The sequence below is a fragment of the Pseudomonas sp. NPDC089547 genome, assembly GCF_050280665.1.
In the GTDB taxonomy this organism is placed as follows: domain Bacteria; phylum Pseudomonadota; class Gammaproteobacteria; order Pseudomonadales; family Pseudomonadaceae; genus Aquipseudomonas.
Map to the genome: position 1 here is coordinate 1 of NZ_JBNNVS010000001.1, position 230,686 is coordinate 230,686.

198 protein-coding genes, 1 tRNA gene and 1 pseudogene (1 of these 200 cut by a window edge) are annotated in these 230,686 nt (G+C 62.9%); 112 read left to right on the forward strand and 88 right to left on the reverse strand.

All coding sequences use genetic code 11. The annotated features are described in order from the left end of the window. Nucleotides 1-204 precede the first annotated feature (204 nt). Together ACQKPZ_RS00005 and cra are read right to left on the reverse strand one after the other, a co-directional pair. Entirely contained in the window at nt 205-987 is a 783-nt protein-coding gene (locus ACQKPZ_RS00005) for a TatD family hydrolase (protein WP_427534871.1), read from the reverse strand. 2 nt (nt 988-989) lie between these two features. Next, nucleotides 990-1,985 carry a catabolite repressor/activator gene (gene cra, locus ACQKPZ_RS00010; RefSeq protein ID WP_427534872.1) on the reverse strand — a complete coding sequence of 332 codons (996 nt, stop codon included), beginning with the start codon at nt 1,983-1,985 and terminating at the stop codon, nt 990-992. 284 nt (nt 1,986-2,269) lie between these two features. Here cra and ptsP point away from each other — a divergent pair, with 284 nt between their 5' ends. The 3 genes from ptsP to ACQKPZ_RS00025 are packed head-to-tail and all read left to right on the forward strand — an operon-like array spanning nt 2,270 to nt 7,806. Beyond that, nucleotides 2,270-5,122: a phosphoenolpyruvate--protein phosphotransferase gene (gene ptsP, locus ACQKPZ_RS00015; RefSeq protein ID WP_427534874.1), complete on the forward strand. Its 2,853-nt coding sequence runs from the start codon at nt 2,270-2,272 to the stop codon at nt 5,120-5,122. Then, nucleotides 5,123-6,070, forward strand: coding sequence for a 1-phosphofructokinase (gene pfkB, locus ACQKPZ_RS00020; protein WP_427534876.1), 948 nt, complete (start codon nt 5,123-5,125; stop codon nt 6,068-6,070). Next, on the forward strand, nt 6,067-7,806 hold the full coding sequence (locus tag ACQKPZ_RS00025; RefSeq protein ID WP_427534877.1) for a PTS fructose-like transporter subunit IIB: 1,740 nt from the start codon (nt 6,067-6,069) through the stop codon (nt 7,804-7,806). The genes pfkB and ACQKPZ_RS00025 overlap by 4 nt, the downstream gene beginning before the upstream one ends. Nucleotides 7,807-7,927: 121 nt before the next feature. Here the strand turns inward: ACQKPZ_RS00025 and ACQKPZ_RS00030 are convergent, their stop codons facing one another. Further along, nucleotides 7,928-8,149: a DUF3820 family protein gene (locus ACQKPZ_RS00030; RefSeq protein WP_391124274.1), complete on the reverse strand. Its 222-nt coding sequence runs from the start codon at nt 8,147-8,149 to the stop codon at nt 7,928-7,930. A gap of 202 nt (nt 8,150-8,351) precedes the next feature. Between ACQKPZ_RS00030 and ACQKPZ_RS00035 the strand changes: the two genes are divergently transcribed. After that, nucleotides 8,352-8,828 carry a ferritin-like domain-containing protein gene (locus tag ACQKPZ_RS00035; RefSeq protein ID WP_391124276.1) on the forward strand — a complete coding sequence of 159 codons (477 nt, stop codon included), beginning with the start codon at nt 8,352-8,354 and terminating at the stop codon, nt 8,826-8,828. Here the strand turns inward: ACQKPZ_RS00035 and ACQKPZ_RS00040 are convergent. The 15 genes from ACQKPZ_RS00040 to norR all read right to left on the reverse strand — a co-directional run bounded on the left by ACQKPZ_RS00040 (nt 8,825) and on the right by norR (nt 48,260). Beyond that, nucleotides 8,825-10,321, reverse strand: coding sequence for a diguanylate cyclase domain-containing protein (locus tag ACQKPZ_RS00040; protein WP_427534878.1), 1,497 nt, complete (start codon nt 10,319-10,321; stop codon nt 8,825-8,827). The two genes, ACQKPZ_RS00035 and ACQKPZ_RS00040, sit on opposite strands and share 4 nt — an antisense overlap. A 236-nt stretch (nt 10,322-10,557) precedes the next feature. Continuing rightward, entirely contained in the window at nt 10,558-11,892 is a 1,335-nt protein-coding gene (locus ACQKPZ_RS00045) for an OprD family porin (RefSeq protein WP_427534880.1), read from the reverse strand. A 205-nt stretch (nt 11,893-12,097) separates the two neighbouring features. Continuing rightward, nucleotides 12,098-12,322, reverse strand: a complete 225-nt coding sequence (locus ACQKPZ_RS00050; protein ID WP_391124305.1) for a hypothetical protein — start codon at nt 12,320-12,322, stop codon at nt 12,098-12,100. Nucleotides 12,323-12,600: 278 nt separating this feature from the next. After that, the gene (locus ACQKPZ_RS00055) at nt 12,601-14,004 is read right to left on the reverse strand and encodes a heavy metal sensor histidine kinase (protein ID WP_427534881.1); all 1,404 of its coding nucleotides are present in this window, start codon (nt 14,002-14,004) and stop codon (nt 12,601-12,603) included. Then, nucleotides 13,979-14,653, reverse strand: a complete 675-nt coding sequence (locus tag ACQKPZ_RS00060; protein ID WP_427534882.1) for a heavy metal response regulator transcription factor — start codon at nt 14,651-14,653, stop codon at nt 13,979-13,981. Before ACQKPZ_RS00060 ends, ACQKPZ_RS00055 begins: the two co-directional genes overlap by 26 nt. Before the next feature lie 9 nt (nt 14,654-14,662). Next, nucleotides 14,663-17,755 (reverse strand): multidrug efflux RND transporter permease subunit, encoded by a 3,093-nt coding sequence (locus ACQKPZ_RS00065; RefSeq protein WP_427534883.1) that lies wholly within the window; start codon nt 17,753-17,755, stop codon nt 14,663-14,665. Continuing rightward, nucleotides 17,752-18,915 (reverse strand): efflux RND transporter periplasmic adaptor subunit, encoded by a 1,164-nt coding sequence (locus ACQKPZ_RS00070; protein WP_427534885.1) that lies wholly within the window; start codon nt 18,913-18,915, stop codon nt 17,752-17,754. Before ACQKPZ_RS00070 ends, ACQKPZ_RS00065 begins: the two co-directional genes overlap by 4 nt. A gap of 258 nt (nt 18,916-19,173) precedes the next feature. Beyond that, complete coding sequence (locus ACQKPZ_RS00075) at nt 19,174-19,908, reverse strand: YkgJ family cysteine cluster protein (RefSeq protein ID WP_427534886.1); 735 nt, start codon at nt 19,906-19,908, stop codon at nt 19,174-19,176. Further along, nucleotides 19,905-20,216: a hypothetical protein gene (locus ACQKPZ_RS00080; protein ID WP_427534887.1), complete on the reverse strand. Its 312-nt coding sequence runs from the start codon at nt 20,214-20,216 to the stop codon at nt 19,905-19,907. The genes ACQKPZ_RS00075 and ACQKPZ_RS00080 overlap by 4 nt, the downstream gene beginning before the upstream one ends. A gap of 88 nt (nt 20,217-20,304) precedes the next feature. Further along, nucleotides 20,305-21,204 (reverse strand): chemotaxis protein, encoded by a 900-nt coding sequence (locus tag ACQKPZ_RS00085; RefSeq protein ID WP_403198171.1) that lies wholly within the window; start codon nt 21,202-21,204, stop codon nt 20,305-20,307. A gap of 246 nt (nt 21,205-21,450) precedes the next feature. Further along, nucleotides 21,451-22,635, reverse strand: coding sequence for an HlyD family type I secretion periplasmic adaptor subunit (locus ACQKPZ_RS00090; RefSeq protein ID WP_427534889.1), 1,185 nt, complete (start codon nt 22,633-22,635; stop codon nt 21,451-21,453). Beyond that, nucleotides 22,632-24,800, reverse strand: a complete 2,169-nt coding sequence (locus tag ACQKPZ_RS00095) for a type I secretion system permease/ATPase (protein ID WP_427534890.1) — start codon at nt 24,798-24,800, stop codon at nt 22,632-22,634. Before ACQKPZ_RS00095 ends, ACQKPZ_RS00090 begins: the two co-directional genes overlap by 4 nt. After that, nucleotides 24,797-26,233 carry a TolC family outer membrane protein gene (locus ACQKPZ_RS00100; RefSeq protein WP_427534891.1) on the reverse strand — a complete coding sequence of 479 codons (1,437 nt, stop codon included), beginning with the start codon at nt 26,231-26,233 and terminating at the stop codon, nt 24,797-24,799. The genes ACQKPZ_RS00095 and ACQKPZ_RS00100 overlap by 4 nt, the downstream gene beginning before the upstream one ends. Nucleotides 26,234-26,296: 63 nt before the next feature. After that, a complete protein-coding gene (locus ACQKPZ_RS00105; RefSeq protein ID WP_427534893.1) occupies nt 26,297-46,513 on the reverse strand; it encodes a BapA/Bap/LapF family large adhesin in 20,217 nt (6,738 codons plus the stop codon). 190 nt (nt 46,514-46,703) lie between these two features. After that, the gene (gene norR, locus ACQKPZ_RS00110; protein WP_427534894.1) at nt 46,704-48,260 is read right to left on the reverse strand and encodes a nitric oxide reductase transcriptional regulator NorR; all 1,557 of its coding nucleotides are present in this window, start codon (nt 48,258-48,260) and stop codon (nt 46,704-46,706) included. Between the two features lie 154 nt (nt 48,261-48,414). Here norR and hmpA point away from each other — a divergent pair, with 154 nt between their 5' ends. The 17 genes from hmpA (at nt 48,415) to ACQKPZ_RS00195 (ending at nt 65,812) form a co-directional block, all read left to right on the forward strand. Continuing rightward, on the forward strand, nt 48,415-49,593 hold the full coding sequence (gene hmpA / locus ACQKPZ_RS00115; RefSeq protein WP_427534895.1) for an NO-inducible flavohemoprotein: 1,179 nt from the start codon (nt 48,415-48,417) through the stop codon (nt 49,591-49,593). 421 nt (nt 49,594-50,014) lie between these two features. Beyond that, nucleotides 50,015-50,521 carry a disulfide bond formation protein B gene (locus tag ACQKPZ_RS00120; protein WP_427534897.1) on the forward strand — a complete coding sequence of 169 codons (507 nt, stop codon included), beginning with the start codon at nt 50,015-50,017 and terminating at the stop codon, nt 50,519-50,521. Between the two features lie 559 nt (nt 50,522-51,080). Next, nucleotides 51,081-52,025 carry a ubiquinol oxidase subunit II gene (gene cyoA / locus ACQKPZ_RS00125; RefSeq protein WP_391124349.1) on the forward strand — a complete coding sequence of 315 codons (945 nt, stop codon included), beginning with the start codon at nt 51,081-51,083 and terminating at the stop codon, nt 52,023-52,025. A gap of 3 nt (nt 52,026-52,028) precedes the next feature. Next, on the forward strand, nt 52,029-54,047 hold the full coding sequence (gene cyoB, locus ACQKPZ_RS00130) for a cytochrome o ubiquinol oxidase subunit I (RefSeq protein WP_391124352.1): 2,019 nt from the start codon (nt 52,029-52,031) through the stop codon (nt 54,045-54,047). A 3-nt stretch (nt 54,048-54,050) separates the two neighbouring features. Continuing rightward, nucleotides 54,051-54,677 (forward strand): cytochrome o ubiquinol oxidase subunit III, encoded by a 627-nt coding sequence (cyoC, locus tag ACQKPZ_RS00135; protein ID WP_016484942.1) that lies wholly within the window; start codon nt 54,051-54,053, stop codon nt 54,675-54,677. After that, the gene (gene cyoD, locus ACQKPZ_RS00140) at nt 54,677-55,009 is read left to right on the forward strand and encodes a cytochrome o ubiquinol oxidase subunit IV (RefSeq protein WP_016484943.1); all 333 of its coding nucleotides are present in this window, start codon (nt 54,677-54,679) and stop codon (nt 55,007-55,009) included. The genes cyoC and cyoD overlap by 1 nt, the downstream gene beginning before the upstream one ends. 11 nt (nt 55,010-55,020) lie before the next feature. Further along, nucleotides 55,021-55,908 (forward strand): heme o synthase, encoded by an 888-nt coding sequence (cyoE, locus tag ACQKPZ_RS00145; protein ID WP_014861450.1) that lies wholly within the window; start codon nt 55,021-55,023, stop codon nt 55,906-55,908. A gap of 335 nt (nt 55,909-56,243) precedes the next feature. Beyond that, the gene (gene alaC / locus ACQKPZ_RS00150) at nt 56,244-57,452 is read left to right on the forward strand and encodes an alanine transaminase (RefSeq protein ID WP_427534898.1); all 1,209 of its coding nucleotides are present in this window, start codon (nt 56,244-56,246) and stop codon (nt 57,450-57,452) included. A gap of 195 nt (nt 57,453-57,647) precedes the next feature. After that, the gene (locus tag ACQKPZ_RS00155) at nt 57,648-58,775 is read left to right on the forward strand and encodes a hypothetical protein (RefSeq protein WP_427534900.1); all 1,128 of its coding nucleotides are present in this window, start codon (nt 57,648-57,650) and stop codon (nt 58,773-58,775) included. A 128-nt stretch (nt 58,776-58,903) separates the two neighbouring features. After that, complete coding sequence (locus tag ACQKPZ_RS00160; protein WP_201198567.1) at nt 58,904-59,287, forward strand: YkgJ family cysteine cluster protein; 384 nt, start codon at nt 58,904-58,906, stop codon at nt 59,285-59,287. A 319-nt stretch (nt 59,288-59,606) separates the two neighbouring features. Then, nucleotides 59,607-59,828, forward strand: a complete 222-nt coding sequence (locus tag ACQKPZ_RS00165; RefSeq protein WP_427534901.1) for a hypothetical protein — start codon at nt 59,607-59,609, stop codon at nt 59,826-59,828. A 252-nt stretch (nt 59,829-60,080) separates the two neighbouring features. Further along, the gene (locus ACQKPZ_RS00170) at nt 60,081-60,644 is read left to right on the forward strand and encodes a GNAT family N-acetyltransferase (protein WP_266028538.1); all 564 of its coding nucleotides are present in this window, start codon (nt 60,081-60,083) and stop codon (nt 60,642-60,644) included. 56 nt (nt 60,645-60,700) lie between these two features. Beyond that, nucleotides 60,701-61,228, forward strand: coding sequence for a sigma-70 family RNA polymerase sigma factor (locus tag ACQKPZ_RS00175; RefSeq protein ID WP_427534902.1), 528 nt, complete (start codon nt 60,701-60,703; stop codon nt 61,226-61,228). After that, a complete protein-coding gene (locus tag ACQKPZ_RS00180) occupies nt 61,225-62,196 on the forward strand; it encodes a FecR family protein (RefSeq protein WP_427534903.1) in 972 nt (323 codons plus the stop codon). The genes ACQKPZ_RS00175 and ACQKPZ_RS00180 overlap by 4 nt, the downstream gene beginning before the upstream one ends. Nucleotides 62,197-62,272: 76 nt before the next feature. Beyond that, complete coding sequence (locus tag ACQKPZ_RS00185) at nt 62,273-64,798, forward strand: TonB-dependent siderophore receptor (RefSeq protein ID WP_427534904.1); 2,526 nt, start codon at nt 62,273-62,275, stop codon at nt 64,796-64,798. A gap of 67 nt (nt 64,799-64,865) precedes the next feature. Beyond that, nucleotides 64,866-65,405 (forward strand): hypothetical protein, encoded by a 540-nt coding sequence (locus ACQKPZ_RS00190; RefSeq protein ID WP_391124379.1) that lies wholly within the window; start codon nt 64,866-64,868, stop codon nt 65,403-65,405. A 20-nt stretch (nt 65,406-65,425) separates the two neighbouring features. Continuing rightward, a complete protein-coding gene (locus ACQKPZ_RS00195; RefSeq protein WP_391124381.1) occupies nt 65,426-65,812 on the forward strand; it encodes a lysozyme inhibitor LprI family protein in 387 nt (128 codons plus the stop codon). A gap of 162 nt (nt 65,813-65,974) precedes the next feature. Here ACQKPZ_RS00195 and mnmH read toward each other — a convergent pair whose 3' ends face one another. Then, nucleotides 65,975-67,087, reverse strand: coding sequence for a tRNA 2-selenouridine(34) synthase MnmH (mnmH, locus tag ACQKPZ_RS00200; RefSeq protein WP_427534905.1), 1,113 nt, complete (start codon nt 67,085-67,087; stop codon nt 65,975-65,977). Next, nucleotides 67,087-68,121 (reverse strand): selenide, water dikinase SelD, encoded by a 1,035-nt coding sequence (gene selD / locus ACQKPZ_RS00205; protein WP_427534906.1) that lies wholly within the window; start codon nt 68,119-68,121, stop codon nt 67,087-67,089. The genes mnmH and selD overlap by 1 nt, the downstream gene beginning before the upstream one ends. A gap of 138 nt (nt 68,122-68,259) precedes the next feature. Between selD and ACQKPZ_RS00210 the strand changes: the two genes are divergently transcribed. From ACQKPZ_RS00210 to phnE, 4 genes are read left to right on the forward strand one after another with little or no spacing between them, the layout of a single operon-like run. Next, a complete protein-coding gene (locus ACQKPZ_RS00210; protein ID WP_427534908.1) occupies nt 68,260-69,114 on the forward strand; it encodes a putative selenate ABC transporter substrate-binding protein in 855 nt (284 codons plus the stop codon). Further along, nucleotides 69,111-69,920: a phosphonate ABC transporter ATP-binding protein gene (locus ACQKPZ_RS00215; protein ID WP_427534909.1), complete on the forward strand. Its 810-nt coding sequence runs from the start codon at nt 69,111-69,113 to the stop codon at nt 69,918-69,920. The genes ACQKPZ_RS00210 and ACQKPZ_RS00215 overlap by 4 nt, the downstream gene beginning before the upstream one ends. Further along, the gene (locus tag ACQKPZ_RS00220; RefSeq protein ID WP_427534911.1) at nt 69,914-70,741 is read left to right on the forward strand and encodes a PhnE/PtxC family ABC transporter permease; all 828 of its coding nucleotides are present in this window, start codon (nt 69,914-69,916) and stop codon (nt 70,739-70,741) included. Before ACQKPZ_RS00215 ends, ACQKPZ_RS00220 begins: the two co-directional genes overlap by 7 nt. Continuing rightward, the gene (phnE, locus tag ACQKPZ_RS00225; protein ID WP_427534912.1) at nt 70,738-71,505 is read left to right on the forward strand and encodes a phosphonate ABC transporter, permease protein PhnE; all 768 of its coding nucleotides are present in this window, start codon (nt 70,738-70,740) and stop codon (nt 71,503-71,505) included. The genes ACQKPZ_RS00220 and phnE overlap by 4 nt, the downstream gene beginning before the upstream one ends. A gap of 120 nt (nt 71,506-71,625) precedes the next feature. On the opposite strand, the gene ACQKPZ_RS00230 is transcribed toward phnE, so the two are convergent. Continuing rightward, entirely contained in the window at nt 71,626-72,519 is an 894-nt protein-coding gene (locus tag ACQKPZ_RS00230) for a bestrophin family protein (RefSeq protein WP_427534913.1), read from the reverse strand. Between the two features lie 211 nt (nt 72,520-72,730). Here ACQKPZ_RS00230 and ACQKPZ_RS00235 point away from each other — a divergent pair, with 211 nt between their 5' ends. Continuing rightward, complete coding sequence (locus tag ACQKPZ_RS00235) at nt 72,731-73,027, forward strand: addiction module antidote protein (RefSeq protein WP_427534914.1); 297 nt, start codon at nt 72,731-72,733, stop codon at nt 73,025-73,027. Here the strand turns inward: ACQKPZ_RS00235 and ACQKPZ_RS00240 are convergent. Next, nucleotides 73,024-73,503 carry an N-acetyltransferase family protein gene (locus tag ACQKPZ_RS00240; protein WP_427534915.1) on the reverse strand — a complete coding sequence of 160 codons (480 nt, stop codon included), beginning with the start codon at nt 73,501-73,503 and terminating at the stop codon, nt 73,024-73,026. The two genes, ACQKPZ_RS00235 and ACQKPZ_RS00240, sit on opposite strands and share 4 nt — an antisense overlap. Nucleotides 73,504-73,678: 175 nt before the next feature. Beyond that, complete coding sequence (locus tag ACQKPZ_RS00245) at nt 73,679-74,326, reverse strand: trypsin-like peptidase domain-containing protein (RefSeq protein ID WP_427535164.1); 648 nt, start codon at nt 74,324-74,326, stop codon at nt 73,679-73,681. 295 nt (nt 74,327-74,621) lie between these two features. Here ACQKPZ_RS00245 and ACQKPZ_RS00250 point away from each other — a divergent pair, with 295 nt between their 5' ends. The 3 genes from ACQKPZ_RS00250 to ACQKPZ_RS00260 all read left to right on the forward strand — a co-directional run bounded on the left by ACQKPZ_RS00250 (nt 74,622) and on the right by ACQKPZ_RS00260 (nt 78,666). Beyond that, nucleotides 74,622-75,128, forward strand: coding sequence for a sigma-70 family RNA polymerase sigma factor (locus tag ACQKPZ_RS00250; RefSeq protein ID WP_427534917.1), 507 nt, complete (start codon nt 74,622-74,624; stop codon nt 75,126-75,128). Beyond that, nucleotides 75,128-76,069 (forward strand): FecR domain-containing protein, encoded by a 942-nt coding sequence (locus ACQKPZ_RS00255; protein WP_427534919.1) that lies wholly within the window; start codon nt 75,128-75,130, stop codon nt 76,067-76,069. Before ACQKPZ_RS00250 ends, ACQKPZ_RS00255 begins: the two co-directional genes overlap by 1 nt. Nucleotides 76,070-76,143: 74 nt before the next feature. Further along, complete coding sequence (locus tag ACQKPZ_RS00260) at nt 76,144-78,666, forward strand: TonB-dependent siderophore receptor (protein WP_427534921.1); 2,523 nt, start codon at nt 76,144-76,146, stop codon at nt 78,664-78,666. 189 nt (nt 78,667-78,855) lie between these two features. On the opposite strand, the gene ACQKPZ_RS00265 is transcribed toward ACQKPZ_RS00260, so the two are convergent. Continuing rightward, nucleotides 78,856-78,940: transfer RNA gene (locus ACQKPZ_RS00265), tRNA-Leu, on the reverse strand. A 106-nt stretch (nt 78,941-79,046) separates the two neighbouring features. Between ACQKPZ_RS00265 and queA the strand changes: the two genes are divergently transcribed. The 6 genes from queA to ACQKPZ_RS00295 all read left to right on the forward strand — a co-directional run bounded on the left by queA (nt 79,047) and on the right by ACQKPZ_RS00295 (nt 85,113). After that, nucleotides 79,047-80,096, forward strand: coding sequence for a tRNA preQ1(34) S-adenosylmethionine ribosyltransferase-isomerase QueA (queA, locus tag ACQKPZ_RS00270; protein WP_104834019.1), 1,050 nt, complete (start codon nt 79,047-79,049; stop codon nt 80,094-80,096). Nucleotides 80,097-80,110: 14 nt separating this feature from the next. Then, a complete protein-coding gene (tgt, locus tag ACQKPZ_RS00275; protein ID WP_014589748.1) occupies nt 80,111-81,226 on the forward strand; it encodes a tRNA guanosine(34) transglycosylase Tgt in 1,116 nt (371 codons plus the stop codon). A gap of 42 nt (nt 81,227-81,268) precedes the next feature. After that, nucleotides 81,269-81,604, forward strand: coding sequence for a preprotein translocase subunit YajC (gene yajC / locus ACQKPZ_RS00280; protein WP_056795769.1), 336 nt, complete (start codon nt 81,269-81,271; stop codon nt 81,602-81,604). 63 nt (nt 81,605-81,667) lie between these two features. Next, nucleotides 81,668-83,530 (forward strand): protein translocase subunit SecD, encoded by a 1,863-nt coding sequence (gene secD / locus ACQKPZ_RS00285; protein WP_060501849.1) that lies wholly within the window; start codon nt 81,668-81,670, stop codon nt 83,528-83,530. A gap of 10 nt (nt 83,531-83,540) precedes the next feature. Further along, nucleotides 83,541-84,449, forward strand: a complete 909-nt coding sequence (gene secF / locus ACQKPZ_RS00290) for a protein translocase subunit SecF (protein WP_009682047.1) — start codon at nt 83,541-83,543, stop codon at nt 84,447-84,449. Between the two features lie 121 nt (nt 84,450-84,570). Further along, the gene (locus ACQKPZ_RS00295; RefSeq protein WP_041166378.1) at nt 84,571-85,113 is read left to right on the forward strand and encodes a glycine zipper 2TM domain-containing protein; all 543 of its coding nucleotides are present in this window, start codon (nt 84,571-84,573) and stop codon (nt 85,111-85,113) included. A 216-nt stretch (nt 85,114-85,329) separates the two neighbouring features. Here the strand turns inward: ACQKPZ_RS00295 and suhB are convergent, their stop codons facing one another. Beyond that, entirely contained in the window at nt 85,330-86,148 is an 819-nt protein-coding gene (gene suhB, locus ACQKPZ_RS00300) for an inositol-phosphate phosphatase (protein WP_391124422.1), read from the reverse strand. Between the two features lie 151 nt (nt 86,149-86,299). On the opposite strand from suhB, the gene trmJ reads away from it, so the two are divergent. From trmJ to ACQKPZ_RS00405, 21 genes are all read left to right on the forward strand, one after another. Then, entirely contained in the window at nt 86,300-87,052 is a 753-nt protein-coding gene (gene trmJ / locus ACQKPZ_RS00305; RefSeq protein WP_403199932.1) for a tRNA (cytosine(32)/uridine(32)-2'-O)-methyltransferase TrmJ, read from the forward strand. 3 nt (nt 87,053-87,055) lie between these two features. Next, complete coding sequence (cysE, locus tag ACQKPZ_RS00310; protein WP_391124428.1) at nt 87,056-87,841, forward strand: serine O-acetyltransferase; 786 nt, start codon at nt 87,056-87,058, stop codon at nt 87,839-87,841. 179 nt (nt 87,842-88,020) lie between these two features. Further along, on the forward strand, nt 88,021-88,512 hold the full coding sequence (iscR, locus tag ACQKPZ_RS00315; protein ID WP_008092572.1) for a Fe-S cluster assembly transcriptional regulator IscR: 492 nt from the start codon (nt 88,021-88,023) through the stop codon (nt 88,510-88,512). 46 nt (nt 88,513-88,558) lie between these two features. Beyond that, nucleotides 88,559-89,773, forward strand: a complete 1,215-nt coding sequence (locus ACQKPZ_RS00320; RefSeq protein ID WP_427534922.1) for an IscS subfamily cysteine desulfurase — start codon at nt 88,559-88,561, stop codon at nt 89,771-89,773. A gap of 47 nt (nt 89,774-89,820) precedes the next feature. Next, complete coding sequence (gene iscU, locus ACQKPZ_RS00325; protein ID WP_003248539.1) at nt 89,821-90,207, forward strand: Fe-S cluster assembly scaffold IscU; 387 nt, start codon at nt 89,821-89,823, stop codon at nt 90,205-90,207. Between the two features lie 28 nt (nt 90,208-90,235). Next, nucleotides 90,236-90,559: an iron-sulfur cluster assembly protein IscA gene (gene iscA / locus ACQKPZ_RS00330; RefSeq protein ID WP_060511418.1), complete on the forward strand. Its 324-nt coding sequence runs from the start codon at nt 90,236-90,238 to the stop codon at nt 90,557-90,559. A gap of 8 nt (nt 90,560-90,567) precedes the next feature. Next, complete coding sequence (gene hscB / locus ACQKPZ_RS00335) at nt 90,568-91,089, forward strand: co-chaperone HscB (protein ID WP_427534923.1); 522 nt, start codon at nt 90,568-90,570, stop codon at nt 91,087-91,089. A 42-nt stretch (nt 91,090-91,131) separates the two neighbouring features. Further along, on the forward strand, nt 91,132-92,994 hold the full coding sequence (gene hscA, locus ACQKPZ_RS00340) for a Fe-S protein assembly chaperone HscA (protein WP_427534925.1): 1,863 nt from the start codon (nt 91,132-91,134) through the stop codon (nt 92,992-92,994). Between the two features lie 3 nt (nt 92,995-92,997). Next, on the forward strand, nt 92,998-93,339 hold the full coding sequence (gene fdx / locus ACQKPZ_RS00345) for an ISC system 2Fe-2S type ferredoxin (protein ID WP_012270595.1): 342 nt from the start codon (nt 92,998-93,000) through the stop codon (nt 93,337-93,339). Between the two features lie 10 nt (nt 93,340-93,349). Beyond that, the gene (iscX, locus tag ACQKPZ_RS00350; RefSeq protein ID WP_003248529.1) at nt 93,350-93,550 is read left to right on the forward strand and encodes a Fe-S cluster assembly protein IscX; all 201 of its coding nucleotides are present in this window, start codon (nt 93,350-93,352) and stop codon (nt 93,548-93,550) included. Between the two features lie 88 nt (nt 93,551-93,638). Continuing rightward, entirely contained in the window at nt 93,639-94,064 is a 426-nt protein-coding gene (ndk, locus tag ACQKPZ_RS00355) for a nucleoside-diphosphate kinase (protein WP_008092560.1), read from the forward strand. 28 nt (nt 94,065-94,092) lie between these two features. Further along, nucleotides 94,093-95,238: a 23S rRNA (adenine(2503)-C(2))-methyltransferase RlmN gene (gene rlmN, locus ACQKPZ_RS00360; protein ID WP_416733624.1), complete on the forward strand. Its 1,146-nt coding sequence runs from the start codon at nt 94,093-94,095 to the stop codon at nt 95,236-95,238. 13 nt (nt 95,239-95,251) lie between these two features. Beyond that, complete coding sequence (gene pilW, locus ACQKPZ_RS00365) at nt 95,252-96,013, forward strand: type IV pilus biogenesis/stability protein PilW (protein WP_427534926.1); 762 nt, start codon at nt 95,252-95,254, stop codon at nt 96,011-96,013. Next, nucleotides 96,010-97,038, forward strand: coding sequence for a RodZ domain-containing protein (locus ACQKPZ_RS00370; RefSeq protein WP_427534928.1), 1,029 nt, complete (start codon nt 96,010-96,012; stop codon nt 97,036-97,038). The genes pilW and ACQKPZ_RS00370 overlap by 4 nt, the downstream gene beginning before the upstream one ends. 3 nt (nt 97,039-97,041) lie before the next feature. After that, nucleotides 97,042-98,151, forward strand: a complete 1,110-nt coding sequence (gene ispG, locus ACQKPZ_RS00375; protein WP_201198628.1) for a flavodoxin-dependent (E)-4-hydroxy-3-methylbut-2-enyl-diphosphate synthase — start codon at nt 97,042-97,044, stop codon at nt 98,149-98,151. A 25-nt stretch (nt 98,152-98,176) separates the two neighbouring features. Beyond that, on the forward strand, nt 98,177-99,466 hold the full coding sequence (hisS, locus tag ACQKPZ_RS00380; protein WP_391124452.1) for a histidine--tRNA ligase: 1,290 nt from the start codon (nt 98,177-98,179) through the stop codon (nt 99,464-99,466). Nucleotides 99,467-99,505: 39 nt separating this feature from the next. After that, nucleotides 99,506-100,147 carry a tetratricopeptide repeat protein gene (locus ACQKPZ_RS00385; protein ID WP_391124455.1) on the forward strand — a complete coding sequence of 214 codons (642 nt, stop codon included), beginning with the start codon at nt 99,506-99,508 and terminating at the stop codon, nt 100,145-100,147. Next, nucleotides 100,148-101,290 carry an outer membrane protein assembly factor BamB gene (gene bamB / locus ACQKPZ_RS00390; RefSeq protein ID WP_003248513.1) on the forward strand — a complete coding sequence of 381 codons (1,143 nt, stop codon included), beginning with the start codon at nt 100,148-100,150 and terminating at the stop codon, nt 101,288-101,290. 116 nt (nt 101,291-101,406) lie between these two features. Further along, on the forward strand, nt 101,407-102,870 hold the full coding sequence (gene der / locus ACQKPZ_RS00395) for a ribosome biogenesis GTPase Der (protein ID WP_391124458.1): 1,464 nt from the start codon (nt 101,407-101,409) through the stop codon (nt 102,868-102,870). 211 nt (nt 102,871-103,081) lie between these two features. Beyond that, nucleotides 103,082-104,230, forward strand: a complete 1,149-nt coding sequence (locus ACQKPZ_RS00400; RefSeq protein WP_427534929.1) for a pyridoxal phosphate-dependent aminotransferase — start codon at nt 103,082-103,084, stop codon at nt 104,228-104,230. Continuing rightward, nucleotides 104,218-105,009, forward strand: a complete 792-nt coding sequence (locus tag ACQKPZ_RS00405) for an amidohydrolase (RefSeq protein WP_427534930.1) — start codon at nt 104,218-104,220, stop codon at nt 105,007-105,009. Before ACQKPZ_RS00400 ends, ACQKPZ_RS00405 begins: the two co-directional genes overlap by 13 nt. A gap of 161 nt (nt 105,010-105,170) precedes the next feature. Here ACQKPZ_RS00405 and ACQKPZ_RS00410 read toward each other — a convergent pair whose 3' ends face one another. Continuing rightward, nucleotides 105,171-107,726, reverse strand: coding sequence for a PepSY domain-containing protein (locus ACQKPZ_RS00410; RefSeq protein ID WP_427534932.1), 2,556 nt, complete (start codon nt 107,724-107,726; stop codon nt 105,171-105,173). 102 nt (nt 107,727-107,828) lie between these two features. Beyond that, the gene (locus ACQKPZ_RS00415) at nt 107,829-110,069 is read right to left on the reverse strand and encodes a TonB-dependent receptor (RefSeq protein WP_427534933.1); all 2,241 of its coding nucleotides are present in this window, start codon (nt 110,067-110,069) and stop codon (nt 107,829-107,831) included. A 221-nt stretch (nt 110,070-110,290) separates the two neighbouring features. On the opposite strand from ACQKPZ_RS00415, the gene ACQKPZ_RS00420 reads away from it, so the two are divergent. From ACQKPZ_RS00420 to ACQKPZ_RS00430, 3 genes are all read left to right on the forward strand, one after another. Further along, nucleotides 110,291-110,971, forward strand: coding sequence for a Fe2+-dependent dioxygenase (locus ACQKPZ_RS00420; protein WP_403199968.1), 681 nt, complete (start codon nt 110,291-110,293; stop codon nt 110,969-110,971). Between the two features lie 3 nt (nt 110,972-110,974). Further along, nucleotides 110,975-111,724 (forward strand): tetratricopeptide repeat protein, encoded by a 750-nt coding sequence (locus tag ACQKPZ_RS00425; protein ID WP_427534935.1) that lies wholly within the window; start codon nt 110,975-110,977, stop codon nt 111,722-111,724. 153 nt (nt 111,725-111,877) lie between these two features. Next, a complete protein-coding gene (locus ACQKPZ_RS00430; protein ID WP_427534937.1) occupies nt 111,878-112,441 on the forward strand; it encodes a hypothetical protein in 564 nt (187 codons plus the stop codon). Between the two features lie 27 nt (nt 112,442-112,468). Here ACQKPZ_RS00430 and ACQKPZ_RS00435 read toward each other — a convergent pair whose 3' ends face one another. After that, entirely contained in the window at nt 112,469-113,632 is a 1,164-nt protein-coding gene (locus ACQKPZ_RS00435; protein WP_016713187.1) for a type III PLP-dependent enzyme, read from the reverse strand. Between the two features lie 494 nt (nt 113,633-114,126). Here ACQKPZ_RS00435 and ACQKPZ_RS00440 point away from each other — a divergent pair, with 494 nt between their 5' ends. The 3 genes from ACQKPZ_RS00440 to ACQKPZ_RS00450 all read left to right on the forward strand — a co-directional run bounded on the left by ACQKPZ_RS00440 (nt 114,127) and on the right by ACQKPZ_RS00450 (nt 118,144). Next, nucleotides 114,127-114,624 carry an RNA polymerase sigma factor gene (locus ACQKPZ_RS00440; RefSeq protein ID WP_427534938.1) on the forward strand — a complete coding sequence of 166 codons (498 nt, stop codon included), beginning with the start codon at nt 114,127-114,129 and terminating at the stop codon, nt 114,622-114,624. 20 nt (nt 114,625-114,644) lie between these two features. Next, nucleotides 114,645-115,607, forward strand: coding sequence for a FecR family protein (locus ACQKPZ_RS00445; protein ID WP_391124483.1), 963 nt, complete (start codon nt 114,645-114,647; stop codon nt 115,605-115,607). 107 nt (nt 115,608-115,714) lie between these two features. Further along, nucleotides 115,715-118,144: a TonB-dependent siderophore receptor gene (locus tag ACQKPZ_RS00450; RefSeq protein WP_427534940.1), complete on the forward strand. Its 2,430-nt coding sequence runs from the start codon at nt 115,715-115,717 to the stop codon at nt 118,142-118,144. Between the two features lie 121 nt (nt 118,145-118,265). Here ACQKPZ_RS00450 and ACQKPZ_RS00455 read toward each other — a convergent pair whose 3' ends face one another. The 4 genes from ACQKPZ_RS00455 to ACQKPZ_RS00470 are packed head-to-tail and all read right to left on the reverse strand — an operon-like array spanning nt 118,266 to nt 121,711. Next, nucleotides 118,266-119,423, reverse strand: a complete 1,158-nt coding sequence (locus ACQKPZ_RS00455; RefSeq protein ID WP_427534942.1) for a betaine/proline/choline family ABC transporter ATP-binding protein — start codon at nt 119,421-119,423, stop codon at nt 118,266-118,268. Next, nucleotides 119,420-120,073 (reverse strand): ABC transporter permease, encoded by a 654-nt coding sequence (locus ACQKPZ_RS00460; protein WP_274081956.1) that lies wholly within the window; start codon nt 120,071-120,073, stop codon nt 119,420-119,422. The genes ACQKPZ_RS00455 and ACQKPZ_RS00460 overlap by 4 nt, the downstream gene beginning before the upstream one ends. Beyond that, entirely contained in the window at nt 120,070-120,984 is a 915-nt protein-coding gene (locus tag ACQKPZ_RS00465) for a glycine betaine ABC transporter substrate-binding protein (protein ID WP_427534943.1), read from the reverse strand. The genes ACQKPZ_RS00460 and ACQKPZ_RS00465 overlap by 4 nt, the downstream gene beginning before the upstream one ends. Nucleotides 120,985-120,997: 13 nt before the next feature. Continuing rightward, nucleotides 120,998-121,711, reverse strand: coding sequence for an ABC transporter permease (locus tag ACQKPZ_RS00470; RefSeq protein ID WP_043196954.1), 714 nt, complete (start codon nt 121,709-121,711; stop codon nt 120,998-121,000). 396 nt (nt 121,712-122,107) lie between these two features. On the opposite strand from ACQKPZ_RS00470, the gene ACQKPZ_RS00475 reads away from it, so the two are divergent. Together ACQKPZ_RS00475 and ACQKPZ_RS00480 are read left to right on the forward strand one after the other, a co-directional pair. Further along, a complete protein-coding gene (locus ACQKPZ_RS00475) occupies nt 122,108-122,314 on the forward strand; it encodes a hypothetical protein (RefSeq protein WP_427534944.1) in 207 nt (68 codons plus the stop codon). A gap of 164 nt (nt 122,315-122,478) precedes the next feature. Beyond that, complete coding sequence (locus ACQKPZ_RS00480) at nt 122,479-124,062, forward strand: peptide chain release factor 3 (protein WP_427534946.1); 1,584 nt, start codon at nt 122,479-122,481, stop codon at nt 124,060-124,062. Between the two features lie 117 nt (nt 124,063-124,179). Here the strand turns inward: ACQKPZ_RS00480 and ACQKPZ_RS00485 are convergent, their stop codons facing one another. The 4 genes from ACQKPZ_RS00485 to ACQKPZ_RS00500 all read right to left on the reverse strand — a co-directional run bounded on the left by ACQKPZ_RS00485 (nt 124,180) and on the right by ACQKPZ_RS00500 (nt 127,957). Further along, nucleotides 124,180-125,259 (reverse strand): polyamine ABC transporter substrate-binding protein, encoded by a 1,080-nt coding sequence (locus ACQKPZ_RS00485; RefSeq protein ID WP_427534947.1) that lies wholly within the window; start codon nt 125,257-125,259, stop codon nt 124,180-124,182. 52 nt (nt 125,260-125,311) lie between these two features. Then, the gene (locus tag ACQKPZ_RS00490; RefSeq protein ID WP_391124502.1) at nt 125,312-125,653 is read right to left on the reverse strand and encodes a cupin domain-containing protein; all 342 of its coding nucleotides are present in this window, start codon (nt 125,651-125,653) and stop codon (nt 125,312-125,314) included. 32 nt (nt 125,654-125,685) lie between these two features. Then, the gene (locus tag ACQKPZ_RS00495; protein WP_427534948.1) at nt 125,686-127,092 is read right to left on the reverse strand and encodes an NAD(P)/FAD-dependent oxidoreductase; all 1,407 of its coding nucleotides are present in this window, start codon (nt 127,090-127,092) and stop codon (nt 125,686-125,688) included. Between the two features lie 64 nt (nt 127,093-127,156). Beyond that, nucleotides 127,157-127,957: a helix-turn-helix domain-containing protein gene (locus tag ACQKPZ_RS00500; RefSeq protein ID WP_427534949.1), complete on the reverse strand. Its 801-nt coding sequence runs from the start codon at nt 127,955-127,957 to the stop codon at nt 127,157-127,159. A 212-nt stretch (nt 127,958-128,169) separates the two neighbouring features. Here ACQKPZ_RS00500 and ACQKPZ_RS00505 point away from each other — a divergent pair, with 212 nt between their 5' ends. Beyond that, nucleotides 128,170-129,069, forward strand: coding sequence for a hypothetical protein (locus ACQKPZ_RS00505; protein WP_427534950.1), 900 nt, complete (start codon nt 128,170-128,172; stop codon nt 129,067-129,069). Nucleotides 129,070-129,281: 212 nt separating this feature from the next. Here the strand turns inward: ACQKPZ_RS00505 and ACQKPZ_RS00510 are convergent, their stop codons facing one another. The 9 genes from ACQKPZ_RS00510 to ACQKPZ_RS00550 all read right to left on the reverse strand — a co-directional run bounded on the left by ACQKPZ_RS00510 (nt 129,282) and on the right by ACQKPZ_RS00550 (nt 141,071). Beyond that, complete coding sequence (locus ACQKPZ_RS00510) at nt 129,282-130,250, reverse strand: peptide ABC transporter ATP-binding protein (RefSeq protein WP_427534952.1); 969 nt, start codon at nt 130,248-130,250, stop codon at nt 129,282-129,284. After that, the gene (locus ACQKPZ_RS00515) at nt 130,250-131,218 is read right to left on the reverse strand and encodes an ABC transporter ATP-binding protein (protein ID WP_427534953.1); all 969 of its coding nucleotides are present in this window, start codon (nt 131,216-131,218) and stop codon (nt 130,250-130,252) included. Before ACQKPZ_RS00515 ends, ACQKPZ_RS00510 begins: the two co-directional genes overlap by 1 nt. Before the next feature lie 10 nt (nt 131,219-131,228). Continuing rightward, nucleotides 131,229-132,155: an ABC transporter permease subunit gene (locus ACQKPZ_RS00520; RefSeq protein ID WP_391124520.1), complete on the reverse strand. Its 927-nt coding sequence runs from the start codon at nt 132,153-132,155 to the stop codon at nt 131,229-131,231. A gap of 10 nt (nt 132,156-132,165) precedes the next feature. Then, nucleotides 132,166-133,176: an ABC transporter permease subunit gene (locus tag ACQKPZ_RS00525; RefSeq protein ID WP_391124522.1), complete on the reverse strand. Its 1,011-nt coding sequence runs from the start codon at nt 133,174-133,176 to the stop codon at nt 132,166-132,168. A gap of 91 nt (nt 133,177-133,267) precedes the next feature. Continuing rightward, entirely contained in the window at nt 133,268-134,878 is a 1,611-nt protein-coding gene (locus ACQKPZ_RS00530; RefSeq protein WP_427534954.1) for an ABC transporter substrate-binding protein, read from the reverse strand. A gap of 79 nt (nt 134,879-134,957) precedes the next feature. Further along, complete coding sequence (locus ACQKPZ_RS00535; RefSeq protein ID WP_427534956.1) at nt 134,958-136,337, reverse strand: OprD family porin; 1,380 nt, start codon at nt 136,335-136,337, stop codon at nt 134,958-134,960. A 228-nt stretch (nt 136,338-136,565) separates the two neighbouring features. Next, nucleotides 136,566-138,158 carry an ABC transporter substrate-binding protein gene (locus ACQKPZ_RS00540; protein WP_427534957.1) on the reverse strand — a complete coding sequence of 531 codons (1,593 nt, stop codon included), beginning with the start codon at nt 138,156-138,158 and terminating at the stop codon, nt 136,566-136,568. Nucleotides 138,159-138,304: 146 nt separating this feature from the next. Then, complete coding sequence (locus tag ACQKPZ_RS00545) at nt 138,305-139,930, reverse strand: ABC transporter substrate-binding protein (protein ID WP_427534958.1); 1,626 nt, start codon at nt 139,928-139,930, stop codon at nt 138,305-138,307. Nucleotides 139,931-140,354: 424 nt separating this feature from the next. After that, nucleotides 140,355-141,071 carry an SIMPL domain-containing protein gene (locus tag ACQKPZ_RS00550; protein ID WP_427534959.1) on the reverse strand — a complete coding sequence of 239 codons (717 nt, stop codon included), beginning with the start codon at nt 141,069-141,071 and terminating at the stop codon, nt 140,355-140,357. A gap of 202 nt (nt 141,072-141,273) precedes the next feature. Between ACQKPZ_RS00550 and ACQKPZ_RS00555 the strand changes: the two genes are divergently transcribed. From ACQKPZ_RS00555 to ACQKPZ_RS00570, 4 genes are all read left to right on the forward strand, one after another. Then, nucleotides 141,274-142,530, forward strand: coding sequence for an ATP-binding protein (locus tag ACQKPZ_RS00555; protein WP_391124540.1), 1,257 nt, complete (start codon nt 141,274-141,276; stop codon nt 142,528-142,530). After that, on the forward strand, nt 142,530-143,090 hold the full coding sequence (locus ACQKPZ_RS00560; RefSeq protein ID WP_003255244.1) for a response regulator transcription factor: 561 nt from the start codon (nt 142,530-142,532) through the stop codon (nt 143,088-143,090). Before ACQKPZ_RS00555 ends, ACQKPZ_RS00560 begins: the two co-directional genes overlap by 1 nt. Before the next feature lie 221 nt (nt 143,091-143,311). Beyond that, complete coding sequence (locus ACQKPZ_RS00565; protein ID WP_025753795.1) at nt 143,312-144,253, forward strand: AEC family transporter; 942 nt, start codon at nt 143,312-143,314, stop codon at nt 144,251-144,253. Between the two features lie 56 nt (nt 144,254-144,309). After that, complete coding sequence (locus ACQKPZ_RS00570; protein WP_391124545.1) at nt 144,310-145,668, forward strand: amino acid permease; 1,359 nt, start codon at nt 144,310-144,312, stop codon at nt 145,666-145,668. A gap of 126 nt (nt 145,669-145,794) precedes the next feature. Here the strand turns inward: ACQKPZ_RS00570 and ACQKPZ_RS00575 are convergent, their stop codons facing one another. The 6 genes from ACQKPZ_RS00575 to gatC form a co-directional block, all read right to left on the reverse strand. Continuing rightward, nucleotides 145,795-146,169, reverse strand: coding sequence for a carboxymuconolactone decarboxylase family protein (locus ACQKPZ_RS00575; RefSeq protein ID WP_391124548.1), 375 nt, complete (start codon nt 146,167-146,169; stop codon nt 145,795-145,797). 10 nt (nt 146,170-146,179) lie between these two features. Next, on the reverse strand, nt 146,180-147,223 hold the full coding sequence (locus ACQKPZ_RS00580) for a calcium/sodium antiporter (RefSeq protein WP_391124807.1): 1,044 nt from the start codon (nt 147,221-147,223) through the stop codon (nt 146,180-146,182). Between the two features lie 60 nt (nt 147,224-147,283). Then, nucleotides 147,284-147,658, reverse strand: coding sequence for a septal ring lytic transglycosylase RlpA family protein (locus ACQKPZ_RS00585; RefSeq protein WP_403200032.1), 375 nt, complete (start codon nt 147,656-147,658; stop codon nt 147,284-147,286). A gap of 143 nt (nt 147,659-147,801) precedes the next feature. Beyond that, nucleotides 147,802-149,247, reverse strand: coding sequence for an Asp-tRNA(Asn)/Glu-tRNA(Gln) amidotransferase subunit GatB (gene gatB, locus ACQKPZ_RS00590; protein ID WP_391124554.1), 1,446 nt, complete (start codon nt 149,245-149,247; stop codon nt 147,802-147,804). An 11-nt stretch (nt 149,248-149,258) separates the two neighbouring features. Continuing rightward, the gene (gene gatA / locus ACQKPZ_RS00595; protein ID WP_427534960.1) at nt 149,259-150,710 is read right to left on the reverse strand and encodes an Asp-tRNA(Asn)/Glu-tRNA(Gln) amidotransferase subunit GatA; all 1,452 of its coding nucleotides are present in this window, start codon (nt 150,708-150,710) and stop codon (nt 149,259-149,261) included. Nucleotides 150,711-150,725: 15 nt separating this feature from the next. Next, nucleotides 150,726-151,013: an Asp-tRNA(Asn)/Glu-tRNA(Gln) amidotransferase subunit GatC gene (gene gatC / locus ACQKPZ_RS00600; RefSeq protein WP_427534961.1), complete on the reverse strand. Its 288-nt coding sequence runs from the start codon at nt 151,011-151,013 to the stop codon at nt 150,726-150,728. A 205-nt stretch (nt 151,014-151,218) separates the two neighbouring features. On the opposite strand from gatC, the gene mreB reads away from it, so the two are divergent. The 8 genes from mreB (at nt 151,219) to tldD (ending at nt 162,338) form a co-directional block, all read left to right on the forward strand. Continuing rightward, nucleotides 151,219-152,256: a rod shape-determining protein MreB gene (mreB, locus tag ACQKPZ_RS00605; protein ID WP_003255163.1), complete on the forward strand. Its 1,038-nt coding sequence runs from the start codon at nt 151,219-151,221 to the stop codon at nt 152,254-152,256. Between the two features lie 166 nt (nt 152,257-152,422). After that, nucleotides 152,423-153,475: a rod shape-determining protein MreC gene (gene mreC, locus ACQKPZ_RS00610; RefSeq protein WP_427535165.1), complete on the forward strand. Its 1,053-nt coding sequence runs from the start codon at nt 152,423-152,425 to the stop codon at nt 153,473-153,475. Continuing rightward, on the forward strand, nt 153,475-153,963 hold the full coding sequence (mreD, locus tag ACQKPZ_RS00615) for a rod shape-determining protein MreD (protein ID WP_015269051.1): 489 nt from the start codon (nt 153,475-153,477) through the stop codon (nt 153,961-153,963). Before mreC ends, mreD begins: the two co-directional genes overlap by 1 nt. Before the next feature lie 33 nt (nt 153,964-153,996). After that, a complete protein-coding gene (locus tag ACQKPZ_RS00620; protein ID WP_427534962.1) occupies nt 153,997-154,608 on the forward strand; it encodes a Maf family protein in 612 nt (203 codons plus the stop codon). A gap of 54 nt (nt 154,609-154,662) precedes the next feature. Further along, entirely contained in the window at nt 154,663-156,120 is a 1,458-nt protein-coding gene (rng, locus tag ACQKPZ_RS00625) for a ribonuclease G (RefSeq protein WP_391124566.1), read from the forward strand. Between the two features lie 88 nt (nt 156,121-156,208). Continuing rightward, nucleotides 156,209-160,030 carry a YhdP family protein gene (locus ACQKPZ_RS00630; RefSeq protein WP_427534963.1) on the forward strand — a complete coding sequence of 1,274 codons (3,822 nt, stop codon included), beginning with the start codon at nt 156,209-156,211 and terminating at the stop codon, nt 160,028-160,030. 14 nt (nt 160,031-160,044) lie between these two features. After that, entirely contained in the window at nt 160,045-160,896 is an 852-nt protein-coding gene (locus ACQKPZ_RS00635; RefSeq protein WP_427534964.1) for a carbon-nitrogen hydrolase family protein, read from the forward strand. A gap of 2 nt (nt 160,897-160,898) precedes the next feature. Continuing rightward, complete coding sequence (gene tldD / locus ACQKPZ_RS00640) at nt 160,899-162,338, forward strand: metalloprotease TldD (protein ID WP_012270646.1); 1,440 nt, start codon at nt 160,899-160,901, stop codon at nt 162,336-162,338. 129 nt (nt 162,339-162,467) lie between these two features. On the opposite strand, the gene yjgA is transcribed toward tldD, so the two are convergent. After that, the gene (gene yjgA / locus ACQKPZ_RS00645; protein WP_016713148.1) at nt 162,468-162,989 is read right to left on the reverse strand and encodes a ribosome biogenesis factor YjgA; all 522 of its coding nucleotides are present in this window, start codon (nt 162,987-162,989) and stop codon (nt 162,468-162,470) included. A gap of 108 nt (nt 162,990-163,097) precedes the next feature. On the opposite strand from yjgA, the gene pmbA reads away from it, so the two are divergent. The 6 genes from pmbA to ACQKPZ_RS00675 all read left to right on the forward strand — a co-directional run bounded on the left by pmbA (nt 163,098) and on the right by ACQKPZ_RS00675 (nt 168,464). Then, a complete protein-coding gene (gene pmbA / locus ACQKPZ_RS00650) occupies nt 163,098-164,444 on the forward strand; it encodes a metalloprotease PmbA (protein ID WP_427534965.1) in 1,347 nt (448 codons plus the stop codon). Nucleotides 164,445-164,686: 242 nt separating this feature from the next. After that, nucleotides 164,687-165,088, forward strand: coding sequence for a FagA protein (locus tag ACQKPZ_RS00655; RefSeq protein WP_391124583.1), 402 nt, complete (start codon nt 164,687-164,689; stop codon nt 165,086-165,088). Then, nucleotides 165,081-166,457, forward strand: coding sequence for a class II fumarate hydratase (locus ACQKPZ_RS00660; RefSeq protein WP_427534966.1), 1,377 nt, complete (start codon nt 165,081-165,083; stop codon nt 166,455-166,457). The genes ACQKPZ_RS00655 and ACQKPZ_RS00660 overlap by 8 nt, the downstream gene beginning before the upstream one ends. Before the next feature lie 27 nt (nt 166,458-166,484). Beyond that, nucleotides 166,485-166,946 (forward strand): hypothetical protein, encoded by a 462-nt coding sequence (locus ACQKPZ_RS00665; protein ID WP_391124589.1) that lies wholly within the window; start codon nt 166,485-166,487, stop codon nt 166,944-166,946. A gap of 1 nt (nt 166,947) precedes the next feature. Further along, nucleotides 166,948-167,559, forward strand: a complete 612-nt coding sequence (locus tag ACQKPZ_RS00670) for a superoxide dismutase (protein WP_427534967.1) — start codon at nt 166,948-166,950, stop codon at nt 167,557-167,559. Nucleotides 167,560-167,570: 11 nt separating this feature from the next. Beyond that, nucleotides 167,571-168,464 (forward strand): ZIP family metal transporter, encoded by an 894-nt coding sequence (locus ACQKPZ_RS00675; protein ID WP_391124594.1) that lies wholly within the window; start codon nt 167,571-167,573, stop codon nt 168,462-168,464. Nucleotides 168,465-168,622: 158 nt separating this feature from the next. On the opposite strand, the gene ACQKPZ_RS00680 is transcribed toward ACQKPZ_RS00675, so the two are convergent. From ACQKPZ_RS00680 to ACQKPZ_RS00725, 10 genes are all read right to left on the reverse strand, one after another. Beyond that, the gene (locus ACQKPZ_RS00680) at nt 168,623-168,895 is read right to left on the reverse strand and encodes an HPr family phosphocarrier protein (protein ID WP_105946930.1); all 273 of its coding nucleotides are present in this window, start codon (nt 168,893-168,895) and stop codon (nt 168,623-168,625) included. 19 nt (nt 168,896-168,914) lie between these two features. Further along, a complete protein-coding gene (gene rapZ / locus ACQKPZ_RS00685) occupies nt 168,915-169,769 on the reverse strand; it encodes an RNase adapter RapZ (RefSeq protein ID WP_427534968.1) in 855 nt (284 codons plus the stop codon). A 2-nt stretch (nt 169,770-169,771) separates the two neighbouring features. After that, the gene (gene ptsN / locus ACQKPZ_RS00690; RefSeq protein WP_391124600.1) at nt 169,772-170,236 is read right to left on the reverse strand and encodes a PTS IIA-like nitrogen regulatory protein PtsN; all 465 of its coding nucleotides are present in this window, start codon (nt 170,234-170,236) and stop codon (nt 169,772-169,774) included. Between the two features lie 12 nt (nt 170,237-170,248). Then, on the reverse strand, nt 170,249-170,557 hold the full coding sequence (gene hpf / locus ACQKPZ_RS00695) for a ribosome hibernation-promoting factor, HPF/YfiA family (protein ID WP_391124603.1): 309 nt from the start codon (nt 170,555-170,557) through the stop codon (nt 170,249-170,251). A gap of 79 nt (nt 170,558-170,636) precedes the next feature. Then, nucleotides 170,637-172,130: an RNA polymerase factor sigma-54 gene (locus tag ACQKPZ_RS00700; RefSeq protein ID WP_391124606.1), complete on the reverse strand. Its 1,494-nt coding sequence runs from the start codon at nt 172,128-172,130 to the stop codon at nt 170,637-170,639. Nucleotides 172,131-172,306: 176 nt separating this feature from the next. Beyond that, complete coding sequence (lptB, locus tag ACQKPZ_RS00705; protein WP_012270657.1) at nt 172,307-173,032, reverse strand: LPS export ABC transporter ATP-binding protein; 726 nt, start codon at nt 173,030-173,032, stop codon at nt 172,307-172,309. Continuing rightward, nucleotides 173,033-173,557, reverse strand: coding sequence for a lipopolysaccharide transport periplasmic protein LptA (gene lptA / locus ACQKPZ_RS00710; RefSeq protein WP_346644881.1), 525 nt, complete (start codon nt 173,555-173,557; stop codon nt 173,033-173,035). After that, a complete protein-coding gene (lptC, locus tag ACQKPZ_RS00715) occupies nt 173,544-174,116 on the reverse strand; it encodes an LPS export ABC transporter periplasmic protein LptC (RefSeq protein WP_403200082.1) in 573 nt (190 codons plus the stop codon). The genes lptA and lptC overlap by 14 nt, the downstream gene beginning before the upstream one ends. Before the next feature lie 8 nt (nt 174,117-174,124). Beyond that, entirely contained in the window at nt 174,125-174,649 is a 525-nt protein-coding gene (locus ACQKPZ_RS00720; protein WP_427534969.1) for a KdsC family phosphatase, read from the reverse strand. Nucleotides 174,650-174,660: 11 nt separating this feature from the next. Beyond that, nucleotides 174,661-175,635 (reverse strand): KpsF/GutQ family sugar-phosphate isomerase, encoded by a 975-nt coding sequence (locus ACQKPZ_RS00725; protein ID WP_427534970.1) that lies wholly within the window; start codon nt 175,633-175,635, stop codon nt 174,661-174,663. Nucleotides 175,636-175,883: 248 nt separating this feature from the next. Here ACQKPZ_RS00725 and ACQKPZ_RS00730 point away from each other — a divergent pair, with 248 nt between their 5' ends. The 10 genes from ACQKPZ_RS00730 (at nt 175,884) to hisC (ending at nt 183,806) form a co-directional block, all read left to right on the forward strand. Then, complete coding sequence (locus tag ACQKPZ_RS00730; protein WP_012270662.1) at nt 175,884-176,693, forward strand: ATP-binding cassette domain-containing protein; 810 nt, start codon at nt 175,884-175,886, stop codon at nt 176,691-176,693. Further along, nucleotides 176,693-177,490 (forward strand): lipid asymmetry maintenance ABC transporter permease subunit MlaE, encoded by a 798-nt coding sequence (mlaE, locus tag ACQKPZ_RS00735; RefSeq protein ID WP_427534971.1) that lies wholly within the window; start codon nt 176,693-176,695, stop codon nt 177,488-177,490. Before ACQKPZ_RS00730 ends, mlaE begins: the two co-directional genes overlap by 1 nt. Then, a complete protein-coding gene (gene mlaD, locus ACQKPZ_RS00740) occupies nt 177,490-177,975 on the forward strand; it encodes an outer membrane lipid asymmetry maintenance protein MlaD (protein ID WP_391124623.1) in 486 nt (161 codons plus the stop codon). The genes mlaE and mlaD overlap by 1 nt, the downstream gene beginning before the upstream one ends. 9 nt (nt 177,976-177,984) lie before the next feature. Continuing rightward, nucleotides 177,985-178,632, forward strand: coding sequence for an MlaC/ttg2D family ABC transporter substrate-binding protein (locus ACQKPZ_RS00745; protein ID WP_427534972.1), 648 nt, complete (start codon nt 177,985-177,987; stop codon nt 178,630-178,632). Beyond that, entirely contained in the window at nt 178,629-178,931 is a 303-nt protein-coding gene (locus ACQKPZ_RS00750; protein WP_427534973.1) for an STAS domain-containing protein, read from the forward strand. Before ACQKPZ_RS00745 ends, ACQKPZ_RS00750 begins: the two co-directional genes overlap by 4 nt. Nucleotides 178,932-179,048: 117 nt before the next feature. Beyond that, nucleotides 179,049-179,288: a BolA family protein gene (locus ACQKPZ_RS00755; RefSeq protein WP_003255121.1), complete on the forward strand. Its 240-nt coding sequence runs from the start codon at nt 179,049-179,051 to the stop codon at nt 179,286-179,288. A 23-nt stretch (nt 179,289-179,311) separates the two neighbouring features. Next, a complete protein-coding gene (murA, locus tag ACQKPZ_RS00760; protein ID WP_391124633.1) occupies nt 179,312-180,577 on the forward strand; it encodes a UDP-N-acetylglucosamine 1-carboxyvinyltransferase in 1,266 nt (421 codons plus the stop codon). A gap of 93 nt (nt 180,578-180,670) precedes the next feature. Next, nucleotides 180,671-181,306 (forward strand): ATP phosphoribosyltransferase, encoded by a 636-nt coding sequence (hisG, locus tag ACQKPZ_RS00765; protein ID WP_284354926.1) that lies wholly within the window; start codon nt 180,671-180,673, stop codon nt 181,304-181,306. A 125-nt stretch (nt 181,307-181,431) separates the two neighbouring features. After that, entirely contained in the window at nt 181,432-182,757 is a 1,326-nt protein-coding gene (hisD, locus tag ACQKPZ_RS00770) for a histidinol dehydrogenase (RefSeq protein WP_391124637.1), read from the forward strand. Between the two features lie 2 nt (nt 182,758-182,759). Then, nucleotides 182,760-183,806 carry a histidinol-phosphate transaminase gene (gene hisC, locus ACQKPZ_RS00775; protein WP_427534974.1) on the forward strand — a complete coding sequence of 349 codons (1,047 nt, stop codon included), beginning with the start codon at nt 182,760-182,762 and terminating at the stop codon, nt 183,804-183,806. 39 nt (nt 183,807-183,845) lie between these two features. Here the strand turns inward: hisC and ACQKPZ_RS00780 are convergent, their stop codons facing one another. Further along, complete coding sequence (locus ACQKPZ_RS00780; RefSeq protein WP_427534975.1) at nt 183,846-185,030, reverse strand: alkaline phosphatase family protein; 1,185 nt, start codon at nt 185,028-185,030, stop codon at nt 183,846-183,848. 139 nt (nt 185,031-185,169) lie between these two features. Here ACQKPZ_RS00780 and ACQKPZ_RS00785 point away from each other — a divergent pair, with 139 nt between their 5' ends. From ACQKPZ_RS00785 to ACQKPZ_RS00800, 4 genes are all read left to right on the forward strand, one after another. Next, a complete protein-coding gene (locus ACQKPZ_RS00785; protein WP_391124646.1) occupies nt 185,170-185,820 on the forward strand; it encodes a FadR/GntR family transcriptional regulator in 651 nt (216 codons plus the stop codon). A 13-nt stretch (nt 185,821-185,833) separates the two neighbouring features. Next, a complete protein-coding gene (locus ACQKPZ_RS00790; protein ID WP_427534976.1) occupies nt 185,834-187,114 on the forward strand; it encodes a CynX/NimT family MFS transporter in 1,281 nt (426 codons plus the stop codon). A gap of 177 nt (nt 187,115-187,291) precedes the next feature. Beyond that, nucleotides 187,292-187,768, forward strand: a complete 477-nt coding sequence (locus ACQKPZ_RS00795) for a nuclear transport factor 2 family protein (RefSeq protein ID WP_427534977.1) — start codon at nt 187,292-187,294, stop codon at nt 187,766-187,768. Continuing rightward, nucleotides 187,761-188,051, forward strand: a complete 291-nt coding sequence (locus tag ACQKPZ_RS00800) for a GIY-YIG nuclease family protein (protein ID WP_403200116.1) — start codon at nt 187,761-187,763, stop codon at nt 188,049-188,051. The genes ACQKPZ_RS00795 and ACQKPZ_RS00800 overlap by 8 nt, the downstream gene beginning before the upstream one ends. Nucleotides 188,052-188,167: 116 nt before the next feature. On the opposite strand, the gene yejK is transcribed toward ACQKPZ_RS00800, so the two are convergent. Further along, complete coding sequence (gene yejK / locus ACQKPZ_RS00805; RefSeq protein WP_427534978.1) at nt 188,168-189,175, reverse strand: nucleoid-associated protein YejK; 1,008 nt, start codon at nt 189,173-189,175, stop codon at nt 188,168-188,170. A gap of 370 nt (nt 189,176-189,545) precedes the next feature. Between yejK and ACQKPZ_RS00810 the strand changes: the two genes are divergently transcribed. Beyond that, on the forward strand, nt 189,546-189,827 hold the full coding sequence (locus ACQKPZ_RS00810) for an HU family DNA-binding protein (protein ID WP_003255106.1): 282 nt from the start codon (nt 189,546-189,548) through the stop codon (nt 189,825-189,827). 50 nt (nt 189,828-189,877) lie between these two features. Here ACQKPZ_RS00810 and rlmF read toward each other — a convergent pair whose 3' ends face one another. The 5 genes from rlmF to ACQKPZ_RS00835 all read right to left on the reverse strand — a co-directional run bounded on the left by rlmF (nt 189,878) and on the right by ACQKPZ_RS00835 (nt 196,375). After that, nucleotides 189,878-190,828, reverse strand: a complete 951-nt coding sequence (gene rlmF, locus ACQKPZ_RS00815; RefSeq protein WP_427534979.1) for a 23S rRNA (adenine(1618)-N(6))-methyltransferase RlmF — start codon at nt 190,826-190,828, stop codon at nt 189,878-189,880. A 164-nt stretch (nt 190,829-190,992) separates the two neighbouring features. Beyond that, on the reverse strand, nt 190,993-193,839 hold the full coding sequence (locus tag ACQKPZ_RS00820; RefSeq protein ID WP_391124665.1) for a valine--tRNA ligase: 2,847 nt from the start codon (nt 193,837-193,839) through the stop codon (nt 190,993-190,995). 192 nt (nt 193,840-194,031) lie between these two features. After that, nucleotides 194,032-194,397, reverse strand: coding sequence for a DNA polymerase III subunit chi (locus tag ACQKPZ_RS00825; RefSeq protein ID WP_391124668.1), 366 nt, complete (start codon nt 194,395-194,397; stop codon nt 194,032-194,034). A 5-nt stretch (nt 194,398-194,402) separates the two neighbouring features. Further along, entirely contained in the window at nt 194,403-194,831 is a 429-nt protein-coding gene (locus tag ACQKPZ_RS00830; protein WP_427534981.1) for a DNA polymerase III subunit chi, read from the reverse strand. 50 nt (nt 194,832-194,881) lie between these two features. Continuing rightward, the gene (locus ACQKPZ_RS00835; RefSeq protein ID WP_427534982.1) at nt 194,882-196,375 is read right to left on the reverse strand and encodes a leucyl aminopeptidase; all 1,494 of its coding nucleotides are present in this window, start codon (nt 196,373-196,375) and stop codon (nt 194,882-194,884) included. A gap of 301 nt (nt 196,376-196,676) precedes the next feature. On the opposite strand from ACQKPZ_RS00835, the gene lptF reads away from it, so the two are divergent. Then, nucleotides 196,677-197,792 carry an LPS export ABC transporter permease LptF gene (gene lptF / locus ACQKPZ_RS00840; protein ID WP_391124677.1) on the forward strand — a complete coding sequence of 372 codons (1,116 nt, stop codon included), beginning with the start codon at nt 196,677-196,679 and terminating at the stop codon, nt 197,790-197,792. After that, nucleotides 197,785-198,846, forward strand: a complete 1,062-nt coding sequence (gene lptG / locus ACQKPZ_RS00845) for an LPS export ABC transporter permease LptG (RefSeq protein ID WP_391124680.1) — start codon at nt 197,785-197,787, stop codon at nt 198,844-198,846. The genes lptF and lptG overlap by 8 nt, the downstream gene beginning before the upstream one ends. 185 nt (nt 198,847-199,031) lie before the next feature. On the opposite strand, the gene ACQKPZ_RS00850 is transcribed toward lptG, so the two are convergent. The 6 genes from ACQKPZ_RS00850 to gcvH form a co-directional block, all read right to left on the reverse strand. Then, nucleotides 199,032-199,520: an RDD family protein gene (locus ACQKPZ_RS00850; RefSeq protein WP_427534983.1), complete on the reverse strand. Its 489-nt coding sequence runs from the start codon at nt 199,518-199,520 to the stop codon at nt 199,032-199,034. Between the two features lie 90 nt (nt 199,521-199,610). Beyond that, nucleotides 199,611-199,823, reverse strand: coding sequence for a cold-shock protein (locus tag ACQKPZ_RS00855; protein ID WP_391124686.1), 213 nt, complete (start codon nt 199,821-199,823; stop codon nt 199,611-199,613). Between the two features lie 358 nt (nt 199,824-200,181). Further along, a complete protein-coding gene (gene gcvT / locus ACQKPZ_RS00860) occupies nt 200,182-201,303 on the reverse strand; it encodes a glycine cleavage system aminomethyltransferase GcvT (protein ID WP_427534984.1) in 1,122 nt (373 codons plus the stop codon). A 27-nt stretch (nt 201,304-201,330) separates the two neighbouring features. Further along, nucleotides 201,331-202,707, reverse strand: a complete 1,377-nt coding sequence (locus ACQKPZ_RS00865; RefSeq protein WP_427534985.1) for an L-serine ammonia-lyase — start codon at nt 202,705-202,707, stop codon at nt 201,331-201,333. A gap of 145 nt (nt 202,708-202,852) precedes the next feature. Continuing rightward, nucleotides 202,853-205,708, reverse strand: a complete 2,856-nt coding sequence (gene gcvP / locus ACQKPZ_RS00870; protein WP_427534986.1) for an aminomethyl-transferring glycine dehydrogenase — start codon at nt 205,706-205,708, stop codon at nt 202,853-202,855. 11 nt (nt 205,709-205,719) lie between these two features. Further along, nucleotides 205,720-206,103 (reverse strand): glycine cleavage system protein GcvH, encoded by a 384-nt coding sequence (gene gcvH / locus ACQKPZ_RS00875; RefSeq protein ID WP_391124697.1) that lies wholly within the window; start codon nt 206,101-206,103, stop codon nt 205,720-205,722. Between the two features lie 433 nt (nt 206,104-206,536). Here gcvH and ACQKPZ_RS00880 point away from each other — a divergent pair, with 433 nt between their 5' ends. The 11 genes from ACQKPZ_RS00880 (at nt 206,537) to ACQKPZ_RS00930 (ending at nt 214,145) form a co-directional block, all read left to right on the forward strand. Continuing rightward, nucleotides 206,537-207,613, forward strand: a complete 1,077-nt coding sequence (locus ACQKPZ_RS00880; RefSeq protein WP_427534988.1) for a helix-turn-helix domain-containing protein — start codon at nt 206,537-206,539, stop codon at nt 207,611-207,613. Between the two features lie 187 nt (nt 207,614-207,800). Continuing rightward, entirely contained in the window at nt 207,801-208,298 is a 498-nt protein-coding gene (locus ACQKPZ_RS00885) for a DUF2589 domain-containing protein (RefSeq protein WP_427534990.1), read from the forward strand. Between the two features lie 17 nt (nt 208,299-208,315). Beyond that, nucleotides 208,316-208,927, forward strand: a complete 612-nt coding sequence (locus ACQKPZ_RS00890; RefSeq protein ID WP_427534992.1) for a DUF2589 domain-containing protein — start codon at nt 208,316-208,318, stop codon at nt 208,925-208,927. A 72-nt stretch (nt 208,928-208,999) separates the two neighbouring features. After that, nucleotides 209,000-209,275 (forward strand): hypothetical protein, encoded by a 276-nt coding sequence (locus ACQKPZ_RS00895; protein WP_427534993.1) that lies wholly within the window; start codon nt 209,000-209,002, stop codon nt 209,273-209,275. Then, on the forward strand, nt 209,272-209,574 hold the full coding sequence (locus tag ACQKPZ_RS00900) for a hypothetical protein (protein ID WP_427534994.1): 303 nt from the start codon (nt 209,272-209,274) through the stop codon (nt 209,572-209,574). Before ACQKPZ_RS00895 ends, ACQKPZ_RS00900 begins: the two co-directional genes overlap by 4 nt. Then, complete coding sequence (locus ACQKPZ_RS00905) at nt 209,558-209,797, forward strand: hypothetical protein (protein ID WP_427534995.1); 240 nt, start codon at nt 209,558-209,560, stop codon at nt 209,795-209,797. The genes ACQKPZ_RS00900 and ACQKPZ_RS00905 overlap by 17 nt, the downstream gene beginning before the upstream one ends. Before the next feature lie 26 nt (nt 209,798-209,823). Beyond that, a complete protein-coding gene (locus tag ACQKPZ_RS00910) occupies nt 209,824-210,228 on the forward strand; it encodes a hypothetical protein (RefSeq protein ID WP_427534997.1) in 405 nt (134 codons plus the stop codon). Between the two features lie 101 nt (nt 210,229-210,329). Next, nucleotides 210,330-211,112, forward strand: coding sequence for a glycoside hydrolase family 19 protein (locus tag ACQKPZ_RS00915; protein ID WP_427534998.1), 783 nt, complete (start codon nt 210,330-210,332; stop codon nt 211,110-211,112). Between the two features lie 125 nt (nt 211,113-211,237). Beyond that, the gene (locus ACQKPZ_RS00920; RefSeq protein WP_427534999.1) at nt 211,238-211,657 is read left to right on the forward strand and encodes a hypothetical protein; all 420 of its coding nucleotides are present in this window, start codon (nt 211,238-211,240) and stop codon (nt 211,655-211,657) included. Between the two features lie 499 nt (nt 211,658-212,156). Continuing rightward, on the forward strand, nt 212,157-213,572 hold the full coding sequence (locus ACQKPZ_RS00925; RefSeq protein WP_427535000.1) for an NAD(P)/FAD-dependent oxidoreductase: 1,416 nt from the start codon (nt 212,157-212,159) through the stop codon (nt 213,570-213,572). 78 nt (nt 213,573-213,650) lie between these two features. Continuing rightward, the gene (locus ACQKPZ_RS00930; RefSeq protein ID WP_427535001.1) at nt 213,651-214,145 is read left to right on the forward strand and encodes a RidA family protein; all 495 of its coding nucleotides are present in this window, start codon (nt 213,651-213,653) and stop codon (nt 214,143-214,145) included. Between the two features lie 52 nt (nt 214,146-214,197). Here the strand turns inward: ACQKPZ_RS00930 and gltS are convergent, their stop codons facing one another. From gltS to arcD (ACQKPZ_RS00965), 7 genes and pseudogenes are all read right to left on the reverse strand, one after another. Then, the gene (gene gltS / locus ACQKPZ_RS00935; protein WP_427535003.1) at nt 214,198-215,403 is read right to left on the reverse strand and encodes a sodium/glutamate symporter; all 1,206 of its coding nucleotides are present in this window, start codon (nt 215,401-215,403) and stop codon (nt 214,198-214,200) included. 127 nt (nt 215,404-215,530) lie between these two features. Continuing rightward, nucleotides 215,531-217,039, reverse strand: a complete 1,509-nt coding sequence (locus ACQKPZ_RS00940; protein ID WP_427535004.1) for a sigma-54-dependent transcriptional regulator — start codon at nt 217,037-217,039, stop codon at nt 215,531-215,533. A gap of 167 nt (nt 217,040-217,206) precedes the next feature. After that, nucleotides 217,207-217,575 carry a DUF5064 family protein gene (locus tag ACQKPZ_RS00945; protein ID WP_427535005.1) on the reverse strand — a complete coding sequence of 123 codons (369 nt, stop codon included), beginning with the start codon at nt 217,573-217,575 and terminating at the stop codon, nt 217,207-217,209. Nucleotides 217,576-217,631: 56 nt separating this feature from the next. Continuing rightward, the gene (gene arcC / locus ACQKPZ_RS00950) at nt 217,632-218,579 is read right to left on the reverse strand and encodes a carbamate kinase (RefSeq protein ID WP_427535006.1); all 948 of its coding nucleotides are present in this window, start codon (nt 218,577-218,579) and stop codon (nt 217,632-217,634) included. A 184-nt stretch (nt 218,580-218,763) separates the two neighbouring features. Further along, nucleotides 218,764-219,774, reverse strand: a complete 1,011-nt coding sequence (locus ACQKPZ_RS00955; protein ID WP_012270693.1) for an ornithine carbamoyltransferase — start codon at nt 219,772-219,774, stop codon at nt 218,764-218,766. Nucleotides 219,775-219,843: 69 nt separating this feature from the next. After that, nucleotides 219,844-221,103, reverse strand: coding sequence for an arginine deiminase (gene arcA, locus ACQKPZ_RS00960; protein ID WP_012270694.1), 1,260 nt, complete (start codon nt 221,101-221,103; stop codon nt 219,844-219,846). A gap of 33 nt (nt 221,104-221,136) precedes the next feature. Continuing rightward, nucleotides 221,137-222,563, reverse strand: a pseudogene (gene arcD / locus ACQKPZ_RS00965) (arginine-ornithine antiporter). 434 nt (nt 222,564-222,997) lie between these two features. Here arcD (ACQKPZ_RS00965) and arcD (ACQKPZ_RS00970) point away from each other — a divergent pair. Beyond that, a complete protein-coding gene (gene arcD / locus ACQKPZ_RS00970; protein WP_427535007.1) occupies nt 222,998-224,425 on the forward strand; it encodes an arginine-ornithine antiporter in 1,428 nt (475 codons plus the stop codon). On the opposite strand, the gene ACQKPZ_RS00975 is transcribed toward arcD (ACQKPZ_RS00970), so the two are convergent. The 6 genes from ACQKPZ_RS00975 to gap all read right to left on the reverse strand — a co-directional run. After that, nucleotides 224,405-224,818: a YbaN family protein gene (locus ACQKPZ_RS00975; RefSeq protein WP_016501292.1), complete on the reverse strand. Its 414-nt coding sequence runs from the start codon at nt 224,816-224,818 to the stop codon at nt 224,405-224,407. The genes arcD (ACQKPZ_RS00970) and ACQKPZ_RS00975 overlap by 21 nt on opposite strands. Before the next feature lie 54 nt (nt 224,819-224,872). Then, the gene (locus ACQKPZ_RS00980) at nt 224,873-225,466 is read right to left on the reverse strand and encodes a biliverdin-producing heme oxygenase (protein ID WP_427535008.1); all 594 of its coding nucleotides are present in this window, start codon (nt 225,464-225,466) and stop codon (nt 224,873-224,875) included. A gap of 203 nt (nt 225,467-225,669) precedes the next feature. Continuing rightward, nucleotides 225,670-228,246 carry a TonB-dependent receptor gene (locus ACQKPZ_RS00985; protein ID WP_427535009.1) on the reverse strand — a complete coding sequence of 859 codons (2,577 nt, stop codon included), beginning with the start codon at nt 228,244-228,246 and terminating at the stop codon, nt 225,670-225,672. 126 nt (nt 228,247-228,372) lie between these two features. After that, nucleotides 228,373-229,335 carry a FecR family protein gene (locus tag ACQKPZ_RS00990; RefSeq protein ID WP_427535011.1) on the reverse strand — a complete coding sequence of 321 codons (963 nt, stop codon included), beginning with the start codon at nt 229,333-229,335 and terminating at the stop codon, nt 228,373-228,375. Nucleotides 229,336-229,423: 88 nt separating this feature from the next. Next, on the reverse strand, nt 229,424-229,936 hold the full coding sequence (locus ACQKPZ_RS00995) for an RNA polymerase sigma factor (RefSeq protein ID WP_391124728.1): 513 nt from the start codon (nt 229,934-229,936) through the stop codon (nt 229,424-229,426). A gap of 244 nt (nt 229,937-230,180) precedes the next feature. Further along, nucleotides 230,181-230,686 carry the 3' portion of a type I glyceraldehyde-3-phosphate dehydrogenase gene (gene gap / locus ACQKPZ_RS01000; RefSeq protein ID WP_027609551.1) on the reverse strand. The gene runs 496 nt beyond the window's last position, so only the last 506 of its 1,002 coding nucleotides appear in the window; its start codon lies beyond the right edge, outside the window; its stop codon occupies nt 230,181-230,183.

The window sequence follows — 230,686 nt, forward strand, 5'->3', positions numbered from 1 at the left end:
TTCCTCGAATAGGCCTGATACATAGATGCAACCGGGTTCCTATGTTCAAAAGCAATTAGACAGTGTGGGCGAGTCCATACATAGGAGCGGCCTTGTGTCGCGATGGGCTGCGCAGCAGCCCCAGATTTTCAGCTTCGCTGCATAAATTGCCGGGGCCGCTTTGCGGCCCGATCGCGACACAAGGCCGCTCCTACAACGACCGCGTTAACTTGACCACCTGAATAACTCGCAGGCATTGCGGCTGCTGGCCTGCGCCAGTTCCTCTACATCCATCCCCATTACCTCGGCCAGCACCCCGGCAATCTCCGGCAAATGCTCCGGGCTGTTCCTCATCCCCGGGTACATCACCGGCGCCATATCCGGCGCATCGGTCTCCAGCACCACACTCTCCAACGGCAACCGCGCCAAGGTCCTGCGTAGCCGCAGCGCCTGCGGCCAGGTTGCGGCACCGCCAAGCCCGAGCTTGAAGCCCAGCTTGATGTATTCGCGCGCCTCTTCGTAACTGCCGGCAAAGGCATGGATCACCCCCGCCCGCGCCGGCTTGTAGCGCTTGAGTGTGGCGATCACCTGGGCATGGCTGCGGCGCACATGCAGCAGGGCGGGCAGCGTGAAGTCGCAGGCCATTTGCAATTGCGCTTCAAACAGCTCCTGTTGGCGGGCTTTGTCCAGGTCTTCAAGGTAGTAGTCCAGGCCAAACTCACCCACTGCACAAAGCCTTGGGTCGCCGTGCAGGCGCTCCAGCCGTTCGCGCAACTGCACCAGGTGCTCCGGGCGGTGCTGGTCGAGGTAGACCGGGTGCAGGCCGAGCGCCGCGAACAGGCGCTGATCGGTGCTGGCCAGGTCCAGCACTCGCTGGAAGTTCGCCTGATACACCCCCAGCACCACCATCCGTTCCACGCCACGCGCTGCCGCGTTGGCCAACAGGCGCGGGCGGTCGGCGTCGAAGTCGGGAAAGTCCAGGTGGGTGTGGGTGTCGATCAGGCGCATGTTCAGGCCGCTGTGATGCGCTGCTTGAAGGTGCGGCCGACGGCATGCACACCAGGTTCGTAGCGCTTCTCCTCGATGGCCGCCAGCGCCAGTTCGAGCGCTGTGGCCGCAATCAGACCGTGTTGCTGGGCCATGGCATTGACCGGCAGCGGCAGGAAATCGAGCAACTGGTTATCGCCAAAGGTACCCAGTTGCAGCTGGCGAGAATCGGCAGGGCGCGCCTGCAAGGTGTCGAACACGCCTTGCAGCAGCACGTACGAGGTGGTCACCAAGGCATCCGGAAGGCCGCCCAGATCATCGATCAGTTGCTGCATCAGGCGCTGGCCGCATTCACGGCTGAACGCTTCGCCCTGGTAGCGGCGGACTTCACCGGCATAACCTTGCAGTGCTTCTTCGAACCCGCCGGCACGCGCCTGGCTGACGGACAGCTCAGGGCGGGCGCCAATCAGGGCGATGCTGCGTGGGGCGGCGCTGAGCAGGCTGGCGGCCAGTTGGCGGCTGGCGTCGCGGTCATCGCTGATCACCGAGCAGAAGTGCGCAGGGTCCAGGCGGCGGTCAATGGCGATCACCGGCAGGCCTTTATCCTGTAAATCGCGGTAGCTGTCGTCTTCTGGCGGCAGGCAGCTGGCGACGAACAGCGCGTCGCAACGGCGCGCGCGGAACAGTTGCTGCAATTGACGCTCGCTGTCGGGCTGGTCGTCGCTGCTGGCGATCAGCAGCTGGTAGCCACGGGCACGGGCACCTTGCTCCAGTTGCTTGGCAATACGGGCGTAGCTGGGGTTCTCCAGATCCGGGAGAATGAAGCCCAGGGTGCGGGTGTGCCGGCTGCGCAGGCCGGCGGCCTGCGGGTTGGGGGTGAAGCCGTGGGCCTCGACCACCGCACGCACGCGTTCGACGGTGGTATTGCTGATGCGCTGCTGTTCAGCCTTGCCGTTGATGACGTAGCTGGCTGTGGTCACGGACACACCGGCCAGACGGGCGATATCGCTGAGTTTCACCGAATTTTCCTTGTTATTTCCGGGGCTGGCTGTAAGGCCGGACCGGGTAGTTTGACCCAGCGCAGGCATCACGCGCAGACGACCATTGTCGCAATTGTCCGACAGGATGGGGCTTTTTACCGGGCAGATTATCGAGTAACGTGGCCGTCTGGTCAGATTAAACGTTTCAGCTGCCGAATTTTCTGCCTCGGCTGCCATCTGTGCAAGGCTGTTGAACTGGCCCTTCATGTGAATTTCACAACAATACTCCAGTACCCGACCGGGAACTGCAAAAGGAGAAGGTCATGCTCGAGCTCGCCAAGGAGCAGATAGCCATGGGCCAGGTGGCCGCCGACAAAGCCGGGGCATTGCGCCTGCTGGCCGAGCGGCTGGTTGCCGATGGCCTGGTCGCCGACGGGTACCTGCAAGGGCTGCAGGCCCGCGAGGCGCAAGGCTCAACGTTCCTTGGCCAGGGCATCGCCATTCCCCATGGCACGCCGCAAACCCGTGACCTGGTGTATGCCACCGGCGTGCGCCTGTTGCAGTTTCCCGAGGGCGTGGACTGGGGCGATGGGCAAAGGGTGTACCTGGCCATTGGCATTGCCGCACGCTCCGATGAACACCTGCGCCTGCTGCAACTGTTGACTCGCGCCCTGGGCGAGACCGACCTGGCCGAAGCGCTGCGCCGGGCCGGTTCTGCCGACGCGTTGCTCAAGCTGCTGCAAGGTGCGCCTCAGGAACTGGCACTGGATGCGCAACTGGTCGGCCTGAACCTGCCCGCTGAAGATTTCGACGAACTGGCCTGGCGTGGTGCCCGCCTGCTGCAGCGTGCCGACTGTGTCGACAGCGGCTTTGCCGCCGTGCTGCAACAGGCTGAGCCGCTGCCACTGGGCGAGGGCCTGTGGTGGCTGCACAGCGAGCGCCAGGTGCGACAACCAGGCCTGGCCTTCATCACCCCGCAGCAGCCACTGCGTTACCGCGGCCAACCGCTTAACGGCCTGTTCTGCCTGGCCAGCCTGGGTGCTGCTCACCAGGCCCTGCTCGAGCGCCTGTGCGAAGTGCTGATCGAAGGCCGTGGGCAGATGCTCTACCAGGCCACCAGCAGCCGTGCGGTGCTCGAAGTACTGGGGGGCGAGGCGCCAGCGGACTGGCCCGGCGCGCGCGTCGTGCTGGCCAACCCGCATGGCCTGCATGCCCGCCCGGCCAAGGTGCTGGCGCAACTGGCCAAAGGCTTCGAGGGGGAAATTCGCGTTCGTCTGCTCGACAGCGCGCAGCCGGCGGTGTCGGTGAAGAGCCTGAGCAAGCTGCTCAGCCTGGGCGCCCGCCGTGGCCAGACGCTGGAGCTGGTGGCCGAGCCGGGCATTGCCGCCGATGCTTTACCGGTACTGGTGGCCGCCATTGAGCAAGGCCTGGGTGAAGAGGTGGAGCCGCTGGCGCAACCTGTGGCAGCCGTTGCCAGTGCCGCGCCCGAAGTGCTGCAAGCCCCCGGGGCCGGTAGCCGCATTCAGGGCGTGGGTGCTGCTCCCGGCATTGCCAGCGGCCCGGCGCATGTGTGTGTCGAGCGTGACATCGATTACCCGCTACGTGGTGAATCCACTGCGGTGGAACGGCAAAAGCTGCGCCAGGCCATGGCGATGGTAGACAGCGACCTGCAGGCGTTGGTGAAGCGAAGCGACAAGGCCATTGGCGAGATCTTCGTCACCCACCAGGAAATGCTCGCCGACCCGGCCCTGACCGACGATGTCGAACAGCGCCTTGCCCAAGGCGAAAGCGCCGCGGCAGCCTGGATGGCGGTGATCGAAGCCGCGGCCCGCCAGCAGGAGGCCTTGCACAATGCCTTGCTGGCCGAGCGCGCCGCCGACCTGCGCGACATCGGCCGCCGCGTGCTGGCGCAATTGTGTGGGGTGCAGGCTCAGGTCGAGCCCGAGCAACCTTACGTGCTGGTAATGACCGAAGTCGGCCCGTCCGATGTGGCGCGGCTGGACCCAAGCCGGGTTGCCGGTATCGTCACCGCCCAAGGCGGCGCGACCGCCCACAGTGCTATCGTCGCGCGCGCGTTGGGCATCCCGGCGGTGGTCGGCGCAGGTGCGTCGATACTGTTGCTGCAAAGTGGCACGCCGCTGTTGCTCGATGGCCAGCGCGGTGTGGTCAACGTGGCGCCGCCAGCTGATGAGCTGCAACGGGCGCTGGCCGAGCGCGACCTGCGCGAGCAAAGGCTGCAGGCTGCCTGGGCCAACCGCTTCGAGCCGGCGGTGACCCGCGACGGCCACGCTGTCGAGGTGTTCGCCAACATTGGTGACAGCAACGGCATTGCCAAGGTGGTGGAACAGGGCGCCGAAGGCGTGGGCCTGCTGCGCACCGAACTGATTTTCATGGCCCACCCCCAGGCCCCAGACGTGGCCACCCAGGAGGCCGAGTACCGCCGCGTGCTCGATGGCCTGGGCGGGCGGCCGCTGGTGGTGCGCACCCTTGATGTCGGCGGTGACAAGCCGCTGCCGTACTGGCCGATCGCCGCCGAGGAAAACCCCTTCCTGGGTGTGCGGGGCGTGCGCCTGACCCTGCAGCGCCCGCAGATCATGGAAGACCAGTTGCGAGCCTTGCTGCGCGCTGCCGACCAGCGCCCGCTACGCATCATGTTCCCGATGGTTGGCCAGGTGCACGAGTGGCGCGAGGCGCGGGCCATGGTCGAGCGCCTGCGGGCTGAAATACCGGTGGCCGACCTGCAACTGGGGATTATGGTCGAGGTGCCTTCGGCCGCTTTGCTGGCCGCGCAACTGGCGCGTGAAGTGGACTTCTTCAGCATCGGCACCAACGACCTGACCCAGTACACCCTGGTCATCGACCGTGGCCACCCGAGCCTTAGCGCCCAGGCCGATGGCCTGCACCCGGCGGTGCTCAGCCTGATCGACATGACCGTGCGTGCTGCCCATGCCCACGGCAAGTGGGTAGGTGTGTGCGGCGAGTTGGCGGCCGACCCTCGGGCGGTGCCGGTGCTGCTGGGCCTGGACGTGGATGAACTCAGCGTTTCTGCGCGCAGCATCGCCGAAGTCAAGGCTCTGGTTCGCCAGGCCGATCACCAGACGGCCCGCGCCCTGGCGCGCGAGGCCCTGCAACAAGACAGCGCCGCAGCGGTTCGCGCGCTGGTGGAGCGTTACTGAATGGCCAAGATCCTTACCCTCACCCTGAACCCGGCGCTGGACATCACCATCGGCCTCGATACCCTGCGCCCGGGGCAGGTCAACCGCAGCCAGGCACAACAGAGCCACGCGGCGGGCAAAGGGCTGAACGTTGCCCAAGTGCTGGCCGACCTGGGCCACAGCGTGACCGTTGGCGGCTTCCTCGGGCAGGATAACTTGCAGCCCTTCGAGGCACTGATCGGCTGGCGCGGCTTTACCGACTGCTTTGTGCGCGTGCCCGGTGAAACCCGCAGCAACATCAAGCTGGTCGAGGCTGATGGCCGCGTCACCGACATCAACGGCCAGGGCCCGGAGGTCGACGAGGCGGCACGCAGCGCCTTGCTGCGCCGGCTGGAACAGGTTGCCCCGGGCCACGATGCCGTGGTGGTGGCAGGTAGCCTGCCGCGCGGGATCACTGCCGAGTGGTTCCGCCAGTTGCTTGACCAACTGAAGGCCCAAGGCCTCAGGGTAGCCTTGGACAGCAGCGGCGAAGCCCTGCGTGCAGGGCTGCAAAGCGCGCCTTGGCTGGTCAAGCCCAATACCGAAGAGCTGGGCGAAGTACTCGGCCTGGCTGTGGATAACCCGGCGCAGCAGCGTGCTGCCGCCGAGCGCCTGCTGGCAAGCGGTGTCGAACACGTGGTGGTGTCTGCGGGTGAGCAAGGTGTCAGCTGGTTTGCCAGCGGCCTGGCTTTACACGCCCGCCCGCCCGCCGTGCGGGTTGCCAGCACGGTGGGCGCGGGGGACTCGTTGGTCGCTGGCATGGTGCATGGCCTGTTGCAGGGTGAGCCCCCTGCGCAGACGTTGGCCCGCGCCACCGCGATTGCCGCCCAGGCCGTCACCCAGGTGGGCTTCGGCATCCGTGACCGCCAGCAATTGGCGCAGCTGGAAGCCGCCGTGCAACTGACAGCACAACAAGAGGGTTGCCGATGAACATTGCCATTGTCACCGCCTGCCCCAACGGCCAGGTGTCGAGTGTGCTGAGTGCGCGCCTGTTGTCTGCCGCTGCGCAGCGGCGCGGCTGGAGCACCAGTGTAGAAGTGCAGGATGCCGAGCATCCCGAGCGGCAGCTGAGCGCCGCGCAGGTCGCCGAGGCCGACTGGGTGCTGGTGGTCAGCACCGGCCCGGTGGACCTGGCCCGCTTCGTCGGCAAGCGCGTGTACCAGAGCACGCCCTCGCAGGCGCTGGCTGATCGCGAAGGCTTCCTCGATGAGGCCGCCACCAATGCCCGGTTGCTGGCGGATGTACCGGCAAGCCCGGTAGTTGCCGACAGGGCTGGCACGCGCATCGTTGCCGTCACTGCCTGCCCGACGGGCGTAGCGCACACGTTCATGGCCGCAGAGGCCTTGCAGCAAGCCGCGCAGCAGTCGGGATACCAACTGACCGTCGAGACCCAGGGCTCGGTGGGCGCGCGCAACCCGTTGTCTGCCGAGGCTATCGCTGAAGCGGATGTGGTGCTGCTGGCCGCAGATATCGAAGTACCTACTGCGCGGTTTGCCGGCAAGCGGATCTACCGCTGTGGCACCGGCATTGCGCTCAAGCAGGCTCGCGCAACGCTGGACAAAGCGTTGGCTGAAGCGAAAGTGGAAAGCGCTACCGACACTGCGGCGCCAGCCACCACGGCGAAGGGTGAGAAGACCGGTGTGTACAAGCACCTGCTCACCGGGGTGTCGTTCATGCTGCCCATGGTGGTGGCTGGTGGCTTGCTGATTGCCCTGTCGTTCGTGTTTGGCATCGAGGCCTATAAAGAGCCGGGTACCTTGCCGGCGGCATTGATGCAGATCGGTGGCGAGGCTGCGTTCAAACTGATGGTGCCGCTGCTGGCGGGCTATATCGCCTGGTCCATTGCCGACCGCCCGGGGCTTGCGCCCGGCATGATCGGCGGGCTGTTGGCCAGTACCTTGGGCGCTGGTTTCATCGGTGGGATTGTCGCCGGCTTTCTTGCCGGTTACAGCGCCAAAGCCATTGCCCGCTGGGCGCGCTTGCCCACCAGCCTTGAAGCGCTCAAGCCGATCCTGATCATTCCGCTGCTGGCCAGCCTGTTCACCGGCCTGGTGATGATCTATGTGGTTGGCCAGCCGGTGGCGGCCATGCTCGAAGGCCTCACGCACTTCCTCGACAGCATGGGTACTACCAATGCCATCCTGCTGGGGCTGTTGCTGGGCGGCATGATGTGCGTCGACCTTGGCGGGCCGATCAACAAGGCTGCCTATGCTTTTTCGGTAGGGCTGCTGGCGTCGTCCAGCTACGCACCGATGGCGGCAACCATGGCTGCCGGCATGGTGCCGCCGATAGGCCTGGGCATCGCCACCTTCCTTGCCCGGCGCAAGTTTGCCCAGAGCGAGCGCGAGGCGGGGAAGGCGGCCTTGGCGCTGGGCTTGTGCTTCATTTCCGAAGGGGCGATCCCGTTTGCTGCCAAGGACCCGCTGCGGGTGATTCCGGCCAGTATCGCCGGTGGGGCGTTGACCGGGGCGCTGTCGATGTACTTCGGTTGCAAGCTGATGGCGCCGCATGGTGGGTTGTTTGTGCTGCTGATCCCCAATGCGATCAACCATGCACTGCTGTATTTGCTGGCGATCGTAGCAGGTAGCCTGCTGACGGCGGTGGTGTATGCGGTGATCAAGAAGAGCGAGCAGGTGGAGTTGGCGGTGGCGCCGGTGAAAGGGTAAAGATTTTTGTAGGGGCTACTGGCCTCTTCGCGGGCGCGCCCGCTCCCACAGGGATCCTGCAAACCTCAAGTTCATGCAGTCCCTGTGGGAGCGGGCGTGCCCGCGAAGAGGCCGGAACAGGTCAACGCCCGTGCTTCTGCCGCAACGGCACCAGCAGATCCCCCAGCCCGTTGTGGTCGACCTCATGCATCAACGCCAACAACCCGCCCAACTCCCCCGCCGGAAAGCCCTTGCGCGCAAACCACGCCAGGTAGTCCCCTGGCAGGTCGGCAATGATGCGCCCCTGGTACTTTCCAAACGGCATGGTCCGGGTCACCAGCAGTTCGAGGGTTTCCGGTTTCATCTTCGGCGCACCTGGCAGTTGAAAAGTGCCGACCATACTGCAATCTGCACGAGCGCCCAAGCGGCGATCATGCAGAACGCCCTCATGTGTCGTTAGTCTTCAAGGTTTAACCTATTGATTATAAAGGTTTTATTTTCACTCTATGGCTTGGCACGAACACTGCTCCCTTACAGGTGACTATCACCTGCCAAGGAGTTCGACCATGAGCAACCCCAACAAAGACGTGATTGATGTGCTCAACGACCTGATCGAGTACAGCAAGGATGGCGAGAAGGGCTTCAAGACTTCGGCCGATGATGTGAAGAACCCCGAGCTGAAAGCGTTCTTCGTCCAGCGTGCCGGCGAGTGCGCCAACGCCGCTGGAGAGCTGCAAAGCGAAGTGCGCCGACTGGGTGGCGACCCGGAAACTTCCACCAGCATCAGCGGCGACCTGCACCGTGGCTGGGTGAACCTCAAGTCGCTGGTCACTGGCAAGGATGAAGAAGCGGTGCTCAACGAAGTGGAACGGGGTGAGGACCATGCCCTGAAGGCCTACAAAGAGGCCCGCGAAAAACTGGTCAAGCTGGGCCGCACTGCCAGCGACATGACCTACAGCCTGGTGGAAAAACAGCTGCAAGGCGTGCAGCGCAACCATGACCAGGTCAAGGCCCTGCGCAACGCCGCCCGCGCCCGTTCCTAAGCGTCAGCCCCCTCTGCCTCTACCCGGTTGCGGCCCTTGGCCTTGGCCCGGTAGAGGGCTTCGTCTGCGGCACCCAGCACCCGGGTCAGGTCGTGTTGGGTGCCAGACAGGCCGATACCGATGCTCACCGTAACGGCGTGGGCATCATCGGCAAAGGGCGCCAACGCTTCGACACTGGCACGGATGCGCTCGGCCAGCAGCCGTGCACCAGCCAGGTCGGTTTCCGGCAGCACTACCTGAAACTCCTCCCCACCGTAACGCGCAGCCAGGTCGGCCGGCCGGCGGATGCACGCCTCAATGGCCTTGGCCACTTCGCGCAGGGCATGGTCGCCACCGGCATGGCCATGGCGCTGGTTGAATGCCTTGAAATGGTCCACATCCACCATCAGCACCGCCAGCGGCTTGTGATTGCGCTGCGCACGTGCCCACTCCTGGCGCAGCACCTGGTCCAGGCGGCGGCGGTTGGCCAGGCCGGTCAGGCTGTCGGTGGCGGCCAAGGTCGCCAGGCCTTGTTCGGCCTCCTGGCGGCGGCGCAGTTCGCGGCCCAGTAGCAGGGTCAGCCAGAGAATACCCACGCACAGTACACCGGTGGCCACGCTGACCAGGATCGCGGTGCGCCGCCACGACTGGAACACTTCGTCGGCCGAATGCACCACCAGTACGATCAATGGCAGCTGCGCGACCCGGGCGAAGGTGTACATGCGCGGGCTGCCGTCAGTGCCGGAGCGGGCGGTGAAGTTGCCGCTTTGCTCACCGAGAATGCGCTGGAAGTTGGGCCGCTCGGCATAGTTGGTGCCGATCAGCGGGTCTTGCGGGCGCGAGGGTTGGCGGGCGAGCAACTGGCCGTCGGTATTGAACAGGTTGATACTGCTGTCGTCGCCTATGTCCAGGCGCTGGAACAGGTCGCTGAAGTAGGACAGGCGCAGTGCCCCCGCCGCCAAACCGGCAAACTCGCCATCGGGGCCGGGGATACGCCGGCTGAAGCTGATACACCAGTCCAGGTCACCCAGCCTGGCCTTGAACGGTGGCCCAACCAGCAAGCCAAGGTTGGCATTGCGCTGGTGCGCCTTGAACACCCCGGTATCGCCGAAATTGGCCTTGCGCGGCACGCTGCTGGTGGAGTCGCCCACCACATTGCCTTGCTTGTCCAGCCACAGCACATCACCGCGCTTGCGGTCGACGAAGGCCTCGTTGAACAGCAGGCGCTGGCGCAAGGGGCCAGGTATTTCCGGCAGTTCCTTGCGCCCGACGGCCCAGATCAGGCCCTGCAACGACTGGTCGTAGAGTTCGGCGTTACGCAGGATGTCGCTTTCGATCAGCTGGACGATGTTGTTGGACGAGCGAATGGCCGACAGTTCGACGCTGTCGCGCTCACGCGCCAGCAGGTAGCTGACGATGGCCACGATGGCGAGCACGGCAAGGCAACTGCCCAGATTGAGGGTCAGTTCGGGGTGCGACCTGAGGAATGCGAAACGCGGTAATCGGGTGGGCATGCTCGCTACTGCGTGGGCAGGGCCGTTCGCGGCGGCGACATTCTAGGGAAGCAAGGATTGTCGGACAAGATTTGTCCGACGGAATCACGCATGGCCGTCTTTCGGCTTCACGCCGAACCCTGTGGGAGCGGGCTTGCCCGCGAAGCAAGCGCCGCGGTGTATGGCACCGGCTTCGCCGGTGTTCGCGGGCATGCCCGCTCCCACAGAGGATTAGGTGTGCTGCCTACAAACGAAGGTCAGAACACGTTCAGCGGATAATCCACGATCACCCGGACCTCATCGTTGTCGCTGTTGCTGTCAATCGACGCATAACCCTGGCTGCCACGGTGGGTGGCATAGCGCACCAGCACCGACAGGTCTTTCAGGTCACCCTCCTGGAACACGTACTTCACGTCCAGGTCTCGTTCCCAGTGCATGGCGTTCTTGCCATCTTCACGGTAGTAGTCGTAGTGGGTGGTGTCCTTCACCGCCTTGGTCAGGTCGGCTTCACCGCGCGAGTACGAAAGCGAGGTGGTCAGGCCAGGCACGCCGACGCCGGCGAAGTCATAGTCGTACTGCAGCTTCCACGAACGCTCGTTCGGCGCGTTGAAGTCCGAGTACATGCGCGAGTTGTCCAGGTACACGCTGTCGCCCAGGTTGATGTAGTCGAACGGCGTGTTGCCGTTGACCCGCTGGTAGGCGGCGGTGACGCTGTGGAACCCGGCGTTGACGGTGAAATGCACGCTGTAGGTGTTGTTGTCGATCTTGCCCAGCAGGGCCTGGCCGGTGTCCTGGGTGTGGTAGAAGTGCACGCCCGGGTTCAGGCTGACCAGGTCGTTGACCACGTAGGTGTAGTCGAAGTCGGCGTAGTACTGGTTCCAGATGTCCTTCAGCTCGGCGGCGTACAGGTTGGCGGTAATGTTCTCGGTACCGCTCCACGAAGCGCCGGCCCAGTTCAGGTGCTTGCTCTTGTCATGCTCGTTCAGCGAGCCGTAGTAGGTATCGATACGGCGGTGGCCGCTTTGGTTGTACGGGTGGGTGAAGCTCACCTGGCCGCCTTCGAGCAACAGGCCGTCGATGCTGGTGTTGGTCAGGCTCACACCGCGGAAGGTCTGCGGCAGCATGCGCGTTTCGCCGCCAGCGATCACCGGGTTGGTGAGGAACAGGTCACCGGCTTTCAGCTCGGTGTCGAAGGCCTTCAGCTTGACCGCGGCGCCCGCCGTGGAGAACGAGTGCGGGGCAGCGCCCAGTTCGTCGTTGTCCTTGATGTGCTCGGGCAGGATGCTGGTGCCGGCATGGCCGCCACCGCCATCGAGCTTCAAGCCCAACATGGCATGGGCATCCAGGCCAAAGCCGATTACGCCCGGGGTGTAACCAGACTCGAAGCGCGCAACCGCGCCTTGGCCCCATTCGCGGGTGTCACGCACGCCGGCATTGTGGTTGTCGCGGTTGAAGTAGGCATTACGAAAATGCAGGTTGAAGGACGACCCTTCGATGAAGCCATCAGCCTTGTCTTCATCTGCCTGGGCGGCGAAAGGGATCGTTGCAGTCAACGCAATGAACAGCGGGGTAAAACGAAACGCGGAAGGCACCGGTACTAGCTCCTTTGGTATGACGGTGGGGCAGTTGTTATTTTTGAATGTGCGTCTTTCTTATAGGTGAACGTTACAGCCGGGCTGATAGTTACAGCACATAAAAAAAGCCGCTGATCGGCAGCGGCTTTAAAAGGCTAACATATCGGCACCGGTGGTGCCCATGGCGTAGCCAAGGGAAATCGGGAGCAGTGACAGCGCTTTATCAGCTGTCGGCGTTGGCATCGACAGCAGCCTTGGAAGCGGTCTGTTTGGCGTCTTTTGCAGCATCAGCCTTGTTTGCGGCTACAACGTCGCGGGCCTCTTGATGAACGGCGGCGAGCTCTGCATTACGGGTGACGAAAGCGCTGGATTCTTCGGCCATGGCCAGGGGCGACAACAACAGGGAAGACAGAACGAAGACGCTGGCAATACCCATACTGTTGGACATTTGAAACTACCTTCTTGCGGTGCAAGTGCTAATGAGGACGGGGGTAAAGTTAGTCCTTTCAATGCACTGGAAACAGAGCGAAGTGTGATAAGCACTGTTGCGCAAAAGGTAACGATTCATCAAAAAGCAATAATACTTTCGCCGAAAACCCCCGTGCTAGACGCGGTCCTTGTAGGAGCGGCCTTGTGTCGCGATGGGCTGCGCAGCAGCCCCGACTATGGATGCCATTGCACAGAATCTGGGGCCGCTGCGCAGCCCATCGCGACACAAGGCCGCTCCTACAAGGGCCGCGTAACCCTCAGGATCGGCAGCTGGATACCGAAGGTATTGAGCCCAGCCCCGCTGCGCACAAACACCTCCCCCCCATGCATCAGCGCAATCGCCTTGACGATGGCCAACCCCAGCCCATGGTTGCCCCCACCGCTGTTGCTGCGTGCCGCATCCACCCGGTAGAAACGCTCGAACAGCAACGGCAGGTGCTCATCGTCAATCGCCGGCCCCGGGTTGCTCACGGCAATGCTCACCTGCTCAGGCCCGGCATCGATCTGCACCTGGATCACCTGGTGCGGCGCCGTATGCTGCACCGCGTTGTTCAGCAGATTGATCAACGCCCGGCGCAGTTGGGCCTTTTCGATAGGCGCCTGGGCATCGCCGGTCACGCTAACGCTGACCTGCGCGTCTTCGAGGATATAGTCGAGGTAATCGAGGGTGGTCGCCACTTCCTCGGCCAGCGAGGCTTGAGCCAGGGCGGTGGCCTTGCTGCCCTGGTCGGCACTGGCCAGGAACAGCATGTCGTTGATGATGCTGCGCAGGCGCTCCAGCTCTTCCAGGTTCGATTGCAGCACTTCGAAGTAATGCTCTGCACTGCGCCCGCGAGTAAGCGCTACCTGAGTCTGGCCGATCAGGTTGGTCAGCGGCGAGCGCAGTTCGTGGGCCACGTCGGCGTTGAACGCTTCCAGCCGCGAGTAGGCCTGGCTGACGCGATCGAGTGCGGCGTTGAAGGCACCGGCAAACTGCGCCAGCTCCGGGGGCAGGGCGTGGGTTTGCAGGCGCCCGTCCAGGCGTGGCGGGGCCAGGGCCTGGGCCTCGTTGGACAACGCCAGCAGCGGGCGCAAGCCAATGCGCGCCACCCAGTAGCCCAGCACGGAGGCCAGCAGCACGCCGAGCACTGCCAGCCCGACAATCGCCACCAGCAGGCTGTGCTGGGCCTGCCAGAACGTTTCGGTGTCGATGCCGATCAGAAAGCGCAGCGGTGGCCGCTCGCCCAGCGCAGGCAATTCGCTGACCAGCACCTTGTAAGGGTAGGGCCGGTCGGGCAGGCGCAGGTCGCGCATACCCTGCGGGCCTTCGGCGAAGGCACGTACAAGCTCGCCAGGGTGGCCATATTCGTAGGCAGGGTTGCTGCTCACTACCCAGAAGCGGATGCGCTTGTCTTCTTCGCTGAGCAGGTTGAGCTTGTTGTTGATCTTGGCCCAGTGATCGGGCGTACCGAAGCGGTTGAGGGTGGACTCGAGCACGCTGAAACGTGCGTCCAGTTCGGCCTGCGGCAGCAGGTCGAGGCTGCGGTCGACCTGGCGGTACAGCGCCGAGCCAATCAATATGAAGACGCCCAACGCCACCAGGATGAACAGTGCCGACAGGCGCAGGGCAATGGAATTACCCCGCACGGTTTTCCAGGACATAGCCCATGCCTCGGATGGTGTGCAGCAACTTGTTGTCGAAAGGCCCATCGAGCTTGGCGCGCAGGCGTTTGATCGCCACTTCGACGACGTTGGCATCGCTGTCGAAGTTGATGTCCCAGACCAGCTCGGCAATCGCCGTCTTCGACAGGATTTCACCCTGCCGCCGGGCCAGCACACTCAGCAGCGAGAACTCTTTGGCGGTCAGGTCCAGGCGCTGGCCGGCGCGTGAGGCCTTGCGTGCCATCAGGTCGATCCACAGGTCTGCCACCTGCACTTGCAGCGGTTCATGGCTGCTGCTGCGCCGGGTCAGGGCTTGCAGGCGGGCGACCAGCTCAAGAAAAGAGAACGGCTTGCCCAGGTAGTCGTCGGCGCCTTCACGCAGGCCGTGGATGCGGTCTTCGACACGCTCGCGAGCGGTCAGCATGATCACCGGCGTCTGCTTGCGTGCGCGCAAGGCGCGCAGCACGCCATAGCCGTCCAGGCCGGGCAACATCACATCCAGCACGATTACCGCGTAGTCGCCCTCCAGGGCCAGGTGCAGGCCGTCGATGCCGTCCCGCGCCAGGTCCACGGTAAAGCCCTGCTCGGTAAGGCCGCGATGAAGGTAATCGGCGGTTTTTTCTTCGTCTTCGATGATCAGCACACGCATGGTCTTGTCCTAGCTGGCACTTGGCGCTGCCGCACGGGCAGCCTGGTGGCGGTGGAACAGGCGCTCCAGGGCCAAGTATATGACCGGGGTGGTGAACAGCGTCAGGGCCTGGCTCACCAGCAGGCCGCCCACCACCGCAATGCCCAATGGCTGACGCAACTCGGCACCGGTGCCGAAACCGAACATCAGCGGTACCGCGCCGAGCAAGGCGGCCAGGGTGGTCATGATGATCGGCCTGAAGCGCGTCAGGCATGCCTGGTGAATCGCCTGCTCCGGCGTCAGGCCATGATGGCGCTGGGCTTCAAGGGCGAAGTCGATCAGCAGGATGCCGTTCTTCTTGACGATACCGATCAGCAGCACCACCCCGATCAGGCCCATGATGCTGAAGTCCTGGCCCATGGCCCATAGCAGGACCAACGCGCCCAGGCCGGCCGAGGGCAGGGTGGAGATGATCGTCAGCGGGTGGACGAAGCTTTCGTACAGCACGCCGAGGATGATGTACACCGCCACCAGCGCCGCCAAAATCAGCCAAGGCTGGCTCGACAACGAACTCTGGAACGCTTGGGCCGCACCCTGGAAGTTGCCGCTGATGGAGTCGGGCATACCCAGCTCGCGCTGGGTGCGGTCGAGGATGCTCACGGCATCGCCCAGGGCCACGCCAGGGGCCAGGTTGAACGACAGGTTGGCCGCCGGGAACAGGCCATCGTGGCTGATCGACAACGGCCCGGTGCTGGGCGGCGCCACGTGGGCCACTGCCGACAGCGGTACCATTTCGTTGCTCAGCGGCGAGCGCAGGTAGAAGTAGTTAAGGCTCTCGGCCTTGCCGCGTTGGCGGGCATCCAGTTCAAGGATCACCTTGTACTGGTTGGTGTCGGTCTGGAATTCGCTGATCTGCCGCTGGCCGAAGGCATCGTAGAGGGCCTGATCGACGTCGGTGGTGGTCAGGCCGAAACGCGCTGCGGCCTGGCGGTCGATGTCGATGCGGGTAACGCTGGCGCCCAGTTGCAGGTCGTTGGACAGGTCGCGGAACGCCGGGTTTTCACGCAGGCGGTCGGTCAGGCGTTGGGTCCACAGGTTCAACGCCTCGCCATCGTTGCTCTTAAGCACGTACTGGTACTGGGTGCGGGACGGGCCAGAACTGAGGTTGATGTCCTGGCCGGCGCGCATGTACAGGACAATGCCCGGTACCTGGGCCAGTTTGGGGCGCAGCCGGTCGATCAGCTCGCTGGCCGACACATCGCGTTCGCCACGCGGCTTCAGGGCGATCCAGAAGCGGCCGTTGGCGATGGTCTGGTTGCTGCCGGTGACCCCCACCGAATGGGAGAACGCGCGTACGGCCGGGTCCGCCTCGATGATCTTCGCCAGCGCCTGGTGCTTCTCGATCATCGACGGGTACGAAACGTCCGCTGCGGCTTCGCTTGTGCCCAGAATGAAACCGGTGTCCTGCAACGGGAAGAAGCCCTTGGGGATGGCCACGTAACCGGCCACCGCCAACGCCAGGGTCACGCCAAACACGCCGAGGGTCAGGCGCTGGTGGGCAAGGGCGCGGTTCAGGCCCTTTTCGTACCACTTGACCAGGCGCTCGCCAAAGCCGCCCTTGTGTTCACCGGGCGGCCGACGCATGAACAGCGCGCAGAGGGTGGGTGCCAGGGTCAGCGAGACCACCACCGAAATCAGGATGGTGGAGGTGGCGGTCAGGGCGAACTCCTTGAACAGCCGGCCAACCACGCCGCCCATGAACAGCAGCGGGATGAACGCGGCAATCAGCGAGAAACTGATCGACACCACGGTAAAGCCGATTTCCCCGGCGCCCTTGAGCGCCGCCGTGCGGCTGTCGTCGCCGGCCTCCAGGTGGCGGTGGATGTTCTCCACCACGACGATGGCATCGTCCACCACGAAGCCCACGGAAATGACGATGGCCACCAGGGTCAGGTTGTTCAGGCTGAAACCGAGGATGTACATCAGCGCGCAGCTGGCGATCAGCGACACGCCAAGCACGCTGGACACCACCATGGTTGCCGACCACTGGCGCAGGAACAGCGCCATCACCCCGATCACCAGGGCCACGGCGATCATCAGGGTCAGTTCCACTTCGTGCAGCGAGGCGCGAATGGTCTGCGTACGGTCCTGCAGCACCGACACCTCGACCGAGGCCGGCAGCATCTCCTGAAGCTTGGGCAGCGCGGCCATGACCCGGTCCACGGTATCGACGATGTTGGCGCCGGGCTGGCGGAAGATCACCAGGTTCAGCCCTGGCTGGTCGCCGGACCAGGCTTTGACGTAGGCGTTTTCGGCGCCGTTGATCACCTTGGCCACATCCTTCAGGTGCACCGGAGCGCCGTCGCGGTACGAGACGATCAGTTGCGCATAGTCCTCGGGGTGGAACAGCTGGTCGTTGGCGGCGATGGTCGACACGCTGTGCTCGCCGTACAACGCACCCTTGGCCAGGTTCAGGCTGGTTTGCTGGATCGCCTGGCGCAGGTCGGCCAGGGTCAGGCCGATGGCGGCCAGTTTCTCGGGCTGCGCCTGCACACGGATCGCCGGGCGCAACTGGCCGGTGATGTTGATCAGGCCCACCCCTTCGATCTGGCTCAGCTGCCGCGCCAGCAGGGTTTCGGCGTAATCGCTGAGGTCGTTGCCGGGCATCTGGTTGGAGCTGACCGTCATCACCAGCACCGGGCTGTCGGCCGGGTTGACCTTGCGCCAGGTCGGCGGGTTGGGCAGGTCTTGCGGCAGGCGGGCGGTGGCGGTGTTGATCGCCGCCTGCACTTCCTGGGCAGCGGTGTCGATATTCTTGTCCAGGGTGAACTGCAGGATCAGGGTAGTCGAGCCCAGCGCGCTGCTGCTGGTCATCTGGGTCATGCCGGGGATGGCGCTGAACTGCACCTCCAGCGGCGTGGCCACCGACGAGGCCATGGTTTCCGGGCTGGCGCCGGGCAACTGGGCGGTCACCTGAATGGTCGGGAAGTCCGCCTCGGGCAGCGGCGCCACCGGCAGGCGCGGGAAGGCAATGGCGCCCAGCAGCACCAGGGCGAAGGTCAGCAGCAGGGTGGCGATGGGGTGGTCGATGCACCAGGCCGAAACACCGTTGCGCGTGTTCATGGCTGGCTCCGGCGGTCAGCCATTTCCGATGGCGCGGGGGCATCAGGCGTGACCTCTACCCGTGAGCCCGGCTTGAGCCGCGACTGGCCGTCGAGCACCAGCCGCTCGCCCGCTTTGACCCCGGCAATGATGTTCAGCCCGCTGTCCTGGTACAGCACCTTGACCGGCACACTGGTGACCTTGTCGCCGTCCAGGCGGTAGACGAAGTGCCCGTCAACGCCGCGTTGCACCACCGGTGGCGGCACGACCAGGGCGTTTTCTTCCACGGCGGTGCGCAAGCGGATGGTGACCAGCTGGCCCGGCCACAGGTGGCCGTCCTTGTTGTCGAACTCGGCCTTGACCCGCACAGTGCCAGTGGTGGCGGAAATCTGGTTGTCGATCAGCGCCAGGTGGCCTTCGCCGAGAAGGCTGCGTTCGCCGTCGGCGTCCATGTAGGCTTGTACCAGCGCCGGGTTGGATGCCTTCAACAGGCTTTGCAGCGTTGGCAGTATCTGCTGCGGCAGGGCGAATTCGACGGCGATCGGGTCGATCTGGGTGACGCTGAACAGGCCTTGGGTGTCGCTGGTGCGTACTAGGTTGCCCGGGTCGACATTACGGATACCCACACGCCCGGTGACTGGCGAGCGGATCTGGGTATAGGAAAGTTGCACTTCGGCGTTGGCAATGGCGGCCTGGTTGCCTTTGACCGTGGCCTGCAACTGATTGACCAGCGCCTGTTGCTGGTCGAGGGTTTGCTTCGATACGCCGTCATCGCTGCTGAGCAGGCGGTAGCGCTTGAGGTCGACGCCAGCCACCTGGATCTGTGCCTGGCTCTGGCCAAGCTGGGCGCGGGCCTGGTCGAGGCTGGCGCGGATGCTGCGGTCGTCGAGGGTGGCGAGCAGGTCGCCTTCCTTGACCCATTGGCCTTCCTTGACCAGCACCTGGGTGAGCACCCCTTCGACTTGTGGCCGCACCTCGACGCTGTGCAGCGACAGCACTGTGCCGATGGCACTGGCGTAGCGCGGCACGTCTTGCTGGGCGACGTTGATTACGCGAACCGGCACGGCAGTTTGCGCGCGGGCAACCGGTGCGGGTTGGCGCTGGCTATACCAGCTGCCCGCTACCAGCAGGGCCAGGAGCGCCAGGGCGGCGAGAATGACAGAGCGGGACGGACGTCGCATCGGTGCGGGCACCTTGGCCAGAGGGGAAGAAAACGGTTGTCTGTACTCAATCTTATAGCCCCCGGACCGGGTCGGCAGCGTGACCGCTGGCTGACAGCCGTGTCAGTTTCGCGACCTTGAGTCATGCGCGGTTATTTTTGTGGGAGCGGGCGCGCCCGCGAACACCGGCAGAGCCGGTGCCATCCACCGCGGTGGGTTCTTCGCGGGCATGCTCGCTCCCACAGGGACTGTGCAACGCCCTGCAGTTTGGTGGTTTGGCTAGAAACCGATAAAGGCGTAGTACACCGGGGTCTCGCTGGTCGTGCGCAAACCATACCCCTGCAAGCTCGCCACCAGCGCTTCATCTTCCACATGTAGGCTCCACCGCGTACCGTCATCCACGGGCACCTGCGCCAGCGCAGTGGCAAACGCCCCCATGTCCGGCAGGTAAGCGGTAAACCCATTACCCTTGAGCGCACTGGTGGTCATGCCCAGCGCCTGGCACACCGCCACCTTGGCAGCAATATCATCGCGGTCGGCCTGCCGCGAGGCTTGCACCAGCGCTTCCAGCTCCGCATCGACCAGTTGCGTGCCGTGGATCAGTTCCGGCCCTTGCTGCCACGCCTCCGGCGGGCAGTCCTTGCTGTCCGGGCGCAGCGGAATGTGTGGGTTGATTTCCACCGGATAGATGCGACAAACCAGCGGGCGTTCGTCGTAGATGGTGCAAAGGTCGGCGTCGTCGAGGTTACGGCAACGCCCAGGGTTGAACGCAGCAAAAGTCACCGACACCCGTGCCTCACCTTCACCGCAATGCACCGGATGCGAGCGGCGTAGCACATGCTCACGCTGCTCCAGCGGCATGCCGGGGCCATCGGTGACGAACGCTTCGATCAGCACGATCACCTGGCCGGCGTCAGCGGCCCAGCGTCGCGCTTCATCAAGGGTCAACGGCACGTGGTGCCCGGTGCAGCATTTGCCGCAGCCGGTACAGCCGAATCGCAAGCTGTCGGTCACTTGGCTTCCGGGCTCCACTCGCTGACAAAGGCACGCTGGTGCTGGCGGTCGTACAGGCACAACTCGGTGCCGGTGCGTTGCTGCATGTGCTTCTGCGGGTAGACGCCTTCGATCAGCAGGGCGCTCATGCCCACCTGGTCATCGAATTCGGCGGGCTTGCCACGGGCGTGGGCATCCTTGAACTGGCTGGCGGCCAGGCAGGCCTTGAGCATCTGCTGGCGCTGCTCGTTCCAGGCCTGGCTACTGGAGGCCTGGGCAACACCGCTGAAGAGGGCGCAGCTGATCAGGATGGAGCTGAAAAACTTCATACGCGGTTCCGGCAGTTTTCTCACGAGGGGCGCGAATTATGCCCGGCTCACCCCCGGCGGCAAACCGGGGAGTTTGTCTCGGAATATATCAGTGCTCGGCGAACACCACGGTACGCGCCGCCACCACCAGACAATCGGTCAGCTCTGGCGAGGAAAACTTGGTCAGGATGGCGTTGGCCCCGGCCTGGGTTGCCTTCTCGCTGCTCATGGCGCTGTCCAGCGAGGTGTGCAGCAGTACGTACAGGTGCTGGAAGTCTGGCGTTTCGCGCAGGGTGCGGGTGAAGGCGTAGCCGTCCATCTCGCTCATTTCGATGTCGGAGACGATGATGTTGATTTCCTGCGCGGTGCCTTGCAATTCCAGTAACACGTTGATGGCGTCCTTGGCGCTGCGCGCAGTGTGGCACTCGATGCCCAGGTTGCGCAGGGTATGCACCGACTGCTGCAGGGCTACCTGGCTGTCGTCGACTACCAGGATGTTGGCGGCGGCCAGGAGGCTGGCATCCTCATCGCTCAAGGTGCCGTGATGCGGTTCGGCTACCGGTGGGGCAATGGCGTGGATGACTTTTTCGATGTCCAGCACCTGCACCAGGGTGTTGTCCACACGGGTCACGCCTGTGATGAACGAGCGGTTGCCTGAACCAAAGGGCGGCGGTTTGATATCGGTGCTCAGGCAATGCACGATGCGGCTGACCGCCTGCACATGCAGGCCCTGGCGCGAGCGGCTGATCTCGGTGACGATCAGGCAGCCACCTTGCGGGTCTTCCAGCGGTCGCTCGCCGATGGCGCGGGACAGGTCGATGACCGACAGCGAATGGCCGCGCAAGGTCGCGACGCCTTTTACGTGGGGGTGCGCTTCAGGCAGCTTGGTCAGCGGCGGGCAAGGGATGATCTCGCTGACCTTGAGCAGGTTGATTGCCATCAACTTGCCGCTGCGCAGGGTGAACAGCAGCAGCGACAGCGAGTCCGCGCGGGCATTTTGCGTGGCCATGGTGACCTTCGGTGGGGAACAGGGGATAACGGGTTATCGGCCTGTTCGGGCTGGGCTTTAGGCCGCAAGTGCTGTCACCGATCGAGAAGGCTGCGCAGCCCCTGTAGGAGCGGCCTTGTGTCGCGAAAGGGCTGCGAAGCAGCCCCGGCAATGTGTGTATCTATGCTGAAACCCCGGGGCTGCTTTGCAGCCCTTTCGCGACACAAGGCCGCTCCTACAGGGGCCAGCGTTTGCCAGAAATGCGGGTCAGCGTTCGCGCAGGGCCTCCTTGGCCCGGTTCAGCGGCTTGATCAGGTAGTCCAGAATGGTCTTTTCCCCGGTGCGGATATCCACCGTGGCCACCATCCCCGGCACGATCGCAAAGTGCTTGCCGGCCTTGTTCTGCAAGCTGTCCTGCTCGGTACGGATGAACACACGGTAGTAGTAGATTTCGGGCTTCACTTCATCCTGCAAGGTATCTGGCGATATACCTACCACCTTGCCGTCCAGCCCGCCGTACACCGAGTAGTCATAGGCACTGATCTTGACCTTGGCCGCCTGGTCCGGGTGGATGAAGGCGATGTCGCGTGGAGCAATGCGGGTTTCGATCAGCAGGCGTTCGTCCATCGGCACGATCTTCATCACCTGGCCGCCCGGCTGTACCACGCCGCCCAGGGTGTTGACCTCGATGTCCTTGACGATGCCTCGCACCGGCGAACGCAGGGTCAGGCGGGTAAGCGAGTCGCTGCGCCCGCGGATCACCTCGGCCAGGCTGTCGGCCTCGGCGCTGGCCTTGGCCAGTTCTTCCCGGGCCCGCACCAGGTAGTCGGAGCGGGCCTCGTTGGCCTTGAGCTCCAGTTCCGAGCGCTGGCGGTTCAGGCGGATCACCTCGACCCGGCTGGAGGCGCCCATCTTGGCCAGGTTTTCGGTGATCTTCAGCTCGCTGCGCACCAGTTGCAGCGAGTCCTGGATGCCCGCCAAGGTCTGCTCCAGGCCGCGTCGCCGGGTCTGGTACAGGGCTGTTTCAGCGTCTATCAGGTCGGGTGAGTCGCGCAGGCTTTCGGGGAACGTCAGCGGCTTGCCAGTCACCTCGGCCTGCAAACGGGCCTGGCTGGCCTTGGCGGCGCGGTACTTGGCTTCGCTTTCGCCAACGCTGGAAGCGGTCTTGGTCGGGTCGAGCTGGGCCAGCACCTGGCCGCGCTCTACCAGGTCGCCCTCGGCCACGCTCATCTGCGCCACGATGCCGCCCTCGAATGACTGGATTACCTGCTCGCGCGAGCTGGGAATTACCTTGCCGGTACCGGTGGACACTTCGGTCACTTCGAACCAGGCCGCCCAGGCCAGGAACGCCGCCAGCATCAGCGCGCAGATGGTGATGATGCGGCCGGCGCGGAATACCGCCTGGTCGTCCTGCCCATCCAGGTAGGAGGCCGGGAGTTCATGGTTGCTCATGCCTGCGCTCCTTGCAGTTTGGCCATTGCGGCATCACGCGTGTCGTCGATGACGATGCGCCCGCCATCCAGCACCACGATGCGATCGACCCGTTGCAGCACGCTCAGGCGGTGGGTGGCGATCACCAGGGTGCGGCCCTGACAGAAGCGCTCCAGGTTATCCAGCAGCTTTCGCTCGGTCAGGTCGTCCAGCGACGCGGTCGGCTCGTCCAGCAGCAGTACCTGCGGCTGACGCACCAGCAGGCGCGACAGCACCAGCGCCTGGCGCTGACCGCCCGAAAGGCCCAGGCCACCTTCCAGAATCAGGTGATCCATGCCTTTGGGCAGACGGCGCACGAAGTCCAGTGCCCCCGTGGCGGCGAGTGCGGCCACCAGCTCCTGGTCGCTGGCCTGGCCGGCGCCCAGGGTGAGGTTTTCCCGCAGGGTGCCGTGGAACAGCCGGGCATACTGCGGCAGCAGGCCGACGTCACGGCGCAGGTCGGCAGGGTCGAGGTGGGCCAGGGCGATACCGTCCAGGCTGACTTCGCCTTGCACCAGGTCCATGGCCCCACCCAAGGCTTGCAGCAGGGTCGATTTACCGGCGCCGTTGCGGCCGAGCACGGCAATGCGCTCGCCCGGTTGAATGTCCAGCTGGCCGATGTTCAGTACGGGTGGGGACTCTTCGCTGTAGCGGAAGTTGGCCTGGCGCAGGCGGTATTCGCCGCGGATCGCCGGCAGGTGTACACGGGCTTCGCCCTCGGGGTGGTCGACCGGGGACTGCATCAGCTTGTCCAGCCCTTGCAGGGCCACCTTGGCCTGTTGCCAGCGGGTCAGCACATGGGTCAGTTGCGCCAGCGGTGCCATCATTCGTGACGACAGCATCGAGGCTGCCACCAGGCTACCGGTGGTGAGGTCGCCGGCAATCACCATGGGGGCGCCGATCACGATGACCACGGCAAACACCGCGCCTTGCACGTTCTGCGTCCAGGTCACCAGGCCATTGGTAAGGGTGCGCAGGCGCAGGTTGGTATGGGCGCAGGCGGCGTTGTACTGGTTCCACTGGCGCTCGAAGCGTGCTTCGGCTTGCAGTGCCTTGATCTCGTCCAGGCCTTGGATACTTTCCACCAGCATCGCGTTGCGCAGCGCAGACTCGCGCATCGAGGCATTGGCCAGCCGCGCCAGGCGCCGTTGTGCCAGTAGCCCGGGCAGCACCATCGCCAGCAGCGCCACCAGCGGGATGAACACCAGTACCCCGCCGATCAGCCAGAACACGAACAGGAACAGCAGGAAGAACGGCAAGTCGGCCAAGGCCGTGGCGGTACTGGAAGTGATCAGGTCGCGGATCGACTCCAGCTCGCGCAGCTGCGAGATGAACGAGCCGGTGGATTTCGGCCGCACCGAGTTACGCAGGCGCAACGCATGCCCGTAGACCAGGTCACTCACCCGCAAGTCGGCGCGCTTGCCGAGCAGGTCGGTCACCTTCAGCCGCAGCAGGCGCATGCTGAAATCGAACACCAGCGCCAGCACCACGCCGCCAAACAGCACGTACAGGGTGGGCAGCGATTCGGCCGGGATCACCCGGTCGTACACCTGCATCGAGAACAGCACGCCCGCAAGGGCCAGCACGTTGGCCACCAGCGAGGCGACCATGACCTGCCCGTAGGGGCGCAGGTCGCGCAGCACGATGCGGGCGAACCAGTGGCGGTCGTAAGGAGCGGTGTAGTCGTCGGTGCGCACGTCACGCAATGGCCGCGCCGGGCGCAGCAGGGCGACCCGGTTGATACGGCCCTTGAGGGTGTCGCGTGGCAGGCGCGAGGTCAGGCCCTGGTCGCCGGCGAACACCACGGCCAGGTCGTCCTCTTCGGTCACCGACTCGACCACTGCCAACTGGCCGTCGTCCAGTTCCAGCACCAGTGGCGTGCGCCACTGCCGCAGGCCCTTGGCATCGAAGCGCACGAAGCGCAGCGCCAGGCCGGCCTGGCGCGCCATGTGCCGGAGGATTTCGTCCAGTGGGCGGGCGTCTTCGACGGCAGCCAGGCGAATGCGCTGGGGCGACACATCCAGGCGATAGTGGTGCGCCACCTGCAGCATGACCTCAAGCCAAGGCCCCAGATCTGGCCGATGCGGTTGCTCGGCCGCTGGGGCAGCAGGTTGGGTGGGCAGGGTCACATTGATCGAATCACTCATGGCTGGATCTCCACACCTTGCAGGTTGCGCCCGTCAAGGCCAAAGGCCGTGCGCAGGGCGCCGGTGTTGTACAGGCAGTCGACATCCAGGCGCAGCAGGTCGGAGCGGGTGCCGGCAAGTTCGAAGCGTGACTGGTAGATCTCGCCCTCGGCGTTGAGCAGGTCGAGCAGCGGCCGGGTGCCCAGGTCGAGGTACTGGCGGCCATAGAGCATGCGGGCTTCCTGAATGCTCACCTGACGCGCCTCCAGCGAGGTCAGGCGACGGCCTAACCCGGAGGTTTGCGCCATGGCTTCGGCCAGGCCGCGACGGGCTTGCAGGCGGGCGGCATCCTCGGCGGAGTCGGCAGCGGTCAGGGCATGGCCGGCGGCGCGGCTGCGGGCGCTGATGGCGCCGCCCTGGTAGATCGGTACCTCGACGTTCAGGTAGATACCCGCCTGGGTGCGGTCCATGCGTGAGTTGTCGCGGTTGTAGTCGTTGTCCAGGTAATGGTTGACCTGTGGTTGCAACGACACGGTCGGGTAGGCCTCGGCCTTGGCCTGGGCCAGCTCGGCCTGGCCCTGGGCGCGCTGGGCCAGCGCCATCAGCACGGCGGGCAAGCGGTCATCGCCTTGCGAGGGGCGCTTGCAGGCCTGGTTCAATGCGGGAGGTGACTCTTCGGCCAGTGCCGGTGGGGTCACGCGCCCCATCAGCGCCGCCAGGGTCGAGCGCCAGCGCTCGTACTGCGACTGGTATTCCTCCAGCGTGGCCCGGGCGCTTTCCACCCGGGACTCGGCCTGCACCACGTCGGAACGGGTGCTGGCGCCCATGTCGCTGCGCTGGCGGGCCATGCCGGCAATGTCGCCGACCCCGCGGATCTGGTCGCGGGCAATGGTCATCAGCTGCTCGTAGCGGCGGGTTTCGATCCAGGCATAGGCGGTGTCACGGGCCAGGTCATCCACCACCAGCAGGATATTGGCCTGGGCGCGTGCAGCGGCGGCCTGGGCGGCGCTGACGGCGCTGTCGACCTTGCCGAAGTCGTAGAGCATCTGCTTGAGCGACAGGTTGAGGGCCTGGCTGTTGCGGTCGCCGCCATAGCCGGTGTCGTAACCGGTGCGGATACCGCCGGAAATTTGCGGGTAATACCCCGCGCGGGCGACGTTGATGCCTTCGCCCTGCTTGTACAGGTTGCCGATGGCTTCGGCGATGCTTGGGTGCCACTGCGCAGCTTGCAGCACTGCGTCGGTCAGCCCCAGGCGTTCGCCACTGGCGACCGGTGCCATGCCAATGGCCGGGCGCGCAGGCACCGCTTCGGGCGCATCGCGTAGCAGCGATGGCCCGATCTGGCGCAGTTGAGGGTCTATATCATCGGCTGCCTGGGCAACCGGGTGGAAGTTGATGGCCAGGAGCCCGAAGGCTCCCAGCAACAGCGGTGACAGCGGACTGCTTCGCTTCACATAGTTCCCTTACTGCTGGTCGTCCATGCCGCCGGGCGTTTGCCCGGCGGGTTTGCAGCGGCCTCAGACAACGTGGATACCGTTCTGCACCCAGAGCTGGTGGCTCGGATCCTCCTGCGCCGTGTATTGGTTATAGTCGATACCGTCGGCAGTTTGGTTCCCGACCAGGCTCCAGTTGTCTGTCATGTGCACCGAGTCGTTCGCGTCCCCCTTGATGATCAGTGTGTTGTTGCCGGTTTCGGTAATGGCCACCACGTCGGCCAGGTTCAGGGTCAGGGCCACCGAACTGGTGTCGTTGAGGTCGATGATTTCGATGTCGTGCACGCGCCCGACCAGGTTGCCCAGGTCGATGCTGGCATCGCCGCCGCCCCATTGCAGGGTATCGGTACCGGTCCCGCCGTCGACGCTGGCGAAGTTCTGGTCGACGATCACCAGGGTATCGTCACCCGCGCCACCTTCCAGGGTGATGTGCCCGCCCTGGCTGCCCACCAGGTGGTCGTTGCCGTCGGTGCCGGCTATTACGTCGCTGGCGGCGGCCACGCTGGCCAGTGCGACTGCCTCGTCACCGCTGTCGGCCACCAGCGAACTGAAGGTGGTGAGGCCGGCAGCGTTGTCCAGGTTGATGGTCAGCGTTGCCGTGTCGGTGGTGCCGTTGGGGTGGGTCAGCTCGTAGGTGAAGGTGTCGTGCTGGCCGACCGCCGCCGAGGTCAGCCCCGAGTTGAGGGTATAGGTGTAGCTGCCATCCGCGTGCACCAGCAAGGTGCCGTAGGTACCGGCCACGCTCACCCCGTTGTAGCCCGGGATGGTGTAGGTGTTGGCCGCCGTCAGTACGCTCAGCACGGTCAGTGCCGAACCCACGTTGTCGTCGGTCAGCAGGTTACCGGTCGCCGCTGTCGCGCCACTGACCACGAACTCGGTCAGGTGCGTGGTGGTGGCGTTGACACTGGTGGTGATCGAACTGGCCAGGCCGATGCCGCCGGCGGTGACCCGCACGTGGTAGGTGCCGGCGCCCTGGTTCTGGAAGGTATACCCTGCGCCGCCGCCGAGCAGGCTGATCAGCGAGCCACCGTTCACCGATTGCACCAGCACGTATTGGCCGGTGGCCGGGTTGAGCTTGAGCAGTTCGATGGTGGTGCCGTTGAGCAGGCTCAGCAGGTTGGTGGAGTTGACCACCACCTGCAGGTTGGCCGTGGTATCGGCAGCCACCGTGGTGGTGTAGGTGGCCTGGCGACTGCCGATCAGTGGCAGGGTCAGCGAGCCCAGCGTACTGCTGCTGGTGTCTACCCGGTTGGCCAAGGTCAGGTGGCTGAAGCCGACATCGTTGACTGCGTCGACCACCGTGGCCGGCGCGCCGTAGTTGGTGTTGCTCCAGATCTCCGTCGCCTGTGGGCTGTCGATGCGTACATACAGGTTGGCCGCATCGGACAGACCGTTTGGGTGCACCAGCTGGTAGCTGAACACATCGACCTTGCCGACGCTGGCCGGGCTGCCGTTTGGCGTGTAGGTGTAGCTGCCGTCCCCGCGGATCACCAGGGTGCCGTACAGGCCCTGCACCGTGGTGGCGGTGCCGGCCGCGACGTAGCTGCCACCTTTCAGCACTTGCAGCACGGCCAGGCTGTCGGGGCCACGGGCATCGACGGCGCCATCGGTGCCGACGTCGGTGATGACGTTGCCCGAGGTGGCGGTGCCGGTGCCGGTGAACTGGGTCAGGCTGGTGGCCGTGATATCCAGCTCGGTGGTGACCTGGGTGATCAGGCCTATGCCGCCGCTGCCCACGGTCAGGCGGTAGTCGCCCGCTTGCAGGCTACCAATGTCCACCTGCAGCCCGATTGGCAGCACGATCAGGTCGAGCAGCCCCTGGGTGTTGCCGGTGGCAAGGGTTATCCAGGCGCCGGCCGCGTTCTTGACCTGCAGGGTGAACGTGGTGTTGTTGAGCAGCGCCAGCACGCTGTTGGTGGTCAGCGTCAGGGTCGGGTCGACCGTGGTGCCGGCCGCAACCGTCCAGGTGTAGGTCTTGGTGAAGCCCGACAACAGCGTGGTGAAGCTGTCGGTGTAGGTCTTGGTAGCGCTGACCGGTACCAGGTTGACGGTGGCCGTTGCCAGGTTGTCGCTGGCGATGACCGGCGCGTTGGCATCCACATCCGGCGCGGTGATGTTGACGTTGCCCGACACGTTGCCGCGTGGGTCGGCCAAGGTTACCGAGAGGATCTGGCCGTTGTCCTGTGGCGGGCTCAGGGTCACGGTGAAGGTGCCGTTCTGCTGCACCGTTGCGGTTTGCAGCACGGTACCGCTGGCGCTGCGCACGGTCACCGTGGCACCGACTTCGCCGGTACCAGTCAGGGTACCGCCGTCGGCACTGATCACCAGGTTGCCGGCTGCCGCAGGCGGGGTCAGGTCAGGTGCGGTCAGCGCGGTGCCGGTGGACACGTTGCCGGCGGCGTCGGTGAGGGTGACGCTGAGCGCCTGGTTGTCGATCTGTGCGGCGGTCAGGCTGACCACGAACAGGCCGTTGCTGCCCACCGTCGCAGTCCCCAGCACGGTACCGGCGCTGTTGCGCACGGTGACCGTGCTGCCGACCTGGCCCGAACCACTGACCGAGGTGCCGTTGGCGTTGATGGAGGCCAGCGGCGCAGCCGGCGGAGTGGTGTCCGGTGCGGTCAGGCTGGTGCTGGCAGACAGGTTGCCGGCCGCATCGGCCTGGCGCACCACCAACAGTTGTCCGTCGTTCTGCGCAGTAGTCAGGGTGATGCTGAAGGTGCCGTTGGCCTGCACCACACCGCTACCGACCTGGCCGTTCGGGCCTTGTACGGTGACGGTTGCACCTGCTTCACCGGTACCGGTGAGTACGGTGCCCGCGCCGTTGATGGTGACGTTGGTCGGTGCTGCCGGTGGCTGCAGGTCGGCGGCGGTGTAGCTGGTGCTGCCAGAGATATTGCCCGTGGCGTCGGCCTGGCTCACGCCCAGCACCTGGCCGTTGAGTTGCGCGGCGTTGAGGTTGACGGTGAACACGCCACCGGCATTCACCAGGCCACTGCCCAGCACGTTGCCACTGGCATCGCGCACGGTCACCGTGGCCCCGGCCTCGCCAGTGCCGCTCAGCACCAGGCCGTTGGTCGACAGGCTGGTCACCAGCGGGTTGGCCGGTGGAGTGATGTCGGCTGCCTGCACAAACGTTGGCTGCGACTCGCCGCCGACCAGCGCCACGGCTGTCACCGAGAGGTGCTGGCCGTTGAGCTGGGCTGCGTTGAGCGTCAGCGTGAAGGTGCCGTTCAGCGTCGCGCCCCCGGTGCCGATCAGGTTGCCTGCGGCATCGTACACGCGGATGCCAACGCCGCTTGGCGCGTTGCCCGTCAGGGTCAGGCCGTCGCCGCCGAGAATCACGTTGGTCGGTGGTACCGGCGGTGCGATCAGCGGGGTGACGTAGGTCGCTACTGCCGACGTGTTGATGCCGTCGGACTGTGTGATTGCCAGGGTGGCCAGCGAACCCGCTGCCGGCGTCAGGGTGATCTGGAAGTTGCCCGCAGCATCGACCGTGCCGGTGCCGATCACTGTCCCCCCGAGGCTGACAGTGACCGCGGCATTGGCCTCGCCCTTGCCGGTCAGTACGTTGAAGGTGTTGTTGATCGCCAGGTTGGTGACGATGTCGGGCGGCGAGGTGTCGTTGGTCTGGTAAGGCGCAGGCACCGAAACGTTGCCGGCATCGTCAGTGGACACCACGGAGAGCAGCTGGCCATTGTTCTGCGCCGGGCTGATTGGCACGGTGAACTGGCCGTTCGCACCCACTTCCACGGTGCCGACGACGCTGTTGTCCGGCCCGCGAACGGTGATGGTGCTGCCGGCTTCGGCGGTACCGGTCATCGACGTGCCGGCGGCATTGAGCAGCAGGTTGCTCGGCTGTACCGGTGGCGTCAGGTCGGGCGCAGTCACCAGCAGTGGCGACGATGGGTTGCCGGTGGCGTCCTGGGCGATCAGGGTCAGTTGCTGGCCGTTGATCTGTGGGCTGTTCAGGTCAACCACGAAGGTGCCGTCCGGATCGACCGTCACCTGGCCCAGCAGGTCGCCATTGTTGTTGATCACGGTGACCCGGGTGCCGGCCTCGGCGGTACCGATCAGCTGGGTGCCGCTGTCGTTGATGGTGGCAATCACGGTTGCCGGTGGCGTGATGTCCACCGCCGTCACCGTGCTGATCGGCGACACGTTGTTGCTGGCATCGGTCAGGGTGACCTGCAACACCTGGCCGTTGAGCTGGGCTGCATCCAGGTTGACCGTGAAGGTGCCGTTTGCGGCGACTGTAGCAGTGCCGATTTCAGTGCTGCCGACATACACGCGCACCGTGGCGCCCGCTTCGCCGGTACCGGCCAGTACATCGCCTGCTGCATTGAGCCGCAGCTCGGTTGCCGCAGCTGGCGGTGTGTGGTCCGGTGCCAGCACGCTGACCGGTTCGCTGACGTTGCCGGGTGGGTCGGCCTGCAGCACCGACAGCACCTGGTTGTTGATTTGCGCGGGGCTGAGCTCGACGCGGAAGCTGCCGTCGGCAAGCACCGTGCCGGTGCCCAGTACGGTACCGGCTGCGTTGCTGACGATGACGGTTGCACCGGCTTCGCCCAGGCCGCTGACCACGCTGCCGTCGGCATTGATCACAACCTGGGTGAGCGGGGCTGGCGGTGTGAAGTCCGGGGTCAGCAGTGTGGCTACCGCCGACACATTGCCGGCCGCGTCGGTCTGGGTGAAGCTGAGCAGCTCGGCGTTGCCCAGTGCCGGAGTGAGGGTGATGGTGAAGTGGCCGCTGGCATCGACGATGGCGCTGCCGATTTGCGCGCCGCCGGGATCCGTCACGGTGACGGTCGCGCCAACTTCCCCGCGCCCTGTGAGGGTGATGCCATCACCGGAAACGGACAGCTGGCTTGGCGCCGCAGGTGGCGTGGTGTCCGGCGCCGTGATGGCGCTGGCGTCAGACTGGTTGCCAGCGGCGTCGGTCAACACCACGTGCACTTGCTGGCCGTTGGCCTGCGGCGAATTGAGGGTGACCTGGAAGGTGCCGTCGGCGCGTACCACCGCGGTACCCAGCACGCAGCCATCTGCTGCCAGTACCCGCACGCTGGCACCGGCCTCGCCGCTACCGTTGAGCAGGCTGCCGCCCCCGGCGAAGGCCAGGCTGGCTGCGGCATCCGGCGCCACACGGTCGGGCGCGGTCAGGCTGACGCTGTTGGACTCGTTGCCGGCAACGTCCCACTGCACGGCGCTGAGCTGCTCGCCGTTGATTTGCGGGGCGCTAAGGTTGGCGCTGAAGTTGCCGTTGGCATCGACCAGCGCAGTGCCCAGGTCGATACCGCCTTCACCTTTCACGGTGACGGTGGCACCCGGTTCGCCGCGGCCACTGAGTACCAGGCCGTCGGTGGACAGTACCAGGTTGGTCACAGGTAGTGGCGCAGTGGTGTCCGGTGCCAGCAGGGTGGCCGGCAGCGAGACTGCGCCGTCGCTGCCGGTGGCGCTGACCTGCAGCACTTCACCGTTGGCCTGGGCACTGCCCAGGTTGACGGTGAAGGTGCCGTCGTTGGCGACCGGGCTGCTGCCCAGCAATACGCCATTGGGGCCATACACCTTGACCGTGCTGCCCACCGATGCGGTGCCGGTTACCGACAGGCCGTCAGCGGCCAGGACCAGGTTGTCGGGTGTTGTCGGGGCCAGCAGGCCCGGCGCGGTGACGTTTTGCGCAGGGGAGACGTTCTGTGCGGCGTCAGCCTGCACCACGCTGAGGCTTTCGCCAGTGATCGCGGCCGGTGACAAGGCCACGCTGAAGTGGCCGTCGGCGCCGACTGTGGTGGTGCCCAGCACGGTATTGTCGGGTGCCCGCACGGTGACAGTTGCGCCTGCTTCGCCATTGCCTGTCAGGGTGGCACCACTGGCGGAGACCGCCAGGTTGGTCACGGCCGCTGGCGGTGTGGTGTCGGCTGCGGTGTAAGGCGCAGCCGTCGACACGTTGCCTGCCGCGTCGGTTGCGGTTACCTGCAGGCTCTGGCCATTGGTCTGGGCACTGCTCAGGGTGACCTGGAAGGTGCCGTTGCTGGTGGCTACCGCCGTGCCCAGCACGTTGCCGCTGGCATCGCGCACGGTCACGGTGCTGCCGGCTTCGGCGTTACCGGTCAGTTGCAGCCCGGTACCGGCCAGGGCCAGCGCGGTGGGTGCAGCGGGTGGCGTGAAGTCTGGCGCGGTGACCGCCACGGCGGTGGAGGTGTTGTTGCCCGCGTCGGTCTGCGTAACGCTCAGGTGCTGGGCGTTGAGTTGGGCGCTGGTGAGGGTAAGGGTAAAGCTGCCATTGGCAGCCACCAGGCCGGTGCCGATGATGGTGCCGTCCGGCCCACGCACGGTGACGCTGGCGCCGGCTTCGCCGAGGCCGGTCAGGGTCAGGCCGTTGTTGTTCAGCGCCACGTTGGTCAGCGCTGCTGGCGGGGTCAGGTCCGGGGTTTGCACGTTGACCGCAGGCGACGTATTGCCGGCGGCATCTACTTGCGTCACGCCGATCGCCTGGCCGGTGGCTTGCGGGGTATCGAAGGTCACCGTGAAGCGACCATCGGCACCCACGGTCGCCGTGCCAAGTACAGCCCCCGCAGCATTGCGCACCTGCACCGTGGCCCCGACTTCGCCGCTACCGGACAGCTGCCGCCCGTCCTGGCTCAGCAGAGGATTGGTGATTGCAGCAGGCGGTGTACGGTCTGGCGTGGCCAGGCTGGCCGGGCCGGATATGTTGCCCGCCGCATCGCTGAGGGTCACTTGCAGGGGGCTGCCGCTGGTCTGTGCAGCAGGCAGGGTGATCTGGAACTGGCCGCTCTGGTTGACGGTACCGGTCGCCAGGATGGCACCGCTGGCATCGCGAACCGTGACACTGGCGCCGGCTTCGCCCTGGCCGCTGAGCACGGTAGCCGCGCTGTTGAGGCTGAGGTCGCTGGCCGTCAGAGGTGCCTGCAGATCGGGTGTCTGCACGCTGGTCGCCAGCGACACGTTGCCGGCTGCGTCGGCCTGGGTGACGATCAGGCTCTGGCCGTTGGCCGTGGTTGGCGCAAGGGTGATGCTGTACAGGCCGTTGCTGCCGACCGTGCCGGTACCCAGCAGGGTGCCCTGGGCATCGGTGACCCGCACCGTGGCCCCCACTTCGCCCTGGCCGGTAAGCGAACTGCCGTTGGTGCTGAGGTTGGCAGTCGGTGCGTTCGGCGCCGTGGTGTCGTTGGCCACGACGGTGGCCGGTACCGATGGCTGGCCATCGACCGTGGCACGGGCGCTGACTTGCAAGGTCTGCGCGTTGAGCTGGGCGTTCTGGAAGAACACACGGAAGCTGCCGTCGCTGCCGACGGTGGCGGTGCCCAGGGTGGTGCCGCCAGAGGTGACGGTGATCAGCGAACCCACGGTGCCGGTACCGGTCAGCAGGAAGCCGTCGGCACTGATCGCCAGGCCGGCAGGTGTCGCCACTTCGTTGCCGGTCGGGCCTGCCACCGGCACTTCGGTGGAGGTGTTGCCTGCCGGGTCGGTGACCACCACGGTGCCGGTGTCGCCAGTGGCAAGAGGTGGGTCGACCGGCACTACGAACGTGCCGTCAGGGCCTGTGGTGCCGCTGCCGATCGGGTTGCCGTCGGCGTCACGCACGACCACGGTACTGCCCGGTTCGGCGGTGCCGCCGACAGTGCCGCCATCCGGGCTGACGGTCACTCCGGTGGCCGGTTGCGGGTCGGTGGTGTCGGGCGCTGTGGCTGTTACCGGTGCCGAATCGTTACCGGCTGCATCGGTCACCACTACAGTCACGGTTTCGCCGTTGGTCTGCGGGGTGTCCAGCGGCACGCTGAAGCTGCCGTCCGGATTGACCGGGACGGTGACGACATTGCCCGCGCTGTCGGTGACGGTGACCGAACTGGCACCCGGCGCAGTGCCGGTAACAGTCGTGCCGTCTGCGCTGACCGCCACATCGCCGGGCACTGCCGGAGGGGTGATGTCGGGTGCGGTGATCGGGGTGATGTCGGAGACGTTGCCCGCCGCGTCGGTCAGGGTCACTTCCAGCGCCTGGCCATCCAGTTGTGCAGGCGCCAGTGGTACGGTGAAGTTACCCCCCGCCGGCACTACCACGCTGCCGAGCAGGTCGCCAGCGGCGTTGCGCACTTCAACGGTGCTGCCCGCTTCGCCAGTGCCCTGGATGGCATTGCCGCCCTGGGTAATGGTGAGGCCCGCCGGTGCGTCCGGTGCGCTGGTGTCGTCGGCAGTGAAGCTGGCCGAAGGCGAGGCGTTGCCACCGCCATCGATCAGCACCACCGACAAGGTTTCACCGTTGGTCTGGGCTGGCGCGATCGGCACTTCGAAGGTGCCGTCGCCGTTCACTTGGATGGTGCCCAGCAAGTCGCCGGCCGCATTGCGCACTTCCACGGTGCTGCCAGGTTCGCCCTGGCCGCTGAGCAGCGTGCCTGCGGCGTTCAGGCCAAGGCCCTGGGCTGGCAGTGGCGCCTCAAGGTCCGGCGCGGTCACGGTGTTGGCAGGCGATGGGTTGCCGGCATTGTCCGCCTGGCTCACGGACAAGGTCTGGCCGTTTACCTGTGGCGGGTCGATGGTCACGCTGAAGCTGCCGTCCGGCTGCACGGTGGCGGTGCCTACCACCGCGCCGGCTGTGCCGGTGACGGTGACCTGGGCACCAGGCTCGCCGGTACCGGTCAGGGTGGAGCCGTCGCCCGAGAGGGTCAGGCTACCTGGAATGGCCGGCGCCTCGGTATCCGGCGCAGCGAGGTCTACTGCTGCCGACAGGTTGCCGGTCGGGTCACGCTGCTCTACGGTCAGCGCCTGGCCGTTGGTTTGCGGTGTGCCGAGGGTGATTTCGAACGCGCCGCCTGCGCCGACCAGCACGCTGCCCAGCACGCTGCCATCCGGCCCGCGCACGGTGACAGTAGCGCCCGGTTCGCCAATACCGGTGACGAGGGTACCGCTATCGTCGATGGCCGGGCTGCCGACCACCTGTGGCGGGGTAGAGTCTGGTGCGGTGAAGTCCACCGGCCCGGCACTGTTGCCCCGGCTGTCGGTGGCGTCCACGGTCAGGCTTTCGCCGTTGCGCTGTGGCGCGTTCAGGGTAACGTCGAAGCGGCCGTCACCGCCCACGGTGGTGGTGCCCAGTACATTACCGTCAGCATCGCGCACGGTGATGATCGAGCCACTCTGGCCCTGGCCGGTCAGATGCACGCCGGCGCTGTCGATGGCCAGGCCCGAAGGTTGCAGCGGGCCGTCCAGGTCCGGCGCGGTGATGGTCGCCGTCGAGCTGTTGCCGGCGGCATCGCGCAGTACCACGTCCAGTTCCTGGCCGTCGGTTTGCGGTGGGTTGAGCTGCACGCTGATGACCCCGTCGGCGCCGACCTGGGCATTGCCCAGCACGTTGCCCTGGGCATCGGTGACCTGCACCGTGGTGCCGGGCTCGCCGCGCCCGGTGAGGGTGCTGCCATCGTTGCTCAGTTGCAGTTCGCTCGCTTCGTTGGGCGGCGTGATGTCCGGGGCGCTGATCTGGATCGGCAGCGACGTGTTGCCATCTGCGTCGATCGCGACCACATCCAGCAGTTCGCCGTTGGCCTGGGCAGGTGAGAGACCGATGGTGAAGTTACCGTCGTTGCCAGCCTGGATGCTGCCTATCAGGTTGCCCTGGGCATCGTGCACTTCTACCAGGCTGCCTGGCGGGGCCGAACCGCTGATGGAACTGCCATCGGCAGCCACAACCAGCCCACTCGGGCTGTCCGGTACCGCGGTGGCCGGCACGATGATGGTGAGGCCTACCGAAGGGTTGCCGGCAGCATCGGTCTGCACCAGTACAAGGGCTTCACCGGCAATGACCGGGCTGTCGAGGTTGACCAGGAATGTGCCATTTGCCGAGACGGTGCCGGTACCGATGACGGTGCCATTGGCATCGCGCACTTCGACCGTGGCACCGGCTTCGCCGCGCCCGGAAATGACCACGCTGCCAGCACCCGCAATGACGTTGCTGATGATGCCTGGCGGGGTGATATCCGGGGTGGCGTAGTTCAGCGGCACCGAGCTGTTGCCGGCTGCATCGGTCACCCTGACCGACACGGTTTCGCCGTTGGCCTGCGCCGGGTTCAGGGTGAGGCTGAAGCTGCCATTCTGCCCGGCGATGGTGCTGCCGATCAGGTTGCCCGAGGCATCGCGCACATCCACCCGCGCACCTGCTTCGGCCGTGCCGGTCAGTGTCACGCCATCGGCCAGCGCCAGGCCGGTCGGTTGCAGTGGTGCCACATGGTCGGGCGCAGTCAGCGGGCTTGGTGTGGATACGTTGCCCGCGGCATCGGTCAGGGTTACTTGCAGGGACGAGCCGTCGATCACCGGCGCTGGCAGTGTGACGGTGAAGCTGCCGTCTGCCTGCACGGTGCCGCTGACCAGCACCTGGCCCTGGTCGTTGCGCACTTCCACGGTCGCACCCACTTCGCCACGGCCCGAGACGGTACGGCCGTCGTTGCTGATGACCAGGTTGCTGGCCGGGTCCGGTGGCGTGGTATCGCCACCGTTGTCGACGATGGGGGCCGTGATCGAGCCGGCCTGCGAGGCATTGCCGGCAGCGTCGGTGGCGATGACTTGCAGCTGTTCGCCCGCCACTTGCGGCGGGGTGAGGGTGATTTCGAAGGCACCGCTGGCACCGACCACCACGCTACCCAGCACAGTGGTGCCATCTGCAGCCAGCACGCGCACGGTGCTGCCCGCCTCGGCGCGGCCGCTGACCACGGTACCGTCGGCGGCGATTACCAGGTCGCTTGGCGCGACTGGCGGGGTAATGTCTGGCGCGCTGACCTGCACCGGCAGCGACGAGGTGCCGTTGCTGTCAATGGCCACCACGTCCAGCAGCTCGCCGTTGGCCTGGGCCGGGTTGAGCACCACGGTGAAGGTGCCTTCGGCACCGACCACGATGCTGCCGACCAGCGTGCCGTTGGCATCGTGTACTTCCACGCGGCTGCCGGCCGGGGCCGAGCCGCTGATGCTGGTCCCGTCTTCGGCGACTACCAGGCCGCTCGGGCTGGTTGGCGTGACCACCAGCGGCACGTCGTAGGTCAGGGCCTCGGAGGCATTGCCGCTCGGGTCGGTCTGCACCAGGCTCAGGCGCGCGCCTGGCAGCGCAGCCGGGTCTAGGTCGAGCAGGAAGGTCCCGTTCGCGGTTACCAGGCCACTGCCGATCAGCGCGCCGTTGGCGTCACGCACTTCGACCGAGGCACCCGCTTCGCCACGACCGCTCAGGGTAAGGCCGTCGGCGCCGACCACGATGTTGCTGACCTCGGCAGGCGGGGTGATGTCCGGGGCATCGAACTGCAGGGGTGTCGACACGTTACCGGCAGCATCCACCAGGCGAATGTCGAGGACTTCGCCATTGGCCTGGGCCGGCGACAGGGTGACGCTGAAACTGCCATTGTCGTTGACCAGGCCAGTGCCTATCACGTTGCCCGAGGCATCGCGCACCTGCACGGTGGCGCCGGGCTCGCCGCTACCGCTCAGGGTAACGCCGTCGGCCAGGGCCAGGCCGGTCGGCTGGGCCGGCGCCTGCAGGTCCGGGGTTACCACCGAAGCTGGCGCAGAGGCATTGCCGGCGGCATCGGTCAGCACCACCTGCAGGGTGCTGCCGTCCTTGACGGGCGGGTCGAGGGTGATCTGGAAACTGCCATCCGGGTTGACTGTACCGTTGGCCACTACATTGCCCTGGGCATCGCGTACCTGCACGCTGGCACCGGCTTCGCCACGACCGCTGAGCTGGGCGCCGGCCAGGCCGACGACCAGGTTGCTCGCGGCGTCGGGTGGCGTGGTGTCGCCACCGTCGATGTCTGGCGCGGTAACGCTGCCGGCACTGGAGGCATTGCCGGCAGCGTCGGTGGCAGTGACTTGCAGTACCTCGCCGTTCACCTGGGCCGGGTTGAGGGTAATGCTGAAGCTGCCGGTGGCGCCGACCACCACGGTGCCGAGCACGGTAGTGCCATCGGCGGCCAGCACGCGCACGGTGCTGCCCGCTTCGGCGCGGCCGGTGACCACGCTGCCGGTGGCATTGATTGCCAGTTCGCTCGGGGTGACCGGCGGGGTGATATCCGGGGCGCTGACCTGTACTGGCAGCGACGAGGCACCCGTGGCGTCGATTGCCACCACATCGAGCAGTTCGCCGTTGGCCTGGGCCGGGTTGAGGATGACGGTGAAGGTACCTTCGGCACCTACCACTACGCTGCCGACCAGTGTGCCGTTGGCGTCATGGACCTCCACACGGCTACCGGCCGGTGCGGTACCGGTGATACTGCCACCATCGGCAGCCACCACCAGGTCGCTCGGGCTGGCCGGCGTGGTGGTGGACGGTACTTCGAATTGCAGCGCTTCGGAGGCATTGCCGCTCGGGTCGGTCTGCACCAGGCTCAACTGCGCACCTGGCTGCACGGCAGGGTCGAGGTCGACGGTGAAGGTGCCGTTGGCACCAACGACCACGGTACCGATGAGCGTGCCGTTGGCATCGCGCACTTCGACAGTGGCACCGGCTTCGCCACGACCACTGAGCACCAGGCCATCGGCACCGACCACGATGTTGCTGACCGCGGCTGGCGGGGTGATGTCCGGCGCCGTGAACTCCAGCGGTGCCGAGCCGTTGCCGGCGGCATCCACCACACGCACTTCCAGCGCCTCGCCATTGGCCTGGGCGGGGAACAGGGTGACGCTGAAGGTGCCGTCATCATTCACCAGGCCGGTGCCGATCAGGGTGCCGGCAGCGTTGCGTACCTGCACGGTGGCGCCGGGTTCGCCGCGGCCGGTGAAGGTGACGCCATCGGCCAGGGCCAACTCAGTGGGTTGGGCCGGGGCTTGCAGGTCTGGCGAAGCGACCGAGCCGGGTTGCGAGACGTTGCCGGCGGCGTCGGTCAGGGTTACCTGCAGGGTGCTGCCATCGGTGACGGCCGGGCTCAGGGTGATGGCGAAGGTGCCATCCGGGTTGACGGTGCCGCTGGCAATCACATTGCCTGCGGCATCGCGCACCTGCACGCTGGCACCGGCTTCGCCACGACCGTTCAGCTGGCTGCCGGTAGCGTTGACCAGCAGGGCGGTTGGCGCTTCTGGCGGCGTGGTGTCGCCGCCGTCGATGTCCGGCGCGGTCACGCTGCCGGCCGTGGAGGCATTGCCGGCCGCATCGGTGGCGGTGACTTGCAGTACCTCGCCGTTCACCTGCGGCGGGTCGAGGGTGATGCTGAAGCTGCCGGTGGCGCCGACCACCACGCTGCCAAGTACGGTGGTGCCATCGGCGGCCAGCACGCGCACGGTGCTGCCTGGCTCGGCACGGCCGGTAACCACACTGCCGTCGGCATTGATTACCAAATCGCTCGGGGCGACCGGTGGGGTGATGTCCGGTGCGGTTATCTGCACCGGCAGCGACGAAGCGCCGCTGCCATCGATGGCCACCACATCCAGCAGCTCGCCATTGGCCTGGGCCGGGTCGAGGGTGACGGTGAAGCTGCCATCAGGGCCTGCCACTACGCTGCCAATCAGCGTGCCGTTGGCATCATGCACTTCCACGCGGCTACCAGCAGGCGCGGTGCCGCTGATGCTGCTGCCGTCTTCGGCGAACACCAGGTCGCTCGGGCTGGCCGGGGCAGTGGTAACCGGCACTTCGAACTGCAGCGCCTCGGAGGCATTGCCGCTTGGGTCGGTCTGCACCAGGCTCAGTTGCTCGCCAGGCTGCACGGCCGGGTTCAGGTCGATGAGGAAGGTGCCGTTTGCCGCAACCACGCCGGTGCCGATCAGTGTGCCATTGGCATCGCGCACCTCGACGGTGGCGCCGGCTTCGCCGCGACCACTCAGGGCCAGGCCGCCACCGCCGATCACGATAGTGCTGACCGCCGCAGGCGGGGTGATGTCCGGTGCGTCGAACTGCAGCGGCACAGAGCTGTTGCCGGCGGCATCCACCAGGCGCACGTCCAGCGCCTCACCGTTGGCCTGGGCAGGCGACAGGGAGAGGCTGAACAGGCCGTCGGCACCGACTACGCCGGTACCGATCACGGTGCCGCTGGCATCGCGCACCTGCACGGTGGCACCCGGCTCGCCGCGGCCATTGAAGGTAACGCCATTGATCAGCGCCAACTCGGTGGGCTGCGCAGGCGGTTGCAGGTCTGGCGAGGTGACCGAGCCGGGTGGCGAAACGTTGCCCGCGGCATCGGTCAGGGTCACTTGCAGGGCGCTGCCGTCGTTCACGGGCGGGGCCAGGGTGATGGCGAAGCTGCCGTCTGCACCTACGGTACCGGTGGCCAGGACATTGCCCGCCGCATCCCGTACTTCCACGTTGGTGCCCGGTTCGCCGCGGCCGCTCAGCCGGCTGCCGGCCAGGTCGATGACCAGGTCGGTAGGTGCTGTGGGTGGCGTGGTATCGACACCGTCGAGGTCTGGCGCGGTCACTGCACTGGTTGGCGAGGTATTGCCCGCAGCATCGGTGGCAGTGGCTTGCAGCACTTCACCGTCAATCTGGGGCGGGGCGAGGTTGATGCTGAACACACCGGTCGGGCCGACCACCGCGGTGCCCAGTTCGGTGCCGTCGGCGGCGACGATGCGCACGGTGCTGCCCGGCTCGGCGCGGCCAGTGATGACGCTGCCGTCAGCGCTCACGGCCAGCTCGGCTGGCGCAGCCGGTGCGGTGATATCGGGCGCAGTGATCTGCGTGGGGATGGAAGAAACGCCATCGGCATCGATGGCCACCACGTTCAGCAGTTCGCCGTTGGCCTGGGCAGGGTTGAGTTCAATGCTGAAGGTGCCGTCGGCATTGGCAATGGCGCTACCGATCAAGGCGCCGCTGGCGTCGTGTACTTCCACGCGGCTGCCGGCAGGGGCATTACCGGTGAGGGTGGTGCCATCGGCATCGATGGCCAGCCCGCTGGGGCTGACCGGGGCAGTGGTCAGCGGCACATCGTATTCGAGCGGGGCCGAGGCGTTGCCGCTGGGGTCCACCTGCAACAGCGTCAGCTGGTCGCCGGGTTGTACGGCCGGGTCAAGGCTGATCAGGAAGGTGCCGTTGGCCGTGACCACGCCACGGCCCAGCAGGTTGCCATCGGCGTCGCGCACCTCCACCGAGGCACCGGCTTCACCGTGGCCACTCAGGGTCGTGCCGCCCGGGCCGACCAGGATGTCGCTGACGGCATCCGGCGGGGTGATGTCCGGGGCGTTGAATTGCAGCGGTGCCGACGTGTTGCCGGCAGCGTCCACCAGGCGCACGTCGAGCGCTTCGCCATTGGCCTGGGCAGGGGACAGGGTCAGGCTGAACAGCCCGTCGGCACCGACTACACCGGTGCCGATGACAGTGCCAGCAGCGTCACGTACTTGCACGGTTGCACCGGGTTCGCCGCGACCGGTAAAGGTCACGCCATCGGCCAGGGCGAGGTCGGTCGGTTGTGCTGGCGGCAGCAGGTCGGCCGAAGTTACCGAACCTGGCTGCGAGACGTTGCCTGCGGCATCGGTCAGGGTGACTCGCAAGGTACTGCCGTCATTCACGGCAGGGGCCAGGGCAATGGTGAACAGGCCATCTGCGCCGACGGTGCCGGTGGCGATGAAGTTGCCGGCGGCGTCACGTACCTGCACGGTGGTGCCGGCTTCGCCACGGCCGCTGAGCTGGCTGCCGGCCAGGCCGATGACCAGGTCGATAGGTGCATCTGGCGGCGTGGTGTCGCCGCCGTCGATGTCCGGTGCGGTGACCGAGCTAGCCACGGACGTGTTGCCAGCGGCATCGGACGCGGTAGCTTGCAGTACCTCGCCGTCGACTTGTGGCGGGTTGAGGGTGATGCTGAACACACCGGTGGCACCCACTACGGCAGTGCCCAGTTCGGTGCCGTCGGCGCCGACAATTCGCACGGTGCTGCCTGGTTCGGCGCGGCCAGTGAGCACGGTGCCGTCCGCGCTGACGGCCAGTTCGGTCGGCGCGGCAGGGGCGGTGATGTCCGGGGCGGTGATCTGGGCTGGCAGCGACGACACGCCGCTGTCATCGATGGCAACGACATCGAGCAGCTCACCGTTGGCCTGGGCCGGGTTCAGTTCGATGCTGAAGCTGCCGTCGGCATTGGCGATAGCGCTGCCGATCAGGGTGCCGTTGGCGTCGTGTACTTCAACGCGGGTGCCGGCTGGCGCGGTACCGGTCAGGGTGGTGCCGTCGGCGTCAATGACCAGGTTGCTCGGGCTGTCCGGGGCGGTGGTCAGCGGCACGTCGTATTCAAGGGCCACCGAGGCGTTACCGCTCGGGTCAGTCTGTACAAGGCTCAGCTGGTCGCCCGGCTGGGCAGCCGGATCGAGATTGATCAGGAAGGTGCCGTTGGCGCCGACCACGCCGGTGCCGATCACGGTGCCATTCGCGTCACGCACTTCGACGGTGGCACCCGGTTCGCCGCGGCCGCTCAGGGCCACGCCACCGGCGCCGACCACGATGTTGCTGACTGCGTCTGGCGGGGTGATGTCCGGGGCATCGAATTGCAACGGTGCCGACGTGTTGCCGGCAGCGTCCACCAGGCGCACGTCGAGCGCTTCGCCATTGGCCTGGGCAGGCGACAGGGTCAGGCTGAACAGCCCGTCGGCACCGACTACACCGGTGCCGATGACAGTGCCAGCAGCGTCACGTACTTGCACGGTTGCACCGGGTTCGCCGCGACCGGTGAAGGTCACGCCATCGGCCAGGGCGAGGTCGGTCGGTTGCGCGGGTGGTAGCAGATCGGCCGAAGTTACCGAGCCTGGCGGCGACACGTTGCCGGCGGCGTCGGTGAGGGTCACTTGCAGGGTGCTGCCGTCGTTAACGGCAGGGTCCAGGGCGATGACGAAGGTGCCATCCGCACCCACGGTACCGGTCGCGATGATGTTGCCTGCGGCGTCACGCACCTGCACGGTGGTGCCGGCCTCGCCACGCCCGCTGAGCTGGCTGCCGGCCAGGCCAATCACAAGATCGGTCGGTGCCAGCGGCGGCGTGGTGTCGCCGCCGTCGATATCCGGGGCGGTAACCGAGCTGGCCACGGACGTGTTGCCAGCGGCATCGGACGCGGTCGCTTGCAGTACCTCGCCGTCGACTTGTGGCGGGTTGAGGGTGATGCTGAACACACCGGTGGCACCGACTACGGCAGTGCCCAGTTCGGTGCCATCGGCGCCGACGATGCGCACGGTGCTGCCCGGTTCGGCGCGGCCGGTGAGCACGGTGCCGTCAGCGCTGACGGCCAGTTCGGTCGGCGCGGCAGGGGCGGTGATGTCCGGGGCGGTGATCTGTGCGGGCAGCGACGACACGCCGCCGTCATCGATGGCGACGACATCGAGCAGCTCGCCGTTGGCCTGGGCCGGGTTCAGTTCGATGCTGAAGCTGCCGTCGGCATTGGCGATGGCGCTGCCGATCAGCGTGCCGTTGGCGTCGTGTACTTCAACGCGGGTGCCGGCCGGCGCAGTACCGGTGAGGGTGGTGCCGTCGGCGTCGATGACCAGATTGCTCGGGCTGTCCGGGGCAGTGGTCAGCGGTACGTCGTATTCGAGGGCTACCGAGGCATTGCCGCTCGCATCGGTCTGCACCAGGCTCAGGTGTTCGCCGGGCTGTGCGGCTGGGCTCAGGTCGATCAGGAAGGTGCCGTTGGCACCGACCACGCCGGTACCGATCACGGTGCCGTTGGCATCACGCACTTCGACGGTGGCACCCGGTTCGCCGCGGCCGCTCAGGGCCACGCCACCGGCGCCGACCACGATGTTGCTGACCGCGTCAGGCGGGGTGGTGTCCGGGGCATCGAATTGCAGCGGTGCCGACGTGTTGCCGGCAGCGTCCACCAGGCGCACGTCGAGCGCTTCGCCATTGGCCTGGGCAGGCGACAGGGTCAGGCTGAACAGCCCGTCGGCACCGACGATACCGCTGCCGATGAGGTTACCGGCAGCATCGCGCACCTGTACGGTGGCGCCCGGCTCACCGCGACCGGTGAAGGTTACGCCATCGGCCAGGGCGAGGTCGGTCGGTTGTGCGGGCGCCAGCAGGTCGGTCGAAGTTACCGAACCTGGCTGCGAGACGTTGCCGGCGGCATCGGTCAGGGTCACTTGCAGGGTGCTGCCGTCGTTAACGGCAGGGTCCAGGGCGATGACGAAGGTGCCATCCGCACCCACGGTACCGGTGGCGATGATGTTGCCGGCGGCGTCACGCACTTGCACGGTGGTGCCGGCTTCGCCGCGGCCGCTCAGTTGCTTGCCGGCCAGGCCGATGACCAGGTCCACAGGCGCATCTGGCGGCGTGGTGTCGCCGCCGTCGACGTCCGGTGCGGTGACCGAGCTGGGGAGCGAAGTATTCCCGGCGGCATCGCTGGCGGTGGCTTGCAGCACTTCGCCATTCACTTGCGGCGGGCTGAGTTCGATGCTGAACACGCCGGTTGGGCCAACGACGGCAGTGCCCAGTTCGGTGCCGTCGGCGCCGACAATGCGCACGGTGCTGCCCGGTTCAGCGCGGCCGGTGAGCACGGTGCCGTCAGCATTGACGGCCAGTTCGGTCGGCGCGGCTGGGGCGGTGATGTCCGGGGCAGTGATCTGTGCGGGCAGCGACGATACGCCGCTGTCATCGATGGCAACGACATCGAGCAGTTCGCCGTTGGCCTGGGCCGGGTTCAGTTCGATGCTGAAGCTGCCGTCGGCATTGGCAATGCCGCTGCCGATCAGTGTGCCATTGGCGTCATGCACTTCCACCCGGCTGCCGGCTGGGGCGGTACCAGTCAGGGTGGTGCCGTCGGCGTCGATGGCCAGGTTGCTCGGGCTGTCCGGGGCAGTGGTCAGCGGCACGTCGTATTCGGTCGCCGGCGAGACGTTGCCGCTCGGGTCCACCTGCACCAGGCTCAGGTGTTCGCCGGGCTGTGCGGCTGGACTGAGGTCGACCAGGAAGGTGCCGTTGGCACTCACCACGCTGGTGCCGATTACGTTGCCGTTGGCATCGCGTACCTCGACGGTGGCGCCAGGTTCACCGCGACCGCTCAGGGCTGTGCCACCCGGGCCGACCAGGATGTCGCTCACGGCTTCGGGCGGGGTGATGTCCGGGGCGGTGAATTCCAGTGGGATCGAGCTGTTGCCGGCGGCATTCACCTGGCGGATATCCAGCGCTTCGCCATTGGCCTGGGCCGGTGACAGGGTGAGGCTGAACAGGCCATCGGCGCCAACGGTGCCGGTGCCAATGATGTTGCCGGCCGCATCACGCACCTGCACGGTGGCACCCGGCTCGCCGCGACCGGTGAGGGTTACACCGTTGGCCAGGGCCAGGTTGGTCGGCTGGTCGGGGGCGGTGGTGTCGGGGTTGTCGACGTCTGGTGCATTGATGCCGGCAGCCGGCGAGGTGTTGCCGGCTGCGTCGGTGGCGCTGACTTCCAGGGCCTGGCCATCGGTTTGTGGCGGTTGCAGGGTGATGCTGAACAGGCCGTCCGCACCGGCTACCGCAGTGCCCAGTACTGCACCGTCGGCGCCGCGCACGGTAACGGTCGAGCCGGCTTCGGCGCGACCGGTGAGGGTGGTGCCTTGGGCATCGATGGCCAGTTCAGTTGGCGCCAGTGGGGCAGTCACATCCGGTGCAGTGACGGTGCCGGGCGCCGAGACGTTGCCGGCGCCATCGGTCAGGGTGACTTGCAGGTTCTCGCTGTTGACCTGCGGCGGGTTCAGGGTCACGTTGAAGCTGCCATCGGCGGCCACGGTGCCGCTGCCGATGAGGTTGCCGGCGGCGTCACGGATGTTCACCGTGGTGCCCGCTTCGCCGCGGCCGGTCAGGCGCAGGCCGTCCGGCGATACCAGCAGGTCGATGGGCGTGGCCGGTGCGGTGGTGTCCGGGTCGGAACCGCCACTGCTGCTGCCGCCACCACCGTTGTCAGCCGCTGCTGCCGCACCGCCGACACCCAGCAGGCTGAGCCCGGCAATTGCCCAGGTTGGCATGGCGCTACCGGCAGTGCCGATACCCGCGACCAGTTCGTCCAGCGAGGTCACATCTTCAAAGGTGAAGCCGGTGAAGGCCGTTGCATCGTACTGGGCGTGCCACAGGGTGCCGTCTTCGCCGACGAAGACGATGTCGCTGCCGACCCCGGCCTGGTCCACGGCGAAGAAGTTGCCGATGGTGACCTTTTCACCGGACTTCAGGGTCACGATCAGATCTTGCCCACGTTGGGTCACGGTGGCGATCTGGTCGGGGGCTACCGGCATCTGCACGACGCCCGGACCTTTCAGGTTGATATTGCCCCAGGCGCTCTGAGTGGCGACTTCGGATTGCTTATCGGCGACGACGATGTTTTCCATGGATGCTCCCTGCTGGTATCCGAATCCCAGGCCCGACTCTTCGGGCCACAACCGCCGTAACAGAGCCCTTGCAGGGGGTGTTTCGCGCAGTCTCGACCAGGCAGTCGAGAAATGGGTGGTTAGGGAGATATAGCAGCCAGGCAGGAAGCAACCAGATGGCTTTCTGGGTTAATCCTTTGGTAGGTAAACCTCAGCGAAGCCCCAGTCGGCGGGCCAATCGGCTCAGATTTGCGCGGTCCAGACCCAGCTCTCGCGCAGCTGCCGCCCAGTTGTCCTGATTGCGTTGCAGGCAGGCTTCGATCACTTGGCGCTGGTAAATATCAACGGCTTCGCGCAGGCCGCCCTCGGGCAGCTCGGCCACGGGTGGCGGGGCTATGGGGGAGGGCAGGGCGCCGGCGGTTGGCGACGGGGCGCGCAGGTCCAGGTCGGTGGCTTGCAGGGTGAGGATGCGTGGCCGGTCGGGGTGCTGGCCCAGCGCCTTTAGCGCCGAACGGCCGATCAGGTGTTCCAGTTCGCGTACGTTGCCTGGCCAGTCGTAGGCCAGCAGCGCTGCCTGGGCTTCGTTGCTCAGGCGCAAGCTGTTGAGACCCAGGCGCGAACGGTTCTGTTCGAGGAAGTAGCCGGCCAATAGCAGCACATCCCGTCCACGTTCGCGCAAGGGCGGTACGTGCAACGGGTACACGCTGAGGCGGTGGTAGAAGTCGGCGCGGAAGTTGCCATTGCGTACTTCTGCCGCCAGGTCCCGGTTGGTTGCAGCGATCAACCGCACATCCACGCGGTGCTCGCGGTCCGAGCCCAGGCGTTGCAACTGGCCGCTTTGCAGCACGCGCAGCAACTTGGCCTGTACCGTCAGCGGCAGTTCGCCCACTTCGTCGAGAAACAGCGTGCCGCCGTTGGCCAGCTCGAACTTGCCCCGGCGCTCGCCGTGCGCACCGGTGAAGGCCCCGCGAACATGGCCGAACAGTTCGCTTTCCACCAGGGTGTCGGGCAGAGCGGCACAGTTGAGGCTGACCAATGGCTTGTCGGCCCGGTTGCTGGCCTGGTGCAGGGCCTGGGCCACCAGCTCCTTGCCAACGCCGGTTTCGCCAGTGATCAGTACGGTCAGGTCGCTACCACCGACCAGGCGGATTTCTTCCACCAGGCGTTTGTGCGCCGGGCTCTGGCCAATCAGCTCTTTGTCCTGGCCGCTGGCCTGGCGGTAGATCTCGGCGCGGTGGTGTTCATCTTCGGCGCGCAGGGCAAGGTGTTCGATGCGTTCGGCCACGGTCACCGTGGCGGCGGCCAGGCTGGCGAAGGCCTGCAGGGCATCCAGTTCCAGGCTCTGGAACTGCCCGGGGGTGAGTGCGTCGAGGGTAACCAGGCCCCACGGGCGCTCATCGACCATCAACGGGCAGCCCATGCAGTCATGCACCTCAAGGTCGGCATCCGGGGCATTGACCAGGCCGTCGTAGGGGTCGGGGAGTTCGGAGTCGCTGGCGAAACGGGTGGGCTCCGGGCGGCTGAGCAATATCTGGAAGCGTGGGTGCTCGCTGACTCGAAAACGCCGGCCCAAGGTGTCGGGGCTCAGGCCATCAACCGCCAGCGGCACCAGCCATTCACCGTCCAGGCGCAGCAGCGCGGCGGCATCGCACGGCAGCAGGCTGCGCATGGCCTGCAGCAGGCGGCGGTAGCGTTCCTGGTCGGGCAAGTCGCGTGACAGGTCACTGACCAGGGGCAGAAGGGCGGTAAGCAGCGGCTTTGCGGTCATATGGACTCCTGTTGGTCAATATGACTATACGCCTGGGCGTGTCGTTTTGACATGGTCGGCTTCAACCCCCTGATTTTACTGGCGAGAAAAGTTGGCACGATTGGTGAAATAGCCAAGCCAGTCATTTGAAGCCACAGGCTCAGGAGTTGTCGCAATGCTCAATGCCGAACAACGTGCAATCATCAAGGCCACTGTACCCCTGCTGGAAAGCGGCGGCGAAGCGCTGACCACCCACTTCTACAAGATGATGCTCAGCGAATACCCCGAGGTACGCCCGCTGTTCAACCAGGCCCACCAGGCCAGTGGCGACCAGCCCCGTGCCTTGGCCAACGGCGTGCTGATGTATGCCCGCCACATCGACCAGCTGGAGCAGTTGGGCGGCCTGGTCGGGCAGATCATCAACAAGCACGTTGCCTTGCAGATTCTGCCGGAACATTACCCGATCGTCGGCAGCTGCCTGCTGCGTGCCATCGAGGAAGTGCTGGGCAAGGAAATCGCCACGCCTGAGGTGATCGACGCCTGGGCCGCGGCCTATGGCCAGCTGGCCGACATCCTGATTGGCGCTGAAGAAAACCTCTATAAAGAGAAAGAACATGCCGAGGGCGGCTGGCGCGGTACCCGCGAGTTCCGCCTGGTTCGGCGTGAGCAGGAAAGCAGCGAGGTCGTGTCGTTCTACTTTGCCCCGGTGGATGGCAAGCCGGTGCTCAAGGCTGAACCTGGGCAATACATTGGCCTGAAGCTGGATATCGACGGTGCCGAGCAGCGCCGCAACTATTCCCTGTCGGCGCTGTGCGATGGCAAGGAATACCGGATCAGTGTCAAGCGCGAGGCGGGCGGCAAGGTTTCCAATTACCTGCACGATGAGCTTGTGGTGGGTGAAACCCTGCAACTGTTCCCGCCTGCCGGTGATTTCACCCTGGCAGCCAGCGATAAGCCGTTGGTGCTGATCAGTGGGGGCGTGGGCATTACCCCGACCCTGGCGATGTTGCAGGCGGCACTGCAAACCCGGCGCGAGGTGCATTTCATCCACTGTGCGCGTAACGGTGCGGTGCATGCGTTCCGTGACTGGATCGATGGCCTGGCGGCGCGTCATCCACAGCTCAAGCGTTTCTATTGCTATGCCGAGCCGGAGGAGGGCGCTGCGGCGGATGCGGTCGGCCTGCTGAGCGAGGACCTGCTGGCCGAATGGCTGCCGCAGGAGCGTGATGTGGATGCCTACTTCCTTGGGCCCAAGGGCTTCATGGCGGCGGTGAAGCGCCAGTTGAAGGCACTGGGTGTGCCGGAGCAGCAGAGCCGTTACGAGTTCTTCGGGCCGGCGGCTGCCCTGGAATGATGTAGCGCCTGTACCGGCCTCTTCGCGGGCTCGCCCGCTCCCACAGGGATAGCGTCAGCCGCACAGGCAGCGCAAGACCTGTGGGAGCGGGCGAGCCCGCGAAGAGGCCAGCACTGGCTTACACGATTACTTCCTGCCTATATATAAGGAAAGATGAAAGCGGGCTCAGCGCTTTCATCATTAATCCTCCGTTAATCACGGTATCCTTCACTCCCGGGTGTCGAGGGGCTTGCCCCTGTGCGGCACCCGGGCAGCAGCTTTTTTTGCCGCCCGGCGTTGAGCCGACCTCGTTGCGGCCGGTCTCAGCCTCACCGGATAGCCCTGCGCAGTGCTATCGCGCCGCTTCCTCGACACGCCCAGCGTGTAGACTTGCGCCCAGGCAGGCGGACCACGCTGCCACTATCCATCGAAGGAACCGGCAATGAACGAACAAACCTCGCGCCTGAATCGGGAACGGCGCTTTCTGGTGCTGTTGGGCCTGATCTGCCTGTCGCTGATCGGCGGCGCCCTCTATATGCAAGTGGTGCTGGGCGAGGCACCGTGCCCGCTGTGCATCCTGCAGCGTTACGCGCTGCTGTTCATTGCCGTGTTCGCCTTCATCGCCGCAGCGATGCCCGGGCGCCGCAGCCTGACCTTCTTCGAGGCCATGGTGGTGCTTAGCGCAATTGGCGGAATCATTGCAGCCGGCAACCATGTGTATATACTCGCCAACCCCATGGTCAGCTGTGGCATCGACACCCTCCAGCCGATCGTGGACGACCTGCCGCTGGCCAAGCTCTGGCCGCTGGCGTTCCAGGTCGACGGCTTCTGCAGCACGCCGTACCCACCGATCCTCGGTTTGTCGCTGGCGCAGTGGGCACTTGTGGCGTTTGTGCTGACTGCCATTCTGGTTCCGCTCGGCATCTACCGCAACCGACGTCAGGGTTAGACAAAAGTCCTGAATTGCATGTGGTCTTTTACGCCGCACGAGAACAGCGAAAAGTTGCCCCCCGCTTGATCCAGATCAATCACGAAGCCTTGTAGAATGCGGCTTTGAGGGCTAGCAAGCGGGGTGCGACAAACTGTCGCGAAGTTGAATTATCGAGCAGCATTGTTACGCATTCTGTAAAAGACTGTTGCTCAATAAGTCATAGTCAAGGGTTGGCGACCTCACTACAATCGCCCCCAATTTCCGTTCGGCACTGCTTGCGAGTCGCAGGATTGAAGGAAGCCCCAGCGCTCCTTTTTGCTGACTTCGTCAAGTTTCGCCCAACGGCGATACCGGGCGGATACCCCTCCGCGTTTTCCCGCACCAAATGGACTTGGTCTGAAGTACAGGCCTGTTGCCTACGAAACCATAAGCACCGCTAACACGCTTGAAGCCAAGGTCCAGCAGTCGGACCCCAGGCCGGAGCGAGTACGGGCGCAAAATGCCTCACTTGGCAGGACGAAGTGTTGGCTACCAAAACACAAATTGCATTGAAGCAAGCTGATCTAGAGGTCGTGAGATGAGTAAAAAGCGTTACCCCAGACTGTTTGGCATATTGCCCGTTTTAGGCATGCTTTTACTCAGTGGGTGCAACTGGACCCTGCTCGACCCGAAGGGCCAGGTCGGCATTGAGCAAAAGAACCTGATCCTGATCGCAACCGGCCTGATGCTGCTGGTGGTGATTCCCGTCATCATCATGACCCTGGCGTTCGCCTGGAAGTACCGTGCTTCCAACAAGGCAGCCACCTACACCCCTGACTGGTCGCACTCGACCAAGATCGAGGCCGCGGTGTGGATCATCCCGATCCTGATCATCATCGCCCTGGGTTACGTCACCTACCACTCCACCCACAAGCTGGACCCATACCGTCCGCTGGATTCGGACGTGAAGCCGATCCAGATCGACGTGGTCGCACTGGACTGGAAGTGGCTGTTCATCTACCCGGAACAGGGCATTGCCACCGTCAACAAGATCAACTTCCCGGCCAACACCCCGGTGAACTTCCGCGTCACCTCCGACGCCGTGATGAACTCGTTCTTCATCCCGGGCCTGGGTGGCCAGATCTACGCGATGGCTGGCATGACCACCAAACTGCACCTGATCGCCAACGAGAACGGTGTGTTTGACGGTATCAGCGCCAACTACAGCGGTGCTGGTTTCACCGGCATGAAATTCAAGGCTACTGCCCAATCCCAGGCCGACTTCGATGCATGGGTCGCCGAGGTCAAGCAGTCGCCGTTGAAACTGGGCAAAGCCGAGTACGAAGCTCTGGCCAAGCCTAGCGAATACAACCCAGTCGCGCTGTACAGCGAGGCGCCAGCAGAGCTGTTCCAGACCATCGTCGACAAGTACGAAGGCATGAACCGCGGCAAGCCGGTCCACGAAGAAGCAGGCAGCAAAGATCTGGCCACAACCAAGGGTGTGGAATCGAGTATGCAACCAGCTGCCGGTGCAGAGGAGTAAGAGATGTTCGGTAAACTAAGCCTGGAGGCGATACCCTATCACGAGCCGATAGTCATGGTGACGCTTGCCATGATCGCGCTCGGCGGTATCGCTGTCGTCGGTCTTATCACCTATTTCCGCAAGTGGACCTACTTGTGGAGCGAGTGGCTGACTACTGTCGACCACAAAAAGATCGGCGTGATGTACATCATCGTCGCGATGGTCATGCTGCTGCGCGGCTTTGCCGACGCCATCATGATGCGTACCCAGCTGGCTGCCGCAACCGGTGGCTCCGAAGGCTACCTGCCGCCTGAACACTATGACCAGATCTTCACCGCTCACGGTGTGATCATGATCATCTTCATGGCGATGCCGTTCTTCACCGGCCTGATGAACCTGGCGGTTCCCCTGCAGATCGGTGCACGTGACGTTGCCTTCCCGTTCCTGAACTCCCTGAGCTTCTACCTGCTGCTGGCAGGCGTGCTGCTGGTCAACATCTCGCTGGGCGTTGGTGAATTCGCCAAGACCGGCTGGGTTGCCTATCCGCCGCTCGCAGGCATCCAGTACAGCCCTGGGGTGGGCGTTGACTACTACATCTGGGCGCTACAGCTATCCGGATTGGGTACGACGCTTACCGGCGTGAACTTCCTCGTTACCGTGATGAAGATGCGCGCACCTGGCATGAAGCTGATGGACATGCCGATCTTCACCTGGACCTGCACCTGGGCCAACGTACTGATCGTTGCTTCGTTCCCGATCCTGACTGCTGCACTCGCACTGCTGACTGTTGACCGTTATCTGGACTTCCACATTTTCACCAACGAGCTTGGTGGGAACCCGATGATGTACGTCAACCTGTTCTGGGCGTGGGGTCACCCTGAGGTTTACATCCTGATCCTGCCGGCCTTCGGCGTGTTCTCGGAAGTAACTTCGACGTTCTCTGGCAAACGCCTGTTCGGCCACCACTCGATGATCTACGCATCGGGCGCGATCGCCATCCTGGGCTTTGCGGTATGGCTGCACCACTTCTTCACCATGGGTGCCGGCGCCAGCGTCAACACCTTCTTCGGCCTGGCGACGATGCTGATCTCCATCCCGACCGGTGTGAAGCTGTTCAACTGGCTGTTCACCATGTACCAAGGCCGCGTGCGCTTCACCGCGCCGATGCTCTGGACCCTGGGCTTCATGGTCACCTTCTCCATCGGTGGCATGACCGGCGTACTGCTGGCCGTTCCAGGTGCTGACTTCGTCCTGCACAACAGCCTGTTCGTAATTGCGCACTTCCACAACGTGATCATCGGTGGCGCGGTATTCGGCTACATCGCCGGTTTCGCCTTCTGGTTCCCGAAAGCCTTCGGCTTCACCCTGAACGAGAAGTGGGGCAAAGCTGCCTTCTGGTTCTGGCTGTCGGGCTTCTACGTTGCGTTCATGCCGCTGTACGCGCTGGGCTTCATGGGCATGACCCGTCGTCTGAACCACTCCGACAACCCACTGTGGGAACCCTACCTGTACGTAGCCGTTGTCGGCGCCGTGCTGATCCTGTTCGGTATCGCTTGCCAGCTGATCCAGATCGTCGTTTCGGTTCGCGACCGCAAAGACAACATGGACGTCACTGGCGACCCATGGGGCGGCCGTACCATCGAGTGGTCCACTTCGTCGCCACCACCGTTCTACAACTTCGCTCACATGCCTGAGAAAGTTGGCCTGGACGCCTGGCACGAAGCCAAGGAAGCCGGCGTTGCGTACAAGGTTCCGGCCAAGTACGAAGCGATCCACATGCCGAGCAACACCTCCACCGGTCTGTTCATGGGGCTGTTCCTGACCGTGTTCGGCTTCGCCTTCATCTGGCACATCTGGTGGCTGGTGGGCGCGAGCCTGTTGGCAACCATCGCAGTCTTCGTTCGCCACGCTGCGCGTGACGACCAGGGCTACATGGTTCCGGCCGAAGAAGTGGCGCGCATCGAAGGCGAGCGCATGAAAGCGCTGGCCAAAGCAGGTGTTCTGCCTGCCGGCGCACGTGTCGAATCGTTTGAGCGGGTGTAATCAATGTCCAGTCAAGTAATGCACGGCGGCGCTGCTCATGGTCACGACCATGGGCATGACGACCACCACCACGACTCGGGCCAGATGACCGTACTGGGCTTCTGGCTGTACCTGATGACCGACTGCATCCTGTTTGCGTCGCTCTTCGCCACCTACGCGGTGCTGTCCGGCAGTTTTGCCGGCGGCCCGTCGGGTCACGACATCTTCCAGCTCGATTTCGTAGCTGTTGAAACGCTGTTCCTGCTGCTGTCCTCGATCACCTTCGGCTTCGCCATGCTGAAGATGTTCGATGGCAAGAAAGCGGGCGTACTGGGCTGGTTGGCTGTGACCTTCCTGTTCGGTGCTGGCTTCATCGCCATGGAAATCTATGAATTCCATCACCTGATCAGCGAGGGCTTCGGCCCGCAGCGCAGTGGCTTCCTGTCGGCGTTCTTCGCCCTGGTAGGTACCCACGGTCTGCACGTGACTGCCGGCCTGATCTGGATGGCAATCATGATGTACCAGATCAACAAGCACGGCATCACGCCGACCGCCAAGACCCGCATGAGCTGCCTGAGCCTGTTCTGGCACTTCCTGGACGTGGTCTGGATCTGCGTATTCACCGTCGTTTACCTGCTGGGGGTTCTGTAATGGCTAGCGCACACGACACTCATCACGAAGGTAACCACGGCAGCGTCAAGTCGTACATGATCGGCTTTGTCCTGTCGATCATCCTGACCGCGATCCCGTTCGCGCTGGCGATGACTGCCAGCCTGCCGAAGAACCTGACCGTTCTGATCATTGTTGCCATGGCCGTGATCCAGGTTGTTGTTCACCTGGTTTACTTCCTGCACATGGACCGCTCGAAAGAGCAACGCAACAACGTGTCGACGTTCCTGTTCACCGTACTGGTAATTGCACTGCTGGTCGGCCTGTCGCTGTGGATCATGTTCAACATCCACATCGAAATGATGGCCAAGTGAGGTAAGACTGCATGTCCGTTAAGCACTTTATCCAAATCACCAAACCGGGGATCATTTTCGGTAACGTGCTTTCCGTGGCAGGCGGTTTCTTCCTTGCCTCGAAGGGCCATGTGGATTTCGCCTTGTTCCTGGCGGTGGTGATCGGTACTTCGCTGGTGGTTGCGTCCGGATGCGTGTTCAACAACTGCATCGACCGTGACATCGACCACAAGATGGAGCGCACCAAGAACCGCGTCATGGTGCAGGGCGGCATGTCGCTGCCCCTCGCGCTGATCTACGCCACCCTGCTCGGGGTGGCGGGTTTCAGCCTGCTGTATGTTCAGGCCAACCCACTGTCGGCGTTCTGCGCGCTGATTGGCTTTGTTGTCTACGTCGGTTTCTACAGCCTGTGGCTGAAGCGTAAATCGGTGCACGGCACCTTGGTCGGCAGCCTGTCCGGTGCCATGCCTCCGGTGATCGGCTACTGCGCCGTCAGCAACAGCTTCGACCTGGCTGCAGTGACCCTGCTGGTGATGTTCAGCCTGTGGCAGATGCCGCACAGCTTTGCCATCGCCATCTTCCGCTTCAAGGATTACAGCGCTGCCAACATTCCGGTCCTGCCGGTGGCACGTGGTGTTCTCGCGGCGAAGAAGCAGATCGTGCTGTACGTACTGGCCTTCGTGCTCGCCACCTTGATGCTTACCCTCGGCGGTTACGCCGGCCTCGGCTACCTGGCCGTGGCGGCTGCCATGGGCCTGTACTGGCTTTACATGGCCTGGGGTGGCTACAAGGCGGAAGACGACAGCAAGTGGGCGCGCAAGGTGTTCGGCTTCTCCATTCTCACCGTTACCGCCCTGAGCGTGATGATGGGTGTGGACAGCCAGACTGCTGCGGACGTGCTGATGACCTACGCACGCTGAAACTGCTGCCTGTTTCACGAAAACCCCGGCCATGTGCCGGGGTTTTTTTATGGGTGTTTTCCTGTACCGGCCTCTTCGCGGGCTTGCCCGCTCCCACAGGTACGGCGCAAGTCTCTGGGCCTGTGGATTACCCTGTGGGAGCGGGCGAGCCCGCGAAGAGGCCAGTACAGGAAACATAAATCCCGGGTTTTCAAACAATACATCTGAAAAAATCTAACAAAACAGGAAATTGTCCTTTACAGGCATCCTGTTTCGGCACTATCTTCTGATCCAGGCCGCCACATCGGCCAACGTCGCTCGGACGGTTCCGGGCGCTTACGTACTCAGAGGAAGCCATGGCCAACCCAGGTTCGCCGCGCCGCTTTGCGCGCATCGATCGTCTCCCCCCTTACGTCTTCAACATCACTGCCGAGCTCAAGATGGCTGCCCGCCGCCGTGGTGAGGACATCATCGACCTGAGCATGGGCAACCCCGACGGTGCCACTCCGCCGCATATCGTCGAGAAGCTTGTGCAGGTCGCCCAGCGTGAAGACACCCACGGGTATTCCACTTCTCGCGGCATCCCGCGCCTGCGCCGGGCCATCTCCAACTGGTACAAGGAACGCTACGAGGTCGACATCGACCCGGAAAGCGAAGCCATCGTTACCATCGGCTCCAAAGAAGGCCTGGCCCACCTGATGCTGGCCACCCTCGACCAGGGCGACACGGTGCTGGTGCCCAACCCCAGCTACCCGATCCATATCTACGGTGCGGTCATTGCCGGCGCCCAGGTGCGTTCGGTGCCGCTGGTGCCGGGTGTGGACTTCTTCAACGAGCTTGAGCGGGCGATCCGCGAGTCGATCCCAAAGCCGAAGATGATGATCCTCGGCTTCCCGTCCAACCCCACGGCCCAGTGCGTGGAACTGGACTTCTTCGAGCGTGTGGTGGCTTTGGCCAAGCAGTACAACGTGCTGGTGATCCACGACCTGGCCTACGCCGACATCGTCTACGACGGCTGGAAAGCCCCTTCGATCATGCAGGTGCCCGGTGCCAAGGACATTGCGGTGGAGTTCTTCACCCTGTCCAAGAGCTACAACATGGCCGGTTGGCGGATCGGTTTCATGGTCGGTAATCCCGAGCTGGTCAGCGCCCTGGCGCGGATCAAGAGCTATCACGACTACGGCACCTTCACGCCGCTGCAGGTTGCGGCCATTGCTGCGCTGGAAGGTGACCAGCAGTGCGTGCGCGATATTGCCGAGCAGTACCGCCAGCGGCGTAACCTGTTGGTGAAGGGGCTGCACGAGCTGGGCTGGATGGTCGAGAACCCCAAGGCTTCGATGTATGTTTGGGCGAAGATTCCGCCGGAGTATGCACACCTGGGGTCGCTGGAGTTTTCCAAGAAGCTGCTGGCCGAGGCCAAGGTGTGCGTGTCGCCGGGGATTGGTTTTGGTGACTATGGTGATGACCATGTGCGCTTTGCCCTGATCGAGAACCAGGACCGTATCCGCCAGGCGATTCGCGGTATCCGCCAGATGTTCCGGGCAGACGGCCAGGCCCGCAAGTAAGCCATTGGGGCCGCTTTGCGGCCCATCGCGACACAAGGTGCTCCTACAGGAGTACGCGATCCCCTGTAGGAGCGGCCTTGTGTCGCGATGGGCTGCAAAGCAGCCCCCGGCTGACTCAAAGGCTACCTTTCCGCCTGCTTTCCCCTGCTCAGCCTACCTATCTTCAGCACTCATTTCTCACCAAAGAGATCCCCCATGAGTGTCTTCACCGCCTATTTTTGCGGCACCGGCTCGCACCGCTTCGACGATGCCAACCCCAACTTCTGGAACGGCGAGCTGGTCTCGACCTTGGCCTCCAACGACCAGGGCCGCGAATTCGCCCACTGGATTGCCGTCGACGGCCCCGGTAGCGGCAACCTGCAGGATGACGACCTGTTCGTCGAACCTGGCGGCTATTTCAACTGGACCGGGCAGCTGTTTGGCCGCGGCTGGGAAGAGAACGTCAACCATGTGCTGCAGGTGATCAAGGGCGAAAGCAGCTGGCAGCGGAAAAAACTCAGCGAAGATGAGTATCAGCGGCTGAAGCAGGCTGGAGTGCCCATCCCCGACGCCTCTTCAACCGCCTCCTGGTTCTGGCGCACCTATGACTATGGCGAACGCCACCCAACCCCGCAGGAGCTTCAGGAGCGCATCATCAGCATGTTCCGCAAGCCGCGCCTGCCCACCCAGGTCAACCTGGTGGGCTGGAGCAGGGGAGGGATCAGCTGCCACATGCTGGCCAATGCCATGGCGCAAGACCCGGTATTGCGGAACATGCCGGTGAATATCTTTGCCATCGACCCAGTGCCAGGGGTTGGCAATGTGCAAACCGAACGTGTCACGTTGGCTGATAACGTCAAGGAATACGTTGGCTTCTACTCGCGAGATGAGCGTTCCAAAGGGTTTGCCTGCGTGATCCCTGCCGTCGCGCAACAGACGCGGATATGCGTGTATCCGATGCCGGGCCGACATGCCACGCTGGTTGGCAATGCTTCGGTGGATGGCGCCGGTGACGGCAAGGTATTGGCGGAACCGGGGTTGATCGTTCGCCATTTTGCCGAGGTGTGCCTGGCGCGCTGGGGCGTGAAACTGGACAAGCGGCTGGCGCTGGATGACGCTCAGTTGATGAAGTGCCACCAAGTCATGGCTGCCGCTGACAAGCAGTATCAGGCCATGCGCAGTCAGTCTTACACGGTACTTACCGAGGGCGAAAAAAGCGACCGTCTGGTGCATTGTGGCCCGGATCGTACCCAGTTCAGCAAGGTACGGGGCGATGAGTTCGACCCAAGCGCGGGCCTTGCCTTGCAGCGCTGGGATGTGTCGACTTACAAAGCGATCTGCTAGCCATGGCGGGCGGCCGGATCAGCGGCAATTTTTTTTGCATTGCCCCTCTATCCAGCCGCCCCTGCTTGGATTAAAAATGGCGCCGCGGGCCAGCCCCGATAACAACAACCTTTCCCCTCCGTGGCATCATGTCTGAATATAACCCTTGCCTTGACTGCGGCGCCTGCTGCGGGTACTTCCGTGTGTCCTTCTTCTGGGGCGAATGCCAGTCTGCCGGGGGCGTTGTGCCGGACGACCTGGTGGTACAGATCAACCCCACCCGCGTTGCCATGATCGGCACCGACGCCAAGCCCTGCCGCTGTGTCAGCCTAGAGGGCGAGATCGGCAAAGAGGTGGCTTGTACCATTTATGCCAACCGGTCCAGCCCGTGCCGCGAGTTTGATGCCTCGTGGGAGGGTGGGGTACACAACCCCAGCTGTGATGATGCGCGGGCCGCGTATGGGCTGCCACCGCTGACTCCGCCGGGGGCTAACGAGCCGCATTGGCCGGATGATGGGGCTGAGGTGGCCTGAAGCATTCAGGTTGCCTGTAATGGCCTCTTCGCGGGCACGCCCGCTCCCACAGGGACCGCACAGTATTTGAACCCTGTGCAGTCCACCCTGTGGGAGCGGGCGCGCCCGCGAAGAGGCCATCAGCTGTAAGAAGATTCTGAACTTGAAACCAGATGCTTCAAGTTGCCAAGGGTTAGGAATTATCCTACGACCTCAGTCGAATGCCGTCTGATAGGCAAGTACTCATCTCAGATATAACGTTCCTGCGTCGCCGTATCTGGTGACCGGGTGTGAGAAGCCCGAAGTTCCGGGTTGCTTCTTAAACACATCCGAGATGACTATGACTAGCTTCGTACCTGATCCATCCGTTACGGACCTTACCTACCCAGCCGCCAAGTCCCAGGCCACCCAGGTCATGGACAACCTCTCCGGCACCATCCTCCAATACCTCGACGCCGAATCCCCAGCCCTGCGTTCCAGCCTGCTGGAAGCGATGTCAGCCCAGACCGACCTGCTACAAGCCCTGCTGGCCCACATGAAAGCGCAGGAGGCCAAGGCATGAGCGAGCACCTCAAATCCCGCACTACCGCCGGCGTGGAGAAATGATATGGAAGTGGGGTTGAATCGCGGCGCCTGAGCGATTTTTGGGGCCGCTTTGCGGCCCATCGCGACACAAGGCCGCTCCTACAGGAGTACGTGATCCCCTGTAGGAGCGGCCTTGTGTCGCGATGGGCTGCAAAGCAGCCCCGGGATGCCGGAACCTTGCACATGAAGTTAAACTGTCATCTCCCCAGCAATGGACAGGAGATCCGGCGTGACCCCACCCCGCAGTTTCCCCAGTGACCTCTGCCTCGACAGCCCGCGCCTGCACTTGCGCCCCATGCGCCATGCCGATGCCGCGCAGTGGCTGGCAATCATGGCCGACCCCGAGGTCATGCGTTATTGGCACCATGCCCCATGGCAAGACCTGGCCGAGGCCGAAAGCGCCCTGGCCGCCGACCGCGAAGCCTATGCCAATGGCGACCAGCTCAAGCTCGGCATGTACCGCCGTGACAACGGCGAACTGATCGGCATGGTCCAGCTGTTCAATATCGACGACATTTCCCGCCGCGGTGAAATCGGCTACTGCCTGGCCAGCGCCGTGCAGGGCAGGGGCTACATGGATGAAGCGCTGACCTGCTTCATCGATTACCTCGCCCACACCCTGCACATGCGCCGCCTGGAAGGCGAAATCGACCCGCGCAACCAAGGCTCGGCACGTACCCTGGAGCGCCAGGGCTTCGTGCTCGAAGGCACCCTGCGGGCACGCTGGTGCGTGGCCGGTGAGCTGTCCGACTCAGGCATTTACGGGCTGTTGCTGGAACCACCTGTTGCATAGTCTTGCGGCGAATAGCTACTATTCGGGAACAATTCTCACTTGCGCCCCGGTGCCCCATGCCCGTAGCCGACTCACCGAGCCAGTACCCGCTTGAACAGCTGTACAGCGAGCACCATGGCTGGCTGTTCAGCTGGCTACGCCGCAAGTTGCGCTGCTCGCACAGCGCAGCCGACCTGGCCCAGGACACTTTCGTGCGCATCCTGGCCTCGCGTGATGCCCTGCTGGGCATGCGCGAGCCACGCGCCTACCTCAGCACCACGGCGCGGCGCCTGCTGATCGACCGGGTGCGCCGGCAGCAGATCGAAGCGGCCTACCTCAGCGAGTTGGCCCTGGCTGCCGAGGCGCTGGAAGGGCATCAATCCCCCGAAAGCATCCTCATCACCCTGGAAGCACTGGAGCAGATCGCCTTCCTGCTCGAAGGCCTGCACGTGAATGCCCGCGAAGCCTTCGTTGGTTACTACCTGGACGACCTGACCCAGCCGCAGATTGCCGAACGCCTGCAGATGTCCCCGCGCATGGTGCGCAAGTACCTGGCCCAGGCCCTGATCCATTGCCACCGCACGCTGGACATTGCCGCACCGTGAACCCGTCGCGTATCGAGCAGGAAGCCGCCGAGTGGGCCCTGAGCCTGGGCGAGGGTGAACTGGATGTCGACGAGGCACGTGAGTTCGACGCCTGGCTGCAAGCCGACCCACGCCACGGCGCCACCTTGCGCCGCATGCAAGGGGTAATCAGCCAGGTGCAGGCGCTGCGCCAGCAGCGCGGGCCGGTGGGGGCCGGGCTGCGCGCCGGCATGCCCGCCCCCACACCACGTTCGGGTGCACGCCGCACGCTGCTCGGCCTGGCCTTGGCGGCCTCGTTGCTCGGCACCTTACCGTTTGCCGGGATCTCGCCGCAGGGCTGGCTGGCCGACCTGCATACCGCGCCGGCCGAGTGGCACAGCCAAACTCTGGAAGATGGCTCGCAACTGACCTTGGCGGGCAACTCTGCCGTGGATGTCGAGTTCAGCGCCGGTGAGCGGCGCATTCGCCTGCTGCATGGCCAGCTGCTGGTGGATGTCAGTCATGACCCGGCGCGGCCGTTCGTGGTGCAGACCGACGAAGGCAGCTTCAAGGCCCTGGGTACGCGCTTTGTGGTCAGCCAAGGCCGCGCCCGCAGTGAACTGACCATGCTGGAGTCGCGGGTCGAGGCCCGCAGTGCCGTATCCGGCGATCAACTGGTCGCCGGGCGCGGCGAGCGGGCCTGGGTGGCGCGTGACGGGGTCGGCCCGTTGCCGGCCATCGACCCGGCGCGGGTCGACCAGGCCTGGCAGCATCACCAGCTGGTGGCCGATGGCGTGCCGCTTGATCAGGTGCTCGATGCCTTGGCCCAGCAGCGCCGTGGCGTGCTGCGTTTCGACCGCCAGGCCATGCAGGCGATCAAGGTATCGGCAGTGCTGCCGCTGGATGACAGCGAACGCGCCCTGCGCCTGTTGGCCGAAGCGTTGCCCATTCGTATCGGCGGGGTTGGCCGCTGGTGGACCACGGTCGAGCCCGTCTCACGAGAAAATTGAACAAGGTGGTTCCGCTTCTGCGCAGTGGCCCGTCAAACAAGAGGCCAACCGATCAAGAACAAGGAGCCGATCCACCATGCGCCGATTCCCTGGCCACCCCGTCCGCAGCCCGCTAGCCCTGGCCTTGCGCCTGTCCTGTGCCGGGCTGGCCCTATCCGTTGCGGCCCTGCCGGCCGTGGCCGAGGAAGCCGCCCGCCATAGCTTCGAGGTGCCCGCCGGCAACCTGGCCCAGGCGCTTGGCAGCTATGCCCAGCAAGCCGGCGTGTCGCTGGCCTTCACCCCGCAGATGCTGGCTGGCCTGCAAAGCAACGGCCTGCATGGCCTGTATGCGGTGGACAGCGGTTTTGCCGTGCTGCTGGCCGGCAGTGGTTACCGGGTGGAGCGCAGCGCCAACGGCTACCGGCTGGTTGCCGAGCCGCAAGCGGCGGTAAGCGGTGACGCGCTGGAGCTGGGCGTGACCACGGTAGCGGGGCAGGGTATGGGCGAAAGTACCGAAAACACAGGTTCCTATGCCCCGGGCCTGCTCAGTGTCGGCTCCAAGACCCCGACCAGCCTGCGCCAGACGCCGCAGTCGGTGTCCACCGTGACCCGCCAGCTGATCGAAGACCAGCAACTGACCGACATCAACCAGGCGATGAAAGTGACGCCGGGTATCGTTACGCAGAGCACCACCTTCCGCACCCAGGACTTTCTCTCGCGCGGTTTCAGCATCCAGAACCTGCAGATCGACGGCGCGGCGCCCCAGGCATTGGGTACCGCCATGGGTTCGTTCTACTCGTCGAACATCTTCGAACTGGCCGAGTTCGACCATATCGAGGTGCTGCGCGGTACCGCTGCGCTGTACGGTGGTTCGGGTGATCCGGGTGGCATCATCAACATGGTGCGCAAGCGGCCGACTTCCTTTAACCAATTGAAGCTGACCCTGTCGGCCGGCAGCTGGGACAACTACCGCCAGGAGTTCGACCTGTCCGGCCCGCTGGGTTGGGATGGCCGCCTGCGCGGGCGGCTGGTGATGTCCAACACCGATCGCCAGTATTTCACCGACAACCGCGCCACCGAGCGGCCGCTGGTGTATGGCGTGCTGGAAGCGGACGTTACCGACGACACCATGCTTACCTTCGGTGCCCGCTACAACAAGTCCCACGAAACCGGCAGCAACAGTTCGGTGCCTCGTTACAGCGACGGTGCTGACCTGAACCTGCCGCGGCACACCGGCCTGACGCAGAAATGGGCCTATGTCGATGCCACTGCGCGTGAGTACTTCGCCAAGGTCGACCACCGCTTCAACGACGACTGGAAGCTCAACGTCAGCTACACCAACACCTGGGACCTCGGGCTGTTCAAGACCGCCACCACCCTGAACGCGGTAGACCCGGTAACCAATACCGGTGCAACCTGGTACGGCACCTCGACCCGCCAAGAGAACGAGCAGCACCTGTATGACGCTAACGTCTCGGGCCACTTCCAGGCCTTTGGCCTGGACCATGAGGTGGTCTTCGGTGCCGACTACCAGAAGATCGACAGCCGCTGGCTAGGGACCGCACCCTTCGCTGCATCGGGCGCGCCGGCCAACCTGTTCGACCCCGACAGCACGCCTTTCGGCGACCCTGGCAACGGGCGTGACTACAAGCGCGACTACAGCCCCAACTCGCAACGCCAGTATGGCCTGTACGGCAGCCTTCGCCTGCAGCTGGCCGAGCCGCTACACCTGATAGTCGGCGCGCGGGCGCAGCGCTTCCACTTCTGGCAGACCTACACCAACAACCTGACGACGCCGGCGAGTATCTCCAGCCCAGAGCAACGTATCGGCACCAAGGTGACGCCGTTCGGTGGCCTGGTCTACGACCTGGATGATCAATGGTCGGCCTATGCCAGCTACTCGGAAATCTACAAACCGCAGTCCAGCAGGATCAGCGGTCCTGCCGAAACCGGCACGGCGCTGGAGCCCATGACCGGCAAGACTTACGAGACCGGCCTCAAGGGTGAGCTGTTCAACGGTGCGCTCAATGCCAGCGTGGCGCTGTACTACACCACTCGCGAAAACGAGGCAGTGCAAGACCCGAACTTCCCGGCGACCAGTGCCGGCTTCTCCGGTAGCTGCTGCTACGTGTCCAACGGCAAGGTGGTGAGCAAGGGCATCGACATGGAGCTGTCTGGCGAGCTGTTGCCGGACTGGATGCTGGTGGGGGGCTACACCTTCAACCTCAACCGCAACCGCAGTTCGGACGCCCCGCTGAGCACGGTGATGCCCAAGCACCTGTTCAAGCTGTACACCACCTACCGGCTGCCGGGTCTCTTGAGCGACTTCAAGGTTGGCGGCGGCGTGCAGGTGCAAAGCGCCACGTACATGAGCGGTACAGTGAATCGCTACGCCAGCAACGGCGCGCTGGTGGAGCGAAACGTACCGTTTGATTTCGACCAGAGTGGCTATGCGATCTGGAACGCGTTGGTCGAATACCGCGTCGATGACCACTGGAACGTCACGCTCAACGGCAACAACCTGTTCGACAAGAAGTACTACGAAACCGTGGGTACTTCGACCTATGGCAACTACTACGGCGAACCCCGCAACTTCATGGTGACCTTGCGCGGCACCTATTGAGGGTTTGGAAGCGGGGCAGGGCCTGGGTTAAGGTCGTACCCTGTCCCGTTTCCCCCAGGAATCCCCCTTGCCCGTTTTCTACCTGAGCATCAGCCTGCTGCTGTACTTGCTCGCCCTGTTCTTCGATGGCGCGCAGATGAGCGGCGATCGCCATATGCCGGCCCTGCAGATGCTGCTGTACGGGCCATGGGGCTTGCCCTTCGGCTTGCACCAATGGTTTGCCAACCCGCTGCTGGCCCTGGCCATACTTGCCCATCGGCGCTTTCGCCGGCTGGCTTTGCTGGCCGGGTTGGCGGCGGCGTACCTGGCAGCCAGCAGCTTCGGCATCACGCGTTTGCCGGATAACCAGACCTACGAATTCCATGACCTCACCGGTTTCGGTGCCGGCTTCTACCTGTGGCTGGCGGCGATTGTGGTGTTTTGCCTGGGCCAGGCGTGGCACTGCTGGAAGGCGCGCCGGGCTGATGACATGCCGGGCTGGAGCTGGCTTGATGTGGTGCTGATTGCGGCACTGGGCGTGGCGTTGTATGCAGCAACGCAGATGCCCTCGCTACGCTTTGAACCGGGCAAGGTACTGATGCCCCCTGAGCAGCCGCAGACGCTGTGATATCCACAAGGAGGATTCGCATGATCAAGCATTACCTGGCAGGCCTGGCGCTGGCCTGCGTGCTGCCGATAGCGGTGGCGGACGATTACACACCGGCCTATGGCCAGTGCATGGACAAGGCCTCCACTACCGTGGCCATGAGTGACTGCATCGGGGCCGAGACGCAGGTGCAGGACCAGCGCTTGAACCGGGTGTACAAGCAACTGATGGGCAGGCTGGATGCCGGGCAGCAGAAGAGCCTGCGCGATGTGCAGCGCAAGTGGCTGGCCTACCGCGATGGCAATTGCCAGTTCCATGTGCAGGCCAGTGGCGGGACCATGGCGCAGCTGGAAGGTGGCAGCTGCCTGATGGACATGACCCGCGACCGGGCGGCGGAGCTGGAGCGGGTGCTTAGCCCGGGGCAGTAGAGCCTTTACAGGAATGATTGGCCTACTCTTGTAGGAGCGGCCTTGTGTCGCGAAAGGGCCGCAAAGCGGCCCCGGGATGTCAGCATCAAGGCAGCAATAGCCGGGGCTGCTGCACAGCCCTTTCGCGACGCAAGGCCGCTCCTACAGGTTATGCAGCGCCTGTCAGATTCGCGGTTCGCGCAGCGCCCGGGCCTTGAGGTATTCGCGCACTTCCAAGCCATCCCCGGCAAACTCTATACGCTCGGCCTTGGCTGCCCGTTGGTAGGCATACATCGGGTCGTAGTACTCGTTCAGCAAGCCTTCGATCCAGACCCGGTGCAGGTCTACCGTGCCGCTGCGCTGCTGCTCTTCCAGGGCTTCGCGCAGAATCGCTGACAAGCGCTGATAGCGCTCGCCACCCAAGCGCTTGTAGATGTTGCCCATGCTTTGCAACATGCGCTCGGCAAACAGCTGGCGGCCTTCTTCCTCGCCATGAACAGCGGCGAACTCGGCACTCAGGTTGACCACATAATCACGCAGGATACGCTCAACACGGTTGGCAAAGCTGTCTTCCAGCCACACCAGCGGGTACTGCTGCATGCCCTGGTACAACTCCAGCGGCACCGTGCAACTGCCAACGATACGGCCTTCATCTTCCAGCACGAACTGCTCGATCCCGCTGGCACGCTTTTTCAGCACATCGATCGCCAGCTGGTTTTCGAAGTCGATCTGCGCGGGTTGCGCAGTAGCGCGCTTGCCGAAGCTGGAGCCACGATGGTTCGCGTGGCCTTCCAGGTCCAGCACGTTGGCCAACTGATGCAGCACATCGGTCTTGCCGGTGCCGGTCAGGCCACCCACCAGCACGAAATCGCATTGGGCCACCGCCTGCTGGGTCGTCTCCAGCAGGAAGGTACGCATGGCCTTGTAGCCACCTTTGACACGCGGGTACTGAATACCCGCCTCATCGCGCAGCCAGCCCTGCACGATCTGCGAACGTAGGCCACCACGGAAGCAGTACAGGTACCCTTGCGGGTGGGCCTGAGTGAAGGCCACCCAGGCGTCCATCCGTGCCTGTTTGGTGGCGCCGCTGACCAGCTTGTGGCCCAGGGCGATGGCGGCCGCCTGGCCCTGTTGCTTGAAGCAGGTGCCGACCTTCTGCCGCTCCTGATCGTTCATCAGCGGCAGGTTGACCACACCGGGGAAGGCGCCCTTGGCGAATTCGACGGGCGCGCGCATGTCCATCATCGGCACATCATTGAGGAACAGATGGCCAAAGTCGGTGCAGTCGGGGCGCATCAGATCACCTCGACCGCGTGGCTCTGTCGCTCGACCAGCTTGCCGATCGGCGCCAGTTGCAGGCCCAGCTCGGCCGCCACGGCAAGGAACTCGGCTTCGCCCTCCAGGGCGACTGCCACCAGCAGGCCACCGCTGGTCTGTGGGTCGCACAGCAGGTGTTTCTGCTCGTCGCTGAGCGCGCCAATCTTGTGGCCGTAGCTGTCGAAGTTGCGCAGGGTGCCGCCAGGGATGCAACCCTCGGCCAGGTAGTGGTCGACGCTGGGCAGGCGCGGAACGGCGGCGTAGTCCAGGTGCGCGGTAAGGCCACTGCCTTCAGCCAGCTCGACCAGATGGCCGAGCAGGCCGAAACCGGTGACGTCGGTCATGGCCTTGACCCCGTCGAGCTTGCCGAAGCGGCTGCCGGGGGTATTGAGGGTGCACATCCAGTCACGTGCCAGGCCCTGGTCCTGCGCACGCAGCCTGGCCTTTTTCTCGGCGGTGGTGAGGATGCCGATGCCCAGGGGTTTGGTCAGGTACAGTTTGCAGCCGGCAGCGGCGGTGTCGTTGCGCTTGAGGTGGCGCTTGCTGACCACGCCAGTGACGGCCAGGCCGAAGATCGGTTCGGGGGCGTCGATGGAGTGGCCGCCAGCCAGCGGGATACCGGCTTCGGCGCACACCGCCCGGCCACCGCGAATCACTTCACGGGCGACTTCCGGTGGCAGCACATTGATCGGCCAGCCGAGGATGGCGATGGCCATCAGCGGGTCGCCGCCCATGGCGTAGATATCGCTGATGGCGTTGGTGGCGGCGATGCGGCCGAAATCGTACGGGTCATCGACGATGGGCATGAAGAAGTCGGTGGTCGAGACCACGCCGCGTTCGTCGTCCAGCGCGTACACGGCGGCATCGTCGCGCGAGGCGTTGCCGACCCACAGCTTCGGGTCCAGGGCCTGGGCGCCACTTTCGGCGAGGATCACGTCCAGCACCTTGGGGGAAATCTTGCAGCCACAGCCGGCACCGTGGCTGTACTGGGTAAGGCGGATCGGCTCGCTCATACGTACCTCGGCAGGTCGAATTGTTGCGCGAGTGTAGCAAAGCTGGCCATTGCGCCTTTGCCTCTTATACTTGCCGTTGTCGGCGGATTAGTCGGCGGTTTTGTTGGCATTGTCCCGCTCTTGAACCGGAGAACACCCATGCTCAAACGCCCCTTGGCGATCGCCGCCGGCCTCGTGCTGTCCTGCTGTGCCGTTGTCGTCCAGGCCGCTGAAACACTGCGGGTCAGCGCCATCCCCGACGAGGCGCCAACCGAACTGCAGCGCAAGTTCAAGCCGCTGGGCGAGTACCTGGCCAGGCAATTGGGCATGGAGGTGAAGTTCGTACCGGTGGCCGATTACCCGGCCGTGGTCGAGTCGCTGGCCGCCGACCGGCTGGACCTGGCCTGGCTGGGTGGCTTTACCTTTGTCCAGGTGCACCTGAAAGACCCGGCTGCCACGCCTCTGGTACAGCGTGAGCAGGACGCGCAGTTCACCTCCAAGTTCATCACTGCCAACCCCGACGTGAAGAGCCTGGCCGACCTCAAGGGCAAGTCGTTCGCCTTCGGTTCCATTTCGTCTACCTCGGGCAGCCTGATGCCGCGTTATTTCATGCTCAAGCAGGACAATATCAAGCCTGAGGACTACTTCAGCCGCGTGGCCTACTCCGGCGCGCATGACGCTACCGTGGCCTGGGTGCAGGCCGGCAAAGTCGATGGCGGCGTGCTCAATGCCAGCGTGTGGCAGAAGCTGGTGGACGCCGGCAAGGTCGATACCGCCAAGGTGAAAGTGTTCGCCACCACCCCGACTTACTTCGACTACAACTGGACCGTGCGAGGCAACATGGCCCCGGCGCTGAAAGAGAAAATCAAGAAGGCCTTCCTCGACCTCGACCCGGCCAACCCCGAGCACAAGGCGATCCTTGACCTGCAGGCCGCCAGCCGTTTCATCGAGACCAAGCCTGAGAACTACGTGGGCACCGAGCAAGCTGCACGCGAGGCTGGCCTGCTCAAGTGACAGCTTCGACCGTGGCCGTTCACCTGCACGGTGCCAGCCTGCGCCATGGCCAGGTACGTGCGCTTGACGCGGTCAATTTGCGCATCGGGCAGGGCGAACGTGTTGCCATCATCGGGCCGTCGGGGGCGGGCAAGTCCAGCTTGCTGCACCTTATGGCCACTGCCATCGAGCCCAGTAGCGGGCGCCTGGAGTTGCTGGGTGAACGGCCCTGGGCGTTGTCCGCCAGGGCACGCCAGCGCCTGCGGGCGCGGGTCGGCCTGGTGCATCAGGCGCCGCCCTTGCCGCCGCGCCAGCGGGTGGTCACGGCGGTGCTGGCAGGCCGCCTGGGGCAGTGGGGTGTGCTGCGTGGTTTGCTCAACCTGCTGTACCCCAGCGATGTGGCAGGTGCGCGCCAGGTGTTGGCTGAGCTGGGTCTGGCCGACAAGCTGTTCGTGCAGTGCGGGCAGTTGTCCGGTGGCCAGTTGCAGCGGGTAGGCATTGCCCGGGTGTTGTATCAGCAACCGCAACTGCTGCTGACCGACGAACCGGTGTCAGCCATGGACCCGGTGCTGGCTGACCACAGCCTGGCCTTGCTCAACCGACATGCCCAGGCCAACGGCGTGACCCTGGTGGCGAGCTTGCATGCCGTTGAGCTGGCGCTGGCGCATTTTCCACGGGTGATCGGCATTCGTGAGGGGCAGGTGATATTTGATTGCCTGGCCGAAGCGGTTACCGAACCGATGCTGGATGCGCTTTATGCCAACGAACAACTGGCTTCGCCGCCCACCCAGGGGCCAACCCTGACCGTGCACATCCCCCGATGCTGAAGGCAGATAGCCGCGACCCGGCCTTGCTGCCGCGGGTGCTGCTCGCTTTGCTGGCCGTGGCGGTACTGTGGCCGGGTATTCAGTTGAGCGAATTGAACCTTGGGGTGCTGTTGCAGGCCGAGAACCGACGGCAGATCGCCGTTTTCACCAGCGCTTTCTGGCCGCCGGCGCATGACGCCGAATTCCTTTCGCTGCTTTACGAAGCCACGTTGCAGACCCTCGCCGTAGCGACTGTTGGCATGGCGCTGGCGCTGCTTTTAGCAATTCCTGCCGGGCTGTTGGCTAGCCGTGCTTTGTCGCTGCGTGCAGCCTCTCGTGCCGGGCGTGCCGGATTGAGGTCGCGCCTTGTGCGCCTGCCGGTGCGCGGGTTGCTGATTTTCCTGCGCAGCGTGCCGGAAATCGTCTGGGCGTTGCTGTTCGTGCGCGCCGTGGGGCTGGGGCCGACGGCGGGTGTGTTGGCCATCGCCATCACCTACAGCGGCATGCTGGGCAAGGTCTACGCCGAAATCTTCGAATCGGTCGACCAGCGCCCGGTCCATGCCTTGTTGCAAGCCGGCAGTGGCCGGTTGACCGCTTTTCTCTACGGCATCCTGCCTAATGCAGCGTCCGAAGTGGTGTCTTACACCGTGTACCGCTGGGAATGCGCGGTGCGCGCTTCGGTGGTGATGGGGTTTGTCGGTGCTGGCGGGCTGGGCCAGCAGATCGACCTGTCGATGCGTATGTTCGCCGGTGCCGAGGTGGCGAGCATGCTGCTGACGTTCCTGCTGCTGGTGATGCTGGCCGACCTGCTCAGCCGCGTGCTGCGCTGGAGGCTGGCATGAACCGGGCAATCAACCTGTTGTTGCTGGGTGCAATCGTGGCGGCGGTAGTGGCCTCGTTCGCTTATCTGGAGCTGGACCTGCATGCACTGGTCGGCAACGGTGGGCTGGGGCAGATGGGGGAATACGCCGGGCGGTTCCTGCACCCGGACCTGTCTGCCGGGCACCTGAAGGCGGTGTGGCGCGGAGCACTGGAAACCCTGGCCATGTCGGGGCTGGGCACCTTGTTGGCGATGGTGCTGGGGATGTTGCTGGCACTGCCGGCGGCCGGACGCTTCGGTTGGCCAGTGCAGGGTGCGGCGCGCTTGCTGCTGAATGCCCTGCGGGCCATACCCGAACTGGTGTGGGCGGCGCTGACCGTGCTGGCGGCCGGGCTTGGGCCCAATGCCGGTACCCTGGCGTTGGCGTTGCACACCGCTGGCGTGCTGGGGCGGCTGTTTGCCGAAGCGCTGGAGAACGCGCCGGCGGAACCTGCTGCGGCGATCCGCTTGCAGGGGGGCAGCCAGGTGGCGGCGTTCTGCTTTGGTACCTTGCCCAACTTGTGGCCGCAGTTGCTGGCATACAGCTTGTACCGCTGGGAGAACAACATCCGCATGGCCAGCGTGCTGGGGTTTGTGGGGGCGGGTGGGTTGGGGCAGATGCTGTACACCACCTTGAGCCTGTTCCAGGAAGCGCAGGCCAGCACGGTGATCATCGGCATGCTGGTGCTGGTGTTGCTGGTGGACATGTTGAGTGATGTGTTGCGCCAGCGTTATGTGCGTGCCTGACCGATAGCCGGGGCCGCGTTGCGGCCCTTTCGCGACACAAGGCCGCTCCTACAAGAGATCGCGATCCCCTGTAGGAGCGGCCTTGTGTCGCGATGGGCTGCAAAGCAGCCCCAAATTCTTTCAGGCTCCCGCCACCTCGGCACACTGCGCCTCCCGCTGCATCGAGTCCAGGTTGCGCTCGATCGTCTCGCAAATGGTGTCCATCTGGATCTGGTGCTCACTGAACTTGAACGGGCTCTGCAAATCCGTGCCGATCCGCTCGATGGCCAGCAACATGAACCCCACCACGGTCGATGCCAGCGGCGTGAACCAGCCCAGCGACTCCACCAGGCCGACCGGCACGATCAGGCAGAACAGGGTGATGAACAGCCGCGGAAAATACACATAAGGGTAGGGCAGCGGCGTATTGGCAATCCGCTCCATGCCACCCTGGGCATTGGACAGGTCGACCAATGTCGACTCCAGCCGTGCCAGGCGAATGCTGTCTAGCCTCCCGGCCTGGTATTCCCGCGCTAACAGGGCCGCCGAACCGCCGAGAATGTCGTTGGCGAAGTTGTTCGAGCGGTTACGCCGTTCAAACTCGGCCGGCGGTATGAAGGCCATCAGCTCATCCGGGCAGCTTTCACCCTTCAAGTGAGCCGCCAGGCAGTTCACATAGGCGATATGCCGGCGCAACAGCGTGGCCTTGACCGGGTTCAGGCCATCAGCCGGGTCATCGATCAGGGTCAGCGTCTGCCGGGCAAAGCTGCGCGACCCGTTCACCAGCGCCCCCCACAAGGTACGCGCCTCCCACCAGCGGTTGTAGGCGCTGCTGTTGCGGAAACTCACCAGCACCACCAGCGCCGAGCCCAGCAAGGTCAACGGGATCAGCGGCAAGGTGAACTTGCTGTTGAAGAACAGCATGAAGTCGATGGTGACCAGCACATCCCAGATCAACAGCCAGAACAGCGACCAGCCGATGTAGCCAATGGTCTTCACGACCAGGCGGTACTTGCGGGTGATGATGTCTTTCACGCGGGGGTACCTCGGAATGCAGGGGATGCAGGATCGGACGTCGAGGGGCGTCGAAGGTTCGGGTGCCGAATGTTGCAAGGGATCTATGAGCTGATGTGAAGAGAAAAGTCTGACCTGGTTATGAGAAGTGCCTGAATTCCCATCACGGATGAGGGGCGACAGAGTCAAGCGCTTTAATATCTGAAAACCGAGCGGTGCTGAAGGAGATGAAATGAGCGAAAAACTGATTCCGTTTGATATGGCAGCGCTGTTGACCAGTGATGAGGCGATCTGTGAGTACCTTAGCCAGGTACTGTCTGACGGTGATACCGAGGAAGTCATTCGGGCATTGGGCCATATCGTGCGGGCACGAGGGATGACACAGATCGCTGCCGATAGTGACTTGGGCAGAGAAGGTCTTTACAACGCGCTGAGCCCAAGCGCAAAGCCTCGGTTTGACGATGTTTTGAAAGTCATTCGAGCCTTGGGCTTCAACCTTCATGTTCAGCCACAAGTCGTGCCCCGTTAGCTGAACTGCTGCTTCATCTGCACCAGCGCCACCCGCGTGCCATCCCACGCCGGCCGTTCCTCGATGCCGAACGGCACGAAGCCCAGCTGTGGATAAAGCAGCAAACCTGCGGTGTTGTGATTGAAGCATGACACCCAGACCTCCCGGGCAGAGTATTGCTGCCGGGCAAGTTCGATCATGGTGGTAACCATGTAGCGCGCTACCCCATGGCCGCGCGCGTTGGGCGCCACGACCACGTTACCCAGGGCACACACGCCGCCGTGTTCGGCTTTGTAGAAATTGGCGAAGGCCAGGATCGTGCCGTTGCCTTCCACCACCGTGGAGCCGCTGCGCTGGGCGATGGCATCGCTCAACTGGACGGGAGTGAGGGGGTACGTGGCTTTGGGGAACATGTAGAACAGTTCGTCCGGGTTTTGCGGGAAGCTGCAGATGGCTGGGATGTCGTCTGGCTGGACGGGGCGGTGGGTCAGGTGCATGGTAGTTCCTTCTTGCGCGGGCTGGCAGGGCCTCTTCGCGGGCAAGCCCGCTCCCACAGGTACTGTACAGGTCTCGAAGCCTGCGCCGGTCCTGTGGGAGCGGGCGTGCCCGCGAAAGGGCCATCAGCCTCACATCATAAGCCGCTTTCCATCCACAAACGCGACCCGGCCTGCCTCACGGCTTGGCGGCAACCGCCACGTAGCCTTTGACCGAAGCCGGTGCCTGAGGCTTGCCCTTGTGCGCTGTCAGGTACTGGAAGCGCCGCCATTCCTTGTCGATCTCGTTGAACGACATGAACACGCTGATCCGCTCCTTGCCAGCCAGGTCCGGGCGCTTGCCGGCATCGATTTCGCTGGTAGGGATGATGGCGACGTTGATCCCGACCACTTTGCCGTCATCGGCGAACACTGGCCCACCCGACATGCCTTTGGTGATCGGGCCGTCATGTACCGAGTAGAAGACGCTGCCTGGCGTGCCTTCAAGCCTTACCAGTGATGGCATTGCATGGCCCTTGCCCTGCATCGGCATCATGAAGCTGTTGAAACCCACCGCTGTCACCGCTTCGCCAGGCACATACTGGCGCCAGTGCGGCACGTTGCTGGCTTTGTGCTTGAAGAACACCACGTCACCGAGGCCCTCGTGGACCACGTTGCGCAGGAAGGGGGTGTGTTTGGCGGTTACGGCGTAATCCTCGTTCCACTGGATGGCACTGGCCATCAGCAACATCGGCAACGGGGCACCGGAGGTGACCACGAAGGCCTGGCTGTAAACGGGATCGGAAACGTACGAGGTTGGCACTCCATTGCACCCACTGAGCAGCATCATTGCCGCCATGCAGGGCGCGATTGTTTTCATGGGTCACACAGGCCGTGGTGGGAGGGGAACGCAACTATGGCTAAGTGCCATTACGCTATCAATACTTTCGGCATATATCCGATGAATGACAGCTTAAGTGCTAGTCAGGTGAGCTACCAATAGAATGCGGATATGGCGGCAGGCCCTGAAGTCATTGGTGTGTCGCCAATTATTCCGGTACCCGCGACAGGACCGATGCAGGAACAATTGATCTGATAATCGTTATCATCTAAGGTGCCATCCTCGCCCGGAGGGATGCCCCGTGATTAATGACGATCTGAGTCAGGTCTATGCCGAGCACAATGGATGGCTCAAGCAGTGGCTGTACCGCCGGCTGGGCTGTTCGGCGCAGGCGGCCGACCTGGCGCAGGACACCTTCCTGCGGATCCTTCAGGCCCAGCAGAAGGCGGGTGCCAGCCTGAGCCTGCAGCGCCCCCGGGCCTACCTGGCAACGGTCAGCCGGCGTCTGGTCTATGACCATTTCCGCCGCCAGTCACTGGAGCGTGCCTACCTGGAAATGCTCGCGCAATTGCCGGAGTTGTTCGCGCTGTCCGCCGAAGACCAATGGGAAATGCGCGAAACCTTGCAGCAACTGGACGCGTTGCTCGACACCTTCAAGCCGGTGGTGCGCTCGGTGTTCCTGCTGGTGCAGCTGGAGGGCCTGACCTACATCGAGGTGGCGCGCCGCCTGGGCATTGGCGAACGCACGGTCAAGCGGCACATGGCCAATGCCCTGCAAGCCTGCATCCTGTTCGACGACGATTTCTGATGCCCAGCCAGCAACTGCGCATCACCCCGGAAGTAGCTCGGCAAGCCGCCAACTGGCACATGCTGATGCTCGACGAGGCCGTCAGCCCGGCCCAGCGCGCTGCCTGTAGCCGCTGGCGCGCGGCGGCGCCCGAGCATGAGCGGGCCTGGCAGAAGGCACTACGGGTTCAGGCCCGGTTGGGCATGTTGCCGCAGCAACTGGCCATGGGCACCTTGAACCGTGAACGCCGGCAGGTGATGAAGCAGATGCTGGCACTGGCCATCGTCGCGCCGCTCGGTTACGTGGGCTATCGCCAGCTTGTACCGCAGTCGGCTTATGCCACCGATGTTGGCCAGCACAGGCAAATGACCTTGGCTGACGGTACCTTGCTGGACATGAACACCGACACCGCCGTGGACGTGGACTTCGACGCGCAGCAACGGCTGATCAGCCTGCGCCGTGGCGAAGTGCTGGTCGACAGCGGGCGGGATAGCCACAGCACCGTTCACCGGCCACTGCGCGTTGCCACCGTGCAAGGCCTGATGGAAGCCTTGGGTACTCGCTTCATGGTTCGCCAGCGCGAGGGCACGACCCAACTGACCGTGTTCCAGGGGGCAGTAAGGGTGATGCCTGCCCGTGGCCCAGCGCAAACACTTGAGGCCGGCCAGCAGCTGACTTTCGATGCCTGGGGGCAGGGTGCCTTGCTGCCGGCCCGTGAGCAGGACAGCCAATGGACCCATGGCCAGCTTGTGGTCGAAGAGATGCCCTTGCGCGAATTCCTCAGCGAACTGGGGCGCTATCGACCGGGTTGGTTGCGCTGTCAGGCCGATGCCGGGCACCTCCTGATCAGCGGCGCTTTCCAGCTGGAAAACACCGACGCCATCCTGGCTGCGCTGCCTGCCACATTGGCAGTGCAAGTGGACTACCGCACCCGCTACTGGGTTACCGTCAGCAAACGTTAATGAGAATTGGCCCGTTTTTGAAACTCGTCAGTCCTTATCTGTGGAACTGCCACACATAAAGGGACAACTTCTCAATGATCCGCTCTTCTTCACCGGTCGCCACGACCGGCCTCGCCAAGGTTCAACCACGCGTGCCCAGCTATCGTCGGCTACTCGCCCTGAGCGCCCTGGCCATTGCCCTGCAGGGTATTGGCGCGCACGCCCTGGCTGCGACCGGGCAGGCGCCGCAAGCCTACAGCATCGCGTCCGGCAGCCTGGCCCAGGTACTTGCACGGTTTGCCAGTGAAGGAGGGTTCACCCTGCAATACACCTCGGAACTGACCCGTGGGCTCTCCAGCCCGGGGCTGCAAGGGCAGTATGGGGTCGAAGAAGGGTTGCAGCACCTATTGGCCGGTACTGGCCTGCAGGCCGTGCGCCGCGGCAACAATGTCTATGGCTTGCAGCCTGTTCCGCTGAGCGCAGCGTCGGGTGGCGCCGCCTTGAATCTGGAACCGCTGAACATCAATGGCGTCCAGGATAATGCAACCACCGAGGGCTCGGGCAGCTACACCACCAGCGCCGTCACCATCGGCAAGGGCACCCACCGCCTCAAGGACATTCCCCAGTCGGTCAGCGTGGTCACGCGCAAGGCCATGGATGACCAGCGCCTCGATACCCTGGATGAAGTGCTGGAAAAGACCACCGGCATTACCACCTTGCAAAGCCCGTCCGGCGGCAAGTACATCTACTCCCGTGGTTTCGAGGTGGAAACCATCCAGTACGACGGCGTGCCACTCGACCGCCGCTACTACGCCATCGGCAGCAGCTTCACTTCCGACACGCTGTTGTACGACCGTGTCGAAATCCTGCGCGGTGCCAACGGCCTGCTGCAAGGCAGCGGCAACCCGGGGGCAGCCATCAACCTAGTGCGCAAACGGCCGAAAGCCGACCCGTTCTTTTCCGTTACTGCCAGTGCCGGTTCCTGGGATACCTATCGTCAAACTGTCGATGCCGGCGCCCCGCTCAATGCCGATGGCTCGCTCCGTGGCCGTGTGGTGGCCGGGCACGAAGACCAGAACTACTTCTACGACACCGCCGAAAGCCGCAAGAACGTGCTTTACGGCATCCTTGAATACGACCTAGGCGCCGCCACCACGGTAGCGGCGGGCGCCAGTGTCGAAGACCTGCATTCCACGCCATTCTTCAGTGGCCTGCCGCGCAACAAGGACGGCAGCGCCGTGAACGTCAGCCGCTCCACCTACACGGGCGCCGACTGGAACAAATGGGATAACAAGCAGACCACCTACTTTGCCGACGTTACCCACGACTTCAACGAAGACTGGCGCCTGAAGGCTTCCGGCAGCTACATGCGCGAAACCAACTACATCCTCTACAGTTTCGGCCGGGGTGCTGTCGACCCGGCCACCGGCGACGGTATGCGCTCGCGTGCCTACATGTACGACTTCGAGAACATCAACAAAGGTGCCGACATCAACCTGACCGGCAAGTGGCGCGCCTTTGGCCGGGAGCACGAAGTGGTGGTGGGCGCCAACGCCAGTGACTTGAAGACCGACGACCTGCAAGGCGGCTTCCTGAACCTGGGGCCGATGAACATCTACGACCCGGTCTCGCCGCAGCGCCCGACCCAGGACCAACTGCTGGGCAACGGCACGACAAACACCTACCCCGGCACATCCAAAGGCAAGATTCGCCAAAACGGGCTGTACGCGGTCACGCGCTACAAGCTGGCCGACCCTTTGACCCTGGTATTGGGTGGGCGCACCAGCAATTACACCTACGATTACGAACTGCACCGTTTCAACGGCGTGTCACCAACCCCGGCCCACTCGCGCGAAAGCGGCGAGTTCACGCCCTATGGCGGCCTGATCTACGCGCTGAATGACCAGTGGTCGGCTTACGTGAGCTATGCCGATATCTTCAAGCCGCAAACCGAACTGAGCGTGGACTACGCCCCGCTCAAACCCATAGAAGGCGCCAACTATGAGATGGGCCTGAAGGGTGAGCTGCTCGACGGTCGTGTGAATACCAGCTTTGCGCTGTTCCAGGTCGACCAGGAAAACCGCGCCCAGGCCGCGCAGTGCGGGGTGAACGGTGGTGAGAACTGCTACGTGGCCGGTGGCAAGGTGCGTACCCAGGGCTTTGACGCGGAGATCAGCGGCGAGGTGCTGGACCGCCTGCAACTGTTTGCCGGCTACACCTACACCCACACCGAATACCGCAACGACCCGGCTGATGGTGAGTCCGAGGCCGGCGGCACCTTCAACACCTACACGCCCAAGCATCTGCTGCGTTTCTGGGCGGACTACAACCTGCCTGGCGAACGGGCACCTTGGACCGTGGGCGCTGGCGCCAACATCCAGAGCCGCAACTACCACGGCAACTTTGGTGGGACCGACGGGATAGCCAAGATCGAGCAGGCGGGGTATGCCATCTGGAACGCCCGGGTGGCTTACCAGATCAACAAGAACTTCAGCGTGTCGTTGAACGGCAACAACCTGTTCGACAAGAAGTACTTCTCCAGCATCGGTTGGCTGTATGCGGCGAACTACTACGGGGATCCGCGCAACTACACCGTAACCCTGCGGGCGGATTTCTAACGGCTGGCCGGGTTTCCTGTGGGAGCGGGCGAGCCCGCGAAGAATCTAGCGCGGTGGTTGGCACCGGCTTTGCCGGTGTTCGCGGCTAAGGCCGCACAGGGGCCGCGTGGCGCTGGCAGCCATGGGGGGGCAATTCAAGAAATCGCAGACGAAAAAAAACCGACCATAAGGTCGGTTTTTTCCGGATCTTGGTGCCCCGAGGGAGACTCGAACTCCCACTCCTTTCGAAAACGGATTTTGAATCCGCCGCGTCTACCAATTCCGCCATCAGGGCAGTGGCGCGCAGTATAGAGAGGTGCCGCTGGTCGGTCAATCGGCTTTCATGGTCAATTTTCACACATTGGGCTAAACTTCCCGGCCCTGCCGAACCGAACATCATCATGCGCGTCGCCGATTTCTCCTTCGAACTCCCTGATTCCCTGATCGCCCGCCACCCGTTGGCCGAGCGCCATGGCAGCCGTCTGCTGGTGCTCGATGGGCCGACCGGCGCGCTTTCGCACCGGCAATTCCCCGACTTGCTCGACCACCTGCGCCCCGGCGACCTGATGGTGTTCAACAACACCCGGGTGATCCCGGCGCGGTTGTTCGGCCAGAAAGCCTCCGGCGGCAAGCTGGAAGTGCTGGTCGAGCGCGTGCTCGACAGCCACCGGGTGCTGGCCCATGTGCGTGCCAGCAAGGCGCCGAAAGAAGGCGCGGTCATCCTCATCGATGGCGGTGGCGAGGCCGAAATGGTCGCGCGCCACGACACGCTGTTCGAGCTGCGCTTCACCGAAGAGGTGCTGCCACTGCTCGACCGCGTCGGCCATATGCCGCTGCCGCCTTACATCGACCGCCCCGATGAAGGCGCCGACCGCGAGCGCTACCAGACCGTGTACGCCCAGCGTGCCGGTGCGGTTGCAGCGCCCACGGCGGGCCTGCATTTCGACGAGGCGCTGCTGGAAAAGATCGCCGCCAAGGGCGTGGAGCGGGCCTTCGTGACCCTGCACGTGGGGGCGGGCACCTTCCAGCCAGTGCGGGTCGACAAGATCGAAGACCACCACATGCATAAAGAGTGGCTCGAAGTGGGCCAGGATGTGGTCGATGCCATCGAGGCCTGTCGCGCCCGTGGCGGCCGGGTGATCGCGGTGGGCACTACCAGCGTTCGTTCGCTGGAGAGCGCGGCGCGCGATGGCGTGCTCAAGGCCTTCAGCGGCGACACCGACATCTTCATCTACCCAGGCCGGCCGTTCCATGTGGTCGACGCCCTGGTCACCAACTTCCACCTGCCGGAGTCCACGCTGTTGATGCTGGTTTCGGCCTTCGCCGGCTACCCCGAGACCATGGCCGCCTACGCGGCGGCGGTCGAGAACGGGTACCGCTTCTTCAGTTACGGTGATGCCATGTTCATCACCCGCAATCCGGCGCCACGCGGCCCCGAGGATCAAGCATGAGTCGCACCTGTCGAATGTCCTTCGAACTGCTGGCCACCGACGGCAAGGCCCGTCGTGGTCGCATCACCTTCCCACGTGGCACCGTGGAAACCCCGGCGTTCATGCCAGTGGGTACCTATGGCACGGTCAAGGGCATGCTGCCTCGCGATATCGAGGCCATTGGCGCCGAGATGATCCTGGGCAACACCTTCCACCTGTGGCTGCGCCCGGGCACCGAGGTGATCAAGAAGCACAACGGCCTGCACGACTTCATGCAGTGGAAAGGCCCGATCCTCACCGACTCCGGTGGCTTCCAGGTGTTCAGCCTGGGCGCCATGCGCAAGATCAAGGAAGAGGGCGTGACCTTCGCCTCGCCAGTCGATGGCTCGAAAGTGTTCATGGGCCCGGAAGAGTCGATGCAGGTGCAGCGCGACCTGGGCTCGGACGTGGTAATGATCTTTGACGAGTGCACCCCGTACCCGGCCGAGCACGATGTGGCGCGCACCTCCATGGAGCTGTCGCTGCGCTGGGCCCAGCGCTCGAAAAACGCCCACGCCGACAACACCGCGGCGCTGTTCGGTATCGTCCAGGGCGGCATGTACCAGGACCTGCGCATGCGCTCGCTGGAAGGCCTGGAAAACATCGGCTTTGACGGCCTGGCCATCGGTGGCCTTTCGGTGGGCGAACCCAAGCACGAAATGATCAAGGTGCTGGATTACCTGCCGGGCCAGATGCCTGCTGACAAACCTCGTTACCTTATGGGGGTAGGCAAACCGGAAGATCTCGTTGAGGGTGTGCGCCGCGGCGTCGACATGTTCGACTGCGTGATGCCGACGCGTAACGCGCGCAACGGCCATCTGTTCGTCGATACAGGGGTGATCAAGATCCGCAACGCGTTCCATCGCCACGATGAATCGCCGCTGGATCCGACCTGTGACTGCTACACCTGCACCAACTTCTCCCGCGCCTATCTGCATCACTTGGACAAGTGCGGCGAAATGTTGAGCAGCATGCTGAATACCATCCACAACTTGCGCCATTACCAGCGCTTGATGGCCGGTTTACGCGAGGCTATTCAACAGGGTAAATTGGCCGCCTTTGTCGACGCCTTCTACGCCAAGCGCGGGCTTCCCGTACCGCCCCTGGACTGACTGTTCGCACACATTATTAGAAAATTACATTAGGAGTGCCCAATGAGCTTCTTGATCCCCGCCGCATACGCGGACGCAGCAGCACCCGCCGCCGGCCCAGCCGGTACCGGCTTCGAGTGGATTTTCCTGGTCGGTTTCCTGGTCATCTTCTACCTGATGATCTGGCGCCCGCAGGCCAAGCGTGCCAAAGAGCAGAAAAACCTGCTGGGCAACTTGCAGAAAGGTGACGAAGTTGTCACCAACGGCGGCATCGCCGGCAAGATCGTCAAGGTTTCCGATGACTTCGTGGTACTGGAAGTGTCCGACACGGTCGAGCTGAAGTTCCAGAAGGGTGCCATCGCGGCAACCCTGCCAAAAGGTACGCTCAAGGCTATCTGAGTTACCGGTTTTATTTTCCAGTCGGGGCGCGCAACGCGCCCCGCGTCTTGAACGGGCGGCGTGATGCTGAACAAATACCCTCTGTGGAAATATGCACTGATCGTGCTGGTACTGGTGGTCGGTTTCATTTATTCCGCTCCCAACCTCTACCCGGATGACCCGGCGGTGCAGATCAGCGGTGCCAGTTCGGCGCTGCAGGTGAACCAAGCCGACCTCGATCGCGTCAGCAAGGCGCTGGTCGATGCCAAGATTGCCGTCAAGGGCGCAAGCCTGGGTGAGAAGGGCAGCGGGCTGATCCGCCTGACCAATCAGGAAGACCAGCTGCCAGCCAAGGATGTAGTGCGCAAGGCACTGGGCGATGATTACGTCGTGGCCCTGAACCTGGCCCAGACTACCCCGCAATGGCTGCGCAACCTGGGTGCAAGCCCGATGAAGCTGGGCCTGGACCTGTCCGGTGGTGTGCACTTCCTGCTGGAAGTGGACATGGACAAGGCCATGACGGCCCGTATGAAAGTCTACGAAGGCGAGGTCAAGACCTTGCTGCGCAAAGAGCGCGTCCGCTACCGCAGCCTGCCTCAGCAGGATGGCGGCATCATGCTGGGCTTCGCTGACGATGCTACCCGCGAACAGGCACGAGCCCTGATCCGCAAGAATTTCAATGACTTCGACCTGACCACCACCGAGCGCAACGAGCTTGCGGTGCTGCGTCTGGCGCTGACCCAGGCCAAAGTTGCCGAGATCCGCGAATACTCGATCAAGCAGAACCTCACCACCGTGCGCAACCGTGTCAACGAGCTGGGCGTGGCCGAGCCGCTGGTACAGCGCCAGGGCGCCAACCGCATCGTGGTCGAGTTGCCAGGCGTGCAGGACACTGCCGAAGCCAAGCGTATCCTCGGTAAAACCGCCAACCTGGAGTTCCGCTTCGGTGCCGAGCCGGGCGCGTCCAAAGCCACCACCGAGGTGTTCGAGTTCCGCGAAGGCGGCCGCTCCGCCCCGGTAGAGCGCGGCCTGATCATCACCGGTGACCAGGTAACCGACGCCCAGGCCAGCTTTGACGAGCACGGCCGCCCACAGGTGAACATCCGTCTGGATGGTCACGGTGGCGAGCTGATGAGCCGCGCTACCCGCAGCAACGTTGGCCGCAGCATGGCGGTGATCTTCATCGAGCAGAAGCCGGTCACCCGCTACGTCAAGCAGACCGTCGACGGCGTCGAGAAGGACGTTGCCGTACAAAGCTTCGTGGAAGAGAAGAAGATCATCAGCCTGGCGACCATTCAGTCGCCGCTGGGCAGCCAGTTCCGCATCACCGGCCTGAACGGCCAGGGTGAATCGTCCGAGCTGGCCCTGCTGCTGCGTGCCGGGGGTCTGGCCGCGCCGATGTACTTCGCTGAAGAACGTACCATTGGTCCAAGCCTGGGTGCCGACAACATCACCAAGGGTATCGATGCGTCGCTGTGGGGCATGCTGTTCGTCTCGCTGTTCATCATTGCCATCTACCGCGGCTTCGGCGTGATCGCCACCATCGCCCTGGCGGGCAACATGGTGCTGCTGCTGGCATTGATGTCGCTGCTGGGCGCCACCCTGACCCTGCCGGGTATTGCCGGTATCGTGTTGACCATGGGTATGGCGGTGGACGCCAACGTGCTGATCTTCTCGCGTATCCGCGAAGAGCTGAAGGCCGGCATGTCGGTGCAGCGCGCCATCCACGAAGGTTTCAACCGCGCCTATACCGCGATCATCGACGCCAACCTGACCAGCCTGCTGGTTGGCGGCATCCTGTTCGCCATGGGTACCGGCCCGGTCAAGGGCTTTGCGGTCACCATGTCCCTCGGGATTTTCACCTCGATGTTCACCGCCGTCATGGTGACCCGCGCAATGGTCAACCTGACCTGTGGCGGGCGTGACATCAAGAAGCTGTGGGTTTGAGGGAGCTGCGATGAAAACCATCAACTTCATGGGCGTGCGCAACGTTGCGTTCGCCATTACCGTGCTCCTCACCGTGCTGGCGCTGTTCAGCTGGTGGCAGAAAGGCCTGAACTTCGGCCTGGACTTCACCGGCGGTACGCTGATCGAGCTGACCTACGAGCGCCCGGCCGACCTCAAGGCGGTGCGTGCTGAGCTGGTCGATTCCGGCTTCCACGAGGCCGTGGTGCAAAGCTTTGGCGCTACCACCGACCTGCTGGTGCGTATGCCGGGTGATGACCCGCAGCTGGGCAACAAGGTCGCTGCCGCGCTGCAGAAGGCGGGCGGTGACAACCCTGCCACGCTCAAGCGTGTCGAGTTCGTCGGCCCGCAGGTAGGTGAAGAGCTGCGTGACCAGGGTGGCATGGGCATGCTCCTGGCGCTGGGCGGCATCCTTATCTACCTGGCCTTCCGCTTCCAGTGGAAGTTCGCCGTGGGTGCGATCATCTCGCTGATCCACGACGTGGTGGTTACCCTGGGTATCCTGTCGTTCTTCCAGATCACCTTCGACCTGACGGTATTGGCGGCGGTGCTGGCGATCATCGGTTACTCGCTGAACGACACCATCGTCGTGTTCGACCGGGTACGTGAAAACTTCCGCGTCATGCGCAAGGCTTCGCTGATCGAGAACATCAACGTTTCCACCACCCAGACCCTGCTGCGTACCATCGCCACCTCGGTTTCGACCTTGCTGGCCATTGCTGCGCTGCTGTTCTTCGGTGGTGACAACCTGTTCGGCTTCTCGCTGGCCCTGTTCATCGGCGTCATGGCCGGTACCTACTCGTCGATCTACATCGCCAACGTGGTACTGATCTGGCTGAACCTGAACAGCGAAGACCTGATTCCGCCGACCAAGGCAGAAGGTGTGGATGACCGTCCGTAAGGGCTAATTCATCACCGCCTGGCGGTGCAAAAGGCGCGAGTATTGAACTCGCGCCTTTTTTTTTGCTCCAAGGCTGGGAGAAGCGCGGGTTGATGCCCGCTGGTACGATCAGGAGGTTCACGTGAACAAATCAATGCTGGTGGGTGCGGTACTGGGTGCTGTCGGTGTGACTGCCGGAGGTGCTGTCGCGACCTACAGCTTGGTCAACAAGGGGCCTGAGTACGCCCAGGTCACCGACGTGCAGCCGATCAAGCAGCAAGTGAAAACCCCGCGTGAAGTGTGCAAGGACGTCGCCGTGACGCGCCAGGCGCCGGTCAAGGACCAGCACCAGATTGCCGGTACCGTGGTGGGCGCCATTGCTGGCGGCCTGCTGGGTAACCAGATTGGTGGTGGTACCGGCAAGAAGATCGCCACCGTGGCCGGTGCGGTCGGTGGTGGCTATGCCGGCAACAAGGTGCAGGAAGGCATGCAGGAGCGTGACACTTACACCACCACGCAAACCCGTTGCAACACGGTCAATGACATCAGCGAGAAGGTGGTGGGTTACAACGTGACCTATTCCATCGGCGACCAGGTCGGCAAGGTGAAAATGGACCGTGAGCCGGGGTCGACCATTCCGTTGGACAAGAATGGCAAGCTGATCCTGAGTGAAGCAGGGCAGTAAGTCGAGCGCGGTCTGCTCTGTGTAGGAGCGGCCTTGCGTCGCGATGGGGCGCGTAGCGGCCCCGGGATTTAAGCCGTATCAGAAATTGTCGGGGCCGCTTCGCGGCCCTTTCGCGACACAAGGCCGCTCCTACAGGGGGCGCAAGCTCGGGAGATAAACCTCCGGGCACAAAAAAAGCACCCCGAGGGGTGCTTTTTGCGTTCTGGCAATCCGCGCTTAGCGCTTCATGCTCTCTGGCAGGTGCGGCTGGATAGCGGTCAGCACGGCCTTGAAGCACTTGATGTTGCCTGCAACGATGTGGCCCTTGTCGAGGAAGTCGTGGCCACCGTTGAAGTCGCTCACCAGGCCACCGGCTTCCTGGATCAGCAGCACGCCGGCTGCCATGTCCCACTCGGACAGGCCCGACTCCCAGAAGGCGTCGAAACGGCCAGCGGCCACGTAGGCCAGGTCCAGGCTGGCGGAGCCGGCGCGGCGGATGCCGGCGGTCTGGCCAGTCAGGGCGCGGAACATGCCCAGGTAGTTGTCCATGTCAGCCATCTGGCCGTCACGGAACGGGAAGCCGGTACCCAGCAGGGCGCCTTCCAGGCTGGTGCGCGAGCTGACGCGCAGGCGACGGCCATTGAGTTGGGCGCCACGGCCACGGCTGGCGGTGAATTCTTCCTGGCGGACCGGGTCGAGCACTACGGCGTGCTCAAGGCGACCACGGTATTTGCAGGCGATGCTGACGGCGAAGTGCGGGATGCCACGCAGGAAGTTGGTGGTGCCGTCCAGCGGGTCGATGATCCACAGGTAATCCTTGCCTTCTTCGCCGCTACCCGCGTGCAGGCCGGTTTCTTCGCCCTGGATGGAGTGGTTCGGGTAGGCCTTGCGCAGCGCGTCGACGATTTTTTGCTCGGCGGCACGATCAACTTCGGAAACGTAGTCCTTAGCCTCTTTCTCGTCCACCTTGATGCTATCCAGGCGTTCGATGGAGCGGAAAATCAGTTCACTGGCGCTGCGAGCGGCGCGCAGGGCGATATTCAGCATAGGCTGCATGGGCGGGTCACCTGGAGATGTTAAAGAAGAAAGCCGGCCATTCTAGCAGAAAACTTTGGCGGCAGAAGTGTCACATTTGCTTTCATGGCGTTACGTCCGTCGGTTCTGTAAGATCGAAGGCCCTGATTCCTGCATCTGTGAGCACAACACCTTGCTGCAAAATATTCGTGTTGTTCTGGTCAATACCAGCCACCCCGGCAACATCGGCGGCGCTGCGCGTGCCATGAAAAACATGGGCTTGTCGCGCCTGGTGCTGGTGCAGCCAAAAGAATTTCCCGCCGAGGATGCCAGTGCCCGAGCCTCGGGTGCCGACGATGTGCTGGCCAACGCGCTGGTGGTCGACAGCCTTGAGCAGGCGCTGGTCGGCTGCAACCTGGTGATGGGCACCAGCGCCCGCGAGCGCAGCATTCCCTGGCCGTTGATCGGCCCGCGTGAATGCGGTGCCAAGGCGGTGGAGCATGCCAACGGTGGCGAAGAAATCGCCCTGGTGTTCGGGCGCGAACACGCTGGCCTGACCAACGAAGAACTGCAGCGATGTCACTTCCACGTGCACATTCCCTCCAACCCCGACTTCAGCTCGCTGAACCTGGCGGCCGCTGTGCAGGTGCTCGCCTACGAGGTGCGCATGGCCTGGCTGGCCGCCGGTGAAGCGCCGAAGGTCGAGAAGGTTGACGCCAGCGAGCTGGCGACCATGGACGAAATGGAGCTGTTCTACGACCACCTGGAAAAAACCCTGGTGGGTATCGGCTTCCTCGACCCTGAAAAGCCCAAGCACCTGATGCCGCGCCTGCGCCGGCTGTACGGGCGGGTGGCGGTCGAGCGTTCGGAAATGAGCATTTTGCGCGGCATCCTCACCGAGACCCAGAAAGTGGTCCGGGGCGAGCCGCATAAACGGAAGGACTGACAGATGTTCGAACGCCTGCGTGAAGATATTCAAAGCGTATTCCACCGCGACCCTGCTGCGCGCAATGCCTTCGAGGTGCTCACCTGCTACCCCGGCATGCACGCTATCTGGCTGCACCGCCTGGGTAACGCCCTGTGGAAGCGCGATTTCAAGTGGCTGGCCCGGCTGGTGTCGAACTTCGGCCGCTGGATGACCGGTATCGAGATCCACCCCGGTGCCACCATCGGTCGTCGCTTCTTTATTGACCATGGCATGGGCATCGTTATTGGCGAAACCGCCGAAATCGGCGACGACGTCACCCTTTACCAGGGCGTGACCCTGGGTGGCACCAGCTGGAACAAGGGCAAGCGTCACCCCACCCTGGAAAACGGCGTGGTGGTAGGGGCGGGGGCCAAGGTACTGGGCCCGTTCACCGTCGGTGCCGGGGCCAAGATCGGCTCCAACGCGGTGGTGACCAAGGCCGTTCCGGCCGGCGCCACGGCGGTGGGCATCCCTGGGCGGATCATCGTCAAGAGCGAGGACAATGAAGTCGAGGCCAAGCGCAAGGCCATGGCCGAGAAGATCGGCTTCGATGCGTATGGCGTAAGCGGCGACATGCCCGACCCGGTGGCGCGTGCCATCGGCCAGATGCTCGACCACCTGCAAGCGGTCGACGAGCGGCTGGAGGGGATGTGTGGCGCCCTGACCAAGATGGGTAGCGACTATTGCGCCAAGGAGCTGCCGGCCCTGCCTGAAGACGATTTCACCGAGGTTGCCCAAGCGGCCCAGCGCGACACTCAGTCGCATTGATTGCGCCACACTGAAATCATAGTGACATACGGGGCGTGTGCTCACGCCCCTCGTCTGCTACAATCGCGCCCGCCTCCCCGATGCAAACCCGACTAAAGCACTAGGTCTAATAGTTGACTTAAATGCTCGGGAATCGCATACTCGCACACATCCCGAAACTCCCGTGGTACCCAATAGCCATGCGACTGACTACCAAAGGCCGATACGCCGTGACCGCCATGCTTGACCTGGCGTTGCACGCGCAGCATGGGCCGGTGTCTTTGGCCGACATTTCCGAGCGCCAGGGCATTTCCCTCTCTTATCTGGAACAGCTGTTCGCCAAGCTGCGCCGCAGCAGCCTGGTCTCCAGCGTGCGTGGTCCAGGCGGTGGTTACCAGCTGTCGCGCGGCATGGAAACCATCCAGGTGGCGCAGGTCATCGATGCGGTCAATGAATCGGTCGATGCTACCCGTTGCCAGGGCCTCGGGGACTGCCATGCCGGTGATACCTGCCTGACCCACCACCTGTGGTGCGACCTCAGCCAGCAGATCCATGAATTCCTCAGCGGCATCAGCCTGGCCGACCTCGTCATGCGCCGTGAGGTGCAGGAAGTCGCCCAGCGCCAGGACCTGCGTCGTGTCGCAGGCCGAACTGCCCAGCTGGACAAGATTGAGACGTCCGCCGTCGATTGATCCCCCAGGGACGATGAGCGACGCCACCGCCTGATAGGAGAGACAAATGAAGTTGCCGATCTACCTCGATTACTCCGCGACCACTCCGGTTGACCCACGCGTCGCCCAGAAGATGGCCGACTGCCTGCTGGTTGACGGGAACTTCGGTAACCCGGCTTCGCGCTCCCATGTTTTCGGCTGGAAAGCCGAAGAAGCGGTCGAGAACGGTCGCCGCCAGGTTGCCGAGCTGATCAACGCCGACCCGCGTGAAATCGTCTGGACCAGCGGTGCCACCGAGTCCGACAACCTCGCGCTGAAAGGTGTCGCGCACTTCTATCAGACCAAGGGCAAGCACATCATCACCTCCAAGATCGAGCACAAGGCGGTCCTGGATACCGCTCGCCAGCTGGAGCGTGAAGGTTTCGAAGTCACCTACCTTGAGCCAGGCGAAGACGGCATCGTCACCCCGGCCATGGTCGAAGCCGTACTGCGCGACGACACCATCCTGGTCTCGCTGATGCACGTGAACAACGAAGTCGGCTCGATCAACGACATCGCCGCCATCGGTGAACTGACCCGTTCGCGTGGCGTGCTGTTCCATGTCGACGCTGCCCAGTCGGCCGGCAAGGTCGAAATCGACGTGCAAAAGCTGAAGGTCGACCTGATGTCGTTCTCGGCGCACAAGGTCTACGGCCCGAAAGGCATCGGCGCGCTGTACGTCAGCCGCAAGCCGCGCGTGCGCCTGGAAGCCATCATTCACGGCGGTGGCCATGAGCGCGGCATGCGTTCGGGCACCCTGCCGACCCACCAGATCGTCGGCATGGGCGAAGCCTTCGCCATTGCCAAGCAGGAAATGGCCGCGGAAAACGTGCGCATCAAGGCCCTGAGCGACCGCTTCTTCAACCAGGTCTCCAACCTTGAAGAGCTGTACGTCAACGGCAGCCAGACTGCTCGCGTACCGCACAACCTGAACCTGAGCTTCAACTACGTCGAAGGCGAGTCGCTGCTGATGTCGCTGAAGGACATCGCCGTATCGTCCGGTTCGGCCTGCACCTCCGCGTCGCTCGAGCCGTCGTACGTACTGCGCGCCCTGGGCCGCAACGACGAGCTGGCGCACAGCTCGATCCGCTTCTCCTTCGGCCGCTTCACCAGCGAAGAAGAAGTCGACTACGCCGCGCAGAAAGTCTGCGAAGCGGTCAACAAACTGCGTGAACTGTCGCCGCTGTGGGACATGTACAAAGACGGCGTCGACATCTCCAAGATCGAGTGGGCCGCCCACTAAGCAGTCGCCGGCAAGAGCGGCTCCCCTGATGAGGAAGGAATAGCACCATGGCATACAGCGAAAAGGTCATCGACCACTACGAAAACCCACGCAACGTCGGCAAGATGAATGCCGAGGACCCGGATGTCGGTACCGGCATGGTCGGCGCCCCAGCGTGCGGTGACGTGATGCGTCTGCAAATCAAGGTCAACGAGCAGGGCGTCATCGAAGACGCCAAGTTCAAGACCTACGGCTGCGGTTCGGCCATCGCTTCCAGCTCCCTCGCCACCGAGTGGATGAAGGGCAAGACCCTGGACGAAGCCGAAACCATCAAGAACACCCAGCTGGCCGAAGAACTGGCGTTGCCGCCGGTCAAGATCCACTGCTCGGTACTCGCCGAGGATGCCATCAAGGCAGCCGTACGCGATTACAAGCAGAAGAAAGGCTTGATCTAAGTCGCCTGTTGCAAGGTAAGGAGTCCTGATGGCTATCAGCATGACAGAAGCCGCCGCCAACCACATTCGCCGCTCCCTCGACGGGCGCGGCAAGGGTGAGGGCATTCGCCTGGGCGTGCGCACCACCGGTTGCTCGGGCCTGGCCTACGTGCTGGAGTTCGTCGACGAACTGGCGGACGAAGACACGGTGTTCGAGAACCACGGCGTGAAGGTGATCATCGATCCCAAGAGCCTGGTCTACCTCGACGGCACCGAACTGGATTTCGTCAAGGAAGGGTTGAACGAAGGCTTCAAGTTCAACAACCCCAACGTGCGCGGTGAATGTGGCTGCGGCGAAAGCTTCAACGTTTGAGGCTGGCTGTGGGTACTCCTTGTCATTACGCATTGTTTGACCTCCAGCCAAGCTTCCGCCTGGATCTAGACAAGCTGGCCACTCGCTACCGCGAGCTGGCCCGCGAAGTCCATCCTGATCGCTTTGCCGACGCCTCCGAGCGTGAGCAGCGCGTGGCGCTGGAAAAATCCGCAGCCCTCAACGATGCCTACCAGACGCTGCGCAGTGCGCCGCGTCGCGCCCGCTACCTGCTGGCCATCAGCGGCCACGAAGTACCCCAGGAAGTCACGGTCCACGACCCGGACTTCCTGTTGCAGCAGATGCAGTGGCGTGAAGAGCTCGAAGAGTTGCAGGACGAAGCCAACCTTGATGGTGTCGGTGTGTTCAAGAAGCGCCTGAAGGTTGCCCAGGACACGCTGAACGAGGACTTTGCCGCCTGCTGGGATGCCCCAGGCGAACGCGAGAAGGCCGAGCGCCTGATGCGCCGCATGCAATTCCTCGACAAGCTCGCCCAAGAAGTGCGCCAACTGGAAGAGCGCCTCGACGATTAACCCGGTGTCGCCCGTGATGACGCCTAAGGTATTCAGATAAGCATGGCCCTACTGCAGATTGCCGAACCCGGTCAAAGCCCTCAGCCGCACCAGCGCCGCCTGGCGGTGGGGATCGACCTGGGTACCACCAACTCTCTGGTCGCTGCACTGCGCAGCGGCCGTAGCGAGCCCCTGCCTGACGCGCAGGGTAACGTCATTCTGCCGTCCGCGGTGCGCTACCTCGAAGGGCGCAACGAAGTGGGGCAGGCTGCGCGTGATGCCGCCTCCAGCGACCCGTTGAACACCGTGCTGTCGGTCAAGCGCCTGATGGGGCGTGGCCTGGCGGACGTCAAGCAACTGGGTGAGCAACTACCATACCGCTTTGTGGGTGGTGAGTCGCACATGCCATTTATCGACACCGTGCAGGGGCCGAAAAGCCCGGTAGAAGTGTCTGCCGATATCCTCAAGGTGCTGCGCGAACGCGCCGAAGCGACCCTGGGTGGCGAACTGGTAGGCGCGGTAATCACCGTGCCGGCCTATTTCGACGACGCCCAGCGCCAGGCCACCAAGGACGCTGCGCGCCTGGCTGGCCTGAACGTGTTGCGGCTGCTCAACGAACCGACCGCAGCAGCCGTGGCCTATGGCCTGGACCAGAACGCCGAAGGCGTGGTGGCCATCTATGACCTGGGCGGCGGTACCTTCGATATCTCCATCCTGCGCCTGACCGCTGGCGTGTTCGAAGTGCTTGCCACCGGTGGCGATACCGCCCTGGGCGGTGACGATTTCGACCACGCCATTGCCGGCTGGATCATCGAGCAGGCTGGCCTGTCGTCCGACCTGGACCCGGCTACCCAGCGTGCATTGCTGCAAACCGCCTGCGCCGCCAAGGAAGCCCTGACAGACGCCGACGTGGTCGGCGTGAGCCATGGCGCCTGGCAGGGCGAACTGAGCCGTGCTGCATTCGAAACCATGATCGAACCATTGGTTGCCCGCAGTCTCAAGGCCTGCCGCCGCGCCGTGCGCGACAGTGGCGTGGAGCTTGAAGAAGTCAGTGCCGTGGTCATGGTCGGCGGTTCTACCCGGGTTCCGCGGGTACGTGATGCCGTGGGTACGCTGTTTGGCCGTACTCCGATGACCTCGATCGACCCCGATCAGGTGGTGGCCATCGGTGCTGCCATTCAGGCCGACACCCTGGCCGGCAACCGCCGCGAAGGTGGCGAACTGCTGCTGCTTGATGTCATTCCGCTGTCGCTTGGTCTTGAGACCATGGGCGGGCTGATGGAGAAGGTGATCCCGCGCAACACCACCATTCCGGTGGCGCGTGCGCAAGAGTTCACCACTTATAAAGATGGCCAGTCGGCCATGATGATCCACGTCCTGCAGGGTGAGCGCGAGCTGATCAGCGACTGCCGCTCGCTGGCACGCTTCGAGCTGCGCGGTATCCCGGCCATGGTTGCCGGCGCTGCGAAAATTCGCGTCACCTTCCAGGTGGATGCCGACGGCCTGCTCAGCGTTGCCGCCCGCGAACTGGGCTCGGGCGTGGAAGCCAGCATCCAGGTCAAGCCGTCCTACGGCCTGACCGACGGCGAGATTGCCCGCATGCTCAAGGACTCCTTCGAACACGCAGGTTCCGACAAGCAGGCCCGCCAGTTGCGTGAGCACCAGGTGGACGGCGAGCGCCTGCTCGAAGCGGTACAGGGCGCCCTGGACGCCGACGGCGAACGCTTGCTCAGCAGCGACGAGCGCGACGCCATTGAGTTCCAGATGCAAGAACTACGTGATTTGCTGGCCGGCACCGATGGCGCAGCCATCGAGCAACAGACCAAGCGTCTGTCGCAGGTGACCGACGCATTTGCCGCCCGTCGCCTTGATTCGACGGTCAAAGCCGCACTGGCCGGGCGCAACCTGAATGAGATCGAGGAGTAACCGATGCCGCTGGTGACATTCCTGCCGCATGAGAAGTTCTGCCCAGAGGGGCTGACCGTGGAGGTGCCGACCGGGACCAACATCCTGGAACTGGCCCACGACCATCACATCGAGATGGAAAGCGCCTGCGGCGGCGTCAAGGCTTGCACCACGTGCCACTGCATCGTGCGCAAGGGTTTCGACTCCCTTGAAGAAGCCGACGAGCTGGAAGAGGACATGCTGGACAAGGCCTGGGGCCTGGAGGCGCAATCGCGCCTGGGTTGCCAGGTGGTGGTCGCCGACGAAGACCTGACCATCGAGATCCCCAAGTATTCGCTGAACCACGCTGCCGAAGCACCGCACTGAGGGCCTGTACATGAGTCTGAAATGGGTTGATGTACTTGAGATCGCAATCCAGCTTGCAGAAAGCAAGCCTGAGGTCGATCCTCGTTATGTGAATTTCGTAGACCTGCACCGCTGGGTGCTGGCGTTGCCAGAATTCAGCGACGATCCGTCACGCGGCGGTGAGAAAGTGCTTGAGGCAATCCAGGCTGCCTGGATTGACGAAGCCGACTAAGCGACGTGTGCAGGTTAGGCAATCCCCTGAAACCCGCGTATAATTCGCGGGTTTAATTTTTCGTAACACTCATATTCTGGAGTTTTCCATGGCTGTTCAACGTACTTTCTCGATCATCAAGCCTGACGCAGTAGCCAAAAACGTCATCGGCAAGATCACCACTCGCTTCGAAGAAGCCGGCCTGAAAATCGTTGCCTCGAAAATCAAGCAACTGTCCAAAGCCGAAGCCGAAGGCTTCTACGCTGAGCACAGCGCTCGCGGCTTCTTCGGTGACCTGGTTGCCTTCATGACTTCCGGCCCGGTTGTTGTTCAGGTTCTGGAAGGCGAAAACGCCATCGCTCTGAACCGTGAGCTGATGGGCGCTACCAACCCTAAAGAAGCTGCTGCCGGCACCATCCGTGCTGACTTCGCCGAGTCGATCGACGCCAACGCTGTTCACGGTTCGGACTCCGAAGCTGCTGCTGCTCGCGAAATCGCTTACTTCTTCGCTGCTACCGAGGTAACCACTCGCTAAGCGAAAGCTTACGGGTGAGGGTGAATCCATGACGACATCTACTGGCAAAATCAACCTGTTGGGTCTGACCCAGCCGGAAATGGAACAATTCTTCGACTCAATCGGGGAAAAACGCTTCCGTGCCGGCCAGGTGATGAAATGGATTCACCATTTTGGCGTGTCCGACTTTGCGGCCATGACCAACGTAGGCAAGGTCTTGCGCGAAAAGCTCGAGGCCGTTGCCGAGATTCGCCCGCCGGAAGTGGTCAGTGAAGACATTTCCGCCGACGGCACCCGCAAGTGGGTGATCCGCGTTGCCTCCGGCAGCTGCGTCGAAACCGTCTACATTCCTACCGACGATCGCGGCACCCTGTGCGTGTCGTCGCAAGCCGGCTGTGCCCTGGACTGCAGTTTCTGCTCCACCGGCAAGCAAGGTTTCAACAGCAACCTCACCGCCGCCGAAGTGATTGGCCAGGTGTGGCTTGCCAACAAATCCTTCGGGACCGTTCCTGCCAAAGTCGACCGCGCGATTACCAACGTGGTGATGATGGGCATGGGCGAGCCCTTGCTGAACTTCGACAACGTCATCGCCGCCATGAAAATCATGATGGATGACCTTGGCTATGGCATTTCCAAGCGTCGCGTCACCCTGTCCACCTCGGGTGTGGTGCCGATGATCGACGAACTGGCCAAGCACATCGACGTGTCGCTGGCCCTGTCGCTGCACGCACCGAACGACGAACTGCGCAACCAGCTGGTGCCGATCAACAAGAAGTACCCGCTGAAGGTGCTGCTGGAATCGTGCATGGGCTACATGTCCACCCTGGGCGGCAAGCGTGTGCTCACGGTTGAATACACCCTGCTCAAGGACGTCAACGACCAGCCTGAGCATGCTGCGCAAATGATCGAGTTGCTGCGCGACGTACCGTGCAAGATCAACCTGATCCCGTTCAACCCGTTCCCGCATTCGGGCTACGAGCGGCCGAGCAACAACGCCATCCGTCGCTTCCAGGACCTGCTGCACCATGGTGGTTTCAACGTCACCACCCGCACTACCCGCGGTGACGATATCGATGCCGCCTGTGGTCAGTTGGTTGGCCAGGTCAACGACCGCACCCGCCGCAGCGAGCGCTACATTGCCGTGCGTCAGCTTTCTGCAGACGTCGAGCTGCAAGACAGCGCCGCCAGCCACTGACCGGAAACTGCCCATGAGCCTGCGCGCCGCGCTGTCGATCCTTGCGCTTTTGCTGCTGGCCGGCTGTGTGTCGGGCGGCGCCGGCGACCCTCTGGCCAGCCGCCAGGGCAGGATGGAGGCGGGGCGGGCTTATGTGCAGCTTGGCCTGGGGTATTTGCAACAGGGTTTGACCGAGCAGGCCAAGGCGCCGCTGGGCAAGGCCCTGGCCCTGGAGAGCCGTGATGCCGATGCGCACGCCGCCCTGGCGCTGGTATTCCAGGCCGAAGGTGAGCCGGCTCTGGCCGAAGCACACTTCCACAAGGCGTTGCAGGCCCGCGCTGGCGACACGCGAATTCGCAACAACTACGGCAGTTTCCTTTATGCTCAGGGGCGATTTGCCGAAGCCGAGCAGATGTTTCGCCTGGCCAGTGGCGATACCCTGTATCCTGAGCGCTCACGCGTGTACGAGAACCTGGGCCTGACCGCCCTGAAGCTCGAACGCCGCGATCAGGCGCATGCGTATCTGCACAAAGCGTTGCAACTCAACCAGCGGCAACCAAAAGCCTTGTTGGAAATGGCTGAGTTGTCCTACGAAAACAGGCATTATGTGCCGGCCCGGGACTACTACGATCGTTTCAGCCAGTTGAGCGACCACGATGCCCGTAGCCTGCTGCTGGGCAGTCGCCTTGCCCGGGTGTTCGACGAGCAGGGCACACTGGCCGAGATGGGCCAGCAATTACAACGACTTTATCCCGGTACGCCGGAATATCAGCAATACCTGTCGGAGCAACGATGAACGCCGCGCATCCCGAAGTAGCAGTAGCGCCTGGCCAGAACCCCGGTGAGCTTTTGCGCCTGGCCCGTGAGAAACGGGACTGGTCTCAAGCCGAGGTGGCCCGCAAGCTCAACCTCACTGTCAGTTCGTTGAACCACGTGGAAACCGGCGCCTTCGACAAGCTGCCCGGGCATACCTTTGCCCGTGGCTACATCCGCGCCTATGCCAAATTGATGGAGCTCGACCAGGCCGCCCTGGTAGAGGCCTTCGACCGCTACACCGGTACCCACGCCAAAGGCAGCGAAGTGCACTCGCTGGGCCGTATCGAAGAACCGGTACGCCTGTCGCACAACATACTGCGTGGCGTCAGCCTGCTGTTGCTGGTGGCTGTGGTGGGTGGTGGTTTCGTCTGGTGGCAGGACCAGGGCAGCCTGCGTGGCAAGGACCTGGCCAAGATGGCCCTGGAGCACGTCGAAGTCGAAAGCGCCGACGGCACCACCCAGATTCACCCGCTTGATGAGCCTGAAGACCAGGCCGTAACCGCTGGCCAGCAGCCCGAAAGCGCGCCGCTGGCCCTGGAGCAGACCACTGCCGGGCAGCCTGCCGCTGCTGCCGAACAGGCGCCTGCCAGCCCGGCGCCAACGGTTGCCGCAGCGCCAGCCCCGGCACCCGCGCAACCTGCTGCCAGCGCACCGGCTGTTGCACCTGCCCCGGTAGTACCGGCTACCCCGGCACCGGCCGCAGTTGCGCCGGCAGCGCCGGCTGCAGCCGTGGCCGCAGCCGAGCCAGCCGCAGTGCCTGCCGGCAGTGCCAAGGTCTCCATCCAGTTCGTCGCCGATTGCTGGACCCAGGTCAGCGACGGCAACGGCAAGGTGCTGTTCAGCGCCATCAAGCGCAAGGGGGACAACCTCGAACTGACCGGCAAGCCGCCATTTGCGGTACGCCTGGGCTTTGCCCGGGGCGCCCAGGTCAGCTACAACGGCCAGGCCGTCGATGTTGCCCCGTTCACCAGTGGCGAGACCGCTCGCCTGAAGTTGGGACAGTAAGTCATGCACGGCGAATCTCCGATCAAACGTCGCGAATCCCGCAAAATCTGGGTTGGCAATGTACCGGTGGGTGGTGATGCGCCCATCGCGGTGCAGAGCATGACCAACACCGACACCAACGATGTAGCCGCCACCGTCGGGCAGATCCAGCGCCTGGTCGATGCCGGCGTGGACATCGTGCGTGTTTCGGTGCCGGACATGGACGCGGCCGAGGCGTTTGGCAAGATCAAGCAACTGGTCAGCGTGCCGCTGGTCGCAGACATCCACTTCGACTACAAGATCGCCCTGCGCGTGGCCGAACTGGGCGTTGACTGCCTGCGTATCAACCCGGGCAACATCGGCCGTGAAGACCGTGTACGCGCCGTGGTCGATGCCGCCCGCGACCGTGGCATCCCGATCCGCATCGGCGTCAATGCCGGCTCGCTGGAAAAAGACCTGCAGAAAAAGTACGGCGAACCGACCCCGGCTGCGCTGGTCGAGTCGGCCTTGCGCCATGTCGAACACCTCGACCGCCTGGACTTCCAGGACTTCAAGGTCAGCGTGAAGGCCTCTGACGTGTTCATGGCCGTCGAAGCCTACCGCCTGTTGGCCAGGCAGATCGTACAGCCGCTGCACCTGGGCATCACCGAAGCCGGTGGCCTGCGTTCGGGGACGGTGAAATCCGCCGTCGGCCTCGGTATGCTGCTGGCCGAAGGCATTGGCGATACCATCCGTATCTCGCTGGCGGCCGACCCGGTCGAAGAAGTGAAAGTCGGCTACGACATCCTCAAGTCGCTGCACCTGCGCTCGCGTGGCATCAACTTCATCGCCTGCCCGAGCTGCTCGCGGCAGAACTTCGATGTGGTCAAGACCATGAACGAGCTGGAAGGGCGCCTGGAAGACCTGCTGGTACCGCTGGACGTGGCGGTGATCGGTTGCGTGGTCAACGGCCCGGGTGAAGCCAAGGAAGCCCATGTAGGCTTGACCGGCGGCACGCCAAACCTGATCTACATCGACGGCAAGCCGGCGCAGAAACTGACCAATGACAACCTGGTCGATGAGCTGGAAAAGCTCATCCGCCAGAAAGCGGCCGAAAAGGCCGAAGCCGACGCGGCGTTGATCGCCCGTGGCTGACACACAGAATTCGTAAGGACTATTCGTGAGCAAATCGCTGCAAGCCATCCGTGGCATGAACGACATCCTGCCAGAACAGTCGCCACTGTGGCGCTACTTCGAAGGCACCGTGGCCGGCCTGCTGGACACCTACGGGTACAGCCAGATCCGCACGCCGATCGTCGAGTTCACCGAGCTGTTCAAACGCTCGATCGGTGAAGTGACCGATATCGTCGAAAAAGAGATGTACACCTTCGAGGACCGCAACGGCGACTCGCTGACCCTGCGCCCCGAAGGCACCGCCGCCTGCGTGCGTGCCGTGCTGGAGCATGGCATCACCGGCAACGGCCAGGTGCAGAAACTGTGGTACATCGGCCAGATGTTCCGCCACGAGCGCCCGCAGAAGGGCCGCTACCGCCAGTTCCACCAGATTGGCGTGGAAGTGTTCAACCTGGACGGCCCGGACATCGATGCCGAGCTGATCATGCTCACCTGGCGCCTGTGGGGCCTGCTGGGTATTCAGGACGCCGTCAAGCTGGAGCTCAACAGCCTGGGTACCAGCGAAGCCCGCGCACGCTACCGTGACGCGCTGGTCGAGTTCCTCTCGGCGCGCCTGGAGCAACTGGACGAAGACAGCCAGCGCCGCCTCAAGAGCAACCCGCTGCGCATCCTCGACAGCAAGGACCAGAACACCCAGGCGGTGCTGGTTGGCGCACCAAGGCTGGAAGACTACCTGGACGAAGAGTCCCGCGTGCACTTCGAGGGCCTCAAGGCCCGCCTGGACGCCGCCGGTATTCCGTTCGTGATCAACACCAAGCTGGTGCGTGGCCTGGACTACTACAGCAAGACCGTATTCGAGTGGGTCACCGACAAGCTCGGCGCCCAGGGTACCGTGTGCGCCGGTGGCCGCTACGACGGCCTGGTCGAGCAGATGGGCGGCAAACCGACCACGGGCGTTGGTTTCGCCATGGGTATCGAGCGCCTGATCCTGCTGCTGGAAACCCTCGGCAAGGTGCCGGAGTCCATCAGCCGCCAGATCGACGTTTACCTGTGCGCCTTCGGCGAGCAGGCCGAGTTGGCCGGGCTGCGCCTGTCCGAGGGCTTGCGTGACCGCTTGCCGGGCCTGCGCCTGGCGGTGAATGCCGGTGGCGGCAGCTTCAAGAGCCAGTTCAAGAAAGCCGACAAGAGCGGCGCGCTGTTCGCCCTGATCCTCGGTGACGACGAACTGGCCAAGCAAGAAATCGGCTTGAAGCCCCTGCGTGGCCAGGGCGAACAACAGAACATTGCCTGGGATGCTCTTGCAGGGCACCTGGAAACCGCGATCGCGCAGGCGTAACGCGGTTCAACAAGCGAATAGGCGAAAAGGAGTATTGGGGTGTCGAGTACTGATGATGATGACCTGGCAGGGGTCAAGGACTGGTGGAACCGTAACGGCAAGCCGCTGCTGACCGGCGCCTTGCTGGCGGGCGTGGTGGTGTTGGGCTGGAATACCTGGCACAAGTACCAGAACAACCAGTCGCAAGGTGCCTCGCAGCTGTATCAGGCGTTGCTTGAGACCAGCCTGACGCCGACTGGCCAGCCAGACGCCACCAAGGTTGCGGAACTGGCCGGCAAGCTCAAGAGCGAGTTCGGCGGCACTGCCTACGCCCAGTACGGTAGCCTGTTCGTGGCCAAGGTTGCGGTCGAGAGCGGCAAGCTCGACGACGCGGCTGCCGAGCTGAAAAGCGTGCTGGACAAGCCGGCCGACGTGACCCTGGGCGAGATTTCGCGCCAGCGTCTGGCGCGTGTGCTGGCCGCTCAGAACAAGGCCGAGGATGCCCTCAAGCTGCTCGACGGCGACGCCGACAAAGCCTTCCTGGCCAGCCGTGAAGAGTTGAAGGGCGACCTGCTGGTACAGCTGGGTCGTGCCGACGACGCACACACTGCTTACGAGAAAGCCAAGGCTGCGCTGTCTGATGAGGCGGCGGTCGGTGGCCTGCAATTGAAGCTGGATGACCTGGCTAAAGGGGACGCGTAAGTGATCGGTTGGAAACATGCAGCAGTGCTGACCCTGGCCGTATTGGCCGCAGGTTGCAGCAGCAACAGCAAGAAGGAACTGCCCCCGGCCGAGCTGACCAAGTTCACCGAGGAAGTGGTGCTGAAGAAGCAGTGGAGCCGTTCGATCGGTGACGGCCAGGGTGAAACCTACAACACCCTGGTACCGGCCATCGAGAACGACCGTATCTACGCTTCCGACGTCAACGGCGAAGTCTTCGCCCTCGACCGCATCACCGGCGACGTGGTGTGGAAGAAGGACCTGGAGCTGCAGGTTTCCGGCGCTGTTGGCGTGGGCTACGGCCTGGTCATGCTCGGTACCCTCAAGGGTGAAGTCATCGCCCTGGATTCCAGCACCGGTGAAGAGCGTTGGCGCTCGCGCGTGACCAGCGAAGTGCTGGCCCCGCCTGCCAACAACGGTGACGTAGTGGTAGTGCAGACCCAGGACGACCGCCTGATCGGCCTGGATGCTGCCACGGGCGACCGCCGCTGGATCTACGAAAACTCCCCGGCCGTGCTGACCCTGCGTGGCACCGGTGCACCGATCGCCACCAACCGCCTGGCCGTCGCCGGCCTGTCCACCGGCAAGGTGGTAGCGGTGGACATCAACAACGGCGTGCCAGTGTGGGAAAGCCGTGTGGCCATCCCTAAAGGCCGCTCCGAGCTGGACCGTGTGGTTGATATCGACGGCGGCTTGCTGCTGTCTGGTGGTACCCTGTACGTCAGCACCTACCAGGGCCGTGTAGCGGGCCTGGACCTGGAAAGCGGCCGCGAGCTGTGGCAGCGCGATGCCTCCAGCTATGTGGGTGTGGCCCAGGGCTTCGGTAACGTCTACGTGAGCGAAGCATCGGGTACCGTGGAAGGCGTGGATGAACGCTCCTCCAGCGCCCTGTGGAGCAACGACAGCATGGCTCGTCGCCAGTTGACCGCGCCTGAAGTGTTCAGCAGCTACGTGGCAGTGGGTGACTTCGAGGGGTACCTGCACCTGCTGAGCCAGGTAGACGGCCGCTTCGTAGGCCGCGAACGTATCGACAGCGATGGCCTGCGCGCCCGCCCACTTGTGGTCGGCGACACCATCTACGTCTTCGGCAACAGCGGCAAGCTCGAGGCACTGACCATCCGCTGAAGCTATGCTTGAAGCCTTGGCGGGCTTCAAGCCGCGGCGTAGGACACGCCGCCCAAACTCCGGCCGCTGCCTTGCAGCGGCCTTTGCATTTTCAAGAATTCGAGAGTGGAGAGCCGATGGTTCCCGTAATTGCCCTGGTGGGCCGCCCGAACGTCGGCAAATCCACCATGTTCAACCGCCTGACCAAAACCCGCGATGCCATCGTGGGTGACCTGTCGGGCCTGACCCGTGACCGCCAGTATGGCGATGCCAGCTGGCAGGGTCGTTCCTTCATCCTGATCGACACTGGCGGTATCACCGGTGACGAAGTAGGCATGGACGAGAAGATGGCCGAGCAGTCGCTCATGGCCATCGAAGAAGCCGACTATGTGCTGTTCCTGGTCGATGCCCGCGCCGGCATGACCGCCGCCGACCAGATGATTGCCGAGCACCTGCGCAAGCGCAACAAGTCGGCGATTCTGGTCGCCAACAAGATCGACAACATTGACGCCGACGTCGCCCGCGCCGAGTTCTCGCCGCTGGGCATGGGCAATGCCATTCCGGTGGCTGGCTCCCAGGGCCGCGGCATCAACGCGCTGATGGAAAGCGTACTGGGTCATATTCCTCGCGACGCAGAGGAAGAGGCCCTGGACCAGGAAGTCGCCGAAGGCGAGGAAGCGGTTCGCATCCCCGGCCCGAGCGAGAAAGATGGCATCAAGATCGCCATCATTGGCCGCCCGAACGTGGGTAAATCGACCCTGGTCAACCGCATGCTCGGCGAAGAGCGCGTGGTGGTCTACGACCAGCCGGGCACCACCCGTGACAGTATCTATATCCCGTTCGAGCGCGATGGCGAGAAGTACACCTTCATCGACACCGCCGGCGTGCGCAAGCGCGGCAAGATCCACGAAGAAGTCGAAAAGTTCTCGGTGGTGAAGACGCTGCAGGCGATCAAGGACGCCAACGTGGTGATCTTCGTCATGGATGCCCGTGAAGGCGTGGTTGACCATGACCTGAACCTGCTGGGCTTTGCCCTGGAAGCAGGCCGAGCCATCGTTATTGCCTTGAACAAGTGGGACGGCATGGAGCCGGGCGAGCGCGCCTACGTGAAGACCGAGCTGGAGCGCCGGCTGTTCTTTGTCGACTTCGCCGACATCCACTTCATTTCTGCCCTGCACGGCACTGGCGTGGGCAACCTGTACAAGTCGGTGCAGGCCGCGTTCACGTCGGCTGTTACCCGCTGGCCAACCAGCCGCCTGACGCAGATCCTCGAGGATGCTGTGAGCGAGCACCAGCCACCGCTGGTCAATGGCCGCCGCATCAAGCTGCGTTATGCCCACCTCGGTGGTGCCAACCCGCCGCTGATCGTGATCCACGGCAACCAGACCGAGAGCATTCCAAAGTCGTACTCGCGTTACCTGGAAAACACCTACCGCCGCGTGCTGAAGCTGGTCGGTACGCCGATCCGCATCGAGTACAAGGGCGGTGAGAACCCGTACGAGGGCAAGAAGAACACCCTCACCGACCGCCAGGTCAACAAGAAGCGCCGCTTGATGTCGCACCACAAGAAGGCCGAGAAGAAGCGACGCGACAAGCGCTGATTCCGCGTCTGCTTTTTCGCGGGCTTGCCCGCTCCCACAAGTACTGCACAGCTATTGAAACCTGTGGAGGACCTGTGGGAGCGGGCAAGCCCGCGAAGGGGCCCTTTGATCCAGCGCAATCCCCCTATTGTTTCAACCTTTTTCCTGACCGCTCGATCCGCTATGCTCGGACTCCACCCCGTGCCGGATACACCCCAGGAAAGAGGGCTCCATGATCCGCAGCAAACTGCCGAATGTCGGCACGACCATCTTTACCACCATGTCCCAGCTCGCCGTGCAGACCGGCGCGCTCAACCTGTCCCAGGGTTTCCCTGACTTCAACGGCCCCCAGGCCCTGCTCGATGCAGTGGGCCGGCACGTGGCCGCCGGGCATAACCAGTATTCGCCGATGACCGGCCTGCCGGCCCTGCGCCAGCAGGTAGCGGCCAAGGTGGCGCGGCTGTATGGCGCACAGGTGGATGCCGACCAGGAAGTGACCATCACCCCCGGTGCAACCGAGGCAATCTTCTGTGCCATTCAGGCAGTGGTGCATGCCGGTGACGAGGTGATCGTCTTCGACCCTTGCTACGACAGCTATGAACCGTCGGTGGAGCTGGCCGGTGGTCGCTGCGTGCATGTGCAACTGAGCGACGGCGACTTCCGTATCGACTGGCAGAAGTTCAGCGATGCCCTGAGCCCGCGCACGCGCATGGTCATCCTCAACTCGCCGCACAACCCCAGCGGCGCGCTGATCACCGGCGAAGACCTTGACCAGTTGGCGAAGCTTGTTGCCGACCGCGATATCTACCTGGTCAGCGATGAAGTCTACGAGCATCTGGTTTACGACGGTGTGCGCCACGCCAGCGTGCTGGCCCATGAGCAGCTGTACCAACGCGCCTTCGTGGTCAGCTCGTTCGGCAAGACCTACCACGTGACCGGCTGGAAGACCGGCTACGTGATCGCACCCCCGGCGCTGAGCGCCGAGCTGCGCAAGGTGCACCAATACGTGAACTTCTGCGGCGTCACGCCGTTGCAGTGCGCGCTGGCCGACTTCATGGCCGAGCACCCCGAGCACATCGATGAGCTGCCGGCCTTCTACCAGGCCAAGCGCGACCTGTTCTGCGGTTTGCTCGAAGGCTCACGTTTCGACTTTACCCGTACGACGGGCACCTATTTCCAGTTGGTGGACTACTCGCAGATCCGCCCCGACCTGAACGATGTCGAGATGTCTCTGTGGCTCACCCGCGAGCACGGGGTGGCGACCATCCCGGTGTCGGTGTTCTACCAGCAACCCATCCCCGAGCAACGCCTGGTGCGCCTGTGCTTTGCCAAACGTGAGGAGACGCTGCGTCAGGCAGCGGAACGACTATGCGCGATCTGAGTACCTTGCCGAACCTGAAAGTCGCCCTGGTGCAAACCACCTTGGCCTGGCACGACCGCGAGGCCAACTACGCGCACTTCGAGGTGCTGCTGGAGCAGGTGGGTGAAGTGGACCTGGTGATCCTGCCGGAAATGTTCACTACCGGCTTTTCGATGCAGTCGGAAAGCCTGTGCGAGCCGGAGAACGGCCCGACCTACAAATGGTTGAAGGCCCAGGCGAAAAAGTGCAACGCGGTGATTACCGGAAGCGTGATCATCCAGGCTGCAGATGGCAGCCACCGTAACCGCCTGTTGTGGGCGCGCCCGGATGGCGAAATCCTGCACTACGACAAGCGCCACCTGTTCCGCATGGCCGGTGAGCACAAGCACTACACCCCCGGCGAGCGCCAGGTGCAGTTCGAGCTCAAGGGCTGGCGGATTCGCCCGCTGATCTGCTACGACCTGCGCTTCCCGGTGTGGAGCCGCGATGCCCAGGATACAGACCTGCTGCTGTACACCGCCAACTGGCCGGCAGCGCGGCGCCAGCACTGGAACCGGCTGTTGCCGGCGCGGGGGATCGAGAACCTGTGCTATGTGGCGGCGGTGAACCGGGTGGGTACGGATGGCAAAGGCTTTGCCTATTCGGGGGACAGCCAGGTGCTGGACTTCCAGGGCGAGAGCCTGCTCAGTGCCGGGGAGGCGGACGGGGTGTTCACTGCGGTGTTGAGTGCGGCGGAGCTGGCGGCCTACCGGGCCAAGTTCCCGGCCAACCTGGATGCCGATAGCTTCGAACTGCACTGATACGAAATCGCAGGTTTATTGGGCCCCTGTAGGAGCGGCCTTGTGTCGCGAAAGGGCCGCGAAGCGGCCCCTGGACTCAGGCAGCGGTGCATGAATTGCTGGGGCCGCTTCGCGGCCCTTTCGCGACACAAGGCCGCTCCTACAAAAAGCGGTGAAGCAAACTAGTACACATCCCGCCGATACCGCCCATCCTCGATCAGCTGCTGCACAGCGGCTTCACCCAGCATGCCATTGAGCGCTGCATCCACCCCGGCTGCCATCCCTTGCAGGCTGCCACACACATACACACAGGCACCATCCGCCACCCAGCGCTTGAACTCATCAGCCTGTTGCAGCAACACATCCTGCACATACACCTTCTCGGCCTGATCCCGCGAGAACGCAAGGTCCAGGCGTGCCAGATCACCGCTGTCCAGCCAGCCTTGCAGCTCATCGCCACACAGCAGGTCATGCGCCCGGTTGCGCTCGCCAAACAGCAGCCAGTTACGCTGCTCGCCGGCATTGACCCGTGCGCGGATCAGGCTGCGCAGGCCGGCCAGGCCCGTGCCGTTACCGATCAGGATCATCGGTGCAGCCGTCTCCGGCAGGTGGAACCCGCTGTTACGCCGCAGGCGCAGGCTCAGCGTGCCGTTCAGCGGCAGGTATTCGGTCAGCCAGCCCGAACCCAGGCCGAGGTTGCCATCAGCGTGGCGTTCCTGGCGAACGATCAGCTCCAGTACGCCATCGCTGGCAATGGAAGCGATCGAGTATTCGCGGCCGCCGATCGGTGCCAGCGCATCTACCAGCGCCTGCGGCTGCAAGCCGATCAGGTGATCACGACGGCCTGGCAATTGGCGACCTGCGAGGGCCTGGGCGAGGGTTTCGCCAAGGCCATTGACCTGCACCTTGGCCCCGGCGTCCAGTGCCATGCCGTTCAGGAACGCGTCAACGCGTGGCTGCCCATTGAGTGGCAGGATCTCCACCAGGTCGCCAGCCTCCCAGCTGGCAGGCTCTTGCGGTTGCAAGCCCAGCAGGTACACCGGCTGACCCTGGCTGCCCGGGTTCAACAGCTCGCGGCGCACCAGCGACCAGTTGCCAAAGCTTGGCGGCTGCCAAGCGGCCACCGGTTGGGCACCGGTCAATTGCGCCAGTTCCTGCTGCCACTGCTGCAGCGCGGCCTGGTCGGCATTGTCCACTTCTACCGGGCTGAATGCGCTGCTGGCACCGCGCTCACCCAGCCACGCCTGCAAGCGGCGGGCGAAGCCGCAGAAGTGCGGGTACTGGCGGTCGCCGAGGGCGAGCAGGGCGTAGCTGAGGTTGTTCAGCGCCCACGGCTGGCCGAGCACCTTGCGCTCGAAGGCGCGGGCGCTGTCGGGTGCTTCGCCGTCGCCAAACGTACTGACCACGAACAACGCACGGCGGGCCTGGCGCAGGTCGTCTTCACGCAGTTCGGCCAGTGCCCGTACCTGCACCGGCAGGCCGGCGGCCTGCAACTGGCCGGCACTTTGCCAAGCCAGCTGTTCGGCAAAGCCGCTTTGGCTGGCGAAGCCGATCAGCCAGCTGTCGCCGCTGCCGTTGCTGCTGGCGACGTTGCCACGGGCCGCACGCACCTGGCGCTTCTTGCGGCGGCGGTCAAGGTAGAGCAGCCAGCCGGTGACGAAGAACAGCGGCATGGTCAGGCTGGCGATGGTGACGATGATGCGCCCTGGCAGGCCGAAGTATTCGCCGACGTGCAGGGCGTAGACGCTCTGCAGCAGCTGGGCCTTGAAGGATTTGTCGGTGTAGCGGTCGTGCTTTTTCACCTGGCCGGTGGCCGGGTCCAGCATCAGGGTGTTGAAGGCGCGTGGGTGGTCGGCGTTGTCCAGCAGGTAGAACAGGTTGGCCGGCTGGCCGCCAACCGGTGGCAGGCGCAGGTTGTAGGCGGCAAGGCCTGGCCCTGCGGCTTGCTTGAGGTTGGCCCAGATGGCGTCATAGTCGACCACCAGCGGCGGGGCGTTCTTGTCGACCTTCTGCGGTCCGTGGCGGCCACCGCCTTCGCCGCGTTTTTGTTGCTGGCCGGCGGCCGGCGCGTCGGCCAGCAGTTTGTTCAGGCCTTCGCGGTACCACTCATAGGACCAGAACAGCCCGGTCAGGGCGAACAGAAGATAGAACAGCAGGCACCAGGTACCCGCAACGGCGTGCAGGTCCCAGTTGAATGCGCGGCCTTTCTTGGCCCAGTCGAACGTCAGCCAGGTGCGCCAGTCCAGCGCCTTGCGCGGCCAGCGCAGGTACAGGCCGGAGAGGCAGAAGAACACCAGCATCAGGGTGCAGGCACCGGTTATCTGCCGGCCGGTGTCGCCCATGGCCAGGAAGCGGTGCAGGGTAAGCATGAGGTTGAAGAAGTCTTGCCCGGCTACTTCGCCTTTGAGTTCACCGGTGTACGGGTCGGCATAACGCAGCGTGCCACGGCGCTCGCCGGGTGCCGGCATGAAGAAGATGCGTGCGGCGTTGCCTTCACGCACGTCCACCCACAGCATCGACACCTTGTCGTGTTGCTGGGCCTCGACGCGCTGGACCAGCTCGGCGGGCGCCAGCACGCCTTCGGCGCGCACTTCTACCTTGAGCACATCGGCATTGAACGCGCGCAGCAGTTCTTCCTGGAACGAGTACAGCGCCCCGGTAATGCCCATCAAGGCCAGCACCAGGCCAGCGGTGATGCCAAAGAACCAGTGCAATTGGAACAGCGTCTTCTTCACCACATCTCTCACCTTGTGTTGCGGCCGCTACCTGTGCGGCGTGCATTATGCCTTGATACGCAAAAGCCCCGCTCATGGGAATGAACGGGGCTCGGGCTGACTTCCTTAGAAGTGGAAGTTGGCACTCATAAGTGCAGTTCTGCCAGGCGCTACGTGGGCGTAATGCGGTGCGAATACCTGATCGAAATAACGCTTGTCGGTCAGGTTCTGCACATTCAGCTGCAGATCGACATTTTTTGTCAGGCGATAAGTAGCCATGGCGTCATAGCGCCAGTAGGAAGGCACTTCAACAGAGTTGGCTTCGTCACCGAACCGCGAATCAACAAAAGTGGCACCGGCACCCACGGTCAATTGCGGAATGATGTCGTAGGTCGACCAGAAGGTGAAGTTGTTACGCGGCGTGCTAGGCATGTGATTGCCTTCGTTCGCAGCAGTAGAGGTTTTCACGATCTCGCTTTCCATGTAGGTGTAGCCGCCGTAGACCTTCCACTTGTTGGTAAGGTTGCCGGCGTAAGTCAGCTCCACACCTTGCACACGTTGTTCGCCATCGAGTACCTGATAGGTGGCATTGTCAGGGTCGGTAACACGAGCATTGGTCTTGTCGGTGCGGAACAGAGCGGCTGTCAGCGACAAGTTATCGTCGAAGAAATCCCACTTGGTGCCGATTTCGTAGTTGCGGTTACGTTCCGGGTCAAGGTTGCTGTTGTTGACTGCCAGTTCCAGGCCACCGTTACCGCCGGTTTCCCCCGACGGGTTGCTGGACGTCGACCATGCAGCGTAGATGCTGCCGTTAGGCAGTGGTTTGTAGACCACGCCAACCTGATAGTTCCACAGGTGCGCATTGTTTTCGCGAGAGAAGTCCCCTGCAACGGAGCCACGGCCACCCGTGCTGTATCCGCTTGATTTAGTTTGGTAATCGTCGTACCGCAGGCCCAGGTTGAGCGACCATTGATCGTTGAAGGTCAGCGTGTCGAAAACATAGGCAGCGCTAGTCTTGGTATCGGTGTCGGTGAAGGCCTGGCTGTCGGTGATGGTGCCGGACCAGCCGTCATCCGGCGATGGGTCGTAAAGGCTGGTGCAGTCGCCTGAAGCCAACAAGGCCGGGTTGCAAACGGTGCCTGTGCCAGCGGCGGAGGTAATGACATAGCCACGGTTGTGGGTGTCGCTATAGGTGAACTCCAGTCCTGTGACCAGACTGTGTTCGATAAAGCCGGTATTGAACTTGGCACTCAGGTCGGTCTGGTTCACCCAGCCTTTGGACGTCGAGTTACGGTTCTTGGTCGCGCGGTAGACCGTGCCGTTGGCCACGTTACCTTTGCTGTCGTCCGGGTTTGTCACGATGTAGTCGAGTGTTGAACGTGACATGCGGAAGCTGTTGGACAGGGTCAGGTTATCGTTCAGGTCATGTTCGATACGGATCGTGCCACTGTCGTTGCTGGTCTTGCGATAGTCGCGACCGTTCAAACCGTAGAAGTTATCGCGGTCAACATGGGCAGGGCCATCTACGTCGTATTTGCTGCGCGTCGCGCTGCGATTCAGCGGGATGCCGTAGTCAGGCATGTCGTCGGTTTTCAGGTGGTAGTAACCCACTGTGACCCGCGTATCGGTGCCCAATCCAAATGCGAACGACGGTGCTACACCCCAGCGGCTAACATCCACGTCGTCACGACCAGCAACATTGGCCTCGTGCTTCATCAGGTTCAAGCGGAAGGCCGAGGTGTCGGTCAACTGTTTGTTCAGATCAAGGGTAGTGCGTTTGGTCTGGTCCGAACCCCAAGTGAATCCACCGTTGTAGCTGTCGCCAAGTTTTGCGCTCTTGGTTACCAGGTTGAGGCTACCGCCCGTCGACCCCGCACCGGTAAACGCGGAGCCCGGGCCCTTGGCGACTTCGATGGATTCAACGTTAAAGATTTCACGGCTTTGCGAAGCGACGTCGCGCATTCCATCGACGAACACGTCACTCTCGGCGTTGAAGCCGCGGATGATGGGGCGGTCACCTGCGGGATTACCGCCTTCGCCTGCGCCAAACGTGATGCCTGGGGTTGTACGCAGCGCATCTACCAAGGAGGTCGCGCCGGTGTCTCGAATGACTTGCTGTGGGATCACCGTAACGCTCTTCGGTGTTTCACGCAGTGGCGCAGTGTATTTCTTCGAGCTAGCGGTGTCCGCCTTGTAGCTGGTGACATCCTGCGCCGCGTTGACGCTGGTTGCGTCAAGAGAAATCGCAGAGTCAGCCTGTTCAGTTGCAAACGCAAACTGAGCACTCGATGCAGCAGAGATGGCGACACCGATGGCAGACACGATCAGGCGTGGTGAGCTCACTGCAGATGGTACGGACTGGCGCATTGCTAAGGACCTTCCCCAAGGTGATGAGGCGGCGGATCTTAATGTAAGCAATTGTAAGTAACAATTGAGACTCGTTACCATTCGCAAAGAATTTACAATCTTTACAATTTGCCTTTACAGTTTTTTCACGCTGAAACGTCTAAAGCGGCGAACGGGGCTTGTGAAGCGTAAAAGGGAATCAATATCATTGGCCCTTTACAATTCCTGACGGTGCCGCTCCCATGCTGCTTCACATCCCCGGCCTGTTCGATGCCGATGAACTGGCCCGTATCCGCGAGGCGCTGGAGCAGGCTGACTGGGCCGATGGCAAAGTGACTGCCGGTTACCAGTCGGCCAAGGCCAAACACAACCTGCAGTTGCCGGAAGGGCACCCGTTGGCCAAGGAAATCGGCACAGCGCTGATCGACCGCCTGTGGAAAACCCCGCGCTTCATGTCGGCCGCCCTGCCGCACAAGGTGTTCCCGCCGCTTATCAACTGCTACCGCGAAGGCGGCAACTTCGGTTTCCACATCGACAACGCCCTGCGCCAGCCCAAGGGGAGCCCGGAGCGCGTGCGTACCGACCTGTCTTCCACGCTGTTTCTCAGCGACCCGGACAGCTACGACGGCGGCGAACTGGTGATTCAGGACACCTATGGCGTGCAGCAGATCAAGCTGGCCGCCGGTGACCTGGTGCTGTACCCCGGCACCAGCCTGCACAAGGTCAACCCGGTAACGCGTGGCCAGCGCTATGCCGCGTTCTTCTGGACCCAAAGCCTGGTGCGCGAGGACAGCCAGCGTGCGCTGCTGTTCGAGATGGATAACGCCATTCAGCAACTGACCGCCGATGTGCCCGACCACCCGTCGTTGCTGCAACTGACCGGCACCTACCACAACCTGCTGCGCCGCTGGGCCGAGGTCTGAACCGTGTCTTACCTGTTGCGACGTGAGGAAGTGGTGGATGTGGCCGGCTTGCAGGCCATGCTTGAAGAAAGCCCCGGCAAGGCCGCCCAGGCAATCCTGGCCGCGGCGGGGCAGGGCGCGGTCGAGGCGCAGTTGTTGCTCGGGCAGATCCTGCTGGATGGGCGCGGTATCCAGGAAGATGCCACCGTGGCCCGGCGTTGGTTCGGCATTGCCGCACAAGGTGGCAGTGCCATGGCGCACAACATGCTCGGGCGTTGCCTGGAGCATGGCTGGGGCGGTGAGGTGAGCCTGGCGCAGGCCGCTGTGCACTATGCCCGCGCAGCGGATGCCGGCCTGGACTGGGGCCTGTACAACCTGGGGAACCTGCTGGCCACCGGTCGCGGGGTGCCGGCCAACCAGGCGCAGGCACTGATGTGTTACGAGAAGGCTGCTCAAATGGGGCATGCCAAGTCGATGAACCTGTATGGGCGCTACCTGGAACAGGGCATTGCCACGGCACCCAGCCCGGCGCGGGCGGTACGCTGGTATCGGCGCTCGGCTGAGGCGGGGGATTTTCGCGGCATGTTCAGCCTGGCACTGGTGCTGTTCGAGCGTGGGCAGGTGGCGGAGGCTGCGCCTTGGCTGGAGCGGGCGCGAGTTGAGGGCAACATGAACTTCCTGCGCGCTGCCTTGGTGACCTTGCAAGGTGCGGGGCCGTTGTTCATGGCCTTTGCCGGTCGGTATGCCGAGGAAATCGAGCGCCGCGAAGCCTGAGGCTGGCTGCATTGGCCCTGCCGGCAAGCCAGCTTATGTCGAGGGGGCCAGTAGAGGGCCACGGGGAAGGAGTTGTAACTGCGATCATGGTTGCGCCACATTTACTTTCCGCCTGTCGGCAACAGCAGCCGTCGAGAGCGTGAGGAAACGTTTATGAAAAACCTGATCAAAGACGAAGCACAGGTGCGCTTGTGGTTGATTCGAGCGGACCACATTTACCCGATCTGTATCAACGACAGTGGGTTCATGCAGGTTGTCGAAGACGATGTAGCGGGTGAGATTTTCACCCTCATTGCCTGGGAGCACCCTGCAATCGGCGGGGATGTTGCGTATGAGATACACACCGAGTCGGGTAAGCAGATAACCGGTGCGGGTGGCAATGCCCTGCAAGAGGCAAGCGAACTGCTGCCATGGCCAGTACCTGCGTTCCGTATCGTCAACCAGAACGTCAGCTTCGAGCATCCGCGGTTGTACGGCATCCAGTTGCAAACGCTGGATTCGCGTTTTGTCTCGGCTAACGACCGAGTAGGCACCACTTCCAGGGTGAAAAGGAGTGCCAGCTCATGGTCTGACTTTTTCTCCATTTCGCCCTACAAGACAGTTACCCGATACCACTCCGAGCCTGGGCTGCAACTCCGTATGCTGGAAACCGAAGAAGCGCAGCCCGGTGATTTCCTGCTGGAGTGGATCGACACATCGGCTGTTGGCGAGCAATGAAAAAAGGGGCTTTCGCCCCTTTTTCAGTTACAGGTAGTAGGCCTTCAGCGGCGGGAAGCCGTTGAACTCCACTGCGCTGTAGCTGGTGGTATAGGCACCGGTGGACAGCCAGTACAGACGGTCACCGATAGCCAGGTTCAGCGGCAGGCCATACTTGTAGTTCTCGTACATGATGTCTGCGCTGTCGCAGGTCGGGCCTGCAATGACCACTTCTTCGGCTTCGCCTTTCTTCTCGGTCCAGATCGGGAATTTGATGGCTTCGTCCATGGTTTCGATCAGGCCGGAGAACTTGCCCACGTCGGTGTAGATCCAGCGCTCGACGGCAGTACGCGACTTGCGCGCAACCAGCACCACTTCGCTGACCAGGATACCGGCGTTGGCGATCAGCGAACGGCCTGGCTCCAGGATGATTTCCGGCAGCTCGTCACCGAAGTCTTCCTTCAGGAAGCGGATGATCTCTTCGGCGTAGGTTTCCAGGCTGTTGGTACGGGTGATGTAGTTGGCCGGGAAGCCGCCACCCATGTTGATCAGCTTCAGCTCGATGCCGTCTTCTTCCTTCAGGCGCTCGAAGATCACCTTGACCTTGGCGATGGCGGCGTCCCACACGCTGATGTCGCGCTGCTGCGAACCCACGTGGAAGGAGATGCCGTAAGGCACCAGGCCCAGGTCGCGGGCAAGGATCAGCAGGTCCATGGCCATGTCGGTCTGGCAACCGAATTTACGGGACAGTGGCCAGTCGGCTGTGGTGGAGCCTTCGGTCAGGATACGCACATACACTTTCGAGCCCGGTGCGGCCTTGGCGATGTTGCGCAGGTCGGCTTCCGAGTCGGTGGCGTACAGGCGCACGCCTTTCTCGTAGAAGTAGCGGATGTCCTTGGACTTCTTGATGGTGTTGCCGTAGCTGATGCGGTCGGCGCTGACGCCACGGCCCAGCACTTTGTCCAGTTCGTAGATCGAGGCGATGTCGAAGCTCGAACCTTTCTCTTTGAGCAGGTCGATGATTTCGACGGCCGGGTTGGCCTTGACCGCGTAGTAGACCTTGGCGAATTCGAAACCGGCGCGCAGGTCGTCATAGGCCTGGCTGATCATCTGGGTATCGATGAGTACGAACGGGGTTTCCTGCTTGTCGGCGAACGCCTTCATTTTCTGGAAGGTGTCACGCGCGAAATAGTCTTCGACCTGGATCGACATGCTCAGGGACTCCATGGGCAAACTGAAAATTTAAGTGGCTGCAAACTGAACGTCCTCCGTATCCCCACTTTGGTTCGCCTACTCAGTACTTGAGCCGGATGGATCGTTTCCAGCATGGACGTTCGGCGCGCACTTTAGGGCGTGAAGAATGCAGAATCAACAGGTAATCCGGGCGTGATCGACGTGGATCGACGACCAGCCATTTGAATAACCGACCCATGTGACCGGCTGATGTTCCCCACGATGTTTCAAGCGTAAAAAATTGTGGAATAGATCGCGTTGGCCCCTTCGCGGGTAAACCCGCTCCCATAGGCTTTTCGCTATCCGTGTGGGAGCGGGTTTACCCGCGAAGAGGCCATAGGTGTTCATATTTATGGCCACAATTTCCTGGTACCCCCGTACAGGAAATTACGCATAAATTTTTTGTTACCGACTGGCGGATTTGCTGGTTTTGATGAGAAACATTACTATTCGCACCCTTATCCGCCTCCCTGATGACCCAGACCGTGTCCGGACACAAAGGCTTCCTCGACCATTACCATGAGCTGATCGGTACCTGGACGCGCAAACTGCGCAGTCGTCAGCAGGCCGAAGACCTCACCCACGATGCCTTCGTCCGGGTATTGGAAAACCCGCGTGAGCAGGTCGAGCAGCCGCGCGCCTACCTGCACCAGACCGCACGCAACATTGCCGTGGATGGCTTCCGCCGCGAGGACCGCCGCCAGTCCCTGGCGCTGGACGCTTTCGACGAGGGCGGTAGCGGCAGCGGCGACCCGGAGGCCTATGTGCATGCCCTTGAGTTGGCCGACAGCGTCGAGCGGGTGCTGGCCGAGTTGCCGCTCAACTGCCGGCAGGTGTTCATCTGGCAGAAGCTCGAAGGCCTGACCCAGGCCGAGATCGCCGAGCGCATGGGGTTGAGCAAGAACATGGTCGAAAAGTATATGATCCGCACGCTCCGGCATTTGCGTGAGCACCTGGATGTGTCGGCATGAAGAGTCAGGAGACCTTTTCGATGAAACAGCACGGTACCGATACCGTCCGCGAGCAGGCGGCCGCATGGTTTGCCCGCGTGCAGGATGCGCCTCGGGATGCCGGGCTGCAGAAACAGCTGCGCGCCTGGTTGGCGAGCGACGAGCGCCACCGGGAAGAGTACGAACACCTCAGCCGCGTGTGGCAGGCCGCCACCCTCATTCCACGCCAGCGCCTTGAAGCACTGTGCCAGCCAGATCCGGTGCAGCAGTTGCCTCGTCGGCGTTTTGTGCGTCAGGCGCTGGCCGCCAGTGTGGCGCTGCTGGCGTTGGGCCTGGGATGGGGCGGTTGGCACTACCAGCAACTGAACCACCAGGGCAGCTTGCAAACGGCCTTCAATGAGCGTCGCCAGGTCGAATTGCCAGATGGCTCGCACCTGGAGCTCAATGGCAGCACACAGTTGCAGGTCGATTTCAGTGCTGGCCAGCGGCATATCCGCCTGAGTGCCGGTGAGGTGATGTTCAGCGTCGCCCACGACAGTGACAGGCCGTTCGTGGTCGACACGGCCCAAGGCCGCGTGACAGTGACCGGCACCCGCTTTGACGTTCGCCTTGACCCGGCCAGCACCCGGGTAGCCGTGGAGCAAGGCTCGGTGCGTGTGCAGGGCAAAGGGGCGTCGCTTGCGCAGCTTACGGCCGGGCAGGGGTCGCATATAGATGTACAAGGTGTGGTGAGCGCACCTTACGCCGTTAATGCTGGCGCCGTGACCGCCTGGCGTCAGGGCAAGCTGGTGTTCGACAACGCCACCTTGGCCGAGGTGGTCGCCGAGGCCTCACGCTACCGCAGCCAACCGTTGCGGGTCAGCCCTGGCAAAGTCGCCCAGATGCGCCTTTCCAGCACCTTCAGCACCGACGACACCGACGCGCTGCTACGGGCATTGCCGAGCATCCTGCCGGTGGCCATCAAAGCCCATGAAGACGGCTCCCGCGAAATAATTGCGAAATAGATTCAGGTTTTTTTTCGCTCGTTCGTCTTCCTCGCCAGCTGCAACTGCCAAGCATTTCCATTTGCACGCGGTTGGCGTTTATTCCGCATTCAGGAAGTTTCGACGACGTGAACAACAACAAGTCTTTCCCACGCTTTCGCGCTTTGGCGCTGGCCCTGGCGGTCAGTGCCGTGGCCGTCAACAGCCAGGCTGCACAGGCCGGCGATAGCATCCAGATTCAGGCTCAACCGCTGGGTTCGGCGCTGAGCCAGCTTGGCCAGCAGACCAACCTGCAACTGTTCTTCAGCCCGGAGTTGGTGGCTGGCAAGCAGGCCCCGGCGGTGTCTGGCAACCTGGCGCCGGTGCAGGCCCTGCAACAGTTGCTGCAAGGCAGCGGGCTGACCTTCGAGATGTCACAGGACACCGTCGTGGTAAAGCCGCTGCCGACTACCCTGGACCTGGGCAGTGGCAGCCTGGAGTTGGCGCCTACCGACATCAAGGTGGTCGGTGACTGGTTGGGCGATGCCCAGCAGAGCGTGGTGCAGAACCACCCTGGCGCACGCACCGTGGTGCGCCGCGAGGCGATGGTGGAGAAGGGCGCGATGAACGTGCGCGATGTACTGCGCGGTATCCCGGGTGTGCAGGTGCAGGACTCCAACGGCACCGGCGGCAGTGACCTGTCGTTGAACGTGGGCGTGCGCGGCCTGACCTCGCGCCTGTCGCCACGCTCTACCGTATTGATCGACGGCATCCCGGCCGCCTTCGCGCCGTATGGCCAGCCACAGTTGTCGATGGCGCCGATTTCCTCGGGCAACCTCGACAGCATCGACGTGGTGCGTGGTGCCGGCTCGGTGCGCTATGGCCCGCAGAACGTGGGTGGGGTGATCAACTTCGTTACCCGGGCGATTCCTGAAAAGGCCTCGGCGGAGCTTTCCACCACTTTGGAAACCTCCCAGCACGGCGGCTGGAAGCACACCGAGTCGGCTTTCGTCGGCGGCACGGCGGACAACGGCATGGGCGTGGCGCTGCTGTACACCGGGGTGAACGGCAACGGTTATCGTGAGAGCAACAACGGCAACGACATCGACGACGTCATCCTCAAGACACATTGGGCACCCACCGACGTCGACGAGTTCTGGCTCAACTTCCACTACTACGATGGCCGCGCCGACATGCCAGGTGGCCTGACCCAGGCGCAGTACGACAGCAACCCATATCAGTCTGTGCGCGACTACGACTACTTCGCCGGCCGGCGCAAGGACGTTTCGTTCAAGTGGCAGCGCCAGCTGGACGATGCCACCCAGTTCGAAGTGCTCACTTACTACACCGACAGCTTCCGCGGCAGTGCCATTGCCGCGCGCGACATGAAGACCCTGTCGTCGTACCCGCGCAACTACCACACCTTCGCCATCGAGCCACGGCTGTCACGCATCTTCTTTGCCGGCCCCACTACTCAGGAAGTCAGCGTGGGTTACCGCTACCTGAAGGAAGCGATGCGCGAGCAATCGACCCGCCTGGCGCTGATCGACAACGTGCCCACCGTGACCCCGACCTCCGACGGCCACGTGTTCCAGGACCGTAGCGGCGGCACCGAGGCCAGCGCCTACTACATTGACGACAAGATCGACGTGGGCAACTGGACCATTACCCCGGGTATCCGCTTCGAGCACATCAACACCGACTGGCGCGATCGCCCGGTGCTGGATGCCAACAACCGCCCGGTAGCGGAGAAAAAGCGCAGCATCACCAGCAACGAGCCGCTGCCGGCGCTGAGTGTGATGTACCACATCTCCGACGCGTGGAAGGTGTTCGCCAACTACGAAACCTCGTTTGGCAGCCTGCAGTACTTCCAGCTGGGGCAGGGCGGCACGGGCAACAGCACGGCCAATGGCCTGGAGCCGGAAAAGGCCAAGACCTACGAAATCGGTACGCGCTATGACGACGGTGGCTTTGCCGGTGAGCTGACCGCGTTCTACATCGACTTCGACGATGAACTGCAGTACATCAGCAACGATGTGGGCTGGACCAACCTCGGGGCGACCAAGCACCAAGGTATCGAGGCTTCGGTGCGCTATGACCTGGCCGAGCTGGACCCGCGCCTGGATGGCTTGTCGGTGAGCGGTGGCTACACCTTTACCCGTGCAACCTATGAAGGTGAGATCCCGGGCTTCAAGGGCCGTGACCTGCCGTTCTACTCACGTCAGGTGGCCACTGCCGGCGTGCGTTACGCAGTCAACCGCTGGACCTGGAACCTGGATGCCTACGCCCAGTCCAAGCAGCGCGCACCGGGTACCGGGATCAATGCCGATGGCAGTTTCAATGGTGACTACATCACCGAGCCGAGTGCGGATGGGCAGTATGGTGATATTCCGGGCTACGTGACCTGGCATGCCCGTGGTGGGTATGAGTTCGGGCCAGAGATGTCCAACCTGAAGTTGGCTGCAGGGGTGAAGAACCTGTTCGACAAACAGTATTTCACCCGCTCCAGCGACAACAATGCCGGCATTTATGTGGGTGAGCCGCGGACCTTCTATGTGCAGGCCAGTGTAGGGTTCTGACATTCGTGTCGCGTCCTTCGCGGGCTTGCCCGCTCCCACAGGTACAACGCAGGCCTGGAAGCTTGTGGTTTCCCTGTGGGAGCGGGCGAGCCCGCGAAGGGGCGCAAAGCGCCCCCAGCTATTAAGAGGCCACCGCCTCGGCCGGCGAAACAATGCTGGTCTTGGCCCCACGCGAGCGTCCCGAACTCAGGTACGCGGCAATCGATTCCTGCGTTACTTCGCCAAGGAACACCTGCTCGGCATCCAGCACAGGCAACCACGCCCGGTTGAACTCGTACATGCGCGACAGCAGGATGCGCAAATGCTCATCATGCGACGCCGTGGCATTGAACGGGCGCAGGAAGTCACCGCACGTACCTTGCTGGCGATGCATGTCACGCCGGCGCACATAACCCAGCGCCTTGTTCTGTGCATCGGTTACCACCACGTAGCGGCGGTCGTGCTCATCCAGTAGCTCCAGTGCATCGCTCACCGGCGTTTCCGGGCTCACCGACGGGGCGTTGTCTGCCGCATCCTCGGCCCGTACCAGCAGCAGGCGCTTGAGCGTGCTGTCCTGGCCAACGAAGTTGCTCACAAAGTCGTCCGCCGGGTGCGCCAGCAAGGTGTCCGGGTGGTCCAGCTGCAACAGCTTGCCGGCACGGAAGATGGCAATCTTGTCGCCCAGCTTGATCGCCTCGTCGATGTCGTGGCTGACCATGATCACGGTTTTGTTCAACGCCCGCTGCATCTCGAAGAACTCGTTCTGGATCATTTCGCGGTTGATCGGGTCCACCGCGCCGAACGGCTCGTCCATCAGCAGCACCGGCGCTTCTGCAGCCAGCGCGCGGATCACGCCGATACGCTGCTGCTGGCCACCGGACAGCTCACGCGGGTAGCGCTGCAAGTACTGCTTGGGCTCCAGCTTGATCATGTGCATGAGCTCGCGAGCACGCTCGTGGCATTTCTGTTTGTCCCAGCCGAGCAGGCGCGGGACCACGGTGATGTTTTCTTCGATGGTCATGTTGGGGAACAGGCCGATCTGCTGGATCACGTAGCCGATGTGGCGGCGCAGGGTCACTTCGTCCAGCCCGGTGGTGTCTTCACCGTTGATGAAAACCTGCCCCGAGGTAGGCGTGATCAGGCGGTTGATCATTTTCAGCGTGGTGCTCTTGCCGCAGCCCGAAGGGCCGAGGAACACGCAAATCTCGCCTTCATTCACGGTGAGGCTTACCGAGTCGACGGCTTTGACGTCCTTGCCATTGACGTTGAAGGTTTTGCTGAGGTTCTTCAGTTCGATCATGGGCGCAGTCCTTCTGGAGTCAGGGCACGTTGCAGGGTTTGCAGCAGCAGGTCGGCAATGATGGCCAGCAGGCTGACCAGTACGGCGCCAACCAGCAGCATCGACATGTCGCTGCGGCTGATGGAGGTGAGGATAAGTACGCCCAGGCCGCCGGCGCCGATGGTGGCGGCGATGGTCATGACACCGATGTTCATGACCACGGCCGTGCGTACGCCGGCAAGGATCACCGGCACGGCGATGGGCAGCTCGACCATGCGCAGGCGCTGGCCGAACGTCATGCCGATGCCGCGAGCGGCCTCACGGATACCGGGCTCGACATTGGTCAGGGCCAGGTAGGTGTTGCGCATGATCGGCAGCAGCGAGTACAGGAACACCGCGGTAATGGCCGGTAGCGGGCCAAGCCCTTGGCCGAACTTGGAGTAGAACGGCAGCAACAGGCCGAACAGGGCAATCGACGGGATGGTCAGCAGCACCGTGGCGCTGGCCTGCAATGGGCCGGCGAGTGCCGGAAAGCGGGTCATGAGAATGCCAAGCGGTACCCCGACGAGGATCGCCAGGCCTACCGCGATGCCCACCAGCATGATGTGTTGCCAGGTCAGTTGCAGCACCTGGGCCCAGTCCAGGTGGCTGAAGGTATCGATCAGGTTCATGGCTGGCCCTCGCTGTTCAGTGGGTGCTCGCGCAAAAACGCGGCGGCGACGGCGGCCGGGTTCTGGTGCTCGACGTCGACCTTGGCGTTGAGCTGGCGCATGGTTTCGTCGTCCAGTTGCTCGGCCAGCGGCTTGAGCAGGCCGGCCAGTTGCGGGTTGGCGTCGAGCACGGCCTTGCGTACCACCGGGGCGGCGGTGTAGTCAGGGAAGTAGTGCTTGTCGTCTTTCAGCAGCTTGAGGTCGAAGGCGTTCAGGCGGCCATCGGTGGTGTACACCAGGCCGGCGAACACCTGGTTGTTGCGCATGGCGGTGTACACCAGGCCGCCGTCCATCTGGCGGATGTTGCGACGGTCCAGCGGCAGCTCGTACATCTCGCGCAGGCCGACCAGGCCGTCGGGGCGGTTGGCGAACTCGGTGTCCAGCGCCACCAGGTGGGTGCGCTGGCTTTCGTCACGCAGCACCTGGTTGAGGTCGCTGATGGTGTTGATTTGCGGGTAGGCCTCGGCTACCTGCTTGGGCAGCCCCAGCGCATAGGTGTTGCTGAACTTCGACGGGGTCAGCCAGATCAGGTCTTTCTTCGCATCCAGTGCCTTCACCCGGGCGAACGTGGCTTCGGCACTGGGCATGCGCTCGTCGATATGGTTGTACGACACAAGCGACACGCCGGTGTATTCCCACATCAGGTCGAGCTGGCCGGTTTCCTGGGCCTGGCGCGCGATGTTGCTGCCAAGCCCGGTGGTGACGCGCACGTCGAAGCCGTTGGCACGCAGGTATTGCGCGGTGATTTCGGCGAGCACGGTCTGTTCGGTGAATACCCGCGCGCCGATGCGCACCAGCGGTTTTTCAGCTGCCTGGGCAAATCCTGCGAACAGCAGGGCCGCGCCCAGCAGCAAGGCGATTCTCTTTTTCATACGTTCCCTATCCTTATTGGGCCAGGCCACGTTCCAGCCAGCGTTTGCTGGAGAAACTCACCGCCGCATCCAGCACCAATGCCAGCAGTGCGGTGCACGCGGCACCCAGCAGCAGCTGTGGCTGGTTGTTCAGGGCGATGCCGGGGAAGATCAGGCTGCCCAGGCTGTTGGCGCCGATCAGGAACGCCAGCGGCGCAGTGCCCACGTTCAACGCCAGGGCCACACGCACACCGCCGACGATGATCGGCACGGCGTTGGGCAACTCCACCTGCCACAGTTGCTGGCGCGGGGTCATGCCGATGCCGGTGGCGGCTTCCTTGAGCGAGGCAGGGACGTTTTTCAGGCCCTCGTAGGTGTTACGCACGATGGGCAGGAGGGAGGCGAGGAACAGTGCGAAGATCGCAGGCCCGGCGCCGATGCCCAGGATACTGAGCGCGATGGCCAGAACGGCCAGGGGAGGGATGGTGTTGCCAACGTTGAAGAACTGCATGAAGCGCTCGGCTTTGTCGACCCGGTGCGGTCGACTGAGCGCAATGCCGGCCGGGATGCCCACGGCCAACGCCGCCGCCATCGAAGCCAGCACCAATACCAGGTGCGCTTGCAGGTAGAACCCAAGATCGTCGCGATACCGCGCGATTGTGTCGATGCCGATCCAGTGGATCAGCAGGGCCAGGATGACGAGCACGGTGGCGCATCCCAACAGCCCTTTACCGTAGCGTTTAGCCACAGGCGGACTCCTTGTGTTGTCGGCGAGCACACTTCTTTTTTGCCGGCCAGTCCTGGCGGCGGTTGGTGTGTTCGCGAGTAGCAGCGAGATGCAAGCCGAAGGCTGCGATCAGGCCATGAGCCGAACCCCGTCGGGCCCGAAAATGCTGATGAAACCAGTCCCCAACCTAAGCGGGTTGCAGGGGAGTGGACGTCTCCGTGGGCGTAAAGGTTCCCATCTGGGGCGGCATTTGGCCAGCGTTAATCACTGGCGGCATAGAAATTTCGCGCGAAAAATAAGCGCTTTTCCTACATCAAGGCGTTGAATTACCTGCTATCGCGACGTCTGTCGCAAGTTCAGGATTTGGATGGAAATTTTTCATGTTGGGAGGCGGGTATGGGTAATCAGGAGAGTCAAATGGATGAAGCGATTCTTGGTGAGCTTCGAAGGCAACTGGGCATTGAGGGTGATGCAATAGAAGAGGGAGAGCTGGACGATATGCCCATATCGAAGTTGCGCCGGCACCTTGAGGTACTGGGGGCGAATCTTGAATTGATAGTGCACCTTCCTGGGGACGTGAAGATCACATTGCAGGACTTGGATGAATTGAATGTTGGCATGTAAGTGTGGAGCGGTCGATTTTCATGGGTATTGAGATCGAGCGCCGCGCGGGCGGCGCTCGATCGCGAATGCAATGAAGGACCAGCGGCAAGCGCCAGGATTTTGGTCCCGGCCCAACTTCAGGTATGATATCGCCCCTTTTAAATCCCCCAGTCAGGCGATTTCCCATGACCAACCAGGCCGCCGAAGTCGCGAAGCGCCGCACTTTCGCAATCATTTCCCACCCCGACGCCGGTAAGACCACCATCACCGAGAAGCTGCTGCTGATGGGCAAGGCCATTGCCGTCGCCGGTACCGTGAAGTCGCGCAAGTCCGACCGCCACGCCACCTCCGACTGGATGGAAATGGAGAAGCAGCGCGGCATCTCCATCACCACCTCGGTGATGCAGTTCCCGTACCGCGAGCACATGATCAACCTGCTCGACACCCCGGGCCACGAAGACTTCTCGGAAGACACCTACCGCACCCTGACCGCGGTGGACTCGGCGCTGATGGTGCTGGACGGCGGTAAAGGTGTAGAGCCGCGTACCATCGCCCTGATGGACGTGTGCCGCCTGCGTGACACACCAATCGTCAGCTTCATCAACAAACTCGACCGTGACATCCGCGACCCGATCGAACTGCTGGACGAGATCGAAGCCGTCCTGAAGATCAAGGCCGCGCCGATCACCTGGCCGATTGGTTGCTATCGCGACTTCAAAGGCGTGTACCACCTCACCGGCGACTACATCGTGGTGTACACCCCGGGCCATGGCCATGAGCGTACCGAAGCCAAGATCATCCAGAAGCTGGACTCGGACGAAGCCCGTGCCCACCTGGGCGACCAGTACGATTCGTTCGTCGAGCAGCTGGAGCTGGTGCAGGGCGCCTGCCACGAGTTCAACCAGGAAGAGTTCATCAACGGTCAGCTGACCCCGGTGTTCTTCGGTACTGCACTGGGCAACTTCGGTGTCGACCACGTGCTCGACGCGGTCGTCGACTGGGCACCGCGCCCGCTGGGCCGCGTGGCCCACGAGCGCACCGTCGAGCCTGTTGAAGAGAAATTCACCGGCTTCGTGTTCAAGATCCAGGCGAACATGGACCCGAAACACCGCGACCGCATCGCCTTCATGCGTATCTGCTCGGGCAAGTACGAGAAGGGCATGAAGATGCGCCACGTGCGCCTGAACAAGGACCTGCGCATCGGCGATGCGCTGACCTTCTTCTCCTCCGAGCGTGAGCAGCTGGAAGAGGCCTTTGCCGGCGACATCATCGGCCTGCACAACCACGGCACCATCCAGATCGGCGACACCTTCACCGAAGGCGAGGCGCTGGGCTTCACCGGTATCCCGCACTTCGCCCCGGAACTGTTCCGCCGCGTGCGACTGAAAGACCCGCTGAAATCCAAGCAGCTGCGTCAGGGCTTGCAGCAGCTGGCCGAAGAGGGTGCCACCCAGGTGTTCTTCCCCGAGCGCAGCAACGACATCATCCTGGGTGCAGTCGGTGTGCTGCAGTTCGACGTGGTCGCCAGCCGCCTGAAGGAAGAGTACAAGGTCGAGTGCGCCTACGAGCCAATCACCGTGTGGTCGGCGCGCTGGATCAGCTGCGACGACAAGAAGAAGCTTGAGGAATTCCAGAACAAGGCGATGGAAAACCTGGCCATCGACGGTGGCGGGCACCTGACCTACCTGGCGCCGACCCGGGTCAACCTGGCACTGATGGAAGAGCGCTGGCCGGACATCAAGTTCCGCGCTACCCGCGAGCACCATTAATCAGTGAAATTGGGGCCGCTGTGCGGCCCTTTCGCGACACAAGGCCGCTCCTACAAGGGATCGCATACCCCTGTGGGAGCGGGCGTGCCCGCGAAGGGGCGCAAAGCGGCCCCAATTTCAATTGCCTGCCTTGATACTGGTCCAGATGCGGGTTCTGATGCGATCAATCTTGGCTGGCATCGCCTCCAGCGCATACAGCTTGCCCATCACATCCTCGCTCGGGTAAATCATCGTATTACCCTTCATCGCCGGCTCCACCAGCCCGTCAGCCTTGAGGTTGCCGTTGGCGTACTGCACATGGTTGCTGATGTTGGCCATCACGTCCGGTTGCAGCAGGTAGTTCATGTAGGCATACCCGGCTTTTTCATCCGGCGCATCGGCCGGCATGGCCACCATGTCGAACCACATCGGCGCGCCCTCCCTGGGTATCGAGTAACCCACCTTCACCCCGTTCTTCGCCTCTTCGGCGCGGTTCTTCGCCTGCAGTACATCGCCCGAGAATCCGACCACCACGCAGATATCGCCATTGGCCAGGTCGCCGGTGTACTTCGATGAGTGGAAATAGCTGATGTATGGCCGTACCTGCATCAGCAATGCCTTGGCCTTGTCGTAGTCCGCCGGGTTCTGGCTGTGGTGCGGCAGGCCCAGGTAGTGCAGGGCAATCGGCAGCAGTTCGGGGCCGTTGTCCAGTACGGCGACGCCACAGCTTTTCAGCTTGCTCATGTACTCGGGCTTGAAGATCAGGTCCCAGGAGTCCACCGGCGCGTTGTCGCCGAGCACGGCCTTGACCTTGTCGATGTTGTAGCCGATGCCGGTACTGCCCCACAGGTACGGGAAGCCGTACTGGTTGCCCGGGTCGTTCACCTCAAGTGCCTTGAGCAGCACCGGGTTGAGGTTCTGCCAGTTGGGCAGCTGCGATTTGTCCAGGCGCTTCAGGGCTTTACCCTGGATCTGCCGGGCCATGAAATGGTTGGAAGGGAACACCACGTCGTAGCCAGAGTTGCCAGTCATCAGCTTGCCGTCGAGGGTTTCGTTGCTGTCGTACACGTCGTAGGTGGGCACGATGCCGCTGGCCTGCTGGAAGTTCTTCAGCGTGTCGGGGGCGACGTAGCTGGACCAGTTGTAGATCTTTACCGTTTCGGCGGCGCCGGCCACGCTGGCGGCCAGCGTAAGGGGGGCGAGAAGGAGCATGCGCATGTCGGGGTTACCTTGCTTTGTCTGTTGTTATCGAAGGCAGGCGATCAGCGGATCAGAAGATAAGGACGTAGGTCTTGCGTACGGTCTCCTGGATATCCCAGGTGCCGGTGCTGTTGGCCGGTAGCATCAATGCGTCTCCGGCTTCTATGACCAGGGGCTCGCCACCGTCGGGGGTGAAGGTGCAGCGGCCCTTGATGAAATGGCAGAACTCCTGTTGCACGATCTGCCGCCGCCAGCGCCCGGGGGTGCACTCCCAGATGCCGGTTTCGACGCCATCGCTGCGCTCCACGCAGGTGACCGAGGCCACGGCCACGGGGTCGCCAAGCGGTACTGCGACCGGGTTGGAACTGTCCAGCGCAACGCTGAGGGTGTTCTTGAACTGGGTGATGCTCATGACCGGTGGATCCTGTGTTTGGGAAAGGGAAGTCAGTGCATGAAGCCTTCCATGAAGTCCGCAAGCGAGCTGGCCAGGCGCCGCCTCCAGGGCGCACTGGCGGGGTTGGCGAGGGTCCGGTCCTCGTGGACGAAGCTTTGGATGATTGCGTTGTAACCCAGCCAGCGGCAGGGCTCAGGTGGCCAACTGGCCAGGCTCGACACCGGGCGGTTATCAAGTACCCAAGGTTGTGCGGTCAGTTCGTTGTGCTGGTTGAGTATCAGTGCCGCCAAGGTGCGCCCGCCCAGGTTGGTGGCGCCGACGCCTTCACCGCCGTAGCCGCCAGCCAGGGCGATGCCGCGTTGCCGATCACACAGCATGTGCGGCCGAAAGCGTCGGGCCATGCCCAGGTTTCCGCCCCAGGAGTGGGTGATACGCACGTGTTTTAGCTGAGGGAACAGCTCGCTGAACAGGTAGCGGCGTAGCTCGATTTCGTTCTCATCGAGGTTGAAGTTTTCGCGCAGGCGGCCGCCGAAGCGGTAGCCGCCACGGGCACCGAACACCAGGCGGTTGTCTGCAGTGCGTTGGCCATAAGTGACCTGCCGGCTGCTCTCGCTGAAGGCCTGGCCCTGGCCCAGGCCGATCTGCGCCCACGTCGACTCCGGCAGTGGCTCTGTCGCCACCAGCAGGCTCTGTACCGGCAACTGGTGTTTGCCCAGCGGCGGCAGGCTGGCGGCATAGCCTTCAACAGCGGGCACCATCCACTGGCAGCGAATCCGCGCCAGTGGCGTGCGCGCTTCGCCAGGCTGCCAGTCGATGGCAGGGGTGTTCTCGTAGATCGGTACGCCCAGCGCTTCCACCGCCCGCGCCAGGCCGCGCACGAGCTTGGCTGGCTGAATGGTTGCGGTGTGCGGGCTGTAGATTGCACCGAAGGCATTGCTGATCCGCAGTTGGGCGTCCAGCTGTTCGGGGCGCAGCCAGCGGTAGTCGTCTTCGGTCATGCCCTGGCGGTACAGGTCGTCGAGGTAGGCGCGCAGGCTGCGCTCTTGCTCCGGGTAGCGCGCGGCGCAGTACAGCACGCCGCCTTTGTGGTAGTCGCAGTCGATACCCTCGCGCTGCAGCACGCTGTGCACCTCATCGGGGATAGCATGCAGCAGGTCGATGCTGGCGCGGCGCTGTTGCGGTGACAGGCTGGCGAGCAGGCGGTCTTCGCCCAGCAGGTTGCCCATCAGCCAGCCGCCGTTGCGCCCGGAGGCGCCGAAGCCGGCGATGTTGGCGTCGATCACGGCGATGTTCAGTTGCGGCGCCTGGCGCTTGAGGTAGTAGGCGGTCCACAAACCGGTGTAGCCTGCGCCGATGATGCACACATCCACGTCCAGGTCTTCACGCAGGGCCGGGCGGGCGCACAGTGGCTCGTCGAGCTGGTCCATCCACAGGCTGAGCGTGCGCAGGGGTTGCATCAGGTTCGGCTCCACATCGGTCAAGGTCTGTGGGCGATCCTAGTGCTGTCGGCGGGCAGCTGTCTTACGTGCGTGCACGCAGGGAAATTTGCTTCAGGTAGGCCTTGGGCGTGAGCCCGGTGTGTTCACGGAAGCACTTGTAGAACGCTGACAGCGAGTTGAAGCCGGCGCTGAAGGCCAAGTCGTCGATCGGCGCTTCGACGCTGCCATCGTCGAGGCTGGCCATCAGGTGCTGCAGGCGCGCCTGGTTGACGTAGCGGTAGAAGCTTTGCCCCAGCACCTGATTCAGCAGGTAAGAGATCTGGTTGCGGCTGTAGCCACTGGCCTCGGCCACCTGCTGCAGGTCCAGCTCAGGGTCCAGGTACGGGCGCTGGCGCTGGAAGTAGTGCTCCAGGTCCTGGGCCATGGTCGACAGCTGCCGAGGTGACAGGCCCAGGCGGCTGGTGGCCGGGCGCGGGCCGCTGCTGCCCGGGCCATTGCCGTTCTGGCGCACCAGCGTGGCGTATTCGTTGACCCGCCAGATCAGCCCGTCCTTCACGGTGATCGCCTCGCTGGACTGGAACGCCACCAGGCCGTCGCCGCCCTGCACCGTGACCTGGTACTGGATGAACGCGGTGCAGCCATCGACCCGGATGCGGTCGCTGTGGACGATGTCCTCGCCGGCTTCATGGGGCAGGCAGGCGCGCACGTAGTCGCGCAGCTCCTGGTAGCCGAGCACGCGGTTCTGGAAAAAGTCGTGGTACTGAATGTCGGGGTGGTAAAGCGCGATGACGCCGTCGAGGTCGCGGTGCTTCCAGCACAGGTGGTAGCGCAGCACGGTATCGGCGGTGATCGGGGTCTGGGCGGGGTCATCGGGCAGCGTCATGAACGGATCATGCCTCGTCGCCCGGCCACGTTACAAGAATGCAGAACACCTGATGCACGGGGCGCAGTCGCGCATTTTGCACGGTCCCGGTTCAGCTGGGCGTTCTAACCCATTGATTTGCATAGATGTCATTTTTTGTCACAACTGGCACAGCCGCTGCAAAGGTTACTGCGCGAATGGAGTTTTCGCTCACAACATAAGGCGCACACATCATGATCAACCCTGCCGATTATCCCGCTGTCGATACGCAAAGCCGCTCAGGTGTTTCCTGGGCGGCGATCTTCGCTGGCGCCGCCGCCGCTGCGTCGGTGTCCCTGATACTCGTGGTACTGGGCGCCGGGCTGGGATTTGCGGCCACGTCACCGTGGGCCGACGAAGGTGCAAGTGCAAAGGCCCTGGGCGTTTCCACCATCATCTGGTTACTGGTGACGCAGATCATCGCTTCCGGCCTGGGCGGCTACATTGCCGGTCGGTTGCGAGTGAAGTGGGCCAACCTGCATGGCGATGAAGTGTATTTCCGCGACACCGCGCATGGCTTCCTGTCATGGGCCGTGGCGACCTTGGTAGCGGCGATGCTGGTACTCGGTGCAGCGGGCAACCTGATAGGCGCCGGGGCCAGTGCAGCTTCCCAGGCGGCTACCGTTTCGGTAGCGGCGGGTGGTGCTGCGGCAGCGGGTGGCAATAACGACTCCATGGGCTACTTCGTCGATAGTCTGTTTCGTGGCGATGGTCCGGCGCCGGTCAGCGACGATGCGGCCAACGGCGTAGCCGCGCGCATTCTGGCCAAGGGCGTAGCGGGTAACGGTGCACTGCCTGCCGAAGACCGCGCCTACCTGGCGCAGCTGGTAGCCCAGCGCACCCGTTTAACCCAAGCCGAAGCCGAAGCCCGTGTCGACCAGGTGATGGCACAGGTACAACAACTGAAAACCGATGCCAAGCAAGCGGCGGATACCGCTGCCAAGGTGGCTGCCTGGACTGCGCTGTGGACATTCATTGCCCTGCTGTGTGGCGCATTCTTCGCCAGCCTGGCTGCCCTTTACGGTGGCCGTCAGCGCGACCGTGTGCAGTGGCTTGAAGGCGACTATGTAGCCCATCGCACCATTCAACGTTAAGCAAGGAGAACTGCCATGCGCTCGATATTACTGTGGATGATTGGCGTACCGATTCCGGTCATCATCCTGATTGCGCTGTTCATGCATTGAGGTTTTGGGGCCGCTTTGCGGCCCATCGCGACGCAAGGCCGCTCCTACAGGGGAATGCGATCACCTGTAGGAGCGGCCTTGTGTCGCGATGGGCTGCAAAGCAGCCCCGGCGATCTAAAGCCTTAGAGAAACTGCTCGGCATAATGACAAGCCACCTGCCGACTACTCACCTGGCGCAACGCCGGCACCTCCTTGGCACAGCGCTCGGTCGCATGCGGGCAACGCTTGTGAAACGCACACCCATCCGGTGGGTTCAGCGGGTTGGGCAGCTCCCCGACAATGCGGATCTTCGGCTTCAGCGGGTCGGGGTGAATGGCCGGTGTTGCCGACAGCAGTGCCTGGGTATACGGATGCAGCGGCTTCTCGTAGATGTCCTCTTTAGGCCCCATCTCTACCGGCCGCCCCAAATACATCACCAGCACGTGATCGGCCACATGCCGCACCACCGCCAGGTTGTGCGAGATGAATACGTAGGCGGTGTTGAATTCCTTCTGCAAGTCCATGAACAGGTTCAGCACCTGGGCCTGGATCGACACGTCCAGCGCCGAGGTCGGCTCGTCTGCCACCAGCACTTTTGGTTGCAGCATCATTGCCCGGGCCAGGGCGATACGCTGGCGCTGGCCACCGGAGAACATGTGCGGGTAACGCTGGTAATGCTCAGGGCGCAGGCCGACCTGCTCCATCATTTTCTGCACTTTTTCGCGCCGCTCGGCCTTGCTCAGCGAGGTGTTGATCAACAGTGGCTCGGCCAGTTGGTCACCAATCTTCTGCCGTGGGTTAAGCGAGGCGTAAGGGCTTTGGAACACCATCTGCACGTCACGGCGCAATTGCTTGCGCTCGGCCTTGCTGGCGCCTTTTACCTCGGTACCGGCAATTTGCAGCGAGCCGGATGACGGCTCTTCGATCAGGGTCAGGGCGCGGGCCAGGGTCGACTTGCCGCAGCCGGACTCGCCAACCACGGCCAATGTCTTGCCGGCTTCCAGTTCGAACGACACACCATTCAGTGCACGGACCAGCGCGTGGCCTTTGAACAGCCCACGGGAGACTTCGTAATGCCGGGTCAGCTCCCGGGCGGATAGAACGACGGCCATCACGCCACCTCCTGATTCAACGGGTAGAAGCAGCGCACCAGGCTGTAAGCCTGGGGATCAAGGGGGGGGCGCTGGTGACGGCAGTTGTCCTGCACATAGGGGCAGCGCGGCGACAGCAGGCAGCCAACAGGGCGGTCGTAGCGGCCGGGGACGATGCCGGGCAGGGTGGCCAGGCGCTCGGCGCCGATGCTGTGCTCGGGGATCGCTGCCAGCAAGGCTTCACTGTAGGGGTGGGCGGGCACGTCGAACAGTGCCGGCACCTGTCCTACTTCCACGGCCTGGCCTGCGTACATCACGCACACACGCCTGGCCGTTTCGGCCACCACGGCGAGGTCGTGGGTGATCAGGATGAGCGCCATGTTGCGCTCTTTCTGCAGGTTGACCAGCAGCTCCATGATCTGCGCCTGGATAGTCACATCCAGTGCCGTGGTCGGCTCGTCGGCGATCAGCAGCTTGGGCTCGCCGGCAATGGCCATGGCAATCGCCACGCGCTGGCTCATGCCGCCAGACAACTGGTGCGGGTAGGCATCCAGGCGGCTTTCGGCTGCTGGAATTTCCACTTTATTCAATAGCTCAAGGGCACGCTGGCGTGCTGCCTTGCCCTTCAGGCCCAGGTGCTGGCGCAGCACCTCCTCGATCTGGTAGCCCACGGTGTAGCTGGGGTTGAGTGCGGTCATCGGGTCCTGAAAGACCATGGCGATGTCCTTGCCCACCACCTTGCGCCGCTGCCGGCCGCTAAGTTTGAGCATGTCGGTGCCGTCGAAGCTGAGGGTGTCGGCGGTGATCCGGCCAGGGGCGTCGATCAGGCCCATCAGCGCCATCATGGTCACGGATTTGCCCGAGCCCGATTCGCCGACAATGGCGAGGATCTCGCCGGCCTCTACCGCCAGGTCCAGGCCATCGACCACGGGTATAGCAGTGGCGTCGCCGAAGCGCACGTTGAGGTTTTTGATCTGCAACAGTGACATGGCGTTCTCCTCAGGCGGCGTTCTTGAGTTTCGGGTCCAGCGCATCGCGCAGGCCGTCGCCCATCAGGTTGATTGCCAGCACGCTCAGCAGAATGGTCAGGCCGGGCAGGCTCACCACCCACCAGGCGCGCTCGATGTAGTCACGCGCCGAGGCCAGCATGGTGCCCCATTCCGGGGTCGGCGGTTGCACGCCCAGGCCGAGGAAGCCCAGCGCGGCAGCGTCGAGGATTGCCGAGGAAAAGCTGAGGGTTGCCTGCACGATCAGCGGCGCCATGCAGTTGGGGAGTACGGTGACGAACATCAGCCGTGGCAATCCGGCACCGGCCAGCCGTGCGGCGGTGACGTAGTCGCGGTTGAGTTCAACCATTACCGCAGCGCGAGTCAGGCGCACATAGGAGGGCAGGGAGACAATGGCGATGGCGATCACGGTGTTGATCAGGCCAGGGCCGAGGATGGCGACGATGGCCACGGCCAGCAGCAGCGACGGCAAGGCCAGCATCACGTCCATCAGGCGCATGATCGAGGGGCCGAGCAACCTGGGGAAGAAACCGGCCAGCAGGCCCAGCAGGATGCCGGGAATCAGCGACATCACCACTGACGACAGGCCGATCAGCAGCGACAACCGTGCGCCCTGGATCAGGCGCGAAAGCAGGTCGCGACCCAGTTCGTCAGTGCCCAGGATGAACTGCCAGGTGCCGCCTTCCAGCCATACGGGTGGGGTCAGCAGGAAGTCGCGGTACTGCTCGCTCGGGTCATGTGGGGCGACCCACGGCGCAAACAGCGCACAGAACACCACCAGGCACATGAAGGCCAGGCCCATCACTGCGCCTTTGTTGCGCGCGAAGGCTTGCCAGAATTCTTTATACGGCGAGGGGTAGAGCAGGCTCTGGTCCACCGGGCTGGCCGGCGACACGGAGTTGGGGATCGGGCTAGTCATGGCAAGGGCCTCAGCGCTGATGACGGATGCGTGGGTTGGCCAGGCCGTAGAGGATGTCCACGACGAAGTTGACCAGGATTACCAGGCAGGCGATCAACAGAATGCCGTTCTGGACCACGGGGTAGTCACGGGCGCCGATGGCTTCGATCAGCCACTTGCCGATGCCCGGCCAGGAAAAGATGGTCTCGGTCAGCACTGCGCCGGCCAGCAGCGTGCCGACCTGCAGGCCGAACACGGTCAGCACCGGTATCAGGGCATTGCGCAGGCCATGCACGAACACCACGCGGGCCGGCGACAGGCCTTTGGCACGGGCGGTGCGGATGTAGTCTTCGCGCAGCACTTCAAGCATTGACGAGCGGGTCATGCGGGCGATCACCGCCAGCGGGATGGTGCCGAGTACGATGGCCGGCAGTATCAGGTGCATCACCGCGTCCTTGAACGCGCCTTCTTCGTCGCTGAGCAGGGTGTCGATGAGCATGAAACCGGTTTTCGGCTCGATGTCGTAGAGCAGGTCGATGCGCCCGGATACCGGGGTCCAGCCCAGGCTTACCGAGAAGAACATGATCAGGATCAGGCCCCACCAGAAGATCGGCATCGAGTAGCCGGCCAGCGATATGCCCATGACCCCGTGGTCGAACAGCGAACCGCGCTTGAGCGCGGCGATCACCCCGGCCAATAGGCCGACGATGCCGGCAAAAAGCAGGGCGGCGAAGGCCAGTTCGAGGGTGGCGGGGAACAGGGTGAGGAACTCGGTCCATACGCTTTCGCGGGTACGCAGCGATTCACCGAGATCGCCCTGGGCAAGCTTGCCGACGTAGTCCAGGTACTGGGCCGGCAGTGGCTTGTTCAGGCCCAGGCGCTCCATGGCCTGGGCATGCATTTCGGGGTCGACCCTGCGCTCGCCCATCATCACTTCCACCGGGTCGCCGGGGATCAGGCGTATGAGCGCGAAGGTCAGCAAGGTGATGCCGAAAAAGGTCGGTATCAGCAGGCCAAGGCGCCGGGCAATAAAGCTCAACATTGTCGGGGTTACCTCTTCAGGCCGTGCGGCAAACAGCGCGCTACGGCAGTGCCGCCGGTTCCCGTATGGGTTGCCGGCGGTCGTTGTTGTTCTACTTCACCTTGGTGGTGGTGAAGTTGTTTTTGGCCAGAGGGCTGATCACGTAGCCCTCCACGTTGTCACGCATGGCGGTGAACATCTTCGGATGGGCCATGCTGATCCAGGGTTGGTCGTCATCGTACACCTTCAATGCCTCGCTATAGAGCCTTGCGCGTTCGTCGTTGTCGATCACTTCGCGGGCGCGGCTGATCAGCTCCTGGAACTTAGGGTTGCACCAGCGCGCATAGTTCTCGCCGGTCTTGGCCGCTTCGCAACTGAGCAGTGGGGTGAGGAAGTTGTCCGGGTCGCCGTTGTCGCCAGCCCAGCCGGTGGACACCAGGTCGGCTTCGCCTTTCTTGGCGCGGCGCAGCATTTCGGCCCATTCCATCACGCGGATATCAAGCTTCAGACCGATCTGCTTGAGGTCGGCTTGGAGCATCTCGGCAGACAGACGCGGATTAGGGTTGGTCATGCCGCCACCATTACGTGTGAACAGGGTGATGACCGTACCCTGCGGTACGCCAGCTTCCTTGAGCAAGGCGCGTGCCTTGTCGAGGTCTCGGGGAGGGTTCTGGTTGCTGGTGTTGTACCCGATCATGGTCGGTGGATAAGGGTTCACGCCGACCAGCGCATTCCCTTTGCCAAACAGCTGGTCAACGTGGGTCTGGCGGTCGAAGGCCATGTTGATGGCTTTGCGCACGCGCACATCGTTGAGGTACTTGTGCTCGGTATTCATGGCGATGTAGCCGGTGACCAGCGCTTCGGTCTCGGCCACCTTGAGCCTGGAATCGGCCTTGATCGACGGTACGTCTTCCGGCTTGGGGTAGAGCGCGACCTGGCATTCATTGGCGCGCAGTTTTTGCAGGCGCACGTTGCTGTCGGTGGCGATGGCGAAAATCAGGGCATCGGCCGGTGGCTTGCCGCGGAAGTAGTCCGGGTTGGGTTTGAAGCGGACCTGGGCGTCCTTGTTGTAACGCTGGAAGATGAACGGGCCGGTGCCGATCGGCTTGCTGTTCAGCTCGGCGGTTTTACCGGCCTTGAGCAACTGGTCGCCGTATTCGGCGGAGTAGATCGACGTGAAGCCCATGGCCATATCACGCAGGAACGGTGCTTCGGGCCGGGTGAGGGTGATCACGACGGTGTGTTCGTCGGTCTTGTCCACCGATTTGAGCAGGTGCTTGAAGGCCATGCTCTCGAAGTACGGGTAGCCGACACTGGTCTTGTCATGCCACGGGTGAGTAGGGTCGAGCTGGCGGCGCAGGCTCCATAGCACATCATCGGCGTTGAACGTGCGCGTGGGGGTAAAGTAGTCGGTGCTGTGGAATTTGACGCCCTGCCGCAAGTGGAAGGTGTAGGTCAGGCCGTCTGGTGATATATCCCAGCGTTCGGCCAGAGCCGGTTCGATGTCGGTGGTACCTGGCTTGAAGTCGACCAGGCGGTTGAACAGCGTTTCGGCGGTGGCGTCGAACGTGACACCGGTCGTGTATTGCACAACGTCGAACCCTTCCGGGCTGGCTTCGGTGCACACCACCAGCGGCTTGGCCGCCAGCTGCGTGGCGCTGCCCAGCACCAGCGCGGCCAGGGCCAGGCGTAATGGTATCGACTTGATGAAAGCTTTCTGCATGGGTTAGAGACTCCCTGCTTTTGCATTGATTCCAGCGTAGCTGCCACGGCCCACCGCGAGCGGGCCGTGGCGCCAGCGGTCAGAGAATGTTGAATGGAATGGTGGTGACCACGCGGAACTCATCCAGGCTGCCGTCACCCTGGGCCTTGCTGGCGCGGTGGGTGGTGTAGGTGGCACGGATGCTGGTGTCTTTCAGCGGCCCGCTCTGCACCGCGTAGCTGGTGCCAATGCCCCACTCGTAGTGGGTTTCGCCGTCCAGGCCGTTCACGTCGTAGGCCGTGCCGCGGTAATGGGTACCGTCGATGCCCCAGCCACGAGCGTTGTACAGGTTGAACTTCAGGCCCGGCACGCCGTAGGGCGCCATGTTCAGCACGTAGGAGATCTTCAGCGATTTCTCGTTGGGGCCGTTGAAGTCCGACAGCAGCGAGTTGGCCAGGTAAATGCCGTTGGTTTCGTGCAGGTAGTCGAAGTACTCGTTGCCGTTGACCTGCTGCCAGGAGGCGCCGAGGGTGTGGGCCTGGTGGGTCAGGTCGAGCGACAGGCTGTAGGTGTCGTTGTCGATCTTGCCCATCTTCTGGCCGCCGGCATCGACCGTCTTGTAGTAGTTCAGGCCGGTGCTCAGGCTGAGTACCGCGCTGTCGCCCAGCACGTGGTTGGCGCCGAAGTAGTACTGGTTCCAGAAGTCGTCGACCTTGGTGGCGTACAGGCTGGTGCTAAGGCTCTTGAACGGCTGGTAGTTGACGCCGGCGGTGCTGGCGCGGTCGGTTTCCACGCCGGTGGCGCTGTATTCGCTGCGGAATTTGCTCAGGCTTTGCTCGGTGCGTGGCGAGACGCGGTCGAAGGTGCCCAGGTCGAAGCTGAGGTTGTCGAACTCGGCGCTGTGCAGGAACGCCCCCTGGAAGCTGGATGGCAAGGCGCGGTTGCCGATGTAGGCGATCATTGGCGTGTCCACCGACTGACGGCCCAGGGTAAGGGTGGTGTTGGACACGCGTGCCTTGATGTTGCCCAGGCCCAGTTTGCTCCACTGGCCGATGGGGTCGCCATCGCTGTGGGTTAGGGTGCGGTTGTTGGGGCCGGCGACCGACTGGCGGTTCTGTTGCAGGGCAATGGCGTTGTAGCCGGCGGCCTCGACGGCAAAGCCCACGGTGCCTTCGGTGAAGCCGGAGCTGTAGTTGAGGATGGAGCCCTGCACCCAGTTCTCACGGCTATGCGTGTCGTGGCGGGTGCCGTCGTTCTTGTAGTACTTCCACAGCGGCGCACGTGCGGCACGTTCGCGGGCGTACCAGTTGCGGGTGCTGCCGGACAGGCTCTGGCCTTCGATAAAGCCGCTGGCCTGGGCTTGCTCGCTGGTGCTTTTGAGGGTGATGGGGATGAAGTCCTGGCTTTGCGGGTCGGCCTGGGCCACGGTGGTCAAGGCACTGATCGATAAGGCCAGTGTGGTCAGGGTGAATACTCTCAAGGTTAAAGCTCCCTTTCTTTTCTAGTTATGGCCGGCCTTGTGGGCCGGGTGGTTGTTGCGGTGTTGCCAGGGTTGCCACGGGATCGCCGGGCAAAAATGGGGAGTTGTGTTGGCTGTGCTGGCCCTTTCGCGGGCTCGCCCGCTCCCACAGGTAGGGCGCAGAGTCCGAACCTGAGGTGATCCTGTGGGAGCGGGCGAGCCCGCGAAGAGGCCGGTTCCGGCTAACGCTTAATCAACACTCACACCGGAAAAATCATTGCGCCCAAACGGGCTGACCTTGAACTCGGAAACCTTGACGCTGAGCGGTTGGTTGACCGTGGAGTGCGCCACCGGGGTAATCGGCACCTGCTGCTTGAGCCGCTGCTGGGCCTGTTGGTACAACGCGGTGCGCTGCGTACGGTCAGTGACCTGCTTGGCCTGCCTGACCAGGCTGTCGTACTGCGGGTCGCACCACAGCGAGTAGTTGTTGCTGCCGATGGCGTCGCAGCTGTAGAGGGTGCCCAGCCAGTTGTCCGGGTCGCCGTTGTCGCCGGTCCAGCCGATCAGGGCGATATCGTGCTCGCCGCTTTTCATGCGCTTGATGTATTCGCCCCATTCGTAACTGACGATGCGTACCTTGAAGCCAAGCTTGTTCCAGTCGGACTGAAGCATTTCGGCCATCAGCTTGGCGTTGGGGTTGTACGGGCGTTGTACCGGCATGGCCCACAGGGTGACCTCGGTACCCGGCTTGACCCCGGCTTGCTGCAAGAGCTGCCTGGCCTTTTCCGGATCGTATGGCGCGTCTTTCAGGCTTTCGTCATAGGACCACTGGGTCGGCGGCATGGCGTTGACCGCCAGCTGGCCGGAGTCCTGGTACACCGCCTGGATGATGGCTTTCTTGTTCACCGCCATGTCCATCGCCTGGCGCACTTCCAGGCGATCGAAGGGTGGATGCTGGGTGTTGTAGGCGATGTAGCCGAGGTTGAAGCCTGGCTGTTGCAGCACCTGCAACTGGCTGTCGGTCTTCAGCGCCGGCAGGTCGGCCGGGCGAGGATGCAGGGTGACCTGGCATTCGTTGCGGCGCAGCTTCTGGATGCGCACCGAGGGGTCGACGTTGATCGAGAACACCAGGTTGTCGAGTTTGACCTGGTCCGGCGCCCAGTAATCCTTGTTGCCCTTGTAGCGGATCTGCGAATCCTTCTGGTAACGCTGGAACACGAACGGCCCGGTGCCGATCGGTTGCTGGTTGATATCGCTGGGGCGACCGCTGGCCAGCAGTTGCTCGGCGTATTCGGCAGACAGTATCGAGGCGAAGCTCATGGCCAGGTTCTGGATGAATGCGGCATCGACCGTGTTCAGGGTGAACACCACGGTCAGCGGGTCGGCCTTCTCGACCCGGGCGATGTTCTTGTCCAGGCCCATGCTGATGAAATAGGGGAATTCGGTGGGGTAGGCCTGGCGGAACGGGTGGCCCTTGTCGAGCATGCGGTTGAACGTGAACAACACATCGTCTGCGTTGAAGTCACGGCTTGGGGTAAACGCTTTGTTGCTGTGGAACTTCACCCCTTCACGCAGGTGGAAGGTGTAGCGCAAGCCATCGTCGGACACGTCCCAGCGGCTCGCCAGGGCAGGGTGTACGGCGGTGCCGCCGCGCTCGAACTCGACCAGGCGGTTGTAGATCGGCTCAGCCGCATCATTGTCGGTGGCAGTGGTGTACTGGGCGGTGTCGAAGCCGGCAGGGCTGCCTTCGGAGCAGAACACCAGGTTTTTGGCCAGCACGGCCGGGGACTGGCTGAGCAGGCCCAGGGCCAGCAGGGTAGAAAGGCAGGTCAAATGGCGCATGGCAAATCCTTTTTCATCTGTTTGCGCCGCCTCGTTGTACGAATGGCGGCAACAGTTCGCCGACCCCGCAGCGGTTGGCCGCAGGACGACATGAAGAGGTGGCGAGGGTGAAGGGCACCCGCCGCTCGGCGGGTGCCAGGGCTACCCTATTTGTCCACGCTGACGCCGTAGAAGGCGTTCAGCGCGAACGGGCTGATCTTGAAGTCCTTCACCTTGGCGCTCATCGGCTGGTAGACGGTGGAGTGGGCGATCGGGGTGATCGGTACCTGCTCCTTGAGGATGTGCTGGGCCTTTTGGTACAGCTCGGTGCGTTTGGCCTGGTCGGAGGTGGCCTTGGCCTGCTTGATCAGGTCGTCGTAGGGCTTGTAGCACCACTTGGAGAAGTTGTTGCCGTCGATGGCATCGCAGCCGTAGAGGGTGCCCAGCCAGTTGTCCGGGTCACCGTTGTCACCGCTCCAGCCGATCAGCATGGCGCCCTGTTCGCCGCCTTTGGAGCGCTTGATGTACTCGCCCCACTCATAGCTGACGATTTTCGCCTTGATGCCGATCTTGGCCCAGTCGGACTGGAGCATTTCGGCCATCAGCTTGGCGTTGGGGTTGTACGGCCGCTGCACCGGCATGGCCCACAGGGTGATCTCCGTGCCTTCCTTGATGCCGGCCTCCTTGAGCAGCTGCTTGGCCTTTTCGGGGTCGAACGGGGCGTCCTTGATGCTGTCGTCATAGGACCATTGGGTCGGCGGCATGCCGTTCACGGCCAACTGGCCGGCGCCCTGATAGACCGACTCGATGATCTTTTTCTTGTCCACGGCCATGTCCAGCGCCTGGCGCACCTTCAGCTGGGCCATGGGGTTGGGCTCGTTGCTGCCCTTGATCCTGTCCATCACGTTATAGGCGATGTAACCGAGGTTGAAGCCGGCCTGCTGTGGCATCTGCAGGTTCTTGTCGGCCTTTAGCGGCTCGATGTCGGCCGGGCGCGGGAACAGCGTGACCTGGCATTCGTTTTTCTTCAGTTTTTGCATGCGCACCGACGCGTCGGTGGTGATGGCAAAGATCAGGTTGTCGATCTTCACATCATCGGGCTGCCAGTAGTCCTTGTTGCCCTTGAAGCGGATCTGCGCGTCCTTCTGGTACTTGCTGAACACGAACGGGCCGGTGCCGATCGGCTTCTGGTTGATGTCGGCGGCTTTGCCGCTTTTCAGCAACTGATCGGCGTATTCGGCGGACTGGATCGAGGCGAAGCTCATGGCCAGGTTCTGGATGAACGCGGCGTCCACTTCGTTGAGGGTGAACTTCACCGTGTGCTCGTCGAGCTTCTCGACCTTGGCGATGTTCTTGTCCATGCCCATGTCGGTGAAGTACGGGAACTCGGTGGGGTAGGCCTTGCGGAAGGGGTGGTCCTTGTCGAGCATGCGGTTGAAGGTGAACAGCACGTCGTCGGCGTTGAAGGGGCGGGTGGGCTTGAAGTAGTCGGTGGTGTGGAACTTGACCCCTTCGCGCAGGTGGAAGGTGTAGGTCTTGCCGTCGTCGGTCACTTCCCATTTGGTCGCCAGGCCCGGGATGACTGCGGTACCGCCACGTTCGAACTGGGTCAGGCGGTTGAACACGGTCTCGGCCGAAGCGTCGAAGTCGGTCCCTGTGGTGTATTGCCCCGGGTCGAAGCCTGCCGGGCTGCCTTCGGAGCAGAACACCAGGTTGGACGCGGCCAGGGCCGACGGTGCACCGGTGAGCAAGCCTGCGCCTAGCAGGAACGGAATGACTGCGTGTTTGAGCATGGTGGCCTCATTGTTGTCATTTTTTGGATGAGGTGGCCTCGTGAGCCGACCTGCGGATACTTATGCAGGGGGTGTTCCCATTGCAACAGGTAGAAGGATAGTTGGCGCCAGAAAAGTAGTACGAGCGTACATGGATGTCGCATCGGTATAACTTTCGGCGAAGTTAAACGTTTGCGCAGGCAAAATGATGGCTTTTTGCGGGATTTTTCGGGGCGGGAGTAATTGTAGGAGGCACCTTAAAGGTGCGTAGGAAAGGTCTGACTAGCGCTGATTTTGCGCTTGGCGCGGTCCCTGTAGGAGCGGCCTTGTGTCGCGATGGGCTGCAAAGCAGCCCCGGGATTTCAGCTATACCTGATGAATCGCCGGGGCCGCTGTGCGGCCCAATCGCGACACAAGGCCGCTCCTACAGGGGGGCTCGTGGCTGTTAAGGCATCTGCACTTCGATAAGCCCATCAGCATTCATGCTGACTTCACTGGTACCCGCCTCAATGTCCGGCGCTGGCGCTGCTTCATCTGCCCCCATGGCCTTCATCGCCATCGGTGCACTACGCATGTAGGGGCGCGGGTAACCGCTGCTGTTGAGGTTCAGGCTGACCACTTTATAACCCTTGCCACCCAGCGCCTCGGTGGCCAGTTGCGCACGCGCCTTGAAGGCATCGACCGCATCCTTGAGCAGTGCGTCTTCGCTGGACTTGCGCGTAGCCGGGGCAATGGAGAAGTCCATGCCGCCCATTTTCAGCTCTTGCAGCAGGTCGGCGGTAAGCTGGGACAGGGCCGGGAAGTTGGCGCTTTCCAGGCGCAGCTCGGCGCGCTCGCGCCAGCCGGTGATCTTCTGGCCTTTGCTGTCATACACCGGGTAACTGTTGCGGCTGCCCTGGCTGATCTTCACATCCTTGACCTGGCGCGACTGCTGTACGGCCTTGTTCATGGTATCGGTGATCTGCTTGGCAAGCTTGCCCGGGTCGGTGTTCTGCGCTTCGCTGTACAGGGTCACGACCATCAGGTCACGCGGTACTTCCTTGCTGACTTCGGCGCGCAGGGAAACCTGGTTGTAACGCGGCTCATCGGCCGCCAGCGCCGGCAGGCTGGCAAGCAGGCCGCAAGACAGGGCAAGGGCGGCGCCGCGACGTGGGATTTGCATGTGGTACTCCTTGGCAATAAAGGGCGTGGGTTCTGGCCATCCATTCCACGCATGGCCCATAAGACCGGCATCAGTGTAGTGGGTTCAAAAGTGCCATCATGAACCTGTGACAAAGTGTGGCGCTTTGCCGCATCGCTGCAGCGAAGCGCCCGGCTTCGGTATACTCCAGCCGATTTTTCTGGAGCACTCATCAGGAGAGCTCATGCTCGCCGCCGTACAACCGCTGTCCGCTACCCGCCAGAATCTCTGGCGCCTGACCGTCATTCGAGTCCTGGTCCTGGCTGCCCAGGCCGGCTCCGTGGGCGTTGCCTACTGGACCGAACTGCTGCCGTTGCCGTGGCTATCGCTGGCTGGCACCTTGGCGTTGTCCTCGCTGCTGTGTGCGTTCACGGCGCTGCGGCTGCGCCTGTCGCTGCCGGTCACCGAAATGGAGTACGCCCTGCAACTGGCGTGCGACCTGCTGATTCACAGTGCCTTGCTGTATTACTCAGGCGGTTCGACCAACCCGTTCGTGTCGTATTACCTGGTGCCGCTGGCGATTGCTGCTGTGACCTTGCCGTGGCTGTATTCGCTGATCCTTTCGGGAATCGCCCTGACGGCCTACAGCCTGCTGCTGGTGCAGTTCTACCCGCTGGAAGGCCTGCCCATGGCGCGGGACAAGATGCAGGTATACGGCATGTGGCTGAGCATTGCCTTGGCTGCTGCGGTGATCACCTTCTTCGCCGCGCGCATGGCCGAAGAACTGCGCCGCCAGGAGCAACTGCGTTCCGAGCGGCGTGAAGAAAGCCTGCGTGATGAGCAGTTGCTGGCTGTGGCCACCCAGGCCGCCGGTGCTGCCCACGAACTGGGTACGCCGCTGGCGACCATGAGCGTGCTGCTGAACGAAATGCGCCAGGACCATGCTGACCCGTTGTTGCAGGAGGACCTGCAGATCCTTCAGGACCAGGTAAAGTTGTGCAAGGAAACCCTGCAACAGCTGGTGCGCGCTGCCGAAGCCAATCGCCGCCTGGCGATCGTGGAGCAGGACGTGACCGCTTGGCTGGACGAGGCGCTGAACCGCTGGCACCTGATGCGTCCAGAGGCCAGCTACCGCTTCCAGCGTCTGCGTGACGGCAAGGTGCCGCGGCTGACCCCGCCGCCGGACTTGACCCAGGCGCTGCTGAACCTGTTGAACAATGCCGCCGATGCCTGCCCCGATGACCTTGAAGTGCGCCTGGACTGGGACGCCCAGGACATTGTCATCAGCATCCGCGACCACGGCCCCGGCGTGCCGCCGGCCATTGCCGAAGCCATCGGCAAACCCTTCATTACCACCAAGGGCAAAGGCTTTGGCCTTGGCCTGTTCTTGAGCAAGGCCAGCGTGACCCGTGCGGGCGGTTCGGTGAAACTCTATAGTCATGAACAGGGTGGCACCCTGACCGAACTGCGCCTGCCCTATGGCAAGCGAGGAGATGAATGATGAGCGAAGAAAACCAGGTCGAAAGCGAAGAGCTGCCGCACCTGCTGCTGGTGGATGACGATGCCACCTTTACCCGGGTCATGGCCCGTGCCATGAGCCGTCGCGGTTTCCGCGTGAGCACTGCCAGTTCTGCCGAAGAGGGCTTGATCCTGGCCCAGCAGGACCTGCCGGACTATGCCACGCTGGACCTGAAGATGGACGGTGACTCGGGCCTGGTGCTGCTGCCCAAGCTGCTGGAACTGGACCCGGAAATGCGCGTGGTGATCCTGACCGGGTACTCGAGCATTGCCACGGCGGTGGAAGCGGTCAAGCGCGGCGCCTGCAACTACCTGTGCAAACCGGCCGACGCCGATGACGTACTGGCAGCGCTGCTGTCGGAACACACCGACCTGGATACCCTGGTGCCGGAAAACCCGATGTCGGTCGACCGCCTGCAGTGGGAGCATATCCAGCGCGTGCTGAACGAGCATGAGGGCAATATCTCGGCCACTGCGCGGGCGCTGGGCATGCACCGGCGGACCTTGCAGCGCAAATTGCAGAAGCGCCCGGTTCGGCGCTGATTCTGTGTTAGCTTCTTCGCGGGCACGCCCGCTCCCACAAATACCGCGCCGCCCTTGAGAGCAGCGCCGTACCTGTGGGAGCGGGCGTGCCCGCGAAGAGGCCAGCACTGGCAGCGCAGAATCTGAAAGGCATGTGCTTTTATCGCGCTCGATCCCCGCAAATCCCAGCCGTTGGCGTATCATTAGCCCCCTAACGGCAACCCCTCCAGGATCGCTTGCGCATGCTCGCCCTTCTTATCCAGACGCTGAACATCACGGCACCGGTCTTTGCCATGTTGTTCATGGGCGTACTGCTCAAACGCATCCACCTGATCGACGACAATTTCAACCGCGTCGCCTCGCAGCTGGTGTTCAACGTGTGCATGCCCGCGCTGTTGTTCCTCGGCATCTACCACGCCGACCTGGCGTCCGCAGTAAAGCCTGGTGTCATCCTCTACTTCATCGTCGCCACCCTGGTCGGCTTCGCCATTGCCTGGGGCCTGGCCATCTGGCGCAGCCCGCTGGCAGAGCGGGGTATCTATACCCAGGGCGCGTTCCGCGGCAACAACGGCGTAATCGGCCTGGCCCTGGCCGCCAGCCTGTACGGTGACTATGGTATTTCCCTGGGGGCGGTACTCGCTGGCCTGGTCATCCTCATGTACAACTCGCTGTCGGCAGTGGTGCTGGCGGTGTATAGCCCGGACCTCAAGTCCGACCCGTGGAGCATCTGCAAGAGCATCTTTAGCAACCCGCTGATCATCAGCGTGCTGGTCGCCACCCCGATGGCTTACGGCCAGGTGCCACTGCCCAACTGGTTGCTGACCTCTGGCGACTACCTGGCGCAGATGACCCTGCCGCTGGCGCTGATCTGTATCGGTGGCACCCTGTCGCTGGCGGCGCTGCGCGACAGCGGCCGGCTGGCGATCGATGCCAGCCTGGTGAAGATGGTCTGGCTGCCGCTGCTGGGTACCTTGGGTGCCTGGCTGTGCGGCTTCCGAGGGGCCGAGCTGGGTATCCTGTTCCTGTACATCGGTAGCCCGACCGCAGCGGCCAGCTACGTGATGGCGCGGGCGGCCAACGGCAACCACGAGTTGGCTGCATCGATCATCGTGATCACTACCTTAATGGCGGCGATCACCACCAATATCGGCATTTTCATCTTGCAGTGGGGCGGATGGATCTAGATCCTTGACTGCAAACAACACAAAAAACACAGCCTCACTGAGCTAAAGGACACTTCATGCAAGACCAGAGCACGCCCGAGCGGTTACAGCGCGGGCTGAAGAATCGCCATATCCAGCTGATCGCGCTGGGCGGGGCCATCGGTACCGGGTTGTTCCTGGGCATTGCCCAGACCATCCAGCTGGCCGGCCCTTCCGTTCTGCTGGGTTATGCCATTGCCGGCCTGATGGCCTTCCTGATCATGCGCCAGCTGGGCGAAATGGTGGTGGAAGAGCCGGTTGCCGGCAGCTTCAGTCACTTCGCCCACCAGTACTGGAGCGAGTTCGCCGGCTTTGTCTCGGGCTGGAACTACTGGGTGGTGTACGTGCTGGTCGGCATGGCCGAGCTGACCGCGGTCGGCATCTACGTACAGTACTGGTGGCCAGAGTTTCCCACCTGGGCCACGGCGGCGATCTTCTTCGTGGCGATCAACCTCATCAACCTGACCCAGGTGAAAGTCTACGGCGAGATGGAGTTCTGGTTCGCCCTGGTCAAGGTGGTGGCTATCGTCAGCATGATCGGCTTTGGCGCCTGGCTGTTGAGCAGCGGCCATGGTGGCCCGGATGCGAGCGTGGCCAACCTGTGGCAGTACGGCGGCTTCTTCCCTAACGGGGTCACCGGCCTGGTGATGGCGCTGGCGGTGATCATGTTCTCGTTCGGTGGCCTGGAGCTGGTGGGTATAACCGCCGCCGAGGCCGACAACCCGCGCCAGAGCATCCCCAAGGCCACCAACCAGGTGGTGTACCGCATCCTGATCTTCTACATCGGTGCCCTGGCAGTGCTGCTGTCGCTGTACCCGTGGCAGAAGGTGGTGCAGGGCGGCAGCCCGTTCGTGATGATTTTCCACGAACTGGACAGCGACCTGGTGGCGACCATCCTCAACATCGTGGTGCTGACGGCTGCGCTGTCGGTGTACAACAGCTGTGTGTACGCCAACAGCCGCATGCTGTTCGGCCTGGCCAGCCAGGGTGATGCGCCGCGTCAGTTGCTGAAGGTGAGCCGCAGCGGCGTGCCGCTGACGGCGTTGGGTGTTTCGGCGTTCGCGACCGGCCTGTGCGTGGTAATCAACTACCTGATGCCGGGTGAGGCCTTTGGCTTGCTGATGGCCTTGGCGGTGTCGGCGCTGGTGATCAACTGGGCAAGCATCAGCATCACCCACCTGAAGTTCCGCAAGGCCAAGCTGGCAGCGGGCATCACCCCGTTCTACAAGAGCCTGGGGCACCCGCTGACCAACTACCTGTGCCTGGCGTTTATTGTGCTGATTCTGGTGGTGATGTACCTGACCCCGCCGATTCGCATCTCTGTGATGCTGATCCCGGCGTGGATCCTGGTGCTTTGGGTCGCCTTCAAGATGAAAAAGGCTCGCCAGGCCAAATAGGCAAGGCAGGCCCGGCCTCTTCGCGGGCGCGCCCGCTCCCACAAGTACTGCACAGGCTTCGAAGTCTATGGGGTCCCTGTGGGAGCGGGCGTGCCCGCGAAGAGGCCGGGCCTGAAAGAGGCTGGATCAGCCTTGGTAACTGTCGATCACTTCCTGCGCCGCACGGAACGCATCAATCGCCGCTGGCACCCCCGCATACACCGCGCAATGCAGCAGCGCCTCGCGAATTTCCTCTACCGTACAGCCGTTGTTCAATGCTCCGCGCACATGCCCCTTGAGCTCTTGCGGGCACTTGAGTGCCGTGAGCGTGGCCAGGGTAATCAGGCTGCGGGTCTTCAGTGGCAGCCCGTCGCGGGCCCACACGCTACCCCAGGCATGTTCGTTGACGAAGTCTTGCAGCGGCTGGGTAAAGTCAGTGGCATTGCCCAAAGCGCGGTCGACGAATGCATCGCCCATTACCTGGCGGCGAATCTGCTCGCCGGTCTTGTTGCTCTCAGCCATGTTGTTTTCCTTAGTGTTGGCGACGCCAGGCGCGCACGGTGGTGTAGAGCAACACCACGGCGAGCACTGGCAGTACATAGAACAGCATCAACTTCTCAAGCCGGCCAGCCAGTGGCAGACCCATGGTGAACGCCGCTACGTGCAGGCCGTAAGCCACGTACAGGCAAAGGAACACCAGGCCTTCGGCGCGGGTTATGCGATAGCCGGAATAGAACACCGGCAGGCTCAGCGCGGCAACGCCTAGCATTACGGGCAGGTCGAACGACAGCGCATTGGGCGAGATCGAAAGCGGCTCTGGGGTGACCAGCGCAGTCAGGCCAAGCACGCCCAGCAGATTGAACAGGTTACTGCCGATCACCGTACCCACGGCAATTTCCCGTTCGCCGCGCAAGGCCGCGATGAGTGCGGCGGCGAGCTCTGGCAAAGAGGTACAGATGGCGACGACAGTCAGGCCAATGATGCGCTCGGACAAACCAAGGTCGGTGGCCACCTCGACGGCAGCCTCCAGCAGCAGGTGGCCCGCCAGGCTCAGCAGGCCGAACCCGGCCAGCACTTGCAACAGCGTGCCCGACCAGAAGCGCCCGGCACTGGATTTTGCAGTGTGCGGGGCAGGGTAGGTACGCGCGTAGTGACGCGACTGGTGCCAAAGCATCGCCAGGTAACCGGCAAGGCCAAGCAGCAACAGAACCCCTTCGCCCCTACCCAGGTGCCCGTTGGCAGCCAGCGCATAGACCAGGCCGCTGGCCACGATCATCAGCGGAATGTCCAGGCGTACCAGCTGACGCGATACGCGCAGGGGGATGATGAGCGCGGCAAGGCCGAGAATGACCAACACGTTGAAGATGTTGCTGCCAATCACGCTGCCCACGGCCACATCCGGCGCGCCCTGGTAGGCCGCTTGCAGGCTGACGGTGAGTTGTGGCGCGGTACTGCCGAAGGCCACCAGGCTCAGGCCGATGATCAGAGGGCGTACATGAAGGCGCTGAGCCAGGCGCAGCGCGGCGCGCACCAGCAGCTCAGCGCCGCCGACCAGCAACAGCAGGGCGAGGCCCAGTTGCAGGAGGCTGAAGGTGGGAAGGGTGGCCAGGTCGAAAATGGTCGGACTCCTGTCGCGTCAGTCACTAAGCCCTTGTACGCGCACGCGTGCCGTTCCGCTACGGAGCATGCCGATTTTTTCTGCGGCGGCGCGAGACAGGTCGATCAGCCGGCCGCGGGTATGCGGGCCGCGGTCGTTGATGCGTACCACCACGCTGCGCTGGTTGGCCATGTTGGTAACCAGAACGCGGGTGCCGAAGGGCAGGCTGCGGTGGGCGGCGGTAAGGCCGTGCTGGTTGAAAGGTTCGCCGCTGGCAGTGCGTTTGCCGTGGTGGCGTGAACCGTAATAGGAAGCAGTGCCCGTCTGGTCGTAACCACGCGGGTCGATGTCGTGGCTGGCGCAGCCGGCCAGGAAAGAGAAGAGGGCCAGGGTGCTCAGGGATCGTTTTAGCAATTCAAATGCTCCGGTGTGGCCATTCGCGGGCAAGCCCGCTCCCACAGGTATGTCGCCACCTTTGGAAGCGGCGCTGTAGCTGTGGGAGCGGGCATGCCCGCGAACGAGGGCAAAGCCCTCGCAGGACTACAAGGGTAAAACAATCACCCTTCGAGCTTGGCCTTGAGCAATTGGTTCACCTGCCCCGGGTTGGCCTTGCCTTTGGAAGCCTTCATTGCCTGGCCGACGAAGAAGCCGAACATCTTGCCGCGCTTGGCCTCATCGGCCGCGCGGTACTGCTCGACCTGCTCGGCGTTGGCCGCCAGCACTTCGTCGAGCATCTTGTCGATCGCGCCGGTGTCGGTAACCTGCTTCAGGCCTTTGCTTTCGATGATGCTGTCGGCATCGCCTTCACCGCCAGCCATGGCCTCGAACACGGTCTTGGCGATCTTGCCGCTGATGGTGTTGTCGCGGATGCGCAGCAGCATGCCACCCAGTTGCGCAGCGCTGACAGGCGCCTGGTCGATTTCGATGCCCAACTTGTTCAGCAGGCTGCCCAGCTCGACCATGACCCAGTTGGCGGCCAGCTTGGCGTCGCCACCGATCTTCACCACTTCTTCGAAGTAGTCCGCCTGTTCGCGGCTGGAAGCCAGAACGTTGGCATCGTAGGCCGACAGGCCGTACTGGCTCTGGAAGCGCTCGACCTTCTGTGGCGGCAGCTCCGGCAGGCCGGCGCGCACGGTTTCGAGGAAGCTGTCCTCGATCACCACCGGCAGCAGGTCCGGGTCGGGGAAGTAACGGTAGTCGTTGGCTTCCTCCTTGCTGCGCATGGAGCGGGTTTCGTCCTTGTTCGGGTCGTACAGGCGGGTTTCCTGCACCACCTTGCCGCCGTCTTCGATCAGGTCGATCTGGCGCTGGATTTCGCTGTTGATCGCGCGCTCGATGAAGCGGAACGAGTTGACGTTCTTGATCTCGCAGCGGGTGCCGAACTCGGCCTGGCCTTTCGGGCGGATCGACACGTTGCAGTCGCAACGCAGCGAGCCTTCGGCCATGTTGCCGTCGCAGATGCCCAGGTAGCGCACCAGCGCGTGGATCGCCTTGACGTAGGCCACGGCCTCCTTGGCGCTGCGCATGTCTGGCTCGGAAACGATTTCCAGCAGCGGGGTGCCGGCACGGTTCAGGTCGATGCCGGTAGAGCCGCTGAAGTCTTCGTGCAGGCTCTTGCCGGCGTCTTCTTCCAGGTGTGCGCGGGTGACCCCGATGCGCTTGATGGTGCCGTCTTCCAGGGCGATGTCCAGGTGGCCCTTGCCGACGATTGGCAGGTCCATCTGGCTGATCTGGTAACCCTTGGGCAGGTCCGGGTAGAAGTAGTTCTTGCGCGCAAACACGTTGCGCTTGCCGATCTCGGCATCGATGGCCAGGCCGAACATGCACGCCATGCGCACGGCTTCCTGGTTCAGCACCGGCAGTACGCCGGGCATCCCCAGGTCAACCAGGCTGGCCTGGGTGTTCGGCTCGGAGCCAAAGGTGGTGGCGCTGCCGGAGAAGATCTTCGACTGGGTGGCGAGCTGAGTGTGGATTTCCAGCCCGATCACAACTTCCCATTGCATGTGTGAATTCCTCAGAAGCCGTTGGGGGCGCGGGTGTGCCAGTCGGTCACTTGCTGATAGCGGTGCGCGACGTTGAGCAGGCGGCCTTCCTGGAAGTACGGCGCCAGCAGCTGCACGCCGACCGGCAGGCCGTCGACGAAGCCGGCCGGCATCGACAGGCCCGGCAGGCCCGCCAGGTTGGCGGTGATGGTGTAGACGTCTTCAAGGTAGGCGGCGACCGGGTCGCTGCTCTTGGCGCCAAGTTTCCAGGCCGGGTTTGGCGTGGTTGGGCCGAGGATCAGGTCGACGTCGTTGAAGGCGGCCATGAAGTCGTTCTTGATCAGGCGACGGATCTGCTGCGCCTTCACGTAGTAGGCGTCGTAGTAACCAGCCGACAGGGCGTAGGTGCCGACCATGATGCGGCGCTGTACTTCCACGCCGAAGCCTTCGCCGCGGGAACGTTTGTACAGGTCGGTGAGGTCTTTCGGCGCGTCGCAGCGGTAGCCGAAACGCACGCCGTCGAAGCGCGACAGGTTGGAAGAGGCTTCAGCCGGGGCGATCACGTAGTAGGCCGGGATGGCGTGCTGCATGTTCGGCAGGCTGATTTCCTTGACCACGGCACCGAGCTTTTCCAGCTCTTTGACGCTGGCCTGGACCAGGTCGGCGATGCGTGGGTCGAGGCCGGCACCGAAGTACTCCTTCGGCAGGCCGATGCGCAGGCCCTGCAGCGAACCATTGAGGGTGGCGCTGTAATCCGGCACCGGCTCTTCGATGCTGGTGGAATCCTTGGCATCAAACCCGGCCATGCCTTGCAGCAGCAGGGCGCAGTCTTCGGCAGTGCGGGCCAGCGGGCCGCCCTGGTCAAGGCTGGAGGCGTAGGCGATCATGCCCCAGCGCGACACACGACCGTACGTCGGCTTGAGGCCGGTGAGGTTGGTCAGTGCCGCCGGCTGGCGGATCGAACCGCCGGTGTCGGTGCCGGTGGTAGCCGGCAGCAGGCTTGCGGCCACGGCAGCGGCCGAACCGCCCGACGAACCGCCTGGGACGTGTTCGAGGTTCCACGGGTTCTTCACCGCGCCATAGTGGCTGGATTCGTTGGCCGAACCCATGGCGAACTCGTCCATGTTGGTCTTGCCCAGGGTGACCATGCCGGCTTCGGCCAGCTTGGCGACCACGGTGGCGTCATACGGCGCCTTGAAGTTGTCGAGCATCTTCGAGCCGCAGCTGGTGCGTACGCCGTTGGTGCAGAACAGGTCCTTGTGGGCGATCGGCGCCCCCAGCAGCGCGCCGGTTTCACCAGCGGCGCGGCGGGCGTCGGCGGCACGTGCCTGGCCCAGGGCCAGGTCTTCGGTGACGCTGATGAAGCTGTTGATCTGCGGGTCGAGCTGCTTGATGCGCGCCAGCAGGGCGCCGGTCAGCTCTTCGGAGGAAAACGACTTGTCGGCGAGTCCGCGGGCGATCTCGGCCAGGGTCAATTGATGCATGGCAGGCTCTATCCCTTACTCGATGACTTTAGGAACCAGGTACAGACCACTTTCGGTCGACGGCGCGATAGCCTGGTAGGCATCGCGCTGGTTGCGCTCGGTGACCTGGTCGGGGCGCAGGCGCTGGCTGGCCTCCAGCGGGTGGGCCAGGGGCTCGATGCCGGTGGTATCCACCGCTTGCATCTGGTCGACCAGGCCGAGGATGCTGTTCAGGGCGTCGGTAATGCGTGGCAGTTCGCCATCATTCAGCCCCAGACGGGCCAGATGGGCGATCTTTTCCACGTCGCAGCGTTCAAGCGCCATGGGGATCTCCAAGGGAAACAAAGAACGGAATTTGGGTCCGCGATGAGGAACATGTCAGCTTTCTGGCGGTCCAACAGCCGCGATCATCGGCTGGCATGCTCGGAAAAACAGCCAATTTAACATATTGGCTCCTTGCCCAAAATCCCTGCCATTGTTAGAGTTTGCCGCACTTTTTTACCCACGCTTTCCCCAGGGTCACTTTCCCATGTTCAAGAAACTGCGTGGCATGTTTTCCAGCGATCTCTCCATCGACCTGGGTACTGCCAACACCCTTATTTACGTGCGTGAGCGCGGTATCGTCCTGAATGAGCCCTCGGTTGTTGCCATCCGTACCCATGGCAATCAGAAAAGCGTCGTCGCCGTCGGTACCGAAGCCAAACGCATGCTGGGCCGTACGCCTGGCAACATTGCTGCCATTCGTCCGATGAAGGACGGCGTCATCGCCGACTTCAGCGTCTGCGAAAAAATGTTGCAATATTTTATCAACAAGGTTCACGAGAACAGCTTCCTGCAGCCAAGCCCGCGTGTGCTGATCTGCGTGCCGTGCAAGTCGACCCAGGTAGAGCGCCGCGCCATTCGCGAGTCGGCCCTGGGTGCCGGTGCCCGTGAAGTGTTCCTGATCGAAGAGCCGATGGCCGCTGCGATTGGTGCCGGCCTGCCGGTTGAAGAGGCCCGTGGCTCGATGGTCGTCGATATCGGTGGCGGTACCACTGAAATCGCCCTGATCTCGCTGAATGGCGTGGTCTATGCAGAGTCTGTCCGCGTTGGCGGCGACCGCTTCGACGAAGCCATCGTCACCTACGTGCGCCGTAACTACGGCAGCCTGATCGGCGAATCTACCGCCGAGCGCATCAAGCAGGAAATCGGTACCGCCTACCCGGGCGGCGAAGTGCGTGAAGTCGACGTGCGTGGCCGTAACCTGGCCGAAGGCGTACCGCGCGCCTTCACCCTGAACTCCAACGAAGTGCTCGAAGCGTTGCAGGAATCGCTGGCGACCATCGTCCAGGCGGTCAAGAGCGCCCTGGAGCAGTCGCCGCCCGAGCTGGCATCGGACATCGCCGAGCGTGGCCTGGTGCTGACCGGTGGTGGTGCGCTGCTGCGTGACCTCGACAAGCTGCTGGCCCAGGAAACCGGCCTGCCAGTGATCGTCGCCGAGGACCCGCTGACCTGTGTCGCCCGTGGCGGCGGTCGCGCCCTGGAGATGATGGACAAGCACGCGATGGACCTGCTCTCCAGCGAGTGATCCCACTCGCTGCTCACGAGCGCCCGGTTTACAGGTAGTACGCACAGTGCTACCTGTATGTGCTGGGCTGGCGCCCGTTCAGGGCGCCGTATCCGTCAACCCGCAACCAGGCTGGTGCGTTGTCCCATGTCCAATGACCTCCTGAGTCGTCCACGAGGAACGGCCCATTAAACCGCTTTTCTCCAAGGGCCCTTCGCTGGGCGTTCGCCTGCTCGTACTGGTGGTGATGTCGGTCGCGTTGATGGTTGTCGACGCGCGCTTCGACGTGCTCAAGCCTGTGCGCAGCCAGATGGGCGTGGTACTGATGGAGTCGTACTGGATCACCGACTTGCCGCAGCGTGCGTGGCAAGGCGTTGCCGGCCAGTTCGGCAGCCGCAACGAACTGATCGCCGAAAACGAAAAGCTCAAGACCGAAGCCCTCCTGCTGCAGGGGCGCTTGCAGAAGCTGGCAGCCCTGACCGAGCAGAACGTGCGCCTGCGCGAGTTGCTGAACTCTTCGGCGCTGGTCAACGAAAAGGTCGAAGTAGCCGAACTGATCGGTGTCGACCCCAACCCGTTCACCCACCGCATCCTGATCAACAAGGGTGAGCGTGATGGCGTGTTCCTTGGCCAGCCGGTGCTTGATGCGCGTGGCCTGATGGGCCAGGTGGTCGAGTTGATGCCCTACACCTCGCGGGTGCTGTTGCTGACCGACACCACCCACAGCATTCCGGTGCAGGTCAACCGCAACGGCCTGCGTGCCATCGCCAGCGGCACCGGTAACCCCGAGCGCCTGGAGCTGCGGCATGTGGCCGATACCGCCGACATCAAGGAAGGCGACCTGTTGGTCAGCTCCGGTATGGGCCAGCGCTTCCCGGCCGGCTACCCGGTGGCCACGGTCAATGAGGTGATCCACGACTCCGGCCAGCCGTTTGCCATCGTGCGTGCCATCCCCACCGCCGCACTCAATCGCAGCCGCTACATGCTGCTGGTGTTCAGCGACCGGCGTACCCCGGAGCAGCGCGCTACCGACGCCGCCATCGCCCAGGAAGAGGCTGACCGCAAGGGTGGCGCGGTAACAAGCCCAGGCGAGCAGGGCGCGCCAGCCGGCAGCGTGCCTGTCGTACCGGCCACAACGCCTGCGCCGACAGCTCCGCCCGCACAGCCCGCAGCCCCGGCGGCTGCTCCTGTCACGCCAGCTGCAGCGCCCGCTGCACCCGCTCATACCCGGAGGCAATGATGGCTGCTTCACGCCGCAACAACGGCTGGGTCATCTGGCTGACTTTCGCCATCGGCCTGCTGCTCAGCGTCTCGCCCATGCCGCAGTTCATGGAAGTGTTCCGGCCCATGTGGCTAGCCTTGCTGGTGTCCTTCTGGACACTGGCCGTGCCGAACAAGGTCGGCATGACCACGGCGTTCGTGCTGGGGCTGGCCGAGGACGTGCTGTACGGCACCCTGTTGGGGCAGAACGCGCTGATCCTTACCCTGATCACATTCCTGGTGCTGTCGCTGCAACAACGCCTGCGCATGTTCCCGATGTGGCAGCAGAGCCTGGTGATCCTGGTGATCTTCGGCATCGCCCAGTTGATCCAGTTGTGGCTCAGCGCCCTGACCGGCAACCGCCTGCCCACGTTGGCGCTGGTCTGGTCTGCGGTCATCAGTGCCTTGCTCTGGCCGTGGATCAGCTTCGCCCTGCGCGACTTGCGCCGACGCTTGCATATCAACTGACGGCGATGCCGACACTGACAGGGAGATGTCTGCATGAACCCGCTTTACCTGGCCTCCGGCTCGCCCCGCCGTCGTGAACTGCTGACCCAGATCGGCGTGCCGTTCAGCGTCGTCAGCGCCCCCATCGATGAAACCCCGCTGCCCGGCGAAAGCGCGCCGGCCTACGTCGAACGCCTGGCCCGGGCCAAGGCTGCCGCAGGCCTGGCCAGTGTCGCAGGGCCAGCTGTGGTGCTGGGTGCAGACACCGCCGTGGTGCTCGATGGTCGTATTCTCGGCAAGCCGCAAAACCGCGAAGATGCCCTGGCCATGCTGGCCGACCTGTCAGGCCGCGAGCATCAGGTACTGACTGCGGTCGCTCTCACCGATGGGCTGCGCACGCAAAGCCTGTGCGTTACCAGCCAGGTTCGCTTTCGCCTGATCAGCGACGAAGAAGCCCAACGCTACTGGGCCAGCGGCGAGCCGGCGGACAAGGCGGGTGGCTACGCCATTCAGGGCCTGGGCGCGGTGTTCGTCACTGGCCTGTCCGGCAGCTACTCGGCAGTGGTGGGTTTGCCCCTCAGTGAAACGGCCGATTTGCTCGGCCAGTTCGGCGTTGCCTGCTGGCAATCGTCCGTGCCTACGCCAGAGGTAACAAACCCGCAGTAGCCAGCAGTGCGTACGCCATCCATCATTACAAAAGACCTTTGACGAGAGCCTGCCATGAGTGAAGAGATCCTGATCAACATCACCCCGATGGAGTCACGTGTGGCGGTGGTGGAAAACGGGGTACTGCAGGAGGTGCACGTCGAGCGCACCCAGCGGCGGGGCATCGTTGGCAATATCTACAAGGGCAAGGTGGTGCGCGTGCTGCCGGGCATGCAGGCGGCCTTCGTCGACATCGGCCTGGAGCGTGCGGCGTTCATCCATGCCTCGGAAATCTCCCAGCGTGAAGGCTCGGCGGTAGAGAACATTACTGCACTGGTGCACGAAGGCCAGGCGCTCGTGGTGCAGGTTACCAAGGACCCGATCGGCTCCAAAGGTGCACGCCTGACCACCCAGTTATCGATTCCTTCGCGCTACCTGGTGTACATGCCGCGCAGCAGCCATGTCGGTATTTCGCTGAAGATCGAAGACGAAGCCGAGCGTGATCGCCTCAAGCAGGTGGTCAGCGACTGCATGGAAAGCGAAAACATCAAGGATGCCGGCGGTTTCATTTTGCGCACCGCCGCCGAGGGCGCACGTTCTGAAGAGATCCTGCAGGATATCCGCTACCTGCGCCGCCTGTGGGAGCAGATCGGTACCCAGATCAAGACGTGCGGTGCGCCCACGGTCATCTACGAGGACCTTGGCCTGGCCCTGCGTACCTTGCGTGACCTGGTCAACCCGAAGATCGAGAAGATCCGCATCGACTCGCGGGAAACCTTCCAGAAGACCACGCAGTTCGTCGGCGAACTGATGCCGGAGATCGCCGACCGCCTCGAACACTACCCTGGCGAGCGTCCGATTTTTGACCTGTACGGCGTCGAAGACGAGATTCAGCGTGCCCTGGAACGCAAGGTGCCGCTCAAGTCCGGCGGCTACCTGGTGGTCGACCCGGCCGAAGCCATGACCACCATCGACGTGAACACCGGTGCTTTCGTCGGCCATCGCAACCTGGAAGAGACCATCTTCAAGACCAACCTCGAGGCCGCCACCGCCATCGCCCGGCAACTGCGCCTGCGCAATATCGGCGGCATCATCATCATCGACTTCATCGACATGGAAGATGAAGAGCACCAGCGCCAGGTGCTGCGTACCCTGGAAAAACAGCTGGAACGCGATCACGCCAAGACCAACATCATCGGCATCACCGAGCTGGGCCTGGTGCAGATGACCCGCAAGCGCACCCGTGAAAGCCTGGAGCAGGTGCTGTGCGAGCCATGCCTGGCCTGCCAGGGCCGCGGCAAGCTGAAAACCCCCGAGACCATCTGCTACGAGATCTTCCGCGAGATCCTGCGCGAGGCCCGTGCCTACCAGGCCGAGGGCTACCGTGTGCTGGCCAACCAGAAGGTGGTCGACCGCCTGCTGGATGAAGAGTCCGGCAACGTGGCAGAGCTGGAGGCTTTCATTGGTCGAACCATTCGCTTCCAGGTCGAGTCGATGTATTCGCAGGAACAATACGACGTGGTGCTGCTCTGAGGCCTTCTGAAACACGCTGCTGCATCGTCGCGCTGGCAAAACCTGCGCGACGGGCCATCATGGATAAACGACTTGGAGGGCCACGGCCATGGGACGTCTGACCCGCGTTCTTGTCGCCTTGACCCGCTGGGGGCTGGGCATATGTGCCCTGTTGGCGGTACTGGTGGCGCTGTATGTCAGCCTTGGCCGCGAACTGGCGCCGCTGGTCGCCGAGTACCGTGCCGACGTAGAGAGCAAGGCCGAGCAGGCGCTGGGCCTGCCCGTGCATGTCGGTGCGCTGGAAGGGCACTGGAGCGGGCTGGCGCCGGTGCTGCGGGTGCGCGACCTGCAGTTGGGCGAGGGTGCCACGGCGCTGCGCCTTGACGAGGTCATGGTGGTTCCCGATGTCTGGGCCAGCCTTACCGCCCGTGAAGTGCGCCTGGCGCGCATTCAGCTGGGCGGCCTGCAACTGATTCTGCGTGAGAACGAGCAGGGCGCCTGGAACCTTGAAGGGCTGCCGAAAAAGGACGACACGCCGCTGGACCCTGCCGACCTGCTGCAGCGCCTGCGCCAGCTAGGCCGGGTTGATGTGTTCGACAGCCAGGTCACGTTGCACCCCTGGCAGCGCGACCCGCTGACCCTGACTTATGTGAGTGCCGGTTTGAAGGCCGGTGCCTCGCGCCAGGCGTTGGACCTGCGGGCGACCTTGCCTGATGGCCAGCCCTTGGCGCTGAACCTGCGTAGTCGCGTATCGGCCAAGGCCTGGCGTGATGGCCAGGTCGAAGCCTACCTGAGCCTGCCGCAAAGTGACTGGTCGCACTGGCTACCGCCCGCTTTGCTGGGGCAATGGCATGCCGAAGCGTTGCGTGCCGGCGGTGAGTTCTGGGTCGACTGGGGCAACGGGCAGTTGCAACAGGCCGTGGTCCGGCTCAATGCACCTGAACTGAAGGGCGCCTACAGTGGGCGCAAGGCCGCCATCCTGAACAACCTGGCCTTGGGTGCCTGGTTCCAGCGCAGCGAGCAAGGTTTCGATATTGTTGTCGATTCCTTGGCCATGGACATTGGCAAGACCCGCTGGGAATCGCACCTGCAGGTCCAGCAGCGCGCAGGCAAGAGCGCCGCCGAGGAAAGCTGGAAGGTGCAGGCCGATCGGCTCAACCTGACGCCGCTGACCCCGTTGATCGACGCCCTGGCACCGTTGCCGGACAAGGTCATGGCCGTGGTCGATGGCCTCAAGGTCACGGGTGCACTGCGCAATGTGCGGCTGGAGGCCCGCCCCAAGGCTGAAGGTGACCAGCGCCTGCAGTTCGAAGCCAACCTGGAAAAGGTCGGTTTCGATGCCTATCACAATGCCCCGGCGGCCGGTAACGTCAGCGGCAGCATCAGTGGCGATCTGGGCCACGGCGAGCTGCGCCTGGATACCGATGCGTTCATGCTGCACCTGTACCCGATCTTCGCCAAACCGTGGCATTACCAGAAGGCCAATGCACGGCTGACCTGGGCACTGGACAAGGAGGGTTTCACCCTGGTTGCGCCCTACCTCAAGGTGCTGGGCGAAGAGGGCAAGATCGCGGGCGACTTCCTGATTCGCCTGTTGTTCGAGGAAGGCCGCGAGGACTACATGGACCTGCGTGTCGGCCTGACCGACGGCGATGGTCGCTACACCGCCAAATACCTGCCCGAAGTGCTCAGCCCGGCCCTCGACGAGTGGCTGCGCAGCGCCATTGTCAAAGGCGCGGTGGATGAAGGCTACTTCCAGTACCAAGGCTCTCTTAACCATGGCGCTGCACCGGAGGCGCGCAGCATCAGCCTGTTCTTCAAGGTGCATGACGCTGCGCTGGACTTCCAGCCTGGCTGGCCGCAGGTACAGCATGTGGATGGCGATGTGTTCATCGAGGACAGTGGCGTGCGCATCAAGGCCCAGCGCGGCGTGCTGCTGGACACCAAGGTCAGCGATGTGACGGTCGACATCCCGCATGTCGACCAGGGCCAGCACAGCCACCTGTTCCTCGATGGCGATTTCGACGGCAGCCTGGGCGATGGCCTGAAGATTCTGAAGGAGGCGCCAATCGGCACGGGTGAAATCTTCGCCGGCTGGGAGGGTGAGGGGCCGCTCAAGGGCAAGGTCAAGCTCGATATCCCGCTGGAACATGGGCAGCGGCCGAAAGTACAGGTGGACTTCGCCACCCATGATGCGCGCTTGAAGGTTGCCCCGCCGAGCCTTGAGTTGAGCCGCCTGAAGGGTGACTTCAGCTTCGATTTCGACAAGGGCCTGAGCGGCAAAGGCATCAGCCTGCAGGCCTTTGGCAAGCCGGTAACGGCGCAGATAACTGCCGAAGGCCAGCCTGGGCAGATGCAGACGCGCATCGAGGCCAATGGCCAGGTATCACTCAAGGCCTTGACCGAGTGGCTGCAGTTCAACCAGGCCTTGCCGGCTTCCGGTGACCTGCCCTACCAGTTGCAACTGAGCCTGGGCAGCCGTGACAACCGCCTGAGTGTCAGCTCCAGCCTCAAGGGCCTGGCCATTGACTTGCCGGCGCCGTTCGGCAAGGCGGCGGCAGACACTCGCGACAGCCGTTTCAGCATGAGCCTGCAGGGGCCGGAGCGGCGTTTCGATGCTGGCTACAGCGACCTGGCGCGCTTTGCCTACGCTGCACCCGCCGACAAGTTGCTGCAGGGGCGTGGCGAATTGCTGCTGGGTACAGGGGACGCTCAGGTGCCAACCGGCCAGGGCCTGAGGGTACGTGGGCGCCTGGACACGCTTGACCTTGGTCCATGGCAGGAACAGGCGGCGCGCCTGGGCGGTAACGACCCAGGCGGCAGTGCACGGCAGAACCTGCAGAGCGTTGACCTGAGTATCGGCCAGTTGAAAGCCTTTGGCATGGACCTGAACCAGGCTGTGGTGCGGTTGGTCCGAGGCGGCCCGGCCTGGGACCTGCGCCTGGACAGCAAGGAAGTCATCGGCAATGCCCGGGTGCCGGATGCCAAGGGCGCGCCGATGGTCGTGCGCATGCAGACCCTGCGCCTGCCAGCGCCCAGCCCGGCTGAAAAACAGGCCGAGGAGCGGGCTGAGGACGGCCCTGATCCACTGGCTTCCTTCGACCCGCGCAAGGTCCCGGCATTGGACATGAGCATCGACAAGCTATACCGCGGTGACGACCTGTTCGGCAGTGCCTCGATCAAGCTGCGGCCAACCGCCCGCGGTGTTGCTGCCAGCGATATCGACCTCGACTTCAAGGGCCTGCGCATTGACGGTGGCGGTGGCTGGGAGGGCGAAACGGGCAAGACCAGCAGTTGGTACAAAGGGCGCCTGGACGGCAAGAACCTTGCCGATGTCCTGAAGGCCTGGGGCTTTGCCCCGACCGTGACCAGCCGTGACTTCCGCCTGGACGTGGACGGCCGCTGGCCAGGTTCGCCGGCCGCTGTGAGCCTGACGCGCTTCTCGGGCAGCATGGATGCGGCGCTGCGCACCGGCCAGTTTGTCGAGGTCGAGGGCAGCGCCCAGGCGTTGCGGGTATTCGGCCTGCTCAACTTCAACTCGATTGGCCGGCGCCTGCGCCTGGACTTCTCCGACCTGTTCGACAAGGGCCTGGCCTATGACCGGGTCAAAGGCCTGCTTGTAGCCAGCAATGGCGTCTACGTGACCCGCGAACCCATCACCATGACCGGCCCGTCGAGCAGCTTCGAGCTGGAGGGCACGCTGGACATGGTCCGTGACCAGGTCAACGCCAACCTGCAGGTCAGCCTGCCGGTGACCAACAACCTGCCGCTGGCCGCGCTGATCGTTGGCGCGCCAGCAGTAGGCGGGGCGTTGTTCCTCGTCGACCGATTGATCGGTGACCGTGTGTCGCGCTTTGCCAGTGTGCACTACCGTGTCGAAGGCCCGTGGAAAGAGCCTAGAATCACCTTTGTGAAACCTTTCGATAAATAGTGCCAGGAGCGCCCATGAAGGCAGCGGTAATCCAGATGGTCAGCCAGGACGATGTGCTGGCCAACCTGCAGCGTGCCGGTGCCCTGTTGCAGCAGGCTGCACTGGGCGGTGCGCGGCTGGCGGTGCTACCGGAAAACTTTGCCGCCATGGGTCGCAAGGACGCCGCCGCCATAGGCCGTGCCGAAGCTTTGGGTGAAGGGCCTGTCCTGCCATGGTTGAAACGGACCGCCCGCGACCTCAAGTTATGGATAGTCGCCGGTACCTTGCCCTTGCCACCGGTCGGCCAGCCCGAGGCCAAGGCGCATGCCTGCTCGCTGCTGATCGATGAACACGGCGAGGTGGTGGCACGCTATGACAAGCTGCACCTGTTCGACGTGGATGTTGCCGACAATCGCGGCCGTTACCGTGAATCGGACGACTACGCCCACGGCGCCCAGGTGGTGGTGGTGGATACGCCAGTGGGGCGGCTGGGGTTGAGCGTGTGCTACGACTTGCGCTTCCCCGAGCTGTACAGCGAACTGCGCGCTGCCGGCGCGGAACTGATCACTGCACCCGCTGCCTTTACGGCGGTGACCGGTGCGGCGCATTGGGAGGTGTTGGTTCGTGCCCGCGCCATCGAAACCCAGTGCTACCTGCTGGCTGCGGCGCAGGGCGGCACCCACCCGGGCCCACGGGAAACCCATGGCCATGCGGCGATCGTCGACCCTTGGGGGCGTATCGTCGCAGAACAGGCGCAAGGCGAAGCAGTATTGCTTGCCGAGCGCGACATTGAAGAACAAGCGTCCATTCGGGCGCGCATGCCGGTGGTATCGCACCGGCGCTTTTTTTCGCAGGGCGCGTTGCGGCCTGCGCACACCTCGGAGTGACTATGAGCCAGATGTTATCCACCGTCAGCGAGCAGCTCCTGGCCCCAGGCGGCTTGACCCTGGACAGCCTGCAGAGCGTGCTGGGTGAGTTGGCCGGCCCCGGCATCGACGCCGCCGACCTGTATTTCCAGGGCCAGATCTCGGAAACCTGGGCGCTGGAAGACGGTATTGTCAAAGAGGGCAGCTTCAACCTGGACCAGGGCGTGGGTGTACGTGCCCAGTCCGGTGAAAAGACCGGCTTCGCCTACAGCAACGCTATCAACCTTGAGGCGCTGACCTCTGCGGCCCGTGCCGCCCGTTCGATTTCCCGAGCCGGGCAGAACGGCACGGTTCAGGCCTTCCGCAGCCAGGAAGTGACCGCCCTGTATGCCGCAGACAACCCGCTGGATGTACTGAGCCGCGCCGAAAAGGTCGAGCTGCTAAAGCGTGTCGATGCTGCAACCCGCGCCCTGGATCCACGTATCCAGCAAGTCAGCGTGAGCATGGCCGGGGTCTGGGAGCGCATCCTGATTGCAGCGGCCGATGGCAGCCTCGCTGCGGATGTGCGCCCGCTGGTGCGTTTCAACGTCAGTGTCATCGTCGAACAGAACGGCCGTCGCGAGCGCGGCGGGCAGGGCGGTGGCGGGCGTACCGACTACCGCTTCTTCACTGAAGAGCGGGTAATGGGCTATGCCCGCGAGGCGCTGCGCCAGGCGCTGGTCAACCTGGAAGCGATCCCGGCACCCGCTGGCACCTTGCCAGTGGTACTGGGCTCGGGCTGGTCGGGCGTGTTGCTGCACGAGGCTGTCGGCCATGGCCTGGAAGGCGATTTCAACCGTAAGGGCAGCTCGGCGTTCAGTGGCCGCATTGGCGAGAAAGTGGCGTCGAGCCTGTGCACTATCGTTGACGATGGCACCCTCGAAGGCCGCCGTGGCTCGCTGAGCGTGGATGACGAAGGCACCCCGACCGAATGCACCACGCTGATCGAGAACGGGGTGCTCAAGGGCTACATGCAGGACAAGCTGAACGCGCGCCTGATGGGCATGGCGGTGACCGGCAACGGCCGCCGTGAATCCTACGCGCACCTGCCTATGCCACGCATGACCAACACTTACATGCGCGCTGGCGAAAGCGACCCGCAGGAAATCATTGCGTCGGTGAAGAAAGGTATCTACTGCGCCAACCTTGGTGGTGGCCAGGTGGACATCACCAGTGGCAAGTTCGTGTTCTCGACCAGTGAGGCCTACCTGATCGAAGACGGCAAGATTACCGCACCGGTGAAGGGCGCGACCCTGATCGGCAATGGTCCGGAGGCAATGAGCCGGGTGTCGATGGTCGGTAACGACCTGGCGCTGGACAGCGGGGTGGGGACATGTGGCAAGGACGGGCAGTCGGTGCCGGTCGGGGTAGGGCAGCCTACCTTGAAGCTGGATGCGATTACCGTGGGCGGAACCGGGGCGTGATGGCCTTGGGGACCGTTGTTGGAGCGGGCATGCCCGCGAAGCAGGCGACGCGGTGCATGGCACCGGCTTCGCCGGTGTTCGCGGCGGTTCGACGCCTCGACACGCCCGCTCCCACAGGGTCCCAGTCTGTCAGCGCAACCCGCGCTGCAACTCGTCGAGGTCGCGGATGTACTTGAACACCTTGCGCGCAGCGGCAGGTGGCTTGTTCCGCGCCTTTTCGTGTTGCGCATGGCGCACCAGCGAACGCATTTGCTGGCGATCGGTTTCGGGGTACTCGTTGACGAAGCGCTCGAGATCTTCGTCGTTACCGTCGATCAGCCGATCGCGCCAGCGCTCCAGGTTGTGGAAGCGCTCGTTGTACTGGCGAGTGGAGCTGTCCATCTGTTCGAGCAGGGCGTGGATGGCATCCAGGTCCTGCACGCGCATCAGCTTGCCGACGAACGACATGTGGCGTTTACGGGCGCCATGAGCCGTGTGCTTGCTGGCTTCAGCCAGGGCCTTGCGCAGCTCGTCGGTCAAGGGCAGGCGTGCCAGGGTATCGGCCTTGAGCGTGGTCAGGCGCTCGCCAAGTTCAACCAGCGCATGCAGTTCGCGCTTGATCTGGGTTTTGCTTTTTTCGCCGTCGAAGGCGTCGTCGTTTGAATCAACCATGGTGGCAGTCCGCTAGAAATCGCCGCCATGATAACCAGTCGGGGGCCGCTTGTCCGGCCCGGTCGTAGAATGACCCTCGCCGAACGCAGAATTTGAGTGGAGAGAACCATGAGTGCAGTCCAGAGCGTAGGTCCGAAAGACCTGCCAGCGTTGCAGGAGCAGGTCGAGCAGATAATCGCCGAGGCGAAGCGCCAAGGGGCCAGTGCCTGCGAAGTTGCGGTGTCGCTGGAGCAGGGCCTGTCCACCACGGTACGCCAGCGTGAGGTCGAAACGGTCGAGTTCAACCGCGACCAGGGCTTTGGTATCACCCTTTACGTTGGCCAGCGCAAAGGCTCGGCCAGCACGTCGGCCAGTGGCCCGGACGCGATCCGCGAAACCGTCGCTGCAGCCCTGGCGATTGCCAAACATACCTCCGAGGACGAATGTTCCGGCTTGGCCGACGCCGCGTTGATGGCCCGTGAAATCCCGGATCTGGACCTTTACCACGACTGGGATATCGAGCCGGAAAAGGCAATTGAGATGGCCCTGGCCTGCGAAGCTGCGGCGTTCGATGCCGACTCGCGCATCCTCAATGCCGACGGCACTACCCTCAATACCCATCAAGGTTGCCGGGTGTATGGCAACAGCCATGGCTTCATCGGCAGTTACGCGTCGACCCGGCACAGCCTGAGCTGCGTCATGATCGCCGAAGGCGACGGGCAGATGCAGCGCGACTACTGGTATGACGTGAACCGCCAAGGCAACCTGCTGGCTGACCCGCGTAGTATCGGTATTCGCGCTGCTCAGCGCGCAGCCAGCCGCCTTGGCGCCCGGCCGGTGCCTACGTGCGAAGTGCCGGTGTTGTTTTCTGCCGAACTGGCCGGTGGCTTGTTCGGCAGCTTCCTGTCGGCTATTTCCGGCGGCAACCTCTACCGCAAGTCCTCGTTCCTTGAAGGCACCATCGGCCAGCGTCTGTTCCCGTCCTGGCTGACCCTGGACGAGCGCCCGCACATTCCTCGGGCGCTGGGCAGTGCCGCCTTCGACGGTGATGGCCTGGCCACCTATGCAAAACCGTTCGTCGACAAAGGCGAGCTGGTTTCCTACCTGCTGGGTACCTATTCCGGGCGCAAGCTGGGCTTGCCAAGCACGGCCAACTCCGGTGGTGTGCACAACCTGTTCGTCACCCACGGTGTCGAAGACCAGGCCGCGTTGATTCGTCGCATGGGCCGCGGCCTGCTGGTGACCGAGTTGATGGGGCATGGGCTGAACATGGTGACGGGCGATTACTCCCGTGGTGCGGCCGGTTTCTGGGTGGAAAACGGCGAGATCCAGCATGCTGTGCAGGAAGTGACCATTGCCGGCAATATGAAGGACATGTTCCAGCAAATTGTTGCGATTGGTAGCGATCTTGAAACTCGCAGCAACATCCATACAGGGTCAGTGCTGATCGAGCGGATGACGGTTGCAGGTAGCTGATCTGTAGCCGGTACCGGCCTCTTCGCGGGCTCGCCCGCTCCCACAGGTACAGCGTCAGCCTTGAAGACTGTGCGTACCCTGTGGGAGCGGGCGAGCCCGCGAAAGGGCCGGCACAGGCACTAGAGAATTTTCAATGAACACCAAGACCCGGCCCCGCGCCGGGTTTTTTCTTTCATCACCTTTTTCTTGAAGTGATTCTGCTTATCACTTAATAATGAATATCATTATCCAGTAACCCAGCGATGATGTTCATGAAACCTGTCCTGCGCGAACTGCCCTACCTGGAAAACTGGCGCTGGCTAAGCCGGCGCATCCGCTGTGCGCTCGAGCCCGACGAGCCGCGCCTGATCGAGCATTACCTCGCCGAAGGCCGCTACCTGGTGTGCTGCACCGAGACATCGTCATGGACGGTGGCACTGACCTCTTTCCGCCTGCTGCTGGATACCGCCTGTGACCGCATGCTGCCCTGGCATTGGCGCTGCCTGTGCCTGGACCAAGCCTGGCGCCCGCTGCTTGACCTGCGCAACCTCGACCGCCAGGAACAAAACCTGCGCTGGCAGACGTACGCCCTGCAGTTGGCCAATTGCCGGCTGCTGCCGTCGATTTCTCCCGATGAACTGATGCAAGGATTTGATGATGAGTGATACCCGTATCGAGCGTGACAGCATGGGTGAACTTCAGGTGCCGGCCCTGGCCCTGTATGGCGCCCAGACCCAGCGCGCGGTCGACAACTTCCCGGTCAGCGGCCAGCGCATGCCGGCCCAGTTCATTCGTGCGCTGCTGCTGGCCAAGGCGGCTGCGGCCAAGGCCAACGTCGAGCTGGAGCAGCTGTCCGCCGCGCAGGGCCAGGCCATCGTCAAGGCGGTCGAGCAACTGCTGGCCGAGGATTTTATCCAGCACTTCCCGGTGGATGTGTTCCAGACCGGCTCCGGCACCAGCTCGAACATGAACGCCAACGAGGTGATTGCCACCCTGGCAAGCCGTGTGCTGGGTGACGCGGTGAACGCCAACGACCATGTCAATTGCGGCCAGAGCAGCAATGACATCATCCCCACCACCATCCACGTCAGCGCCGCTCTGGCGCTGCACGAGCAACTGCTGCCGGCGTTGAACCACCTGGTGCAGGTGATCGAGACCAAGTCGGCGCAGGTGCATCAGTACGTGAAGACGGGTCGTACCCACCTGATGGATGCCATGCCGGTGCGCATGAGCCAGGTGCTGGATGGCTGGGCAGCGCAGATCAACGGTGCCAAGGCACACATTGAAGCGACCCTGCCGAGCCTGCAGGCGCTGGCCCAGGGCGGCACGGCCGTGGGTACCGGCATCAATGCCCACCCACAGTTCGCGGCCGGATTCGCCCGCCAGCTCAGCGGCTTGACCCAGGTCGAGTTCACACCGGGGCAGAACCTGTTCGCCCTGATCGGCTCGCAGGACACCGCCGTGGCGTTGTCTGGCCAGCTCAAGACCGCCGCCGTGGCGCTGATGAAAATCGCCAACGACCTGCGCTGGATGAACTCTGGCCCGCTCGCCGGCCTGGGCGAAATCGAGCTGCAAGGACTGCAACCGGGCTCATCGATCATGCCCGGCAAGGTCAACCCGGTAATCCCGGAGGCCACCGCAATGGTCGCTGCCCAGGTGATCGGCAACGACGCGACCATCGCTATCGCGGGTCAGTCCGGCAACTTCGAGCTGAACGTGATGCTGCCGGTGATCGCCCGCAACCTGCTGGAGAGCATCGAGCTGATGGCAAACGTCAGCCGCCTGCTGGCCGACAAGGCTATCGCCAGCTTCAAGGTCAACGAGGGCAAGCTCAAGGAGGCCCTGGCGCGTAACCCGATCCTGGTCACTGCATTGAACCCGATCATTGGTTACCTCAAGGCAGCTGAAATTGCCAAGACCGCCTACAAACAGGGCCGCCCGATCATTGATGTAGCGCTGGAGCACACCGACCTGTCGCGTGACCAGCTTCAAGCGCTGCTGGATCCGGAAAAACTCACCGCTGGCGGTATCTGACACGGCGTCACCGCCCAGGAGACAACCATGCAGCACTGGAAACGCACCACGGAAACCGCCAACCGCCTGTTCGAACAAGGCGAGTTGGTCGACGCCCGGGAACACTACCTGCAAGCCCTGGCGCTGGCTCAGGTGCTGTTCGAGCGCTGGCATGACGTCGACGAAGCGGTGGCTGCTTTCGTCATCGCCCACCACAACCTGGCCGACCTGCACCTGCGCTTGAACCAGCCGCATGAGAGCGCCGACTACTTGTGCTCCGCTCATCAGCGGCTGTTGCAGGCCAGCCAGGAGGCGCGCTTGCCCCAGGCGCTGCGTGACGCAGCCTTGCGCCACAGTGGGCGCACCTACACCGAACTGCTGAGTTTCATCGCCGAGTACGGCCAGTACCCACGTACCGAGCGCCTGCTCAACCGCCACAACGCCGGGGCCAGCGAACTCGCTGCCCAGGCGGATGCGGCGCCCAGAACCCATGCCTACGGAATTCACTGACATGCCGCATACCTTGCCTGCTTTGCCATACGCCTACGATGCGCTGGAACCGCACATCGACGCGCAGACCATGGAAATTCACCACACCAAGCATCACCAGACCTACGTCAATGGTCTCAACGCCGCCATCGAAGGTACCGAATGGGCTGAGTGGCCTGTAGAAAAACTGGTTGGTGCAGTCAAGCAACTGCCGGAGAACCTGCGTGGCGCGGTGACCAATCACGGCGGCGGCCACGCCAACCACAGCCTGTTCTGGACCGTGATGTCGCCACAGGGCGGCGGTGAGCCACAGGGCCAGCTGGCGCAGGCTATCTCGTCGCAACTGGGTGGCTTCGAAGCCTTCAAGGACGCTTTCACCAAGGCCGCGCTGACCCGCTTCGGCAGCGGTTGGGCCTGGCTCAGCGTCACGCCGCAGAAAACCCTGGTGGTGGAGAGCAGCGGCAACCAGGACAGCCCGCTGATGCACGGCAACACGCCAGTCCTGGGCCTGGACGTGTGGGAGCATGCCTACTACCTGAAATACCAGAACCGTCGTCCGGAATACATCGGTGCCTTCTACAACGTCATTGACTGGGCGGAAGTGGAACGTCGTTACCTCGAAGCCCTGAAGTGAGTCAGACCGGTATGCGCTCAGAGGTAATGTCTGTCAGCAGTGTGCGGCTGTTTCGCCTGGCGCTTGGGACCTTGCTGTTGCTGGCCGGCACCGCGTTGCTGGTGGCGCGCGGCCTTGCCTGGCTGGACTTGGAGCCACGCATGCTGCGTGCGCTGGAAGGCGGCGCATTGTGCGCGCTGGGGACTGCGTTGGGCGCGGTACCGGTACTGGTCATTCGCAACATGCCGGTGGCGTTGGCCGATACGCTGCTGGGCTTTGGTGCCGGCGTGATGTTGGCGGCCACCGCGTTTTCCCTGATCATTCCGGGGTTGAACGCGGCTCAGTCCATCGGTTTCAGCCCTTGGGGCGCGGGTGGCCTGATCAGCTTTGGCCTGATGTTCGGTGCGCTGTGCCTGTTTCTGGTTGATCTCAAGGTGTCTGGTGCCTCACCCGAGGCGCTGGTCGGCAGCGACAACCAGCCGGTGATCGCTGCGCGTATCTGGCTGTTTGTGATTGCCATCATTGCGCACAACATCCCCGAAGGCATGGCCATCGGCGTGTCGGCCGGTGGTGGCATGCCTGACGCCGACAGCCTGGCCATGGGCATTGCATTGCAGGACGTGCCTGAGGGGCTGGTGATCGCGCTGGTGCTGGCCGGGGCGGGTATGCCGCGTTTCAAGGCCTTCCTGATCGGTGCTGCTTCAGGTTTGGTCGAGCCAGTAGCGGCAGTGATTTGCGCCTGGTTGGTGAACATCGCCGAACTGCTGCTGCCGCTGGGCCTGGCCTGTGCGGCGGGGGCGATGCTGCTGGTGGTAACCCAGGAGATCATCCCGGAATCGCGCAGCAACGGCCATCATCGCCTGGCCAGCCTGGGGCTGTGTATCGGGTTCTGTTTGATGATGGTGATGGATACTGCGATGTCCTGATTCACTATCAGGCTTGCGCGGTCCTTGTAGGAGCGGCCTTGTGTCGCGAATGGGCCGCAAAGCGGCCCCGGCAATTTGTGCCTTGTTGCCGAAATCCTGGGGCTGCTTTGCAGCCCTATCGCGACACAAGGCCGCTCCTACAAGGACCGTGCAGGTTTTTATTCGCCTTCGTCGAAGAAGTTGTTGATCAACTCGACCAACGCATCCATGGCGTCGTTGTCCTGCTCGCCCTCGGTGAGCAGGTGCACCTGGGTACCTTTGCCAGCCGCCAGCATCATCACCGCCATGATGCTCTTGCCATCCACCAGTTTGTCCGGCGCACGGCCAACCCTGACTGCACAGGGAAAGCGACCGGCCACGCCGACGAACTTGGCTGCCGCCCGGGCATGCAGACCCAACTTGTTGATGATGGTGATTTCGCGGGCGGGCATCGTGGGGCGGATCCTTGGGCTAGAGGTCGCGGTGGCGGACCTGGACGTTTTTCAGGGATTGCTGCAGCAACAGGCCAAGGCGCTCGGTGATGTACACCGAACGGTGGTGGCCGCCGGTGCAGCCGATGGCAATGGTCACGTAGGCGCGGTTACTGGCGGCGAAGCGCGGCAACCACTTGAGCAGGTAACTGGAAATATCGTTGAACATGTCTTCGACATCCGGCTGTGCAGCCAGGTAGTCGACAACCGGTTGGTCGAGGCCGGAGTGCTCGCGCAGCTCGGGCTTCCAGTAGGGGTTGGGCAGGCAGCGCACATCGAACACCAGGTCGGCATCGACCGGCATGCCGCGCTTGAAGCCGAACGACTCGACCAGGAACGCGGTGCCAGGCTCGGGTTGGTTAAGCAGGCGCAGCTTGATCGAGTCACGCAGCTGATAGAGGTTCAGGCTGGTGGTGTCGATCTTCAGGTCGGCCAGGTCGGCGATCGGGCCCAGGAGTTCGTTCTCGACGCGGATCGCTTCGGCCAGCGAGCGATTGGCATTGGTCAGCGGATGCCGTCGGCGGGTCTCCGAGAAGCGCTTGAGCAGCATGTCTTCGTCGGCATCCAGGAACAACACATCGCACTGGATGTTGCGCGCACGGGCTTCTTCGAGCAATTCGGGGAAGCGCGTCAGGTGGCTAGGCAGGTTGCGTGCGTCAATCGACACGGCAACCTTCGGTTGCAGCAGTTCGGTGTTGATCAGTGCCTCTTCGGCCAACTGCGGCAGCAGCCCGGCGGGAAGGTTGTCAATGCAGTAGAAGCCGTTGTCTTCCAGGACATCGAGGGCGGTGCTCTTGCCGGAGCCGGACCGGCCGCTGACAATGATCAGGCGCATGTTCAGTGCTCGTTCTGTACGTCCAGGACAACCTGGTACAGGGCCTCGTTACTGCTGGCGGCACGCAGGCGATCACGAACCTCTTTGCGATCGAGCATGCTGGCAATCTGGCGCAGCAGTTCCAGGTGGGCATCGGTGGCAGCTTCGGGCACCAACAGGACGAACAGCAGGTCCACGGGTGCGCCATCGATGGCGTCGTAATCGATTGGGGCTTCCAGGTGCAGCAGGGCGCTGACCGGGGAGGAGCAACCTTCAAGCCGGCAGTGCGGGATGGCGATGCCATTGCCGAAACCGGTCGAGCCGAGTTTTTCCCGGGCGACCAGTTTTTCGAAGACGTCTTGCATCTCCAGTTCTGGCACTTGTTCGGCGATGACGGTGGCGACCTTTTCCAGGGCGCGCTTCTTACTGCCGCCCGGCACGTTCACGAGGGAACGGCCGGGGGTCAGGATGGTTTCAAGTCGGATCATGGATGAGGGGGATCAGCGGGCAGCTGCACCTTGCAGCAGGCTTTGCTGTTTTTCCTTGTGTTTTTTCAGTTGGCGGTCGAGCTTGTCGGCCAAGGCATCGATCGCTGCATACATGTCTTCGTGTTCGGCGTTGGCAACCACTTCGCCGCCGGGAATTTGCAGGGTCGCCTCGACCTTCTGCAACAGCTTCTCGACTTTCATGATGACCTGCACGTTGGTGATCTTGTCGAAGTGACTCTCCACGCGGGCGAGCTTTTCAAGCACGTAATCGCGCAGTGGCTGGGTGACTTCTACATGCTGTCCACTGATATTGACTTGCATACAGCTTCTCCTTTGTTGCCCGTGCATAAAGAGGCAGGTCTTGCACCTGCCCCACAAACGCTGTGGCACATCTCAGGCGCTACATCAGTCGCTTGCGCTCGCTCGACGGTGCGATGCCGAGGGACTCGCGGTACTTGGCGACGGTGCGACGGGCTACCTGGATGCCTTGTGCCTCCAGTAAACCAGCGATCTTGCTGTCACTCAATGGCTTTTTCTGATTTTCCGCCGCAACCAGTTTCTTGATGATCGCGCGGATCGCCGTGGACGAGCATTCTCCGCCTTCGGAGGTGCTGACGTGGCTGGAGAAAAAGTATTTCAGCTCGTAGATGCCACGCGGTGTGTGCATGTATTTCTGCGTGGTCACCCGCGAAATGGTCGACTCGTGCATGCCTACCGCTTCGGCGATGTCGTGCAGCACCAACGGCTTCATGGCTTCGTCACCGTGGTCGAGGAAGCCGCGCTGGTGCTCGACGATCTGTGTGGCAACCTTCATCAGGGTTTCGTTGCGGCTTTGCAGGCTCTTGATGAACCAGCGCGCTTCCTGCAATTGGTTGCGCATGAAGGTGTTGTCGGCGCTGGTATCGGCACGGCGCACGAAGCCGGCGTATTGCGGGTTTACGCGCAGGCGCGGGATGGCCTCCTGGTTCAGCTCCACCAGCCAGCGGTCGCTGTCTTTGCGCACGATGACGTCAGGCACCACGTACTCAGGCTCGCTGGACTCGATCTGCGAACCGGGGCGCGGGTTGAGGCTTTGCACCAGCTCGATCACCTGGCGCAGCTCGTCTTCCTTGATTTTCATGCGGCGCATCAGCTGGCTGTAGTCACGGCTGCCGAGCAGGTCGATGAAATCGGTGACCAGGCGCTTGGCTTCGGTCATCCACGGGGTATTGGCGGGCAATTGGCGCAGTTGCAGCAGCAGGCATTCGCCCAGGTTGCGGGCGCCGACGCCGGCTGGCTCGAACTGCTGGATGCGGTGCAGCACCGCTTCGACCTCGTCCAGCTCGATATCCAGCTCCGGGTCGAAGCCGGCGCAGATTTCCTCGAGGGTGTCTTCCAGGTAGCCCTGGCCGTTGATGCTGTCGATCAGGGTAACGGCGATCAGGCGGTCGGTGTCGGACATCGGCGCCAGGTTCAGCTGCCACAGCAGGTGGCTTTGCAGGCTCTCGCCGGCCGATGTACGGGTGGTGAAGTCCCACTCGTCGTCATCGTTGCTCGGCAGGCTGCTGGCGCTGGTCTGGTAGATGTCTTCCCAGGCGGTGTCGACCGGAAGCTCGTTGGGGATGCGCTCGCTCCACTCACCATCTTCCAGGTTGTCGGCACTGACGGTGCTTTCCTGGAAGCTGTTGTCCTGGGCTTCGGCGGCCGGTTTGTTCTCGGCGTTGTCCGCCATCGGGTCGCTGTTGTCGAAGTCCTCGCCGTCTTCCTGACGTTCGAGCATCGGGTTCGACTCCAGCGCTTCCTGGATTTCCTGTTGGAGGTCCAGGGTGGAAAGCTGGAGCAGGCGGATGGCCTGTTGCAACTGCGGTGTCATCGTCAGTTGCTGGCCCATTTTTAGGACGAGCGATGGTTTCATGGCTGGGGCTTAATACCTTGTTCGCCGGCGCGCATGCGCCATCCACTACACGAGGGCGCCGGGGCGCCAGATCAAGCAAGTTTTATGCCTTAAATTGTAGCGTTTGCCTAGAGCACTGTAACAACTTTAACCCCGGTTTCAGGGCGATTTGCCAGTACCCCAGGCATGTGCCGGGGTCAGAGCCGGAACTCGTGGCCCAGGTAAACCTCTTTCACCAGGTCGTTGGCCAGGATGGTCTCGGCATCGCCTTCGGCGATCAGGCGGCCATCATTGACGATATAGGCGGTTTCACAGATATCCAGGGTCTCACGCACGTTGTGGTCGGTGATCAGTACACCGATGCCCTTGGCCTTGAGGTGGTGGATGATCTGCTTGATGTCGCCGACCGAGATCGGGTCGACACCGGCGAATGGTTCGTCCAGCAGGATGAACTTGGGTGCGGTCGCCAGGGCGCGGGCAATCTCCACACGGCGGCGTTCGCCACCGGAGAGGCTCATGCCGAGGTTGTCGCGGATGTGGCTGATGTGGAACTCCTGCAGCAGGCTTTCCAGTTCTTTGCGCCGGCCTTCGCGGTCGAGGTCCTTGCGGGTCTCGAGGATGGCCATGATGTTGTCGGCCACGGAAAGCTTGCGGAAGATTGAAGCTTCCTGCGGCAGGTAGCCGATGCCGGCGCGGGCGCGGCCGTGCATGGGCTGGTGGCTGACATCGAGGTTGTCGATGAGCACGCGGCCCTGCTCGGCCTGCACCAGCCCGACAATCATGTAGAAGCAGGTGGTCTTGCCGGCACCGTTGGGGCCGAGCAAGCCTACGATCTGGCCGCTGTCGATCGACAGGCTGACGTCACGTACCACCTGACGGCCCTTGTAGCTCTTGGCCAGGTGCTGGGCTTTGAGGGTTGCCATTTACTCGGCCTTCTTCTTGGGCTGGATCACCATGTCGATACGCTGACGCGGCGAAGTCACGTTGCCACCGCGACCGGCAGTTGCCACCTGGGTCTGGGTGTTGTAGACGATTTTCTCGCCTTCGGTGGTGTTGCCCTCGTTCTCGACCTTGGCGCGGTCGGTGAGGATCACCAGGTCTTTCTGTGCCTGATACTGGATAGTCACGCCCCAGCCTTTCATCTTGTCCGGCTTGGCTGCGCTCTGTTGCTGCTCGAAGTAGGCCAGGTTGCCTACCGAGGTCACCACGTCGATATCGCCGGCGGCGGAACGGGTGATGGTCACGGTGTTGCCTTTGATCATCATCGAACCCTGGGTGATGATCACGTCGCCGGTATAGGTGGCCACGCCTTGCTTGTCATCCAGGTGGGCATTGTCCGCCTGGATTCGGATCGGCTGGTCACGGTCATTCGGCAGGGCGAGGGCGCTCGCGCTTCCCAGTGCTGCGCTCAGGCTGAGCAAAAGGGGGAGGGTTTTAACGAGCCTCATACTGTCCTCTTACGTTAGAGAGCAAGTCCATCTTGCCTTCTTTCAAATACGCTTTCATTCCTTTGCCCGTAGTAGTGCCACCGGCGCCGTCGATTCTAACGGCTTGCTCGGTCTGCGCATATTGCTTCTGCGGGAACACAGTCATGCGTGAGCTGGTAATGATGGTTTCGCGCTGCTTTTCGTCAGTGCGGGCAACCCGTACCTTGTCGATCAGCTCGACTTCGGTACCGTCCGGGTTGACCTCGGCGCGGGTGCTTTGCACGTGCCACGGGTATTCGGTGCCCCGGTACATGTGCAGGTCCGGCGTGGTCAGCAGGGTGATTTCACTGGCCTTGAGGTGTTCGACCTTGTCGGCAGTCATTTCGTACTGCAGTTTGCCGTCGGGCAGAAACTGCACGCTGTGGGCGTTGATCGCATAGTAGTCGATGGCGCTTTCGTCGACCTGGGCCACCGGCTTGTCGAGGAAGCTTTCCGGGCTGACATTCCAGTAGCCGATCGCCACCAGCAGGGCAGCGATCACTGCGAGCAGCGCAACATTGCGGGCTTTCTTGCTGAACATGGGCAGCCTTACAGGTAATTGGCGTTGGCAGCGTCCAGGGTGCCCTGGGCCTGCATGATCAGTTCGCAGAATTCACGGGCCGCACCTTCGCCGCCGCGTGCCTGGGTCACGCCATGGGCGTGCTGGCGTACGAACGGCGCGGCGTTGGCCACGGCCATACCCAGTGCCACCCGGCGAATCACCGGCAGGTCCGGCAGGTCGTCGCCCAGGTAGGCCACTTGATCATAGCTTAGGCCCAGTTCGGCGAGCAGGCCGTCAAGCACGACCAATTTGTCCTCGCGGCCCTGGAAAAGGTGCGGGATACCGAGGTTCTTCGCCCGGCGTTCGACCACCGGGGTCTTGCGGCCGCTGATGATGGCGGTGGTCACGCCCGCGTTCATGAGCATCTTGATGCCCTGGCCGTCGAGGGTGTTGAAGGTCTTGAATTCGCTGCCGTCTTCAAGGAAGTACAGGCGGCCGTCGGTGAGCACGCCATCCACGTCGAACACTGCCAGCTTGATGCGCTTGCCGCGTTGCATCAGGTCCTGATTCATTCCATCGCTCCTTACATTACACCGGCGCGCAGCAGGTCGTGCATGTTCAGGGCGCCGGTAGGGCGGTCCTCGCGGTCCACCACCACCAGGGCGCCGATCTTGTGGTCTTCCATGATCTTCAGGGCCTCGGCGGCAAGCATTTCGGCGCGAGCCGTCTTGCCATGCACGGTCATGACCTGGTCGATCAGGGTGGTGTGCACGTCGATGTTGCGGTCCAGGCTGCGGCGCAGGTCGCCGTCGGTGAAGATCCCGGCCAGCTTGCCGTCGGCTTCGACGATCACGGTCATGCCCAAACCTTTTCGGGACATTTCCAGTAGTGCGTCTTTCAGCAGGGTGCCGCGGGGCACCTGGGGCAGTTCGTCGCCGCTGTGCATCACGTTTTCGACCTTCAGCAGCAGGCGTCGGCCCAGTGCGCCGCCCGGGTGCGAGAAGGCAAAGTCCTCGGCGGTGAAGCCGCGGGCCTCGAGCAGGGCGATGGCCAGGCAGTCACCTAGCACCAGCGATGCCGTGGTAGAGGAGGTGGGCGCCAGGTTCAGCGGGCAGGCCTCTTGCTCGACACGGGCGTCGAGGTTGACCTCGGCGGCCTGGGCCAGGGGCGAGTCCGGGTTGCCGGTCAGGCTGATCAGCTTGATACCCAGGCGCTTGATCAGTGGCAGCAGGGTGACGATCTCGGCAGTGCTGCCGGAATTCGACAGGGCAAGGATGACATCATCGCGGGTGATCATGCCCATGTCGCCATGGCTGGCTTCGGCCGGGTGCACGAAAAAGGCAGGTGTGCCGGTGCTGGCCAGGGTGGCGGCGATCTTGTTGCCGATGTGCCCGGATTTGCCCATGCCGACCACGACAACCCGGCCCTTGCAGGCCTGGATCAGTTCGCAGGCCTTGACGAAATTGTCGTCGATGCGGGCCAGCAGGGCCTCTACGGCCTCAAGTTCCAGGCGCAGGGTGCGTTGGGCGGATTGGATCAGCTCGCTGGATTGGCTCATGTCGAAAAAGCAATGCCTGATGAAAAGGCCGCGATTATACGCGCAATGACGAAAACCCTCACCCTTTCGATTGCTGTGGCGAAAGTCAGCAAAGCCTGTCCCGGGGCTGAACGACTGCTCGCATGGCCTTGGGGCGGTGCCGTCAGCGGTGCTATAGTTCGCCGCTATTCGGCCTGCCAGGGGTGCGTGTGCCTTCCTGACGGAGGCCGGCGTCCACTAGGACGAGGCTGCACTAGCAAGGAGTCTAGATGAGTGTGGATAGCGCCTACGCGGTCGAGTTGAAGGGGGTTACCTTCAAACGCGGTTCGCGCAGCATTTTCAGCAACGTCGACATTCGCATCCCGCGCGGCAAGGTCACCGGCATCATGGGGCCATCGGGTTGCGGCAAGACCACGTTGCTCCGCCTGATGGGCGCACAACTGCGCCCCTCGAGCGGTGAAGTATGGGTTGCCGGGCAGAACCTGCCGACGCTGTCGCGCAGTGATCTGTTCGACGCCCGCAAGCAGATGGGTGTGCTGTTCCAGAGCGGCGCGCTGTTCACCGACCTTGATGTGTTCGAGAACGTCGCGTTCCCGCTGCGCGTACATACCCAGCTGTCGGACGAAATGATCCGTGACATCGTGTTGATGAAGCTGCAGGCCGTGGGCTTGCGCGGAGCCATCGACCTGATGCCCGACGAGCTGTCTGGCGGTATGAAACGTCGTGTGGCGCTGGCCCGGGCCATTGCCCTGGATCCGCAGATCCTCATGTACGACGAACCGTTCGTCGGCCAGGACCCGATTGCCATGGGTGTACTGGTGCGCCTGATCCGGTTGCTCAACGATGCCCTGGGCATCACCAGCATCGTCGTCTCCCACGACCTGGCCGAAACCGCCAGCATTGCCGACTACATCTACGTGGTGGGGGATGGCCAGGTGCTGGGCCAGGGCACGCCCGATGAGCTGATGGGCTCGGACAACCCACGGATTCGCCAGTTCATGAAGGGTGACCCGGATGGCCCGGTTCCCTTCCACTTTCCCGCGCCTGATTACCGCGCCGACCTGCTGGGGGCGCGTTGATGCGCAAAAGATCCTTACTCGAACGTGTCCGCCTGCTGGGTCGCTCGGCGATCGACGTGCTGGCGGTACTGGGGCGTTCCTGCCTGTTCCTGTTCCATGCACTGATCGGCCGTGGCGGCATTGGTGGCGGTTTCCAGCTGCTGACCAAGCAGCTGTATTCGGTAGGCGTGCTGTCGCTGGCGATCATCGTCGTGTCCGGGGTGTTCATCGGCATGGTGCTGGCGCTGCAGGGCTACAGCATCCTGACCAAGTACGGTTCGGAGCAGGCGGTGGGGCAGATGGTCGCCCTTACCCTGCTGCGTGAACTTGGCCCGGTGGTGACAGCGTTGCTGTTCGCCGGCCGTGCAGGTTCGGCGCTGACCGCCGAAATCGGCAACATGAAGTCTACCGAGCAGCTGTCGAGCCTGGAAATGATCGGCGTCGACCCGCTCAAGTACATCGTCGCGCCACGCCTGTGGGCCGGTTTCATCTCGCTGCCGCTGCTGGCGCTGATCTTCAGCGTGGTCGGTATCTGGGGTGGCTCGTGGGTGGCCGTGGACTGGCTGGGTGTGTACGAGGGCTCGTTCTGGGCCAACATGCAGAACAGTGTTTCCTTTACCGACGACGTGCTCAACGGGCTGGTCAAGAGCCTGGTGTTCGCCTTCGTCACGACCTGGATTGCCGTATTCCAGGGGTACGACTGCGAGCCCACCTCAGAAGGGATCAGCCGTGCCACCACCAAGACCGTGGTCTATGCCTCGTTGGCAGTGCTGGGTCTGGACTTTATTCTGACCGCCTTGATGTTTGGAGATTTCTGATGCAAAACCGCACCCTGGAAATCGGTGTCGGCCTGTTCCTCCTGGCCGGGATCCTGGCGCTGCTGCTGCTGGCCCTGCGTGTCAGCGGGCTGTCGGCCAGCCCGAGCAGCGATACCTATAAAGTTTATGCCTACTTCGACAATATTGCCGGTTTGACGGTCAGAGCTAAAGTGACCATGGCCGGTGTGACCATCGGCAAGGTTACCGCCATCGATCTGGACCGTGATTCCTATACCGGTCGGGTGACCCTGCAACTGGACAAGTCGGTGGACAACCTGCCGACCGACTCCACTGCCTCGATCCTGACCGCCGGTCTGCTTGGCGAGAAGTACATCGGCATCAGCGTGGGCGGTGAAGACGAAGTGCTCAAGGACGGCGCGACCATCCACGACACCCAGTCGGCACTGGTGCTGGAAGATCTGATTGGCAAGTTCCTGCTCAACACTGTTGGCAAGGAACCGAAAGAAGCGCAACCGGCTAATTAAGGAGTTTCCATGATTTCCATTCTGCGACGCGGCCTGCTGGTTCTGCTGGCAGCCTTCCCTTTGCTGACCATTGCTGCGCAGACGCCGCACGATGTGGTACAGAGCACCACCACCGAGCTGCTCGGTGAGCTCAAGGCCAACAAAGAGCAGTACAAGGCCAACCCGCAAGCGTTCTACGACACCCTTGACCGGATCCTTGCCCCGGTGGTCGATGCCGACGGTATTTCCAGGAGCATCATGACCGTCAAGTACTCGCGCAAGGCCACGCCCGAGCAGATGCAGCGCTTCCAGGAAAACTTCAAGCGCAGCCTGTTCCAGTTCTACGGCAACGCCCTGCTGGAGTACAACAACCAGGGTATCGTCGTAGACCCGGCCAAGGCCGATGACGGCAAGCGCGCTTCCGTAGGCATGAAGGTCACCGGCAACAATGGCGCCGTTTACCCGGTCCAGTACACCCTGGAAAACCTGGGCGGCGAGTGGAAGGTGCGTAACGTCATCGTCAACGGCATCAACATTGGCAAGCTGTTCCGTGACCAGTTCGCCGATGCCATGCAGCGCAATGGCAACGACCTGGACAAGACCATCGACGGCTGGGCCGGTGAAGTGGCCAAGGCCAAGCAGGCTGCCGACAACTCCCCGGAGAAGACCGTCAAATGAGTGAGGCCGCTGTAAGCATGGCCGAGCCGGGCGTATTGCGCCTGGCTGGCGTGCTGGATTACCGCAGCGGGCCGAACCTGCGCAAGCAGGGCAAAGCGCTGATCGCGGCCTGCCGCGAGGCGCAGCTGGTGCTCGATTGCTCGGCGGTGCAACATTCCACCAGTGTCGGCCTGTCGCTGCTGCTGGCATTCATGCGCGATGCCCAGGCCGCCGGTAAAGGCTGCCAGGTGCGTAGCATGCCCGACGACATGCGGGAAATTGCCGGGGTCTATGACCTTGACGAAGTGCTGGCAACCTAATGGCCAGGCACGGATGATGGCCCCTCGGTCAGCGAAGCCCTCGTTGGGCTTCGCAGGCGAGGGGCTTTTTTGTATGATGGCCGACCCGTGCGCATCGGGCGCCGATTGAGGTTGAGCATGCAGGCCGTAGAAGTTAAAAGCTTCCTTGAAGAAAAATTGCCCGGTTCCCGGGTCGAAGTTGAAGGCGAAGGCTGCAACTTCCAGTTGAACGTGATCAGCGACGAGTTGGCTGGCCTGAGCCCGGTCAAACGCCAGCAGGCGATCTATGCTCACCTGAATCCCTGGATCGCCAATGGCAGCATCCATGCGGTAACCATGAAATTTTTCAGCAGCGCAGCCTGGGCTGAGCGCACCTGAGCCAACTTGGCGGCGAGACTCCAATGGACAAACTGATTATTACTGGCGGCGCTCGCCTTGACGGCGAGATCCGCATTTCGGGCGCGAAAAACGCAGCCCTGCCGATTCTGGCGGCGACCCTGCTGGCTGACGGCCCGGTCACCGTGGGCAACCTGCCGCACCTGCACGACATCACTACCATGATCGAGCTGTTCGGGCGCATGGGCATCGAGCCTGTGATCGACGAAAAGCTGGCGGTGGAAATCGACCCACGTACCATCAAGACCCTGGTCGCGCCCTACGAGCTGGTCAAGACCATGCGCGCCTCGATCCTGGTGCTGGGGCCGATGGTCGCCCGTTTCGGTGAGGCCGAAGTGGCCCTGCCTGGCGGTTGCGCCATTGGTTCGCGCCCGGTCGACCTGCACATCCGTGGCCTTGAGGCCATGGGTGCGAAGATCGAAGTGGAAGGCGGCTACATCAAGGCCAAGGCGCCTGAAGGTGGCCTGCGCGGTGCGCACTTCTTCTTCGACACCGTCAGCGTGACCGGTACCGAGAACATCATGATGGCCGCTGCCCTGGCCAAAGGCCGCAGCGTGCTGCAGAACGCCGCGCGCGAGCCGGAAGTGGTCGACCTGGCCAACTTCATCAACGCCATGGGCGGCAAGGTTGAAGGCGCTGGCACCGACACCATCACCATCGATGGCGTCGAGCGCCTGCACTCGGCCACCTACCGCGTGATGCCGGACCGTATCGAGACCGGTACCTACCTGGTCGCTGCTGCCGTGACCGGTGGCCGCGTCAAGGTCAAGGACACCGACCCGACCATCCTTGAAGCCGTACTGGAAAAACTCAAGGAATCCGGCGCCGACATCAACACCGGTGAAGACTGGATCGAGCTGGACATGCACGGCAAGCGGCCGAAAGCCGTCAACCTGCGTACCGCCCCGTACCCGGCGTTCCCGACCGACATGCAGGCGCAGTTCATCTCGCTGAACGCCATTGCCGAAGGCACCGGCGCGGTGATCGAGACCATCTTCGAAAACCGCTTCATGCACGTTTACGAAATGCACCGCATGGGCGCGCAGATCCAGGTTGAAGGCAACACGGCCATCGTCACTGGCGTCAAGGCCCTGAAAGGTGCCCCGGTCATGGCCACCGACCTGCGTGCGTCCGCCAGCCTGGTGCTGTCGGCGCTGGTTGCCGAAGGCGATACCCTGATCGATCGCATCTACCACATCGACCGTGGTTACGAGTGCATCGAAGAAAAACTGCAGATGCTCGGCGCAAAAATCCGCCGCGTACCGGGCTAGTCGCCCGCTGGCACACGGATGTGCCATTCGAATTGAATGCGGTCGGGCGCTAGAGGCCCGGCCGGCAGTAGCCGCTTAAGGACCGACGTTCCAATGTTGACCATCGCGCTTTCCAAAGGCCGTATTCTCGACGATACCCTGCCATTGCTGGCCGAGGCCGGCATCGTGCCGACCGAGAACCCGGACAAGAGCCGCAAACTGATCATCCCTACCACGCAGGAAGATGTGCGCCTGCTGATCGTGCGTGCCACCGATGTGCCGACCTATGTCGAGCATGGTGCCGCCGACCTGGGTGTGGCCGGCAAGGACGTGCTGATGGAGTACGGCGGCCAGGGCCTGTACGAGCCCCTGGACCTGCAGATCGCCCAGTGCAAGCTGATGACCGCTGGCGCAGTCGGCGCACCTGAGCCCAAGGGCCGCTTGCGCGTTGCCACCAAGTTCGTCAACGTAGCCAAGCGTTACTACGCCGAACAGGGCCGTCAGGTCGACATCATCAAGCTGTACGGCTCGATGGAGCTGGCACCGCTGATCAACCTCGCCGACAAGATCATCGACGTGGTCGACACCGGCAACACCCTGCGTGCCAACGGCCTGGAGCCCCAGGAACTGATCGCCACGATCAGCTCGCGCCTGGTGGTCAACAAGGCCTCCATGAAAATGCAGCACGCCCGTATCCAGAGCCTGATCGACACGCTGCGTCAAGCGGTCGAATCTCGACACCGCGGTTGATTCCTGTGCGCGACCTTCGCTGTCGCGCCCGTCTATCCGCGTCATAGCCACTTTTCTCGGGTGCCCGCGCAGATGGACTGGTAGCCTAGGGCGCCTGAGCATTCGCTAATAATCGAGGCCCCGCCATGACCGTGTCCACTGCAATTGCCCGTCTCAACGCTGCTGATCCGGATTTCGCCCGACATCTGGATCATCTGCTGAGCTGGGAAAGTGTGTCCGATGACGCGGTCAACCAGCGCGTGCTCGACATCATCAAGGGCGTACGTGAGCGCGGCGATGCGGCGCTGGTCGAGTTCACCCAGCGTTTCGACGGCGTTGCCGCCAACAGCATCGATGACCTGATTCTTGGTCGCGAGCGCCTGGAGCTGGCCCTGACCCGCATTACCCCGGCCCAGCGCGAAGCCCTGGAAAAAGCCGCCAACCGTGTGCGCATGTACCACGAGCGGCAGAAGCAGGACTCCTGGCAGTACACCGAGGCCGACGGCACCGTGCTTGGCCAGAAAGTCACCCCGCTTGACCGTGCCGGCCTGTATGTGCCGGGCGGCAAGGCGTCTTACCCGTCTTCGGTGTTGATGAACGCCATCCCCGCCAAGGTTGCCGGCGTGGCCGAAGTGGTCATGGTGGTACCGACCCCGCGTGGTGAGGTCAACGAGCTGGTGCTGGCTGCCGCCTGCATTGCCGGTGTAGACCGCGTGTTCACCGTTGGCGGGGCCCAGGCCGTTGCTGCACTGGCCTACGGCACTGAAAGCGTACCGCAGGTGGACAAGATTGTCGGCCCCGGCAACATCTACGTTGCCACCGCCAAGCGCCACGTGTTCGGCCAAGTGGGCATCGACATGATTGCCGGCCCGTCGGAAATCCTTGTGGTATGCGACGGCCAGACCGACCCGGACTGGATCGCCATGGACCTGTTCTCCCAGGCCGAGCACGACGAAGACGCCCAGGCCATCCTGGTCAGCCCGGATGCCGCATTCCTTGACCGTGTTGCCGCCAGCATCGACAAGCTGCTGCCGACCATGGAGCGCGCCGAGATCATCGAGAAGTCGATCAACGGCCGTGGTGCGCTGATTCAGGTGCGTGACATGCAACAGGCCATGGACGTGGCCAACCGCATCGCACCGGAGCACCTGGAGTTGTCGGTGGCCGACCCGCAAGCCTGGCTGCCGCACATCCGCCACGCCGGGGCGATCTTCATGGGCCGCCACACCAGTGAAGCGCTGGGCGATTACTGCGCAGGCCCCAACCACGTGTTGCCGACCTCCGGTACCGCACGTTTCTCGTCGCCGCTGGGGGTGTATGACTTCCAGAAGCGTTCGTCGATCATTTTCTGCTCCGAGCAAGGTGCCTCCGAGTTGGGCCACACCGCATCGGTCCTGGCCCGTGGCGAGTCGCTGACTGCCCACGCCCGTAGCGCTGAATACCGTATCCTGACCCAAGAGAAGGGGAACTGAGCATGAGTCGATTCTGGAGCCCTTTCGTCAAGGACCTGGTGCCTTACGTGCCGGGCGAGCAGCCCAAGCTGGCCCGCCTGGTCAAGCTCAACACCAACGAAAACCCTTATGGCCCGTCGCCCAAGGCGCTTGAGGCCATGCGCGGTGAGCTGAACGACAACCTGCGCCTGTACCCGGACCCGAACGGCGACCGGCTGAAGCAAGCCGTTGCCGACTACTACGGTGTGACGGCGGCGCAAGTGTTTGTAGGCAATGGCTCGGACGAAGTGCTGGCGCACATCTTCCACGGCCTGTTCCAGCACGGTGCTCCGCTGCTGTTCCCGGATGTCAGCTACAGCTTCTACCCGGTGTACTGCGGCCTGTACGGTATCCCCTTCGAACAAGTGGCGCTGGACGAGCAGTTCCAGATCCGCATCGAGGACTACAACAAGCCCAATGCCGGTATCATCTTCCCCAACCCCAACGCGCCAACGGGCTGCCTGATGCCGCTGCAGGTGGTGGAGCAGTTGCTGCAGGCCAACCGTGACTCGGTGGTGGTGGTCGATGAGGCCTACATCGACTTCGGTGGCGAAACAGCCATCAGCCTGGTGGACCGTTACGACAATTTGCTGGTTACCCAGACCCTGTCGAAGTCGCGCTCCCTGGCTGGCTTGCGGGTTGGCCTGGCGGTAGGGCACCCGGACCTGATCGAGGCACTGGAGCGGATCAAGAACAGCTTCAACTCCTACCCGCTGGATCGTGCGGCGATCGTCGGGGCGGCGGTTGCATTCGAAGACCGCGAATACTTCGAGCAAACCTGCCGCAAGGTGATCGACAGCCGCGAGGTGTTGGTCGGGCAGCTGGAGGCCAAGGGCTTTGAGGTACTGCCGTCGGCGGCCAACTTCATCTTCGCCCGCCACCCGCAGCAGGATGCCGCAGAGCTGGCGGCCCACCTGCGCGAGCAGGGGGTAATCGTGCGCCACTTCAAGCAGGCGCGTATCGCTCAGTTCCTGCGTATCACCATCGGCACACCAGAGATGAACCAGGCGCTGCTGGATGCGTTGAACTGAAGCATTGCCGGGCGCGCTTGTTGTAGGCGCGCGCCCGGCTCAATAACTGCTCTCTTCAATGACAAATGCCTTGGCCGCCGGCCGGTTACGCACCGCTGCCGGCGTACCATCAAGCACCAGCACATAGTCATTTTGCTGCCCCATCCCCTCTGGGTCAGTCCATTTGTCGTCTCTGGCCGGAACCTGGGCAACCACGTGCCCGTTCTTGATAATCGTCAGGTAGCCGTTGGCATTGCTGTTCCAGCGCAGCCGCCCTTTGTTCTCATCGGCCCGCGCCTTGCGCACGCCGGTATCGCCCAGCAAAGGCGTGCCGTCCAACAGCCATTCCGGTTGTAGCTTGAGGCCCATGTGGCGTAGCACCGTGGGCGCTACCGATGTCTGTGCGGGTAGCCCGTACAGGTTGCTGGGCCCTGGCATTTCCGCAGGAATGCTCAGGTCGGTCAGCTCCTGGTTCAGCGGCTTGTTACTGGCGATGAAGATGCTCTTTTCCTGCTCTGAAGCGCTGCCATGGCCTTTGCCCCAATAGTCTCGGCCGTGGTCCGTGCTGACGATTACCAGCCAGTCTTCCTTCGGGAACAGGCGACGTCGCTGATCCACCTTGTCCAGCAACCGCCCGATCTGGCTGTCGGCCTTGCGCAATGCTTGCTGATAGCTGTCGCTGTAACCCTTGTCATGGCCAACCTGGTCTGGCTCGTCCAGTTGAATGAAGGTGAAGTCAGCGGGCGTGTTTTCCAGAACATTCAGCGCTCGTTCGCTCACCTGTTCATCCGATAAACCACTTTCGCGCACATCGGCGCCATGCGCGTCCACCAGCAGCAAGGCGGTGTTGATGGGGGACCAGTTGACGATGCTGGAGAGGTAGGCATTGGGGAAGGCCAGGCGTAGCCGCTTGAACAGGCTCGGAAATGCCGGGTTCACCCGTTGCGAGTCGGCGTCCGAGTCAACGCCATGCTTGTTGCTCCACACGCCGGTCAGCAAGGTGGCCCAGCCGGGGCCGCTCAAGGTGGGTTGCTCGCTGGCTTTACCGTTGACCCCTCCAGCGTAGGCTTTGCCGTAGTACAGCCGCTGTTTCAGGTTGGTGGCGTCGCCCAACTGCAGGTATTGCTCCAGTTGCACACCGTCGAGCCCGATGAACAGGGCTTTGGGCCGGCTCGGGCTCTGGGCCGGGTCGCAACCCGGCAGCATCGCCAGAAATAGCAGTAACAGCAGGCTCGCTAGTCGCATGTAGGGACGTCCTTGAAAGTACGCCACGAGCGTTGCAATAAAGGGTTTTCTCCACAACTGGCAGAAATACCAGTTGGTTTGCGGCGTTGCCCGGCATCCAGTAAGCTGTGCAAATTCATCGGATGATTGGTTGAGTAGCATGAGTACCGAGTTGACCAAGCGTTCCCTGGTCGAACTGGCGGTGGAGCGTATGCGCGAGCGCATCGTGCTGGGCGACTGGCAAGTCGGCCAGCGTCTACCGACCGAACCAGAGCTGGCCCTTCAGCTGGGCATCAGCCGCAACACCGTGCGCGAGGCCATGCGTGTGCTGGCGTTCAGTGGCCTGGTGGAAATTCGCCAGGGCGACGGCAGCTACCTGCGCACGGCTCAGGACCCATTGCAGGCTGTACAGGCAATGTCCCGCTGCACCCCCGAGCAGGCCCGGGAAACCCGGCACATCCTCGAAGCCGAGGCCATCGGCCTGGCCGCGTTGCGCCGGACGGAGACCGACCTGCAAGCGCTGCGTGATGCCTTGGCCGGCAGTGCCGGGCACTTTCACGGCGATGTCGATGCCTATGTTGCCTGTGACCTGGTCTTTCACCAGCGGTTGGTCGATGCCGCGCACAACCCGGCATTAAGCGAGCTGTACCGGTACTTTTCCGGCGTGGTGGCTGCCGCCCTGCAGCACAACATGGCAACCGTGCCCCGTTGCCAGGCCACGTTCGATCTGCATGGGCAGATCCTCGACGCCATCGAGCAACGTGATGCGGAGCGGGCCAAGCGCCTGAGCCGTACCCTCATCGAATCCTGACCCCGAGAAGGCCATGGCTGAATCCATCACCCGTAACACTCCCCCGAACGGGCGGGACATCGATGAACTGCTGATCGACGCTGAAGCTGACGACGAACAGGTTCAGCAACAGCCTGTGATGATGCGGCGGCCCTGGCTGTTGCTGCTTGGCCTGGTGCTGGTTGCATTGAACCTGCGCCCGGCGCTGTCGAGCATGGCGCCGGTGCTGGGGCAGGTGTCCGAGGGCCTGGGGCTGAGTGCCTCGCAGGCCGGCTTGCTAACCACCTTGCCGGTGCTCTGCCTTGGCCTGTTTGCCCCCTTGGCGCCGGTGCTGGCGCGGCGCTTTGGCAGCGAGCGGGTAATCCTAGGCATCCTTGTCACTCTGGCGCTTGGCATCGTGGTACGAAGCACCCTCGGGGCGGTCGGGGTGTTCCTCGGCAGCCTGATGGCGGGGGCCAGCATCGGCATCATTGGCGTGTTGTTGCCAGGTATCGTCAAGCGCGATTTTCCGCAACACGCAGGTACGTTGACTGGCGTGTACACCATGGCGTTGTGCCTGGGCGCGGCCATGGCGGCGGGGGCCACTGTTCCTTTGGCTCGGCATTTCGAAGGCAGCTGGGCGGTGGGCCTGGGCTTCTGGGTGCTGCCGGCCCTGCTGGCCATGCTGGTGTGGTTGCCGCAGGCCCGGCAGGGGCATGGCCTGCACAAGGTGGCCTATCGCGTGCGTGGCCTGTGGCGTGACCCGCTGGCCTGGCAGGTGACCCTGTACATGGGCCTGCAATCATCGCTGGCTTACATCGTGTTCGGTTGGTTGCCATCGATCCTGATCGGCCGCGGCCTGAGCCCGACCGAGGCGGGCCTGGTGTTGTCGGGGTCGGTGATCGTGCAACTGGTCAGCTCGCTCAGTGCGCCCTGGCTGGCCACCCGCGGCAAGGACCAGCGGTTCGCGATAGTGCTGGTCATGCTGATTACCCTGGCTGGCCTGTTCGGCTGCCTGTATGCACCGGTGTCGGGGTTGTGGGGCTGGGCGGTGGTGCTGGGCCTGGGGCAGGGCGGCACCTTTGCCCTGGCGCTGACCTTGATCGTGCTGCGCTCGAAGGATGCCCATGTGGCGGCAAACCTGTCGAGCATGGCTCAGGGCGTGGGCTACACCTTGGCGTCGATGGGGCCGTTTGCGGTAGGGCTGGTACATGACATGACCGGTGGCTGGGCTGCGCTGGGGTGGATTTTTGCCGTGCTGGGGGTGGGTGCCATCGTGTTCGGGCTAGGTGCCGGGCGCGCGTTGCATGTGCAGGTGACCAGCGAAAAAGTCTGAGGCATATGTTGGCAGTACCGGCCTCTTCGCGGGCAAGCCCGCTCCCACAGGATTTGTGCCAGCTCTGGACCTGCCGCCTTCCTGTGGGAGCGGGCGTGCCCGCGAAGAGGTCGGTACTGGCATATACATTCGGGGCAGATTATCGTGCTGCTTTCGACCCCAGGACGGACCAGCCCCATGAGCGACGCCAACCGCGATCTGATCACGCGCTTTTACCAGGCCTTCCAGCGCCTGGACGCCGAGGCGATGATCGCCTGCTACAGCGACGATATCGTTTTTAGTGACCCGGTTTTTGGCACCCTGCGCGGCAGGGATGCAGGCGACATGTGGCGCATGCTTACTTCTCGCGCCAAAAACTTTACCCTGACCTTCGACAGCATCCGCGCCGACGAGCGTGGCGGCGGCGCGCACTGGGTGGCGACCTACCTGTTCAGCCAGACCGGCCGTGTTGTGGTCAACGACATTCAGGCCCGCTTCGTTATTCGCGACGGGCTGATCTGCCAGCACGACGACAGCTTCGACCTGTGGCGCTGGTCGCGGCAGGCGTTGGGTGTGCCAGGCGTATTGCTCGGCTGGTCGCCGCTGGTGCAGAACAAGGTACGGCTGCAGGCATTCAAGGGCTTGCGCGCATTCCAGCAGGCCCAAGGTGAGTGAAGCTGTCGAATCTGTCGTTGGCAAACCCTGGTATGTCTACCTGGTAAGGGCTGCCAATGGCTCGCTGTATTGCGGCATCAGCGATGATCCGCAGCGGCGCTTTGCGGCCCACCAGAAGGGGCAGGGTGCGCGCTATTTCAAGACCAGCCCGGCCCAGGCGCTGGTTTATGTAGAACAATGGCCAGACAAAGGCGAGGCGTTGCGCCAGGAGCGCTTGGTGAAACGGCTGCGCAAGTCGGCGAAAGAAGCGTTGGTGGCGTCTTACCTCATCGGCTCGGCTTGAGATTGCCGGGGCCGCTTTGCGGCCCATCGCGACACAAGGCCGCTCCTACAGGAGATCGCGATACCTGTAGGAGCGGCCTTGTGTCGCGAAAGGGGCGCAAAGCGCCCCCCTGGCCATCAGTCCTTGCGCCGCTTCAGTTGATCCACCAGCGTTGTCGGCAGCCCCTTGATAATCAGGGTGCCCGCCACCTCGTCATACTCCACCTTGTCGCCCAGCAAGTGCGCCTCGAAACTGATCGACAGCCCTTCGGCACGCCCGGTGAAGCGGCGGAACTGGTTGAGGGTGCGCTTGTCTGCGGGAATTTCCGGCGACAGGCCGTAGTCCTTGTTGCGAATGTGGTCGTAGAACGCCTTGGGCCGGTCCTCGTCGATCAGGCTGGACAGCTCTTCCAGGGTCACAGGCTCACCCATCTTGGTCTGGCTGGTGGCGTAGTCGACCAGGGTCTGGGTCTTTTCGCGGGCGGACTCTTCCGGCAGGTCTTCGCTCTCGACGAAGTCACTGAAGGCCTTGAGCAGGGTGCGGGTTTCGCCTGGGCCGTCGACACCTTCCTGGCAGCCGATGAAGTCACGGAAATAGTCCGAAACCTTCTTGCCGTTCTTGCCCTTGATGAAGGAGATGTACTGTTTGGAGTTCTGGTTGTTCTTCCATTCCGACAGGTTGATTCGGGCTGCCAGGTGCAACTGGCCAAGATCGAGGTGGCGCGAAGGCGTCACATCGAGCTCGGCGTTCACCGCCACACCTTCGCTGTGGTGCAGCAGGGCAATCACCAGGTATTCGGTCATGCCTTGCTGGTAGTGGGCAAACAGGGTGTGGCCGCCGGTGGACAGGTTGGACTCTTCCATCAGCTTTTGCAGGTGTTCCACTGCCATGCGGCTGAAGGCGGTAAAGTCCTTTTCCTCGTCCAGGTACTGCTTCAACCAGCCACTCAGCGGGTAGGCGCCAGACTCACCGTGGAAAAACCCCCAGGCCTTGCCTTGCTTGGCGTTGTAACTGTCATTCAGGTCTGCCAGCAGGTCTTCGATGGCGTCGGAAGCGGCCAGCTCCGCGTCGCGGGCGTGCAATACAGCGGGGCTGCCATCGGGCTTTTTGTCGATCAGGTGAACGATGCAATGACGGATTGGCATGGGATTCTCGGCGAGCTGCAAAAGGCGTCAAGTTTACCCTAGACACAAGGTGATGCAGTGGCCGTATGTTGGCGGATATGTCGGTTGTTCGTTTTTTGTTCAGTTTTGTGCGTTTTAGGCTAAAACCCCCGAAAAACCTGCATTAAATCGAAGTGCGCAGCGGATATTTATGCATTCCTGTGGTAGCTTTGCGCGGTCTTGTGCCCCTCGTGTGGCGCATTGCTGGCAGCGTGCTGTCGTCGTGTCGAACCAAACGCCGATTTACGTATCTACATACGCGATTGGCGCGGCCCTCCACTTTCAGGGGCTGGCCCGATAACGTCGTAGTTCGCTGCATAACCATCGAATTTGATAGGGAAGGAACATCACCATGGCATTGACCAAAGACCAACTGATTGCCGACATCGCCGAATCGATCGCCGCGCCAAAAGCCACCGCCAAGAACGCTCTGGAGCAACTGGGCCAGATCGTTGCCGACCAGCTGGAAAACGGCGCTGAAATCACCCTGCCAGGCATCGGCAAGCTGAAAGTCTCCGAGCGTCCTGCCCGTACCGGCCGCAACCCTTCGACTGGCGCTGCCATCGAAATCGCTGCCAAGAAAGTCGTCAAATTCGTGCCAGCCAAAGTGCTGACCGACGCCATCAACAAGTAATTGTTGAAGCGTTGAAAAAACCGCGCCCGGCTTGCCCGGGCGCGGTTTTTTCATGCCTGTGATTTACGCTGGGCGTGCCAGGCCTGGCGTGTGGCGTCGTCGTGGAAGCTCCAGGCGACCATGCGGCTCTGCTTCTGCCCTTGGCCCATTTCGACAATGCGCACGGCCTTGGCACCGGCCTTCTTCAGCGCCGCTTCGATCCCCGGCAGGTTGCTGGCCTTGGACACAAGGCTGGTAAACCACAACACCTGTCCGGCGTATTGCACGCTTTCGCCTACCAGTTGGGTGACAAAGCGGATTTCGCCGCCCTCGCACCACAATTCATTGTTCTGGCCACCAAAGTTCAGCACCGGCAACTTGCGCTTGGGGTCCTGCTTGCCAAGATTCTTCCATTTGCGCTGGCTGCCACGGGTGGCTTCGTCCCGTGAGGCATGGAAGGGCGGGTTGCACAGGGTCAGGTCGAAGCGTTCGTTCTCCTGCAGCAGCCCGCTGAGGATGTGCGCACGGTTGGCCTGCTGGCGCAGGCTGATGGCCTTGCCCAGGTTGTTGGCCTGGACGATGGCCTTGGCCGAGGCCAGGGCTAGCGGGTCGATATCCGAGCCCAGGAAGCGCCAGCGGTAGTCGCTGTGACCCAGCAACGGGTAGATGCAGTTGGCGCCCACGCCGATGTCCAGCGCCCGTACCTGGGCGCCTTTGGTCACTTCGCCGCCATTGTCTGTTGCCAGCAGGTCGGCGGCTACGTGGATGTAGTCGGCGCGCCCGGGAATGGGCGGGCACAGGTAGTCGGCGGGGATGTCCCAGTGCTGGATGCCGTATTGGGCCTTGAGCAGGGCACGGTTAAACACCCGCACGGCTTCGGGGTTGGCGAAGTCGATGCTGGGTTTGCCGTGGGGGTTGGTGATGGTGAAGCGGGCCAGGTCAGGGTGGGCCTTGATCAGGCTGGGGAAGTCGTAGCGGCCCTGGTGGCGGTTGCGTGGGTGCAGGGTGGGTTTTTCGGTCATGGTCGGATCCGGTGTTGCAGGCCGTGGGGGCTGCTTTGCAGCCCTATCGCGACACAAGGCCGCTCCTACAGGATAGCGGCGCCCGTCAAACCGGCGCCGTTCCTGTAGGAGCGGCCTTGTGTCGCGAAAGGGCCGCACAGCGGCCCCAGCGGTCTATCAGTTTGTTACAGCGCTGCAATCCGCGCATGCTGCTCGGTGAAGTTGGCCAGGGCTTGCTCGGACTCGGCCAGCTTGGCGCGCTCCTTCTCGATCACCGCAGGCGGTGCCTTGTCGACAAAGGCGGCGTTGGACAGCTTGCCACCCACGCGTGCCACTTCGCCTTGCAGGCGCTGGATTTCCTTGTTCAGGCGCGCCAGCTCGGCATCCTTGTCGATCAGCCCGGCCATTGGCACCAGCACTTGCAGGTCACCGACCAGTGCAGTGGCCGACAGCGGGGCTTCGTCGGCGTCGCTCAGCACGGTGAACGATTCGACCTTGGCCAGCTTCTTCAGCAGTGCTTCGTTTTCCTGCAGGCGACGCTGGTCTTCGGCGTTGGCGTTCTTCAGGAACAGCGGCAGCGGCTTGCCCGGGCCGATGTTCATTTCGGCACGGATGTTACGCAGGCCAACCATCAGCTCTTTCAGCCACTCGATATCGCCTTCGGCGGCGGCATCGATGCGTGCTTCATTGGCCACAGGCCACGGTTGCAGCATGATGGTCTTGCCTTCGATGCCGGCCAGCGGCGCGATGCGCTGCCAGATTTCTTCGGTAATGAACGGCATGAACGGGTGCGCCAGGCGCAGCGCCACTTCAAGCACGCGTACCAAGGTACGGCGGGTGCCGCGGGCACGCTCGACCGGGGCATTTTCGTCCCACAGTACCGGCTTGGACAGCTCCAGGTACCAGTCGCAGTACTGGTTCCAGATGAACTCGTACAGTGCCTGGCTGGCCAGGTCGAAACGGAACTGCTCCAGCTGGCGGGTCACTTCGGCTTCGGTGCGTTGCAGCTGCGAGATGATCCAGCGGTCAGCCAGCGACAGTTCGTAGGCTTCGCCGTTCTGGCCGCAGTCCTCGCCCTTGTCCAGCACGTAGCGGGCTGCGTTCCAGATCTTGTTGCAGAAGTTGCGGTAGCCTTCGACGCGGCCCATGTCGAACTTGATGTCGCGGCCAGTGGAGGCCAGCGAGCAGAAAGTGAAGCGCAGGGCGTCGGTGCCGTAGCTGGCGATCCCTTCCGGGAACTCAGCCTTGGTCTGCTTGGCGATCTTCTCGGCAAGCTTGGGCTGCATCATGCCGCTGGTGCGTTTTTCCAGCAGGGCATCGAGGGTGATGCCGTCGACGATGTCCAGCGGGTCCAGTACGTTGCCCTTGGACTTGGACATCTTCTGGCCCTGGCCGTCACGTACCAGGCCGTGCACGTACACGGTCTTGAACGGTACCTGCGGGGTGCCGTCTTCGTTCTTGATCAGGTGCATGGTCAGCATGATCATGCGCGCAACCCAGAAGAAGATGATGTCGAAGCCGGTCACCAGTACATCGGTGGAGTGGAACTTCTTGAGGAACTCGGTCTGTTCCGGCCAGCCCAGGGTGGAGAAGGTCCACAGGCCCGAGCTGAACCAGGTGTCGAGTACGTCGTCGTCCTGGCGCAGGACCACGTCGGCACCCAGCTTGTGCTTGGCACGTACTTCTGCCTCGTCGCGGCCCACGTAGACCTGGCCGGCCTCGTCGTACCACGCCGGGATGCGGTGGCCCCACCACAGCTGGCGGCTGATGCACCAGTCCTGGATGTCACGCATCCAGGAGAAGTACATGTTCTCGTACTGCTTGGGCACGAACTGGATGCGGCCATCTTCCACGGCGGCGATGGCCGGCTCTGCCAGCGGCTTGGTGGAGACATACCACTGGTCGGTCAGCCACGGCTCGATGACAGTGCCCGAACGGTCGCCTTTCGGCACCTTCAGGGCATGGTCGTCGATGCTTACCAGCAGGCCCTGGGCATCCAGGTCGGCAACGATCTGCTTGCGCGCGACGAAGCGGTCAAGGTTGGCGTACTGGGCTGGCAGGGTGGTATCGACCTGCTCGTTGACGCTGCCGTCGAGGTTGAAGGCCTGGGCGCTGGCCAGCACGAAGGCGTTCTTGTCGAAGATGTTCAGCAGCGGCAGGTTGTGGCGCTTGCCGACTTCGTAGTCGTTGAAGTCGTGGGCCGGGGTGATCTTCACGCAGCCGGTACCGAACGCGGGGTCGCAGTAGTCGTCGGCGATGATCGGAATGCGGCGGCCGACCAGCGGCAGTTCGACGAACTTGCCGATCAGTGCCTGGTAGCGTTCGTCGTTCGGGTTGACCGCAACGGCGGCGTCACCCAGCAGGGTTTCGGGACGGGTGGTGGCAACCACCAGATAGTCCAGGCCTTCGGCGGTCTTGGCGCCATCGGCAAGCGGGTAGCGCAGGTTCCACAGGTGGCCCTTCTCGTCGTGGTTTTCCACTTCGAGGTCGGAGATGGCCGTGTGCAGTTTGGTGTCCCAGTTGACCAGGCGCTTGCCGCGGTAGATCAGGCCGTCTTCATGCAGGCGCACGAAGGCTTCCTTGACCGCGTCGGACAGGCCGTCGTCCATGGTGAAGCGCTCGCGGCTCCAGTCGACCGACGAGCCCAGGCGGCGGATCTGGCGGCTGATGTTGCCACCGGACTGGTCCTTCCATTCCCAGACCTTGTCCAGGAACTTTTCGCGGCCCAGGTCGTGGCGGTTCTGGCCCTTGGCTTCAAGCTGGCGCTCGACCAGCATCTGCGTGGCGATACCGGCGTGGTCGGTGCCTGGCTGCCACAGGGTGTCGCGGCCTTGCATGCGGCGGAAACGGATCAGGGCGTCCATGATCGCGTTGTTGAACCCGTGGCCCATGTGCAGGCTGCCGGTCACGTTCGGCGGCGGGATCATGATGGTGTAGGACTCGCCTGCACCTTGTGGGGCGAAATAGTTCTCGGACTCCCAGGTGTTGTACCAGGAAGTTTCGATGGCGTGCGGCTGGTAGGTCTTATCCATGCGCGGCGGGACCCTGTGCATTTATTCGGGAAAGCCGGGAAGTATAACCAAGCTGGGGGCCGCAGGCGACAAGCTGCTGACAACTGTCGGAACTGTGTCGCCTGGTTCGCGGGCACGCCCGCTCCCACAAGTCCATCGCAGGTCCTGTGGGAGCGGGCATGCCCGCGAAGCAGGCAACACCGATGCCAGGTTTTACTCGGAACGCTTGATCAACCGTTCGATCCGCGCATCCAGCCGGCGCTTGATCTCGTTCTCGATATGCGGGGTGAAGTCGTTGATCACGTCCTGCATGATCATCTGTGCCGCTGCGCGCAACTCGCTTTCCAGGTGCAGCAGGGTGTCCTGGCGGCGGGCTTGTGGGTCATCCACGGGCTCGGCAGCCACCGGCTCGACAGCCCGTGCAGGGTTGCCGGCAGGCTCCTCCAGCAACAACGGGATCTGCTCCACCGTTTCGGTGAGCAGCGGCGGTTGCAGGTCGGCGTCGCCAAGCAGCTGGCGAATTGACTCGAGATCATCGAGCAGATGGGCGGAGTCGGGCAGGGGAGAGGGCTTGTCCATCGTCGTCAAAGTCGCTGTAAGCGGTGGTCTTGCAGAGCATAGCCCTGATCACGGTAGAAACGGAATCGCTCTCGGGCCGATTGGCGGATGCCAGGCTCCTCGACCACGATTTCGGCCACCCGCTCGAACTGCCCGACGAAGCCCGGTACACCAGCCCCGAGGTTGATCAGCAGGTCACGGTGTTCGCCCGCGTTGTCGGCCAGGCCCAGGGCCACGCCGGCATCGGCGTGCAACTCGGCCAGGTCGTGGGGCACGAAGGCCTCGCCCTTGAAGTGCCACAACCGTTGGTCCAGCGCGTTGCGCTGCTCGCTGTCCTGGCAATGCAGGTAGACCCGATGCCCAAGGCGCCAGGCCTTTTCGCACAGCTTGCAGGCGAAATCGAGCCGCGCCGACAGCGAGTCGGTGGGCAAGATGTAGAAGTCGACTTTGCTCATGGTGGGAATCGCCGGCCGGTGGCGCGCAAGGCACCACCGGTCTCACGGCGTCAGGCGCCAGCGCGGTCCAGCAGGTACTGGGTCAGCAGGGGCACCGGGCGGCCCGTGGCGCCCTTGTCCTTGCCGCCGCTGACCCAGGCGGTACCGGCGATGTCCATGTGCGCCCAGTTGTAAGCCTTGGCAAAGCGCGACAGGAAGCAGCCTGCGGTGATGGTGCCGGCTTTCGGCCCGCCGATGTTACCCATGTCGGCGAACGGGCTGTCCAGCTGCTCCTGGTATTCGTCGAACAGCGGCAGCTGCCAGGCACGGTCGTCGGCGCGCTTGCCGGCATCGAGCAACTGGCCGACCAGGTCGTCGTTGTTGCCCATCAGGCCAGAGGTGTGGCTGCCCAGTGCGACGATGCAGGCGCCGGTCAGGGTGGCGATGTCGATCACCGCCTGTGGTTTGAAGCGTTCGGCGTAGGTCAGGGTGTCGCACAGCACCAGGCGGCCTTCGGCGTCGGTGTTGAGGATTTCCACGGTCTGGCCGCTCATGGTGGTGACGATGTCACCTGGGCGGGTAGCGCCGCCGCTCGGCATGTTCTCGGCGCAGGCCAGCAGGCACACCAGGTTGATTGGCAGTTGCAGCTCGAGTACGGCACGCAGGGTGCCGAGCACACTGGCGGCGCCGCACATGTCGTATTTCATTTCGTCCATGCCGGCGCCTGGCTTGAGGCTGATGCCGCCGGTGTCGAAGGTGATGCCCTTGCCCACCAGCACAAACGGCTTGTCGGCCTTCTTGCCGCCCTGGTAGTTGAGCACGATCAGGCGCGGTGGCTGGTCGCTGCCCTGGCCCACGGCGTAGAAAGCGCCCATGCCCAGGTCCTTGATTTTCTTCTCATCCAGCACTTCAACCTTCAGCGCCTTGTGCGCCTTGCCCAGGTCCTTGGCCTGCTCGGCGAGGAAGCTCGGGTGGCACAGGTTAGGCGGCAGGTTGCCCAGGTCGCGGGTAAAGGCCATGCCGGTGGCGATGGCGGTAGCGTGCTTGACGGCGCGCTCGACGTCGGCCTGGCCGGCCTTGTCGGCCAGCAGGGTGACCTTTTTCAGGGCGCGTGGCTCGGCTTTCTGGCTTTTGAAACGGTCGAACACGTACTCGCCGTCCTGCAGGGTTTCGGCCAGCAGGCGGTATTTGCCGTAGTGCGCGTCGCGGTTGCTGACCGCGATATCGTCCAGGGCCAGCACGGCGTCTGCGCCGTTCAGGCCCTTGAGCACGCCAGCGACACTGGCAACCAGTTTGCGCCAGGCGCGGTCGCCCAGGGCCTCTTCCTTGCCGCTGCCTACCAGCAGCACGCGCTCGGCCTTCAGGCCAGGCAGGTTTTGCAGCAGCAGGGTCTGGCCCGGCTTGCCGGCCAGGTCACCACGCTTGAGCACGGCGCTGATGGCACCTTCGCAGGTTTGGTCGACAGCCTTGGCAACGGCGCCGAGCTTGCGGTTTTCACCTACCGGAATGACCAGGGTGGCAGTTTTTACCGATGCAGCAGCTACGCTTTTTACAACCAGTTCCATGTCAGGATCCCCGAATGTTCGATACCAATGACGCTGTGTGTGCCAGCGCTCTGGACGGGCCTGGCCGCGTAGTCGCGTGCCAGCAGAAAAGCTGCCAGTTTGAGCCTGCGGCAAGCGTGCTGACAACCCCGTTATGCGCCTTCATGCGCGGCCAAGTGACAGGGGCGGTCAATCACAGGATAATGCGCGCACTTTACATGGAGGTTCGCCTTTGGCGAACCGGCATTGGTCTTGGATGTACTAAGTCATTGTTTGGCGCCATTGCATGGCAGTCCGCCCTGACAACCCAGGAGTGTCTGGTTTGATCGTCTTTCGTTATCTGTCCCGCGAGGTCCTGGTGACCTTGAGCGCCGTCAGCGCTGTGCTGCTGGTGATCATCATGAGCGGGCGCTTCATCAAATACCTGGCCCAGGCTGCGCAGGGCGTGCTCGACCCGGGCGTGCTGTTCCTGATCATGGGCTTCCGGCTGCCGGGCTTCCTGCAGCTGATCCTGCCTCTGGGGCTGTTCCTCGGCATTCTTCTGGCTTACGGGCGCCTTTACCTGGAAAGCGAGATGACCGTGCTGTCGGCCACCGGCATGAGCCAGCAGCGCCTGCTGGGCCTGACCATGGCGCCGGCCGCCCTGGTCGCCCTGCTGGTCGCCTGGCTGAGCCTGAGCCTGGCACCGCTGGGCGTGGCCCAGGTGCAGCAGATCATCGCCCAGCAGGACACCCTGACCGAGTTCGACACCTTGGTGCCGGGCCGCTTCCAGACCTTGCGTGACGGCTCACGGGTCACCTACACCGAGCAGCTGTCGGACGACCGCGTCAACCTGGCCGGGGTGTTCATCTCCGAGAAGCGCTTCAACCAGGACAAGACCAAGGATCGCGCCCCGTCGGTACTGGTCGCCGAGAAAGGCCACCAGGAGATCCAGGCTGATGGCAACCGCTATCTGGTGCTGGAGAACGGCTACCGTTATGACGGTAACCCTGGCCAGGCCGATTACCGCGCGATCAAGTACGACACGTATGGTGTGCTGCTGCCCAAGCCGGAAGTCGCCGAGGAAGTGACAGAGCGCGAAGCCATCCCCACTTCCGAGCTGATCGGCAAGAAGGGCCTGCGAGAGCGCGCCGAACTGCAATGGCGGCTGTCGCTGCCGATCCTGGTGTTCGTGGTCACCCTGCTGGCGGTGCCGCTGTCCCGGGTCAACCCCCGCCAGGGCCGCTTCCTCAAGCTGCTGCCGGCAATTCTTCTGTACATGGCCTACCTGACAATGCTGATTTCCGTACGCGGCGCCCTCGAGAAGGGCAAATTGCCGATTGGCCTGGGCATGTGGTGGGTCCACGGCCTGTTCCTGCTGATCGGCCTGGGCCTGTTGTATTGGGAACCGCTGCGCCTCAAGCGCGCTGCCCGTCGTGCGGAGGTGGCCCATGGGTAAGCTGGACCGCTACATCGGCCAGAGCGTGCTGCTGGCCATCCTGGCCGTGCTGGGCATCATCCTCGGCCTGGCCTCGCTGTTCGCATTCATCGACGAGATGAGCGACCTGAGTGACACCTACACGGTGATGGAGGCCGGTAACTTCGTCCTGCTGACTGCACCCCGACGGCTGTACGACATGCTGCCGATGGCCGCCTTGATCGGCTGCCTGATCGGCCTGGGCAGCCTGGCCAGCAGCAGCGAACTCACCATCATGCGTGCGGCCGGGGTTTCGATTGGCCGCATCGTCTGGGCGGTGATGAAGCCGATGCTGGTGCTGATGCTGGTCGGCCTGCTGATTGGCGAATACCTGGCTCCGGTGACCGAGAACAAGGCCCAGGCCGACCGTTCCCTGGCCCAGGGCGGTGGTGAGGCGCAAAGCTCCAAGCGCGGCATGTGGCACCGCCAGGGTGAGGAGTACGTGCACATCAACGCTGTGCAGCCTAATGGCCTGTTGCTGGGTGTGACCCGTTACCGCTTCGACAGCGAGCGCAAGATCGTGACGTCGAGCTTCGCCCGCCGCGCGCAATACCAGGCCGACCACTGGCTGCTTGCCGACGTGCGTACCACCTACTTCCGTGGCGACCATACCGAAGTTGTCAACGCGCCAGAGGAGCGCTGGGACGTTTCGCTCACGCCGGAATTGCTCAATACGGTAATCCTGGCGCCAGAGTCGCTGTCGATTACCGGCCTGTGGGACTACATTCACTACCTGTCGGATCAGGGCCTGAACAATGCCCGCTACTGGCTGGCGTTCTGGACCAAGGTGCTGCAGCCGATGGTGACGGCGGCGCTGGTGCTGATGGCGATCTCGTTCATCTTCGGCCCGCTGCGTTCGGTAACCCTTGGCCAGCGCGTGTTCACCGGTGTGCTGGTGGGCTTTGTGTTCCGCATCGCCCAGGACCTGCTGGGGCCATCGAGCCAGGTGTTCGGCTTCCCGCCGCTGCTGGCGGTGGTGATCCCGGCGGGCATCTGTGCCTTGGCCGGTTTGTGGTTATTGCGCCGGGCGGGGTAGTGGCCTGAGCTCTGCACAAAAAAGCCGACCTGAGGGTCGGCTTTTTTGTGGGTGTCAGCCTGTGCTGGCCTCTTCGCGGGCATGCCCGCTCCCACAGGTACAGCGCAGGCATCAAGGTGGGTGCTATCCCTGTGGGAGCGGGCGAGCCCGCGAAGAGGCCGGCAACGCCAACAAAAATCTTTGGTTTATTTCTTTTGTTTCGGCACCCGTACCAACTGGCTTTCCGAATAGATGTCATGCCAGCCACGCTTGCGCTTGTCGATCAATACCCAGAAAAAACCTAGCCCCAGGCACAACCAGGAAGCAATCGACACCACGAAACGCAGCAACGCCTGCCACAGGCTGATGGCCGAGCCATCGGCGTTCTGCACCCGCACGCCCCATACCTGCATGCCCAGCGTCTGCCCACCGTGGGTCCAGAATTTGGCAAAGAAGCCAAACAAGGCGAACAGCAGTACCGTCGACAGCAACGGGTCGCCATCCAGTGCGCCGGCCTCGGTAAGCTCGCGCATGCGTGCTTCGCCAATGATCGCCATCTGGACCAACTTGTAGGCGCCGGCAGTCACGATCAGCAGCGCCGTGCACAGCAGAAAGTCATAGAACATCGCCGCCAGGCGCCTACCAAGGCCGACCGGTGGGAACTCACCCTGGGGTGTAAGCAGAGGCTTGGTCATGCAGGACAGCTCCAGAAATCGAAGCCGCTATTCTACGGGCAAAAAAAAACCCCTGCACTTGGCAGGGGCTTTTGGGTGTCTGGTATTCGCTTAGGCGACGACCTGAACCTTGTCAGCCTGCTGGCCTTTCTGGCCCTGGACTGCTTCGAAGGTGACTTTCTGGCCTTCTTTCAGGCTCTTGAAGCCATTGCCTTCGATAGCGCGGAAGTGCACGAACAGATCCGGACCGCTTTCTGGAGTGATGAAACCGTAACCTTTTTCGTCGTTAAACCACTTGACGGTACCGCTCTGACGCTCAGCCATTGTCTTATTTCCTACGAAGCTTGAATTGTGATGACAGTTACTTTCGCACTTATCTGTAAGCGAAAGATTACTGGGCTGGGTTGCAGGAAAGTAAGAGACGTCGAACGGGTTGTAGCAAATATCGGCTACTGGCCCAGGTCACGAACTGTTGCGACCCATGCAAACACAGTCCCGTGAATGTACGCCAACTGCCGAGCGAAAAACAAGCCCTTGGTCGTATGGAAAAATGGTCGTTTGCCGATAACCGACCGCTTTGTCGGAAACGGTATGGCGCCTGGCCTGGCGCCATATTCAAAAGTTATTGGCAAGGTTCGAAAACGAATATGTCGAACCTCACCGAATTCCTCATAAAGTGGCTTCAGCCGCGGTAGTAACGTTGTGCCACGAAAGGCATTTTGCTGACTTTCAAGGCAACCTTCTTGCCGCGCACCACGGCATACAATGCGGTGTCGAGTGCGGCATGTTCACTATCGATATAACCCATTGCGACAGGTGCACCGAGTGTGGGGCCAAAACCGCCACTGCACACTTTACCTACGGGTTTGTCGTTTGCATCGACAATATCGGCCCCTTCACGCACTGGTGTACGTTCTTGTGGCAGCAGGCCGACGCGTTTGCGAACCACGCCATCGCGCTGCTGGGCATAGATCGCTTCGGCGCCCGGGAAGCCAGCGGCACGTGCACCATCGGCACGGCGCACCTTGGAAATCGCCCACAGCAGGCTGGCTTCGATCGGGGTGGTTTCGGTGTTCATGTCGTGGCCGTACAGGCACAGGCCGGCTTCCAGGCGCAGCGAGTCGCGTGCACCCAGGCCGATCGGCTGTACTTCCGGCTCGGCCAGCAGGCGGCGGGCCAGGGCTTCGGCAGCATTGGCCGGTACCGAAATTTCGTAGCCATCTTCGCCGGTGTAGCCCGAGCGGCTGACGAAGCAGTCTTCACCCAGCAGTTTCACCGGGCGGAACTGCATGAAGGTCATGCCGGCTACTTCCGGGGCCAGGCGCTCCAGCACCTTGACTGCTGTCGGGCCTTGCAGGGCGAGCAGGGCACGGTCTTCGAACAGCGGCTGCACCTCGCAACGGTCGCCAATGTGTTTCTGCAGGTGGGCCAGGTCCTGGTCCTTGCAGGCGGCGTTGACCACCAGGAACAGCGTGTCATTGCCCAGGTTGGCAACCATGAGGTCGTCAAGGATGCCGCCTTGCTCGTTCGTGAACATGGCATAGCGTTGCATGCCTGCCGGCAGGTCGATGATATCCACCGGTACCAGGCTTTCCAGGGCCTTGGCGGCGTCGGCGCCGCGCAAGGTGATCTGGCCCATGTGCGAAACGTCGAACAGGCCGGCCTGCTCGCGGGTGTGCAGGTGCTCCTTGAGCACGCCCAGCGGGTACTGCACGGGCATGTCATAGCCGGCGAACGGCACCATGCGCGCACCCAGTTCAAGGTGCAGGGCGTGCAGTGGGGTCTTGAGCAGTGTTTCGGACATCGGTGACTCCTTGCTGTTGTTGTCGGGTCAACATTCGATGATGTTGACGGCCAGGCCGCCGCGGGCGGTCTCTTTGTATTTGCTTTTCATATCGGCGCCGGTCTGGCGCATGGTGCGGATGACCTTGTCGAGTGACACGAAGTGTTGGCCGTCGCCGCGCAAGGCCATGCGTACCGCGTTTATCGCCTTCACCGAGCCCATGGCGTTGCGCTCGATGCAGGGCACCTGGACCAACCCGCCGATCGGGTCGCAGGTCAGGCCCAGGTTGTGTTCCATACCGATTTCAGCGGCGTTTTCCACCTGCTGCACGCTACCGCCCATGACTTCGCACAGTGCTCCGGCGGCCATCGAGCAGGCCACGCCAACCTCGCCCTGGCAGCCCACTTCGGCGCCGGAGATGGAGGCGTTTTCCTTGTACAGGATGCCGATGGCGGCGGCAGTAAGCAGAAAACGCACCACCCCGTCATCGCTGGCGCCCGGTACGAAGCGCATGTAGTAGTGCAACACCGCCGGGACGATGCCTGCCGCGCCGTTGGTGGGCGCAGTGACCACGCGCCCGCCGTAGGCGTTTTCTTCGTTCACCGCCAAGGCGTAGAGGTTGACCCAGTCGAGTACCGAAAGGGCATCGCGCAGGCTTGCCTCCGGGTGGCGACTCAGTTGGCGGTACAGGGCCGGAGCCCTGCGCTTGACTTTCAGCCCACCCGGCAATATGCCTTCATGTTGGCAGCCGGCTTCGACGCAATCCTGCATCACCTGCCAGATGCGCAGCAGCCCGGCGCGGGTTTCTGCCTCCGGGCGCCAGGCCGCCTCGTTGGCCAGCATCACCTGGCTGATCGGCAGGTTTTGCGTGGTGCAGTGGCCGAGCAGTTCCTTGGCGGTCTTGAACGGGTAGGGCAGTACGGTGCTGTCCTCGACGATGCGGTCGTGGCCGGCGGCGTCTTCGTCCACCACGAAACCGCCGCCCACCGAGTAGTACTCGCGGCTGCGGATCTGCAGGCCGGCGTCGTCGAAGGCGCGGAAGATCATGCCATTGGGGTGGTAGTCCAGCGGCTTGCGGATCATCGCCAGGTGCTGCTTTTCAATGAACGCGATGCTGTGCTCGCCCAGCAGGTGCAGGTGGCCGCTGTCGCGGATGGCTTGCAGGCGGGCGGGGATGATGTTGGTGTCGACGGTGTCGGGGTGTTCACCTTCAAGGCCCAGCAGCACGGCCTTGTCACTGCCGTGGCCCTTGCCGGTAGCGCCCAGCGAGCCATACAACTCGGCCTTGATGCTGGTGGTGCGGGCCAGCAGGCCATCACGGCGCAGCCCTTCGGCGAAGCGTGCAGCGGCGCGCATCGGGCCGACCGTGTGCGAACTGGAGGGGCCGATGCCGATCTTGAACAGGTCGAAGACGCTCAGTGACATGGTGGTACCTCCTGAGGATTTTGGGGCTGCTGTGCAGCCCTTTCGCGACACAAGGCCGCTCCTACAAAGAGCGACGCGGTCCCTGTAGGAGCGGCCTTGTGTCGCGAAAGGGCCGCAAGGCGGCCCCAGCTTTCTGAAGGCCGCCTCAGGCGTCCTGATAGCTCTCGATCGACGGGCAGGCGCATACCAGGTTGCGGTCGCCGAACACGTTGTCTACCCGGCCGACCGGTGGCCAGTACTTGCCTTCCACCAGGCTTGGCAGCGGGTAAACCGCCTGCTCGCGGCTATAGCCGTGGGCCCATTCGCCGACCAGCTCGGCCGCGGTGTGCGGCGCGTTCTTCAGCGGGTTGTCGTCCTTGTCCAGGCTGCCGTTTTCGACCGCGCGGATTTCTTCACGGATCCGGATCATCGCGTCGCAGAAGCGATCCAGCTCTTCCTTGGCTTCGCTTTCGGTCGGTTCGATCATCAGCGTGCCGGCCACCGGGAAGGACATGGTCGGGGCGTGGAAGCCGAAGTCGATCAAGCGCTTGGCCACGTCGTCCACGCTGATACCGTTGGTGTCCTTCAGTGGGCGCAGGTCGAGAATGCACTCGTGGGCCACCAGGCCATTTGCGCCGGTATACAGAACAGGATAGTGCTCTTCCAGCCGGCGGGCGATGTAGTTGGCGTTCAGGATTGCCATCTGCGACGCACGCTTGAGGCCGGCACCGCCCATCATGCGGATGTACATCCAGGTGATCGGCAGGATGCTGGCGCTGCCGAACGGTGCGGCGCACACCGCACCTTCGGTGTTTTCCAGCTGTGCGTGGCCTGGCAGGAACGGCGCCAGGTGCGACTTGACGCCAATCGGGCCGACGCCCGGGCCGCCACCGCCGTGCGGGATGCAGAAGGTTTTGTGCAGGTTCAGGTGGGACACGTCGCCACCGAACTTGCCTGGGGCGCACAGGCCGACCATGGCGTTCATGTTGGCGCCGTCGATGTACACCTGGCCACCGTTGTCGTGGATGATCGCGCAGATTTCGCCGATGGCCTCCTCGAACACACCGTGGGTCGACGGGTAGGTGATCATGATCGCGGCCAGGCGCTCGCGGTGCTCGATAGCCTTGGCGCGCAGGTCCTCGACATCGACGTTGCCGCGGGCATCACAGGCGGTGACCACGACGCGCATGCCAGCCATGTTGGCAGTGGCCGGGTTGGTACCGTGGGCCGACGATGGGATCAGGCAGATGTCGCGGTGGCTTTCGCCGCGGCTGCGGTGGTAGGCGCGGATAGCCAACAGGCCCGCGTATTCGCCCTGCGAGCCGGCGTTGGGTTGCAGCGACACGGCGTCATAGCCCGTGGCGGCGCACAGCATGGCTTCCAGCTCGGTGGTCATCTGCAGGTAGCCCTGGCTCTGCTCGGCCGGGGCGAACGGGTGCAGGTTGCCGAACTCGGCCCAGGTGACCGGGATCATTTCGCTGGCGGCGTTCAGCTTCATGGTGCACGAGCCCAGCGGGATCATGCTGCGGTCCAGCGCCAGGTCCTTGTCGGCCAGGCGGCGCAGGTAGCGCATCAGCTCGGTTTCGCTGTGGTAGCGGTTGAACACCGGGTGTTCGAGGATGGCCGACTGGCGCAGCAGAGTAGCTGGCAGCAGCGGGGCGGTGCTTGCGGCCAGGGCGGCGAAATCAGGTTGTGCCTGATCGCCGGCGAACAGCTGCCACAGGGCTTCGACATCTGCCTGGCTGCTGGTTTCGTCCAGCGACAGGCCCAAGTGGGTGGCGTCGACCTGGCGCAGGTTGATGCCCTGGGCGCGAGCCTTGTCGTGCAGGCCGGCGGTGGCAGTGCCGGTGGCCAGGGTCAGGGTATCAAAGGCGCTGGCGCCCACTACCTGCACGCCCAACGCCTTCAGGCCAGTGGCCAGGATTGCGGTCAGGGCATGGGTACGCTCGGCAATGCGCTTGAGGCCGGCCGGGCCGTGGTACACGGCGAACATACTGGCAATGTTCGCCAGCAGCACCTGAGCGGTGCAGATGTTGCTGGTGGCCTTCTCGCGGCGGATGTGCTGTTCGCGGGTTTGCATGGCCAGGCGCAGGGCGGTTTTGCCGAAGCGGTCGATCGACACGCCGACCAGGCGGCCCGGCATGTCGCGCTTGAAGGCATCACGGGTGGCGAAGTAGGCCGCGTGCGGGCCACCGAAGCCCAGTGGCACGCCGAAGCGCTGGGCGCTGCCGATGGCCACGTCGGCATCGAATTCGCCCGGCGGGGTCAGCAGGGTCAGGGCCAGCAGGTCGGCCGCAACGGCAACAAGGGCGTTGGCGGCGTGGAAGCGCTGTACCACTTCACGGTAGTCGAACACTTCACCGTTGCTGGCCGGGTATTGCAACAGGGCGCCGAAGAAGGCGCTGACATCGCCCAGCTCGCGCTCGTCGCCGACTACAACCTCGATACCCAGCGGTTCGGCACGGGTGCGCAGCACGTCGAGCGTTTGCGGGTGGCAGTGCACGGAGGCGAAGAAGGCGTGGCTGGCCTTGTTCTTCGACAGGCGCTTGCAGAAGGTCATGGCCTCGGCTGCTGCAGTGGCTTCGTCAAGCAGGGAGGCGTTGGCGATCGGCAGGCCGGTCAGGTCGCTGATCAGGGTCTGGAAGTTCAGCAGCGCTTCCAGGCGGCCTTGGGAAATCTCCGGCTGGTACGGGGTGTAGGCGGTGTACCAGGCCGGGTTTTCCAGCAGGTTGCGCAGGATCGGCGCCGGGGTGTGAGTGTTGTAGTAGCCCTGGCCGATGTAGCTTTTGAACAGCTGGTTCTTGCCGGCGATGGCCTTGAGGGCTGCGAGCGCGTCGGCTTCACTTTGGCCGTCGTGCGAGCCCAGTACGCTGGTGCCTTTGATGCTGTCGGGGATGACTGCGGCCGTCATGGCTTCCAGCGAGTCGAAGCCCAGGGTAGCGAGCATGGCCTGCTCGTCAGCGGTGCGCGGGCCGATGTGGCGGGCGATGAATTCGTTGGCGGTGCTGAGGTTGATGGTCATGGTGGGGATCCTCAGGCGTCGGCGTTGGCGTTGAGCAGGCGGTCATAGGCGTCCTGGTCGAGCAGGGCGCCGACAGCGGCGGCATCGGCAGGCTTGAAGCGGAAGAACCAGCCTTCGCCCATCGGGTCTTCGTTCACCAGTTCCGGGCTGTCTTCGAGCTGGCCGTTGACCTCGACCACTTCACCGGTCAGGGGCATATAGACGCCGCTTGCGGCTTTTACCGACTCGACGGTGGACGCTTCGCTGCCTTTCTCATAGTGCTGCAACTCTGGCAGTTGCACGAAAACCACATCGCCAAGGGCGTTCTGGGCGTAGGCGGTGATGCCCACGGTGACGCTGCCATCGGCTTCGACGCGCAGCCATTCGTGATCTTCAGTGAAACGCAACTCGCTCATGGGGAATCCTCGGGAAGCAGGGCGTTGGGCGCGGTGGCTCCGCGCTCTTGGGGTGGTTTTCTTTAAGCAATAATGCGGCCAGTTATAAAAAATCCTTAAAAAACAAAGTTTTAGTTGATTTTCAGGATTGGCGGCGGGCTTTTATGGAACGAAAACGTTACAGAAGATGGGGGGTGAAAAAAAGTTTGGGGATCAAACCCTTGCGCAGCCTCAGTCGAATGCGTGTGTATTGATATCATTACAATGTATTGATATCGATACGTGCCTGTCTGCGGCTGCCTCATGCCGGCTCTGCCGCGACGCTTAAGCGTCGGCCAGGCAGAAAGAGATGTAGTTTGAACCTTGCCTGTGGAAGCACGATGCCAAAGTAGTGGCATGTCGCCCTTCCTCCTTCTAAGAGATTTACCGACTCAACTAAGGATGGGTCGGTACGATGGAGTTTTATTCTGCTAAGGGTTTTAGCGACAACGAAGGACAGGATGAGCCAGCGATTTCGAGTTTTCACAGTGCAACCTTGCGTACTTCCAGCCATCAAGGCTTTGCGGTTTGGCGGCAAACAATCGAGGTTCTGTTTGACGCCACTGCTGTTGATCGCAACGACTTTTCGGCTTCATTAGCTGTTTACCATTTCAACCGCTTTCTGTTTTGCAAGGGCGACGTGGGCGGTGCCCGCTACTGTCGCGACGGTGTCCGTTTGAAATGGTGTGACCTGGATCATTACCTGCTTCACCTTCCTTTGCACAAAGGGCTGGTTTGCGGCAATGGCTTAAGGGTGCGCCCACGGGATGTGGTGGTGCTTGATCTGTCTCAACCGGCTGGCTTTTCCATGGCGGCGGGCGAGGGCATCAGCCTTTTGATTCCGCGTACAGCACTGCCCTCCCTGTTGCACGACAGGGGCCAACTGCATGGTTTGGTGCTGCGCCGGGAGAGCGCATCTGGCGTGCTGTTGGCGCAACTGTTTTCATCACTGGAGCTTGCGGTGCCCAAGCTTTCGAGGGTTGAGGCCTTGAGGCTTACCCTGCCCGTATTGGGCATGGTTGCCGCCTGTCTGGGCCAGGTAGCGGCCCATGCAGCGGCTGCGCCACGCACTGGGCCAGTCGACCTTGGCCGCAGGGTACGGCTTTACATTGAACAGAATCTGCAGCGTGAAGACCTTTCGCCGGGTGTGCTTGCCAAGGAACTGGGCGTTTCACGCAGTCAACTTTATCGAGCGTTTGAAAAATTTGGAGGTGTACGGCACTACGTCCTTCGACGTCGTTTGCGCCGCTGCCTGTTCGCACTCTGCGACCCGGCCAACGCCGTCCGGCGAATAGCGGACCTTGCCTACGATCATGGGTTTGCCGATGAAGCACATTTCAGTCGCCTCTTTCGCCAGGCTTTCGGTTTATCACCGCGGGCCACGAAAGCCGCAATACAGCGTGGGGAACTGTCGGGCATTTCACCCTTGATATCGAAAGCGGGTGGTGCGCCAGCGCTGGCGGATTGGGTGCGGGAATTGACCAGCAGTTAACCCTTCAGTGGCCGTTTACAGCAATTGCTGCCTTTTGGGACGGGCATCCAGGTTTTTGAGACGCTGGCCAGCAGACTTTGCCCTGGGCGTGGGCCTAACCTCGACTCGTCAATCAACCCATCAGTACGTGGCGTTGCCAGGCGCAGCATCTTGCATTGGCACTGACATCTGACAAGGAGCGTTTCGTGTGGCGAACCAATCTCTGCACCTGCTGATCCAGAGTATCGCCGGGGCTGTCGCTGAAGCACAGGACAAGATCCAACGCTTCCAGATCTCCACGGTGCGCCAGTATTTCGATGAGGATAACCGGCCAGTCAGTGTCGAGGTCCGGTTGCCCTCTACTTCCCCTGATGCATTGGAGGGGGAGGAGCGCGTGGTATGCGTGCCGCTGCTTTCCCTTGTTGGTTCGCGGTTGCTCGCTGTAAAGGACATGGAAATATCCTTCGAAGTTGGCCTTAACGCTGATGAAAGTGGCGTACCGCTTGCGGTGCAAGGTGCGCAGCCCGACGCAGGTAGTGACAACTCCCCATGGCCGACTGAATCCAACAAGCCTTTGAGCGTCGACCTCGACGCTCGCCGTAATGGGGAAGGCGGGCCTCTTGCGCGCGTCACCCTCAGAGTCGAAACCCAACCCTCGTCTGAAGGAATGGCTCGGCTGCTTCAAAACCTGGACAAATTGATCTGAGTACAAGGAGATGACTTATGGCTAACTTCTCGATGGGTGACCAGTTCCGTGGCCTTCCCATGGGCGATCTGATCGGTGGCCCGCTGACCGCCGCTTGCGATGCACAAGTGCGCTTGGCCAATGCCACTGCGGACTTCATCAAGGTTGTCGGCTTTTTGCCGCCTGCTACCGACGACGACCCCAACGCGGTTGGTGGTGTGCGAACCGTCATGTTCCGTTTCGATCGACCTTCACAAACCAACCCGGGTACGGGCGGCGTAAGCCCGATGGAAACGGTTGAACTGGAAGTACCGCTTCTGGCCGTGGTCAAGGTGCCGAACTTGTCCATCAACAAGGTCGACATCAGTTTTGACATGGAAGTGAAAAGCTCTGAGCAATCCCGCGAGTCCAGCGACTCCCAGGCTGCGATGGCGGCTGAGGCGAAGGTGGGATGGGGGCCGTTCAGCGCCAAGGTGAACATCTCCGGCTCGGTGTCTTCCCACAAGGAAAACACGCGATCAAGCGACCAGTCGGCCAAGTATCACGTCGAGGTACATGCCGCCGACGATGGCATGCCCGAAGGGCTGGCCCGGGTGCTCGACATGATCGCTCAGTCCGTTGCGCCGAAGGCGATCACCCAGGCGGCGTAAGCCACCCTCGCTAGCGGCTACAGGGGATTAACCCATTGCTGGTTGTCAGGCTTTTCCGGAAAGGAGACCAGGATGTTCGACCTAACGGATGTGGGATACGTAAAGCGCATTGTGGTTGGCAGTACCGATCCGGAAAAGCTGACTTCCGAAGCAGTGGTGCAGGCGCAAGCTGCACTGCTTAATCGCTGCCTGACCGACACCCCCAAGGGCCGGATTGTCGGCATCGAAAAGAATTTCACGTTGCTCAACATTGGTGAGCATCAAGTTGTGTTGCAAGCATTGATCTATCACCTGGGCTTTGCGCGTAAGCCCTATTGGCTGCCTGATGACGAAGGACCGCAGTCATGACCCGATTGGATGAGTTCGTCCGGGCGTTGGGCAATGAACTGCATGAAGCGCAGGAGGCCGCCAACCGGCTGTGGCCTGGTACGTACGTGGCAGGTATGGAGGTGGTATTGGCCGCCACCGTGGAGCGGCTTGCATCCGGGGCGCTGGCACTGCGGATCGGCGGCGTGGCAAGGGCAGCGGCGACCATTCACGTTCTGCGTGTCGAGGTCCCTGGCAATGGTGCCGAGGCCATCAGTGTTCGCTTGGACGGCAGTCTGCTTGGGCATTACAGAGGCCATGGTGATGAAGAAGCGTACTGATCGTTCGATGTTGTTGACCCTGACGGAGCAGGAGGCGAAGACGTTGCGAGACATCGTCAAGCCAGAAAATGAAGGGCCAGAACGCATGCTGATATCAAGGCGGGTGTTTTATGGTTTGAGCGCTGTTCTGTTTTTCGCTCTGGTTGTACTCGGGATGGCCAGGCCCGATGTGGCGGTGGCCATTATCGAGCTAGCTAACCGTTTTCTGACGCTGTGGCTCTAGACGATAACTGGACAAGGACAGTCAAAATGAACAATTGCGTGTCGCTGTTTGCCAGCGTGTTGTTGACAGTAACCCTTCTGCCGGCTTTGGCCGATGAAAGTTTCGAGGGGACCATCCTCGACAAAAATATGGATGTCCGGGTCAAACTATCACTCCCTGACGCAACGCCGTCGAACAACACGGGCTCGATTCGTTTCGAGGGGGCCTGGGTCTGCGCCCTCACGACCAAGTTCGTCAAGGTGCAGGCTACCCAGGAGGCGAAAGTCGTTATCTATTCGCTGCAGGGACCGCCAAGGGGGCGTTGTATCTCACTGATGGATGGTTCTTTGCGCAGAAGCAATGGGCGCGATGGCAGTTTCACCCTTGAACTGTTCAGGCCCAACGACGTGAAACCCCTCTACACCATCGACCTCGATCCCCCGGGCAGTTAACGACAAGCCCGCTTCTTGAACACGATCCTCAGAATGAACTGACGCAGGGTACCTTTCCGGGCGCCTGACGGAATGCGTGTGCCTCCTGCAAGGAGCAAACCATGTGCATCAGCAATACAGTGGGTGACGGCGGCAAGAATGTGCCGGCAGATGTACGCAGCCTTCAGTTTGTACTCAAGCTCAACAGTGGCAAACACGGCGAAGCCTGTAGCCTTGCCACCGACGGGTTGTGGGGTAGCGCTTCTCGCGGGGCCTTGAAGCACTTTCAGCAGGGCGCGGGGGTTGTACCGCGAGCGCTGGTGGCTCCCGGCGACCAGACCATGGTGGCGTTGCGCAGAGGGTTGCCACCAGGGCTTACGGTGGAAAAGATGCGCATCATCATGACTACTGCCAGCGCTTCGCGGGTCGCCGAATTCTACCAGCCGATACTCGATGTACTCGCACGCTACACGATCGATACACCACTGCGTATTGCGCATTTCCTGGCGCAAATCGCCCACGAAAGTGGGTGCCTCCTCTACACCGAGGAGCTCGCTTCAGGCGCCGCCTACGAATGGCGTACTGCCCTTGGCAACACACAGAAAGGTGATGGCGCAAGGTTCAAGGGTAGAGGCCTGATCCAGCTTACAGGCCGCGCCAACTATCGCCAGTACGGGCTTGCCTGCCACCGTGATTTCGAGAGCCGTGATGCGCCCGAGCTGGTGAGTACCGACCGAGGTCTGGCCGTAGACGTCGCAGGTTGGTTCTGGAAGAAAAACAACCTGAATGATTTGGCAGATGCCGACAACGTGGAAAAGCTCACGCGAAAAATCAACGGTGGTGTCAACGGCCTTATCGAGCGTACTGCGTACCTGGAGCGGGCAAAGTGGTTACTTGTGAATTGATCATGATTATAGGTTTTCCTGCGTAATAAGCCGCAGGAGGGCGCTGCGGCGCCAGTCCCTTAAGCGGACAACAATGTGAAAGCAACTTCCCTCAATACTCGCAACCTCATGCAAGGAGCAATACGATGAGTACAACCCTGCTTTGCTGGTGCCGTGATGACAGCCAGGTGACCGAAGCTGCGCGTAACTTTCCTGCCGACTATCGCTACAGCGGTTGCCGCCGCGCCGCCCTACCACAGACACTCGGGCGCCTGCGCAACGGCGACGTCCTGGTCATCACCGCGCACGGCTCCCCGCACGCGTTCGGTGAAGAAGGCGTGAACTTTACCGACTTCACTGCGCGCCAGTTCGCAGATGCGTTGCTGGCCAACCCGCCGGGCGGATGGAGCGGTAGCCTTTACTTTGACATATGTAACGGTTACGCCTTTGCACTGAACGTTCTGCCATTAATTCGCGCCGGGCTTCCAGGGTTGCGCTTGTTCGGTTGCGAAGGCGATACCGATATGGCTGTCGACCTGAGTCGCCATCGCGAAGCCACAGCGTGAGTCGGTCTTCTCTCGGCGCTGTCTAGCGTTCCTGAGCCCGCAATGGCAATGCCCATCCAGCATCAATATTGATGCGTATGCCAGCCGCCTCCTGCAAAGCAGTGTCTTCGCAGGAGGCGGCAATTTTAATCGATAGTCTTTGCGTACAGTTATTCTCAGTCTTCTTGCCTGTTCGGGCTTGCGTGATGCTTTGTTCTTACTGACATCCAGGCACTGATGTTTCAGCAGGCACCCATTCTAACTTACTGCCTCCGAATAATTCGTGTCGCCATATTAACTATTTGTGTCTCCTGATCGATAGTTTTCAAATGGCTGAACTAAGTATTTGCCCTCAGCGATTTTTCTGGCAGGGGGGCGCCACCAGAATGGCCACCCTTCAAATTGAACCGCCAGTTGGGCGCAAGGGCCGCAGCGTTGGCCAAGGCGGTTGTCGGCCAAGCATGTGCCTTGTTGCCTGGGCTCATGCAACCAGCACCGAATATCAGGAAAGGAAAGTGTCATGGGAATGACGAGGCGTAAGTTTTTGATTGGTGGCGGCGTCGTGGCTATCGCAGGCGGCGTAGGTGTTCTGACTCCTTTATTGACCCGGGAAGGCCGCTTGATTCCCGGCAAACCACGGTTTGGTTATGTCGCAGGCACCGAGGGGGCGCTTCCCAGGCAGGCAGACGTAGTGGTGGTTGGCGCTGGTATCCTGGGTCTCATGAGCGCAATCAACCTTGTCGAGCGCGGCCTCTCGGTCGTTGTCGTTGAAAAAGGTGAGATTGCCGGCGAACAGTCTTGCAGGTTCTATGGCCAGGTCATGACCTACAAGATGCCTGATGCGACATTCCAGTTGCACCATCTTGCCAAGCAACGTTGGCGAGAGATGAATGCCAAAGTGGGGGTGGACACAAGTTACCGCACACAAGGTCGGGTCGAAGTTCCTTTCGATGAAGAAGACCTGGAAGGTGTCAGAAAGTGGATCGATGTCAAAACGCGGGAAGTTGGCGCGGACATTCCTTTCAAGACGCGAATCATTCAAGGCAGTGAACTCGAACAGCGTCTGCGTGGTGCGTCATCGCGCTGGTCGGTGGCAGGCTTTGAGGAAGACTCCGGTAGCCTGGATGCCGAGCGCGCATCATTTGTCATGGCCGAGTATGCCAAGAAAATGGGGGTACGGATCTACACCCACTGCGCCGCCAGGGGCCTGGAAACCCAGGCGGGCGCCATCTCCGATGTGGTGACGGAAAAGGGCGCCATCAGGGCGTCTCGCGTAATCGTGGCGGGCGGCGCGTGGTCCCGGCTGTTCATGCAGAACCTGGGCGTCGATGTACCAACCTTGCCCGCCTACCAGTCCCAGCAAATCATCAGTGCGGCACCCCGTGCACCCGGGGGCAACGTTGCATTGCCGGGGAATATCTACTTCCGCGAGCAGGCTGACGGCACCTATGCAACCTCGCCGCGCGTCGTCGTTGCCCCGGTAGTCAAAGAGTCGTTCATGTATGGCTATAAATACCTGCCATTGCTGGCCATCCCCGACTTCCCGGTGCACATCTCGCTGAACAAGCAACTGATCGATTCGTTCATTCAGCCAACGCACTGGAAGCTGGACGAGGTTTCGCCTTTCGAGAAAAACCGGCTGATGACCGCAGCCCCGGACCTGCCGGAACTGAATGCATCACTGGAAAAGCTCAAGGTCGAGTTCCCCGCCTTCAGCGATGCGAAACTGATCGATCAGTGGAGCGGTGCCATGGCCATCGCTCCCGATGAAAACCCCATCATTTCGCAGGTCAAAGAGTACCCGGGGCTGGTCCTCAACACTGCAACCGGTTGGGGGATGACCGAAAGCCCCGTGTCGTCCGAATTGTCGGCGGACTTGCTGCTTGGCAAGGCGCCGGTGCTAGACCCCAAACCCTTCAGCCTGTATCGGTTCTAAGTACACCAGGCGCAATGGAATGACCCGTGCGCGCGTCGTCGATGCATGCACATTTTTGGCAATCATCAGGAGTACAGAATGAAAGTTGCTTTAACGACCGCAGCAATGGCCGTGGCACTCGCAGGTGCCGGGAGCGTTCATGCACAAGAAATCGTGCGCCATGGCGCAGGTAGTTTCCCTATCTCGTCGGCTGTAGAGGTGCCTGCCGGTAAGACGGTTGTCTACCTGAGTGGTTCTGTGCCGTCGGTTATTCACCCCGACGCACCCAAGGGCTCGTTGGAAGCCTACGGTGATACCAAGGCACAAACCATCAGCGTGCTTGGCAACATCCAGCAGCAGCTGAAAGAACTGGGCCTTGGTCTTGCCGACGTGGTGAAGATGCAGGTGTTCCTGGTGGGCGGGCCGGAGAATGGCGGGAAAATGGACTTTGACGGTTTCATGGCCGGTTATACCCAATTCTTCGGGCCAGCCGCCAAGCAGCCAGTGCTTCCTGCACGCTCGGCGTTCCAGATTGCCGGCCTGGCCGATCCTGCCTGGCGTGTTGAGATCGAAGTGACAGCGGTTCGTCCCTGAACCCAGGCATGTGCGGTCCCGGGCTAGCCATGCCCGGGACTGGCCGGTGGGTTTAGCCAGTGATGAACAGCGGCAATGCCAGGTACAGCTTGATCACGATCACGTTGATGATGTCGATGAAGAACGCACCCACCATCGGCACCACCAAAAAGGCGATGTGCGAGGCGCCGTAACGTTGGGTCACCGCCTGCATGTTGGCAATCGCCGTGGGAGTTGCACCCAGGCCGAATCCACAGTGCCCCGCCGCCAGCACCGCCGCATCATAGTTGCGGCCCATGACCCGGAATGTCACGAAGATCGCAAACAGTGCCATGACCAATGTCTGTGCAGCCAGCAGTATGAAGAACGGCAAGGCCAGTGCTGCCAGGTCCCACAACTTGAGTGACATCAAGGCAATCGCCAGGAACAACGACAAACTCACATTGCCCAGCACCGAAACTTCCCGTTCGAATACTTGGTAAAAGCCCAGTGCTGAAAGCCCGTTGCGTAACAATACGCCCACGAAGAGTACGCAAACAAATGTCGGTAGCTCGAGTGCCGTCCCTTTCAGGAAGGCGTTAAGTAATGTGCCGGCCAGCAAACTGACGGCAATGAGCGCCAAGGTTTCGATGAATGAAAACGGGGTGATCAGACGTTCTTTTTCCGGCTGTTCAAAGCCTTTTGGTAGCTGTGGGGTTTCTTCTTCGATTCCCGATATCTTGACCCGCTTGATCAGCAGCCGGGCGACCGGGCCGCCAATCAGGCCCCCCAGCACCAAGCCGAAAGTGGCCGAGGCCATTGCCAGTTCGGAGGCCGATGCCAGGCCAAACTTCTCGGTGAAAGTAGTACCCCAGGCCGCGCCTGTACCGTGGCCCCCCGACAGGGTGATGGAGCCAGCCAGCAGGCCCATCAGTGGGTCGAGCCCCAATGCTGTAGCAAGGCCGATGCCCATGCCGTTCTGAACCACCAGCAAGCCTGTCACCACCAGCAGAAACACCGCGACCACGCGGCCGCCCTTTTTCAGGCTGGCGAAGTCTGCGCTCAAACCGATGGTGGCGAAGAATGCCAGCATCAACGGTGCCTGCAACGAGGTATCAAACTGGACATGTATATCGAAACTGCGCAGTGCCAGGAGTGTCAAGGCAACGACCAACCCGCCTGCAACAGGTTCCGGGATATTGTAAACACGCAAGAAACCAATGCGTGCGACCAAGCCGCGCCCCAGTAAAAGTACTAAAGAGGCGGCTACGAGTGTCCCGTAAAAATCGAGTTCAAACATCAAGGTACTCTTCGTTCAAGGTGACATGCGAAATTACGATGTCACCATTCTACGGCGAGCTTTCCAGTCAATTGCGGCCAAGCGGCTAGGAAAAGTCTGAACAAACGGTCGGTTTTACCGACACGTATCAAAGTTTCCCGGGTATTCCATATTTGCGCAGTCGCTGGGCAATAGCGGTATGCGAAGTTTGCAGGCGCCCGGCCAGCTGCCGTGTGGATGGGTAACTGGCATACAGTCGTTGCAACAGTTCGCGCTCGAAATCACCTACCGCTTGTTCAAGACTTGCCACTTCACCATCCTGGCCACGCGCCACCGAGGTGCCTGCGATGTCTAGGTCACCGATGTCCACCAGGTTGCTTTCGCAGATGGCTGCGGCGCGGAAAATCACGTTCTGCAATTGGCGCACGTTGCCCGGCCATGGGTTGGCCAGGAGTGCCGAGTGGGTGGCCGGGGTCAGCCGGCAGGGCGGGCGCTGGATCTGCGTGCAGGCTTGCTGCATGAAGAAGTGCGCCAGCATCAGGATATCCTGGCCCCGGTCGCGCAGCGGCGGCACCTGCAGGTTGAGCACGTTGAGGCGGTAGAACAGGTCTTCGCGGAAGGTGCCTTCGGCGACCATGCGCTCCAGGTCGCGGTGGGTGGCGCTGATGATGCGCACATCCACCCTCACTTCGCGGTCGCCGCCCACCCGGCGGAAGCTGCCATCGCTGAGAAAACGCAGCAGCTTGGCCTGCAGGTACGGCGACATCTCGCCAATCTCATCGAGGAACACCGTGCCCTGGTTGGCCAGTTCCATGAGCCCGGGCTTGCCACCGCGTTGTGCGCCGGTGAAGGCGCCGGGGGCGTAACCGAACAGCTCGCTCTCGGCCAGGCTCTCGGGCAGTGCGGCGCAGTTCAGGGCCAGGAACGGAGCGGCGTGGCGGCTGCTGATGGCGTGGCAGGCGCGGGCTACCAGCTCTTTGCCAGTGCCGGTTTCGCCATGCACCAGCAGCGGTGCGTCTAGCGCCGCCACGCGCAAGGCACGCGCCTTGAGCGTGCGGATGGTCGGCGACTCGCCAAGCAGGGCATCGAAACCTTCGGCGTGGTCGTGGTGCAGGGCCGACAGGCGTTCACCCATCCGTGAGGGTGGGTACAGGGTCAGCAGGCCGCCAGCGTTGGTGATCGGCATGGCGTCCAGCAGCAGGCTCTGGCCGTTGAGCTGCATTTCGCGCATGGGCAGGTGGAAGTTGTTGTCCAGCAGGGCTTGCAGCAGCGCCGGGTCGCCGAACAGTTCACCCACCGAGCGCCCGGCAGATTCGCGGCCGCACAGGCCGATCAATGCCGGGTTGGCCAGCAGCACCATGCCCGCGCTGTCCACCGCCAGCACCGGGTCGCTCATGGCGGCCAGCAGGGCGTCCAGTTGCAGGTGGCGGCGCTGGCCGGGGAGGATGTCGACCACGTCCACCGATTGCACGCCATGCACCTCGAACAGTGCGTCATGCAGCTCTTCGAGCACGGCGGGGCTGAGGGTGGGGGCGTCGATGTAGACGTTCGGCGGGACCATCTCCACGGCATCCAGGTTGAGGTTGCGGGCACCGAGCAGGGCGAGGACTTCCTGGGTGATGCCGACGCGGTCGATGAAGCTGACGTGGATGCGCATGGGGGACGATGAAGTGATGGCCGGGGAGGGCGGTAGTATGCCTCAACATCGCCGGGGCCGCTTTGCGCCCCATCGCGACGCAAGGCCGCTCCTACAAGGGAACGCGTACCCCTGTAGGAGCGGCCTTGCGTCGCGATGGGCTGCAAAGCAGCCCCAAAATTCTGAAGCTATTCCAAATGTTCAGGCTTGATCGGGTCACCCGACTTCACATCCAGTTTTTCGCGAATGTCTGCAAACATGTAGTCATAAAGCTTGTGCGGCGAACTCAGGTTCTCGAATTTCTTCGGCGGTGCCAGATACGACTGTGCCTTGCGGGTCAGCAGCATGAGAAAACTGGGCAGTACCTGGTCTTTGGGCAGGAAGAACTTTTCTTCCACCTGCTTGCCTTCGATGTTGCCATGCATGTGGAACTGAATGCCCCTGCCTTCCTTGGGATCAGACACTGCCTCGTATTCGATGTTCAGGTCGTAGCTGTGGTCTGCCGGGTTCAGCGCAGTGCGCTCGATGTGTACATGACCGGGGTGGTACTGGGCCATGGCTAGCTCCTTCGGAAGGTCGAAAATGGCGGGCACCGTAGGCCCGCCGACTGCATTCAACGGTAGCTGATCCCCGGCTTCGCGGTGGAAACCCGTGTGCCGGCGGTGCCTTTCACAATGTCTTCAATGTTTTCCAATGAACTGATCACCGCCACCTTGCCTGTGCTGCGGGCAAAGTCACTGGCAGCCTGCACCTTCGGCCCCATGGACCCGGCGGCAAAGCCCAGGCGTTCGAGTTCGTCGGGATGGGCCTGGGCAATGGCTTTCTGAGTCGGCTTGCCCCAGTCAATGTAGGCTGCATCGACGTCGGTGGCGATAATCAGAAGGTCGGCTTCCAATTGTTCGGCCAGCAGTGCCGAGCACAGGTCCTTGTCGATCACCGCTTCGATGCCCTTGAGCTTGCGGTTTTCATCGTACATGGTGGGGATGCCGCCACCGCCTGCGCAAATCACGATGCTTTGCTTTTCAAGCAGCCACTTGATCGGGCGGATTTCAAAGATGCGCTTGGGTTTGGGGCTGGCCACCACGCGGCGATACTTGTCGCCATCAGCCTTGACCACCCAGCCCTTTTCCTTGGCCAGGCGCTCTGCTTCTTCCTTGCTGTAGACCGGGCCGATGAACTTGGTCGGGTCCTTGAAGGCGGGGTCGTTGGCGTCCACTTCCACTTGGGTCAGCAGGGTGGCGAACGGCACTTCGAAGGCCAGCAGGTTGCCCAGTTCCTGCTCGATCATGTAACCGATCATGCCTTCGGTTTCGGCACCCAGTACATCCAGCGGGTAGGCTTCGTCGGGCTTGTACGAAAGTCCTTGCAGTGCGAGCAGGCCAACTTGTGGGCCGTTGCCGTGGGCGATGACCAGTTCGTTGTTCTTGCCAGTTTTTTGGTCTTTGTAAATTTTAGCGATCTGTTCGGTCGCGGTGCGGATATTGGCGCGCTGGTTGTCAGCGGTCATGGGCTCGCCGCGACGCAGCAGGGCGTTGCCGCCCAATGCAACAACGATACGCATGGGGAATGTCCTTTAACGAAAAAAGAATGAGCTGCCGTTGTACAGAACACTGCTGGGTTCCCTGTGGGAGCGGGCATGCCCGCGAAGAGGCCAGACAAGGCATCATCAATAATGCGGCTGACGCTTTCGCGGGCTCGCCCGCTCCCACAGGTACCGTGCAGGTCTCGGCAGTAGCGGAAGCTGCTTACAGATCAGCCAGGGTCGACACCAGGATCGCCTTGATCGTGTGCATGCGGTTTTCCGCCTGCTCGAAGGCGATGCAGGCCGGCGATTCGAACACGTCGTCAGTCACTTCAATGCCGTTGGCCAGGTCCGGGTACTGTTCGGCGATCTGCTTGCCTACCTTGGTCTCGGAGTTGTGGAACGCCGGCAGGCAGTGCATGAACTTGGTGCGTGGGTTGCCGGTGGACTTCATCAGCTCGGCATTCACCTGGTATGGCTTGAGCTGCTTGATGCGCTCACCCCAGGCTTCGATTGGCTCGCCCATCGATACCCACACGTCGGTATGCACGAAGTCCACACCCTTGACCGCCGCTTTCGGGTCTTCGGTGAGGGTGATGCGGGCGCCGCTTTCCTCTGCGTATTTCTTGCAGCGCTCGACCAGGTCGTCATGTGGCCACAGTGCCTTGGGCGCGGCGATACGCACGTCCATGCCGAGCTTGGCGCCAATCAGCAGCAGCGAGTTGCCCATGTTGTTGCGGGCGTCGCCCAGGTAGGCGTAGCTGATGTCGTGCAACGGCTTGTCGCTGTGTTCACGCATGGTCAGCACGTCGGCGATCATCTGGGTGGGGTGGTACTCATCGGTCAAGCCGTTGAATACCGGCACGCCGGCGAACTTGGCCAGCTCTTCGACGATTTCCTGCTTGAAACCACGGTACTCGATGGCGTCGTACATGCGCCCGAGCACGCGGGCGGTGTCCTTCATGCTCTCTTTGTGGCCGATTTGCGAAGAATTGGGGTCGATGTAGGTGACGTTGGCGCCCTGGTCATAGGCGGCCACTTCGAAGGCGCAGCGGGTACGGGTGGAGGTTTTTTCGAAGATCAGGGCAATGTTGTTGCCCTTCAGGTGCTGCTGCTCGGTACCGGTGTACTTGGCGCGTTTGAGGTCGCGGGACAGGTCCAGCAGGTAGCGCAGTTCGCGGGTGGTGTGGTGTTCCAGGCTGAGCAGGTTGCGGTTATGGATGTTGAACGCCATGACATTTCTCCTTGAGTTTGGTGAACGCACCGGCCGCCGCTTTGTGAGGGCGGCCGGGGGTGATGGGCGTTAGTAATCGATCGGGTCGCGCACGATCGGGCAGGTCATGCAGTGGCCGCCGCCACGGCCCCGGCCCAGTTCGCCGGCGCTGATGGTGATGACTTCGATGCCGGCCTTGCGCAGCAGGGTGTTGGTGTAGGTGTTGCGGTCGTAGCCGATGACCACGCCTGGCTCGATGGCCACCACGTTGTTGCCGTCATCCCACTGCTCGCGTTCGGCGGCGAAGCTGTTGCCGCCGGTCTCGACCACGCGCAGGCCACCCTTGAGGCCGAGCTGCTCGCCGACCACTTCAATGAACGACTTGTTGATGCGGCGTACGTCCATGCCGTAAGGCTTGCTTTCGTCCGGGCGGATGATGAATGGCACGATCTCTTTCACCACTTCCGGGAAGACCGTGACCAGGTCGCGGTCGCAGAAGCTGAATACGGTATCCAGGTGCATGGCGGCGCGGGACTTCGGCAGGCCGGCGACGATCACTTCCTTGACGGCGCCCTTGGCGAACAGGTTCTGTGCCAGCTGGCCGATGGCCTGGCGCGAGGTGCGCTCGCCCATGCCGATGAGCACGATGCCATTGCCGATCGGCATCACGTCACCGCCTTCGAGGGTGGCATTGCCGTGGTCCTTGTCCGGGTCGCCGTACCACACCTGGAAGTCGGCGCCAGTGAACTCCTTGTGGAACTTGTAGATGGCGGTGGTCAGCAAGGTTTCCTGGCGTCGCGCCGGCCAGTACATCGGGTTCAGTGTCACGCCGCCGTAAATCCAGCAGGTGGTGTCGCGGGTGAACTGGGTGTTGGGCAGTGGCGGCAGGATGAAGCTGGAGTGGCCCAGGTAGTCGTTGTACATCTTGACCACGTCGGCACCTTCGCTTTGCGGCAGGTCCTGGCCCGCCACGCCGCCGATCAGGAACTCGGCCAGGTGGCGCGGGTCAAGGCCTTCGAGCCAGCTGCGCACTTCGTTGGTCAGGCCCACACCGACGGTGTCGGGGGTGATCTTGCGGTCGAGGATCCACTTCAGGGCCTCTTTGTTCTGCACGATGTCGGTCAGCAGGTTGTGCATCTCCAGCACATCCACACCGCGTTCGCGCATCTTGGTGACGAAGTCGAAATGGTCACGCTTGGCCTGGTCGACCCAGATCACATCGTCAAACAGCAGTTCGTCGCAGTTGCTCGGCGTCAGGCGCTTGTGCGCAAGGCCCGGGGCACAAACCATTACTTTGCGCAGTTTGCCGGCTTCGGAGTGGACACCGTACTTCTGTTTTTCAGCGGACATGGTTTCATTCCTCCAATTGAACGAAGACGTGGGTCAAAGGGTCAGGAAGCCGTCGTACAGGCCGAAGGCTGCCACCAGGGCGCCGATGACCACGGCTGCGAAGATCAGTTTTTCCACGTTGGTGAAGACAGGTTGGCCTACCTCACGCTTGGCCTTGGCGAACAGGATGGCGCCAGGTGCGTAGAGCAGGGCCGAGAGCAGCAGGTATTTCACGCCGCCGGCGTACAGCAGCCAGATGGCGTACAACAGGGCGATACCACCGATGATCAGGTCTTTCTTGCGTTCAGCCAGGGCCTGTTCGTAGGTTTCGCTGCGCAGTGCCAGCAGGAAGGCGTAGGCCGCCGACCACAGGTAAGGCACCAGGATCATCGAGGTGGCGAGGTAGATCAGCGACAGGTAGGTGCTGTTGGAGAACAGCGTGATCACCAGGAAGATCTGCACCATGGCGTTGGTCAGCCACAGGGCGTTGGCCGGTACCTGGTTGGCGTTTTCGCGGCGCAGGAACTCCGGCATGGTGTGGTCCTTGGCGGCGGCGAACATGATTTCGGCACACAGCAGCACCCACGACAGCAGGGCCCCCAGCAGCGAGATGATCAGGCCGACGCTGATCAGCACCGCGCCCAGTGGCCGACCACATGCTCAAGCACCGCAGCCATCGACGGGTTCTGCAGCTTGGCCAGTTCCGGTTGGGTCATGATGCCCAGCGACAGCACGTTGACCAGCACCAGGAACAGCAGCACGGTAACAAAGCCGATGACCGTGGCCTTGCCCACGTCAGAGCGTTTTTCCGCCCGGGACGAGAAGATGCTCGCGCCCTCGATGCCGATGAACACCCACACGGTGACCAGCATCATGTTGCGCACCTGGTTCATCACACTGCCCAGCTCTGGCGTACCCAATGCCCAGATATCGGCGGTGAAGATGTCGAGCCTGAAGGCGAACAGGCAGATGAGCGCGAACAGCACCAACGGCACCACTTTGGCCACGGTGGTGACCAGGTTGATGAAGGCCGCTTCCTTGATACCGCGCAGCACCAGGAAGTGCACCGCCCACAACAGGACCGACGCGCCAATGATGGCGGCCGGCGTGTTGCCTTCACCGAAGATCGGGAAGAAGTAGCCCAGGGTGCTGAACAGCAGCACAAAGTAGCCGACGTTGCCCAGCCAGGCACTGATCCAGTAGCCCCAGGCCGAAGAGAAGCCCATGTAGTCGCCAAAACCGGCCTTGGCGTAGGCATACACCCCGCCATCCAGGTCAGGCTTGCGGTTGGCCAGGGTCTGGAACACGAAGGCCAGGGTCAACATGCCGACGGCGGTGATACCCCAGCCGATCAGCACGGCACCAACCCCAGCACTGGCGGCCATGTTTTGCGGCAGCGAGAAGATCCCGCCACCAATCATCGAGCCGACGACAAGTGCAACTAATGCGCCGAGCTTTAGTTTTCCGGATGAATCAGACATTTAACAACTCCTGCCAGGAGAAAGTTGACGTAAGAATAAATCTGACGCCTCAGCCATAACCTGACGTGTGTCAGTTTATGGTGACGTGAAGGTAGGAAATTTCCTTCACGGTGCTCCTGGAGAGTGCCGACAGCTTAAGCTGCAGGCCTTGCGCGCTGGCACCTCCATGTCTTTCTAGAGCAAACGCTCTGTTCAGCCTGCGATGCTTGAAGCTAGCCGCTTTTGCCGCTTTCGCAAATTTTTCACAATAATTTCGAGTTTTAACGGGAACTTTTCCAGTTGCTGGGCAGCTGCTAGCGTTATAAGGATTGGTGCATAGACAAAGCAGTTATGAGTGCTATAGGTTTAATGGCGTATTCCATTATAAGTAACAACATTTATATGGCGCGAAGGGCTGTTTCAAAGTCATTACAGCGCGAAAAAACGGGGGATGCATGAGCGAACCGGGACAGAAGCTGCGCCTGGGCGCGCTGATCGCGCTGGTGGTCGGCTCGATGATTGGTGGCGGGATTTTCTCGCTGCCGCAGAACATGGCGGCACGTGCCGATGTGGGTGCAGTGCTGATTGGCTGGGGCATCACCGCAGTCGGCATGCTGGCACTGGCCTTCGTGTTCCAGACCCTGGCCAACCGCAAGCCGGAGCTGGATTCGGGAGTGTATGCCTACGCCAAGGCCGGGTTTGGCGACTACATGGGCTTCTCTTCGGCCTGGGGCTACTGGATCAGTGCCTGGCTGGGCAACGTCGGTTATTTCGTGCTGCTGTTCAGTACCCTGGGTTTCTACTTTCCGGTGTTCGGCGAAGGCAACACGCCGATCGCCATCGGCTGTGCCTCGCTGCTGCTGTGGTCGGTGCATTTTCTGGTGCTGCGCGGTATCAAGGAAGCCGCGTTCATCAACCAGGTGACCACCGTGGCCAAGGTGGTGCCGTTGCTGATGTTCGTGGTGATTGCGGCGTTCGCCTTCCGGGCCGATATCTTCACCCGTGACATCTGGGGTTTGAGCAACCCCAAGTTCGGCAGCGTACTGGAGCAGGTACGCAACATGATGCTGGTGACCGTGTTCGTGTTCATCGGCATCGAGGGCGCCAGCGTGTATTCCGGGCGCGCTGAGCGTCGTTCAGACGTGGGCAAGGCCACGGTCATCGGCTTTCTCGGTGTACTGGCGCTGCTGGTGCTGGTCAACGTGCTGTCGCTGGGCATAATGACCCAGCCGGAATTGGCCGGGTTGCAGAACCCGTCGCTGGCCTCGGTGCTGGAGCATATCGTCGGCCCTTGGGGGGCTTTGCTGATCAGCCTTGGCCTGGCGGTATCGCTGCTTGGTGCCTTGTTGTCATGGGCGCTGCTGTGTGCCGAAATCCTTTTCGCCACGGCGCGGGACAAGACCATGCCGCGTTTCCTGGCCAAGGAAAACGCCAACCATGTGCCGGCCAATGCCCTGTGGCTGACCAACTGCATGATCCAGGGTTTTTTGCTGATTACGCTGTTCTCGGCCGGCACCTACACCAGCCTGATCTACCTGGCTTCGTCGATGATCCTGGTGCCGTACCTGTGGTCGGCGGCCTATGCCGTGCTGTTGGCGGCGCGTGCAGAAACGTATGCCGGGCAGCCGGGGTTGCGGCGCAAGGACTTGCTGGTGGCGCTGGTGGCCTTGCTGTATGCCGTGTGGTTGCTGTACGCAGGGGGGCTGAAGTACCTGCTGCTTTCGGCGCTGTTGTACGCACCGGGGGTGATCCTGTTCGCCAGGGCCAAGCGCGAGCAGGGGCAGGCGTTGTTCACCACCTGGGAGAAGCTGATTTTCGCTGCCGTGCTGGCGGGCGCTGCTTTGGCAGCCTACGCCCTGTATTCAGGGCTGTTGAGCTTGTGACGGGGCTGGGCAGGCATGTTCCGGGCGTGACCAGATCCACAGGTTGCCCAGGGTCATGCCGGCGATGGCCAGGAACACCGGCCAGTGGTGTTCCAGGAAGGTCAGCATCAGGCCTGCGCACAGCAGCATGCTGATGGTCGCGCTTACCTTGGCCCGGCGCTGGATCACCTTGCCATTGCGCCAGTTGTACAGGATTGGCCCGAACAGCCGGTGGTTCTCCAGCCAGGCAGACAAACGCGGCGAACTGCGGGTAGCTGCCCAGGCGGCCAGCAGGATGAATTCGGTGGTCGGCAAGCCAGGAATGACGATGGCGACCAAGCCCACCCCAAGGCTTACGTAAGCCAGGATTCCATACAACAGGCGGGCGATCTTCGAGCGGGCAGGTCGGGTCATGGTCTCACTGCAAAAAGCGGTTCGGCCACCGGTAGGGTGGCCGGGTACGGCGTATCAGGCCAGCGCGGCATCCGCAGCATAGGCATGCTTGAGCAGTTCGGTGAAACGCTCGAAGGCAGCAACTGCACCGCGCTCGGCGGCGGCGTCCTCTTCGGCCGACAGGTCAAGGCCATCGAGGATGCGGGTGAATTGCTTCCAGCCCTCGGCACGGCCACCGGCCGGCTCGCCCAGATGACGGGCACCGAAACTGTCGGACAGCTCCAGGGCCACGGCACGCTTGATCAGAAACGCAGCGCCCAGTTTGGAGCCTTCAGAGACGAAGATCCAGCCCATTGCCTCGCCCAGGCTTGGTTTGCCCAAGGCGCCAGGCACGGCAGCGGGTACTTCGGTGTCGAGGTCGGCAAGGTCCAGGCGGGCCTGGTCGGCACGGCAGCGCTCGGCCAGGTCGGGGACGATGGCGATCAGTTGCGGGTCGTTGTACAGCGCTTGCAGCTCGGACTGGAACAGGTACTGGGCTACGACGAAGCGGGCGAAGCTTTCGCGGCTGTCGAACGGCTTGTGCGATTTGACCAGGGCATCCAGCTCGGCGTGCGGGGCGTGGGTGATCTGGTTCAGGCGCTGGGAGCGCAGGGCTGGGCGGTCGGTCATGGGGCAGTCCTTGGAAAAAGGGGCGTCTAGATACAAGACGAAACAGCGGGGGCGGGACAGTAAAAAAAGCCGGTATTTGTGTTGCCTGTACCGGCCTCTTCGCGGGCGCGCCCGCTCCCACAGGTATTGCGCAGGCCCTGGGCCCTGTGATGTTCCTGTGGGAGCGGGTTTACCCGCGAAGAGGCCAGTACAGGCCAGTGGGATCAGATATCCCAAACCACATTGATACCGAAGTTGCGCCCCGGCATGCTCAGGCGGTCGATGTTGGCCGGCTGGGTAACAGCCGCTTCACCCTGGCCGTCGTAGCTGCGCACCGAATCCCACTGCCAGTACTTCTTGTCGGTGAGGTTGTACAGGCCGGCGTTGATGGTTACGTCGTCGGTGACTTTGTAATAGCCGGTCAGGTCCAGCACGCCGTAGCCCGGGGTGCGGAACTTCGAGGTCGAGCCGTCCGGCGAGTAGAAGGTGCTGTCGTCGACACGGGTCTTGCGCTTGACCAGTGTCCAGCTCAGCAGGCCACCGTAGTTCTGTTGTTCGTAACCCAGACCGAACACGCCCTTGAGCGGGTTGACGCTGTTCAGTGGCTCGCCGGTATCGTCGTTGCGGCCATAGGTGTAGGCAATCGAACCCTGGGTGTACAGGCCCTGCGGCGCGCCGAAGTGGTCGAGGTTCAGGCGGCCCTTGAACTCGGCACCCTTGATGGTGGCGTGCTTGATGTTGTTGGCCTGGAAGGTCTGCTCCAGGTTGGCGCTTTGCACGGCGTCTTCATCGATGAAGTCGCGGTACTTGTTGTAGAACACCGCCACGTCGAAGTTACCGGCGTCGAAGTTGCCACGCAGGCCGGTTTCGTAGCTTTTGCTCTTCTCCGGTTCGAGGTTCGGGTTGCCCTCTACACGGTAGCCTTGCTCGATGTTTTCAAAGCGACCATACATGGCTTTGGCCGTCGGCGTGCGGAAGCCTTCGGCATACTGGCCGTACCAGGTGTAGTTGTCGTTGAAGGCATAGGTCAGGCCAAACTTGGGCGAGACGCGGTGCCACTTCTTGTCCGAGTCGTCCTGGGAGGTAGGTGCCGTACCGGTCGACGCCAGGCCACGCAGGAATTCGTCGGTGAACTTGGGTTCCATGCGCGTGTAGTCGTAGCGGGCGCCGGGCATGAAGGTCCAGTTGTTCCAGCGGATCTCGTCCTGCACGAACAGGCTGTAGGTGTTCACGGTCGGGTCCGGGAAATCGCTGACCAGTGCCTGGCCATCTGCCGCGCGGTCGGCGCCGACGGCGGCGCAACCAGAGCCAATGGTCAGGCAGGTGCCGGTGCCACTGCGCGAGCCGGTGACCTTCTCGTGCTTGAGCGTGGTGCCGTAGGTCAGCAGGTGGTCGGTGGCGCCGATGCTGAAGGCCTTGTCCAGCTGGGCGTCGAATACCCACTGGCGGTCCTTGTAGGTGGTGTCGCGGGTACGCAGCACTTGGCGACCAGGCGGTGCGTAGACTTCTTCGGTGTGCTGGTCGGTCTTGGCGATCTGGTAGTTGAGGCTCCACTTCACGTGGTCGGCAACCAGCGAATCCAGGCCGAACTCATGGTTGATGCCGAAGCGCTCGCGGGTGATGGTGTCATTGCCGCTGCGCGCCTTGTAGTAGCCCATGCCGCCAAAGCCGGGAATGAAAGGCCCGCCCACCGCGCTTAGAATGTTCTGGTCGCGGTCATCCTTGTAGCGTTCGTAGGTGAGGCCCAGGCGCGCGTCGTCGGCGTAGTTCCAGCCCAGCTTGGCCAGCACGTTGGTGGTGCGCACGTCCATCGGGTTGGCTTCCGTGCGCGACAGGCCGTCGCCACTGTGGTTGCCGTGGGTTTCGGTCTCGTGGCCGTTGCGCTGGCTCAGGTGCAGCAAGCCATCGAAATCGCCCTGGCGGCCGGCGACAGTGGCCGAGGTCAGCCAGCTTTCATCAACCGAGCTGTAGCCGGTCTTCAGGCGCGCACCCACATCCTTGCCGGGCTTGATGATGTCGTCCGGGTCGAGGGTGAAGTAGCTCACCGCGCCGCCGATGGCGTTGCTGCCGTACAGCACCGAGGCCGGGCCGCGGAGGATTTCCACGCGCTTGACGATTTCCGGGTCGACGTAGTTCCTTTGGGTCTGGGCGTAGGGGCCGTAGAAGAAGCTGTCCGGGATCGACACGCCGTCGACCTGGGTGAGGATTCGCTCGCCGTCGATGCCCCGGATGTTGTAGCCGTTCAGGCCGCTGCGCTGGCCGGTACCGGCCACCGACACACCCGGCTCGTAGCGCACCAGGTCCTGGATGTTGTTGACGTTCTGCCGGTCCAGTTGCTCGCGGGTCTGCACGCTGACGGTACTAGGCACCTGGCTGACATCCTGCGCGCTACGGGTGGCGCTGACGGTCACCTGCTGCAGGGCCACCACATTGCCGCTGGCCTGGCGTTCAAGTACCACGTTGCCGTTGCTGATCTTGCGGAAACCCAGGCCAGTACCGTGCAGCAAGCGCTTGAGGGCCGCTTCGGGTGCCAGCGAGCCTTGTACACCCGGGGAAGCCACGCCATCGGCCAGCTCGGCGCTGAAGCCGACTTGCCAACCGGTGACCTGGCTGAAGGCATTGATTGCCGACACCAGTGGCTGCTGGCTGATACTGAAGCGGTAGTCACCCATGCGCGGGCTGCTGGCCTGGGCCGGTTCGGCGGCCAGCGCAGGCAGGCTGCAGGCGCCGCTGGCGAGCAGGGCCAAGGTCAACAGGGACAGACGGGGAAGGGTGGACGAGCGGGTAGGACCAGTGGACATCGGTAGCGCTCCCAGATGCGCGGGCTGTTATAGGTGATGGCTGTTCTCGTTTTCAAACAAGAATCAGTTGCATTGGCTATAACGAGACGGGCGGGGTCGCGCGATCGCGTAAAAATAATTTGCGGGTCAGTTCAGGATGACCAGCGCGGGGTACTCGTGCAGCTGTGCCGAGGTGATGTGGGCCAGTGCGCGCAGGGTTTCCAGTGGCTGGTCGAGGCGGTAGTTGCCGGTGACGGCAACGTCTTCCAGTTGCGCATTGCGGTTGATGATCCAACCGGGGTAATAGCGCCGCACTTCGGCCAGCACCTGGCTCAACGGGCAATTCTCGAAGACCAGGCGGCCGTCGACCCAGGCCAGGTCCTTGTTCATGTCGGGGCGTTGGCGCTGGCTGAAGCCCTGCGGGCCGACGCTGATGCTGTCGCCGGCACTCAGGCGGATGCGCTGGTCGCGCGCGCCCTGCAGGTCGACATCACCGCGTTGCACCCGCACCTGGGCCTCGCCATCGAGGTAGCGCACGGCAAAGTCGGTGTTACGCACCTGGGCACGCAACGGCCCGGCTTCCACCTCCAGCGGCAGCAACGCGTCCTCGGGTACCTGGAAGTAAGCCTCGCCCTGCAGCAGGCGGGCGACCTGGCGGCCGTCGCGACGGTCGCTGGCAAATGCCGAGTTGGTGTTCAGCAGCACCTTGGCACCGTCATCCAGCTGCAGGCGCTGGCGCTCACCCACCACCGTCAGGTGGTCAGCCTGCAGGCGCATGGGCAGGTTACCGACAGTGAACAGCCCGACCAGCAGAACCGCCGCAGTGGCCAACGGTTTCCAGTGGCTGCGCAGGCGGCCGCGCCACGAGCGGCGTTGCTGCTGGTGCAGCTGCGTGGCTACATGGTGCAGCGGCGTACCATTCCACAGGGCTTCCGCCTCGACATAGGCCTCGGCGTTTTCCGGTGCGGCGCTCAGCCAGGCTTCAAAGGCCTGGGTGTCTTCGGCACTGGCACATTGCAGGCGCACCAGCCAGTCCAGCGCCTCGTCCATGGCACGAGCACGGGCGCTGGGCCCGGCGGGTGACGGGCGAGGGGCGGGGCTGTCAGTCACGGTGAATCCTTGAATGGTTTTTCGCGAATGATCAAGGCTAAGGCGGGGTGTGGCAAGGGCTTTGCGTAACCGCCGGGCTGCGGTCGGCTCACTTGAGGCGGTCGGCGACACCCATGCAGATCGCCATGATCAGCTTTAGCTCCTTCTGTACCGTGCTGGGCGAAACCTTCAGTTGCTCGGCAATTTCCAGATAGGTGGCGCCATGCAGGCGGCTGAGGATGAAGATGCGCTGCTGGCGTTCGCTCAGCTGGTTGAGGCTGAGGCTCAGGTGCTTGAGCAACTGCTCGGCATGGGCGGCATCTTCGCTGCTGGTGGCGGGTGCGGCCACGCTGTGCAGCACTTCGTCGGGCACGTCGTCGACCAGCATGCGGGCCTGCACCCGGCGTGCCCGTAGGTGGTCCAGTGCCAGGTTGCGTGCGGTCTGGAACACGAACGGCTCGATATGCTCGATGGGCCGCTCGCCCAGGGCGCGGGAAACCCGCAGGTAGGTTTCCTGCAGCAGATCCTCGGCGGTGCTGGGGTTACCGACCATGCGCTGCAAGGTGCGCAGCAGGGTAAGGCGCTGGACGAGGAAGACAGAGTTGAACCGGGACTGACTCACGGGGGGACCTGGCCGACGAAAGGTTAATGATAATGCTTATCATCTGTGCCTGAGGTCAAGTGTGGAAATGTTAGGAAAAGGTAAAGATTGTACGTCTCTCGGCTTTCGCGATCCCTGTAGGAGCGGCCTTGTGTCGCGATGGGCCGCAGAGCGGCCCCAACAATTGGTGCTGGAACCGAGGTTTCGGGGCTGCTGCGCAGCCCATCGCGACACAAGGCCGCTCCTACAGGGAGCGTGCCAAATCTTAGCCGGCCCGGCACAACGCCAAACAGTTATCCAGCATCCGGTTACTGAACCCCCACTCATTGTCGTACCAGGCCAGCACCTTGAGCATGCGCCCGTTGGCCCGGGTGTGGTTGGCGTCGAAGATCGACGACAGCGGGTTGTGGTTGAAATCGCAGGAAACCAGCGGCAAGGCGTTGTAGCCCAATACCCTGGAGTGCTTGCTGGCTTCAAGGAACAGCTGGTTGACCTGCTCGGCGGTGGCCTCGCGCTTGAGGTTGACGGTGAGGTCCACCAGCGACACGTTGATCACCGGTACCCGCACCGCCATGCCGGTCAGCTTGCCGGCCAGTTCCGGCAGTACCAGGCCCACGGCTTCGGCGGCGCCGGTCTTGCTCGGGATCATCGACTGGGTGGCCGAGCGCGCGCGGTACGGGTCGCTGTGGTACACATCGGTCAGCACCTGGTCGTTGGTGTAGGCGTGAATGGTGGTCATCAGGCCTTGTTCGATACCGAACTCGCGGTGCA

Coding starts and splice junctions, on each gene's coding strand:
- ACQKPZ_RS00005 (WP_427534871.1), bottom strand. CDS start 987: ATGCGCCTGATCGACACCCACACCCACCTGGACTTTCCCGACTTCGAC.
- ptsP (WP_427534874.1), top strand. CDS start 2,270: ATGCTCGAGCTCGCCAAGGAGCAGATAGCCATGGGCCAGGTGGCCGCC.
- pfkB (WP_427534876.1), top strand. CDS start 5,123: ATGGCCAAGATCCTTACCCTCACCCTGAACCCGGCGCTGGACATCACC.
- ACQKPZ_RS00025 (WP_427534877.1), top strand. CDS start 6,067: ATGAACATTGCCATTGTCACCGCCTGCCCCAACGGCCAGGTGTCGAGT.
- ACQKPZ_RS00030 (WP_391124274.1), bottom strand. CDS start 8,149: ATGAAACCGGAAACCCTCGAACTGCTGGTGACCCGGACCATGCCGTTT.
- ACQKPZ_RS00035 (WP_391124276.1), top strand. CDS start 8,352: ATGAGCAACCCCAACAAAGACGTGATTGATGTGCTCAACGACCTGATC.
- ACQKPZ_RS00040 (WP_427534878.1), bottom strand. CDS start 10,321: ATGCCCACCCGATTACCGCGTTTCGCATTCCTCAGGTCGCACCCCGAA.
- ACQKPZ_RS00050 (WP_391124305.1), bottom strand. CDS start 12,322: ATGTCCAACAGTATGGGTATTGCCAGCGTCTTCGTTCTGTCTTCCCTG.
- ACQKPZ_RS00055 (WP_427534881.1), bottom strand. CDS start 14,004: ATGTCCTGGAAAACCGTGCGGGGTAATTCCATTGCCCTGCGCCTGTCG.
- ACQKPZ_RS00060 (WP_427534882.1), bottom strand. CDS start 14,653: ATGCGTGTGCTGATCATCGAAGACGAAGAAAAAACCGCCGATTACCTT.
- ACQKPZ_RS00065 (WP_427534883.1), bottom strand. CDS start 17,755: ATGAACACGCGCAACGGTGTTTCGGCCTGGTGCATCGACCACCCCATC.
- ACQKPZ_RS00070 (WP_427534885.1), bottom strand. CDS start 18,915: ATGCGACGTCCGTCCCGCTCTGTCATTCTCGCCGCCCTGGCGCTCCTG.
- ACQKPZ_RS00080 (WP_427534887.1), bottom strand. CDS start 20,216: ATGAAGTTTTTCAGCTCCATCCTGATCAGCTGCGCCCTCTTCAGCGGT.
- ACQKPZ_RS00085 (WP_403198171.1), bottom strand. CDS start 21,204: ATGGCCACGCAAAATGCCCGCGCGGACTCGCTGTCGCTGCTGCTGTTC.
- ACQKPZ_RS00090 (WP_427534889.1), bottom strand. CDS start 22,635: ATGAGCAACCATGAACTCCCGGCCTCCTACCTGGATGGGCAGGACGAC.
- ACQKPZ_RS00095 (WP_427534890.1), bottom strand. CDS start 24,800: ATGAGTGATTCGATCAATGTGACCCTGCCCACCCAACCTGCTGCCCCA.
- ACQKPZ_RS00105 (WP_427534893.1), bottom strand. CDS start 46,513: ATGGAAAACATCGTCGTCGCCGATAAGCAATCCGAAGTCGCCACTCAG.
- norR (WP_427534894.1), bottom strand. CDS start 48,260: ATGACCGCAAAGCCGCTGCTTACCGCCCTTCTGCCCCTGGTCAGTGAC.
- hmpA (WP_427534895.1), top strand. CDS start 48,415: ATGCTCAATGCCGAACAACGTGCAATCATCAAGGCCACTGTACCCCTG.
- ACQKPZ_RS00120 (WP_427534897.1), top strand. CDS start 50,015: ATGAACGAACAAACCTCGCGCCTGAATCGGGAACGGCGCTTTCTGGTG.
- cyoA (WP_391124349.1), top strand. CDS start 51,081: ATGAGTAAAAAGCGTTACCCCAGACTGTTTGGCATATTGCCCGTTTTA.
- cyoB (WP_391124352.1), top strand. CDS start 52,029: ATGTTCGGTAAACTAAGCCTGGAGGCGATACCCTATCACGAGCCGATA.
- cyoC (WP_016484942.1), top strand. CDS start 54,051: ATGTCCAGTCAAGTAATGCACGGCGGCGCTGCTCATGGTCACGACCAT.
- cyoD (WP_016484943.1), top strand. CDS start 54,677: ATGGCTAGCGCACACGACACTCATCACGAAGGTAACCACGGCAGCGTC.
- cyoE (WP_014861450.1), top strand. CDS start 55,021: ATGTCCGTTAAGCACTTTATCCAAATCACCAAACCGGGGATCATTTTC.
- alaC (WP_427534898.1), top strand. CDS start 56,244: ATGGCCAACCCAGGTTCGCCGCGCCGCTTTGCGCGCATCGATCGTCTC.
- ACQKPZ_RS00155 (WP_427534900.1), top strand. CDS start 57,648: ATGAGTGTCTTCACCGCCTATTTTTGCGGCACCGGCTCGCACCGCTTC.
- ACQKPZ_RS00160 (WP_201198567.1), top strand. CDS start 58,904: ATGTCTGAATATAACCCTTGCCTTGACTGCGGCGCCTGCTGCGGGTAC.
- ACQKPZ_RS00165 (WP_427534901.1), top strand. CDS start 59,607: ATGACTAGCTTCGTACCTGATCCATCCGTTACGGACCTTACCTACCCA.
- ACQKPZ_RS00175 (WP_427534902.1), top strand. CDS start 60,701: ATGCCCGTAGCCGACTCACCGAGCCAGTACCCGCTTGAACAGCTGTAC.
- ACQKPZ_RS00185 (WP_427534904.1), top strand. CDS start 62,273: ATGCGCCGATTCCCTGGCCACCCCGTCCGCAGCCCGCTAGCCCTGGCC.
- ACQKPZ_RS00195 (WP_391124381.1), top strand. CDS start 65,426: ATGATCAAGCATTACCTGGCAGGCCTGGCGCTGGCCTGCGTGCTGCCG.
- mnmH (WP_427534905.1), bottom strand. CDS start 67,087: ATGCGCCCCGACTGCACCGACTTTGGCCATCTGTTCCTCAATGATGTG.
- selD (WP_427534906.1), bottom strand. CDS start 68,121: ATGAGCGAGCCGATCCGCCTTACCCAGTACAGCCACGGTGCCGGCTGT.
- ACQKPZ_RS00210 (WP_427534908.1), top strand. CDS start 68,260: ATGCTCAAACGCCCCTTGGCGATCGCCGCCGGCCTCGTGCTGTCCTGC.
- ACQKPZ_RS00220 (WP_427534911.1), top strand. CDS start 69,914: ATGCTGAAGGCAGATAGCCGCGACCCGGCCTTGCTGCCGCGGGTGCTG.
- phnE (WP_427534912.1), top strand. CDS start 70,738: ATGAACCGGGCAATCAACCTGTTGTTGCTGGGTGCAATCGTGGCGGCG.
- ACQKPZ_RS00235 (WP_427534914.1), top strand. CDS start 72,731: ATGAGCGAAAAACTGATTCCGTTTGATATGGCAGCGCTGTTGACCAGT.
- ACQKPZ_RS00240 (WP_427534915.1), bottom strand. CDS start 73,503: ATGCACCTGACCCACCGCCCCGTCCAGCCAGACGACATCCCAGCCATC.
- ACQKPZ_RS00245 (WP_427535164.1), bottom strand. CDS start 74,326: ATGCTGCTCAGTGGGTGCAATGGAGTGCCAACCTCGTACGTTTCCGAT.
- ACQKPZ_RS00255 (WP_427534919.1), top strand. CDS start 75,128: ATGCCCAGCCAGCAACTGCGCATCACCCCGGAAGTAGCTCGGCAAGCC.
- ACQKPZ_RS00260 (WP_427534921.1), top strand. CDS start 76,144: ATGATCCGCTCTTCTTCACCGGTCGCCACGACCGGCCTCGCCAAGGTT.
- queA (WP_104834019.1), top strand. CDS start 79,047: ATGCGCGTCGCCGATTTCTCCTTCGAACTCCCTGATTCCCTGATCGCC.
- tgt (WP_014589748.1), top strand. CDS start 80,111: ATGTCCTTCGAACTGCTGGCCACCGACGGCAAGGCCCGTCGTGGTCGC.
- yajC (WP_056795769.1), top strand. CDS start 81,269: ATGAGCTTCTTGATCCCCGCCGCATACGCGGACGCAGCAGCACCCGCC.
- secD (WP_060501849.1), top strand. CDS start 81,668: ATGCTGAACAAATACCCTCTGTGGAAATATGCACTGATCGTGCTGGTA.
- secF (WP_009682047.1), top strand. CDS start 83,541: ATGAAAACCATCAACTTCATGGGCGTGCGCAACGTTGCGTTCGCCATT.
- suhB (WP_391124422.1), bottom strand. CDS start 86,148: ATGCAGCCTATGCTGAATATCGCCCTGCGCGCCGCTCGCAGCGCCAGT.
- cysE (WP_391124428.1), top strand. CDS start 87,056: ATGTTCGAACGCCTGCGTGAAGATATTCAAAGCGTATTCCACCGCGAC.
- iscR (WP_008092572.1), top strand. CDS start 88,021: ATGCGACTGACTACCAAAGGCCGATACGCCGTGACCGCCATGCTTGAC.
- ACQKPZ_RS00320 (WP_427534922.1), top strand. CDS start 88,559: ATGAAGTTGCCGATCTACCTCGATTACTCCGCGACCACTCCGGTTGAC.
- iscU (WP_003248539.1), top strand. CDS start 89,821: ATGGCATACAGCGAAAAGGTCATCGACCACTACGAAAACCCACGCAAC.
- iscA (WP_060511418.1), top strand. CDS start 90,236: ATGGCTATCAGCATGACAGAAGCCGCCGCCAACCACATTCGCCGCTCC.
- hscA (WP_427534925.1), top strand. CDS start 91,132: ATGGCCCTACTGCAGATTGCCGAACCCGGTCAAAGCCCTCAGCCGCAC.
- fdx (WP_012270595.1), top strand. CDS start 92,998: ATGCCGCTGGTGACATTCCTGCCGCATGAGAAGTTCTGCCCAGAGGGG.
- iscX (WP_003248529.1), top strand. CDS start 93,350: ATGAGTCTGAAATGGGTTGATGTACTTGAGATCGCAATCCAGCTTGCA.
- ndk (WP_008092560.1), top strand. CDS start 93,639: ATGGCTGTTCAACGTACTTTCTCGATCATCAAGCCTGACGCAGTAGCC.
- rlmN (WP_416733624.1), top strand. CDS start 94,093: ATGACGACATCTACTGGCAAAATCAACCTGTTGGGTCTGACCCAGCCG.
- pilW (WP_427534926.1), top strand. CDS start 95,252: ATGAGCCTGCGCGCCGCGCTGTCGATCCTTGCGCTTTTGCTGCTGGCC.
- ACQKPZ_RS00370 (WP_427534928.1), top strand. CDS start 96,010: ATGAACGCCGCGCATCCCGAAGTAGCAGTAGCGCCTGGCCAGAACCCC.
- ispG (WP_201198628.1), top strand. CDS start 97,042: ATGCACGGCGAATCTCCGATCAAACGTCGCGAATCCCGCAAAATCTGG.
- der (WP_391124458.1), top strand. CDS start 101,407: ATGGTTCCCGTAATTGCCCTGGTGGGCCGCCCGAACGTCGGCAAATCC.
- ACQKPZ_RS00400 (WP_427534929.1), top strand. CDS start 103,082: ATGATCCGCAGCAAACTGCCGAATGTCGGCACGACCATCTTTACCACC.
- ACQKPZ_RS00405 (WP_427534930.1), top strand. CDS start 104,218: ATGCGCGATCTGAGTACCTTGCCGAACCTGAAAGTCGCCCTGGTGCAA.
- ACQKPZ_RS00415 (WP_427534933.1), bottom strand. CDS start 110,069: ATGCGCCAGTCCGTACCATCTGCAGTGAGCTCACCACGCCTGATCGTG.
- ACQKPZ_RS00420 (WP_403199968.1), top strand. CDS start 110,291: ATGCTGCTTCACATCCCCGGCCTGTTCGATGCCGATGAACTGGCCCGT.
- ACQKPZ_RS00430 (WP_427534937.1), top strand. CDS start 111,878: ATGAAAAACCTGATCAAAGACGAAGCACAGGTGCGCTTGTGGTTGATT.
- ACQKPZ_RS00435 (WP_016713187.1), bottom strand. CDS start 113,632: ATGTCGATCCAGGTCGAAGACTATTTCGCGCGTGACACCTTCCAGAAA.
- ACQKPZ_RS00440 (WP_427534938.1), top strand. CDS start 114,127: ATGACCCAGACCGTGTCCGGACACAAAGGCTTCCTCGACCATTACCAT.
- ACQKPZ_RS00445 (WP_391124483.1), top strand. CDS start 114,645: ATGAAACAGCACGGTACCGATACCGTCCGCGAGCAGGCGGCCGCATGG.
- ACQKPZ_RS00455 (WP_427534942.1), bottom strand. CDS start 119,423: ATGATCGAACTGAAGAACCTCAGCAAAACCTTCAACGTCAATGGCAAG.
- ACQKPZ_RS00460 (WP_274081956.1), bottom strand. CDS start 120,073: ATGAACCTGATCGATACCTTCAGCCACCTGGACTGGGCCCAGGTGCTG.
- ACQKPZ_RS00465 (WP_427534943.1), bottom strand. CDS start 120,984: ATGAAAAAGAGAATCGCCTTGCTGCTGGGCGCGGCCCTGCTGTTCGCA.
- ACQKPZ_RS00475 (WP_427534944.1), top strand. CDS start 122,108: ATGGATGAAGCGATTCTTGGTGAGCTTCGAAGGCAACTGGGCATTGAG.
- ACQKPZ_RS00480 (WP_427534946.1), top strand. CDS start 122,479: ATGACCAACCAGGCCGCCGAAGTCGCGAAGCGCCGCACTTTCGCAATC.
- ACQKPZ_RS00485 (WP_427534947.1), bottom strand. CDS start 125,259: ATGCGCATGCTCCTTCTCGCCCCCCTTACGCTGGCCGCCAGCGTGGCC.
- ACQKPZ_RS00490 (WP_391124502.1), bottom strand. CDS start 125,653: ATGAGCATCACCCAGTTCAAGAACACCCTCAGCGTTGCGCTGGACAGT.
- ACQKPZ_RS00495 (WP_427534948.1), bottom strand. CDS start 127,092: ATGCAACCCCTGCGCACGCTCAGCCTGTGGATGGACCAGCTCGACGAG.
- ACQKPZ_RS00500 (WP_427534949.1), bottom strand. CDS start 127,957: ATGACGCTGCCCGATGACCCCGCCCAGACCCCGATCACCGCCGATACC.
- ACQKPZ_RS00505 (WP_427534950.1), top strand. CDS start 128,170: ATGATCAACCCTGCCGATTATCCCGCTGTCGATACGCAAAGCCGCTCA.
- ACQKPZ_RS00510 (WP_427534952.1), bottom strand. CDS start 130,250: ATGGCCGTCGTTCTATCCGCCCGGGAGCTGACCCGGCATTACGAAGTC.
- ACQKPZ_RS00515 (WP_427534953.1), bottom strand. CDS start 131,218: ATGTCACTGTTGCAGATCAAAAACCTCAACGTGCGCTTCGGCGACGCC.
- ACQKPZ_RS00520 (WP_391124520.1), bottom strand. CDS start 132,155: ATGACTAGCCCGATCCCCAACTCCGTGTCGCCGGCCAGCCCGGTGGAC.
- ACQKPZ_RS00525 (WP_391124522.1), bottom strand. CDS start 133,176: ATGTTGAGCTTTATTGCCCGGCGCCTTGGCCTGCTGATACCGACCTTT.
- ACQKPZ_RS00530 (WP_427534954.1), bottom strand. CDS start 134,878: ATGCAGAAAGCTTTCATCAAGTCGATACCATTACGCCTGGCCCTGGCC.
- ACQKPZ_RS00540 (WP_427534957.1), bottom strand. CDS start 138,158: ATGCGCCATTTGACCTGCCTTTCTACCCTGCTGGCCCTGGGCCTGCTC.
- ACQKPZ_RS00545 (WP_427534958.1), bottom strand. CDS start 139,930: ATGCTCAAACACGCAGTCATTCCGTTCCTGCTAGGCGCAGGCTTGCTC.
- ACQKPZ_RS00550 (WP_427534959.1), bottom strand. CDS start 141,071: ATGCAAATCCCACGTCGCGGCGCCGCCCTTGCCCTGTCTTGCGGCCTG.
- ACQKPZ_RS00555 (WP_391124540.1), top strand. CDS start 141,274: ATGCTCGCCGCCGTACAACCGCTGTCCGCTACCCGCCAGAATCTCTGG.
- ACQKPZ_RS00560 (WP_003255244.1), top strand. CDS start 142,530: ATGAGCGAAGAAAACCAGGTCGAAAGCGAAGAGCTGCCGCACCTGCTG.
- ACQKPZ_RS00565 (WP_025753795.1), top strand. CDS start 143,312: ATGCTCGCCCTTCTTATCCAGACGCTGAACATCACGGCACCGGTCTTT.
- ACQKPZ_RS00570 (WP_391124545.1), top strand. CDS start 144,310: ATGCAAGACCAGAGCACGCCCGAGCGGTTACAGCGCGGGCTGAAGAAT.
- ACQKPZ_RS00575 (WP_391124548.1), bottom strand. CDS start 146,169: ATGGCTGAGAGCAACAAGACCGGCGAGCAGATTCGCCGCCAGGTAATG.
- gatB (WP_391124554.1), bottom strand. CDS start 149,247: ATGCAATGGGAAGTTGTGATCGGGCTGGAAATCCACACTCAGCTCGCC.
- gatA (WP_427534960.1), bottom strand. CDS start 150,710: ATGCATCAATTGACCCTGGCCGAGATCGCCCGCGGACTCGCCGACAAG.
- gatC (WP_427534961.1), bottom strand. CDS start 151,013: ATGGCGCTTGAACGCTGCGACGTGGAAAAGATCGCCCATCTGGCCCGT.
- mreB (WP_003255163.1), top strand. CDS start 151,219: ATGTTCAAGAAACTGCGTGGCATGTTTTCCAGCGATCTCTCCATCGAC.
- mreD (WP_015269051.1), top strand. CDS start 153,475: ATGGCTGCTTCACGCCGCAACAACGGCTGGGTCATCTGGCTGACTTTC.
- ACQKPZ_RS00620 (WP_427534962.1), top strand. CDS start 153,997: ATGAACCCGCTTTACCTGGCCTCCGGCTCGCCCCGCCGTCGTGAACTG.
- rng (WP_391124566.1), top strand. CDS start 154,663: ATGAGTGAAGAGATCCTGATCAACATCACCCCGATGGAGTCACGTGTG.
- ACQKPZ_RS00630 (WP_427534963.1), top strand. CDS start 156,209: ATGGGACGTCTGACCCGCGTTCTTGTCGCCTTGACCCGCTGGGGGCTG.
- ACQKPZ_RS00635 (WP_427534964.1), top strand. CDS start 160,045: ATGAAGGCAGCGGTAATCCAGATGGTCAGCCAGGACGATGTGCTGGCC.
- tldD (WP_012270646.1), top strand. CDS start 160,899: ATGAGCCAGATGTTATCCACCGTCAGCGAGCAGCTCCTGGCCCCAGGC.
- yjgA (WP_016713148.1), bottom strand. CDS start 162,989: ATGGTTGATTCAAACGACGACGCCTTCGACGGCGAAAAAAGCAAAACC.
- pmbA (WP_427534965.1), top strand. CDS start 163,098: ATGAGTGCAGTCCAGAGCGTAGGTCCGAAAGACCTGCCAGCGTTGCAG.
- ACQKPZ_RS00655 (WP_391124583.1), top strand. CDS start 164,687: ATGATGTTCATGAAACCTGTCCTGCGCGAACTGCCCTACCTGGAAAAC.
- ACQKPZ_RS00660 (WP_427534966.1), top strand. CDS start 165,081: ATGAGTGATACCCGTATCGAGCGTGACAGCATGGGTGAACTTCAGGTG.
- ACQKPZ_RS00665 (WP_391124589.1), top strand. CDS start 166,485: ATGCAGCACTGGAAACGCACCACGGAAACCGCCAACCGCCTGTTCGAA.
- ACQKPZ_RS00670 (WP_427534967.1), top strand. CDS start 166,948: ATGCCGCATACCTTGCCTGCTTTGCCATACGCCTACGATGCGCTGGAA.
- ACQKPZ_RS00675 (WP_391124594.1), top strand. CDS start 167,571: ATGCGCTCAGAGGTAATGTCTGTCAGCAGTGTGCGGCTGTTTCGCCTG.
- ACQKPZ_RS00680 (WP_105946930.1), bottom strand. CDS start 168,895: ATGCCCGCCCGCGAAATCACCATCATCAACAAGTTGGGTCTGCATGCC.
- rapZ (WP_427534968.1), bottom strand. CDS start 169,769: ATGCGCCTGATCATTGTCAGCGGCCGGTCCGGCTCCGGCAAGAGCACC.
- ptsN (WP_391124600.1), bottom strand. CDS start 170,236: ATGATCCGACTTGAAACCATCCTGACCCCCGGCCGTTCCCTCGTGAAC.
- hpf (WP_391124603.1), bottom strand. CDS start 170,557: ATGCAAGTCAATATCAGTGGACAGCATGTAGAAGTCACCCAGCCACTG.
- ACQKPZ_RS00700 (WP_391124606.1), bottom strand. CDS start 172,130: ATGAAACCATCGCTCGTCCTAAAAATGGGCCAGCAACTGACGATGACA.
- lptB (WP_012270657.1), bottom strand. CDS start 173,032: ATGGCAACCCTCAAAGCCCAGCACCTGGCCAAGAGCTACAAGGGCCGT.
- lptA (WP_346644881.1), bottom strand. CDS start 173,557: ATGAGGCTCGTTAAAACCCTCCCCCTTTTGCTCAGCCTGAGCGCAGCA.
- lptC (WP_403200082.1), bottom strand. CDS start 174,116: ATGTTCAGCAAGAAAGCCCGCAATGTTGCGCTGCTCGCAGTGATCGCT.
- ACQKPZ_RS00720 (WP_427534969.1), bottom strand. CDS start 174,649: ATGAATCAGGACCTGATGCAACGCGGCAAGCGCATCAAGCTGGCAGTG.
- ACQKPZ_RS00725 (WP_427534970.1), bottom strand. CDS start 175,635: ATGAGCCAATCCAGCGAGCTGATCCAATCCGCCCAACGCACCCTGCGC.
- ACQKPZ_RS00730 (WP_012270662.1), top strand. CDS start 175,884: ATGAGTGTGGATAGCGCCTACGCGGTCGAGTTGAAGGGGGTTACCTTC.
- mlaE (WP_427534971.1), top strand. CDS start 176,693: ATGCGCAAAAGATCCTTACTCGAACGTGTCCGCCTGCTGGGTCGCTCG.
- mlaD (WP_391124623.1), top strand. CDS start 177,490: ATGCAAAACCGCACCCTGGAAATCGGTGTCGGCCTGTTCCTCCTGGCC.
- ACQKPZ_RS00745 (WP_427534972.1), top strand. CDS start 177,985: ATGATTTCCATTCTGCGACGCGGCCTGCTGGTTCTGCTGGCAGCCTTC.
- ACQKPZ_RS00750 (WP_427534973.1), top strand. CDS start 178,629: ATGAGTGAGGCCGCTGTAAGCATGGCCGAGCCGGGCGTATTGCGCCTG.
- ACQKPZ_RS00755 (WP_003255121.1), top strand. CDS start 179,049: ATGCAGGCCGTAGAAGTTAAAAGCTTCCTTGAAGAAAAATTGCCCGGT.
- murA (WP_391124633.1), top strand. CDS start 179,312: ATGGACAAACTGATTATTACTGGCGGCGCTCGCCTTGACGGCGAGATC.
- hisG (WP_284354926.1), top strand. CDS start 180,671: ATGTTGACCATCGCGCTTTCCAAAGGCCGTATTCTCGACGATACCCTG.
- hisD (WP_391124637.1), top strand. CDS start 181,432: ATGACCGTGTCCACTGCAATTGCCCGTCTCAACGCTGCTGATCCGGAT.
- hisC (WP_427534974.1), top strand. CDS start 182,760: ATGAGTCGATTCTGGAGCCCTTTCGTCAAGGACCTGGTGCCTTACGTG.
- ACQKPZ_RS00780 (WP_427534975.1), bottom strand. CDS start 185,030: ATGCGACTAGCGAGCCTGCTGTTACTGCTATTTCTGGCGATGCTGCCG.
- ACQKPZ_RS00785 (WP_391124646.1), top strand. CDS start 185,170: ATGAGTACCGAGTTGACCAAGCGTTCCCTGGTCGAACTGGCGGTGGAG.
- ACQKPZ_RS00790 (WP_427534976.1), top strand. CDS start 185,834: ATGGCTGAATCCATCACCCGTAACACTCCCCCGAACGGGCGGGACATC.
- ACQKPZ_RS00795 (WP_427534977.1), top strand. CDS start 187,292: ATGAGCGACGCCAACCGCGATCTGATCACGCGCTTTTACCAGGCCTTC.
- yejK (WP_427534978.1), bottom strand. CDS start 189,175: ATGCCAATCCGTCATTGCATCGTTCACCTGATCGACAAAAAGCCCGAT.
- ACQKPZ_RS00810 (WP_003255106.1), top strand. CDS start 189,546: ATGGCATTGACCAAAGACCAACTGATTGCCGACATCGCCGAATCGATC.
- rlmF (WP_427534979.1), bottom strand. CDS start 190,828: ATGACCGAAAAACCCACCCTGCACCCACGCAACCGCCACCAGGGCCGC.
- ACQKPZ_RS00820 (WP_391124665.1), bottom strand. CDS start 193,839: ATGGATAAGACCTACCAGCCGCACGCCATCGAAACTTCCTGGTACAAC.
- ACQKPZ_RS00825 (WP_391124668.1), bottom strand. CDS start 194,397: ATGGACAAGCCCTCTCCCCTGCCCGACTCCGCCCATCTGCTCGATGAT.
- ACQKPZ_RS00830 (WP_427534981.1), bottom strand. CDS start 194,831: ATGAGCAAAGTCGACTTCTACATCTTGCCCACCGACTCGCTGTCGGCG.
- ACQKPZ_RS00835 (WP_427534982.1), bottom strand. CDS start 196,375: ATGGAACTGGTTGTAAAAAGCGTAGCTGCTGCATCGGTAAAAACTGCC.
- lptG (WP_391124680.1), top strand. CDS start 197,785: ATGGGTAAGCTGGACCGCTACATCGGCCAGAGCGTGCTGCTGGCCATC.
- ACQKPZ_RS00850 (WP_427534983.1), bottom strand. CDS start 199,520: ATGACCAAGCCTCTGCTTACACCCCAGGGTGAGTTCCCACCGGTCGGC.
- ACQKPZ_RS00855 (WP_391124686.1), bottom strand. CDS start 199,823: ATGGCTGAGCGTCAGAGCGGTACCGTCAAGTGGTTTAACGACGAAAAA.
- gcvT (WP_427534984.1), bottom strand. CDS start 201,303: ATGTCCGAAACACTGCTCAAGACCCCACTGCACGCCCTGCACCTTGAA.
- ACQKPZ_RS00865 (WP_427534985.1), bottom strand. CDS start 202,707: ATGTCACTGAGCGTCTTCGACCTGTTCAAGATCGGCATCGGCCCCTCC.
- gcvP (WP_427534986.1), bottom strand. CDS start 205,708: ATGACCATCAACCTCAGCACCGCCAACGAATTCATCGCCCGCCACATC.
- gcvH (WP_391124697.1), bottom strand. CDS start 206,103: ATGAGCGAGTTGCGTTTCACTGAAGATCACGAATGGCTGCGCGTCGAA.
- ACQKPZ_RS00880 (WP_427534988.1), top strand. CDS start 206,537: ATGGAGTTTTATTCTGCTAAGGGTTTTAGCGACAACGAAGGACAGGAT.
- ACQKPZ_RS00890 (WP_427534992.1), top strand. CDS start 208,316: ATGGCTAACTTCTCGATGGGTGACCAGTTCCGTGGCCTTCCCATGGGC.
- ACQKPZ_RS00895 (WP_427534993.1), top strand. CDS start 209,000: ATGTTCGACCTAACGGATGTGGGATACGTAAAGCGCATTGTGGTTGGC.
- ACQKPZ_RS00900 (WP_427534994.1), top strand. CDS start 209,272: ATGACCCGATTGGATGAGTTCGTCCGGGCGTTGGGCAATGAACTGCAT.
- ACQKPZ_RS00905 (WP_427534995.1), top strand. CDS start 209,558: ATGAAGAAGCGTACTGATCGTTCGATGTTGTTGACCCTGACGGAGCAG.
- ACQKPZ_RS00910 (WP_427534997.1), top strand. CDS start 209,824: ATGAACAATTGCGTGTCGCTGTTTGCCAGCGTGTTGTTGACAGTAACC.
- ACQKPZ_RS00915 (WP_427534998.1), top strand. CDS start 210,330: ATGTGCATCAGCAATACAGTGGGTGACGGCGGCAAGAATGTGCCGGCA.
- ACQKPZ_RS00920 (WP_427534999.1), top strand. CDS start 211,238: ATGAGTACAACCCTGCTTTGCTGGTGCCGTGATGACAGCCAGGTGACC.
- ACQKPZ_RS00925 (WP_427535000.1), top strand. CDS start 212,157: ATGGGAATGACGAGGCGTAAGTTTTTGATTGGTGGCGGCGTCGTGGCT.
- ACQKPZ_RS00930 (WP_427535001.1), top strand. CDS start 213,651: ATGAAAGTTGCTTTAACGACCGCAGCAATGGCCGTGGCACTCGCAGGT.
- gltS (WP_427535003.1), bottom strand. CDS start 215,403: ATGTTTGAACTCGATTTTTACGGGACACTCGTAGCCGCCTCTTTAGTA.
- ACQKPZ_RS00940 (WP_427535004.1), bottom strand. CDS start 217,039: ATGCGCATCCACGTCAGCTTCATCGACCGCGTCGGCATCACCCAGGAA.
- ACQKPZ_RS00945 (WP_427535005.1), bottom strand. CDS start 217,575: ATGGCCCAGTACCACCCCGGTCATGTACACATCGAGCGCACTGCGCTG.
- arcC (WP_427535006.1), bottom strand. CDS start 218,579: ATGCGTATCGTTGTTGCATTGGGCGGCAACGCCCTGCTGCGTCGCGGC.
- ACQKPZ_RS00955 (WP_012270693.1), bottom strand. CDS start 219,774: ATGGCGTTCAACATCCATAACCGCAACCTGCTCAGCCTGGAACACCAC.
- arcA (WP_012270694.1), bottom strand. CDS start 221,103: ATGTCCGCTGAAAAACAGAAGTACGGTGTCCACTCCGAAGCCGGCAAA.
- arcD (WP_427535007.1), top strand. CDS start 222,998: ATGAGCGAACCGGGACAGAAGCTGCGCCTGGGCGCGCTGATCGCGCTG.
- ACQKPZ_RS00975 (WP_016501292.1), bottom strand. CDS start 224,818: ATGACCCGACCTGCCCGCTCGAAGATCGCCCGCCTGTTGTATGGAATC.
- ACQKPZ_RS00980 (WP_427535008.1), bottom strand. CDS start 225,466: ATGACCGACCGCCCAGCCCTGCGCTCCCAGCGCCTGAACCAGATCACC.
- ACQKPZ_RS00985 (WP_427535009.1), bottom strand. CDS start 228,246: ATGTCCACTGGTCCTACCCGCTCGTCCACCCTTCCCCGTCTGTCCCTG.